The sequence below is a fragment of the Cupriavidus taiwanensis genome (genome assembly GCF_900250115.1).
Taxonomy (GTDB): domain Bacteria; phylum Pseudomonadota; class Gammaproteobacteria; order Burkholderiales; family Burkholderiaceae; genus Cupriavidus; species Cupriavidus taiwanensis_B.
Map to the genome: position 1 here is coordinate 3,313,175 of NZ_LT984803.1, position 230,686 is coordinate 3,543,860.

The 230,686-nt window shown below is 66.5% G+C and carries 191 protein-coding genes, 3 tRNA genes, 2 pseudogenes and 2 riboswitches (2 of these 198 cut by a window edge); of the genes and pseudogenes, 79 read left to right on the plus strand and 117 right to left on the minus strand.

The window, feature by feature from the left end:
* Both CBM2586_RS15545 and CBM2586_RS15550 read left to right on the plus strand, forming a co-directional pair.
* Window positions 1-482 carry the 3' portion of a DUF1835 domain-containing protein gene (locus tag CBM2586_RS15545; RefSeq protein WP_115663655.1) on the plus strand. Its footprint begins 313 nt before the window's first position, so only the last 482 of its 795 coding nucleotides appear in the window; the start codon falls outside the window, past its left edge; it ends in the stop codon at window positions 480-482.
* A gap of 10 nt (window positions 483-492) precedes the next feature.
* Window positions 493-1,116, plus strand: a complete 624-nt coding sequence (locus CBM2586_RS15550) for a TetR/AcrR family transcriptional regulator (protein WP_115688774.1) — start codon at window positions 493-495, stop codon at window positions 1,114-1,116.
* Between the two features lie 21 nt (window positions 1,117-1,137).
* Here the strand turns inward: CBM2586_RS15550 and kefC are convergent, their stop codons facing one another.
* Together kefC and CBM2586_RS15560 are read right to left on the minus strand one after the other, a co-directional pair.
* On the minus strand, window positions 1,138-2,952 hold the full coding sequence (gene kefC, locus CBM2586_RS15555) for a glutathione-regulated potassium-efflux system protein KefC (RefSeq protein WP_115663653.1): 1,815 nt from the start codon (window positions 2,950-2,952) through the stop codon (window positions 1,138-1,140).
* Window positions 2,949-3,503: an NAD(P)H-dependent oxidoreductase gene (locus tag CBM2586_RS15560; RefSeq protein WP_115663652.1), complete on the minus strand. Its 555-nt coding sequence runs from the start codon at window positions 3,501-3,503 to the stop codon at window positions 2,949-2,951. Before CBM2586_RS15560 ends, kefC begins: the two co-directional genes overlap by 4 nt.
* A gap of 329 nt (window positions 3,504-3,832) precedes the next feature.
* Between CBM2586_RS15560 and CBM2586_RS15565 the strand changes: the two genes are divergently transcribed.
* On the plus strand, window positions 3,833-4,531 hold the full coding sequence (locus CBM2586_RS15565) for a GNAT family N-acetyltransferase (protein WP_115688333.1): 699 nt from the start codon (window positions 3,833-3,835) through the stop codon (window positions 4,529-4,531).
* 87 nt (window positions 4,532-4,618) lie between these two features.
* On the opposite strand, the gene CBM2586_RS15570 is transcribed toward CBM2586_RS15565, so the two are convergent.
* The 5 genes from CBM2586_RS15570 to CBM2586_RS15590 form a co-directional block, all read right to left on the minus strand.
* Complete coding sequence (locus CBM2586_RS15570; RefSeq protein ID WP_115688776.1) at window positions 4,619-5,113, minus strand: Lrp/AsnC family transcriptional regulator; 495 nt, start codon at window positions 5,111-5,113, stop codon at window positions 4,619-4,621.
* Between the two features lie 411 nt (window positions 5,114-5,524).
* Window positions 5,525-6,136 (minus strand): EF-hand domain-containing protein, encoded by a 612-nt coding sequence (locus CBM2586_RS15575; protein WP_115663650.1) that lies wholly within the window; start codon window positions 6,134-6,136, stop codon window positions 5,525-5,527.
* A 154-nt stretch (window positions 6,137-6,290) separates the two neighbouring features.
* Entirely contained in the window at window positions 6,291-7,040 is a 750-nt protein-coding gene (locus CBM2586_RS15580) for a type II secretion system protein N (RefSeq protein ID WP_115688335.1), read from the minus strand.
* A 126-nt stretch (window positions 7,041-7,166) separates the two neighbouring features.
* Window positions 7,167-8,387 (minus strand): globin domain-containing protein, encoded by a 1,221-nt coding sequence (locus tag CBM2586_RS15585; protein ID WP_115688337.1) that lies wholly within the window; start codon window positions 8,385-8,387, stop codon window positions 7,167-7,169.
* A 93-nt stretch (window positions 8,388-8,480) separates the two neighbouring features.
* Window positions 8,481-8,933, minus strand: coding sequence for an RrF2 family transcriptional regulator (locus tag CBM2586_RS15590; RefSeq protein WP_018006099.1), 453 nt, complete (start codon window positions 8,931-8,933; stop codon window positions 8,481-8,483).
* Between the two features lie 242 nt (window positions 8,934-9,175).
* Between CBM2586_RS15590 and gspG the strand changes: the two genes are divergently transcribed.
* The 11 genes from gspG (at window position 9,176) to gspF (ending at window position 20,747) form a co-directional block, all read left to right on the plus strand.
* The gene (gene gspG / locus CBM2586_RS15595; protein WP_115663647.1) at window positions 9,176-9,637 is read left to right on the plus strand and encodes a type II secretion system major pseudopilin GspG; all 462 of its coding nucleotides are present in this window, start codon (window positions 9,176-9,178) and stop codon (window positions 9,635-9,637) included.
* 33 nt (window positions 9,638-9,670) lie between these two features.
* Window positions 9,671-10,171 (plus strand): GspH/FimT family pseudopilin, encoded by a 501-nt coding sequence (locus tag CBM2586_RS15600; RefSeq protein WP_115688339.1) that lies wholly within the window; start codon window positions 9,671-9,673, stop codon window positions 10,169-10,171.
* A complete protein-coding gene (gene gspI, locus CBM2586_RS15605; RefSeq protein ID WP_115688341.1) occupies window positions 10,168-10,581 on the plus strand; it encodes a type II secretion system minor pseudopilin GspI in 414 nt (137 codons plus the stop codon). The genes CBM2586_RS15600 and gspI overlap by 4 nt, the downstream gene beginning before the upstream one ends.
* Window positions 10,559-11,266 carry a PulJ/GspJ family protein gene (locus tag CBM2586_RS15610; protein ID WP_115688343.1) on the plus strand — a complete coding sequence of 236 codons (708 nt, stop codon included), beginning with the start codon at window positions 10,559-10,561 and terminating at the stop codon, window positions 11,264-11,266. The genes gspI and CBM2586_RS15610 overlap by 23 nt, the downstream gene beginning before the upstream one ends.
* The gene (gene gspK / locus CBM2586_RS15615; RefSeq protein ID WP_115688345.1) at window positions 11,263-12,321 is read left to right on the plus strand and encodes a type II secretion system minor pseudopilin GspK; all 1,059 of its coding nucleotides are present in this window, start codon (window positions 11,263-11,265) and stop codon (window positions 12,319-12,321) included. Before CBM2586_RS15610 ends, gspK begins: the two co-directional genes overlap by 4 nt.
* A 270-nt stretch (window positions 12,322-12,591) precedes the next feature.
* A complete protein-coding gene (gene gspL, locus CBM2586_RS15620) occupies window positions 12,592-14,037 on the plus strand; it encodes a type II secretion system protein GspL (RefSeq protein ID WP_115688347.1) in 1,446 nt (481 codons plus the stop codon).
* 18 nt (window positions 14,038-14,055) lie between these two features.
* Window positions 14,056-14,661 carry a type II secretion system protein M gene (locus tag CBM2586_RS15625; RefSeq protein WP_115688349.1) on the plus strand — a complete coding sequence of 202 codons (606 nt, stop codon included), beginning with the start codon at window positions 14,056-14,058 and terminating at the stop codon, window positions 14,659-14,661.
* Window positions 14,661-15,470, plus strand: coding sequence for a type II secretion system protein N (gene gspN, locus CBM2586_RS15630; RefSeq protein WP_115663640.1), 810 nt, complete (start codon window positions 14,661-14,663; stop codon window positions 15,468-15,470). Before CBM2586_RS15625 ends, gspN begins: the two co-directional genes overlap by 1 nt.
* Window positions 15,471-15,504: 34 nt before the next feature.
* Window positions 15,505-17,958: a type II secretion system secretin GspD gene (gene gspD, locus CBM2586_RS15635; protein ID WP_115688351.1), complete on the plus strand. Its 2,454-nt coding sequence runs from the start codon at window positions 15,505-15,507 to the stop codon at window positions 17,956-17,958.
* Between the two features lie 8 nt (window positions 17,959-17,966).
* The gene (gene gspE, locus CBM2586_RS15640; protein ID WP_172583298.1) at window positions 17,967-19,514 is read left to right on the plus strand and encodes a type II secretion system ATPase GspE; all 1,548 of its coding nucleotides are present in this window, start codon (window positions 17,967-17,969) and stop codon (window positions 19,512-19,514) included.
* Window positions 19,515-19,529: 15 nt separating this feature from the next.
* A complete protein-coding gene (gene gspF / locus CBM2586_RS15645) occupies window positions 19,530-20,747 on the plus strand; it encodes a type II secretion system inner membrane protein GspF (RefSeq protein ID WP_115688353.1) in 1,218 nt (405 codons plus the stop codon).
* 103 nt (window positions 20,748-20,850) lie between these two features.
* On the opposite strand, the gene CBM2586_RS15650 is transcribed toward gspF, so the two are convergent.
* On the minus strand, window positions 20,851-22,128 hold the full coding sequence (locus tag CBM2586_RS15650) for an NYN domain-containing protein (RefSeq protein WP_115688779.1): 1,278 nt from the start codon (window positions 22,126-22,128) through the stop codon (window positions 20,851-20,853).
* A gap of 338 nt (window positions 22,129-22,466) precedes the next feature.
* Between CBM2586_RS15650 and CBM2586_RS15655 the strand changes: the two genes are divergently transcribed.
* Window positions 22,467-26,072, plus strand: coding sequence for an indolepyruvate ferredoxin oxidoreductase family protein (locus CBM2586_RS15655; protein ID WP_115663637.1), 3,606 nt, complete (start codon window positions 22,467-22,469; stop codon window positions 26,070-26,072).
* A gap of 154 nt (window positions 26,073-26,226) precedes the next feature.
* Here CBM2586_RS15655 and CBM2586_RS15660 read toward each other — a convergent pair whose 3' ends face one another.
* Window positions 26,227-26,838 (minus strand): HD domain-containing protein, encoded by a 612-nt coding sequence (locus CBM2586_RS15660; RefSeq protein ID WP_115688355.1) that lies wholly within the window; start codon window positions 26,836-26,838, stop codon window positions 26,227-26,229.
* A gap of 203 nt (window positions 26,839-27,041) precedes the next feature.
* Between CBM2586_RS15660 and CBM2586_RS15665 the strand changes: the two genes are divergently transcribed.
* The 4 genes from CBM2586_RS15665 (at window position 27,042) to CBM2586_RS15680 (ending at window position 30,414) form a co-directional block, all read left to right on the plus strand.
* Window positions 27,042-27,392 carry a GFA family protein gene (locus CBM2586_RS15665; protein WP_115663635.1) on the plus strand — a complete coding sequence of 117 codons (351 nt, stop codon included), beginning with the start codon at window positions 27,042-27,044 and terminating at the stop codon, window positions 27,390-27,392.
* A complete protein-coding gene (locus CBM2586_RS15670; RefSeq protein WP_115688357.1) occupies window positions 27,373-27,816 on the plus strand; it encodes a VOC family protein in 444 nt (147 codons plus the stop codon). Before CBM2586_RS15665 ends, CBM2586_RS15670 begins: the two co-directional genes overlap by 20 nt.
* Window positions 27,817-27,925: 109 nt before the next feature.
* Window positions 27,926-29,215, plus strand: coding sequence for an MFS transporter (locus tag CBM2586_RS15675; RefSeq protein WP_115663633.1), 1,290 nt, complete (start codon window positions 27,926-27,928; stop codon window positions 29,213-29,215).
* On the plus strand, window positions 29,212-30,414 hold the full coding sequence (locus CBM2586_RS15680) for an MFS transporter (RefSeq protein WP_115688359.1): 1,203 nt from the start codon (window positions 29,212-29,214) through the stop codon (window positions 30,412-30,414). Before CBM2586_RS15675 ends, CBM2586_RS15680 begins: the two co-directional genes overlap by 4 nt.
* Window positions 30,415-30,430: 16 nt before the next feature.
* Here CBM2586_RS15680 and CBM2586_RS15685 read toward each other — a convergent pair whose 3' ends face one another.
* Window positions 30,431-31,315 (minus strand): DODA-type extradiol aromatic ring-opening family dioxygenase, encoded by an 885-nt coding sequence (locus CBM2586_RS15685; RefSeq protein WP_115688361.1) that lies wholly within the window; start codon window positions 31,313-31,315, stop codon window positions 30,431-30,433.
* A gap of 269 nt (window positions 31,316-31,584) precedes the next feature.
* On the opposite strand from CBM2586_RS15685, the gene CBM2586_RS15690 reads away from it, so the two are divergent.
* Window positions 31,585-31,932, plus strand: a complete 348-nt coding sequence (locus CBM2586_RS15690) for a hypothetical protein (protein ID WP_115663630.1) — start codon at window positions 31,585-31,587, stop codon at window positions 31,930-31,932.
* 77 nt (window positions 31,933-32,009) lie between these two features.
* Complete coding sequence (locus tag CBM2586_RS15695; protein WP_115688781.1) at window positions 32,010-33,320, plus strand: MFS transporter; 1,311 nt, start codon at window positions 32,010-32,012, stop codon at window positions 33,318-33,320.
* 68 nt (window positions 33,321-33,388) lie between these two features.
* Here CBM2586_RS15695 and CBM2586_RS15700 read toward each other — a convergent pair whose 3' ends face one another.
* Window positions 33,389-33,745 (minus strand): DUF2314 domain-containing protein, encoded by a 357-nt coding sequence (locus tag CBM2586_RS15700; protein WP_115663629.1) that lies wholly within the window; start codon window positions 33,743-33,745, stop codon window positions 33,389-33,391.
* A 106-nt stretch (window positions 33,746-33,851) separates the two neighbouring features.
* On the opposite strand from CBM2586_RS15700, the gene CBM2586_RS15705 reads away from it, so the two are divergent.
* Entirely contained in the window at window positions 33,852-34,478 is a 627-nt protein-coding gene (locus CBM2586_RS15705; protein WP_115663628.1) for a DNA-3-methyladenine glycosylase I, read from the plus strand.
* A 363-nt stretch (window positions 34,479-34,841) separates the two neighbouring features.
* Here CBM2586_RS15705 and CBM2586_RS15710 read toward each other — a convergent pair whose 3' ends face one another.
* A complete protein-coding gene (locus CBM2586_RS15710; protein WP_115688783.1) occupies window positions 34,842-35,786 on the minus strand; it encodes a cation diffusion facilitator family transporter in 945 nt (314 codons plus the stop codon).
* A gap of 184 nt (window positions 35,787-35,970) precedes the next feature.
* On the opposite strand from CBM2586_RS15710, the gene CBM2586_RS15715 reads away from it, so the two are divergent.
* Window positions 35,971-36,222, plus strand: coding sequence for a hypothetical protein (locus CBM2586_RS15715; protein ID WP_018006124.1), 252 nt, complete (start codon window positions 35,971-35,973; stop codon window positions 36,220-36,222).
* Between the two features lie 5 nt (window positions 36,223-36,227).
* Here CBM2586_RS15715 and CBM2586_RS15720 read toward each other — a convergent pair whose 3' ends face one another.
* Together CBM2586_RS15720 and CBM2586_RS15725 are read right to left on the minus strand one after the other, a co-directional pair.
* A complete protein-coding gene (locus CBM2586_RS15720; RefSeq protein ID WP_115688363.1) occupies window positions 36,228-36,908 on the minus strand; it encodes an aspartate/glutamate racemase family protein in 681 nt (226 codons plus the stop codon).
* 503 nt (window positions 36,909-37,411) lie between these two features.
* The gene (locus CBM2586_RS15725) at window positions 37,412-38,272 is read right to left on the minus strand and encodes a MurR/RpiR family transcriptional regulator (protein WP_115663626.1); all 861 of its coding nucleotides are present in this window, start codon (window positions 38,270-38,272) and stop codon (window positions 37,412-37,414) included.
* A gap of 717 nt (window positions 38,273-38,989) precedes the next feature.
* Between CBM2586_RS15725 and CBM2586_RS15730 the strand changes: the two genes are divergently transcribed.
* Window positions 38,990-40,906, plus strand: a complete 1,917-nt coding sequence (locus tag CBM2586_RS15730; RefSeq protein ID WP_231942532.1) for a hypothetical protein — start codon at window positions 38,990-38,992, stop codon at window positions 40,904-40,906.
* Between the two features lie 201 nt (window positions 40,907-41,107).
* The gene (locus CBM2586_RS15735; protein WP_115663625.1) at window positions 41,108-42,139 is read left to right on the plus strand and encodes a hypothetical protein; all 1,032 of its coding nucleotides are present in this window, start codon (window positions 41,108-41,110) and stop codon (window positions 42,137-42,139) included.
* Window positions 42,140-42,234: 95 nt separating this feature from the next.
* Here CBM2586_RS15735 and CBM2586_RS15740 read toward each other — a convergent pair.
* The 18 genes and pseudogenes from CBM2586_RS15740 to CBM2586_RS15825 all read right to left on the minus strand — a co-directional run bounded on the left by CBM2586_RS15740 (window position 42,235) and on the right by CBM2586_RS15825 (window position 56,067).
* Window positions 42,235-42,310: transfer RNA gene (locus CBM2586_RS15740), tRNA-Ala, on the minus strand.
* Window positions 42,311-42,383: 73 nt separating this feature from the next.
* On the minus strand, window positions 42,384-44,105 hold the full coding sequence (gene soxB / locus CBM2586_RS15745) for a thiosulfohydrolase SoxB (RefSeq protein ID WP_115663624.1): 1,722 nt from the start codon (window positions 44,103-44,105) through the stop codon (window positions 42,384-42,386).
* Between the two features lie 68 nt (window positions 44,106-44,173).
* On the minus strand, window positions 44,174-44,668 hold the full coding sequence (locus CBM2586_RS15750) for a TlpA family protein disulfide reductase (RefSeq protein ID WP_115663623.1): 495 nt from the start codon (window positions 44,666-44,668) through the stop codon (window positions 44,174-44,176).
* Between the two features lie 4 nt (window positions 44,669-44,672).
* Complete coding sequence (soxX, locus tag CBM2586_RS15755) at window positions 44,673-45,335, minus strand: sulfur oxidation c-type cytochrome SoxX (protein ID WP_115663622.1); 663 nt, start codon at window positions 45,333-45,335, stop codon at window positions 44,673-44,675.
* 19 nt (window positions 45,336-45,354) lie between these two features.
* Entirely contained in the window at window positions 45,355-46,182 is an 828-nt protein-coding gene (gene soxA / locus CBM2586_RS15760) for a sulfur oxidation c-type cytochrome SoxA (protein ID WP_115688365.1), read from the minus strand.
* Between the two features lie 81 nt (window positions 46,183-46,263).
* Window positions 46,264-46,728, minus strand: a complete 465-nt coding sequence (locus CBM2586_RS15765) for a DsrE family protein (RefSeq protein ID WP_115688367.1) — start codon at window positions 46,726-46,728, stop codon at window positions 46,264-46,266.
* A gap of 98 nt (window positions 46,729-46,826) precedes the next feature.
* Window positions 46,827-47,138, minus strand: a complete 312-nt coding sequence (gene soxZ, locus CBM2586_RS15770) for a thiosulfate oxidation carrier complex protein SoxZ (RefSeq protein WP_111521230.1) — start codon at window positions 47,136-47,138, stop codon at window positions 46,827-46,829.
* Between the two features lie 48 nt (window positions 47,139-47,186).
* Complete coding sequence (gene soxY, locus CBM2586_RS15775; RefSeq protein WP_115688369.1) at window positions 47,187-47,642, minus strand: thiosulfate oxidation carrier protein SoxY; 456 nt, start codon at window positions 47,640-47,642, stop codon at window positions 47,187-47,189.
* A gap of 156 nt (window positions 47,643-47,798) precedes the next feature.
* Window positions 47,799-48,125 carry a c-type cytochrome gene (locus CBM2586_RS15780; RefSeq protein WP_025586035.1) on the minus strand — a complete coding sequence of 109 codons (327 nt, stop codon included), beginning with the start codon at window positions 48,123-48,125 and terminating at the stop codon, window positions 47,799-47,801.
* A gap of 118 nt (window positions 48,126-48,243) precedes the next feature.
* Window positions 48,244-49,278, minus strand: coding sequence for a c-type cytochrome (locus CBM2586_RS15785; protein WP_115688371.1), 1,035 nt, complete (start codon window positions 49,276-49,278; stop codon window positions 48,244-48,246).
* On the minus strand, window positions 49,262-50,611 hold the full coding sequence (gene soxC / locus CBM2586_RS15790) for a sulfite dehydrogenase (RefSeq protein WP_115688373.1): 1,350 nt from the start codon (window positions 50,609-50,611) through the stop codon (window positions 49,262-49,264). The genes CBM2586_RS15785 and soxC overlap by 17 nt, the downstream gene beginning before the upstream one ends.
* Before the next feature lie 117 nt (window positions 50,612-50,728).
* Window positions 50,729-51,148: an ArsR/SmtB family transcription factor gene (locus CBM2586_RS15795; RefSeq protein WP_025586038.1), complete on the minus strand. Its 420-nt coding sequence runs from the start codon at window positions 51,146-51,148 to the stop codon at window positions 50,729-50,731.
* Window positions 51,149-51,199: 51 nt separating this feature from the next.
* Window positions 51,200-52,090, minus strand: a pseudogene (locus tag CBM2586_RS15800) (EamA family transporter).
* A gap of 128 nt (window positions 52,091-52,218) precedes the next feature.
* Complete coding sequence (locus tag CBM2586_RS15805) at window positions 52,219-53,484, minus strand: NAD(P)/FAD-dependent oxidoreductase (protein WP_115688375.1); 1,266 nt, start codon at window positions 53,482-53,484, stop codon at window positions 52,219-52,221.
* A 12-nt stretch (window positions 53,485-53,496) separates the two neighbouring features.
* Window positions 53,497-53,874, minus strand: a complete 378-nt coding sequence (locus tag CBM2586_RS15810) for a c-type cytochrome (RefSeq protein WP_115663615.1) — start codon at window positions 53,872-53,874, stop codon at window positions 53,497-53,499.
* A gap of 164 nt (window positions 53,875-54,038) precedes the next feature.
* Window positions 54,039-54,926, minus strand: a complete 888-nt coding sequence (locus CBM2586_RS15815) for a BON domain-containing protein (RefSeq protein ID WP_115688377.1) — start codon at window positions 54,924-54,926, stop codon at window positions 54,039-54,041.
* Window positions 54,927-54,981: 55 nt separating this feature from the next.
* Complete coding sequence (locus CBM2586_RS15820) at window positions 54,982-55,569, minus strand: phosphoheptose isomerase (protein WP_115663613.1); 588 nt, start codon at window positions 55,567-55,569, stop codon at window positions 54,982-54,984.
* Between the two features lie 87 nt (window positions 55,570-55,656).
* On the minus strand, window positions 55,657-56,067 hold the full coding sequence (locus CBM2586_RS15825; protein ID WP_115688379.1) for a YraN family protein: 411 nt from the start codon (window positions 56,065-56,067) through the stop codon (window positions 55,657-55,659).
* Between the two features lie 18 nt (window positions 56,068-56,085).
* Between CBM2586_RS15825 and rsmI the strand changes: the two genes are divergently transcribed.
* A complete protein-coding gene (rsmI, locus tag CBM2586_RS15830) occupies window positions 56,086-56,991 on the plus strand; it encodes a 16S rRNA (cytidine(1402)-2'-O)-methyltransferase (protein WP_115663612.1) in 906 nt (301 codons plus the stop codon).
* Between the two features lie 84 nt (window positions 56,992-57,075).
* On the opposite strand, the gene CBM2586_RS15835 is transcribed toward rsmI, so the two are convergent.
* Window positions 57,076-57,843 (minus strand): septal ring lytic transglycosylase RlpA family protein, encoded by a 768-nt coding sequence (locus CBM2586_RS15835; RefSeq protein WP_115688381.1) that lies wholly within the window; start codon window positions 57,841-57,843, stop codon window positions 57,076-57,078.
* Between the two features lie 270 nt (window positions 57,844-58,113).
* Here CBM2586_RS15835 and CBM2586_RS15840 point away from each other — a divergent pair, with 270 nt between their 5' ends.
* The 3 genes from CBM2586_RS15840 to CBM2586_RS15850 all read left to right on the plus strand — a co-directional run bounded on the left by CBM2586_RS15840 (window position 58,114) and on the right by CBM2586_RS15850 (window position 59,859).
* Complete coding sequence (locus CBM2586_RS15840; protein ID WP_115688383.1) at window positions 58,114-58,764, plus strand: MBL fold metallo-hydrolase; 651 nt, start codon at window positions 58,114-58,116, stop codon at window positions 58,762-58,764.
* A 4-nt stretch (window positions 58,765-58,768) separates the two neighbouring features.
* Entirely contained in the window at window positions 58,769-59,425 is a 657-nt protein-coding gene (locus CBM2586_RS15845; protein WP_115688385.1) for an exonuclease, read from the plus strand.
* A gap of 206 nt (window positions 59,426-59,631) precedes the next feature.
* Window positions 59,632-59,859: a hypothetical protein gene (locus tag CBM2586_RS15850; RefSeq protein ID WP_012354224.1), complete on the plus strand. Its 228-nt coding sequence runs from the start codon at window positions 59,632-59,634 to the stop codon at window positions 59,857-59,859.
* A gap of 68 nt (window positions 59,860-59,927) precedes the next feature.
* Here the strand turns inward: CBM2586_RS15850 and arsC are convergent, their stop codons facing one another.
* A complete protein-coding gene (gene arsC, locus CBM2586_RS15855) occupies window positions 59,928-60,287 on the minus strand; it encodes an arsenate reductase (glutaredoxin) (protein WP_115663608.1) in 360 nt (119 codons plus the stop codon).
* A 169-nt stretch (window positions 60,288-60,456) separates the two neighbouring features.
* On the opposite strand from arsC, the gene CBM2586_RS15860 reads away from it, so the two are divergent.
* Window positions 60,457-61,065: a GNAT family N-acetyltransferase gene (locus CBM2586_RS15860; protein WP_115688387.1), complete on the plus strand. Its 609-nt coding sequence runs from the start codon at window positions 60,457-60,459 to the stop codon at window positions 61,063-61,065.
* 197 nt (window positions 61,066-61,262) lie between these two features.
* On the opposite strand, the gene CBM2586_RS15865 is transcribed toward CBM2586_RS15860, so the two are convergent.
* Both CBM2586_RS15865 and CBM2586_RS15870 read right to left on the minus strand, forming a co-directional pair.
* On the minus strand, window positions 61,263-62,531 hold the full coding sequence (locus CBM2586_RS15865) for a M20/M25/M40 family metallo-hydrolase (protein ID WP_115688389.1): 1,269 nt from the start codon (window positions 62,529-62,531) through the stop codon (window positions 61,263-61,265).
* 54 nt (window positions 62,532-62,585) lie between these two features.
* Window positions 62,586-63,851, minus strand: a complete 1,266-nt coding sequence (locus CBM2586_RS15870; protein ID WP_115688391.1) for an allantoate amidohydrolase — start codon at window positions 63,849-63,851, stop codon at window positions 62,586-62,588.
* A 395-nt stretch (window positions 63,852-64,246) separates the two neighbouring features.
* Here CBM2586_RS15870 and CBM2586_RS15875 point away from each other — a divergent pair, with 395 nt between their 5' ends.
* The 5 genes from CBM2586_RS15875 to CBM2586_RS15895 all read left to right on the plus strand — a co-directional run bounded on the left by CBM2586_RS15875 (window position 64,247) and on the right by CBM2586_RS15895 (window position 69,462).
* Window positions 64,247-65,644 carry a C4-dicarboxylate transporter DctA gene (locus CBM2586_RS15875; RefSeq protein WP_115688393.1) on the plus strand — a complete coding sequence of 466 codons (1,398 nt, stop codon included), beginning with the start codon at window positions 64,247-64,249 and terminating at the stop codon, window positions 65,642-65,644.
* Window positions 65,645-65,691: 47 nt separating this feature from the next.
* The gene (locus tag CBM2586_RS15880) at window positions 65,692-66,384 is read left to right on the plus strand and encodes a GntR family transcriptional regulator (protein ID WP_115663604.1); all 693 of its coding nucleotides are present in this window, start codon (window positions 65,692-65,694) and stop codon (window positions 66,382-66,384) included.
* Window positions 66,385-66,945: 561 nt separating this feature from the next.
* Window positions 66,946-67,749 carry an SDR family oxidoreductase gene (locus tag CBM2586_RS15885; RefSeq protein ID WP_115688395.1) on the plus strand — a complete coding sequence of 268 codons (804 nt, stop codon included), beginning with the start codon at window positions 66,946-66,948 and terminating at the stop codon, window positions 67,747-67,749.
* Between the two features lie 53 nt (window positions 67,750-67,802).
* Window positions 67,803-68,582 (plus strand): enoyl-CoA hydratase-related protein, encoded by a 780-nt coding sequence (locus CBM2586_RS15890; RefSeq protein WP_115688397.1) that lies wholly within the window; start codon window positions 67,803-67,805, stop codon window positions 68,580-68,582.
* A gap of 46 nt (window positions 68,583-68,628) precedes the next feature.
* The gene (locus CBM2586_RS15895) at window positions 68,629-69,462 is read left to right on the plus strand and encodes a crotonase/enoyl-CoA hydratase family protein (protein WP_115688399.1); all 834 of its coding nucleotides are present in this window, start codon (window positions 68,629-68,631) and stop codon (window positions 69,460-69,462) included.
* Between the two features lie 10 nt (window positions 69,463-69,472).
* Here the strand turns inward: CBM2586_RS15895 and CBM2586_RS15900 are convergent, their stop codons facing one another.
* From CBM2586_RS15900 to CBM2586_RS15910, 3 genes are all read right to left on the minus strand, one after another.
* Entirely contained in the window at window positions 69,473-69,853 is a 381-nt protein-coding gene (locus tag CBM2586_RS15900; RefSeq protein WP_115688401.1) for a DUF2784 domain-containing protein, read from the minus strand.
* 17 nt (window positions 69,854-69,870) lie between these two features.
* A complete protein-coding gene (locus CBM2586_RS15905) occupies window positions 69,871-70,791 on the minus strand; it encodes a LysR family transcriptional regulator (protein WP_115663599.1) in 921 nt (306 codons plus the stop codon).
* 182 nt (window positions 70,792-70,973) lie between these two features.
* Window positions 70,974-71,666: a hypothetical protein gene (locus CBM2586_RS15910; protein ID WP_115688403.1), complete on the minus strand. Its 693-nt coding sequence runs from the start codon at window positions 71,664-71,666 to the stop codon at window positions 70,974-70,976.
* Window positions 71,667-71,949: 283 nt separating this feature from the next.
* Between CBM2586_RS15910 and gcl the strand changes: the two genes are divergently transcribed.
* The 7 genes from gcl to CBM2586_RS15945 all read left to right on the plus strand — a co-directional run bounded on the left by gcl (window position 71,950) and on the right by CBM2586_RS15945 (window position 83,378).
* Window positions 71,950-73,734, plus strand: coding sequence for a glyoxylate carboligase (gene gcl, locus CBM2586_RS15915; RefSeq protein WP_115688405.1), 1,785 nt, complete (start codon window positions 71,950-71,952; stop codon window positions 73,732-73,734).
* A gap of 113 nt (window positions 73,735-73,847) precedes the next feature.
* Window positions 73,848-74,630, plus strand: coding sequence for a hydroxypyruvate isomerase (hyi, locus tag CBM2586_RS15920; protein ID WP_115688407.1), 783 nt, complete (start codon window positions 73,848-73,850; stop codon window positions 74,628-74,630).
* A gap of 287 nt (window positions 74,631-74,917) precedes the next feature.
* On the plus strand, window positions 74,918-75,838 hold the full coding sequence (locus tag CBM2586_RS15925; protein WP_092316699.1) for a 2-hydroxy-3-oxopropionate reductase: 921 nt from the start codon (window positions 74,918-74,920) through the stop codon (window positions 75,836-75,838).
* Between the two features lie 128 nt (window positions 75,839-75,966).
* The gene (locus CBM2586_RS15930) at window positions 75,967-77,280 is read left to right on the plus strand and encodes a glycerate kinase type-2 family protein (protein WP_115688409.1); all 1,314 of its coding nucleotides are present in this window, start codon (window positions 75,967-75,969) and stop codon (window positions 77,278-77,280) included.
* A 74-nt stretch (window positions 77,281-77,354) separates the two neighbouring features.
* A complete protein-coding gene (pyk, locus tag CBM2586_RS15935) occupies window positions 77,355-78,818 on the plus strand; it encodes a pyruvate kinase (protein WP_115688411.1) in 1,464 nt (487 codons plus the stop codon).
* 247 nt (window positions 78,819-79,065) lie between these two features.
* Window positions 79,066-79,935, plus strand: coding sequence for a KPN_02809 family neutral zinc metallopeptidase (gene ypfJ / locus CBM2586_RS15940; RefSeq protein WP_115688413.1), 870 nt, complete (start codon window positions 79,066-79,068; stop codon window positions 79,933-79,935).
* Window positions 79,936-80,240: 305 nt separating this feature from the next.
* Window positions 80,241-83,378, plus strand: coding sequence for a multidrug efflux RND transporter permease subunit (locus CBM2586_RS15945; RefSeq protein WP_115688415.1), 3,138 nt, complete (start codon window positions 80,241-80,243; stop codon window positions 83,376-83,378).
* 112 nt (window positions 83,379-83,490) lie between these two features.
* Here the strand turns inward: CBM2586_RS15945 and CBM2586_RS15950 are convergent, their stop codons facing one another.
* The 4 genes from CBM2586_RS15950 to CBM2586_RS15965 all read right to left on the minus strand — a co-directional run bounded on the left by CBM2586_RS15950 (window position 83,491) and on the right by CBM2586_RS15965 (window position 85,533).
* Complete coding sequence (locus CBM2586_RS15950) at window positions 83,491-83,904, minus strand: hypothetical protein (protein ID WP_115663590.1); 414 nt, start codon at window positions 83,902-83,904, stop codon at window positions 83,491-83,493.
* Window positions 83,905-84,162: 258 nt separating this feature from the next.
* Complete coding sequence (rnk, locus tag CBM2586_RS15955) at window positions 84,163-84,582, minus strand: nucleoside diphosphate kinase regulator (RefSeq protein WP_115688417.1); 420 nt, start codon at window positions 84,580-84,582, stop codon at window positions 84,163-84,165.
* A gap of 195 nt (window positions 84,583-84,777) precedes the next feature.
* Window positions 84,778-84,948, minus strand: a complete 171-nt coding sequence (locus CBM2586_RS15960) for a hypothetical protein (RefSeq protein ID WP_172587081.1) — start codon at window positions 84,946-84,948, stop codon at window positions 84,778-84,780.
* A 153-nt stretch (window positions 84,949-85,101) separates the two neighbouring features.
* Window positions 85,102-85,533, minus strand: a complete 432-nt coding sequence (locus CBM2586_RS15965) for a Cd(II)/Pb(II)-responsive transcriptional regulator (RefSeq protein WP_115663588.1) — start codon at window positions 85,531-85,533, stop codon at window positions 85,102-85,104.
* Window positions 85,534-85,722: 189 nt separating this feature from the next.
* Between CBM2586_RS15965 and CBM2586_RS15970 the strand changes: the two genes are divergently transcribed.
* Both CBM2586_RS15970 and htpX read left to right on the plus strand, forming a co-directional pair.
* Window positions 85,723-86,106 carry a hypothetical protein gene (locus CBM2586_RS15970; RefSeq protein WP_115663587.1) on the plus strand — a complete coding sequence of 128 codons (384 nt, stop codon included), beginning with the start codon at window positions 85,723-85,725 and terminating at the stop codon, window positions 86,104-86,106.
* Window positions 86,107-86,231: 125 nt separating this feature from the next.
* Window positions 86,232-87,110, plus strand: a complete 879-nt coding sequence (gene htpX, locus CBM2586_RS15975) for a protease HtpX (protein ID WP_115663585.1) — start codon at window positions 86,232-86,234, stop codon at window positions 87,108-87,110.
* Window positions 87,111-87,119: 9 nt separating this feature from the next.
* On the opposite strand, the gene arfB is transcribed toward htpX, so the two are convergent.
* Both arfB and CBM2586_RS15985 read right to left on the minus strand, forming a co-directional pair.
* The gene (arfB, locus tag CBM2586_RS15980) at window positions 87,120-87,524 is read right to left on the minus strand and encodes an alternative ribosome rescue aminoacyl-tRNA hydrolase ArfB (RefSeq protein WP_115663584.1); all 405 of its coding nucleotides are present in this window, start codon (window positions 87,522-87,524) and stop codon (window positions 87,120-87,122) included.
* Window positions 87,525-87,552: 28 nt separating this feature from the next.
* A complete protein-coding gene (locus CBM2586_RS15985; RefSeq protein ID WP_231942531.1) occupies window positions 87,553-88,368 on the minus strand; it encodes a MipA/OmpV family protein in 816 nt (271 codons plus the stop codon).
* A 322-nt stretch (window positions 88,369-88,690) separates the two neighbouring features.
* Between CBM2586_RS15985 and CBM2586_RS15990 the strand changes: the two genes are divergently transcribed.
* Complete coding sequence (locus tag CBM2586_RS15990; RefSeq protein WP_115688419.1) at window positions 88,691-90,457, plus strand: diguanylate cyclase; 1,767 nt, start codon at window positions 88,691-88,693, stop codon at window positions 90,455-90,457.
* A gap of 385 nt (window positions 90,458-90,842) precedes the next feature.
* Here CBM2586_RS15990 and CBM2586_RS15995 read toward each other — a convergent pair whose 3' ends face one another.
* The 8 genes from CBM2586_RS15995 to CBM2586_RS16030 all read right to left on the minus strand — a co-directional run bounded on the left by CBM2586_RS15995 (window position 90,843) and on the right by CBM2586_RS16030 (window position 104,987).
* Window positions 90,843-91,160: a hypothetical protein gene (locus tag CBM2586_RS15995; RefSeq protein WP_145987411.1), complete on the minus strand. Its 318-nt coding sequence runs from the start codon at window positions 91,158-91,160 to the stop codon at window positions 90,843-90,845.
* A gap of 823 nt (window positions 91,161-91,983) precedes the next feature.
* Window positions 91,984-92,748, minus strand: a complete 765-nt coding sequence (locus tag CBM2586_RS16000) for a DUF6602 domain-containing protein (protein ID WP_145987412.1) — start codon at window positions 92,746-92,748, stop codon at window positions 91,984-91,986.
* 232 nt (window positions 92,749-92,980) lie between these two features.
* Window positions 92,981-93,232, minus strand: coding sequence for a hypothetical protein (locus tag CBM2586_RS16005; protein WP_145987413.1), 252 nt, complete (start codon window positions 93,230-93,232; stop codon window positions 92,981-92,983).
* 85 nt (window positions 93,233-93,317) lie between these two features.
* The gene (locus CBM2586_RS16010) at window positions 93,318-94,943 is read right to left on the minus strand and encodes an anti-phage dCTP deaminase (protein ID WP_115688421.1); all 1,626 of its coding nucleotides are present in this window, start codon (window positions 94,941-94,943) and stop codon (window positions 93,318-93,320) included.
* 381 nt (window positions 94,944-95,324) lie between these two features.
* Entirely contained in the window at window positions 95,325-98,111 is a 2,787-nt protein-coding gene (locus CBM2586_RS16015) for an ATP-binding protein (protein ID WP_115688423.1), read from the minus strand.
* A 286-nt stretch (window positions 98,112-98,397) separates the two neighbouring features.
* Window positions 98,398-101,322: a DUF1156 domain-containing protein gene (locus CBM2586_RS16020; RefSeq protein WP_115688425.1), complete on the minus strand. Its 2,925-nt coding sequence runs from the start codon at window positions 101,320-101,322 to the stop codon at window positions 98,398-98,400.
* A 13-nt stretch (window positions 101,323-101,335) separates the two neighbouring features.
* The gene (locus tag CBM2586_RS16025) at window positions 101,336-104,782 is read right to left on the minus strand and encodes a protein NO VEIN domain-containing protein (RefSeq protein WP_115688427.1); all 3,447 of its coding nucleotides are present in this window, start codon (window positions 104,780-104,782) and stop codon (window positions 101,336-101,338) included.
* A 1-nt stretch (window position 104,783) separates the two neighbouring features.
* Complete coding sequence (locus CBM2586_RS16030) at window positions 104,784-104,987, minus strand: DUF1778 domain-containing protein (RefSeq protein ID WP_115688429.1); 204 nt, start codon at window positions 104,985-104,987, stop codon at window positions 104,784-104,786.
* A gap of 752 nt (window positions 104,988-105,739) precedes the next feature.
* Between CBM2586_RS16030 and CBM2586_RS16040 the strand changes: the two genes are divergently transcribed.
* The 5 genes from CBM2586_RS16040 to CBM2586_RS16060 all read left to right on the plus strand — a co-directional run bounded on the left by CBM2586_RS16040 (window position 105,740) and on the right by CBM2586_RS16060 (window position 116,532).
* Window positions 105,740-108,859 (plus strand): hypothetical protein, encoded by a 3,120-nt coding sequence (locus CBM2586_RS16040; RefSeq protein ID WP_145987414.1) that lies wholly within the window; start codon window positions 105,740-105,742, stop codon window positions 108,857-108,859.
* Window positions 108,856-112,734 (plus strand): helicase, encoded by a 3,879-nt coding sequence (locus CBM2586_RS16045; RefSeq protein ID WP_115688435.1) that lies wholly within the window; start codon window positions 108,856-108,858, stop codon window positions 112,732-112,734. The genes CBM2586_RS16040 and CBM2586_RS16045 overlap by 4 nt, the downstream gene beginning before the upstream one ends.
* A 424-nt stretch (window positions 112,735-113,158) precedes the next feature.
* Complete coding sequence (locus CBM2586_RS16050) at window positions 113,159-113,833, plus strand: vWA domain-containing protein (RefSeq protein ID WP_115688437.1); 675 nt, start codon at window positions 113,159-113,161, stop codon at window positions 113,831-113,833.
* Window positions 113,743-114,591 (plus strand): PP2C family serine/threonine-protein phosphatase, encoded by an 849-nt coding sequence (locus CBM2586_RS16055; RefSeq protein WP_115688439.1) that lies wholly within the window; start codon window positions 113,743-113,745, stop codon window positions 114,589-114,591. Before CBM2586_RS16050 ends, CBM2586_RS16055 begins: the two co-directional genes overlap by 91 nt.
* Window positions 114,592-116,532: a hypothetical protein gene (locus CBM2586_RS16060; RefSeq protein WP_145987415.1), complete on the plus strand. Its 1,941-nt coding sequence runs from the start codon at window positions 114,592-114,594 to the stop codon at window positions 116,530-116,532. It begins immediately after the preceding gene.
* Window positions 116,533-116,549: 17 nt separating this feature from the next.
* Here the strand turns inward: CBM2586_RS16060 and CBM2586_RS16065 are convergent, their stop codons facing one another.
* Window positions 116,550-117,539 carry a hypothetical protein gene (locus tag CBM2586_RS16065; RefSeq protein ID WP_145987416.1) on the minus strand — a complete coding sequence of 330 codons (990 nt, stop codon included), beginning with the start codon at window positions 117,537-117,539 and terminating at the stop codon, window positions 116,550-116,552.
* Window positions 117,536-119,002 carry a J domain-containing protein gene (locus CBM2586_RS16070; protein ID WP_115688445.1) on the minus strand — a complete coding sequence of 489 codons (1,467 nt, stop codon included), beginning with the start codon at window positions 119,000-119,002 and terminating at the stop codon, window positions 117,536-117,538. The genes CBM2586_RS16065 and CBM2586_RS16070 overlap by 4 nt, the downstream gene beginning before the upstream one ends.
* A 272-nt stretch (window positions 119,003-119,274) precedes the next feature.
* Between CBM2586_RS16070 and CBM2586_RS16075 the strand changes: the two genes are divergently transcribed.
* Window positions 119,275-120,075, plus strand: coding sequence for an NYN domain-containing protein (locus CBM2586_RS16075; protein ID WP_115688447.1), 801 nt, complete (start codon window positions 119,275-119,277; stop codon window positions 120,073-120,075).
* Window positions 120,076-120,725: 650 nt separating this feature from the next.
* Here the strand turns inward: CBM2586_RS16075 and CBM2586_RS16080 are convergent.
* From CBM2586_RS16080 to CBM2586_RS16090, 3 genes are all read right to left on the minus strand, one after another.
* A complete protein-coding gene (locus tag CBM2586_RS16080; RefSeq protein WP_145987417.1) occupies window positions 120,726-121,082 on the minus strand; it encodes a hypothetical protein in 357 nt (118 codons plus the stop codon).
* 737 nt (window positions 121,083-121,819) lie between these two features.
* Window positions 121,820-122,158, minus strand: coding sequence for a hypothetical protein (locus CBM2586_RS16085; protein WP_145987418.1), 339 nt, complete (start codon window positions 122,156-122,158; stop codon window positions 121,820-121,822).
* Between the two features lie 142 nt (window positions 122,159-122,300).
* The gene (locus tag CBM2586_RS16090; RefSeq protein WP_145987419.1) at window positions 122,301-122,678 is read right to left on the minus strand and encodes a hypothetical protein; all 378 of its coding nucleotides are present in this window, start codon (window positions 122,676-122,678) and stop codon (window positions 122,301-122,303) included.
* Window positions 122,679-122,916: 238 nt separating this feature from the next.
* On the opposite strand from CBM2586_RS16090, the gene CBM2586_RS32665 reads away from it, so the two are divergent.
* From CBM2586_RS32665 to CBM2586_RS32670, 3 genes and pseudogenes are all read left to right on the plus strand, one after another.
* Complete coding sequence (locus CBM2586_RS32665; protein WP_115688455.1) at window positions 122,917-123,378, plus strand: helix-turn-helix domain-containing protein; 462 nt, start codon at window positions 122,917-122,919, stop codon at window positions 123,376-123,378.
* A gap of 720 nt (window positions 123,379-124,098) precedes the next feature.
* Window positions 124,099-124,269, plus strand: a complete 171-nt coding sequence (locus CBM2586_RS16100) for a hypothetical protein (protein ID WP_172587082.1) — start codon at window positions 124,099-124,101, stop codon at window positions 124,267-124,269.
* A gap of 45 nt (window positions 124,270-124,314) precedes the next feature.
* Window positions 124,315-125,385, plus strand: a pseudogene (locus CBM2586_RS32670) (recombinase family protein); the annotation flags it as partial.
* Window positions 125,386-125,898: 513 nt separating this feature from the next.
* On the opposite strand, the gene CBM2586_RS16120 reads toward CBM2586_RS32670, so the two are convergent.
* A tRNA-Arg gene (locus CBM2586_RS16120) sits at window positions 125,899-125,974 on the minus strand.
* Window positions 125,975-126,438: 464 nt separating this feature from the next.
* Here CBM2586_RS16120 and CBM2586_RS16125 point away from each other — a divergent pair.
* On the plus strand, window positions 126,439-127,338 hold the full coding sequence (locus CBM2586_RS16125; protein ID WP_115663581.1) for a c-type cytochrome: 900 nt from the start codon (window positions 126,439-126,441) through the stop codon (window positions 127,336-127,338).
* A 78-nt stretch (window positions 127,339-127,416) separates the two neighbouring features.
* Here the strand turns inward: CBM2586_RS16125 and hemN are convergent, their stop codons facing one another.
* Window positions 127,417-128,889, minus strand: a complete 1,473-nt coding sequence (gene hemN / locus CBM2586_RS16130; RefSeq protein ID WP_115663580.1) for an oxygen-independent coproporphyrinogen III oxidase — start codon at window positions 128,887-128,889, stop codon at window positions 127,417-127,419.
* Between the two features lie 195 nt (window positions 128,890-129,084).
* Between hemN and CBM2586_RS16135 the strand changes: the two genes are divergently transcribed.
* Window positions 129,085-130,212: an ABC transporter substrate-binding protein gene (locus tag CBM2586_RS16135; protein WP_115688785.1), complete on the plus strand. Its 1,128-nt coding sequence runs from the start codon at window positions 129,085-129,087 to the stop codon at window positions 130,210-130,212.
* A gap of 12 nt (window positions 130,213-130,224) precedes the next feature.
* On the opposite strand, the gene CBM2586_RS16140 is transcribed toward CBM2586_RS16135, so the two are convergent.
* A complete protein-coding gene (locus tag CBM2586_RS16140) occupies window positions 130,225-132,321 on the minus strand; it encodes a UvrD-helicase domain-containing protein (RefSeq protein WP_115688457.1) in 2,097 nt (698 codons plus the stop codon).
* Between the two features lie 272 nt (window positions 132,322-132,593).
* On the opposite strand from CBM2586_RS16140, the gene CBM2586_RS16145 reads away from it, so the two are divergent.
* The 9 genes from CBM2586_RS16145 to CBM2586_RS16185 all read left to right on the plus strand — a co-directional run bounded on the left by CBM2586_RS16145 (window position 132,594) and on the right by CBM2586_RS16185 (window position 142,142).
* A complete protein-coding gene (locus tag CBM2586_RS16145; RefSeq protein WP_112777037.1) occupies window positions 132,594-132,821 on the plus strand; it encodes a glycine zipper 2TM domain-containing protein in 228 nt (75 codons plus the stop codon).
* An 84-nt stretch (window positions 132,822-132,905) separates the two neighbouring features.
* Window positions 132,906-132,993, plus strand: a riboswitch (glycine riboswitch).
* A gap of 21 nt (window positions 132,994-133,014) precedes the next feature.
* Window positions 133,015-133,138: riboswitch (glycine riboswitch) on the plus strand.
* A gap of 91 nt (window positions 133,139-133,229) precedes the next feature.
* A complete protein-coding gene (gene gcvT, locus CBM2586_RS16150; protein ID WP_115663578.1) occupies window positions 133,230-134,357 on the plus strand; it encodes a glycine cleavage system aminomethyltransferase GcvT in 1,128 nt (375 codons plus the stop codon).
* A 109-nt stretch (window positions 134,358-134,466) separates the two neighbouring features.
* Window positions 134,467-134,847, plus strand: coding sequence for a glycine cleavage system protein GcvH (gene gcvH / locus CBM2586_RS16155; protein WP_115663577.1), 381 nt, complete (start codon window positions 134,467-134,469; stop codon window positions 134,845-134,847).
* Between the two features lie 98 nt (window positions 134,848-134,945).
* Window positions 134,946-137,876, plus strand: coding sequence for an aminomethyl-transferring glycine dehydrogenase (gene gcvP, locus CBM2586_RS16160; protein ID WP_115688459.1), 2,931 nt, complete (start codon window positions 134,946-134,948; stop codon window positions 137,874-137,876).
* A 92-nt stretch (window positions 137,877-137,968) separates the two neighbouring features.
* The gene (locus CBM2586_RS16165) at window positions 137,969-139,345 is read left to right on the plus strand and encodes an L-serine ammonia-lyase (protein ID WP_115663575.1); all 1,377 of its coding nucleotides are present in this window, start codon (window positions 137,969-137,971) and stop codon (window positions 139,343-139,345) included.
* Window positions 139,346-139,400: 55 nt separating this feature from the next.
* The gene (locus CBM2586_RS16170; protein WP_115663574.1) at window positions 139,401-140,138 is read left to right on the plus strand and encodes an MBL fold metallo-hydrolase; all 738 of its coding nucleotides are present in this window, start codon (window positions 139,401-139,403) and stop codon (window positions 140,136-140,138) included.
* Window positions 140,139-140,165: 27 nt separating this feature from the next.
* Window positions 140,166-140,639 (plus strand): OsmC family protein, encoded by a 474-nt coding sequence (locus CBM2586_RS16175; protein ID WP_115663573.1) that lies wholly within the window; start codon window positions 140,166-140,168, stop codon window positions 140,637-140,639.
* 17 nt (window positions 140,640-140,656) lie between these two features.
* Window positions 140,657-141,535, plus strand: coding sequence for an alpha/beta hydrolase (locus tag CBM2586_RS16180; RefSeq protein WP_115688461.1), 879 nt, complete (start codon window positions 140,657-140,659; stop codon window positions 141,533-141,535).
* 115 nt (window positions 141,536-141,650) lie between these two features.
* On the plus strand, window positions 141,651-142,142 hold the full coding sequence (locus CBM2586_RS16185) for a YMGG-like glycine zipper-containing protein (RefSeq protein WP_115663571.1): 492 nt from the start codon (window positions 141,651-141,653) through the stop codon (window positions 142,140-142,142).
* Window positions 142,143-142,166: 24 nt separating this feature from the next.
* On the opposite strand, the gene CBM2586_RS16190 is transcribed toward CBM2586_RS16185, so the two are convergent.
* The 3 genes from CBM2586_RS16190 to CBM2586_RS16200 form a co-directional block, all read right to left on the minus strand.
* Window positions 142,167-143,282, minus strand: a complete 1,116-nt coding sequence (locus tag CBM2586_RS16190) for a YbdK family carboxylate-amine ligase (protein WP_115688463.1) — start codon at window positions 143,280-143,282, stop codon at window positions 142,167-142,169.
* Window positions 143,282-144,508 (minus strand): cation:proton antiporter, encoded by a 1,227-nt coding sequence (locus CBM2586_RS16195; RefSeq protein ID WP_115688465.1) that lies wholly within the window; start codon window positions 144,506-144,508, stop codon window positions 143,282-143,284. The genes CBM2586_RS16190 and CBM2586_RS16195 overlap by 1 nt, the downstream gene beginning before the upstream one ends.
* A 166-nt stretch (window positions 144,509-144,674) precedes the next feature.
* Window positions 144,675-146,648, minus strand: coding sequence for a tetratricopeptide repeat protein (locus CBM2586_RS16200; RefSeq protein WP_115688467.1), 1,974 nt, complete (start codon window positions 146,646-146,648; stop codon window positions 144,675-144,677).
* Window positions 146,649-146,914: 266 nt separating this feature from the next.
* On the opposite strand from CBM2586_RS16200, the gene CBM2586_RS16205 reads away from it, so the two are divergent.
* The gene (locus CBM2586_RS16205) at window positions 146,915-147,583 is read left to right on the plus strand and encodes a hypothetical protein (RefSeq protein WP_145987420.1); all 669 of its coding nucleotides are present in this window, start codon (window positions 146,915-146,917) and stop codon (window positions 147,581-147,583) included.
* Between the two features lie 21 nt (window positions 147,584-147,604).
* Window positions 147,605-148,870, plus strand: coding sequence for a hypothetical protein (locus CBM2586_RS32675; protein WP_145987421.1), 1,266 nt, complete (start codon window positions 147,605-147,607; stop codon window positions 148,868-148,870).
* Between the two features lie 139 nt (window positions 148,871-149,009).
* Here the strand turns inward: CBM2586_RS32675 and CBM2586_RS16215 are convergent, their stop codons facing one another.
* The 4 genes from CBM2586_RS16215 to hemE form a co-directional block, all read right to left on the minus strand.
* Window positions 149,010-150,161, minus strand: coding sequence for a branched-chain amino acid ABC transporter substrate-binding protein (locus CBM2586_RS16215; protein ID WP_115688474.1), 1,152 nt, complete (start codon window positions 150,159-150,161; stop codon window positions 149,010-149,012).
* A gap of 158 nt (window positions 150,162-150,319) precedes the next feature.
* The gene (gene putA, locus CBM2586_RS16220; RefSeq protein WP_115688476.1) at window positions 150,320-154,309 is read right to left on the minus strand and encodes a trifunctional transcriptional regulator/proline dehydrogenase/L-glutamate gamma-semialdehyde dehydrogenase; all 3,990 of its coding nucleotides are present in this window, start codon (window positions 154,307-154,309) and stop codon (window positions 150,320-150,322) included.
* Between the two features lie 194 nt (window positions 154,310-154,503).
* Window positions 154,504-156,816, minus strand: coding sequence for a primosomal protein N' (locus tag CBM2586_RS16225; RefSeq protein ID WP_115688478.1), 2,313 nt, complete (start codon window positions 156,814-156,816; stop codon window positions 154,504-154,506).
* Window positions 156,817-157,339: 523 nt separating this feature from the next.
* A complete protein-coding gene (gene hemE, locus CBM2586_RS16230) occupies window positions 157,340-158,437 on the minus strand; it encodes a uroporphyrinogen decarboxylase (protein WP_115688480.1) in 1,098 nt (365 codons plus the stop codon).
* A gap of 250 nt (window positions 158,438-158,687) precedes the next feature.
* On the opposite strand from hemE, the gene CBM2586_RS16235 reads away from it, so the two are divergent.
* A complete protein-coding gene (locus tag CBM2586_RS16235; RefSeq protein WP_115661482.1) occupies window positions 158,688-159,647 on the plus strand; it encodes an IS110 family transposase in 960 nt (319 codons plus the stop codon).
* 16 nt (window positions 159,648-159,663) lie between these two features.
* Here the strand turns inward: CBM2586_RS16235 and CBM2586_RS16240 are convergent, their stop codons facing one another.
* The 17 genes from CBM2586_RS16240 to CBM2586_RS16320 form a co-directional block, all read right to left on the minus strand.
* Window positions 159,664-160,614, minus strand: coding sequence for an alpha/beta hydrolase (locus CBM2586_RS16240; protein ID WP_115688482.1), 951 nt, complete (start codon window positions 160,612-160,614; stop codon window positions 159,664-159,666).
* 49 nt (window positions 160,615-160,663) lie between these two features.
* On the minus strand, window positions 160,664-161,104 hold the full coding sequence (locus CBM2586_RS16245) for a CoA-binding protein (RefSeq protein WP_115688484.1): 441 nt from the start codon (window positions 161,102-161,104) through the stop codon (window positions 160,664-160,666).
* 716 nt (window positions 161,105-161,820) lie between these two features.
* Window positions 161,821-162,237, minus strand: a complete 417-nt coding sequence (locus CBM2586_RS16250; protein WP_115663559.1) for a F0F1 ATP synthase subunit epsilon — start codon at window positions 162,235-162,237, stop codon at window positions 161,821-161,823.
* 96 nt (window positions 162,238-162,333) lie between these two features.
* On the minus strand, window positions 162,334-163,737 hold the full coding sequence (gene atpD / locus CBM2586_RS16255; protein ID WP_115663558.1) for a F0F1 ATP synthase subunit beta: 1,404 nt from the start codon (window positions 163,735-163,737) through the stop codon (window positions 162,334-162,336).
* Between the two features lie 33 nt (window positions 163,738-163,770).
* Entirely contained in the window at window positions 163,771-164,646 is an 876-nt protein-coding gene (gene atpG / locus CBM2586_RS16260) for a F0F1 ATP synthase subunit gamma (protein ID WP_115663557.1), read from the minus strand.
* A 74-nt stretch (window positions 164,647-164,720) separates the two neighbouring features.
* A complete protein-coding gene (atpA, locus tag CBM2586_RS16265) occupies window positions 164,721-166,262 on the minus strand; it encodes a F0F1 ATP synthase subunit alpha (protein ID WP_115688486.1) in 1,542 nt (513 codons plus the stop codon).
* Between the two features lie 38 nt (window positions 166,263-166,300).
* Complete coding sequence (locus CBM2586_RS16270) at window positions 166,301-166,846, minus strand: F0F1 ATP synthase subunit delta (RefSeq protein WP_063240866.1); 546 nt, start codon at window positions 166,844-166,846, stop codon at window positions 166,301-166,303.
* Between the two features lie 2 nt (window positions 166,847-166,848).
* Window positions 166,849-167,319: a F0F1 ATP synthase subunit B gene (locus tag CBM2586_RS16275; protein WP_115663555.1), complete on the minus strand. Its 471-nt coding sequence runs from the start codon at window positions 167,317-167,319 to the stop codon at window positions 166,849-166,851.
* Between the two features lie 99 nt (window positions 167,320-167,418).
* Window positions 167,419-167,685 (minus strand): F0F1 ATP synthase subunit C, encoded by a 267-nt coding sequence (gene atpE, locus CBM2586_RS16280; RefSeq protein WP_010811268.1) that lies wholly within the window; start codon window positions 167,683-167,685, stop codon window positions 167,419-167,421.
* 78 nt (window positions 167,686-167,763) lie between these two features.
* Window positions 167,764-168,630, minus strand: a complete 867-nt coding sequence (atpB, locus tag CBM2586_RS16285) for a F0F1 ATP synthase subunit A (protein ID WP_115663554.1) — start codon at window positions 168,628-168,630, stop codon at window positions 167,764-167,766.
* A 243-nt stretch (window positions 168,631-168,873) separates the two neighbouring features.
* Entirely contained in the window at window positions 168,874-169,380 is a 507-nt protein-coding gene (locus CBM2586_RS16290) for an ATP synthase subunit I (RefSeq protein WP_115663553.1), read from the minus strand.
* A 317-nt stretch (window positions 169,381-169,697) separates the two neighbouring features.
* Window positions 169,698-170,600 carry a ParB/RepB/Spo0J family partition protein gene (locus tag CBM2586_RS16295; protein ID WP_115688488.1) on the minus strand — a complete coding sequence of 301 codons (903 nt, stop codon included), beginning with the start codon at window positions 170,598-170,600 and terminating at the stop codon, window positions 169,698-169,700.
* A gap of 16 nt (window positions 170,601-170,616) precedes the next feature.
* Entirely contained in the window at window positions 170,617-171,390 is a 774-nt protein-coding gene (locus tag CBM2586_RS16300) for a ParA family protein (protein ID WP_062795850.1), read from the minus strand.
* An 85-nt stretch (window positions 171,391-171,475) separates the two neighbouring features.
* Window positions 171,476-172,177 (minus strand): 16S rRNA (guanine(527)-N(7))-methyltransferase RsmG, encoded by a 702-nt coding sequence (gene rsmG, locus CBM2586_RS16305; RefSeq protein ID WP_115663551.1) that lies wholly within the window; start codon window positions 172,175-172,177, stop codon window positions 171,476-171,478.
* A 21-nt stretch (window positions 172,178-172,198) separates the two neighbouring features.
* Window positions 172,199-174,157 carry a tRNA uridine-5-carboxymethylaminomethyl(34) synthesis enzyme MnmG gene (gene mnmG / locus CBM2586_RS16310; RefSeq protein ID WP_115688490.1) on the minus strand — a complete coding sequence of 653 codons (1,959 nt, stop codon included), beginning with the start codon at window positions 174,155-174,157 and terminating at the stop codon, window positions 172,199-172,201.
* Window positions 174,158-174,368: 211 nt separating this feature from the next.
* Complete coding sequence (locus CBM2586_RS16315; RefSeq protein ID WP_115663549.1) at window positions 174,369-175,241, minus strand: N-formylglutamate amidohydrolase; 873 nt, start codon at window positions 175,239-175,241, stop codon at window positions 174,369-174,371.
* 3 nt (window positions 175,242-175,244) lie between these two features.
* On the minus strand, window positions 175,245-176,240 hold the full coding sequence (locus CBM2586_RS16320; protein WP_115663548.1) for a Bug family tripartite tricarboxylate transporter substrate binding protein: 996 nt from the start codon (window positions 176,238-176,240) through the stop codon (window positions 175,245-175,247).
* 156 nt (window positions 176,241-176,396) lie between these two features.
* Here CBM2586_RS16320 and CBM2586_RS16325 point away from each other — a divergent pair, with 156 nt between their 5' ends.
* The gene (locus CBM2586_RS16325) at window positions 176,397-177,332 is read left to right on the plus strand and encodes a LysR substrate-binding domain-containing protein (RefSeq protein ID WP_115663547.1); all 936 of its coding nucleotides are present in this window, start codon (window positions 176,397-176,399) and stop codon (window positions 177,330-177,332) included.
* A 258-nt stretch (window positions 177,333-177,590) separates the two neighbouring features.
* Here CBM2586_RS16325 and CBM2586_RS16330 read toward each other — a convergent pair whose 3' ends face one another.
* From CBM2586_RS16330 to CBM2586_RS16390, 13 genes are all read right to left on the minus strand, one after another.
* Window positions 177,591-178,334, minus strand: a complete 744-nt coding sequence (locus CBM2586_RS16330; protein ID WP_115688492.1) for an ABC transporter ATP-binding protein — start codon at window positions 178,332-178,334, stop codon at window positions 177,591-177,593.
* A 20-nt stretch (window positions 178,335-178,354) separates the two neighbouring features.
* A complete protein-coding gene (locus tag CBM2586_RS16335; protein ID WP_115663545.1) occupies window positions 178,355-180,196 on the minus strand; it encodes a branched-chain amino acid ABC transporter ATP-binding protein/permease in 1,842 nt (613 codons plus the stop codon).
* 3 nt (window positions 180,197-180,199) lie between these two features.
* A complete protein-coding gene (locus tag CBM2586_RS16340) occupies window positions 180,200-181,252 on the minus strand; it encodes a branched-chain amino acid ABC transporter permease (protein WP_092316787.1) in 1,053 nt (350 codons plus the stop codon).
* 814 nt (window positions 181,253-182,066) lie between these two features.
* Complete coding sequence (locus CBM2586_RS16345; protein WP_115688494.1) at window positions 182,067-183,218, minus strand: ABC transporter substrate-binding protein; 1,152 nt, start codon at window positions 183,216-183,218, stop codon at window positions 182,067-182,069.
* A 288-nt stretch (window positions 183,219-183,506) separates the two neighbouring features.
* Entirely contained in the window at window positions 183,507-184,268 is a 762-nt protein-coding gene (locus CBM2586_RS16350) for a sulfite exporter TauE/SafE family protein (protein ID WP_115688496.1), read from the minus strand.
* 87 nt (window positions 184,269-184,355) lie between these two features.
* Window positions 184,356-184,892 (minus strand): hypothetical protein, encoded by a 537-nt coding sequence (locus tag CBM2586_RS16355; RefSeq protein WP_115688498.1) that lies wholly within the window; start codon window positions 184,890-184,892, stop codon window positions 184,356-184,358.
* Window positions 184,893-185,209: 317 nt separating this feature from the next.
* Window positions 185,210-186,265: a branched-chain amino acid ABC transporter permease gene (locus CBM2586_RS16360; RefSeq protein ID WP_240987931.1), complete on the minus strand. Its 1,056-nt coding sequence runs from the start codon at window positions 186,263-186,265 to the stop codon at window positions 185,210-185,212.
* On the minus strand, window positions 186,265-187,149 hold the full coding sequence (locus CBM2586_RS16365; RefSeq protein ID WP_111521300.1) for a branched-chain amino acid ABC transporter permease: 885 nt from the start codon (window positions 187,147-187,149) through the stop codon (window positions 186,265-186,267). Before CBM2586_RS16365 ends, CBM2586_RS16360 begins: the two co-directional genes overlap by 1 nt.
* A 315-nt stretch (window positions 187,150-187,464) precedes the next feature.
* The gene (locus tag CBM2586_RS16370; RefSeq protein ID WP_115688500.1) at window positions 187,465-188,673 is read right to left on the minus strand and encodes an ABC transporter substrate-binding protein; all 1,209 of its coding nucleotides are present in this window, start codon (window positions 188,671-188,673) and stop codon (window positions 187,465-187,467) included.
* Between the two features lie 79 nt (window positions 188,674-188,752).
* Window positions 188,753-189,472 carry an ABC transporter ATP-binding protein gene (locus CBM2586_RS16375; protein WP_115663540.1) on the minus strand — a complete coding sequence of 240 codons (720 nt, stop codon included), beginning with the start codon at window positions 189,470-189,472 and terminating at the stop codon, window positions 188,753-188,755.
* A 17-nt stretch (window positions 189,473-189,489) separates the two neighbouring features.
* Entirely contained in the window at window positions 189,490-190,266 is a 777-nt protein-coding gene (locus CBM2586_RS16380; protein ID WP_115663539.1) for an ABC transporter ATP-binding protein, read from the minus strand.
* A gap of 351 nt (window positions 190,267-190,617) precedes the next feature.
* Window positions 190,618-192,309, minus strand: coding sequence for a GMC family oxidoreductase (locus tag CBM2586_RS16385; protein WP_115663538.1), 1,692 nt, complete (start codon window positions 192,307-192,309; stop codon window positions 190,618-190,620).
* Window positions 192,310-192,336: 27 nt separating this feature from the next.
* Window positions 192,337-193,833, minus strand: coding sequence for a CoA-acylating methylmalonate-semialdehyde dehydrogenase (locus tag CBM2586_RS16390; protein WP_431194953.1), 1,497 nt, complete (start codon window positions 193,831-193,833; stop codon window positions 192,337-192,339).
* 286 nt (window positions 193,834-194,119) lie between these two features.
* Here CBM2586_RS16390 and CBM2586_RS16395 point away from each other — a divergent pair, with 286 nt between their 5' ends.
* Window positions 194,120-195,007 carry a LysR family transcriptional regulator gene (locus CBM2586_RS16395; RefSeq protein WP_115663536.1) on the plus strand — a complete coding sequence of 296 codons (888 nt, stop codon included), beginning with the start codon at window positions 194,120-194,122 and terminating at the stop codon, window positions 195,005-195,007.
* Here CBM2586_RS16395 and CBM2586_RS16400 read toward each other — a convergent pair.
* The 3 genes from CBM2586_RS16400 to CBM2586_RS16410 form a co-directional block, all read right to left on the minus strand.
* The gene (locus CBM2586_RS16400) at window positions 195,004-195,936 is read right to left on the minus strand and encodes an alpha/beta hydrolase (RefSeq protein WP_115688504.1); all 933 of its coding nucleotides are present in this window, start codon (window positions 195,934-195,936) and stop codon (window positions 195,004-195,006) included. The two genes, CBM2586_RS16395 and CBM2586_RS16400, sit on opposite strands and share 4 nt — an antisense overlap.
* A 125-nt stretch (window positions 195,937-196,061) precedes the next feature.
* A complete protein-coding gene (gene cueR, locus CBM2586_RS16405) occupies window positions 196,062-196,481 on the minus strand; it encodes a Cu(I)-responsive transcriptional regulator (protein WP_115663534.1) in 420 nt (139 codons plus the stop codon).
* Window positions 196,481-199,009, minus strand: coding sequence for a heavy metal translocating P-type ATPase (locus CBM2586_RS16410; protein ID WP_115688789.1), 2,529 nt, complete (start codon window positions 199,007-199,009; stop codon window positions 196,481-196,483). The genes cueR and CBM2586_RS16410 overlap by 1 nt, the downstream gene beginning before the upstream one ends.
* Before the next feature lie 193 nt (window positions 199,010-199,202).
* Here CBM2586_RS16410 and CBM2586_RS16415 point away from each other — a divergent pair, with 193 nt between their 5' ends.
* Window positions 199,203-199,403: a heavy-metal-associated domain-containing protein gene (locus CBM2586_RS16415; RefSeq protein WP_115663533.1), complete on the plus strand. Its 201-nt coding sequence runs from the start codon at window positions 199,203-199,205 to the stop codon at window positions 199,401-199,403.
* Between the two features lie 66 nt (window positions 199,404-199,469).
* Here CBM2586_RS16415 and CBM2586_RS16420 read toward each other — a convergent pair whose 3' ends face one another.
* Both CBM2586_RS16420 and CBM2586_RS16425 read right to left on the minus strand, forming a co-directional pair.
* Window positions 199,470-200,192 (minus strand): OmpW/AlkL family protein, encoded by a 723-nt coding sequence (locus CBM2586_RS16420; RefSeq protein WP_115663532.1) that lies wholly within the window; start codon window positions 200,190-200,192, stop codon window positions 199,470-199,472.
* A 284-nt stretch (window positions 200,193-200,476) separates the two neighbouring features.
* Complete coding sequence (locus CBM2586_RS16425; protein ID WP_115688506.1) at window positions 200,477-202,471, minus strand: alkyl/aryl-sulfatase; 1,995 nt, start codon at window positions 202,469-202,471, stop codon at window positions 200,477-200,479.
* A gap of 179 nt (window positions 202,472-202,650) precedes the next feature.
* Here CBM2586_RS16425 and CBM2586_RS16430 point away from each other — a divergent pair, with 179 nt between their 5' ends.
* On the plus strand, window positions 202,651-203,295 hold the full coding sequence (locus tag CBM2586_RS16430; protein WP_115663530.1) for a TetR/AcrR family transcriptional regulator: 645 nt from the start codon (window positions 202,651-202,653) through the stop codon (window positions 203,293-203,295).
* On the opposite strand, the gene CBM2586_RS16435 is transcribed toward CBM2586_RS16430, so the two are convergent.
* The 5 genes from CBM2586_RS16435 to CBM2586_RS16455 all read right to left on the minus strand — a co-directional run bounded on the left by CBM2586_RS16435 (window position 203,296) and on the right by CBM2586_RS16455 (window position 213,949).
* Window positions 203,296-204,249: a delta(1)-pyrroline-2-carboxylate reductase family protein gene (locus CBM2586_RS16435; protein ID WP_115688508.1), complete on the minus strand. Its 954-nt coding sequence runs from the start codon at window positions 204,247-204,249 to the stop codon at window positions 203,296-203,298.
* A gap of 100 nt (window positions 204,250-204,349) precedes the next feature.
* The gene (pbpC, locus tag CBM2586_RS16440; RefSeq protein WP_115688510.1) at window positions 204,350-206,575 is read right to left on the minus strand and encodes a penicillin-binding protein 1C; all 2,226 of its coding nucleotides are present in this window, start codon (window positions 206,573-206,575) and stop codon (window positions 204,350-204,352) included.
* On the minus strand, window positions 206,572-207,276 hold the full coding sequence (locus tag CBM2586_RS16445) for a lysoplasmalogenase (protein ID WP_115663527.1): 705 nt from the start codon (window positions 207,274-207,276) through the stop codon (window positions 206,572-206,574). Before CBM2586_RS16445 ends, pbpC begins: the two co-directional genes overlap by 4 nt.
* Complete coding sequence (locus CBM2586_RS16450; protein ID WP_115688512.1) at window positions 207,273-213,356, minus strand: Ig-like domain-containing alpha-2-macroglobulin family protein; 6,084 nt, start codon at window positions 213,354-213,356, stop codon at window positions 207,273-207,275. Before CBM2586_RS16450 ends, CBM2586_RS16445 begins: the two co-directional genes overlap by 4 nt.
* Window positions 213,357-213,463: 107 nt before the next feature.
* A complete protein-coding gene (locus CBM2586_RS16455) occupies window positions 213,464-213,949 on the minus strand; it encodes an Lrp/AsnC family transcriptional regulator (RefSeq protein ID WP_018005022.1) in 486 nt (161 codons plus the stop codon).
* Window positions 213,950-214,119: 170 nt separating this feature from the next.
* On the opposite strand from CBM2586_RS16455, the gene phhA reads away from it, so the two are divergent.
* From phhA to CBM2586_RS16475, 4 genes are all read left to right on the plus strand, one after another.
* On the plus strand, window positions 214,120-215,049 hold the full coding sequence (gene phhA / locus CBM2586_RS16460) for a phenylalanine 4-monooxygenase (RefSeq protein WP_115688514.1): 930 nt from the start codon (window positions 214,120-214,122) through the stop codon (window positions 215,047-215,049).
* Between the two features lie 177 nt (window positions 215,050-215,226).
* On the plus strand, window positions 215,227-215,526 hold the full coding sequence (locus CBM2586_RS16465) for a 4a-hydroxytetrahydrobiopterin dehydratase (protein ID WP_026164049.1): 300 nt from the start codon (window positions 215,227-215,229) through the stop codon (window positions 215,524-215,526).
* Window positions 215,527-215,685: 159 nt separating this feature from the next.
* The gene (locus CBM2586_RS16470; RefSeq protein ID WP_012354320.1) at window positions 215,686-216,390 is read left to right on the plus strand and encodes a response regulator transcription factor; all 705 of its coding nucleotides are present in this window, start codon (window positions 215,686-215,688) and stop codon (window positions 216,388-216,390) included.
* 125 nt (window positions 216,391-216,515) lie between these two features.
* Window positions 216,516-218,144, plus strand: coding sequence for a sensor histidine kinase N-terminal domain-containing protein (locus CBM2586_RS16475; RefSeq protein ID WP_373424209.1), 1,629 nt, complete (start codon window positions 216,516-216,518; stop codon window positions 218,142-218,144).
* A 25-nt stretch (window positions 218,145-218,169) separates the two neighbouring features.
* Here CBM2586_RS16475 and CBM2586_RS16480 read toward each other — a convergent pair whose 3' ends face one another.
* The gene (locus CBM2586_RS16480; protein WP_115663521.1) at window positions 218,170-218,685 is read right to left on the minus strand and encodes an SET domain-containing protein; all 516 of its coding nucleotides are present in this window, start codon (window positions 218,683-218,685) and stop codon (window positions 218,170-218,172) included.
* 1,126 nt (window positions 218,686-219,811) lie between these two features.
* Here CBM2586_RS16480 and CBM2586_RS16485 point away from each other — a divergent pair.
* Complete coding sequence (locus CBM2586_RS16485) at window positions 219,812-220,090, plus strand: HU family DNA-binding protein (RefSeq protein ID WP_012354324.1); 279 nt, start codon at window positions 219,812-219,814, stop codon at window positions 220,088-220,090.
* Between the two features lie 240 nt (window positions 220,091-220,330).
* The gene (locus CBM2586_RS16490) at window positions 220,331-221,329 is read left to right on the plus strand and encodes a DUF2272 domain-containing protein (protein ID WP_115688518.1); all 999 of its coding nucleotides are present in this window, start codon (window positions 220,331-220,333) and stop codon (window positions 221,327-221,329) included.
* A 75-nt stretch (window positions 221,330-221,404) separates the two neighbouring features.
* Here the strand turns inward: CBM2586_RS16490 and dinB are convergent, their stop codons facing one another.
* From dinB to CBM2586_RS16505, 3 genes are all read right to left on the minus strand, one after another.
* On the minus strand, window positions 221,405-222,484 hold the full coding sequence (gene dinB, locus CBM2586_RS16495) for a DNA polymerase IV (protein ID WP_115688520.1): 1,080 nt from the start codon (window positions 222,482-222,484) through the stop codon (window positions 221,405-221,407).
* Between the two features lie 64 nt (window positions 222,485-222,548).
* Window positions 222,549-223,454: an EamA family transporter RarD gene (rarD, locus tag CBM2586_RS16500; protein ID WP_115688522.1), complete on the minus strand. Its 906-nt coding sequence runs from the start codon at window positions 223,452-223,454 to the stop codon at window positions 222,549-222,551.
* A gap of 149 nt (window positions 223,455-223,603) precedes the next feature.
* On the minus strand, window positions 223,604-224,740 hold the full coding sequence (locus tag CBM2586_RS16505) for a TRAP transporter substrate-binding protein (protein ID WP_092315506.1): 1,137 nt from the start codon (window positions 224,738-224,740) through the stop codon (window positions 223,604-223,606).
* 502 nt (window positions 224,741-225,242) lie between these two features.
* Between CBM2586_RS16505 and CBM2586_RS16510 the strand changes: the two genes are divergently transcribed.
* Complete coding sequence (locus CBM2586_RS16510) at window positions 225,243-226,889, plus strand: carbohydrate porin (RefSeq protein ID WP_115688524.1); 1,647 nt, start codon at window positions 225,243-225,245, stop codon at window positions 226,887-226,889.
* On the opposite strand, the gene CBM2586_RS16515 is transcribed toward CBM2586_RS16510, so the two are convergent.
* From CBM2586_RS16515 to CBM2586_RS16535, 5 genes are all read right to left on the minus strand, one after another.
* Window positions 226,873-227,601: an aquaporin gene (locus CBM2586_RS16515; protein ID WP_115663516.1), complete on the minus strand. Its 729-nt coding sequence runs from the start codon at window positions 227,599-227,601 to the stop codon at window positions 226,873-226,875. The genes CBM2586_RS16510 and CBM2586_RS16515 overlap by 17 nt on opposite strands.
* A 297-nt stretch (window positions 227,602-227,898) precedes the next feature.
* A complete protein-coding gene (locus tag CBM2586_RS16520) occupies window positions 227,899-228,390 on the minus strand; it encodes a hypothetical protein (RefSeq protein ID WP_115663515.1) in 492 nt (163 codons plus the stop codon).
* A gap of 307 nt (window positions 228,391-228,697) precedes the next feature.
* Window positions 228,698-228,773 (minus strand) — tRNA-Phe (locus CBM2586_RS16525).
* Between the two features lie 60 nt (window positions 228,774-228,833).
* A complete protein-coding gene (locus tag CBM2586_RS16530; RefSeq protein WP_115663514.1) occupies window positions 228,834-229,544 on the minus strand; it encodes a response regulator in 711 nt (236 codons plus the stop codon).
* Between the two features lie 52 nt (window positions 229,545-229,596).
* Window positions 229,597-230,686 carry the final stretch of a sensor histidine kinase gene (locus CBM2586_RS16535; RefSeq protein ID WP_115688526.1) on the minus strand. The gene runs 1,343 nt beyond the window's last position, so only the last 1,090 of its 2,433 coding nucleotides appear in the window; its start codon lies off the right edge, out of view — the gene reads right to left on this strand; its stop codon occupies window positions 229,597-229,599.

Consider the following 230,686-nt stretch of genomic DNA (forward strand, 5'->3'; position numbering starts at 1 on the left):
TGTTCCACCTGTACCAGGCGCCACAGCGGATCAACGAGGTCGCGATGGACCTGCGCGAACTGGAAACGCCCGCGCAGGGCAATCTGGCGGCGATCGGCATGTACTCGCCGGCGCGGCTGGCGCGGCGCTTCTCCACCATCGCGCCGGTCTCGGTGCTGCGGCTGGGGCGCCTGGGTTACGAATGGCAGCAGAACGTCAAGGAAAACGCCGACGTGCGGCTGTGGAAGGGCAACACGCTGGTGCCGGCGGCGTACCGCACCATCGACGACATCATCATGGAGCGCGCCCCGTCCGACTGGACGCCCGCGGCGCCGGTGGTGGGCAGCGTGATGGGCGCGATCGAGGGCCTGCTGGCCAGCGACTGGTTCGTGTTCTGGCGCTGCCGCGAGCTGATCGCCATGGGCCAGCTGGTGCTGCGCGGCAATGCCGACTCGCTCGACACCTGTGAACTGCGCCGCCATGCCGGCGGCGGGGGCGAATAAACAAGAATATATGGCCCGTACCAAGGCACCCGATTTCGAGGCGCAGCGCGAGCAGATCCTGGACCTGGCCGCCGCCGCCTTTGCCAACAGCAGCTACCCCAGCACCTCGATGGCCGACCTGGCCGCCGCCTGCGGCACCTCCAAGGCGCGGCTGTATCACTACTACGAGAGCAAGGAAGCGATCCTGTTCGACCTGCTGGACCGCTACACGCGCCGGCTGATGCTGCTCGTCACCGAAGTCGAAGCCGACGCCGAGCGCCATGCCCGCACCGACAAGGATGCCTTCGGCAACCTGATCCGCGCCTTCCTGGCCGAGTACGAAACCTCGCAGACGCGCCATATCGCGCTCATCAACGACGTCAAGTTCCTGGCCGAGGCCCAGCGCGACCTGATCCTGGGCCGCGAGCGCGACGTGGTCGCGGCGTTCTCGCGCCTGCTGCGCCGCGCCTACCCGGAGCGCGTCACGCGCGAGAACCAGACCGCGCTGACCATGACCATCTTCGGCATGATCAACTGGACCTTCACCTGGCTCAAGCCGGGCGGCCGGCTCTCGTACGCCGATTTTGCCGAGATGGTGGTCGACCTGCTCGAAGGCGGCCTGCCCGGCCGCGCTGCCGCCGGGCGCCGAGCATAGCCGGCGAGGCCGCGCCCGCGCCTACATCCACTCGGCCTCTTCCCGCTGGCGCCGCTGCTCGCGGTCCTGGCGGAACATCTCTTCGAGCTCGTCGCGCGCCTGGCGCGCCAGCGAGACCAGCTTCTTCTGGTCGGTGTAGTGCGGGTAGAAGCGGTCGATCGCCTCGATGTTGTGGCGCCGGAAGCGCAGCGCCACGTTGCGCGCCTCGCCCGGGTCGAAGCCCAGCCCTTCCAGCACGCGCCGGCCCAGCATCAGCGAGCCCTCGAACATCTCGCGCTCGAACAGCTGCACGCCCCGGTCCTTGAGCTGGTAGACATGCGAGACATGGCGCGCGCGGGCGTAGATCTGGAGCGCGGGGAAGCGCTCGCGCACGCGGTCGATCAGCGCCAGGCTGTCTTCCATGCTGTCGATGGCCACCACCAGGATGCGCGCGTCGGCAATGCCGGCGGCCTCCAGCAGGTCCAGTCGGGTGGCGTCGCCATAGAAGACCTTGAAGCCGTACTGGCGCAGGAATTCGATCTGGTCCGGATCGTGGTCCAGCACCGTCACGCCCACGCCCTGGGTATACAGCAGGCGGCCGATGATCTGGCCGAAGCGCCCGAAGCCGGCGATCAGCACCGGATTGTGCTGCGGCGTGATGACTTCATCCGGCCGCGCCTTGCCGGCGCCGATGCGCGGCGCCACCAGCCGGTCATAGGCCAGCAGCAGCAGCGGCGTGGCCACCATCGACAGCGCCACCACCAGCACCAGCAAGGCCTCGGTCTCGCGCGGCAGCAGCCCGGCGCCGCCGGCGACGCCGAACACCACGAAGGCAAATTCCCCACCCTGCGAGATCAGCAGCGCGAACAGCAGGCGCTGGCCACGGGCAATCGCAAAATACCGCGCCAGCAGCGCCAGCACCGCGGTCTTGGCCACCACGAAGGCCGCCACCAGGCCCAGCACCAGCCAGGGCCAGCGCGCCAGCACGGCAAAGTCGATCGACATGCCGACCGCCATGAAGAACAACCCCAATAGCAGGCCCTTGAACGGCTCCAGGTCGGCCTCGAGGGCGTGGCGGTATTCCGAATCGGCCAGCAGCACGCCGGCCAGGAAGGTGCCAAGCGCCATCGACAGGCCCACCGCGTCCATCATCAGCGCGATGCCCACCACCAGCAGCAGCGCAAAGGCGGTGAACATCTCGCGCATGTCGGTGCGGGCGATAAACCGCAGCGCCGGGCGCACCAGGTAGCGGCCGCCGGCCACCACCGCGCCGATGACCGCCACCGCCTTGCCGGCCGCGAGCCAGCCGGCCGCGCCGGTGCCCGCTCCCGCGGCGCCTTGCGTGGCCAGCAGCGGCAACAGCGCGATCATCGGGATCGCGGCGATGTCCTGGAACAGCAGGATGCCGAAACTGGCGGCCCCCGCCGGCGTGCCGAACAGGTTGCGCTCGGTCAGCGTCGCCAGCGCGATCGCGGTGGACGACAGTGCCAGCCCCAGCCCCGCCACCAGCGCCACCTGCCAGGACGCGCCGGCCAGCGCCGCGGCCACGCCGATCACCAGTGCGCAGGCGGCTAGCTGCGCGCCGCCGTAGCCGAAGATGCTACGCCGCAGCGCCCATAGCTTGCGCGGCTCCAGTTCCAGGCCGATCACGAACATCATCAGCACCACGCCGAATTCGGAGAAATGCAGGATCGATTCGACATCGGTCACCAGGCGCAGCGCGAACGGCCCGATCGCCGCGCCGGCGAGCAGGTAGCCCAGCACCGCGCCGAGCCCGCCGCGCCGCGCCAGCGGCACCGCCACTACCGCGGCGACCAGGAACACCAGCAGCGCAATCAGGAAATCATGCTGGTTCATGCCTGCGCCTCCGCCGGCGCCGGATGGGCGCCCAGCCGCCCGCAGACGTGGGCGATATGGTCGGCCAGCGCCTGGGCGTCGGCATTGTTGGCGTCGTGCAGCACCACCGGCGGCAGCCAGGTCATGCCGCACAGCAAGGCGGTCTGCTCCAGCGGCAGCAGGAATTCGGCGATCGGGTGGCCATGCGTGCCGTCCGGCCCGTACGCGTCGGCCGTGCCGCCGGTGCTGACCACCGCCAGCAGCGACTTGCCGCGCAGCGCGGTGCCGCCCGGGCCATAGGCCCAGCCCGGCTCGAGCACTTCGTCCAGCCACAGCTTGAGCAGGGCCGGCACGCTGTACCAGCGCACCGGGAACTGCAGCACGATGGTGTCCGACACCGACAGCACCCGCTGCTCGGCCACGACATCGATGTCGTAGTCGACATAGCTGCGGTAGAGGTCGCGTACCTGAACCTGCGGCAGCGCGTCCAGCGCGTCGGCCAGCGGCCGGTTCACGCGCGAGCGGCTGGGCGTCGGGTGCGCGTAGATCACAACGATGGGGGGCTCGGTCATCGAAAGACGTTGGGGCTGACTGGTAATGGGAAAAATCGGCGGGGCGCAGAAGAATTGTCGCGTTGCACCAAATCCACAGCTGAGGGCGCTCAACAATTCATCACATTTTTATAAGTATTTGTTTTTAAACAATTTAATCTGCCAGCACGGCCCGGTCGGTTTCTGCTGCGGCGCAGGAAGCTTACGTCGAACTGACAATTCCACTACAATACTTTTCGCTCTGCATCAAGTTGGTGTTTCCCCGAGTCTCGCACGGATGCGGGGAAAAGTGCCTGGAAAAACACCACCGCAGTGCCTATTTTTATCTGACTGCACCGGAAGGAATCATCGTGAACCCGCTCGAACTGAGCAAGGCCGTCGGCGCACTGACCGACGAAGATCTGCGCAAGGCAGCCGAAGCCGCCCAAGCCGCCCACCGCGCCACCGTCCTGGTGCGCGAGCTGTCGGCCCACCACCGCTCGCGTCTGCTGAAGCATTTCCTCGCCCTGGGCGAGGAGGATCGCCTGCTCCGTTTCGGCCAGTCGGTGGGCGACCACGTGATCGAAGCCTACGTCGACAGCATCGACTTCGACCATGACAGCGTGTTTGGCGTCTACGACGACAAGCTCGAGCTGATCGGCGTCGGCCATTTCGCCAACCTGCGCGACAACGCCCAGGGTCGTGTGGCGGAGTTCGGCGTGTCGGTGTCGGGCAGCGCGCGCGGCCGCGGCATCGGCAGCGCGCTGTTCGAGCGTGCCGCGATCCACGGTCGCAATACCAACGTGCGCACGCTCTACATGCACTGCCTGTCGCGCAACGCCGCGATGATGCATATCGCCAAGAAGGCAGGCATGAAGGTCCAGTATGCCTACGGCGAGGCCGACGCCTACCTGGAACTGCCGCCGGCGGATGCCGCCAGCCGCCTGAGCGAGGCGCTGGACGAACAGCTCGCCGACCTGGACTACGCGGTGCGCCGCAACCTGCGCGACGCACGCCGCTTCGGCCTGCGCTTCTGGCGCACCATGGTGCCGCAGAAGCATACCGCCTGAGCGGCCGGCCTGAAGGCCGGACGGCATCGACAAAAACGGCGCATCGCAACGATGCGCCGTTTTGCTTTGCAGGCCGACAGGCGCCGCTCAGGCCGCGCCGCCTACCGGCAGCGCCGTGGTGTCCTTGATGCTTTCCAGCGCGAAGCTCGAGCGCACGTCGATCACCGACGGATGCGCCAGCAGTTGTTCCTGCATGAAGCGCGCAAAGTGTTCCATGTTCTCGACATAGACCTTGAGCAGCAGGTCCATCTCCCCGGTCATGGCATGGCACGCCGCGACCTCCGGCCACACCGCGATGGAGGCGCGAAACAGGTCCAGCGGGGCCTTGCCTTTGGGCGCCCCGCCATGCTTTTCCAGCCGCACATTGATATAGGCCAGCAGGCCGAGGCCGATCTTGTTGGGCTCCAGCAGTGCCGCGTACTGCCGGATCACGCCGATCTCTTCCAGCCGCCGGATGCGGCGCAGGCAGGGGCTGGGCGACAGGTTGACGCGCTCGGCCACCTCCAGGTTGGTCAACCGGCCGTTGGTCTGCAGCACTTCCAGGATCTTCCGGTCGATCTTGTCCAACTCCACCTTGCTCACGATATTGTTGCTCCGCAATATGTTTATTGGCAATTTTTTTGCGCAAATTTAGCAAGCCGTGCACAAGTACGCAATTTTTTGTGAAATTACGTCCGATCCGCGCCCGGTTTTGGGGGGTGGGCGGCCTTATCGGTCACTCGCGCGTCAGCCGTTCGGGCCGGGCAAATCCGAGTCTGGTGGCGCTGCCGGGAGTCGCGGAGGCGCGCTGACCGGAGATCGGGCGAGGTGGTGCGCAGGTTCCGGCAAACAGGGAAGCGGCATTCTACGGGTGTTTGCGCCTGCGCCAGCGGGTTCCTGACCCGGACCGGTCCACGTTGTCCGCTGAACGGACAAAAAAAGCGCGCGGCCGTAAGGCTCGCGCGCCTGGTGGGGTCCCTGGCAGCGGCGCTCAGGCCGCGCTGCCGGCACTGCTCAGCCGCCGCTGGTCGACGGTGCCGCCGGGTTGGCGGGCGCCGGCTGGCTGCCCGGGGCGGCCTGGCCGCGCTGGCCGCGTTCGCCATGATGAGGACGATCGCGGTGCATTTTCTCCATGCCCGCGCGGATTTCATCGCTGGTCAGCTTGCCGTCGCGGTTGGCGTCGAGCTGGTCGAAGCGCTTGGCCAGGCGCGGCAGGCCGGCGTTGGCCTCGGCCTTGGTCAGCGCGCCGTCGCCGTTCTTGTCGGCGGCCTTGAACTTCTCGTCGAAGGCGGCCTGCATGCGCGCGTGATGCTCGGCCATGGCGGCCTTGCGCTGCGCGTCCATCTCGGCCTTGTCGATCTTGCCGTCGCGGTTGGTGTCGAGCTTGTTGAACCACGCGTCGGCCTCGGCCTTGGAAATGGCGCCGTCGCCGTCGGTATCGATGGCCTTCATCCACATGCCGCCACCGTGGTGGCGATGGTGGTGGCCCATGCCCGGCTTGCCGGCCGGAGCTGCGCCCGGTGCAGCGGGGGCGCTGGCCTGGGCAAAGGCGCCGCCGGCAACCAGGAGGGCGGCCGAGGCGGCCAGGAACTGTTTCAGGATCTGCGGCTTGTGATTGCGTTGCATGTCTTGCTCCTTTTCATCACGTTGGCATGTACGGATTAGAACGCGGACGATGCAGCGAAGTTGGCGCTTTTAATACGATGTTACCCGCCTCACAGAAAGCCGTGCGCGGCGTAAGGGAACGCAAGCAAGCGCGAATATTCGATGCGCCGGCAGCCTATGGCTGCCCTTTCGGCGTGAGCTGGCCTTCATCCGCCGCTTCGGGCGACATCACCGATTGGTACTGGCGCGGATCGACGGGCTGAGGCTGGGGCTGGGGCTGGAATTGCTGTTGGGCCTGCTGCGCAGGTGGCTGCGCTTGCGGCTGCGGCTGGGCAGCCTGCCCGGGCGGCTGGCCGCGCGGAGGCTGGGCCGGTGCGGGCTGGGCAGCCTGCGCCGGCGGCGGCATGGGCGTCGCCATGGGCGCCGCCGCGCCGGCGGGCGGCGTCGGCAGCGGGCTGGCGGCACGCGGCGCACCGCGCGTGGCAGCCGCCTGCAGCGGCAGGGCGATCTCCTGGCGTACGCCATTGCGCTCGATCACCACGGCGCGCTGGCGCACTTCCACCAGCCGGAGCTGCGGCGCCAGGTCGGCACCCATGCGCACCGCCTTGGCCGGGCCGCCATCGATGGAAACGATCGCCGCGCTGGTGCCGCCGCCGAGCTCGGCCACCACGCCGAGCAGTTGCACGTTGCTCGGTCCGGCCTGCGCCGAGCCGCCGAACAGCGTCGCGACCGCGCCGGTCTCGACCGCCTCGGTCTGCGCCACGCGCGCGCTCTTGGGCACCGGGATGGTCCGCATCGCACTGAACGTCAGCACCCAGTAGGTGACCAGCGCGCACAGCGCGATAAACAGCGCCACGCTGGCCAGGCGTGGCAGCCACAGCGCGGAGGCATCGAAGCGGAATGAAGGCCGGAGGGACAATTGCATGGATCGGGACCCTGGATACCCGCCGCGGCGGGTCATGGCGCGAGAGCGCGGACGCGCCAAGCGTACCAGAGCCCCATGACACTGTCTGCCGCGCCGACGATGCCGTCGCCGGGCCGGCCGGGTCGCTTAAAGCAGGTCGTCCAGCAGGTCGGGGCCGAACACCTCGCGCTCGATATGCCCCACCGGCACGCCCGCGCTCACCAGCGCGTGACGCTGCGCCTGCATGAAGCCAAGCGGCCCGCACAGGTGGAAGCGGCCATCGACAAAGCGTTGCAGGTCGGGCTGGCGCAGCATCTCGGCCAGCGGCATGGTGCCGGCATGGTCGTAATCGCGGCCGGCGGCGTCGCCCGCCTGCGGGAACTCATAGCTGATGTGCGTGACCAGCGCGGGCAGGCGCTCGCGCGCCCATTGCAGATCGGCGCGATGGGCATGGTGGTGGCCGTCGCGGGCGGCGTGGGCGAACAGCACCGGCCGTTGCGAGCCTTGCGCGGCCAGGGTGCGCAGCACCGACAGCATCGGCGTGATGCCGATCCCACCCGACAGCAGCACCAGCGGACGGCGGCTTTCCAGCGCCGGCGTGAACTCGCCGAACGGTGCGCTGACCTTGAGCTCGGCACCCTCATGGGCGTTGGCGTGCAGCCAGTTGGACACCGCGCCGGCCGGCGCGGCCTGGTCGCCGTCCTCGCGTTTGACCGAGATGCGCCAGGTCGGCAGACCGGCCTCGGCCGACAGCGAATACTGGCGCAGCTGGCGCGTGCCGTCGTCCAGGCGCGCCTCGACGCTGATGTACTGGCCCGGGCGGAAATCACGCAGCGGCTGGCCGTCGGCCGCGGCCAGCGTCAGCGCCACCACCTGGCCGCCCTGCGCTTCGCGGCGCACCACGCGCACCGGCATCAACATGCCGGCGGACACGCCGGTGCGCTGGTACAGGCGAGCCTCGGCGGCGATCAGCTCGCCCGCCAGCAGCCAGTAGGCCTCGTCCCAGGCCGCCAGCAGCGGCGGCGTGGCGGCCTCGCCCAGCACCGCGGAGATCGCGCCGAGCAGGTGGCGGCCGACGATCGGGTAATGCGCCGGCGTGATGCCTACGGCCGCGTGCTTGTGCACGATGCGCTCGACCACCGGTCCCAGTGCCGCCGCGTTGTCGATATTGGCCGCGTAGGCGAACACGGCCGACGCCAGCGACTGCTGCTGGCTGCCGTTAGCCTGGTTGCCCATGTTGAACAGCTGGGTCAGCTCGGGCCGGTCGGCGAACATCTCGCGGTAGAAATGCGTGGTGATGGCCAGGCCATGCTCGCGCAGCACGGGCACGCTTGCATCGATGTAGGGGCGGGAAGCGGCGGACAGCATCAGGTATCACTCCGTTTTATTCATGCAGGCAAGATGCATGTTTTTGGACAACAAAAAACCGGCATTCGCCGGCCATGTGCGGATCCTGTCCGCTCAGGCCGAACGCCGGTTCAGGAAATCACGATGCAGGCGGATGATCGATTCGGCGGTGTGGCTGCCGGTGACATCGGCCAGCGTGACGTCGTCGAGCGCGCGGTAGAAGGCTTGCTCGGCCACGTCCAGCGCACGCTTCAGGCGGCAGTTGCCGTTCAGCGCGCAGGGCGGGTTGTCGCAGTCGATCACCGGCCGGTGCCCTTCCAGCTCGCGCAGGATGGTGCCGATGGTGAGGCGCTCGGCGCCGGGGCCCAGCTGCAGGCCGCCATGGCGGCCGCGCGTGGCGCTGACCCAGCCCAGCTTCGACAGCCGCGCCGCCACCTTGACCAGATGGTTGTGCGAGATGCCGAACTGCTGGCCCACCTCGGCGATCGTGATGGGCCGGCTGCCGTCGCCACGGGCGACGTACATCAACAGGCGCAGCGCGTAGTCGGAGAAGCGGGTCAGTTGCATCGTGGCGTGATGTTAAAAAAGATGCATCCTGAATGCAAGTTATATTTTCCCCCGGCGTGATACGGTGCGGGATCGCCCAAAAACGCCGGCCAGCATTGTGCCTCACAACACACTTCGCAGCCGCCCCCTCCGGGGCCGCCCATAAAAGAGTCATAAGGCGCCGGTTATACTGACTGGCGAACCCGGCCCCGCCAGCGCCCTGGCGCGGGTCCCGCCATTCCAGCAACGAGGTCTTACCAATAATGCGCAGATTCACTTCCCAGCTTGCCCGCCCCGCCCGTCCTGCCCGCCGCGCGCGCGGCTTTACCCTGATCGAGATCATGGTCGTGATCGTGATCCTCGGCGTGCTGGCGGCACTGGTGGTGCCCAAGATCATGAGCCGTCCGGACGAGGCCCGCATCGTCGCGGCGCGCCAGGATATCTCGTCGATCATGCAGGCGCTCAAGCTGTACCGCCTCGACAACAGCCGCTATCCGACCACCGAGCAGGGCCTGGGCGCGCTGGTGACCAAGCCTACCACCGAGCCGGTGCCCAACAACTGGAAGGGCGGCGGCTACCTGGAAAAACTGCCCAAGGATCCGTGGGGCCATCCCTACCAGTACCTGAACCCCGGCGTGCGCGGCGAAATCGACGTGTTCAGCTTCGGTGCCGACGGCCAGGCCGGCGGCAACGCCAACGACGCCGATATCGGCAACTGGGAGTAAGCGCTCCTGCCGCCCGCCCTTGCCGCTTCCCTCATGACCACGGCGCCGCGCCGCCGCGCCGCCGCGCCGCGGCACTCCGGCTTCACGCTGCTGGAACTGCTGGTGGTGATGGTGATCGCCGGCATCGTGATCTCGCTGGTCGCGGTCAATGCCTCGCCCAACGAGCGCGGCCGCGTGCTTGACGACGGCCAGCGCATCGCGCGGCTGTTCGAGCTGGCGCAGGAAGAAGCGCAGCTGGGCGCGCGCCCGCTCGCCTGGGAAGGCGACGCCGGCGGCTGGCGCTTCCTCGAGTCGACCCCCAACGGCTGGATCCCCCTGCGCACCGACGTGTTCGCGCCCGGCACCTGGCGCCTCGCGCTGGACCAGGTCATCGTCGCCGAAGGCGGCCGCAGCACCGGCACCAACAGCCCGCCGCGGCTGATCTTCGGGCGCGAGCTGATCGATGCGCCGCAGCGCCTGGTGCTGGTGCGCGGCGATATCCGCGTCGATGTTGTTGGCGACGGCAGCGGCCGCTATTTCGCCAGCACGCCATGACGCGCCCGCGCTCGCCCGCAAGCCCGCGCCGCCGCGCGTCTGGCTTCACGCTGATCGAAGTGCTGGTGGCGCTGACCATCCTGGCGGTGGCGCTGACCGCGGCGATGCGTGCGATGGGCTCGATGGTCGATGCCAGCGCGTCGCTGCAGAACCGCATGCTGGCCGAATGGAGCGCCGAGAACCACCTGGCCGCGCTGCGCCTCGCCAAGACCTGGCCCGAGCCCGGCGTCAGCGGCTATGCCTGCCCGCAGGGCGGCACGCCGCTGTACTGCGAGCAAGCCGTGTCGGTCACGCCAAATCCGGTGTTCCGCCGCGTCGAGATCGCGGTCTATCCGTCCGCCACCGACAAGTCGGTACGGCTGGCGTGGCTCGTCACCATCGTTCCCAATGAAATCCGCAACGTGCTCTGAGCGCCGGCGCGGGCGCCGATCCGCCGGCGGCTTCACGCTGCTGGAAATGCTGGTCGCCATCACGCTGCTGGCGGTGATGGCGGTGATCGGCTGGCGCGCGCTGGACAGCCTGACGCGCGGCCGCGAACGGCTGATCGACCATGACGTCCGGCTGGATGCGCTGAAGGTGCTGTACGGCCAGCTCCAGGCCGATTGCGAGCACCTGGCCAACCCGACGCTGCTGCAGGGCAGTCCGGTCGAGATCGGCCAGAACCGCGTGCTGCTGGTGCGCGACCGCCGCGACGAAGGCCAGCCGCCGGCATGGCAGGCACTGGCTTACCAGCTTGACGGCAACACGCTGGTGCGCGTGGCCGCGCCGCCGGTGAACAACCGCGCCGCGCTGCAGTCGTCGCTGCTGGCGCTGCGCCAGGGCGGCGACAACAACGCGCAGGGGCGGCGCTTGCTGGGCAATGTCGACGGCATGAGCGCGCGCGCCTGGGTCGAACCCGGTGGCTGGCAGGCCGACAGCAACCGCATCCGCAACGTGCTGTTCAGCGGCAACGCGGCCAGCGCGGTGCAGGCCTCGGAGGTCGGCGCGGCGGTGCCCAACACCGCGGTGCGGGCGGTGGAACTGACCATCCTCGCCCGCATGGGCGACGGCGACGCGCCGCGGCAGTTCCAGAAGATCTGCATGTCGGGGCTATGACGCACGCCCGCCGCCTCTCCCACTTGCGGCCGCTGCGCCGCGCCCGCGGCGCCGCCGTGGTCACCGCGCTGCTGATGGTGACGCTGGCCGTGGTGGTGGTGTCGGGCATGCTGTGGCGGCAGCAGGTGCAGATCCGCGCCATCGAGAACCAGCGGCTGCTGGCCCAGGCCACCTGGATCCAGCGCGCCGCGGTCGACTGGGCGCGGCTGATCCTGCGCGACGACCAGCGCCGCAGCAACGTCGACGAGCTGGGCGAGCCCTGGGCGGTACCGATCGCCGAGACCCGCCTGTCGGATTTCCTGGGCGCGTCGCTGCGCACGGACGTTGCGGGCGAGACCTCGTTCCTGTCCGGGCGCATCCTCGATGCGCAGGCGCGCTTCAACCTCGCCAACCTGGTGACGTGGTCCGCCACCGGCGGCCAGGGGGCACCGGTCGGGCGCGTCGCCAATATCGAACAGTCGGCGCTCGCCGCCTACGGCCGACTGCTGCGCACCGTGGGACTGAACCCGGCGCTGGCCGAGACCACTGCGCGCTACATGCTGCAGGCCGCGCAAGGCGGGCAAGCTGGCCAGGCCGGCGGCGATGCCTCGGGCCGACAGGCGCCGCGCCCGCTCGACAGCGTGCAGGGCCTGCTGGCGCTGCCCGGCTACACGCCCGAGATGGTGGCCGTGCTGGAGCCCTTCGTGATCATGCTGCCCGAGCGCACCCTGGTCAATGCCAACACCGCTGAGGCCGAGGTGCTGGCGGCGATGATCGACAAGCTGCCGCTGGAGCGCGCGCGCGAACTGGTGCGCCAGCGCGACCGCGCCTACTTCAACAACATCGGCAACCTGCAGACGCAGCTGTCCGCGCTGGCGCCGCAGGCAAGCAGCGGCAACCTGGGCAATTTGCTCGACGTGCGCTCGCATTACTTCCTGGTCTACGGACTGGTGCGGCACGAGCGCGCCAGCCGGCTGCAGGTGTCGCTGATCTACCGCGGCGAACCGCTCGGTGCGGCCAATACTACCCGCGTGGTCTGGATCCAGGACGCGGACCGGCTGCCTGACCTGCGCTGAACATGGCAAGGGGGCCTGGCGCACATATGAAAACAGCACACCGGAGCAACCGGGGAGAATGGTATTGACGTGGTTTTGTCACGCAGGCAAGGTATGCTGCGGCGCTGGCGCGAGCCTGACACCAGCCCGCTCGCCGCTGATCGGCCTCCCAGGCCGTCCGCCGGCGTCCCCGCACTCCGGCAAGCATTCCGCGCCGGGGCGTTCCCGGGCGCACCCCCATGGGCCATGCGCCTTATCGAGCCGTTCTACTGAAGCCAAAGCAAGGACACCTTGAGCACCACCCTGTACGTGCGCTTGCCGCACCGGCCGCATGACCAGCCGCAACCGTGGCAGTTCGGCGCCCTGCCCTTTGCGCTGGTGCGCACGGCGGGGGCCGATTCCGCACGGCGCGGCGTGCCCCGTGCCGCACCGGAAGTGTTGCGAGAAGGCCACGCCCGCATCGCCGACCTGCCCGCGGCGGAGCGGCTGGTGCTGATCCTGGCGGCCAGCGACGTACTGCTGACCCGCGCCAGCGTGCCGCCGCTGCCGCCCGCGCGCTTGAAGCAGGCGCTGCCCAACCTGGTCGAGGATGCCCTCGCCACCGACGCGCAGCCCTGCCACATCGGCATCGGCCCCGCCCTCGACGGCGCCCCGTCCGCGCGCGGGCCGCGCCAGCGCCTGCTGATGGTGGCGGACCGCGCCTGGCTGCGCGCGGTGCTCGATGCCTTTGCCGAGCACCGCCATCGCCGCCGCCACGTGCTGGCCGCGCAGCTGTGCGTGCCGCTGGCCGCGCCCGCAGAAGACGAGGCCGGCGCCGAGCCGACGCTGGCCCCGCCCGGCGCGGCGCCCGCGCCGGTTCAGCCGGCCACGCTGGTGGTCGAGGCCGCCGCCAGCGCACTCGCCGAAGGCGGTGCGCTCGGCGACGCGCTCGGCGAAGCCCTGCCGGACAGCGCAAGCAGCACCGCGCGCCAGTGGCAGCTGACCGTGCGCACCGGTGCGCACGCTGGCTACGGCCTGCTGCTGGGCGACGACGCCCTGGCCGCATGGCAGGCGCTGGCCCCTGAAGGCGCCTGGTATGCCGATGCCGACGCCGCGGCCATGGCGCCGGTGCCCGGCCTGCGCCAGGCCGGTCGCACCGGCTGGCGGCTGTGGATCGACGGTGCGCAGGAATGCCTGCGCGAGCCGGGGCTGGACCTGGCCCAGTTCGAATTCGCCCAGGGCCGCGCCGACCGCTGGAACCTGGTGGCATGGCGCCTGCCGCTGGCGCTGGCGGCGGGCCTGGTACTGGTCCAGCTGATCGGCATGAACACACACTGGCTGCTGCTGCGCAACGAACAGCAACGGCTCGAAGCCGCCCAGGCACAGACGCTGCGCGGCACCTTCCCGCAGACGCCGACGGTGATCGACGCCCCGCTGCAGATGCGCCGGCAGGTCGAGCAGCTGCGCATCGCCAGCGGGCGCAGCACGCCCGATGATTTCCTGCCGCTGGCCGACCGCTTCGCCCAGGCCGCGCGCCGGCTGCCGCCCGACGCGCTGCAGGCGCTCGAGTACCGCGGCCGCATGCTGGTGGTAACGCTCAAGCCCGGCACCGACACCGCCGGCCTGCGCAGCGCGGCGCGCCAGGCCGGGCTGCAGATGGAAGAGGACAAGGCCGGCAATGCCGCGGGCAGCACCGGCACCAGCGCAGGCACGCCTGTGACACCCGGCTCGCGCTGGACCATCAAGCCCGGCCTGTGACCGGCGCACGCCCGACATATGAACCCATTGAAAGATTCCACCCGCAGCCCTTCGCCCGCCGCCCGCCGCGGCGACGCCGCCACGCTGCGCACGCGCCTGGCGCGGCTGCGCCCGTCGGTGCCGCAGGCGTGGCGGGAACGCTTCGACGCCTTCTGGTCGGCACGCAACCCGCGCGAGCAGGCCATCCTGGCCGGCGGCGGCGCGGTGCTGGCGCTGGTGCTTGGCTACCTGCTGCTGTGGGAGCCGGCCGCCGACGGCCGCGCGCGGGCCGCGCGCAACCTGCCGCAGCTGCGCGCCGACCTGGCCGAGATGGAAACCCTGGCGCAGGAAGCCCGCGGCCTCAAGGCCACGCCTGCGCCGTCGCTGCGCGGCGATGCTCTGACCCAGGCGCTGCAGGAAAGCCTGGGCCAGTACGGCCTCAAAGCGACCCGGCTGGCAGCCGCCGCCGACAACAGCGTGCAAGTGCAGCTGGACAAGGTCCCGTTCGGGGCGGTCAGCACCTGGCTGCAGGACGTGCGCCAGCAGCAGCGCATGAAGGTGATCGATGCGCGCGTGGTCTATGTCGGCGCGACGGCGCTGGTGAACGTTACCGCGACCCTGCAGGGTCCGGGTGGCCGCAGCTGATGGTGCGGCTGGAAACCCTGCGCCTGCCGCGCCGCGCGCTGCGCCAGCCGGCCGCCGCGCGGCGCCTGCGCTGGCTCGGGCTCGGCCTGGCCACGGCCGCGGTGACCACGGTGGCGATGCTGCCGGCGACCTGGATCGCCACGCGCGTTGCCACGCAGACACAGGGACGCGTGTTGCTGGCCGATGCCAGCGGGTCGCTGTGGCGCGGCAGCGCCACGCTGGCGCTGTCGGCCGGCGCCGGCAGCCAGACCGCCACCGTGCTGCCCGGCCGGCTGCACTGGACGCTGGCGTTCTGGCCGCTGCTGACCGGCCAGGCGCGGCTGGTGCTGACCCATTCGCAGGCCATGGCCGCGCCGGTCGCGGTCACCGCGACGCCGGGCGGGTGGACCGCGCAGTCGGGCGCGATTCGGCTGCCCGCGTCGCTGCTCGAGGGCGTCGGCGCGCCGTTCAACACGCTGCGCCCGGACGGCCTGATGCGGTTGGACTGGTCCACGCTGCAGGGCCGGTTTTCCGGCCGGGGCATGACCGGCCATATGACGTTGCGCATCGATCAGGTATCAGCCGCGGTCAGCCGGCTGCGTCCGCTCGGCAGCTACCGCGCCGAGATCGACTGGACCGGCGCAGGCGGCGGCAAGCTGCGGCTCAGCACCGTCGATGGTCCGCTGCACCTGGAGGGCAGCGGCACGCTCGGGCGGCAGGCGCGCTTCGAAGGTACCGCGCATGCCGAACCGGAGGCCGCGACGCAGCTGACCAGCCTGCTGAGCCTGCTGGGACGACGAGACAACAATGTGACTAGGCTGCGTTTCTGATGCCACGCAGAGCGCACAGCCCACGGAAATGACTATGACCACCCACGCTAACCGACCTGTTTTCAAGACCGCCTGCGCCCGCGCCGTGGCATTGCTCTGCGGGCTCTCCTTGCTGGCACCCGCGCCGCTGTGGGCCCAGCCCGGCGCGCCCGCCGCACGCAGCCAGGGCACGCCACCCGCCCCGCCCGACGTGACCCCCGCCAATCGCGACCAGGTCGTGCTGAACTTCGTCAACGCCGACCTCGACTCCGTGATCAAGGCGGTCGGCCAGGCCACCGGCAAGAACTTCGTCATCGACCCGCGCGTGAAGGGCACCGTCAACCTCGTCACGGAGCAGCCGGTGTCGCGCGCGCAGGCGCTGCAGACGCTGGGCTCGGTGCTGCGCATGCAGGGCTATGCCATGGTCGAGAGCAACGGCTTCACCAAGGTCGTGCCCGAAGCCGATGCCAAGCTGCAGGGCTCGCCCACCGTGATCGGCGGCGCCCCCAGCCGCGGCGACCAGGTGGTGACGCAGGTGTTCCGGCTGAACTATGAATCGGCCAACAATCTGGTGCCGGTGCTGCGCCCGATGATCGCGCCCAACAACACCATCACCGCCTATCCGGCCAACAACACGCTGGTCATCACCGACTACGCCGACAACCTGCGCCGCATCGCGCGCATCATCGCCGCGGTCGATGCGCCGGCCTCGGGCGAGGTCGAGCTGGTGCCGCTCAAGCACGCGCTGGCCAGCGACACCGCGGCGGTGCTGCAGAAGCTGCTCGATCCCGCCGCCGCGGGCGCCACCAGCGGCGGCGCGCCGGGCCTCGATGCCAGCCTGCGCACCTCGGTGGTGGCGGAGCCGCGCAGCAATGCGCTGATGATCCGCGCCACCAGCCGCGCGCGCCTGCAGCAGGCGCGCCACCTGATCGAGAAACTCGACCAGCCCTATGCGCGCCCCGGCAACATCTGGGTGGTGCCGCTGAAGAACGCCGATGCGATCAAGCTGGCGGCGACGCTGCGCGCCATCGTCGCCGCCGACAGCAGCTTCGCCACCACCACCCAGCCCGGCGCACAGGCCGGCGGCATCGGCGGCGCGGCGGGCATGACCAATGTCTCGACACCGACCGGGGGCCAGTTCACCGGCGGCGCCACCACCACCCAGACCGGCATGCGCAGCGGCACCGGCACCGGCGGCGGCACCGGCGGCGCCTATGGCAGTTCGGCCTTTGCCGCATCGTTCGGCACCAATACGCAGCCGACCACCGGCGGCATCATCCAGGCCGACCCTTCCACCAACTCGCTGATCATCACCGCCAGCGAACCGGTCTACCGTAACCTGCGCGGCGTGATCGACGACCTCGACGCGCGCCGCGCACAGGTCTATATCGAGTCGATGATCGTCGAAGTGACCGCCACCCAGGCGAGCGAGCTTGGCATCCAGTGGCAAGGCCTGATCAGCTCGTCGAGCGGCAACAACAACGTCTTTGCCGGGACCAACTTCGGCACCGGCGGACAGAACATCCTCAACCTGACCCTGGCCGGCGCCCTGGCCGACAGCAACCGCTCCGCCGGCATCCTTGCCGCGCAGCAGCTGGTCCCCGATATCGGCGGCCTGAACCTGGGCATCGTCAACCGCGCCATGGGCCTGGGCGCCCTGCTGCGCGCGCTGGGCACCAATGGCAGCGTCAACCTTCTGTCCACCCCGAACCTGATCACGCTCGAGAACGAGGAAGCCAAGATCCTGATCGGCCAGAACATCCCGATCACCACCGGCTCCTACGCCCAGACCGGCGGCGCGGCCTCGGTCACGCCGTTCCAGACCTTCGACCGCAAGGACGTGGGCATCACGCTGCGCGTCAAGCCGCAGATCACCGACGGGGGGCTGGTGAAGATGCAGATCTTCCAGGAATCGTCGAACGTGGTGCAGGCGACCGCCAACCTGATCCAGGGCCCGACCACCAATGTGCGCTCGATCGAGACCAATGTGCTGGTCGACGACGGCCAGATCATCGTGCTGGGCGGCCTGATCGAGGACTCGTATGGGGACGGCGTGCAGAAGGTGCCGCTGCTCGGCGATATCCCGTGGATCGGCGGCCTGTTCCGCTATGAGAACAAGAACCGCTCCAAGACCAACCTGCTGGTGTTCCTGCGCCCATATGTGATGCGCACGTCCGGCGCCGCCGACCGCCTGACGCAGGACCGCTACGACTATATGCGCGCGCAGCAGCAGAGCTATGTTTCGCCTAACATCATGATGCGGGACACCAACACGCCGATGCTGCCGCCGGCCGACGCGCCCACCGCGCCGTTCGTCGACCCGCGCGCCAACGGCCCGGTGGCCGGACCGATGCCGCTGCCGCAGACGCTGCCGCAAGGCGCCCCGCAGCAGCCGGGCCTGCCGCAGCCCTTGCAGCAGGTCCCGCAACAGGTACCGCAAGCGCCGCAACCCCCGGTGAGCGCGCCGCAGCCGCTGAACCAGCGCGGCGAATCCGCGCTCCCGTACTGAGCCCCGTCATGGCCAGCGAAGTCCCTACCGCCCTTCCCGCCAGCGCCAGCACGCCGGCCGAGTTCGATCCGCCCTCGCCAATGGCGGCGCGGCTGGTCTCATACGGCTTTGCGCGCGAGGCGCCGCTGCTGATCGCGCACCAGCGCCCCGACGGGCTCGAGGTGTGGGTCAGCCGCGCGACCTCGCCGACGGCGCTGGCCGAAGTGGCGCGCGTGCATGGCGCGCTGCGCCTGCGCGTGCTCGAGCCCGAGGCGCTGGAGCACGCCATGTCCGACGCCTATAACCGCCAGGACGGCAGCGCCGCGCAGGTGGTGGGCGAGGTCGAGGGCGAGGTCGACCTGTCGCGCCTGATGCAGGACATTCCCGCGGTGGAAGACCTGCTGGAATCCGAAGACGATGCGCCGATCATCCGCATGATCAATGCGCTGCTGACGCAGGCCGCGCGCGAAGGGGCATCGGATATCCACATCGAGCCGTTCGAGTCGTCGTCCGTGGTCCGTTTCCGCGTCGACGGCACGCTGCGCGATGTGGTGCGGCCCAAGAAGGCGCTGCACGGCGCGCTGATCTCGCGCATCAAGATCATGGCGCAGCTTGACATTGCCGAGAAGCGCCTGCCGCAGGATGGCCGCATCACGCTGCGCGTGGGCGGGCGGCCGGTTGACGTGCGCGTCTCGACGCTGCCCACCGGCCACGGCGAGCGCGCCGTGCTGCGTCTGCTCGACAAGGAGGCCGGCCGCCTGGACCTGGCCAAGCTGGGCATGGCGCCCGACACGCTGCGCGGCTTCGACCACCTGATCCGCCAGCCGCACGGCATCGTGCTGGTGACCGGCCCCACCGGCTCGGGCAAGACCACCACGCTGTATGCCGCGCTGTCGCGGCTGGATGCGCGCACCACCAACATCATGACGGTGGAAGACCCGGTCGAGTACGACCTGGACGGCATCGGCCAGACCCAGGTCAACCCGCGCATCGACATGACCTTCGGCAAGGCCCTGCGCGCGATCCTGCGCCAGGACCCGGACGTGGTCATGATCGGCGAGATCCGCGACCTGGAAACCGCGCAGATCGCGGTGCAGGCGTCGCTGACCGGCCACCTGGTGCTGGCCACGCTGCACACCAACGACTCAGCCTCGGCGGTGACGCGGCTGGTCGACATGGGCATCGAGCCGTTCCTGCTGTCGTCGTCGCTGCTGGGGGTGCTGGCGCAGCGGCTGGTACGGCGCCTGTGCCCGCACTGCAAGCGCGAGGAAGTGATCGAGATCACGCCCGCCGAGGCCGAAGTGCTGCACGCGCAGGGCAAGCCGCTGCAGACCGTCTGGCATCCGGTCGGCTGCGACAAGTGCGGCCAGTCGGGCTACCAGGGACGCATGGGCGTCTACGAGCTGCTCACGGTCGACGATGAAATCCGCACCATGATCCACCGCCAGGCGCCCGAATCCGAGATCAAGCAGGTGGCGCTGGCGCACGGCATGCACACCATGCGCGGCGACGCGCAGCGCTGGATCGACAGCGGCGCGACCTCGCTCGAGGAAGTGCTGCGGGTCACGCGCGACTGACGCGGAGCCGCCTGCATGCCAGCTTTCCGCTATGAAGCCGCCGACGCCGCCGGCAAGACCGACCGCGGCGTGATCGAGGCCGACAGCGCGCGCCAGGCCCGCACCCAGCTGCGCGCGCGCGGGCTGACGCCGCTGACCGTCGATGCACTGGCCGGCGCGGGCCTGGCGCCGCGCGCCGGCAGCCAGCTGTTCGCGCGCAAGCTGTCGACGCAGGAGCAGGCGCTGTTCACGCGCCAGCTGGCCAGCCTGATCGTCGCCGGCCTGCCGCTGGACGAAGCGCTGGGCGCGCTCGCCGACCAGGCCGAGCGGCCCTATGTGCATGAACTGCTGGCCGGCATCCGCGCCGAGGTGATGGGCGGCAGCGCGCTGTCGGTGGCGCTGGCGCAGCACCCGCGCGATTTTCCGGACATCTACCGCGCGCTGGTCTCGGCCGGCGAGCACTCCGGCCACCTGGGCGTGGTGCTGGAGCGGCTGGCCGGCTATATCGAGTCGCGCAACACCCTGACCTCCAAGATCCGGCTGGCCTTCACCTATCCGGCCATCGTCACGGTGGTGGCGTTCGCGATCGTGATCTTCCTGCTGTCGTACGTGGTGCCGCAGGTGGTGAGCGTGTTCGCCAACACCAAGCAGAAGCTGCCCACGCTGACCATCATCATGCTGTGGCTGTCGGATTCCGTGCGCAACTGGTGGTGGGCCGCGCTGGCGGTGATCGCGGTGGCCGCGTTCAGCATCCGCCGGCTGCTGCGCCAGCCCGCGGTGCGGCTCGAATGGCACCGCTGGCTGCTGACCGCGCCGCTGCTGGGCAAGCTGGTGCGCGGCTATAACACCGCGCGCTTTGCCGGCACGCTGGCGATCCTGGTTTCCGCGGGTGTGCCGATCCTGCGCAGCCTGCAGGCTGCCGGCGAGACCCTGACCAACGAGGCGCTGCGGGCCAATGTCGAAGACGCCAACACCCGGGTGCGCGAAGGCGCCTCACTGGCGCGCGCGCTGGCGGCGCAGAACCAGTTTCCGCCGGTGCTGGTGCACCTGATCCGCTCGGGCGAAGCCACCGGCAACCTGCCGGTGATGCTGGACCGTGCCGCGCAGGGCGAAGCGCAGGAACTGGAACGCCGCACGCTGTTCCTGACCAGCCTGCTGGAACCACTGCTGATCTTGACCATGGGCGTGGTGGTGCTGCTGATCGTGCTGGCGGTGCTGATGCCGATCATCGAGATCAACCAGCTGGTGCGGTAGCGGCGCGGGCGCCGGCATACCGACAACGCTCGCATTGCCTGACGCCCTGATGACTCTACCCTCTCCCGCGAAGTGGAAGAGGGGAGAAAACCAACAGCCGCTTTTACTCAGTCTTCTTGCTCGGACGCTTGCGCGTCTTGCGCGCCGGTGCCGGTGCCGGTGCGGTTTCGGCTTCAGCAACGGCCGGCTGGGGTTCCGCCTCCACCGTCGCCGTCAGCACCGTCGTGCCCGGCGCCGCGAACACCGACTGGTCGATCGGCCACGGGGTCTCGCTCAGCGTCACCTCCGGCCGGCGCGCCGCACGCTTGCGCGCGCTGGCCCGGTTGGCCGTCTTCGGCTCCGGGTCGGGCTGCGGCGCGGCTTCCAGCGGCGGCACGGGTTGCGGCACGGGTTGCGGCTCCGGCTCGGCCTGCACCACATCGGCGGCGACAAAGGTCGGCTCCGCTTGCGCCGGCGCCGCGGGCTCGGGGGCAACCGTCTCCGGCGTGGGCAGCGGCTCGACCCCGCGGGCCGGCTCGGGTACTTCCGCGGGCGCGGGAGCGTGCTGGCGCCGCGCCGGCTCGGCAACCTGGGCCGGCGGCTGCGCTGCGCGCTGCTGCGGCTCGCCGCCCTTGGCGCGCTTCTTCAGCCGTACCCAGATGGTCTTGTTGTTGCCACCATTGCGGGTCTCGACCTCGAACAGGCCGGTCGCCGCGACCAGCTCCGACAGCTTGCCGTAGCCGTAGTTGCGCGAATCGAATTCCGGCGCCTGCTTGGCGATGTGGTTGCCCATGCTGCCCAGCGTCAGCCAGCCGTCTTCGTCCGACACCGCCTGCGCCGCGTTCTGCAGCAGCCGCACCAGGCGCGAGTCCTGGCGCAGCTCGCCGGTGCTGCGCTTGCGCGTGGGCGCGGCGGCGCCATCGGCACCGTCAGCGCCTTCGGTATCGACCTCGGCGCGCAGCACGTCGGAATAGATGAACTTGTCGCAGGCGGTGACGAACGGCTTGGGCGTCTTGCGCTCGCCAAAGCCATAGACCGTCAGGCCCTGCTCGCGGATGCGCGAGGCCAGCCGGGTGAAGTCGCTGTCGCTGGAGACGATGCAGAAGCCATCGAAGCGCCCGGTGTAGAGCAGGTCCATGGCGTCGATGATCATGGCGCTGTCGGTCGCGTTCTTGCCGACGGTATAGCGGAACTGCTGGATCGGCTGGATCGAGTGCGACAGCAGGCGTTCCTTCCAGCCGGCCAGGTTGGGGCGGGTCCAGTCGCCGTAGATGCGCTTGACGGCGGCCACGCCGTACTTGGCGACCTCGGCCAGCAGGCCTTCGACGATGGCGGGCGCCGCGTTGTCGGCGTCGATCAGCACGGCCAGGGTCGCGGTGCCCTGGCGGGGGGAAATGGTCATGTTCGGATATTCGCTGGCAAGCCGCGCACCGGCGCGGGCGGACAAGGGATCGGGTTGCACCAGGCTGGCAACGCAGATATGACGCACAAGAGACCGCACGGCCTCGGCGCGGACGCTCTCGATGCAACGCAGTGTACACGCCAGGCCCTGTCGATACGGGAAATCACGGGCGTGGCCGGCATGCTTTGTGCTGCATTGCAAGGTACCGCCGGTTTTGTGGCGGTGCTACCATGCCGCGCAGAGACACAGCCACCCCGGCCCTTCACAAGAGGCGACGAGGCGGTTGCCCACAACTGCAGGTTTCGGTGATCCCGACAGCACGCCATAGAGGAGCACGCATGAATGCCCCCCTGACCTCGCCGGTCAGCGACGCCATCCGCCAGGCGCTCGCCAACGTTTCCCTCGAAGACAAATACACCCTCGAACGCGGCCGCATCTACATCAGCGGCACGCAGGCGCTGGTGCGCCTGCCGATGCTGCAGCAGGAGCGCGACCACGCCGCCGGGCTGAACACCGCCGGCTTTATTTCCGGCTACCGCGGCTCGCCGCTGGGCGCGCTCGACCAGTCGCTGTGGAAGGCCAAGAAGCACCTGGCCGCGCACAACATCGTGTTCCAGGCCGGCCTGAACGAAGACCTCGCCGCGACGTCGGTGTGGGGCTCGCAGCAGGTCAACATGTATCCCGATGCCAGGTTCGACGGGGTCTTCGGCATGTGGTACGGCAAGGGGCCGGGCGTGGACCGCACCGGCGACGTGTTCAAGCATGCCAATTCCGCGGGCTCCTCGAGGCACGGCGGCGTGCTGGTGCTGGCCGGCGACGACCACTCGGCCAAGTCGTCGACGCTGGCGCACCAGTCCGAGCACATCTTCAAGGCCTGCGGCCTGCCGGTGCTGTATCCGTCCAACGTGCAGGAATACCTGGACTACGGCCTGCACGGCTGGGCCATGAGCCGCTACTCCGGACTATGGGTGGCGATGAAGTGCGTCACCGACGTGGTGGAATCGTCGGCCTCGGTCGAGCTGGACCCGCACCGCGTGCAGATCGCGCTGCCGGGCGACTTCATCATGCCGCCGGGCGGCCTCAACATCCGCTGGCCCGATCCACCGCTGGAGCAGGAGGCGCGGCTGCTCGACTACAAGTGGTACGCCGGGCTGGCCTATGTGCGCGCCAACAAGCTGGACCGGATCGAGATCGACTCGCCGCATGCGCGCTTCGGCATCATGACCGGCGGCAAGGCCTATCTGGACACGCGCCAGGCGCTGGCCGACCTGGGCCTGGACGACGCCACCTGCGCGCAGATCGGCATCCGGCTGTACAAGGTGGGCTGCGTGTGGCCGCTCGAAGCGCATGGCGCGCGCGCCTTTGCCGAAGGGCTGCAGGAAATCCTGGTGGTCGAAGAGAAGCGCCAGATCATGGAGTACGCGCTCAAGGAAGAGCTGTACAACTGGCGCGACGATGTCCGCCCCAAGGTCTACGGCAAGTTCGACGAGAAGGACAACGCCGGCGGCGAATGGTCGATCCCGCAGGGCCACTGGCTGCTGCCGGCGCACTACGAGCTGTCGCCGGCGATCATCGCCAAGGCCATCGCCACGCGCCTGGACAAGTTCGACCTGCCGGTGGACGTGCGCGCGCGCATCACCGCGCGCCTGGCCATCATCGAGGCCAAGGAAAAGGCGCTGGCCACGCCGCGCGTGGTCGGCCAGCAGAAGGCCGAGCGCAAGCCGTGGTTCTGCTCGGGCTGCCCGCACAACACCTCGACCAACGTGCCCGAGGGCTCGCGCGCGCTGGCCGGCATCGGCTGCCACTACATGACGGTGTGGATGGACCGCAGCACCAGCACCTTCAGCCAGATGGGCGGCGAAGGCGTGGCGTGGATCGGCCAGGCGCCGTTTGCCGGCGACAAGCATGTGTTTGCCAACCTGGGCGACGGCACCTACTTCCACTCCGGCCTGCTGGCGATCCGCGCGTCGATCGCCGCGGGCGTCAACATTACCTACAAGATCCTGTACAACGACGCCGTGGCGATGACCGGCGGCCAGCCGGTCGACGGCCAGCTGTCGGTGCAGGACATCGCCTGGCAGGTGCACAGCGAGGGCGCGACGCGGATCGTTATCGTTACTGACCAGCCGGAGAAGTACAATGCGGCGATCAAGCTGCCGCAAGGCATCGACATCCATCACCGCGACCAGCTCGACCGCGTGCAGCGCGATTTGCGCGAGGTGCCGGGTTGCACCATCCTGATCTACGACCAGACCTGCGCGACCGAGAAGCGCCGCCGCCGCAAGCGCGGCACGATGGAAGACCCGGCCCGCCGCGTCTTCATCAATGACGCGGTGTGCGAAGGCTGCGGCGATTGCTCGGTCAAGTCGAACTGTTTGTCGGTGGAGCCGCTGGAGACCGATTTCGGCACCAAGCGCCAGATCAACCAGTCGTCGTGCAACAAGGACTTCTCGTGTCTGAACGGCTTCTGCCCGAGCTTTGTTTCGGCCGAAGGCGCACAGGTGCGCAAGCCCGAGCAGCACGGCGTGTCGATGGACAGCCTGCCGGCGCTGCCTGAGCCGCAACTGCCGGCGATCCGCCGCGCCTACGGCATCCTCGTGACCGGCGTCGGCGGCACCGGCGTGGTGACCATCGGCGGCCTGCTGGGCATGGCCGCGCATCTGGAGAACAAGGGCGTCACCGTGCTCGACATGGCCGGGCTGGCGCAGAAAGGCGGCGCGGTGCTGTCGCACGTGCAACTGGCCGCACGCCCCGACGACCTGCATGCCACCCGCATCGCCATGGGCGAGGCCGACCTGGTGATCGGCTGCGATGCCATCGTGTCGGCCACCGACGAAGTCCTGTCCAAGACCCAGGCCGGCCGCACTCGCGCCGTGGTCAACACCGCGCAAACCCCGACCGCCGACTTCATCAAGAACCCGAAGTGGCAGTTCCCGGGGCTATCGGCCGAGCAGGACGTGCGCAATGCAGTGGGCGAGAAGTGCGACTTCATCAATGCCTCGGGCCTGGCGGTGGCGCTGCTGGGCGACGCCATCTACACCAACCCGCTGGTGCTGGGCTATGCCTGGCAGAAGGGCTGGATCCCGCTGACGCTGCAGGCGCTGGAGCGCGCCATCGAGCTGAACGGGGTCGCGGTGGAAAAGAACAAGGCCGCATTCGACTGGGGCCGCCATATGGCGCACGACCCCGAGCACGTGCTGTCGCTGAGCGGCAAGCTCAAGAGCACCGCCGAAGGCGCGGCCGTGGTCAAGCTGCCGGCATCGACCGGCGCCCTGCTCGACAAGCTGATCGCACGCCGCGTGGAACATCTGACGGCGTACCAGGACGCGACTTATGCCAGCCGCTACCGTGAAGCGATCGAGCGCGTGCGCGCGGCCGAGAGCGCGCTGCTGGGCAGCGGCAAGGCCCTGCCGCTGACCGAGGCTGCGGCGCGCAACCTGGCCAAGCTGATGGCGTACAAGGACGAGTACGAAGTGGCGCGCCTCTATACGGATCCGGCCTTCCTCGACAAGCTGCGCGCGCAGTTCGAAGGCGAGCCCGGGCGCGACTACCAGCTCAACTTCTGGCTGGCCCCGCCGCTGAACGCGAAGCGCGACGACAAGGGCCACCTGGTCAAGCGCAGGTTCGGCCCGTCGACGATGAAGCTGTTCCGCGTGCTGGCAAAGCTGAAGGGACTGCGCGGCGGCATCTTCGATATCTTCGGCAAGACCGAAGAGCGCCGCACCGAGCGCGCGCTGATCGGCGAGTACCGTGCCTTGCTGGATGAACTGGTGGCGGGCCTCAATGCCGCCAACCACGACACCGCGGTGGCGCTGGCCAACCTGCCCGACGATATCCGCGGCTTCGGCCACGTGAAGGAAAACAACCTGAAGCCGGTACGGGCGCGCTGGACGAAACTGCTGGAGCAGTTCCGGCATCCGGAGACGGCGCAGCGGGCGGCCTGATGCGCGCTGTTGCTCCCCTCTCCCGCTTGCGGGAGAGGGGCCGGGGGAGAGGGCAGGAGTATCTCGATGCGTGGTGCCTTGCTGAACCACCCCTCACCCTGCCCTCTCGCCATGCGGGGAGAGGGAACACCATGGGCAGGCGTGCGTCGTCGCCTTAAGCCTGTGCCAGCGTCGTCTCCCCCGGCTTCACATACATCGAGTTCTTCGGCTGCGACAGTACCCGGCGCACCATCGGCTCGAAGAACGACAGCGGCAGCGTGTCGTAGTCGGTCATGAAGGCGGCGGCGTCGTACTTGCGACAGAACTCCGCGGTGCGCTCGAACAACTCCGGCTGGCTGCGGTATTGCTCGCGCAGGTTGGGATCGAGGCCGAGGTGATGGAAGAAGTAGTAGCCCTGGAACACGCCGTGCTTTTCCACCATCCACAGGTTCTCGGCGCTGACGAAGGGCTTGAGGATGGCGGCGGCGATGTCGGGATGGTTGAAGCTGCCCAGCGTATCGCCGATATCGTGCAGCAGCGCGCAGACCACGTATTCCTCGTCCTGGCCGTCGCGGTGAGCGAGCGTCGCGGTCTGCAGCGAATGCGTGAGCCGGTCCACCGGGAAGCCGCCGCAATCGCCATCGAGCAGGCGCAGGTGCGCCAGCACGCGCTCGGGCAGCGCGCGTGCGAAGGGCATGAACTCCGCCGAGATGGCGGCCCAGTCCTCGCGCGTGCCGTGCTCCATATGGCTGAAGGTGGCGCGTGCAGCCGTGTGCGTGTCGCTCATGTGAGTCTCCTTTTATGGGGCGGCTTTCGCGGGAGGCGTGGGCATCCGTGCGCATGGCGCCATCCTCGTGCAACAGCCTGCAGGCATTGTGGCACCCACGGCGCGACTACACTGTCAAAAACCAAACAATGTGCCGTCATATTGCGGCGCAGCAGCACTGACGTGATTCCGGGTCGAACGGACCCTGTCGCAAGGAGACAGACATGACCTTCAACGGAAGCTGCCATTGCGGCAGCATCGCCTTCGCGGTCGAGGCCGACAGCATTCCCAGCGTGATCCGCTGCAACTGCTCGATCTGCCGCCGGCGCGGCCACCTGCTGTGGTTCGTGCCGCGCGCGAGCTTCAGGCTGGAGACGCCGGAGAGCAACGCCTCCACCTACCGCTTCAACACCATGAAGATCGCGCACCGCTTCTGCCCGGTGTGCGGCTGTGGTCCGTACGCGGACGGGCAGGACAAGGACGGCAAGCCGATGGCCGCGGTCAACGTGCGCTGCCTGGACAATGTCGACCTGGATAACCTCAAGATCATCGACTATGACGGACTGCACCACTGACGCCACGTTCCGCATCCTCGGCATCGACCACCTGGTATTGCGCAGCGCCGATGTCGGCGCGCTGCGGCGCTTCTATGTCGACGTGCTCGGCTGCGGCATCGAGCGCGAGCAGACCGACCTGGGCCTGACCCAGTTGCGCGCCGGTGCCAGCCTGATCGACCTGGTCACGCTCGATGGCCCGCTGGGCCGCGCTGGCGGCGCCGGGCCGGGCGCGCAGGGACGCAACCTCGACCACTTCTGCCTGCGCATCGACCCCTTCGACGCGCAGGCGCTGCGCGCGCACCTGGCGGCGCATGGCATCGACGCGGGCGAAGTGGCGCAGCGCTTCGGCGCCGAAGGCAAGGGGCCCTCGCTCTATGTGCAGGATCCCGACGGCAACGTGGTCGAACTGAAAGGACCGCCCGCGCCGGTGAGCGCACAGTAACGCGCGTTGCGGCCGGCGCGCCGCGAGCGGCCGGCGCGCAGCATCGCTACAATTTCCGACTGGCCCCAGGCGCGCCGCTTCTGTGGCGGCCATCCCCGCCGGGCCCGCCATGACCACACTCGAAGCCAGCCCCGGCACGGACGCTGCCGACACCGATCCTGACGCCAGCCCGGCCCGCGCCGGGCCGGCGCAGCCCGCCACGCCGCCGCGCCGGCTGGTGTGGATCCTCGGCCTGACAGAGACCATCTCCTGGGGCACGCTGTTCTTCGCCTTCACCGTCTTCATCGACCCGATGATCCGCAGCCTGGGCTGGTCCAAGCCCTTCCTGGCGGGCGGCTATTCGCTGGGCCTGCTGGTGTGGGCGCTGTGCTCGTTCGCGGTCGGCCGGCTGCTGGACCGCGCGCCGGCGCGCAAGGTGATGGGCGCGGGTTCGGTGCTGGCCGGGCTGGGCCTGCTGCTGTGGGCGTGGACGCCGTCGCAATCCGTGTTCCTGCTGATGTGGGTGCCGCTCGGGCTGGCCATGGCGACCACGCTGTACGAACCCGCTTTCGTGGTGCTGCGCCAGGCCTATGGCGACCAGTACCAGAAGCCGATCGTCGCGGTCACGCTGATGGCCGGCTTTGCCAGCACGATCTTCGTGCCGCTGGCGCAATGGCTGGTGCTGCATGTCGGCTGGCGACCGACCCTGGTCGGCTTTGCTTTGCTGAACCTGCTGGTCTGCGCACCGCTGCATGCGCGCATGCGCTACGCCCTGCATCCGTCTTACTCCGGCGCTGGCGCCGGCACGGCCGCCGCCGGCGGCCGCGACATTGCCCGCGCCACGCTGCGCCAGCCGGTGTTCTGGGCGGTGGTGCTGGCCTTTACCGCGACCGCGGTGGTGGCGTCGCTGCTGGGTGCACACCTGATCCCGATGCTGACAGAGAAGGGCATGCCGGTGGCGCAGCAACTGGCGGTCGCGGCGCTGATCGGCCCGGCCCAGGTGGCGGGACGCATGCTGATGATGCGCGCGGGCGTGCGCCACCCGGTGCGGCTGTCGCTGCCGGTCTATGCGCTGATGAGTGCCGGGCTGCTGTGCTTCGCGCTGGGGCATGGCGCATGGCTGATGGTGGCGGCCGTGCTGTACGGCTGCGCCAACGGCGTCAACACCATGCTGCGCGCGATGGCGATGCCGGAGCTGATCTCGCGCCACCACTACGCCACCCTCAACGGCCTGATGATGACGCCGGTGCTGCTGATGCAGGCGGCGGCGCCTTGGCTGGGCGCGCTGCTGTGGCGCGCGGCCGGGGGTTACTGGCTGATGCTGTGGGTGATGCTGGCGCTGGCGCTGGCCGCACTGCTGGCCTTCGGCTATGCGCTGCACCGGCGCGGACTGCTGCGCGTAGACGCGGGCCGCCCATGACCGGCTCCCCGGCGCCCGCCACCGCCGCGGTGCCCGCCGGCCGGGTCGCGCGCGCCACGCGCGGGACCATGGCGCTGTTCTTCGTCAACGGCGCCACCTTTGCCACCTGGGGCGTGCACATCCCCACCATCAAGGCGCGCTTCGGCCTGTCCGACGCGATGCTGTCGCTGGCAATGCTGGCGGTGGCCGGCGGCGCTATCGTGGCGATGGGTCCGGTCGGGCGCTGGGTGGCGCGCGCCGGCAGCGCGCGCGCCTCGATGGCCGGCGGGCTGCTGTTCGCGCTGGCCACGGTGGCGATCCTGGCGATGCCGTCGTTCTGGCTGCTGCTGCCCGCGCTGCTGGTGTTCGGCATGACCAATGCGGCGTTCGATGTCGCCATGAACGCGCAGGCCGCCACGGTCGAGGCCAGCCGCACGCAGCCGGTGATGTCGTCGCTGCATGGCATGTTCAGCCTGGGCGGCATGGCCGGCGCGGGCTTTGGCGGCACCATGCTGGCCGTGGGCGTCACGCCGCTGGCGCATGCGGCGATGATGGCCGGCGTGACCGCCGCGGTGGCGGTGGCTACGCTGCCGGGGCTGCTGGCCGACCACCCGCTGCCGCCCGCCGCGCCCCACCATCGCGACCATGCGGTGCGGGCGCTATGGCGCCTGGGGCTGCTGGCCTTTCTCGGCCTGATCGGCGAGGGCGCGATGTACGACTGGACCAGCGTCTACATGCGCGACGTGGCACGGGCCCCCGACGGCTGGATCAGCCTCGGCTATGCCGCGTTCTCGGGCGGCATGGCGTGCGGGCGCTTCGGCGGCGACCGCCTGCGCGCGCGCCTGGGCGACAGCGCCACGCTCAGCGGCAGCGCCTGGCTGGGCTTTGCCGGGATTGCGCTGGCACTGGCCGTGCCGCTGCCGCTGGCCGCGCTGGCGGGCTTTGCGCTGATGGGGCTGGGCGCGGCCAATATGGTGCCGATCTTCTTTGTCGCCGCGTCGCGGCTGCCGGGCGTGGCGCCGGCGGAAGCGATCGCGCGCGTGGCGCGCTTCGCCTATGTGGGGCTGCTGCTGGGCCCGGTGCTGATCGGCGGCGTGGCGCACCTGGCCAGCCTGCGCGCCGGCCTGGCGCTGGTGGCGCTGACCATGGGCTGGATCGCGCTGGCCGGGGCGCGCTCGGCACGGCGCTATCTGCTGGCGCGCGCGCCGTCGCGCCGGTAAGCCAGCAGGCCAGACCTCAGGCCGCGGCGCGCAGCGGCGCCCCGGTACCCATGCCTTCGAACACGAAACTGTCCATCGCCAGCACGCCATAGGTGACTTCGTCGGCCACCCGCGACACCGTGACCGGCCCCGGCAGCGCCGGCCCCGCGCCCTCGGGGCCGAGCGCCGCGCCCAGTGCCACATAGAACGGCAGCAGGTGTTCGTCGGTCGGGTGCGCCCGGCGCGCATACGGCGCCTGGGCACGGTAGTCGGCTATCGGGCGGGTGTCGCCGGTCGCCAGGGCCTGGTCCAGCGCCTCGGCCATCCACTTGCGGAACGCTTCGACATACGGCTCGGCCTGCGGGCCGTGCTGTTCGCGCCGGCCGCCGCCAAACACTTCCTGCAGGTTGTGGGTGAAGCTGCCCGAGGCCAGCACCAGCACGCCTTCGTCGCGCAGCGGCGCCAGCGCGCGCCCGATCGCGATCTGCGTCGAGGGCGGCAGGTAGGGATTCAGCGCCAACTGCACCACCGGCATGTCGGCATCGGGGAAGAAGTGGCGCATCGGCATCCAGGCGCCATGGTCCAGCGGGCGCTCGTCGTCATGGCCGACAAAGCCCGCGCCGGGAATCGCCGCCGACTCGACCAGCGCCTTGACCCGCACCGCCAGTTCCGGCGACCCCGGGGCGTCGTAGCGCAGTGCGTACAACTCTCGCGGAAAGCCGCCGAAATCGTGCCAGGCCTCCTGGCGTTCCCGGCTGGTGACGGCCAGCGTGCTGTAGATCCAGTGCGCCGAAATCACCAGCACCGCGCGCGGGCGCTGCGCGCGCAGCCGCGCGCCGAGTGCCGCGAACGCGGCGCCGGTGGAGCCGGGGTCGATGGCCAGCATCGGCGAGCCGTGGGAGATGTAGAGCGAGGGAAGCATGGGAATACCGCCTTCAAACGGTTTGTGTACTGGCTTCCAGTTTGGCAAAGAACCGCGGTGCTCACCGGCGCCGTTTGCGGACACCTCATGCAAAAAAACTGAATCGCGGGGCCATCCGTGGCGCCGCGCACACAACTCGCGCCGAGCCCGCACCGCGGCCGCTGCAGGCGCCTTATGCTGCAGCCGGAAGCCCGTGATGCAACGCGGCGCAGGGACTTCCGCAACCCAGAACGCCACGGCGCCTTGCCCGCGTGTGGCAGGAGACTCACGTGGCATCGCGCAATCCGCGCCGCGCCGGACGGCACAACCCCATCCCCGGCCAATGGTGGCAGCCGGGCGTCTACGGCAGCATGCCCGCTGTCGCGCTGTGGATCCTGGCGCGGCTGCCGGCCGGCCTGCTGCTGTCCGTGACCGGCATGCCGTCCGCGCCCGCCTGGCTGAACCGGGCCGGGGACACGGTGTTCGTGGCCGGCTGGGTGGCAAGCGCCCTGCTGCTGTGGCTCACGCGACACCGCCCTGCCCCGGCCCTGAACGCCCCTTCGGCGCCCGCCGAGACCGTCCCCGCGAGCCCGCCGAAGCCCGACCGCCGGTCCACCGAACCTGCGCTGCCCGGCTGAAGTCGCGCGCGAGGACGCGCAGGCCTGCGATTAAGGAATCGCTTAATATGGCGGTTTCTCCGCATGACCAACGCTTCATGACCGCGACCACCGCCTCCGTTCCAGTCCTGACCAGCGCCACCCGACGCAAGGCGATCATCGCCGCCACCATCGGCAATGGCCTGGAGTGGTTCGACTTCACCGTCTACAGCTTCTTCGCCGTCATCATCGCCAAGCTGTTCTTTCCCACCGGCAATGACCTGACCTCGTTCCTGCTCACCGTCGCCACCTTCGGCGTGGGCTTCTTCATGCGGCCGGTCGGCGCCATCGTGCTGGGCGTCTATGCCGATCGCGTCGGCCGCAAGGCGGCGCTGACGCTGACCATCCTGCTGATGGCGCTGGGCACGGCCATCATCGGGCTGGCCCCGACCTACGACCAGATCGGCCTGTGGGCACCCGCGCTGATCGTGGTCGCGCGGCTGATCCAGGGCTTTTCCGCCGGCGGCGAAGTGGGCGGCGCCACCGCCTTCCTGATCGAGCACGCCCCCGACGCCGAGCGTGGCGCCTACGCCAGCTGGCAGCAGGCCAGCCAGGGCATTTCGTTCATGCTGGGCGCGGCCATGGGCGCGCTGGTCACCAACGGCCTGTCGCCGGAGCAGATCGACGCCTGGGGCTGGCGCATTCCCTTCCTGTTCGGCCTGCTGATCGGCCCGGTGGGCATGTATATCCGCTCGCACCTGCACGAGCCGCCCGAGTTCGAGGCGCGCCAGGCCGCCCGCCGCGCCGCCAAGGTGCCGTTCTCGCCGCTGTCGCAGGTGCTGCGCGACCACCCGCGCGAAGTGCTGGCCGGTCTGGGCGTGACCATCCTGTGGACGGTCTGCACCTACGTGCTGGTGTTCTACATGCCGTCGTACGCCAAGCAGCAGCTGGGCCTGCCGCTGGGCGCGACGTTCCAGTCGACCGCGCTGTGCGGCGCCATCATCCTGGTGCTGTGCCCGCTGATGGGCATGCTGTCGGACCGGGTCGGCCGCAAGCGCATGCTGGGCGTGGTGGCGATGCTGATCGGCGCGCTCGCCTATCCGCTGTTCCACTGGCTCAACGTGGCGCCGACCACGCAGACGCTGCTGCAGGTGCAGATCGTGCTGGGCATTCTGCTGGCGGCCTTTACCGGCCCGGCGCCGGCGGTGCTGGCCGAGCAGTTCCCGACCGAAGTGCGCTCGACCGGCCTGTCGCTGGCCTACAACTTCGCCGTTACCATCTTCGGCGGCTTTGCCCCGCTGATCGTGACGTGGCTGATCGAATCGACCCACAACAAGCTGGCGCCGGCGTACTACGTGATTGCCGCCGCCGCGGTGAGCTTCGTCGCACTGGTGTTCATGCACGACCGCACCGGCCGGAAACTGGCCTGAGCGGGTCGCGCCACCAACGTAAAAGCCAGCCTCGCGGCTGGCTTTTTTATGGCCAGCGGGCTGGCGGCTCACGCGTCTTCGTCACCTTCCCGATAGATATTGATCACGTGTCGGGGCTCGAAACACAGCGGCATGCCGGGGCTCATCTCGTCGGTGCAGTACGGCTGGTTGTCGAGTTCGCCGGTATAGAGCGCGCCATCGCGTCCGGTCACATTGACCCACATCCGCTCGACGTGGACTTCCTCGTTGCCGGCCTCGTCCGCGACCAGGATGCGGAAGATCAGCTTGACCTGCTGGCCGGCGGCCAGCGCGTCGCGTTCCGCGCGCGGTGGCATCCAGAAGGTGTCGGGGTGGGCGGCGGCGATGGGCTCGGCGTCGTCGAGCTCCCATCCGTCCTCGTCCAGGGTGGTCAATCGCATGTCCATGTTCAGCCTTCCGCAATCTTTCAGGTGCGGGCATGATCGCAGCAAATGCGCCGGCCGGCGAGGGCCTGGCCGGTGCCCCCTTCATTCAATACTGGAAAAGGTGCGCATGACGAGCAACAAGGAAGCGCTGGCCGCACCGGTGCGCTGCGGCTGGTGCGGCACGCTGGAGGACTATTGCCGCTACCACGACACCGAGTGGGGCTTTCCGGTGGCCGACGACCGCCGTCTGTTCGAGAAGCTGTGCCTGGAGGGTTTCCAGTCCGGCCTTAGCTGGCTGACCATCCTGCGCAAGCGCGAAGCCTTCCGCAAGGCGTTTGCCAATTTCGACATCGACAAAGTGGCGCGCTTCACCGAGCGCGATATCGCACGCCTGCTGGGCGATGCCGGCATCGTGCGCCATCGCGGCAAGATCGAGGCTGCGATCAACAATGCCCGGCGGGCCCGCGAACTGCTGGAATCGGAGTCGTCGCTGGCGGCCTACTTCTGGCGCTTCGAGCCCGATCCCGCGAGCCGGCCCAAGGTGCTGACGCCAGAGGTGCTGCGCACCATGGCCACTTCGCCGGAGTCCACCGCGCTGTCAAAGGACCTGAAGCAGCGCGGCTGGCGTTTCGTCGGCCCCACCACGATGTATGCGCTGATGCAGGCCATGGGCCTGGTCAACGACCACCAGGAGGGCTGCGCCACGCGCGCGCAGGTGCTGGCTGCGCGCAAGGCGTTCAAGGTGCCGCGCTAGAGACGGTATACAGGCCGGCGCGTATACGTGCGTCAAATACGCGTGTCAGCCGGACACCGCCGTCCGGCGCAACGGTCCTGGCTGTCGTCTTTATATTGTTTACGTATGTAAACATAGTAGTAGTAGGTAAACCGCGCCCCGGGCCGTGGATAAGTCACCTTTTCCCTTTTGGCTCAGTGACCTGCAACAAAGATAACGGCTCCGGGATAACCCTGATTGGGCAGGACAAGATGGCGGCAACGTATACCGCCGCGCGGTGATCACGGAAGTTGTCCGTATACCTCCCACAGCGCGTCCCCAGCCGCGACACAGCTTGTCCGAATGGTTATCCCCAGGCTCGGACCAGGCTGTCCACAACCCGGCTCAGCCCTCGGCGGTCGTTGTGGCAACGTATACCGGGTCGACGTGTGTCATCACGTTCAGCACATGGTGGTGTTCCAGCGTGCGGCGCCGCGCCTCCACCGCGATGGCATGACCCTGCGCCACGGTGAGGGTGGCGTCGATCTCGAGGTGCACGTCGACCAGGACCTGGTCGCCCATCTTGCGCGTGCGCAGGTCGTGCAGGCCGAGCACACCGGGCGTGGCCAGCATGGTGGCGCGGATGGCGGTGACGGTCTCCGCGTCGGCGGCGCGGTCCATCAGGTCGCTGAGCGCGTCCCAGCCAAAGCGCAGCCCCATGCGCGCCACCATCAGCCCGACCACGATCGCCGCGATCGGGTCGAGGACGTGGTAGCCCAGCAGGTTGCCGCCGATGCCAAGCGCCACCACCAGCGACGACGCCGCATCCGAGCGCGCATGCCAGGCGTTGGCCACCAGCATGCTCGAGCGCACCCGCCGCGCCACCGCCAGCAGGTAGCGGAACAGCAGTTCCTTGGATGCCAGCGTGGCCAGCGCCATCCACAGTGCCAGCGGCTGCACCGGCTGCGCGCCGCCCGCAGACTGCAGCTTGGCCAGCGCCGCCCACAGCATGCCCGCGCCCACCGTCAGCAGCAGCACGCCGAGGGCCAGCGAGGCGGCGGTCTCGAAGCGCAGGTGGCCGTACTGGTGGTCGGCATCCGGGTCCTTGCGGCTTTGCCTGCCGGCGGCCAGCACCACGAAGTCTGACAGCAGGTCGGACAGCGAATGCGCGGCGTCGGCGATCAGCGCCTGCGAGCCTGAGATCACGCCCGCGACCGCCTGCGCCGCGGTGAGGCCGAGATTGGCCACCACGCTGACCAGCGTGCTGTTCCGGCCGGCGCGATGGCGCGCGTCGGCTTGCGCGGCGGGGTTGGAGCCATCGTCGGGCAGGCCGCCCGGTCTTGCGCGCATGCGCGGAGAGTGCGAATCCATCAGGTGACTATAGCCGAACCTGCGGCCGCGCCATCGTGCCGATTTCGTAACAGCGCTGGCTAACTTATTGCGCCGCCTTTACCGTAGACAGGACGGGCGCCGCACCCAGCGTGCGAACCAGCGCCAGCGGGCGCACCCGGTCTTTGCAAGGAGGGCTCTCACGATGGCGATCCGTTCGCTAGCCTCGCACAGCACATCCCAGTTACGCCGCCTGGTCGGACAGATGCAGGCCGAAGTCGACGCACTCGAAAACCTTTCCACCCCCGATGCCGATGCGCAAAGCCGCCTGGGCTACGCCACCGGCCGCCTGCGCGACGGCATCGAGGCGGTCGAGGATGCCTTGCAGTCACTGCGCGCGCTGCAGCAGGTACGCCCGTCGGCGATGAAGGCGAGACGGCCGACGCGCGTGGCCTAGGCGGCTTAGGCGCCCGCCGCCGGCGCCAGGCCCAGGGCACGGGCCAGCGCCTCGCATGCGGCCGGGATCGGCCCGATCACGGGTATCGCAAAACGCTGTCCCAGCGCCCGCGCGGCCTCGCCCAGCGGGCCGCCGCCGATAATCACGGCTTGCGCGCCATCGTCGATACACGCCTGCACCGCGCCCGCGAGCCGCTGCTCCTGTTGCCGCGGCGCGTTGCCGAGCGCGCACGGGTCGCCATCGGTAAAACGCGCGCCAGTAAACCAGGCCGCCAGCCCGTGCCGGTGCACGCCCGCCTCGATCGACGCCGCCAGTCGCGGCGTGGTGGTGGCAACGCCGAAGCGCCGCTCGCCGGCCGCGGCGGCGCGCATCGCGGCCTCGCCGATGCCGACCACCGGCACCGCCAGCTGCGCGCGCAGTGCTTCCAGGCCCGGATCGCCGAAGGCGCCCACGATCACACCGTCGGCAAGGCCGGCCAGGCGCACCATCTCCGCGTCATTGACCGCGCCGGCGGCGACCGCCAGGTCGCCATCGTCGACGATCATCGGCGCGCCGCGCGCCACCGTCGCGCCGACCACGGGCGGCGGTGCTGCCATGTGCTGCGCCAGCCAGGCGCGCGCGATGCCGACCATCATCTGCGTGGTGGCGCCGGAAGTATTCGGGTTGATCAGCAGGATATGGCTCATTCACGTCTCGGGTTTCAGGGTGCTGGCTGGCGGCGGGCTGGCCGGCCGGTTGCCGCGATGCCTCGCTCGGCTCGTCTTCGGCACCATTCAGCGCCCGGCCGAAGGTCTCGAATAGTCCTGCGCCATCAGAATCGTCGGCACCAGCGTCAGCACCGACATCTGCGCACCATAGGTCATGCATACGGCAATCCACACCGCGATCGTGCGGCGATATCGTCCAGCGCCCGCTCTAGTTGCTGCAGCCGCGGCTGCATCGAAGAAACGATGACTTCCGCACCGATGGCCTTGCCCCCATGCGCACGTCGGCGCTTTTTCCGCGGCCCGGATTCACCCGCTCCCCGCCTGATGTTTTGATTTTTTCATATAATAAATATTTGAAAATAATTTTTCATACGGGATTATACCGACGCGTGTCGGCTGCGTGTCGGCCTTGAGCAGCCAGCACCGCGGCGGAACGTCGGCAATGGGGTTGGAACGGCGCCGCCGGCGGCACGGGCCGGGGCTCAGAGTTCGTCGAGCGCATCGTGGAAGGCCTCGACCAGGCCCAGATGCCGACGGCCGGGCGTGCCGGCCAGTTCCATCACCTGGGTGACGATCAGGTGGCAAACGCCGATCACGGCGGAATGGTTGTCCAGCACCCCGGGGGCCTGCACATCACAGCGCAGCACCCACCGCGCCGGCACGCTGGCGGCCGCGCCCTGTTCGGTGATGTAAAGCAGCCTGGGACAAGCCTTCGCCGCCTGCGCCACGACCGACGGCAGTTCGCGCACGCGCCGGCGCAACGCCAGCACGATCACCACGTCGTCCTCGGTCATGCCGGCCAGATGTTCGCCCATGGTTTCGCCGGCGCCCGGCACCGCCTGCGCGCTCGGCACGATCTGTAACAGTTGCCAGCGCAAGTACATGGCCAGCGGCTGGCTCGAGCGAAAGCCGACGATCCAGACCTTCCGCGCGGTGAGGATCGCGTCGGCAATTTCCCGCAGTTGCGCCTCCGACAGGCGCCGGTAAGTGGCGCCGAGGTTGGCCAGGCCCTGCCGCAGATGCGCGCCGAGCGAGCCGCTCTCGGCGGCGGCGCCCGCGCCGGCTGCGCTCTCGGTGCCCGCCAGCAACAGCGGCGAGCCCGCGCTCCTTTCCGAGCGCACCTGCCTGCGCGCTTCGTCATACGAGGCATAGCCCATGCGCCGCACGAAGCGCGTCACGGTCGCATTCGACACATTGGCCAGCCTCGCCAGTTCCGAAGCGGTATAGCTGGCGAGATCGCCGGGGAAATCCAGCGCGAACTCCGCCAGCCGCCGCTCCGAAGGCGACAACTGGTCCAGCTGTTCGCGGATGCGTCCGACGAACGATTTCCCGGTGGCTTGCATGAGGCGAGGCGGCTTCGGTGCGCACGTCAACGGGCGCCCGGCGCGCGCGCGCCGGGGCCCAGGGGGCTCAACGATAACGTATGGCGACGCGCGAAGCGAGCCGCAGGCCCCACCTCCCCGTGACCGCTGCGCCTGGCCCTTAACGCCCCGCGCCCCTGGCATTCACGTGGAATTCAGGTGGCATTAACCCATCGCGGCGCTGGCGTTAGGCCGGCATTAAATGCCCGCGCTGAACGGACCCGAATCCGCGCAATTAGCCCTTTTTCTGATGCCGAAAATCGCGCGCGATGATATTGCGCCGTACGGAAAACTGTCCACAAATCGAACAAATCCTTACATGTGATCCGCGGGCGAGTAATCGTTACGTCGCAACTGCGCACCGCGATAGTGCACAGGTGCGCCGCCCGAAAATCACACGTAACCCATTGTTACTGTCCTGTACGGTCTCGGACACGTGCCCCTAGTATCGCCGCTGCCGGGTTTTCCAAGGGGTTAACCCGATCCGCTTTTTATGCCACTGCAATTCGTCGCGCACACTGCAAACCGGCACAAGAACGGGCGTGGTGATGTTTATTCACTTTCATCTTTTATCCATTCACTTAAAAATCAATGACTGGGAAAAATCTACCTCGCGATAACCCATCCGACCTGCGCAGAGCGCGCAATTCTTACATTCTGCCGAGCCTGAACTTCCTGGCTGCCGCCTGCGCCGCTGTGGTGCTTACGGCATGCGGCGGTGGCGGCGACGGCAGCGATGCCACCGCTTCCGGTAGCACCTCGTCGACCGAAGCCTCGCGCGGCCCGACCACCCCAGCCGAATCCACCCAGGTCGCCGACGAGATTTTCGACGGCTCCGGCAATTTGAATGCCGACGAATATGTCGCCATTGCTTCGGATTACACCAGCGAAAAAGCCATGGCTTATCGCTATGGTGCGAGTAATTCGGCCGCCGCAGCGGTCGGTACTGTCTGGAAACCCGAGGACAAGACCTTTTACCCGCACGGTAATACCTGCTTCCAGCAGGAATATCCGGGTGCCACGATGGATACCAGCACCAACGTGATTTACCAGCTGGGTAACCTCGACTGCGCCCGTAACGATTACGGCAGCAACATGGGCGACGTGATTTACCGCTCGGACGTCGCTTCGGACTCCGCCGTCACGCCGCTGCTGACTCTGGCCCTGAGCGCCGGCACCGTTGCCGAGAAGCCGCAGACCGCCTGGTTCTGGGGCCATACCACCACCAATCCGCTGCTGAAAGACCACGTCGCTGCCAACGGTGGCGCCATGCCGACGCAGCCTATCGCCATGGGCCGCTGCAGCGAGCACGATTGTGCACAGTCGCTGGTGGCTTTCCAGAACGGCCTGATTGCTTCGGTCGGCATGAATACGGCTTCGCACTCGGCGTCGGTAAAGCTGCCGGAGGGCAAGGTGCCCACGGCAATCGCGATTACGTCGAATTCCGAATTTGCCCTGGTGACCATCTGGGACACCAAGAACCTGAAGGGCCAGGTGGCGGTGATTGCGCTGGGCAGCCTTGCCGACGGCAGCCAGGTGGGCGGTCCATATGACTCCAGCGATATGTCGTGGCATGGCCTCTATCCGGGCTTCCGCAACATGTCGAACTTCGTCTTCATGAAGCTGCTGGGCTTCGTTGACCTGCCGGATATGAAGGCCCCGACGGAGATTTCCGCCGTGACCGACTTCAGCACCATGCAGGACAACACCACTCAGGGCTGGATGCGTGACCCGGTGGGTGACCGCGGCGCGAGCCTGGGTCGCGACGAAGCGACGCCTGGCCTGAGCGAAGCCAACCAGAAGAGCTACGCCGTGGGTGGCGTCAACGCCGACCTGATCTCCCGCGCCGGCGTGGCCGCAGTGATCTCGAAGTCGGAAAAGAAGGTGGTGTTCCTGAACCTGAAGCCGCTGTTCGACAAGGTCAACAACACCTACTTCGAAGGCAGCTTCAGCGATCTGCAGAACACGCTGAACAATACCGGCCTGGAAGACTCGCAATGGCCGCAGACGTTCGCGGTGGACAACTACGCCCCGACCGTGATCAAGACCATGAGCCTGGCCGAAAAGCCGACCGCGGTGAGGGTCTCGATGCTGGCAAACCCCGGCCAGGCCTGGGTGGCGACGGAAGACGGCGTGATCCACGCGATCTCGGTGGCTGGCGTGCAGTCGGGTACCAACCTCGATCCGGAACTGATCAAGGAAGTGACCAGCCTGCAAGTGGGCAAGAACCCGACCAGCATGATCCACCAGGTGAATCGCGAGAGCTTCGGCAACTCGAACACCAAGATGTGGGTGGTGTCGCGCGGCGAGCAGAAGGTCCAGCTGGTCGACATGGCAACGCTGACGGTCGAAAAGACGCTGCAGGATTCGCGTATGGTCGATCCGATCACGGTGTCTGAAACCCAGCAAAGCCCGCTGCTGACCAGCGTGATCTCGGTGACCGACTATTCCGGCAAGCAGGTGCTGAACTATCGCTATGCACCGATCAACCTGCAGGGCGGCAACACCCCGATGTATATCGGCGTGGGCCAGTCGGGCAACGAAGAGTTCGAGTTCGGCGGTTCCTACGCGGTGGCCGGCAAGCCGTTCAACTTCACCCAGAGCAATGTACCCTGAGCGCCATGTCAGCCTGAAGCGCGCCGGTTGAGGCCGGCAAGCTTCTCCCTGATATCGCTTGATCGAGGCCCGCACGGTTCGCCGTGCGGGCCTTTTTTATTGCGCAGACGCCGGCCACCGCCGTGGTCCCGCGTGCGCTGGAGCACAGATATCCTGCCCGGGGACATGACAACCTCGCCATATGCGCAAGGAGCCTGTCCCATGCCGAGTTCATCCGCCCACGACCTGAACGCCCGCGCCATCGGCGCCCGCATCAGCCTGGTCGCACCCGGCGAGGGTGGCGTCAAGGACTATGCCGTAGCGCTCAACGGCCTGCTGCAGGGACAGCTGCTGGAGGCAACGCCCGCCCTGCCGGCGGCCGCGCTGGCCGGCGCCGACGTGGTCCTCCATTACGTCGGCTACGGCTACGCCCGGCGCGGCACGCCGCTGTGGCTGCTGCGACGCCTGCGCGAGGCCCGGCCGCACATGCGCCGCCTGGGCATCTTCTTCCACGAACTGTATGCCGACGGCGCGCCATGGCGCTCGGCGTTCTGGCTGTCGCCGGTGCAGCGCTACATTGCCGCCGAACTGGCATCGCTGGCGGACTTCTGGGTGACCAACCGAGAGGGGTCGGCGCGCTGGCTCAACGCCCACGCGCCGGCGCGGCCGCACCGGGTCCTGCCGGTGTTCTCCAACCTCGGGGAAAGCGGCGCGCCGCAGCCGCAGCGGCAAGCCGCCGTGGTGGTGCTCGGGGGCTCCGCGCTGCGTGCCCAGACCTATCAGGAAGCGGGCGACGCCCTGTTCGACTGGGTCGGCCGTGCTGGTTTCACCCTGCACGATGTCGGACCGCCCCTCGGCGACGCGGGCCTTGCCGCCGGCATTGCCCGGCGCGGCGCGGTGGTGCACGGCCGCGTCGAGGCGGCCGAAGCGGCACGGCTGCTGTCGGTGTCGGCCTACGGCGTACTGGCCTACCCGGTCGACTATGCCGCCAAAAGCGGGGTCTTCGCCGCGTACTGCGCCCACGCGGTCTGCCCCGTGCTGCTGTCCCGGCACGGCGGCGTGCACGATGGCATTACACCCGGACACTACCTGCCCTCGATCCAGGCCATGAGCCCCGACCTGGATGCCGCCTGGCGCATCGGCCGGGCGGCCCACGCCTGGTATGCGCCGCACGCGCTGCGGCATCACGAGGCCGGGTTCAGGGAGCTATTGGGGTTGGGAACACTGCCGGAGCAGGTCGCCGCGGCGTGGTGAGGGGTAATGACGGCGCGGACCGCCAACAAAAAGCCCCGGCAGCCTGGTCGGCTCCGGGGCATTTGATGCGGATTGCCGGATATTGGCAAGAATCCTGGTGGACCGAAGGAGGATCGAACTCCCGACCTCTGCATTGCGAACGCAGCGCTCTCCCAGCTGAGCTATCGGCCCGTCGCGGAGGATTGTAGCGTACTTGGGCCGCGCGCTTCAATCCTCGGCCCTGCCATGCGTGCTGTTTGCCACATCACGCCGCGATGCCGGCATTGCCGTCCATGCCGCGCACGCGTGGCAGGTTCAGCGGGCGCGCGCTGACTTCGCGGGTGCTGCGCAGCCACTGCGCCATCACGTCCCAGATCGGCGCGCCGCCGGACTCCCGCGCTTCTTCCGCCACCGGTGCCCAGCCGGCCACCTTGTAGGTCTTGCCTGCCTCCAGCGGCTTGCCCGCAAGGCGCATGTCGGTGATGCGCTTGCCCATGCCGGCGGTGGGATCGATGGTGTATTGCAGACCGCCGACGCGCACCATGTCGCCGCCCTGCTGGTAGTACGGGTCCGGGTTGAACAGGTTGTCGGCGACGTCTTCCAGGATGGTCTTGATGGTCGCGCCGCTCATCTGCGTCACCGTGGTGTACGGGTACGTGATGGCGGTCTGGTCCATCAGGTGCTCCATGGTGATGGCCTGCCCCGGCAGCAGCGTGGTGCCCCAGCGGAAGCCCGGCGAGAAAGCGATCTGCGCGCCCTGGGCCTGCATCAGGCCGTCGAGGATCAGCTGGTCGAAGGTGCCGTTGAAATTGCCGCGGCGGTACAGCAGGCCGCGGTTGACGGCGAGGACTTCGGACAGCTTCTTTTCATACGGCGCCCGTACCTTGCTGATGAGCGCGTCCATGGCCGGGTCGGCCGGCAGGTAGTTGGCGAACACCGGCAGCAGCCGGTAGCGGAAGTCCGCGACCTTGCCGTTTTTCACGTCGAAATCGAGCACGCCCAGGAACTTGCCGTTGGAGCCGGCATTGGTCACCAGCGTGGTGCCGCCGGCGTTCTTTACCGCCACCGGGGCGGGCACGCCATCATGGGTGTGCCCGCCGAGGATGGCGTCGAGCCCGCGCACGCGCGAAGCGAGCTTCAGGTCGACATCCATGCCGTTGTGCGACAGCAGCACCACCGCCTGCGCGCCCTTGCCGCGCGCGGCGTCGATGACCTGCTGCAGGTTCTCTTCCTGGATGCCGAAGGTCCAGTCCGGCACGAAGTAGCGCGGGTTGGCGATGGGGGTGTACGGGAACGCCTGGCCGATGATGGCCACCGGCACGCCGTTGATCTCGCGGATCACGTAGGGTTCGAACACCGGGTCGCCGAAATCATTGGTCTTGATGTTTTGCGCCAGGAACGCGACCTTGCCCTTGAAGTCCTTGTCGACGATCTCCCTGACGCGCTCGGCGCCCAGGGTCATCTCCCAGTGCGGCGTCATCACGTCCACGCCCAGCGCCAGCGCGGCATCGACCATGTCCTGGCCCTTGGTCCACAGCGCCGTGGCCGAGCCCTGCCAGGTGTCGCCGCCATCCAGCAGCAGCGCACCCGGGCGGCCGGCCTTGAGCCGCTTCACCAGCGTGGCCAGGTGCGCAAACCCGCCGACCTTGCCGTAGCGGCGCGCCGCCTCGTTGAAATCGAGATAGGTGAACGCATGCGCCTGCGCGGTGCCGGGGCGGATGCCGTAATGGCGCAGCAGCGCCTCGCCGACCAGGTGCGGCGGCTTGCCGGCATAGGCGCCGATGCCGAGGTTGACGTTGGGTTCGCGGAAGTACACCGGCCGCAGCTGCGCATGGCAGTCGGTGAAATGCAGCAGGTGGACGTTGCCGAAGCGCGGCAGGTCGTACATGGCGTCGGCGGCCTGCGCGGCGTGCGCATCCTGGTGGGGGAACGTCATGCCGCCGGCGCCGGCGATGGCCAGCACCTGCAGGAACTCGCGTCGGTTCATGTCTCTTCCTGTGGATAAGTGCGTGCCGGCGGGCGCGGGGCTGCCGGCATCGCATGGCTATGGCCTGGCTATGGCGTGGCGTAGCGCTCCAGCGCGGCCACGTCGTCTTCGAGCATTTCGCCCACTTCCTTCTGCACCACGCGGCCGCGCGCGTCGATCACGTACAGTTCCGGCAGCCCCTTGCGCTTGCCGAACACCGCCTGCAGCGCGGGCGAATCCATGGTCGCGGCGAAGGTGTAGCCGCGCTTCTTCATGTAATCGGCAGCCTCGCGCGGGTCCTTGTCGATGCTGATGGCCAGCACCTGCAGCGGCGTGCCGCGCGTGCGCTCGTACAGCTTCTGCAGGCGCGGGTTCTGCATCGCGCAGAACGGGCACCAGGTGGCCCAGTATTCGACCACCAGCGGCTTGCCGGCCAGCGCGGCCGCGCTCAGTGTGCGGCCGTCGAGGGTGCGGACCTCGGGCAGGCGCACGGTGTCGCCCACTTCCAGCGCGGCGGCGCCGGCCGCGGCCAGCATCAGGCCGGCGGCCAGCAGCGCGCGCAGCAGCATGGCGGGCGCGCGCATCGGCTTACTGGTTGACCGGCGAGGCCGGGTCGAGCAGCAGCGCCATCACGTCGCGGATCTGGGCCTCGGTCAGGATGCCCTTGTGGCCGAAGCGCGGCATGTTGGAGCAGGCGGCGTAGGCGCTGGAGTCCCAGATCTTGCCCCAGGTGTACTTGATGACCTCCTGCGAGTTGCCGCGCAGCTTGCCGTACTGGTACAGCGACGGACCGATATTGCCGAACGAGATCTCGGCCTTGGTCATCTGGTGGCAGGCGTAGCAGTTGCCGCCATTGGTGGCGCCGACCTGGTCGGTGAACTGCATGCCGCGGCCGTTCTGGGCGACCTTTTCGCCTTCCTTCCAGTCGCCCAGCCATTTGTCGTCGGCCGGGTACTTGATCTGCTTCAGCTCGGCGGCCTCGATCTTCTTCGCCACCTTGGCCGGCACCCGGGTGCGGTCCGGGTACTCGCTGCAGGCCTGCTGCATGCCGTCCTGGTTCAGCACGCCCTCGACCGTGACCGGGCCGCGCGACGAGAACGAGTCCTCGATCAGGTGCTTCATGTCGGCGCCGCTGACGGCGGCCGGCTTGCCCTTGGCGGGGCGGGTCTTGGCGCTGTCCTGTGCGTGGGCGCCGGTTGCCAGCAGGGCGGCCAGGGCCGCGACGGCCACTGCCTTGGTATGTCGTTGCATGTTGTCTCTCCCGTACTGGTCAGCGCTTCATCGCCGGGCCGTCGTAGGTGCCGCCGTTGGCATTCTTCGCCAAGAACATGGTCAGCGCGGTGATCACGTCGGAGCCATAGGCGGGTTCGGGAAAGCGCTGCTGGCGCAGGCAGTCGTACAGGCGGTGCTGCATGGTGCGGACCTCGCCCTGCGACACGCGATACGCCGGCCAGGTGGTGTAGGCCGCCTGCGCGCCCTTGTCGGTCAGCAGGTTGGGCAGGTCCTGCAGGCGGATGCGCTGACCGTCCACCGCATGGCAGGTGGCGCAGGCAAAGTCATAGGCGCCGCCGCGGTAGAAGAACATTTTCTCGCCCAGCGCATAGGTGCGCTTTTCTTCCGGATGGCTGAGCTGCACGTTCATCTTCACGCCGCGCGACTCGCCGGTCAGGTAGGCCACTAGGCGCTCGATCTCGGACGGCTTGCCCGACGACGAGAACGGGTTTTTGGTGGCTTCTTCCCGGTTCAGCCCCTGCAGCGTCATGCGGCAGTGGGCCAGCCGCTGCTCCAGGTCCATCACCTTGTTGGTGTCCTTGAAGTAGCGCGGCAGCTCGGCGTAGGCGCCCTTGGTCACGCCCGGGCCCTTGCCCAGGTCGCATTGCTCGAGCGAGGCGTTCTTCGGACCCGCGGGCTTTTTCCACAGCTCTTCGCCGGCGGCTTCCCACAGCTCGGCGGGATTGCCTTCGGCCAGCATCTGGCGGTATTTGGCGATTTCGTCGGCAGTGCTGCCCTGCGCGTGCACGGCGGCAGCGGCTGCGGCCGCCGCGGTGGCGGCCAGCGCCAGCGCAGCGCGCCGGGCCAGGCTTCGGATCGGTTTCATGGGGCTTCTCCTCGCGGCCGCGCCTTGCGTGACGGGCCGTTTCTTCTGTCTTGTCTTGCCGTCGGGCCGCGCCAACCCGGCTCAGGGCTTGATATAGGCGTAGCCTTCCTCGGCCTGCAGGCGCGCGATCTCGACCACGCCGGCCTGGACCACCTTGGCTTCCATCAACAGCTGCGCTTCACTGATCTTGCGCGCGGTCAGCGTATTGCGACACACGCGGAACTCCACGCCGTCGGCGGCCAGCGCGCCCACCGGGCTTTCGAAGCTGTTGCCGCGCGCGTCCTTGGCGCCGTCGACCAGGAAGTCAACGCCGTAGCCGAACGCGACCACCACGATCTTGGTGCCGGGGGCGCCATTCAGGTGGTTGCGCAGGTTGCCCATCGCGCGCACCGCCTGGTCGACGCCCTCCGACAGCTGGTACACCACCTTCACGCGCCCGCCCTTGCCCGCCCCGGCCGGCGCCGGCTGGCCGGACTGTGCCGAGGCCTTCGCCGCCAGGCCGATGGCGGCCAGGGCCGCCGATGCTCGAATAAATGCTCGCCGCATAATGCTCCTTCGGGCCGGGTCCGTCCCGGCATTCCGCCCCGAACCTTAGCAGAGGACAGCGCGGCGTGCCGGCGGCATGCAGCCGTGGCCGGGCAGCCTCAGGCGATGGTGGCCTCGTCGGTGCGCTTGTCGCCCTTGTTGTCGGTCCAGGTCACGGCCACCTTGTCGCCCTTGGCGCCGCCCTTGAACTTGAAATTCAGGAACGGGTCCTTGGATACCGCCGGGCCGAACTGGGCGCGGAACACTTCCTTGCCCTTGCACTGGGCGCTCACGGTCTGGATATGCCAGGCCGGGACGACCTTGCCGGACGCGTCCTTGCGCTGGCCGGTCTCCATGTCGTGCTTCATCAGAATCTTGACGTCCACCACGCCGCCGTTTTCGGTGGCGCGTACGCGCATCGGGTCTGCCATGTGTTTCTCCTGTTGCAGTTTGGCGGGAATCTCGGTCCGGGCGCGGCGTCAGCCGCCGCAGCCGCCCAGCGTGACCTTGATTTCCTTCGATGCCACGTACCACTTGCCGCCCGCCTTGACGGCGGCGTGCACCACCGAGGTCTGGCCCATCTTCACGCGCGTGGAGACGAACGGCTCGGTGCCGGCCGGGATGATGAAGTCGGCGGCCAGGGTGTTGGGGTTCTTTTCCACCAGGATCGCGATCTGCTCGGTATCCGGCAGGGTGCTGGTCACGGCCACCGGCACCACGGCGCCGTTCTCGGCGATATCGGGCGCGGTAAAGGTGATGGCGGTGCTTTTCTCGGTGCCGCTGCCGCCGAGGGCCTTGATCACGTCGGCAACGCTCTTGCCGTCAAAGGCGTTCTTGTTCCACTCGGCCGCCTGCGCTTCGCTGATCAGGCCGGTGGCGGCCATCAGCGACAGGACAGCGGTGACCAGCAGCACTTCTCGTCGTTTGGAATTCATTGCTTGCTCTCCGGCTACTCCGTTCCAGTCGGTCGTGGACCGTTTCAGGGGTGTTGCTTGCGGCCGGTACATGGCCGGCCGCTGGTTGTCCCAGGCCGCGCGGCATTCACCGCCCGGCCCGGTGCATCGGCGGACTGCCCGCTGTGGCAGTCGGTCTTACTTGGCGGGGGCGCCTGCCAGCACCCACTCCACCACGGTCTTCAGGTCGGCGTCGCTGAGGGCGGCGTTGGCCGGCATCGGCACCGGGCCCCACACGCCCGAGCCACCGCTCTTGACCTTCTTGCTCAGGGTCGCCAGGGCGTTCTTGTCGCCCTTGTACTTGGCCGCCACTTCCTTGTAGGACGGGCCGACCAGCTTCTTGTCGACCTGGTGGCAACCCATGCAGGCGTTCTTGTTGGCGATCTCCTGTGCCTTGGCGGCATCGACCGCGTGGGCCGATGCGGCGGCGCCCAGCATCAGCGCTGCGATGACAAACTGCTTCATTGTTAAGCTCTCCAAGCTCTGTAAAGCCGTGGGGACGGCAAAGGCCGCGCGGGCCGTGCTGCAATGGCCTGGCGGCACACACTGGCCGCCGCCCGGGGGCACTGCGGCGGCCAGTCCGCTATTTTGCCTCAAGAATCCAGCCCACCATGGCCTGCACGTCCGAATCGGGGATTTGCGGCTGCGGCGGCATCGGCACGGCGCCCCACGCGCCCTGCCCGCCCGCCTTGACCTTGCGCGCCAGTGCCGCATGCGCATCCTGCCCCTTGTACTTGCCCGCGATGTCGGCGAACGACGGCCCCACCAGCTTGCGGTCCATCGCGTGGCAGGCCACGCACTGGTATTGGCTGGCCAGGCGCGCGCCGGGCGCGGGCGCCGCGGCGGCCACGGCGCCGCCGCCTGGCCTGGCCGTGGCTGCGGCGATGCCGCGCACCGGGCCGAACCCGCGCTGCTGCTGCGCCAGGTCGCCATGGGCGTCGCGGGCATAGTCAGGCATCGACGAGGCGATCGCGACCTGGTCGGCGCAGCGCGACATGCACGCGGTGTTGCGGGTATCCGGGCGGCCGCGCCCCGGCCACAGGCCGTGGTCGATGGTCATGCCGGCGCGGTTGGGCATGCGCCGCTGGACCTCGGCGATATTGGCGTCGGACAGCGCAAAGTCGGCCGGCACGATCTCGCCCAGGTGGAGCAGGTAGGCGGTGACCGCATAGACCTCGTTCACGCTCAGGCTCTTGGGCGCGTTCCAAGGCATCGCGCGATGGATGTAGTCCCACAGCGTGCTGACGGTGCTGACCTTCATCAGCGTGGTGCGGTACGGCTGGTTGCCGGTCATGCCGGCGACGCGTCCGCGCCGGATGTCCTGGGCAGTGGTGCCGCCGACCAGTGGCGTGAAGACTTCGTTGGATTCGCCGAAGTCGCCGTGGCACGACGCGCACTTGCCGTCCCACACCTGCTGCCCCTGCGCGACGGTGCCGCTGCCCCTGGGCAGGCCCTTGAAGTCCGGGCGCACGTCGATGTCCCACGCGGCCACCTCCGCCGGCGTGGCGGTGCGGCCGAGTGCCGCACGCGCTTCATCCGTGCCGGCTGCCGCCGGTGCGGCGGCGCCGGCCGCCAGCAGCAGCGCGGCGGCGACCCTGAGCTCAACCCACATGGACATTGGTCACCTCGCCGCCGGCCGCCACCTGCCAGCTCTGGATCGCGTTGTTGTGATAGATCGAGCGCGTGCCGCGCACCGCGCGCAGCTGCCCCAGCTGCGGTTGCACGTAGCCGGTCTCGTCGATGGCGCGGCTTTGCAGGATGGCCGGGCCGCCGTCCCAGACCCAGTCCAGGTTGAAGCGGGTCAGGCACTTGGACAGCACCGGCGCTTCCAGCCGCGCGGTGCGCCAGTTGCGCCCGCCGTCGGTCGAGACATCGACCCGCCTGATGCGTCCGCGCCCGGACCACGCCAGCCCGCTGATGTTGTAGAAGCCCTTGCCCACCAGTTGCTGGCCGCCCGACGGCGTGGTGATGACCGACTTGCATTCCTGGATCGAGGTGTACTGGCGCAGCTTGCCGTCGGGCATCATGTCGACGTAGTGGATGGTCTCGTCCTTGGCATTCCAGGGCTGGTCGCCCAGTTCCAGCCGGCGCAACCACTTGACCCACGACACGCCCTGCACGCCCGGCACCACCAGCCGCAGCGGATAACCATTCTCGGGCCGCAGCATCTCGCCGTTCATGCCCCAGGCGACGATGATCTCGTCGGCCAGCTCCATCGGGATGGTGCGGGTCATCGACGAGCCGTCGCCGCCCTCGGCCAGCAGGTAGCGGCCGCGGCGCAGGTCGGCGCCGGCGTCGTCCAGCAGCACCCGCAGCGGCACCCCGGTGAATTCGCAGCACGACAGCATGCCGTGGGTGTATTGCACCGTCGGCACCGCGACGTTGCCCCACTCCATGCCGGTGTTGGCGCCGCATTCAATGAAGTGCATGCGCGACACCGCCGGCAGGCGCATCAGGTCGTCCATGGTGTAGACCCGCGGCGTGCGCACCAGCCCGTTGATCATCAGGCGATGGCGCGCCGGGTCGAGATCGTGCCAGCCCTGGTGGTGGCGCTCGAAGTGCAGGCCGTTGGGCGTGATGATGCCGAAGAAGCCCTGCAGCGGCGCGAACGCCACCGAGGCCGCCGACACCCGGGTCAGGCCGGGCGATTCGCGCCGGATCAGGCTTTTTTCATGGACCGAGGGCTGGCCATAGGGGCGCGCGGCCACCGGCTGTCCGAGCGACGTGGCCCAGGGCTGCGGCTGCAGGATGGCGGCATCGCCGTCCGCGGCCAGCGCGTGCCGGCCCGCCGCGGCCGCGGCAATGCCGGCGGCGGCGCCGAGGAAGCTCTTGCGCAGAAAGTCGCGCCGCGGCGCGTCCAGGCCGTGCCGGCCGATGTCCTGCTGCAGCGATGCGCTGACGAAGTGCTCGGGCGCGGGCACGATGCGCCCGGGCCGGTTCCGTTCCTGCAATGCGGTCTCCTCCGGCGCGCTCGCCCCGGTCGGTCAGACCGGTCGGCGTGCCTGTTGTACAGGGCGCTGCCACGGGTGCGGCGCCGCCGTTTGCTGCCGGAAGAGTGGTGGCGCGGCTTAGCCCGCGCTGCGCCGCCGGCGCGCCGGGGCCTCCGGCGCGGGCTGTGCCATGAAGCGGTCGACCACGCCGGAGGGCAAGGCGTTGTCCTCCAGCCGGCTCGCCACCTGCACGCAGACCGTGCGGCACAGCTCGATCACGCTTTCGTCCGCAATGGCGTAGAACACCAGGTTCGCCTCCTTGCGGCGCGACAGCACGCCCGAGCGGTACATCGCGTTGAGATGCCGCGACACGTTGGTCTGGGACGAACCCACCGTCTCGACCACCGTGCTGACCGGCTTCTCGCCATCGCACAAGGCGTGCAGGATCTTCAGCCGCGTCGGCTCCGCCAGCAGGCTGAAGTAACCCGATACCTTTTCGAACACGCGATCCAGCTCTTCCATGCCGTCCAATATATTCGTATATGCGTGAATGCGCATATAGTGTTTACCCATTGATGCAGCACAACATGAGGCGCCGCGCGCGCCGGTTCAGCGGCGCGCCAGCGTCCTGCCCGCCCACAGGCGCTGGCCGAACACGTTGAGCAGCAGCCCCGCCATCACCACCGCCGCGCCGATCCACTGCAACCCCGGACAGGTCCTCGCCCAGCAGCACGTGCGCCGACACCAGCCCCACCACCGGCACCAGCAGCGTCAGCGGCGCTACCTGGCTGGCCGGATAGCGCGTCAGCAGCCGGCCCCACATGGTGTAGCCGAACACCGTCGCGGCGAACGCCAGGTACGCCACCGCGAACACCGCCATGCCCGACACCTGCGTCACGCTCTGCACGATGCGCGCCGGGCCCTCGAACCACAGCGACAGCAGCGCGAACGGCACGATCGGCACCAGCGCGCCCCAGATTACCAGCCCGAGCAGGTCCACGGGGCCGATCTTCTTGCTGACAATATTGCCGCTGGCCCAGCAGAATGCCGCGCACAGGGTCAGCCCAAAGCCACCGCGCTCATGCCGCCCATGCCGCCCGCACCGGCGCCGATCAGGGCCAGCCCGCCTGCCGCCACCGCCATGCCGGCGAGGTTGTGCCAGCGCACCGGCTCGCCCAGCCACAGCGCGGCGATCGCCAGCGTGAAGAAGGCCTGCGACTGCAGCACCAGCGACGCCAGGCCGGCCGGCATGCCGACCGCCATGGCGTAGAACAGGAAGGCGAACTGGCCCAGGCTGATGGTGGCGCCGTAGGCCAGCAGCAGCCGCCACGGCACGCGCGGGCGCGGCACGAACAAGATAGCCGGGAACACCACCAGCAGGAAGCGCAGCGCCCCAAGCAGCATCGGCGGCACGCCCGCCAGGCCGACCTTGATCACGACAAAGTTGACGCCCCAGACGCAGATGATGGCGAGGGCGAGGAGACGGTCTCTGGCTTGCATGGAAATGCCGTGCGCGGGCGCGCGGAGTTCGATCGGGACGCCCAGGGTAGCAGCGCCGGTGCGCGCGGCCTTGCACGTTCTTGCGGTTTGGTGCGGGCAACGCCTGGCGCCCGCACCACCGGCGGTGGCTAGCCCAGCATCTCGGCCCAGATCCCCTTGGCCCATGCCAGCGCGTAATCGCCCTCCAGCACCGTCGGGGCCGGCGACAGCCCGCCCGAGCCCGGCACCGTGACCATGGTCTTCTGCGCCGCGTCGTAGCGATGCACGCTCGACACATGCACTGCCTCGCGATCGGAGGTAAAGCTGTAGCAGGTGTTGTTGTACAGCGGCTCCGGGTCCGGGGCGCGCTCCGACAGCAGCGCCACCAGCGCCGCCGCCGCGACCTTGCCGTGCTGGTTGGCCATATGGCCCGACTTGGGCATCAGCGGCGCGATCTGGATGGCATCGCCGATCACATGGATATGGGCCGCGGCGCGCGACTCGAAGCTGAGGAAGTCCACCTCGCACCACTTGCCATTGGCGGTGGCGAGACCGGCCGACACCGCGATCGCGCCGGCCCGCTGCGGCGGCAGCAGGTTGAGCACGTCGGCGCGGACATCGTCCTGCACCTCGAACTTGAGCGTGCGCGTGGCGGGATCGACATCGGCCACCTCGTGTTGCGGCCGGTATTCCACCATGCCGGGGTATTGCGTGGCCCACACCTGGCGGAACAGCGCGGCCTTGGAGGTGATGTCGGCATTGGCGTCCAGGATCAGCACCTTGCTGCGCGGCTTGTGCTGGCGGAAATAGTGCGCCACCTGGCAGGCGCGCTCGTATGGTCCCGGCGGGCAGCGGTACGGCGCCAGCGGCACGCTGATGGCATAAGTGCCGCCATCGGGCATCGCCTCGAGCTGGCGCCGCAGCGCGACAGTCTCGGGGCCCGCCTTCCAGGCATGCAGGATCTGCTCGCCGCCGGGACGCTTCAGGCCGGGCAACGCGTCGCGCATCATCTCGACGCCGGGCGACAGCAGCAGGCGGTCATAGGGCAGCACGCTGCCGCCGGCCAGGCGCACGGTCCGCTTGGCCGGGTCGATGGCGACCGCAGTGTCGCGCGCGAGCCGCACGCCGTGGCGGCGCACCAGTGCGTCGTACGGCAGCGTCAGGTCGCCGAGCTGGCGGCTGCCGCCCAGCACCAGGTTCGACAGCGGACACGAGACAAAGGCCGGATTCGGTTCGACCAGCGTCACCTCGATCGCCTGGCCGCTCCATTCGCGCAGGTAGCGGGCCGCCGTGGCCCCGCCATAGCCGCCGCCGACCACCACCACCCTGGCGCGGGCCGCGGCGCGCGCGGACCGGATCCCGGCCGCATCCAGGACTGCGGCGCCCGCGGCGCCGAGGAAGCTTCGTCTGTGCATGGCTGGCTCCTGTCAGCGCACGGCGGCAAACCACGCCGCGATCGCGGCGATCTGGTCGTCGCTGTAACCCTTGGCAAGCTGGTGCATCACCGTCGCCGGGCGCGTGCCGGCCTTGAACGCTTGCATCTGCGCGGCCAGCTCCGCCTGCGGGCGGCCGGCCAGCGACGGGATCGTGCTGCCCGCCGGGGCCCGGCCGGCCGGGCCATGGCAGCTGGTGCAGGCGGCGGCCTGGCTGCGCGCGCGCAGCGCGGCATCGGTGGCCTGGGCCGGCGCACCGCCGGGTCCGGCCGACAGCGCCGGCTGGGCAAACAGCATCGCGGCCAGCAGCGCCCATTGCGGGGCGGATCGCGGCGGCACACGCCAGGCAGGCCGGGGGATCGTTGTTGTCATGGGCTTGCTCCGTCTGGGGCCGGCGCAGCGTTATCGCAGTCAGCCAGCGTGGCAACCGTAGCACATCGGCCGGGCCTGGTGTGCGTAGCAAAGCGCAGAACGAAAAACGGCGCCCGCATAAGCGGACGCCGTCTGACCGGCCCGAGCCGGTGAGCCCGCGCGCCTCAGGGCAGGTTGCGGCCGGGCGGCAGCGCCACCGGCGACGTGACCGGGGCCGCGACCGGGGCGACGGTGGCGCCAGCGGTTCCCGTGGTACCCGCGGTGCCCGGGGTGGCGCCGGCCGGGGCGTCGATCGGCCCGCCCACGCCCGGCACCGACTGCACCGGCGCCGGCGTGCCGACGCTGCCGTCGAACGACGGGTTCTGCGAGGTCGAGGCCGCATCCAGGCGCGCGCGCTCGGCGTCGTTGACGTAGTCGAAGGCCTTGACCACCTTGGTCACGCCCGAGGCATTGCGCGCCACGTCGGTGGCCCGGTCGCCCTCGGCGCTGGTGACCACGCCCAGCAGGTAGACCACGCTCTTTTCCGTGGTGACCTTGATCGAGTTGGACGGCACCCCTTCGGCGGTCATCAGCAGGGTCTTGACCTTGCTGGTCAGGTAGGCGTCCTGGCTCTGGGTCATGAAGCCGGGCGAGTTGACCACCTCCAGCTCGTTGATCACCACGCGCGCATTCTGCAGGCCGCGCACGTACTGCTCGACCTGCTGCCTGACGCTGTCGTTGCTGGCCTCGCCGGTCAGCAGCACCTTGCGGTTGAACACGGTCACGTTGACGCGAGCCTGGCCGCTGAAGCGCGAGTTGATGGTGTTCTCGGCCTCCAGCTGCAGGCCGCGGTCGACGGTCTGGGTGGCGGCCGGGCGTCGGTCGGTGGCCATGGCCACGCCGGTGCCCATGGCGCCGGCGATCACCGGGAAGCAGCCGGCCAGCTGCGTGGCGCACACCAGCGCGGCCGCGGCCAGGCCGGCGCGGCCCAGGCCGGAACTGGCCAGGGGGCGGGAAGGATGGCGCGCGTCCGCGCCGTTCCGGGAGGCTTGCGTAGTGGGCAGATGGGTCATGCGGTCCTTGCTGTGTCGGGATGTTGGGAATTGGAGGGTCGGCGGATGCCCGGCATCACGCTTCCCCGAGCAGGGCCTCGTCGATGCCGTTGCACAGGCAGTGCAGCGTCAGCAGGTGCACTTCCTGGATGCGCGCGGTGCGCTCGCTCGGCACGCACAGGTGGATGTCGAATTCATCGAGCAGGCCGGCGATGGCGCCGCCGCCCTTGCCGGTCAGCGCCACCACCGCCATCTCGCGCTGGTGCGCGGCGGCCACGGCAGCCATGACGTTGTCCGAATTGCCCGACGTGGAAATCGCCAGCAGGATGTCGCCGGGCTGGCCGAGTGCCTCGACCTGCTTGGCAAACACCTTGCTGAAGTCGTAGTCGTTGCCGATCGCGGTCAGGATCGAGCTGTCAGTGCTCAGCGCGATCGCGGCCAGGCCGGGGCGTTCGCGCTCGAAGCGCCCGACCAGCTCGGCGGCGAAATGCTGCGCCTGCGCCGCCGAGCCGCCATTGCCGCAGGCCAGGATCTTGTTGCCGCTGGTCAGCGCGCCGACCATGCGTTCCACCGCGGCGTCGATATAGGGGGCCATCACCGCCGCAGCCTGTCGCTTGGCTTCGGCACTGTCTAGGAACTGTTGCTGGATACTGTCGATACTCATGGCTCTGGGGCCTGTTTGTTGCCATGGCGATCCGCGAATCGCCCCTCATGTCTGCCGCTTAGGCTTTCCGCCGATATCTGCCGTGCATTATGACGCAGGCCCGGCGGCATCCAGGTCAAAGGCCTGCTGCAGCCACTCCAGCCGGCCGGGTTCGAGCGCCACCACGTCGAAGCGGCATGGCGGCACCCGGGCCAGCGTGGCCAGGTAGTGCCCGGCGGCCAGCAGCACGCGCCGCTGCTTGGCCGGCGTGACGCTGGCCGCGGCGCCGCCGAAGCCACGCCCACTGCGCTGGCGCACCTCGACGAACACCAGCGTGCCGTCCGGCGCGCGCATCACCAGGTCGATCTCGCCGCCTTTGCAGCGATAATTGCGCACCACGGGCTCCAGGCCCTGGCGCCGCAAGTGGGCCAGGGCCCGGTCCTCTGCCTGCGCCCCGCGTGCCTGCCGGCTTGGCGCCCGCCTGCCCGGCCCCTGCGTGGTGGATTTGAATGATCGCATCAACGGAAGTTCTCAAGCATGAGTGACTGGATCTCCCTGGCGGCAAGCCAGTCGTACCCGGCCGGCACGCTTTATGTCGTGGCCACGCCCATCGGCAATGTCGCCGACCTGTCGCTGCGCGCGCTGCATGTGCTGGGGCTGGCCGACGCGGTGGCCTGCGAAGACACCCGCAACACCGGCCAGCTGCTGGCGCGCGTCGGCCTGCAGCGGCCGCTGGTGGCGGTGCACCAGCATAACGAGCGCGAGGCCGCGTGCCGCATCGCCGAACGCCTGGCGGCGGGCGAGCGCATTGCCTATGTCTCGGACGCCGGCACGCCGGGCATCTCGGACCCCGGCGCGCGGCTGGTCGAGGCGGTGCGCGCCGCCGGCCATCCGGTGGTGCCCCTGCCCGGTCCCAGTGCGGCGGTGGCGGCGCTGTCGGTGGCGGGCGACCTGCTCGATGCCGGCGCGGGCCGCTTCACCTTTGCCGGCTTCCTGCCGCCCAAGCCCAAGGCGCGCGCCGAGGCGATCGCCAGCCTGGCGGCGCTGGATCACGCCTGGGTCTGCTACGAGGCGCCGCACCGCATCGCCGACACCCTCGCCGCGCTGGCCGCGGGGCTGCCGGGCGAGCGCCGGGTGCTGGTCGGGCGCGAACTGACCAAGCTGTTCGAGGACATCGCCGTGGTACCGGTGGCGCAGGCGCCGGCCTGGCTGGCGGCCGACCCGAACCGGGCCAAGGGCGAATTCGTGCTGGTGGTGGAAGGGGCCGGCAGCGCCGCCGCCGATGGTCTGCCGGACGCCGAAGCGCAGCGCGTGCTGGCGCTGCTGCTGGCCGAGCTGCCGGCCAAGCGCGCCGCCAAGCTGGCGGCCGCGATCACGGGCGCGGGCACCGACGCACTGTATCGGCTGGCGCTGGCCCGGCGCGCCGGCGACGCCGACGCATGATGGCGCGGCCCGCGCGCGGGCCTGCAGGGCAGAAGTTAAAGAGAAGGTGTCAGCGCGCGGCGGCATGCGGCGGCGCCGGCGCGCTCAGTGGCGCTTGCGATTGAGGGTCTTGCCGCTGGCCTTGGCTGCCTTGCGCGCCTTGGCGGGCGCCAGCGAGCTGGCCAGTTCCGGCACGGACACGTCGTCATCGCCGCTGCCGTCGCCGGCCTCGGTGCCGCCGGCATCCACCTGCGGGCCCAGCGCGGCGACTTCGGTGCGGGTCAGGCGGCGGATCTCGACATTGGTGGCGCCGCGCTCGACAAAGCCCAGGTGGCGCGCGGCGCCGTAGGACACATCGAGCACGCGGTTGCCGTGGTATGGGCCGCGATCATTGATGCGCAGCACCGCAACCTTGTTGTTGCGCAGGTTGCGCACCAGCACCCAGCTGTCCAGCGGCAGCGACGGATGCGCCGCGGTCATGGCGCGCATGTCGAAGCGCTCGCCGTTCGCGGTCTTGCGGCCATGGAAGCCCTTGCCGTACCACGAAGCCACACCGCGCTGCTCGAACGTGCCGATGTCGGCGCGCAGGCCTTCGAGCGAATTGCCGCTGCGGCCTTCGTCGGGGTCATAGCCGAACAGGTTCCAGCTGCCGGTTTCGGGCGCGCGCGCGCCGGGCCTGGCGTCGGCGCGTTCGGTCCTGGCGGACTTGCTGTTTTTTGCCGCGCGCGTCGGCACGGCATCGCCGGCGTCGGTGCCGGCGATATCGCTTTCAGGCGGCGTGGCACAAGCGGCCAGCACCACGGCGCATGCGGTGCATGCGCCGAGCTTGGCCAGCCGTTGCCAGCGCTTGGTGAGAGCGGAGAGCCGTAACATGGGCGGCAGTCTAACATTGACTGTTTGGGACTATCTCTTTCAATTTGTTACGAAATCTGTGCGATTTCGCACGATCGGGGCCTAATTGGCGGAATCCCGCTTGTGGCAAGGGATTCAGGCCGATGTGGCATGGTCCCCGGCGGGTACCCCATTCACCACATCGAAGGTGCCGGACGGGCCCGACGTTGCCGGCGCTACAATGCGGGGCACCGCCCCAATCGCGCCGCCAGGACACCTGGCCCGGTACCCCGCCGGCCACATAAGACCTCGATGAAAGCCCTGCTCATTCCCGTCACGCCCTTCCAGCAGAACTGTTCCTTGCTGATCGATGAAAGCACCGGCGCCGCCGCGGTCTGCGATCCCGGCGGCGACCTCGACCGCATCCGCGCGGCGGTGAAAGAGCATGGCGTCACGCTGGAAAAGATCTTCCTGACGCATGGCCATGTCGACCATTGCGCCGGCGCCGCGGCCCTGTCGCGCGAACTCGGCATCCCGATCGAGGGCCCGCAACAGGACGAGCGCTTCTGGATCGAGCAGCTGCCCGAGCAGACGCGCCGCTTTGGCTTCGGCCACGCCGAGAGCTTCGAGCCCGACCGCTGGCTCGAGAACGGCGACACCGTGCAGTTCGGCAGCGAGACCCTGGAGGTCTACCACTGCCCCGGCCATACCCCGGGCCACGTGGTGTTCTTCTCGCGTTCCAACCGGCTGGCGGTGGTCGGCGACGTGCTGTTCGCCGGCTCGATCGGCCGTACCGACTTCCCGCGCGGCAACCACGCCGACCTGATCCGCTCGATCCGCACGCGGCTGTGGCCGCTGGGCGAGGATGTGACGTTTATCCCGGGGCACGGCCCGGTCTCGACCTTCGGCGAGGAACGCCGCCACAACCCCTTCGTCGCCGATCACCTGGTCGACGCGGGCTGAGGCCATGGCCAAGCGACAGGCGCCCGACACTCGTCCCGAGATCTACGTCAGCACCGACGTCGAGGCCGACGGCCCGATCCCGGGCCCGCACTCGATGCTGTCCTTCGCCTCGGTGGCGATGCTGGCCGACAAGACCGTGCTCGGCACCTTCTCGGCCAACCTCGAAACCCTGCCCGGCGCCGCCGGCCACCCGGTGCAGATGCAGTGGTGGCAAACCCAGCCCGAAGCCTGGAGCGCATGCCGGCGCCACCTGCAGCGCCCCGAGGACGCCATGGTGCGCTATGTCGAATGGGTCGAGGCCCTGCCCGGCAAGCCGGTCTTCGTCGCCTTTCCGGCGGGCTTCGATTTCACCTGGATGTTCTGGTACATGATGCGCTTCGCCGGGCGCTCGCCGTTCGGCTGGGCCGCCCTCGACGTCAAGACCCTGGGCTTCGCGCTGACCGGGCGGCCCTATCGCAAGACGGTCAAGGCGGCCTTTCCGGCTGGCTGGCTGGATCCGTTGCCGCACACCCATGTGGCGCTCGACGATGCGATGGAACAGGGCGCGCTGTTCTGCAACATGCTGGCGACGCTGCGCGAGCGTGAGGCGGCGCTGGCAGCGCTCACGCCTGAAGAGGAAACCAGCGCAAGCGTGCCCTCACCTCCTCCGACGCCGGCCTGATCGTCTTTTGCACCGCATCAAGCTTGGCGGCATGTCCCTTGCAGGCCGTCGCTCGCAACCGGCGCCAGCCCGCCTATAGTAGAAGCGGATATGGCGTTACCGGGCGAAACGAGCCATGACTAACCGGCGCACTTGCGCAGCCACGCCATATGCCGTTTGAGCCATCCTGCCCGGACCGCGCGGCGCCTGCCGAGGAGGTGTCGATCATGCGTTTCCCTACCGACCTGCACTTGAGAGACCTGGCTGGCCGGATCCATTGGCCGCATGCCACGCGCGACGCCACGCCCATCACCCATCGCCATTCCTCGGATGAGGACGCCGAAGTCGCCAAGGCCACGCTCTACGTCAGCACCGTGACGCTGGTGGTGCTGCTGGTGGTGCTGGCGGCCATCGCTTTCGGTCAGGAGGCCATGCACTGGCTGGGTGTTCATTAGACGACCCCGCCTGAAGCAGACTGCCTCGCAGACCGGCCGGCCTCCACACCGTGGGGGCCGGTTCTGTTTCAGGCCAGCAGCGGCGCCACGTTCTCGGGCGGGCGGCCGATCGCGGCGCGGCGGTTGCGCACCACCACCGGACGCTGCAGCAGGATCGGATTGTCGGCCACGGCCGCCAGCAGTTCGGCATCGGTCAGGCCAGGGTCGGCCAGGCCCAGTTCTGCATAGGGGGTCTCGTTGTCGCGCAGCATCTCGCGCACCGGCACGCCCAGCAGGGTGTGCAACTGGCGCAGCGTCGACAGCGACGGCGGATCCTTCAGGTACTCCACGATCTCCACCGGCTCTCCCAGCCGCTCGGCGGCGGCCTGGACCAGGGCGAGGGTCTCGCGCGACTTGGAGCAACGGGGGTTGTGGTAGATGGTGATCATTCAGGTCCTCTCTTGTCATGGCCGCGCCCCGCGGCGGGGCATCGGCACTAATGCGGTGCAAATCCACCCGCACTATATACAAGACCGCGTCCTGCGCGCAGCATCATCCGTGCATCACACCGGCACGCATCCTGCGTGGGAGCGGTTCTTGCCCCAGGCGCCATTTCCGATGACTTCCATTCCTGTTTCCACCACCGGGCCACGCGGCAACGGCACGCGCCAACCCTTTGCGCTGCGTGAAGCCACCCGCGCCGACCTTCCCGCCATCCACGCCATCTACGCCCACCACGTGCAGCACGGCCGCGCCTCGTTCGAGGAAGTGCCGCCGAGCCTCGACGAGATGCAGTTGCGCCTTGCCGAAGTGCACCGCAAGGGCCTGCCCTACCTGGTTGCCGAGCGCGACGGCGAGGTGCTGGGCTACGCCTATGCCTCGCCCTACCGCGCGCGCAGCGCCTACCGCTTCGCCATCGAAGACTCGATCTACATCGACCATCGGCGCGTCGGCGAAGGCCTGGGCCAGGCGCTGCTGGCGGCGCTGATCGCCCGCTGCGAAACCGGCCCGTGGCGCCAGATGGTCGCCCTCATCGCCTGCACCGCCACCGGCGAAGGCGCGGGCTCGCTGGCCCTGCACGAACGGCTGGGCTTCCGCACCGTCGGCCGGCTGGAAGCGGTGGGCTTCAAGCATGGGCAGTGGATCGATACGGTGCTGATGCAGCGGATACTGGGTGCGGGGGCGGCGACGCTGCCGGTGCAGGCGGAATCGGCTTCCGTTCGATGAGGCGGCTGCGCGGCTGCAGCATCTTCCTGAGCCTGGAACGGCGAGCCGCGCACACATCGCGGCGTCCTTTATAGCCAGCCAGGATAACAACAGCCATTAACCCGGCCGTCCCCCCAACACAATGCAAAACGCCACGGAAACCCGTGGCGTTTTGGATTAGCCAGCCGTCTGTTGGCGCTCTGGCAAATCGGCTTGCCTTACTTCATCAGGTCCGACAGCGCCAGCGCCACCACCTTGGTGGCACGGTTCAGGTCGTTCAGGCGCAGGTTCTCGTCCGAGTTGTGGCCGCGAGCTTCCATCAGCGTGCGCGGGCCGGCACCGTACAGCACGGTGGGGATGCCGCGCTTGGTGTAGTGGCGGGCGTCGGTGTAGAGCGGCACGCCCTGCACCGGGATCTCGACGCCGAAGACCGACTCGGCACGGCTCTTCAGCGCGCCGATCAGCTTTTCCACGCCCGGCAGTTCCGACAGCGGCTCGGCCAGGATGATGCGCTCGACCTTCACTTCGATGCCGGGGCGGTCCTTGGCGGCCTTCTCGACCACGGCGCGGATCTCGCCCTCGGCGTCGAAGCCGATTTCCTCGGGGATCATGCGGCGGTCGACGCGGAAGGTCACCAGGTCAGGCACCACGTTGGTGTTGATGCCACCCTTGATCAGGCCGACGTTCAGCGTGGCGGTGTCGATCCCCGGCACCTTCGACTTGCGCGTCGCCAGTTCGGCGCGCAGGCCGTAGATCGCCTGCAGGATGTGGGTGGCAGCCTCGATCGCGTCGACGCCGGTGTGCGGCATGGCGGCGTGGCCCTGCTTGCCCTTGACCGTCACCTCGACGTGCAGGCAGCCGTTGTGCGACGAGGTGATGCCGTACGAAAACCCGGCCGAGATGGCGTAGTCGGCTTTGCTCAGGTTGTTGTCCAGCAGGAACTTCGGACCGATGTCGCCGCCGGTTTCCTCGTCATAGGTGAACTGCAGCTCGACCGCGCCGTTGATCTTCGCGCCCTGCTTCTCGGCTTCCATCAGCGCCAGCACGGCGTAGGTGTAGGTGGCGAAGTCCGACTTGGACACCGCCACGCCGCGCCCGTACATGACCGGGCCATGTTCGCTGTCGGCGATCTCGCCGCCGTACGGGTCCTTGGTCCAGCCCAGGCCGGGGGGCACCACGTCGCCGTGGGCGTTCATGGCGATGGTCGGGCCGCCCGTGCCGAACTGCTTGCGCACGATCAGGTTGGTGGCGCTGATCATGCCGGCGGCCTTGACCTGCTCGTCGGGCACCTTGTGGGCCTCCACCGTGAAGCCCAGGTCCTCCAGCAGTTCCTTGGCGCGCTTGCCGTGCGCGTCGCAATCGCCGGCCGGGTTGTCCGACGGCACCTTGACCAGTTCGGCCAGGAAGGCTTCCTGCTGCGGGCGGTGCTGGTCGATGAACTGCGTCAGCGTGGTTTCGATGGGGTTCATATTGTCTCGTGCGGTCATGACTTGTTCTCGTAACGACTGAAGGAGGTTCGGGTATGGCTTCCGGGCGCTGGCTTATTGCGGCAGCCGGAAGTGCTCGACGAAATCGCTGAACACGCGCGCGGACAGTGCGGCATCCTCGGCGGTCATGGTTTCGGTGGGATGGTGGCTGATGCCGCCGTTGCCGCAGCGCACGAACAGCATGGCGACATCGGCGATGGCGGCAATCGCCATGGCGTCGTGGCCGGCGCCCGACGGCAGGTGGCGCACCGGCACGCCCTGGCGGGCGATGGCGGCGGCCCATTGCTCTTGCAGCCACGGGGCGCAGGGGACGCTGTTGGCCTCGTGGGTCTTGCGGATCTGCGTGCGCACGTTGCGGCGCGCGCAGACGCGCTCGATTTCGGCCAGCACGTCGTTGACGGCGGCCTCGCGCTCGGCGTCCTCGCCGGCGCGGATGTCGATGGAAAACACGGCGCGGCCCGGCACCACGTTGGTGGCGCCGTTGGGCACGTTGAACTGGCCCACGGTGCCGACCAGGCCCGGCTTGCCGCCGCAGCGCTTCTCGATATACAGGCCGATCTCGGCACCGGCCATGGCGGCATCGCGGCGCATGTCCATCGGCACCGTGCCGGCGTGGCCGGCCAGGCCTTCCAGTTCGACGATAAAGCGCGTGGCGCCGGAAATCGCCGTGACCACGCCGACCGGCAGGCCCTCGTTCAGCAGCACCGGGCCCTGCTCGATATGCACCTCGATGAAGGCCGCGACCTTGCTGCGGTCATGCTTGGCGGCGGGCAGGTCGGCGGCGTCGAAGCCGGCCTCGCGCATCACTTCGCGCATGGTCTTGCCGCTGTCGTCGACGTTGTCCAGCACCTTCGTGTCGAAGGTGCCGGCGATGGCACGGCTGCCCAGCAGCGTGGCCTTGAAGCGCACGCCCTCTTCCTCCGCAAAGCCGACCACTTCGAGCGCGAACGGGAAGCGCTTGCCCTGGCGGTTCCACTCTGCCACGCAGGCGATCGGCAGGATCACGCCCAGGTTGCCGTCATAGCGGCCGGCGTCGCGCACGGTGTCGAAATGCGAGCCGGTCAGCAGCGCCGGCGCGTCTGGCGTGGTGCCCTCGTAGCGGCCGATCACGTTGCCGGCGGCATCGCGCCGCACCGTCATGCCGGCCTGCTGCATCCATTCGGTCAGCTGGGCGGCGGCGCCGTGGTGGGCCTCGGTCAGGTAGGTGCGGGTGAGCATGCCGGGTTGCTCGGTGTGGACGGCCAGGGCATCGGCCCAGGCCATGATGCGCGTGCCTACCTCTGCGGCTGCCGGCGTGCCGGCCGACGGATTTGCTGCCATGCGTGTCTCCTGCTGGAAGTGCGTGAATGCCGCGGCGGCGTGGCTGGCGGGGTGCCAGTGCGGGCGGGTCGCCCATGGCCGAAGCTCTATTCTGTGCGATTCATGGTAGCACAGTGAATTCAAAAATTGCATACAAAAATGATATGCACTATATTCGGTTCCACGTTCAGACAATCCGCCACGGACAATCCGGTCCGGACAGCGGATTGCGTGGATTCCGCCCCAACAGGGGGGCTGTCCGCGCGGTGGCGCGTTCCGGACCAGGAGCCCCGCCCGAGACGTAAGGCCGGCAGCCCACCCAGCCGTCAGAGCAGTACGGGGCCGCCGGTGATTCCTGGATCGAAAATGGGCCAGCCAGCGCACACGCAAAGGGCCGGCCCGGCACGGAGACAACCATGCAGCACGCAGTTCCCTCGCAGCACCGCCCGGGCACCCCACGCCTGCACACCCGCTTTACCCGCTCGCTGTTCGGCCAGGTGCTGATCGCCCTGGTGATCGGCACGGCACTCGGCCTCGCCTTCCCCGAATTCGCCGCCAAGCTCAAGCCGCTCGGAGATGCCTTTATCAAGCTGATCAAGATGCTGATCGGCCCGATCGTGTTCTGCGTGGTGGTGGCCGGCATCTGCGGCGCCGGCGAGCTGAAAAAGGTTGGCCGCGTCGGCATCAAGGCGGTGGTGTATTTCGAGATCGTCACCACCATCGCGCTGGCGCTGGGCATCCTGCTGGCCTATGTGTTCCAGCCGGGCGTGGGCATGAACGTCGATCCCCGTTCGCTCGACGCCTCGGCCATCGCCGGCTTTATCGACAACGCCACCAAGGTCAAGGACCAGGGCACGGTCGACTTCCTGCTCAAGCTGATCCCCAATACCGTGTTTGGCGCCTTCGCCAACGGCGACGTGCTGCAGGTGCTGCTGGTATCGGTCCTGTTCGGCTGCGCGCTGTCGCTGGTGGGCGAGCCGGGCCGGCCGCTGGTCAAGCTGATCGATACCTTCTCGCACACGCTGTTCAAGATGATGGGCTTCATCATCAAGCTGGCGCCGCTGGGCGTGCTGGGCGCGGTGGCCTTCACCGTCGGCAAGTACGGCATCGGCTCGCTCAAGCAGCTGGGCTTCCTGGTGTTCCTGTTCTATGGCGCGGTGATCATTTTCGTGCTGGTGGTGCTGGGCACGATCATGCGCGTGTGCGGCTTCTCGGTGATCAAGCTGATCCGCTACCTGCGCGCCGAGTTGCTGGTGGTGCTGGGCACGGCCTCGTCCGACAGCGTGCTGCCGCAGGTGATGAAAAAGCTGGAGTTCATGGGCATCAAGAAGTCGGTGGTGGGCCTGGTGATTCCGACCGGCTACTCATTCAACCTGGATGCGTTCTCGATCTACCTGACGCTGGCCGCGGTGTTCATCGCGCAGGCCACCAACACGCCGCTGGCGATGGCCGACCTGCTTGGCATCCTGGCGGTGGCCCTCGTCACCTCGAAGGGCGCGCACGGCATTCCCGGCTCGGCCATCGTGATCCTGGCCGCGACGCTGTCGGCCCATCCCGCGATCCCGGCGATCGGCCTGGTGCTGGTGCTGTCGGTGGACTGGTTTATCGGCATCGCGCGCGCGCTCGGCAACCTGATCGGCAACTGCGTCGCCACCGTGGTGGTGGCCGCTTGGGAGAAGGATATCGACCGCGCCCGCGCCCATGGGGTGCTGAACGGCACCATCGAGGCATCCGACCTGGATGCCGGGCTGGCCGCGATGGCGCAGGACGCCGCTGCTCCGACCATCGTGCCGGGCCCGGTCGCAGGGCGCTAGAATCACGCATCTCCCCCACCGCGCAGCCTCTGCGCAAGTGCGCTGCCATGCCCGAGCATATCGATCCTGACATGACCGCCGAAGCGATCGCCGACGACATCGTCGGGGCGATCGTTTCGCACCGCCTGCCGCCCGGCACCAAGCTGCGCGAGGAGGCGCTGGCCAGCGTCTATCGCGTCAGCCGTACCAAGGTGCGCGCGGCGCTGCTGATGCTGTCCAAGGACAAGGTCATCCAGATCGTGCCGGACAAAGGGGCATTCGTGGCCAAGCCCAGCGCCGAGGAGGCGCGCGAGGTGTTCGCCGTGCGCCGCATCCTCGAAGCCGCGCTGGCGCGCGAGTTTGTCGCCAAGGCCACCGCCGCCGACTACAAGCGCATCGACCGCCACCTCGCGGCCGAGCGCAAGTCGCTGGCGGGCAACGATGCCCAGGTGCGCACCCGGCTGCTGGGCGACTTCCATATCGTGCTGGCCGAGGTGGTCGGCAACGGCGTGCTGACCGAGATGATGCGCGAGCTGTCGGCGCGCAGCGCGGTCATCACCATGCTGTACCAGTCGCGCCGCGACGCGGCCTGCTCGTCGGACGAGCACCGCGAGTTTATCGAGGCGGCCCGCGCCGGCGATGTCGAGCGCGCCGTCACGCTGATGGTGGACCACCTGGGCCACGTCGAAGGCGCGCTGCATTTCGAGGAAACCGCGCCGGTGGCGCGCGGCAAGGACCTGGTTGCCGCGTTGCTGGCCTAGGCGCCTGCCCTTCCCCTCTCTCCGGCCTTGGTGCCGGCCACTTGACGTGAGTCAAAGCACCCCGGGCCGCCCGCGCGCAAACTTCGTCTCGCCATGAAGACGCGGGGGCGCACTTCATGAGCAACTTGCCTGTCGGCACCTCATCGTCGGCAGGCTGCCCGCACGCTGCAACGGTGTGCGGGCTTTCTTTTTTCTGAGGACTGGCTTCCGCGCCGCGGAATGTCGCCCTCCCCGCGGCCTGGCCACCGCGCACTCCCGACCCGGTTTTTTCCCTTTGCCGCCAGCGAGTTGCAGCGCACGGGCGGCGTTCCGCCCCCCTCCCGAGGCGGCGTCGGCGGCCGGCGATATTGCCGGCCAGCGTGAAATCGAATCCCGGCTTCGGGTTAGGATCCCGGAGGCCCTCCCAAGAGGCCGGCGCCACCTTCGCAGTTCGCGGGCGGACGCACACCAGAACAGAAACATGGAGACCGCCATGCGCCATCGCGCGATACCTGCCGCGCCTTCGCGCCGGCGCCAGCCTCCCCCCACTTTGTGCTGACCTCCGATCGAAAAGGACTTCCCATGCCCAGTGCCTTCCGCCCCGACGCCTTTGCCGGCAAGACCGTATTCGTCGCCGGCGCCTCGTCCGGCATCAACCTTGGCATCGCGCACGGCTTTGCGCGCGCCGGCGCGCGGCTGGCGCTGATCAGCCGCACCGCCGAGCGCATCAAGGCCGCCGCCGACACCATCACCGCGGCCGGCGGCACCGCCATCGGCATGGCCGCCGACGTGCGCGACTACGCCGCGGTCGAAGCCGCCCTGGCGCGTGCGCAGGACGAGCTGGGCCCGATCGACGTGGTCATTTCCGGCGCCGCCGGCAATTTCCTGGCGCCGGTGGTGGGCATGTCGGCCAATGCCTTCAAGACCGTGGTCGATATCGACCTGCTCGGCACCTTCAACGTGTTCCGCGCCAGCTTCGACCACCTCAACAAGCCGGGGGCGTCGCTGATCGCGATCACCGCGCCGCAGGCGGTCAACGCCATGATGTTCCAGGCCCATGCCTGCGCCGCCAAGGCCGGCATCAACATGCTGATCAAGTGCCTGGCGATGGAATGGGGCCCGGCCGGCGTGCGCGTGAACGGCATCTCGCCCGGCCCGATCGCCGACACTGAAGGCATGGCGCGGCTGGCCCCGACGCCCGAGGTCGAGGCCCGCTACAAGGCGCGCCTGGCGCTGCGCGACTACGGCAGCAAGGACGACATCGCCGACGCCGCGATGTACCTGAGCAGCGACAACGCCCGCTACGTCACCGGCACCATCCTCGACTGCGACGGCGGCAGCAAGCTCGGCGACGCCTCGGCCGACGCGCTGAAGCAGCCGCAATAGACGGCGGTACCGGATCTCGCACCCGCAACGACACAGAAACCAGGAGAACCACCATGACGGCAACCGTCCTCTACCAAGCCAGCGAAGGCGTGGCCACGCTGACCCTGAACCGCCCGGAGGTGCTCAATGCACTGAACGCCGACATCCTGCGCGAACTGCGCGAGGCCGTGGACCGCGCCGCGGCCGACGCCGAGGTGCGCGCCGTGCTGCTGACCGGCGCCGGCCGCGGCTTCTGTGCCGGCGCCGACCTGGCCGCGCGCCAGGGCGGCGGCGTGTCCGATTCCGGCACGCTGCTGCGCGAGCGCTACCACCCGATCATCATGGCGCTGCGCGAGATGCCCAAGCCGGTCATCACCGCGGTCAATGGCGTCGCCGCCGGTGCCGGCATGAGCGTGGCGCTGGCGGGCGACGTGGTACTGGCGGCGCGCTCGGCCAGCTTCCTGCAGGCGTTCTCCAAGATCGGCCTGATCCCGGATGCCGGCAGCACCTACTTCCTGCCGCGCTACGCCGGCGAGATGCGCGCCCGCGCGCTCGCCATCCTGGCCGAGAAGATCGACGCCGAAGAGGCCCACCGCATCGGGCTGGTGTGGAAGATCCATGACGACGCCGCGCTGCTGGACGAGGCCGGCAAGCTGGCCCGCCACCTGGCAACCATGCCGACCATGGCCTACGCCATGATCAAGCAGGCCCTCAACCAGAGCCTCGGCAACGACCTGGCCGCGCAGCTGGAAGTGGAAGCCACGCTGCAGTCGCGCGCGAGCCGCAGCGAAGACTGCCAGGAAGGCGTGGCCGCCTTCGTCGAGAAGCGCAAGCCGCAGTTCAAGGGCCGCTGAGCGCAGCGGCCAGCACGCACCACTGCCACTGACAAGGAGCCCGCGCATGAGCGCCAGCAACGAACGTATCCTGGTGACGGTCGAAGGCGGTGTCGCCGACGTCCGCCTGAACCGCCCCGACAAGATGAACGCGCTCGACCAGGCCATGTTCGATGCCCTGATCGAGACCGGCGAACAGCTCGCGCGCCTGCCGGACCTGCGCGCCGTGGTGCTGTCCGGCGCAGGCCGCGCGTTTTGCGCCGGGCTCGACATGGGCCGCATGGCGGGCATGCTGTCGGACGACGCGGGCGCGTCGCAGCACGACAGCATCGGCGCGGGCCGGCTCGGCCAGCGCACCCACGGCCTCTCCAATCGCCCGCAGTACGCCTGCATGGTGTGGCGCGAGCTGCCGGTGCCGGTCTTCGCCGCGGTGCATGGCGTGGCCTTTGGCGGCGGGCTGCAGGTGGCGCTGGGCGCCGATGTGCGCTACGTCGCGCCGGATGCCAGGCTGTCGGTGATGGAGCTGAAATGGGGGCTGGTGCCCGACATGGCCGGCATGGTGCTGACGCGCGGGCTGGTGCGCCCCGATGTGCTGCGCGAGCTGATCTACAGCGCGCGCGTGCTGAGCGGCAGCGAGGCGTGCGCGCTGGGCCTGGGCACCTGCCTGGCCGACGATCCGCGCGCCGCGGCGCTGGCCGCGGCACGCGAAGTCGCGCAGAAGAATCCGGACGCCATCCGCGCCGCCAAGCGCCTGATGGCAGTGGCGGAGTACGGCGACGCCGCCGCCATCCTGCAGGCCGAGTCGGACGAGCAGGACCGGCTGGTGGGCTCGCCCAACCAGCGCGAGGCGGTGCTGGCCAACCTGGAAAAACGCGCGCCGCGCTTCGAGCCGGGCGGCTGAAGCCGGCCGCTCAACGGTCGGCATGGCGGTGGCGCCGTCGGCGCCACCACAGCGCATAGATCGCGACGTTCACCACCAGCACCACCAGGCCCAGCCACAGCTGCACCGCGAGCGTCAGCCCCGCCGGATAGATCAGCGGCAGCAGGTAGCGCTCGACAAAGCCGCCGCTGTAGCCGGCCTGCCCGGCGACCCGCCGCAGCATGTTTTCCAGCGGCGTCAGCGGGCAGAGCCAGCCGGCCCATTCGATCAGCACGCCCCACACCGCCGCCGGCAGGTGCACCCATGCGGCGCGCGGCCAGCGCAATACCAGCAGGCCACCCGCCACCACGAACACGATGAACAGCGCGTGCGCGATCACGACCAGATCGGCCAGCCAGGCGGCGATGGGCATGGCGTGCGGCGGCGGCCTCAGTTGCCGCCCGCCGTTTCCATCCAGTAGCCCGGGCGCGCGAACTGCGCCTTCAGGTGTTCGATGAAAAAGCGGATCTTGGCTGGCACCGGACGCTGCTGCGGATACACGGCGAGGATGTCGTAGGCCGGCAGCGCGTATTCGTCCAGCACCGTGATCAGCTCGCCGCTCTCCAGCTGCGGCAGGATCTCCCAGGTGGAACGCCAGCCCAGGCCCAGGCCCTCGCCGGTCCAGCGGTGCAGCAGCTCGCCGTCGTTGCAGTCCAGATTGCCGTTGACGCGCACGGTCACGGCCTTGCCGTTCTGGCTGAAGTACCAGCCGCGCTGCTGGCCGCCCTGCAGGTTGAACGCCAGGCAGTTGTGCTGGGCCAGGTCATCCAGGGTCTGCGGCACGCCATGCTTGGCAAAGTACGCCGGCGTGCCGCACACCACGCGCTTGTTCGACGCCAGCTTGATCGCGACAAAGTTCGGATCGATGGCGCCGCCGATGCGGATGCCGACGTCATAGCCCTCGCGCACCAGGTCGACCACGCGGTCGGTCAGGTTGAAGGAGATCTGCACCTCCGGATTGCTGGCCAGGAACGCCGGCGCGTGCGGCGCCACGTGCTTGCGCCCGAATGCCGCCGGCGCCGACACGATCAGGTGGCCGGTGGCCTTGTGCTTGCCTTCGGCGATCAGCATCTCGGCGCGGTCGAGGTCGGCCAGCGCCTTCTTGCACTGCTCCATGAACACCGCGCCCTGCTCGGTCACGGCGATGCGGCGCGTGGACCGGTGCAGCAGCTTGACGCCGATGCGGGCTTCGAGCGCGTTGATGCGGCGGCCGATCATTACCGGCGTGACGTTCTGCGTCAGCGCCGCGGCCGCCATGCTGCCGTGCTCCACCACGGCGATAAAGGCTTCGATTTGCTTGAGTTTGTCCATCGGATATTGGTCTCCCGGGCGCCATTGTGCGGCATCGCCGGGGTTGTGGCATCCCTGTGCGGCTGATGGGCCGGATCGAGGCCGGCGCATAAAGGGCCGAATATGGGCCGCATAAGGGCCGCATAAGGGCCGCAGCCGGCGCCCGCCACGGGCACGCGGCGGCACCCGCTACGCGGGCAGGATCAGCCCGCGCCGGCCGTGCGCTTGCCGAGCTGCGCGTTCAGCTCGGCCGCCTCGCCCAGCACATGGGCCAGGCGCCGCAGCGGCCGGCTGCATTGCAGATGCAGGTACAGGTAGCAGGCGGCGCCGCTTACGACCATCACGCCGTAGAGCCACAGCAGCGCGCCGGCCATGGCCTGCTGGCGCGGCAGCGCGGCCATCACCGCGGCGGCCGGCGCCAGCGCCAGCAGCACCGCCAGCGTGCGCGCCGCGCCTTCCCAAAGCCGCAGTTGCAGCGCCACGCGCCGCTGGCGCGCCTGCAGTTGCTGCGGCGGAATCCGCGCCAGCCGGCGCAGCAGCGCGTCCTCGGCGGCGCTGTCGCGGTCCAGCTCGGCGGCCTGCCAGCGCAGCGGATCGCGCAGCCGCGCCAGCACCGTGCCGGCGCGCGCCAGTCCCGCGCCGACATAGCAGGCGGCGGCCAGGGCCAGCAGGGCCTCGAAGCCGCGCAGCGACCACAGCGGCACGGGATGCTTCAGCCCCACGCGCCACACGGCCAGGCCGGCGCCACACAGGAGCGTCGCGGCCAGCGCCGCGACAAAGCCGAGCCACAGCGCGCGCCGGCTGTCCGGCGCGGACCCGGGGGTGGACGCGGACTCGGGCGCGGCGGCGGCAAGCGCTTCCAGCAGTTCGTAGGTGGACGGCAGCCTGGAATACATGGTCGGCCCGGATGGCAGGGAATGCCGTCATTTTGCCGCAGCGCGCCGCGGCGGCACGTCGGCGCACGGGCGTACCCGCTGCTGCGCGGCGTGTCCGTACCGTCACACCACATATCCAATGGCATGCATCGGCGTACCTGGGCCGACCGTCCGACCGCGCTTTCCGGCCCATATTGCGTACTACAGGTATCGAATCAACTGATCGCTCTTCTGTTTATCCCAACCGGCTTGCGGGAATAGGATCGACTCCAACGAAATTCCCACCATTACCGGAGACAAGATCATGGCAAAGATGAGGGCAATCGACGCGGCAATCGCCGTGCTGGAGAAGGAAGGCGTGACCACGGCGTTCGGCGTGCCGGGCGCGGCCATCAACCCGTTCTACTCGGCGATGCGCAAGTCGGGCAACATCAACCACGTGCTGGCCCGCCACGTCGAGGGCGCCTCGCACATGGCCGAGGGCTATACCCGTGCCGAGCCGGGCAATATCGGCGTCTGCGTCGGCACCTCGGGCCCCGCCGGCACCGACATGATCACCGGCCTGTACTCGGCGTGGGCGGATTCGATCCCCATCCTCTGCATCACCGGCCAGGCCCCGCGCGCGCGCCTGTACAAGGAAGACTTCCAGGCCGTCGATATCGAATCGATCGCCAAGCCCGTGACCAAGTGGGCCGTGACCGTGCGCGAGCCGGCGCTGGTGCCGCAGGTGTTCCAGCAGGCTTTCCACATCATGCGCTCGGGCCGCCCGGGCCCGGTGCTGATCGACCTGCCGTTCGACGTGCAGGTGGCCGAGATCGAATTCGATGTCGAGACCTATCAGTCGCTGCAGCCGTACAAGCCGGCCGCTTCGCGCGCCCAGATCGAGAAGGCCATCGCCATGCTCAACGCGGCCGAGCGCCCGCTGATCGTGTGCGGCGGCGGCGTGATCAACGCTGACGCTTCGGAACTGCTGGTCGAGTTCGCCGAGCTGGTCAACGTGCCGGTGGTGCCGACGCTGATGGGGTGGGGCGTGCTGGCCGACGACCATCCGCTGCAAGCCGGCATGGTCGGCCTGCAGACCTCGCACCGCTACGGCAACGCCACGCTGCTGGCTTCGGACTTCGTGATGGGCATCGGCAACCGCTGGGCCAACCGCCACACCGGCAGCGTCGACGTCTACACCAAGGGCCGCAAGTTCGTGCACGTCGATATCGAACCGACCCAGATCGGCCGCGTGTTCGGTCCGGACCTGGGCATCGTGTCGGACGCCAAGGCCGCGCTGGAACTGTGCGTCGAGGTCGCCCGCGAAATGAAGATGGCCGGCCGCCTGCCGTGCCGCAAGTCGTGGGTCGCCGACGTGCAGAAGCGCCGCCGCACCATGCAGCGCAAGAGCGACTTCGACAACGTGCCGGTCAAGCCGCAGCGCGTGTACCGCGAGATGAACCAGTACTTCCCGCGCGACGTGCGTTATGTCAGCACCATCGGCCTGTCGCAGATCGCCGCGGCGCAGTTCCTGTCGGTGAACGAGCCGCGCCACTGGATCAACTGCGGCCAGGCCGGCCCGCTGGGCTGGACCATCCCGGCCGCGATCGGCGTGAAGACCGCCTCGCCGGATTCGGATGTGGTGGCGATCTCGGGCGACTACGACTTCCAGTTCATGATCGAAGAGCTGGCCGTGGCCGCGCAGTTCAAGGTGCCGTACATCCACGTAGTGGTGAACAACTCCTACCTCGGCCTGATCCGCCAGGCGCAGCGCAACTTCGAGATGGACTACTGCGTGCAACTGGCCTTCGACAACGTCAATGCCCCTGAGCTGAACGGCTATGGCGTGGACCACGTCAAGGTGGTCGAGGGCCTGGGCTGCAAGGCGATCCGTGTGTTCAAGCCGGAAGACATCGCCCCGGCCTTTGCCGAAGCGCGCGACCTGATGGCCGAGTTCTCGGTGCCGGTGGTGGTCGAGGTGATCCTGGAGCGCGTGACCAATATCGCGATGGGCACCGAGATCGACAACGTCAACGAGTTCGAGCCGATCGAAGACCTCGAGGACATCGAGGAAGCGATCCTGAAAGAAGAAGTGGAAACGGCGTAAGCAACACCATTCCAGCATGGAACGCGCGGGCCACGGCCCGCGCGAAGCCAAGTGCCCCCTGCAGCAGGGCTCCACACCGGCGGAGCGACAACACAATTAAACCGGAGAGACTCATGACTAAACTTGCGGCCAACCTCACCATGCTGTTCAACGAAGTGGGTTTTCTCGACCGCTTCGAAGCCGCCGCGCGCGCGGGCTTCCGCGGCGTGGAATTCCTGTTCCCCTATGCGTTCCACGCGGACCAGATCGCTGACCGCCTGAACCGCTTCCAGCTCGACCTGGTGCTGCACAACCTGCCCGCCGGCAAGTGGGATGCGGGCGAGCGCGGCATTGCCTGCCACCCGGACCGCGTCGGCGAGTTCCAGGACGGCGTGGGCGAGGCCATCAAGTACGCCAAGGTGCTGGGCGTGCGCCAGCTGAACTGCCTGGTCGGCATCCTGCCGCAGAACGTCAAGCGCGAGCAGGCCCAGGAAACGCTGGTGGAAAACCTGCGCTTCGCCGCCAGCGCGCTGGCCGCCGAGCATATCGACCTGCTGGTCGAGCCGATCAACACCTTCGACATCCCCGGCTTCTTCCTGTCGCGCACGCAGCAGGCGCTGGACCTGATTACCCAGGTCAACGCGCCCAACCTGTACGTGCAGTACGACATCTATCACATGCAGCGGATGGAAGGCGAGATCGCCAACACCATCAAGGCCAACCTGCCGAAGATCAAGCATGTGCAGCTGGCCGACAACCCGGGCCGCAACGAGCCGGGCACGGGCGAGCTGAACTACCAGTACCTGTTCAGGTTCCTGGACGAGATCGGCTACAGCGGCTGGATCGGCTGCGAGTACAAGCCGAAGACCACCACCGAAGCCGGCCTGGGTTGGCGCGCCGCGCACGGCGTGCAGTAACTACTGTCGCTTTTCAATTCCCGCTTGTTTGCTCCCCTCTCCCGCTAGCGGGAGAGGGCAGGAGTGTCAAAAGCTGAGGCCTGCGAGTTAAAACCGCAGGCCCCGCTTGATGTGGCGCCTTGCTAGCCCACCCCTCTCCCCAACCCTCTCCCCCTGAGGGGAGAGAGTGATAACACCTTGCTAAGGCTAGCTCGGGCGGCTTGGGAGCACCCAACACCGCGCTCCCCTTCTGTGCCGGAGCTTCAGAAACCACCAGCTTCAATTTTATTTTTCCAAGGAGACATCACATGGCAACCACTCGCAACGTCGGCTTCATCGGCCTGGGCATCATGGGCGCACCGATGGCGGGCCACCTGCGCGCCGCCGGCCACACGCTGTTCGTGCATGACGTCAACCCGGCCCCGCAAGCGCTGGTCGATGCAGGCGTGACCGTCTGCACCAGCGCCGAGGAAGTCGCCAAGCGTGCCGACATCATCGTCATCATGGTGCCGGACACGCCGCACGTGGAAGCGGTGCTGTTCAGCGAGAAGGGCGTGGCCGCCGCGTTCAAGGCTGCCGGCAAGGAAGCCAGCTACAGCAAGATCGTGGTCGACATGAGCTCGATCTCGCCGATCGCCACCAAGGACTTCGCCGCGCGCATCAACAAGCTGGGCGCTTCGTACCTGGACGCACCGGTGTCGGGCGGTGAAGTGGGCGCCAAGGCGGCTTCGCTGACGATCATGGTCGGCGGCCCGCAGGAGGCCTTCGACCAGGTCAAGCCGCTGTTCGAACTGATGGGCAAGAACATCACGCTGGTGGGCGGCAACGGCGACGGCCAGACCACCAAGGTGGCCAACCAGATCATCGTCGCGCTGAACATCCAGGCCGTGTCCGAAGCGCTGCTGTTCGCCTCCAAGGCCGGCGCCGATCCGGCCAAGGTGCGCGAGGCGCTGATGGGCGGCTTTGCGGCCTCGCGCATCCTGGAGGTGCATGGCGATCGCATGGTCAAGCGCACCTTCGATCCGGGCTTCCGCATCGAGCTGCACCAGAAGGACCTGAACCTGGCGCTGCAGGGCGCCAAGGCGCTGGGCGTGGCACTGCCCAACACCGCCACCGCGCAGGAGCTGTTCAATACCTGCTCGGCCAACGGCCTGGGCAAGCAGGACCACTCGGCCCTGTGCCGCGCGATCGAGATCATGTCGAACCACCAGATCGCCAACGCCAAGTAAGCAGCAACCTGTCGTCCCCGCCCAGCGGGGACGACACGCTTTGCAGTACCGCTTTGTACCCACTGCGTACCCGACGTACCCGACGTACCCAGCGTACCCAGCGTACCCGTCAGCACCCAGGATTCTTCATGCTCGTCACCGAACCCCAAGCCGCCCTGCTGTCGCCCCAGCGCACCGCAGCCAACGCTGAACCGCGCGCGCTGCTGCGCGACCTGTTCGATACCGCGGTCGCCGCCGTCAGCGCCAGCCACTGCCTGCCGCCGCACCTGCCCGCGCCGCCGAAGGGCCGCACCGTGGTGATCGGCGCCGGCAAGGCCGCCGCGGCGATGGCGCAGGCGGTGGAAGCGAACTGGCAAGGCGAGCTGTCGGGGCTGGTGGTGACGCGCTACGGCCACGGCGCCGACTGCAAGCGCATCGAAGTAGTCGAAGCCGCGCACCCGGTTCCCGACGAAGCCGGCGCGCGCGCCGCGCAGCGCATGGTGGAACTGGTGCACGGCCTGAGCGCCGACGACCTGGTGCTGTGCCTGATCTCCGGCGGCGGTTCCGCGCTGCTGGCCGCGCCCGCGCCGGGCCTGACGCTGGCCGACAAGCAAGCCGTGAACAAGGCGCTGCTCAGGAGCGGTGCCAGCATCGGCGAGATGAACTGCGTGCGCAAGCACCTGTCGGCGCTCAAGGGCGGCCGCCTGGCGCTGCACTGCGCGCCGGCTCGCGTGGAGACGCTGCTGATTTCCGATATCCCCGGCGATGACCCGACGCTGATCGCCAGCGGCCCGACGCTGCCGGATGCGACCACCTGCGCCGATGCGCTGGCGGTGATCGCCAAGTACGGCATCGAGGTGCCGGCCAACGTGCGCGCGCACCTGGAGAGCGGGGCCGGCGAAACCCCCAAGCCCGGCGATGCCCGCTTCCACGGTCACCGCAGCGTGACGCTGGCCACCGCGCAGCAAGCGCTGGAAGCCGCCGCGGCGCGTGCGCGCGAACTGGGTTTCGAGGCCCACATCCTGTCCGACTGCATCGAGGGCGAAGCGCGCGAAGTGGCCGAAGTGCATGCCGCGATCGCGCGCCAGGTGGCGCAGCGCGGCCAGCCGTTCAGCAAGCCGTGCGTGATCCTGTCCGGCGGCGAGACCACCGTGACCGTGCGCGGCAAGGGCCGCGGCGGGCGCAATGCCGAGTTCCTGCTGGCGCTGGCGGTGGCGCTCGACGGCCTGCCCGGCGTGCACGCCATCGCCGGCGACACCGATGGCATCGACGGCTCGGAGGACAACGCCGGCGCCCTGCTGTCGCCGGACACGCTGACCCGTGCCGGCGCGCGCGGGCTTAATGCGCGCGCGCACCTCGAAAACAATGACGGCTACGGTTTCTTCGCCGGCCTGGACGACCTGATCGTCACCGGCCCGACCCGTACCAACGTAAACGACTTCCGCGCGATCCTGATCATCTGACGATCGCCGCCAACGTAGTACCGACTGACTCGCGGCGCCGACGCGCCGCTACCGAGAATGGAAGAGGAGACATCATGAGACGCCAGCGCAAAGCGAAGATCGTGGCCACGCTCGGCCCGGCCAGCACCGACATCGCGGTGATCCGCGCGCTGTTCGAGGCCGGCGCGGACGTGTTCCGGCTGAACTTCAGCCACGGCACCCACGACGACCACCGCGCGCGCTACGACGCGGTGCGCCAGGTCGAGGTCGAGAGCGGCCGCCCCATCGCCGTGCTGGCCGACCTGCAGGGCCCCAAGCTGCGCATCGGCACCTTCGCGGCGGGCAAGGTCGCGGTGCGCACCGGCGATGTGTTCGTGCTCGACAGCGACCCGACCCCGGGCGACGGCACCCGCGTCTACCTGCCGCACCCGGAGCTGTTCCAGGCCGCGCAACCCGGCCAGTCGCTGCTGATCGACGACGGCAAGGTGCGCCTGGCGATCGAGTCGGTCACCACCGGCACCATTACCACGCGCGTCGCCAACAACGGCACGCTGTCCGACCGCAAGGGCGTGAACGTGCCCGACGCGGTGATCCCCATCCCCGCGCTAACCGAGAAGGACCGCAAGGACCTGGACTTCGCGCTGTCGCTGGGCGCCGACTGGATCGGCCTGTCGTTCGTGCAGCGCCCGTCCGACATCGTCGAGGCGCGCGAGATCGTCGGCACCCGGGCCGGGATCCTGTCCAAGATCGAAAAGCCCGCCGCGCTGCAGCAGCTGGAAGAGATCGTGCGGGTGTCCGATTCGGTGATGGTGGCGCGCGGCGACCTCGGCGTGGAGCTGCCGCCCGAGCGCGTGCCCGGCGTGCAGAAGCGCATCCTGCGCGTGTGCCGCCAGCTGGGCAAGCCGGTGGTGATCGCCACGCAGATGCTGGAGTCGATGATCGACTCGCCGGTGCCGACCCGCGCCGAAGCGTCGGACGTGGCCAGCGCGATCTATGAAGGCGCCGATGCGGTGATGCTGTCGGCCGAGTCGGCCAACGGCCGCTACCCGGTGCCGGCGGTGTCGATGATGAACCGCATTGTCACCGAGGTCGAGCGCGACCCGCTGTACCGCAACCTGCTCGACGCCCAGCACGAGACCCCACTGAACACCCGCCAGGATGCCATTTGCGCCGCGCTGCGCGAAGTTACGCACATCATCGGCGCGGCGGCGACGGTGACCTATACCTCGTCCGGCTCGACCGCGCTGCGGGCCGCGCGCGAGCGGCCGTGCGCGCCGATCGTCAGCATCACGCCCAACCTGGAGATCGCCCGCCGGCTGGCGATCGCCTGGGGCATCCACTCCACCGTGAGCCCGGACGTGCAGAGCGTCGACGAAATGGTCGAAGCCGCCACCCGCGCCGCCGTTGCCGAAGGCTACGCCGCGCCGGGTGACCAGATCACCATCGCCGCGGGCATGCCGTTCGGCCAGGGCGGCACCACCAACCTGCTGCGCGTGGCCGAAGTCAGCGCCAGCGCGGTGGCCGCCGCGCCGGCCGCACGCGAGGCCGCGCTGGCCTGAGCGCGCGGGAGCGCGTTCCCGCTGCGGAACCTGCAGGCCCTGACGGAACCGGGTGCAAACCCGGTTTCTTCGCTTTGCCGCACACCGCCCGCATTGCCCGTCTCCAGGGCGAGCGGGCGGTGTTTTTTTTTTGTGCCGGCGGTGCGCATGCGCCGGCACGGCGCGCTGCCGGAGCGAGCACCAAGGCGCGGATTGCTATACTGAATTCCACTTTCCCCACCCTCTTCCCCAAGTCCCCGGAGCCCCCATGCGCCTAGATGACGAAGCCGAAAGCCAGCACGTTGAAGACCGCCGCGGTGGATTCGGCGGGCTTGGCGGCAAGTCGATCGGCATCGGCACGGTCATCATCGCGCTGGCGGCGTCGTATTTCTTCGGCATCGACCCGATGCTGATCATGCAGGGCGCGTCGGTGCTGCAGGGCTCCGGCCCGCAGCAGCAACAGCAGCAGGCCAACCGGCCGCCGGCGACGGACCACATGACCGTGTTTACGCGCAAGGTGCTGGGCAATACCGAGCGCACCTGGCAACACATCTTCGAAACCCAGCTCAACCGCCGCTATGCGCCGCCGACGCTGGTGCTGTTCTCCGGCGCCACGCCGACGGCATGCGGCACCGGCCAGTCCGCGATGGGGCCGTTCTACTGCCCCGGCGACCAGAAGGTCTATATCGACCTGGCTTTCTATGACGAATTGCGCCAGCGCTTCGGCGCCGGCGGCGACTTTGCCCAGGCCTATGTGATCGCGCACGAGATCGGCCACCATGTGCAGAACCTGCTGGGCGTTTCGGACAAGGTCGACAACGCGCGCCGGCGCATGGGCGAGACCCAGGCCAACCAGCTGTCGGTGCGCATGGAGCTGCAGGCCGACTGCCTCGCCGGGGTGTGGGCCGCCACCGCGCAGCGCGCCAACCAGCAGCTGCTGGAACCCGGCGATATCGAAGAAGGCCTGAAGGCCGCCGCTGCGATCGGCGACGACCGGCTGCAGCGCCGGTCGCAGGGCTATGTCGTGCCCGAAGCGTTTACCCATGGCTCCAGCGAGCAGCGCGTGCGCTGGCTGCGCCGCGGCATCGAGTCCGGCGACATCCGCAAGTGCGACGCCTTCGCCGCGCGCGACCTGTAGTTCCTGGCCGCGCCCCCAACCTCCGTGGGGGGCCGACAATGTGATGTTTGCGTTGTCCAGGCCGCGCTTCCCTGTCTATAATCGCCGGCAAGGCCGCAGTATGACGGCCGCTCGCCGGCGTTGATCCTTACCGATCCTTCCCGCCGCAGCGCCGGGTCCATTCCCGCCGGCCCCCCGTACCCTCGGTACGCGCGCCACTTGCCGCAGTCGTTCGCGGCGTCTCCGCACCCAAGCCGTTCCGTTCCAACCGCAGCGGAGCCACGGCCGATCTTCACTTGCCGTGCCCGTGCCAGCCCTGACCTGACATGGCGTCGTTTTTCCTGAAGCGCCCGGCGTTCGCCTGGGTGCTGGCCATCCTGACAGTGGTGGCGGGCCTGCTGGCCCTGAACCGCATTCCGATCGCCCAATATCCGGCGGTGGCGCCGCCTACGGTGATCATCTACGCCGACTATCCCGGCGCGTCCGCGCGCACCGTGGAAGACCGCGTCACCGCGGTGCTGGAGCAGCAGATGCATGGCATTCCGGGCCTGCTCTACCTCGATTCCAGCAGCGAGGGCGGCACCGCCACGGTGACGCTCGGCTTCCGCCAGGGCACCGACCCGCAACTGGCGCAGGTCAATGTGCGCAACCGCGTGGCCCAGGCCGAGCCGCTGCTGCCCGAGGCGGTGCGGCGCGGCGGGGTCTATGTCGACCAGGCCAGCAGCAGCGCCTTCATGTATGTGTCGCTGGTCTCGGACAGCGGCCAGCTCGACGAAACCGCGCTGGGCGACTTTGCCGCGGGCTCGGTGCTGCCGCTGCTGCGCCGCCTGCCCGGCATCGGCAAGGCCGAGCCCTACGGCGCCGAGTACGCGCTGCGGATCTGGTTCGATCCTGACAAGCTGCATGCCTTCAACCTGACCACGGCCGAAGTCGAGGCCGCCATTCGCGCGCGCAACGGCAACGTGACGCCGGGCCAGCTGGGCGGCGCGCCGGCGGTGCCGGGCCAGCCGTTCCAGGCGATCGTGCGCCCGCCCGCGCCGATGAGCGACGCGCAGGCGTTCGGGCGCATCGTGGTGCGCGCCGCCACCGATGGCTCGGCGGTGCTGCTGCGCGATGTGGCGCGGGTGGAACTGGCCGCCAGCGACTACCGCTACGGCTCCACGCTGAACACCCGCAATGCCGCGTCGATCGGCCTGAAGCTGGCCGATGGCGCCAACGTGCTGCAGACCTCGCGCGCCGTGCGCGCCGCGCTCGATGCCGCCAGCACGGGCTTCCCGGGCGACGTGCGCTACGAGATCTCGTATGACGGCGCCACCTTCGTGCAGGCCTCGATCTCGCGCGTGGTGCTGACCCTGATCGAGGCCACGGTGCTGGTGTTCCTGATCCTGTACCTGTTCCTCGGCAACCTGCGCGCCACGCTGATCCCGTTCATCGTGGTGCCGGTATCGCTGCTGGGCACGGTCGCATGCCTGTATGCGCTGGGCCTGTCGCTGAACGTGATCACGCTGTTCGGCGTGGTGCTGGCGATCGGCATCCTGGTCGACGACGCCATCGTGGTGGTGGAAAACGTCGAGCGCATCATGCGCAGCGATGGCGTGGGCGCGATGCAGGCCGCGGCGCGCTCGATGCGCGAAGTCTCCGGCGCGCTGGTCGCGGTGACGCTGGTGCTGTGCGCGGTGTTCGTGCCGATGGCGTTCTTCGGCAGCGCGGTGGGCGTGATCTACCGGCATTTCGCCGTGACGCTGGCGGTGTCGATCGCGTTCTCGCTGTTCTTTGCGCTGACGCTGGCGCCGGCAATGTGCGCGAGCCTGCTGCGCCACAGCGCGGCGCCGGCGCGCGGGCCGCTGGCCTGGTTCGATGCGCGCTTCGCCGCCTTCACCGCGCGCTACGCCGGCTGGGTGCAGGCGCTGCAGCGCCGCCGGCTGCGCTGGCTGGCGCTGTACCTGGCGCTGACGCTGGCGTGCGGCTATGCGCTGTGGAAGATGCCGAGCGGTTTCCTGCCGGAAGAGGATACCGGCGAGATCGTGGTCGATGTGGAGTTGCCAGCGGGCAGCACGCAGGCCGACACGCGCCGGCTGGTCGCCGGCCTCGAGCAATGGATGCGCGACCAGCGCTACCCGGTGCGTTCCAGCTTTGCCGTGCTGGGCTGGTCCAGCGGCGGCAGCGGCGAGCAGCGCGCCAGCCTGTTCATCGGCCTCTCCGACTGGAAGGCACGCGGGCGCGAGCACACCGCGCAGGCGGTGCTGGAGCGGCTCGCGGCCGGCCTGGAGAGCTGGCCCGGCCGTGGCGCCGCGCAACTGTTCGCCTACAACAGCTCGGCGCTGCCGGAACTGGGCAGCATCGGCGGCCTGGATATGCGCCTGGTGGCGCGCCAGCCGGTGGGCCGCGAGAAGCTCTTCGCCGCGCGCGACAAGCTGATCGACCGCGCCAGGCAGGACCCGGTGCTGGGCGAGGTGCGCGCCACCACCGGCCAGCCGGTGCCGGCGCTGGACCTGAAGATCGACTACCGCAAGGCCGAGGCCTTCGGCGTCGATGCCGAGGCCGTGCATCACACACTGTCGGCGACGCTGGGCTCGCGCTATATCGACGAAGTCGCGCGCGAAGGCCGGGTGCGGCGCGTGATCCTGCAGGCCGACGCGCCGTTCCGCATGCAGCCGGACCAGCTCGCGCGCGTGCATGTGCGCAACGCCCACGGCACGATGGTGTCGCTGGCAGCCTTCGCCTCGCTGGAATGGGGGCAAGGCGAGGTCACGCTGGAGCGCTTCGACGGCTTCAGCTCGGTGCGCATCAATGCCGAAGTGGCGCCGGGCTACACCACCGGCGCGGCGATGACGCGGCTGGCCGGGCTGGTACGCGAGCTGGGGCCCGAATTCGACGTGCGCTGGACCGGCCGGGCCTACGAGCAGGAGCAGACCGGCACGCAGGCGCCGTGGCTGTTCGCGCTGTCGCTGCTGTTCATCTTCCTGTGCCTGGTGGCGCTCTATGAAAGCTGGACCTTGCCGCTGGCGGTGATTGCGATCGTGCCCACCGGCCTGATGGGCGCGGCCGCCGCGATCTGGCTGCGCGGCATGCCCAACGACGTCTACTTCAAGGTGGGCGTGGTGGTGATCATGGGGCTGGCGGCCAAGAACGCGATCCTGATCGTTGAATATGCCGAGCAATTGCGGCGCGGCGCCGCGGGCGCGATGGGCGTGGCCCAGGCCGCCACGCGCGCGGCGCGCCAGCGGCTGCGGCCGGTGGTGATGACCTCGCTGGCGTTCGTGCTGGGGGTGGTGCCGCTGGCCATCAGCACCGGCCCGGGCGCGGGCGCGCAGCAGGCGGTCGGCACCGGCGTGCTGGGCGGCATGCTGGGCGCGACCGTGCTGGGCACGCTCGCGGTGCCGCTGCTGTACGCGGCGATCGCGCGCCGCGTGTCGCGCACGCAGCCGGCTGCGGAACAGGCGGCAGCGGCATCCACGGAATAGAAAAACGCCTGCCAGGCGAAGAGAGAAGGAGGAGGAGGTCGGCCGGGCAGGCGGGAGAGAAAACCTGCGGCCACCGCAGTGGCCGCGTCAGGTCTGGAGCAGACCCGGGAGATCAGACGCGATAGCCGTACAGAGAACCGTCGCCGCTGCGCGAGTTGTCGAGCGCGCGTTCGGCCACGTCACCGGTAAAGCTGTGCGTGCCTTCGCTGAAGGTGTCGAACTTGCCGCGCTTCGAGATCTCGCCGCTGAAGCTGTGCGCCCCTTCGCTGAAGGTATCGAACTTGCCGTCGCGGCGCGAGCCTTCCGAGTACGGGTCGAAGCGGCCGGTGCGGGCGCCGTCGGTGTAGGTGTCGAACTTGCCTTGCCTGGCGCCGTCCGTATACACGTCGTACTTGCCAACCCGCAGCGCGTCGGCATACACATCGAACTTGCCAACCTTGCTGGCAGCGGGGGCAGCCATCGCCGCAGCGGACGCGGCCACTGCCGCGAACACGAGCGCGCCGCCAAGGATACGTCTGGCGATCATTTGGGACTCCTTCAACTGATTTCGTCGTTCTTTCTTGTAGGTCCGGGATAAGACTCCGGCCGCCCTGCAATCCATGTTGCGATGCGAGCACGGACTGAAGATTAGTCATAGCCCGCGCCAGCAGAAATACTGCTGCGACGAATGGTGCGTTGCGAGTCGTGAAACGACTGGCTTGCCGATGAATGGTGTCCGCGGATCGCCGGCGGCACGCCGCCACGAGCCTGTGCGCATGGCGGCGGCCGCACCCGCGCGGGCGGCTCAGAGCGTGTACTGGCCGCTGGCCTCGGGCTGGAACGCGATCTCGGCGACACTCACCTGCTGCTCGCGACCATCGGGCAGGCGGTAGCTGACGGTCTGGCCGGCGCGCGCCCCCAGCAGCGACTGGCCCACCGGCGACAGCACCGACAGCCGGCCGGCGTCGAAGTCAGCCGCATCGGGGTACACCAGGGTCCAGTTGCGCGGCGCCTGTTCGCCCGGCAGCGTGCACACCACGCGCGTGTTCATGGTGACCACGTCGGTCGGAATCTCTTCGGGTGCGACGATGGTGGCGCGCGCCAGCAGGCTGTCGAGCATGTCCTCGAGCTGGGCGGAGCCGGCGCGGCTGGCAATGCGCTCCAGGCGGGTGACGTCGAGCTCGGTCAGGTACAGGGTGGCGGTCTGGGTCTTGGTGGCCGTCATGGCGGGTCCTCCGGCAGTCGTGGGTGGGCGCGGCCGGCCTGCATGGCGGGCGGCAGCGGTCAGGTCTTGCGGGTTGGCGTGCCGCACAGCGGCGCGCGCATCAACGGATCGGCAAAAGCGTTGCGGCGATCGCCGGCAACAACGGAAACGCTGGCTCGGGCCCGGTTCGGCCCGGGCCCCGCTATGGGAGACGAATCAGGCTTGGAACCGGGCGGAATCAGGCGGTGCGCTGATCCGGCGGGGAGACATCGCGCGCTTGGCGCGCTCGGGCAGGCTGGCGGCCAGGGCGACCGCGGACGCGTGCGCGCGGCCGGTCCGCGGCGGGCGGACAGGCGCATCGGGCATCGGCGTCAGGCGATCGGTCATCGTCATTGCGGAAAAGGATTAATGGCAGCGGATGGCTTGCTGCAATGGCAAGCCCGGAAGTGGTGGCTCACCTGCCTTGCTGCGCCGGGTTCGTGCACCGTGCTGGTGCGAAGCCGGAGCGGCCATCGTAGCACAGCGTCGCGCGCGGGGTCGTCACCCGTTGGTGGCATGGCACTCGCAGCCCGCCCCCGCTGCGGCCTGCTGCAGGTTCTGCAGGATGCCGCACTCGCTGGCCGGCTGGTGATGGCGGCAGGTCTCGCGCAATGCGCGCAACTGGCCCTCGAGCGCCTCCAGCGCGACGCGCTGGGCGTGGATCTGGGCGATCTGGCGGTCCAGCAGCGTGTTGATGTCGTCGCAGTCTTGCGACGGGTTGCGCTCGAACTCGCGCAGCCGCCTGACGTCCGACAGGCTCATCCCCAGCGAACGGCAATGGCGTACGAAGTTCAGCTGCACCACATGGCCCTCGTCATAGCGGCGGTAGCCGTTGGCCTCGCGTCGGGGCGCGTCGAGCAGCCCTTCGCGCTCGTAATAACGAATGGTCTCGACATCGCAGCCGCTGGACCGTGACAGTTCGCCGATACGCATGTGCCTGCTCCTTGCCATACCCTGTAACCACTACAGGGTTGGCGATATTGTAGGCCAGCCTTCCGCATCCTGCAGCGGGTGGCGAAACGGTCGCAAACGTCCGTGTGCTACCACCGCCACGGCGGCGCCCGCGCGTTGCCGCATCCTGTAGAATTCCTTCCACTTCCACCGATAAGCCGTCCCCTGTTCGTGCGCGCCCTGCGGCTGCTCCTGCTGGTCATGATGCTGGCCTTCCTGCCCCTGCCGGGCTGGGCGGCTGCGTTCGCGCACGCCGTGGTGTCCACCGCCGCAGCCACGGCCGTACCTGCCGCTGCGCCCGGCGCCGAGGCTGCCGGCGATAGCGCCGATGCCGATCCAGCTGCTGTCACAGGCGACCGCGCAGGCGATCCGCTGCCGCCTCCCGAAGCCGCCGAGCCGCAATGGCAGCCCGGCGCCGACCTGGCCGAGCAACTGCTGCCCGCCACGCCATTGCGCCTGGGCCCGTGGGCCGGCCGTGCCGGGCCGCCGCGCTATGCCGGCGCGCTGCTGCCCGAACCCGACCTGCCGCGGCTGCCGCGACCGCCGCGCGCCTGAGCCCCCACGGCGCGGCCCGGCCGCGCCCGTCCGAACCCGCGTGCCGCGCACCAGTGCGGCGCGCGCCTGCGGCCCGACCGCATCCTTGCGCCGCACGGCGCGACCTACCACTGCTCCACACACACATGAAACGCGTACTGCTTTTCCTGGCGACCAACCTCGCCGTCATGCTCGTCCTCAGCATCACCGCCAGCGTGCTGGGGGTGAACCGCTTCCTGACCGCCAACGGGCTCAACTTGGGCATGCTGCTGGCGTTCGCCGCGCTGATGGGCTTCGGCGGCGCCTTTATCTCGCTGCTGATGTCCAAGACCATCGCCAAGTGGTCGACCGGCGCGCAGGTCATCACCCATCCCAGCACCAGCACCGAGCTGTGGCTGGTGCAGACCGTCGAGAAGCTGGCGCAGCGCGCCGGCCTGCCGATGCCGGAAGTGGCCATCTACGAGGGCGAGCCCAATGCCTTCGCCACCGGCGCCACCAGGAACAGCTCGCTGGTGGCGGTGTCCACCGGCCTGCTCCAATCGATGTCGCACGAAGAGGTCGAGGCCGTGCTCGCGCACGAGGTCGCGCACGTTGCCAACGGCGACATGGTCACGCTGACGCTGATCCAGGGCGTGGTCAACACCTTCGTCATTTTCCTCGCGCGCGTGGTCGGCTACTTCGTCGATTCGATGCTGCGCAAGAACGACGAGGAATCGAGCGGCCCGGGCATCGGCTACATGGCCACGGTGATCGTGTGCGAAATCGTGTTCGGCATCCTGGCCAGCATCATCGTGGCCTGGTTCTCGCGCCGGCGCGAGTTCCGCGCCGATGCCGGCGCCGCCAGCATGATGGGCACCCCCACGCCGATGGTCGCGGCGCTGCGCCGCCTGGGCGGGCTGGATCCGGACGGGCTGCCGCAGAACATGCAGGCGATGGGCATCGCCGGCGGCAAGTCGTGGATGGCGCTGTTCTCGAGCCACCCGCCGATCGAGCAGCGCATCGCCGCGCTGCAGTCGGCGCGCTGACACACGGGTTCAGTCGAACACCCGGCCGCGCAGCGCCTTGACCTGGCTGCGCTGGCTCTTGCTCTCCAGCCGGCGCCGTCGCGATGCCAGCGTCGGCCGCGTCGGCCGGCGCACGCGCGGCGGCGTGGCCACGCTGCGCACCAGCTCGTGCAGGCGCCGCACCGCCTCGTCGCGGTTCTGGTCGAGGCTGCGGAACTGCTGCGCCTTGATCACCACCACGCCGTCGCGCGTGATGCGGTGGTCATGCAGCGCCAGCAGCCGATACTTGTGCTCGGGCGCCAGCGACGACGCCCGCACGTCGTAGCGCAGGTGCACGGCATTGGATACCTTGTTGATGTTCTGGCCGCCCGCCCCCTGGGCCCGGATCGCGGTGATCAGGTATTCGTGATGGGGGATGACGAGGTCGTCGGTCATGCCTGGATCATAGCAAGCGTGGTCGGCGCTAGCGCCACGCATAAGCGATGCCGACGCCGTAGGTCAGCTGGTTGCGGGTGCCGCGCTGGGTCACGATCGGGCTGTCGGCGGCAGCGCCGGTCAGGCGCTGGCCGTACACCATCGCGCCGCCATGCCAGTGCTTGTCGAACTGCCAGATCAGCGCCAGCCAGCCGGTGAACTGCTCGAGGCCGCCGCCCGGGCTGTACGCCGGCAGGCCGCTGGCGGCCGCATCGGCCGGCGTCACGCCGAAATAGGTGTGATTGAAGCTGGCGCTGACCCAGGTCGCACCCAGCCCCGCCCCCGCATAGAGACGGGGGTGCAGCGGCACCCAAAGCGAGCCGGTCGCGTTGACGCGCGCGCCGCCATAGACGATGCCGGCGTTGGTCATCACGTTGACGCCGCCGCGCAGCCGCCACGGCACGGATCCCGAATGGATGTACTCGTAGCCGATGAATGCGCCGGCCTCGACCGTGGTGTCGATCTCGTGCAGGCGCGACACCACCGGATCGTCGACGTCGTTGCGGCCCAGCCGCAAGCCCACCGCGGGTCCCCACTGGAACCCGGTCAGTCCGCCGAAATTGAACTGGGCATAAGGCCCGTACCATTCGAGCAGGCGTCCTGCCGGGGTGACATAGCGCACGCCGGGCACCACGCCGACCACGCGGTCCTTGCCGCCGGCAAACTCGGTGGTGGACCCGATCCCGACGCCGGCCATATTGGGCAACGAGCCAGGCAGGTCCAGCGGCGTGGCAACGGCCGCCGCGCTTGCGCAGGCGAGCGCCAGTGTTGCCAGCCCGCGCAGGATCGGGCCCGCAATCGTCATCGGAATCGCCATTGGCTATATATCGCGAAGAGCGGCGTCGGTACGCCGCGTCGGTCGGTCTGGTGAATTTATCAGCACCGGCACGCGCTACCGCCAAAGTTGTCCTGAAAGTTTTCGTCGGGCTCCTTAAGTTTTGCCGGAGCCATTTCCGATGGGATGCTCCGCCAATGGTGGCTGTAACGATACTTTTCCGAGGCCTATTGTTTCCATTGGAGAAACGAGGCGTCGCCGTGCTTTGCCCTTTATTCCGCGTGACTCATCATGAGGTCAGCTTCGCTGATCACTGCGTCAATGCAGTGCGAAAGTCTCTTGGAGCTTGCTCATGCGCCCCCGTCTCGCCAACCTGCTCGATCGCCTCTGGGAACAAGCCGTGCGCACGCCGCAGCGTTTCGTGGTGCTGTCGTTTGCGGTGGCCGCGATGCTGCTGGTCCTGTTCTTTGGCTATGGCCTCGCGCTGTTGCGCGACCATCAGATCCAGTCGCTGCAGCAGGATCAGCAACTGCAGGTCGCGGGCATCAGTTCGGTACTCAACGTCGAAGCCGAGCGGGTGATGAGCGTGCGCGCCTACGCGCAGCACCTGATAAGGCTGCAGAGCGGCCCGCATGCGATCGCGCCGGATCCGCCGCTGAAGGCGGCTTTTGACCACCGCAACGACGCCGTGTGGACGATGCCGGCCCCGGAGGGCGATGCCGTCCTGGTCGGGGTCAGCCCCGCGACACTTGCGAACCTGGACGGATTCTCCCGCCGCGACGCCGATCTGCTGCCGGGCCTGTACGTGGCGCGCGGGCTGAGCCACCTGATCAGCGCCGAGCCGGTCAACCCGCTGGTGGCGCGCAAACTCCTCTATGTCTCGACCAACGGCTTCTTCGTCGCCTATCCGCCAGTGCCGCCGGCAGAGGCCGCCGCCACGCTGCGGCACATCGCCGCCGCCGGCTATTTGCGCGAGCACCAGCCACAAGACAACCCCGGCCAACCCATGCGCTGGCACTTCGCCCCAGCCGCCGACGGTACGCCTGACGGATATCTCTCGCTGAGCGTGCCGGTCTACCTTGACCGCCAGTTCCGCGGCGTGGCGATCATGGAAATCCCCCAACATAGCCTGGACGCGTACCTGACCCGGACCACGCGGCCGGACGTGCAGCGCTTCCTGGTCGATGCCGACGGCAACCTGGTCGGTGCCAGCACGCGCGACGTCAGGCGTGGCGAAACACTGTCCGCGGTGCTGCCGGCCTCGTGGCACGAAGCCACGGCGCAGGAAATGTTCCGGCGCGGTTCGGGCACGCTGCGGGCGGGGGACGGCAGCCGCATCCTGTTCCAGCGCATCGGCAACAGCAGCCTGGCGCTGGTCGATTACTTTTCGGCCACCGACCTGCTGCTGCGCGTGGCGTCGCACCTGAGCGCCGTGCTCGGCGCCAGCACGCTGGCGCTGGCACTGCTGATGTGGGTCACGTTGCAGGGCATTGGCAAGCTGTTCTCGCACTACCAGGCGCGCGGCGAAGCGCTGCGCGAACTGGCCGGGACCGACACGCTGACCGGTCTGGCCAACCGCCGCGAGTTCAAGGCACGCTTCGATATCGAATACCAGCACAGCCGGCGCGAGCAGACGCCGATGTCGCTGCTGATGATCGATATCGACCGCTTCAAGCGCATCAACGACCACTGGGGCCACGCCAGCGGCGACCGCGTGCTGACAGCGCTGGCCGGCGTCATGCGCGCCACGGTGCGGGCCATCGACCTTCCCGCGCGCGTGGGCGGCGAAGAGTTCGCCGTCCTGCTGCCGCGCACCGCGCTGGACGAGGCGGTCCGCATCGCCGAGCGCCTGCGCAGGATCATTGGCCAGACCACATGCGCGCCGGCCGCGGACGCGGCAGACCAGGCAGAGATCCGCTTCACGGTATCGATCGGCGTATCGGATATGGGCGGGGATGCCAACGACAGCCTCGACACCATGATGCAGGTTGCGGATCGCAGGCTGTACGCGGCCAAGGCGGCGGGCCGCGACCGGGTGGTCAGCGATGACCGCGTAGCGGAAAGCGCGGCCGCGCCAGCGCAGCAGCCGCCGGCTGTCGCATCACACATCGGAAGATAATTGGCGCGCCATACAGGACGTGGCTGGGCACTGGGAGGAAATTGTGCTTTGGCCGGCGCCGAACAAGAAGGCTCGTTCGTAGTGGACTACGTGCCTAAAGCGACTAGACGCAGGTCACACGACCCAGGCGCATGAATATGCAATGATTACATATCATGCGCCTACAACGCATATGCTATAGATTTCTGCATTGTAATCATGGATGCACCATCACTTTAGAAGAACCGCGCCTCGCGGGTGGAACGGCGAAACGCCGTCAGCAAGCGACCGTCCGAATGACTTCTGTCGCCTCGCGGCAAACTGGCAGCAGGATAAGGTAGTGTATAAGCGCCCTCCCCGCCGGCTCAGCAACGCGAGGAATGAGAAAACCGACGAGCAGACCTCTTCACAACTTAGGTTTGCCTACGTTGGCCTGCTCTCTCAGTTCTTTCAGTCGAGCGGCTTCGCGAGTCGTTTGTACTTTTACCGTACCTGCATCCAAGGAAGAGCCAGCCCCTTGGAACAGGATGGTGATTCCGTCAGGTCTTTCCCACGCCGCCTCGATAATCTCGAACGTCGCCCCCATTCTGTTTTGTTTCGACACTAGACGCTTCAGCCCAGGCTTGCCGAACTTGGCCACGAGCAGCTCGTAGTCCCTTTGTTGAGAATCGACTCCAAGTGTCGACAAATTGATGCCGTGAACGACACCGTCGATGATACTCACGCCCGCTCCGCTTCCTTTAACCAAGGCAGGGCTCTGAGAAATTGGCCACTTCACCCAGACGATTTCTGTGCCCCCGGCACTTCCCCCGATGTACCCCTCATTGTTGTGTTGGAAACATGCGTACGACGAATACATCTGGTACTGCAGTTTCGCCGTCGGATTGGAGTGATACCTGTAAGGGGAGCTGGGCTCGTTGGGACACTCTGGAAATCCCCCCAACTGCTTAAGCATGACTATCCCGAAAATCCCGGTATCCCTTGGACCTTCAACCGGCGCCGGTGCCGCCGGCGAGCTCGCAACTGATGTTGCACGTGGCGGTACTGGCGCACAGCCTGATAGAAGGCTACCCGCTGCCATGATTCCGGCAATCAGCAGACGATTCTGTCGCATATGACCCTCCCCCTTGTTGTTGTGCTGCAGCGCAGATACTAGAGGAAAGAACGGTTATCTGCCCTCGGTGAATTGGATGAGGAAAGGCTTAGTTTCCATGGGCTAGGGTCCCGGGTGGCCAAAGCGGAGCACGCACCGCACTACGCTGCATTCCCTTGCAGGGTCACTCTCCAACTCCGTCTATTGAGAAGGCGCTCGTCGCCGCGCTGATATCCCCGAGGAGTAGCAATTCATGGCCGCGATTCTTGGCTAGCGTCTTGAGTCAAGTTGTACCCACAGGCATCCGATATGCAGGAAAATACATATCAGATGCCTACAACGCATCTGACGTGGTTTTTTGCGTTGTAATCATGGCTGTTTCGTCACTTTAGACTGACACATTGGTGGCATGTTCGAGCAGACCACTAAGGTGTGCGTCTGCCACTGGCGATGTCTATGCTGCGATATCTGCTGGTCGCGCCATAAAATGGCGCACTTGCAGTCTTCGGCTCTCCTTCCCTTCTCGCGGAAACCAGACGTTATTTCCGCGCACTAAATCTTCGTCAGCCAGGAAAGACATGAGGTTGTGGACAAAATAACCAGGCGCCATCTGCTCGACCGTGTATTGGTGCCAATGCTCGTAGTGAGCTTGCCCAGAATCGGGGTGGTACGGCCAGTACTTTATGAACGTTGATGGACCAATCGAGACGTGATTGACAATGCGAGTCACTTGACCTTGGGCTGCGGTGTCGATGTGCTCCAGCAATCTGCCGGAAGTCCCATCACCTTCGAACGCGAAAATACCTGAAAATAGTCGCTTCTCTGTCTCGTACCGGAGAACCAACCCACAATTATCGGCAAGCTTGGCCGCCGCTCGGCGGAATCCTGTTGAATTCAAACGAGATTTCACCTCAACAATTCCCACACATGCGGCCGGCGGAACAAAAACAAGGTCGCCACCTTTGTAGAGTACTGGTACTCTATTATCATAAATTAGTACATCAATTTGCGTAGACGGCCCACTGTCCGTAACAACAAATCCTGACGCCACAGAATAATTCGACGGCAAGGTTCTCGATATTAGCGCACGCAAGACCGACTCCTTCCACGCCCCGTCCGTCGCCCAGTGGCGGTCTTCTATGAGGTGCCTCACTCGGTTTTTAAGAGCGTCGCACTCTTCTGTAATCGACTTCAAATAGGATGTAATGTCGATAGGCATACAAATCTCCTCTAGTGATTTCGGGTCGGATTCTAGGGACCGGTTGCTACCCGCAGGCGATTCAATATGGGCGGACACATTGACTCCCCCGCTACGCCGAATTCAGCTAGCACTTTCATCACTGACGAGGAGCTGCGATTGGCAGTGCGAATGTCACAGCCACATAAGTAAAAAAGGCCCGAATGGGCCTTTTTGCTAAACTGCTTTAACGAAGCAACGTTAGGTCAACATATTACCAACCAAGCGCGTCAGCATATTTATGCAGCGCGCACGTTACTTCTGGCGAGTAAATATCTCTGACCTCCACCGCTACTAATGCCGGTCGGTGTACTCGCTTCGGCGAACTAACTTCACGGTTGGAGATGACTACTGCAAGCGCCGGACGCACCGTTCCATGCGCATCTTGAGTCACCTCATGCGTGACATTTTCCCCTGAAGTGAAGTCAAGAGACAACTGGCCTGCCTCGAGGTCATCCTTAGTCATGGGCTCTCCTGTTGCAGCGCGCGATGGTACCACAGAAGCTGTTTGTCTACTATATGTGATGCGACCGACATCCGCAACCATTTCATTACCCTTTGGGACTCGAATCTACAGGGAAATCCTTTTCAAATTCCTGAGACACCTTGGTTTCAAAATCACGGTATGAATCCAGGTATTCCACCATGATTTTTGACGTCACGCCTTCTTCGATTCCATTCCATTCCAAGAATCTGCCGTCCGCGTCCTTTCTCTTATCTCGGAAAAAGAACTTTGAATATAGCCTTGGAGCGACGCCGGAAAAATGGATGAACTTGACCTTATTCGCGTGCTCAGAGGCCTTTTTAGCTCCGTCCTCATACGCCTCCCCGTCAATTTCAGCATCATGGTCTAGCACCACAATTGAATCGCTATGCGAAATCAAGGCCAGGCTTTTTTCGTAGGGCTCAATGTAGTAGACCGTATCTATTCCCGCCGCAACGATATGCCTAGCACAATTGTGGCAGGGAAAGGTCGTCGTATATAACGTGCCCCCAATGGTACTAGCACCACCTTGTCGAGCAACTGAGACTATGGCGTCCATCTCCGCATGAACGGCACGAGAAAATTCGATGAGGTCCGGGACGCCTGAGTACTTGTAGGCCAAATCCACGATTGACTCCATTTTCTCTTCCAAAGCTCTTCGCAGACCTTCGTCACCGACAATATTCGGGAGGTCTGCGGCTAAACCCGCCCTCATGTTCTCTTTTCTTTGCCGCTTCTGGGAGTCATTCTCACAAATCTTTTCTTCCAGGAATGCGCATCGCTTATCAACTTTGCTTTCTACGGTATAGAGACCGCCACCGTATTGTGGGACATCGTTGCAGCCAACACCCAATAGCTTCCCGCTCGTGTCAAGAATCGAAGCACCGACTTGTCTGGAAAAACACGCCGAACGCAGCCCGCTGGAATGCGCTACGTACATGGCATGCTCATGCTTCGTAGGTGTTACAGAATTGTGGCCATGTGCCAAGTTTAGAAAACGCGTTATCTGTTTAGGCGCGGCCTCATCTCGTCCTAGCGGATGCTGAATGAAATAGTCTGCAAGTTTGAAGGCTTTTTCTAGTTGCTGCCCATCTTGGTTCACCTCTTTTCTATCGCGGTCCATAATCCGCTTTGCATCGTTTTCTACTAGACCGTCATCCTTCAGGCGTGCAAGTCTATGCTCTTCGGTACTTAAAACGCCAACAAGATAGAAGATGTTGCGATATGTTAATCGCAGAAGAGCCGCCTCTTCCGGATGCTTTACCTGGTCTATCAGATAGGCAACCTTAGGCAGTTCTTTTGCGCTGTCGCCGGCCTCCGGGTACTTTGCGAGCTTGGACCGCTTAATAAAGTTGACCGCGTACTGCGCCAATATATCACGTCCATGCTCGCGTCTTAGAACGTTGCCCCCCGTCTGATTCTCCAAGTAACGGATATCCGCGTCTCCGGGCAGCAATTCATGTTCCCATTGGGACCTGTTTTTCTTTATAAAGTCGCTCAGCTTGACCCGTTCCACTGCATACCCCATGGCCTGAAGCTGTTGGTGACACTCCGTAATAACGCGTGGAAGACCACAGCCTGCGGCGCCCATAAAAGCTATGACAAGCTCCTTTGACGCGCGCCGCTCAAGGACGGCTCGAACGTCTCCGTTTAGACGCTTTTTGTGTATCTGTATAACAGCCGGTTCACCCATTTCTTATCCCCAAGCGCATCTTGGATTAGTCTTATTTTGTGTGGGGCAGTTCTAGAGGTCGGTAAGCGTAACGCTGCAACAATCGACGCGGGCACGGCGAATGAACGAAGCAGTATTAATTCGACTCTCATCTCCCCCGACATTTCGACCGTAAATGATAGAGACCCCAACTTGCCAGCGCTATAGGTAATGGCTCCCCACTAAAGTAGTAGGCTACGGGGGGTTGACGCCACCCGAAATCGGCCCGAAAGGAAGATTAGCGAGTTGCGCGACAGTGGGAAACAAATGCCCTATAGGGAATGGTGCTAGGGACACCCCAGTGAGTGGTCGGCTGTGATTCAACCGGGCTGCGACCAGGCTCGGTCGCAGCGGCCCATCCTTTCAGTCGAGATTATCGTTTAGCCCTAACTCTCTCAGCGCAGCCTTTACTTCTTCCAACTGCTGTTGAGTTACCCCTGCCGAGGGGGCCACATTCACCTCGAGCTTGAGCGAGAGCCCTCCGCCGGTAGCGTACTTTGCGAGGACCTTGGTGTAGAAGTTCATCCACTTCTGCGCTGGGACATCTCCGGTCCATTTGAAACCTGGCAACGAGTTCGGGCGCTTTGGCGGCTCCGACGTCAACCCTGGCGACCTAGGCGGCAGGTCCTTGTCTTCAATGGGAGGCTGCGCCAAAGGAGCTTGAGGCGATGAAGTTCGTGCGCCTACGTCCTGCTCCTGCGCATCGCGATACGCGCGTGCAGTCTCCTGGGTCAGCAGGTAGGTCTCGTCCGAGATTTCGATGTCTTCGATGGACAGCGTCTGCTCGAACATGAATGGCTGATACTTCCCATTAGCCGCCTTGCCAACGTATGCGAGTAGTCCTCCTTGGACGCCTCGGGCAATCGTCTCCGTCAACGCAGCGGCATTCAATAGCCGAGGGAATACCGGGGATGAGTAGAAGGCATCGCGAATCGAGCGAGTGCTCCACTCGGTGAAGGCCGGAGACCAGTTGCGCACAAGGAAGTTGGGGCTGATTCCGGACTGAATCTCATCGGCCTGCTTCAGATGAGTGAGCAGGAATTGTGTCAGCGTCTCTGCCGCACTACTGTGAACCAGTCCCATGTCGAGCAAGCGCAAGCTGTTTTCCTTGCCAAGGAAGAGCACATTCTTGTACGAGCGCCAAACCGTCTCACGCAGGTCTCGCTGTGCTTTGCGGACGTTCTCGCTAAGCTGGTTGCGCTGGCTCTCGTCGACGTTGATGGTCGGAAGCTCTTCGTTAATTTCCTCCCAGGCCAGCAAGCGCTTGGCGTCATCGTTGAGTTGAGCCGTGGACTGAGCGACCGCGAAGAGTAGCGCGCTCTTGAACGTCCGGCCTGTCGTTCCCGCCTCGCGAATCAGTCCTTCGATGAAGCCGCGAGTGGACCTGTCGTCCTCCAGCGAACGTTCAGGGCTCAGAACCACTAGCGTCAGGACGGGGCGGTCAGGGACCTGATTGCTGCGCTCAGGGAAGAAGATTCGCTCAACAGGTGCCTGGCCTCCAAACACCTTCTGAACCTCATTTCGAACCCGCTCCGCGATGCTGTCAGCCTTAATGTTTGCACGTCGGTCGGCGTATCGCTTGTTGAGGTTCTCTTTAAAGCTGAAGTGATAGCGGTTGCGCTCGACAGTCAGGTAGTAGCAGGCATCGGCGAGTGTTTCGAGAGCGGTCTCGATGTTGCCGATGTCCATGTCAGGTTCGGCCACGTCAAGACGAATTTCCGGAACAGAAGCCTCAGACTTGGACATGCCCCCATTCGATTCAAAAAAGATGGCTGTCGCTGCCTTTCGGTGGATTCGCCACTTTCTAATCTCCTCGGTGGCCTCGTTGTCCAGCCGGACCGCATGGCTGTCCTTCTTGCCAGCGATATCTGTACCGACGGCAGCTTCGAGGCGATGCTCACCAAGCTGCTCGAACAGGGCTGCTCGGAATTGGGGGTCGTCGAGGGGCGCGGTGCCAAGACCAATCATGGCATCCCTGTGAGCGCCCTTAAACCCGGCCTGGTAGGCCTTGGCAACCCACAGGGCCAAGAGGCGGAGGACACCTCGTGTCTGCTGAAAGCGTGGCAGGGCTTGCCACTTGCGTTCGAAGACCGACAGCACTGTCGGATGGAACGGGTAGGTCGCTGCGAAGGCTTCCCTAGAGGAGTCAGCAGGGAACCAATCCGGGACCTGGTGCTTGTGGTCTCGTACCCAGTCGCCAAACTCGTTGCACGTGGCATAGGCGTCTCGGTTGAGCATGACTCGACCATCCGGACTCAACTGCGATTCGTCCCACTCGAACAGTCGGCGTCGAATGATTTCCGACGTCTCGGAGTCAGCGGACATCATGACAGCCTTGCCCACTCGGTCCAGGAGCTTCTTCAGCCGGTCGTAGTCCGAGAAGTCCTCAGCGGTCATCTCCAATTCAGACGCGGGAATTGAGACCGCGAGCACAGCGTTGTCCCGACCGCGAACCTCCTCCGACAGGTTGTGGAGAAAATTATAAAGTTGCGCAGCCAAACCGCTCTTGCGGCAGCGGCTTACGAAGTTCATCAGCTCGTCCATGACGATGAGAACGGGCTGGTTCTGGGGCAGAAATTTTCGGATGACGTCGCCACCTGGGGCGATGCCTTGCTCTTCGTGCTCTTTGAGTACAAATAGCGCCGCGTCACCGCCAAGCTGGTAGGCCAATTCGCCCCAAGGGGTCTTGCGCAGGGGAGTACCGTCGTCCCCGCCGCGTCCGCTGATGGGGTCGAACTCTGTGCCGACAAATACCGCGACCTTAGCCTGAGGAACCGCCTTGATGCCGGCTAACTCCATCAGCCGACGCACGCCTTGCCACTCCCGCGCAGCGTCTCCGCTGCGAGCAAGGTGGTACAGCAAGAGCAAAGAGTGCGTTTTGCCGCCACCAAACTGCGTAGTCATGTTGAAGACTGCAGACGTCTCGGTCTTGATGCCGGAGAGCCGGCGCAGAACCTCAGCAGCAAGGCCGGTGAGACTCTTAGTCAAGAACGTACGTTCGAAGAACCGTGCAGGGTTTTGGTAAACCTCAGGCGCGCGTTTATCGCGCACCTGGTCTAGGTGAACTGCGAACTCGGATGCGTCGAGTGGTCGGTCCTCCCGCAGGTCCTCCCTGGGAGTGACTACCTTATACCAAGGCTTAATTGCCATTTACGTGACCTCAATTCTCTTTAGTTGTTCGCAGTACTTGAGGGGCATGCTCCAAAACCCTCGGCCCCCTGAACGAGTCCGTGGTGTGCGCTGGACGAACCCAAGTCGACGTTCGTCTTGGCAACGAGCTCGTAGGTCTCAGTTATGCCTCCGCTGAGCTTATGGAAAAAGCAAGTAAAGCCGAGCCTGCAGTCCCACAGCTCTGCGACGCTCAAGAAGCGCCCGCGTGGGCACCCGGCCTGCAGGGGCACAGCAGGCATTCGATACGTATGCAACGACTGTGGCATCAAAACCCCAGCCCCTTCTTACGCGCCAGTAGGCCATCTACCCAGCGCTTCTCGTCGGTTCCTGTCGGGTAGAGCGCAGACAGAGCTTGCGCCAGCATCCAGAATTGTTGATTACCACCTACCGTGGGCGTATTGACGAAGACGCGCATCGCCTCGCTACGGCCCGCCGCGAAGAGCAGCATTGCTTGATGAACTCGGTCAAGCGCTGTCTTTCCCGCATCCATCATCATCCGAGACCCGGCAAGCGGCTCTTCGGGAATGTCGTCTGCAAACAGCCCCAGCTGGGAAGGTGCCTTCGCTAACTTGCGGCGTGGTTCCATTGCTTCTTTGCCAAGGAGGTAGTTGGCGCGCTCGCCAACTCCCAGGAGTCTTGCCGTATCGCCCGTAATTTCGACTAGACCGCTAAGGTCCTCAAGATGAATGCCAAGGCCTTGCGAAATCTTTCGAGCCGCATCGAATTCAAGCCTAAAGCCACTCTTCTTCGAGGCCACCGCAGATTCCTCCTCGTCTCCGTCGTCGGATTCTTGGTCATCGCCTCCCTCATCGAGGTTCGTTGCTGCCTTCCTAAGCGTCCACAGCCACATCGCCGTCAATCGAGCATCCTCTTCGAGAGAGGTAGCGTCGGCCTCGACGAAGACTGAGTTCAGTGCCTCCCGGGAGACAGTAGCCCAAACAATTTCCAAGAACTCTGGAAGCGGGACAACGTCGCCGTTTGCCTTCTCGACTCGCTCGTATCGTGAGTAAATTTCCAATGCCGGACCGAGGCACGCAAAGATTGCGTCCGCACCGACAACGCCTTCCGCCGACAGCCGACGCATCCATTCGCTGATGCGCGTGGGGAGCTCTGACGAAACGTCGCGCCAGTCTCCTACATTGTTCCGGTCAGGAAGACGGGGCCGGCAAACTATGTGAACCGAGGACTGCAGCGACGCCGCGCCCGCTGCCTGGGTTCGAGTCTGACGCTCTGTGTCAATGGGCCAGGACCCCGTAATGCGCCAACCTGAGTCGACCACTGCGCCCAGAATGGCTTCCCAAGACTCCGTGCTTGAATCAGCGAACACGATGACCGCAATGCCATCTTGTCTGGTCGCCTTCATCCCGGCTGCAAGCGCCTTGAGCATCTCTGCCTTGTAGTAGCTCGCGTCCTTGGTCTCCCCTTTTGGGCCCTTGTTTGCGTTGGTGACGATGATTTCATCGTCTTGATTCACTAGACCTTCGCGGAACAGCTCCGGATGGATGCCCTTGAATGCCTCTCGCTCCCAGACATAGAAGACGTTTGAGAGGTCTGCATACGGAATAGCCGCGAAGTAGGGAGGGTCACAAAGGAGGGCGCTGGCTGACCCGTCTGGCAGGACTTGGTCTTGCGCCCGGCTTTGAACCACCTCACAACCGCGCTGCATCCAACGGTTCTGCTCCAGCACCTTCACAACCCAGTCGACCGCTCCATTCCAATTAGCAGGACCAGAACTCAACGGGTTCGATTCCGCAAAATCCCACACCACCTGCAGGGCCTGCTTCCCAAAGGCGCCTTCGATGGTCGCCCTGGAGGCATTCCAGCGGGAGAGCGAGCTGTTCTGGAATATGAAGCGACTAACAGCACAATTCAGCGTCGCTCGAATGGCCTGCGCCAGTCCCGGCTCCGTCTCTGAGAAGTCAAGACTCATCAGTGCTCGCTGAAATGCGCGAATGGCGAGCGCCTGGCGTGCAGTGTACATGTCCCCGAACGTACGAATACCGATGCGCGTGACAGCACTTAGGCCGCGTGTGTTCTTGTACGGTCGGATGTCATTGATTTCATCTCGCGGCTCGTCGGCGTCAGCGCGGTCCGCGACGGCGCGCGCAACCGATGCGAGGTCAACCTCCGCCGGTTCGCGGAAACGTCGGCTGCCGCCATCTTGGACATAGACAGAGAGTAGTTGCGCGTCCTCGGCACCGCCACGCTGCGCCTCAAGTTGAACTCTGACCGCTTTGGCCTTGGTTGTGTACCCGCAGGAGGGAATCGGGCAGGTCACGCTGCCACCTGCCACAGACGCCTTGCTTAGAGTCTTGGCGCCACGCTGGAGCGCAACACCTATGTACTTCCCCTCAATGTTCCAGTCGTAGTGCCATTTTTCGCCCTCCTTGGTGACCTGCATGCTCCGGATAAGAGGAACACGAGCTCCGCATCCTGGCCCCTCGCATCGGATAGTGCGGGCCCACAGGTAGGCAATCGGCTCGCCCTGCCCATCTGACTCGTAGTACTCGGCCAGCCGGAGTTTTGCAGCACTCGCTACCTGAGCGGCCCTCTCTCGCACGCCCTCTAAAAGCTTATCTTGGTATCTCGGAAAGTAAGTGAGAAGAACACGATTGAGCGAGACAGCTATGGGGTTGAGGTCAGAAGCAAAGGAGTCAGCACCGATGCGATTTGCTTCTAGAGGTATCGAGCCACCACCACAGAAGGGGTCGAAGACCAGAGGTCTGCCATCAGCATCATTGGTGAGCGCTCGATGAGCGCAAAGGGTGAGGGTCTCGGCCACAGACAAGTAGGCCTTGGAATTAGCGTTGTCCCAGTCGGCAAAGTCTGCAATAAAATCAAACAGAGCGTCCTGCAGTTCCTCCGCTGAGTCCAGCAGTTCCGGCTTTGTTCGATAGCGAATGAATCGCTGGTATGAGTTCGGACTTACTTTGTTCAGTTGTTCAGCGGCCCAAAGCTGCATCTGGCGCTTGGCTACGGCGATGAACTCAGCAGGCGTTGCGGCATCGGTTGGGGCAGGCCAGAGTGCTGCGCAAGACATGGCGCGGCAGGAAGCAAGCGGTCGGCGTGCCCACCAAATATGAAGGGTCGAAAGATGGCCATGTCGAAGCGATTTCTCCCGTCTTGAGTGAGCAGAAATTCGGGCAATTGGCAGGTCCACCTCGATGAGGCGCTTTGGATATGACTTCATGTAATTCTTGTTCTTATGTGGCTGCTTGAAGAATCGCGTTCGGTTTAACGTGATACTGCTCGATACGCACAACCGGCTCCCAGTCCATCTGGAGCGCGGGGTCGCGAACAACTTTGACCTCCGGCGTGGTCGAGCAGTTGAAGACGACGTAGAGCCAGTAGTCATGACGAAGCCGCTGAGCTGTCCGATACTCATTGGATGACAGGGCAACCTCGCCAACAAGGGCTCGACCCTTCACTTCGATGAATCGCACTTCCAGTGCGGAGGCCGGGTCGTCGGGATGCGGGCGTCGCGAGATTAAGTCGAATCCGCGATTATCGCACTCCACGCTTTCGACCTCCCAACCGCGCGCACGCTCCATCGCAATGACCGCATCAACTGCGATACGCTCAATTTCGTCGTCACGAACGAATGGCGCCATGCCCGGTGCACTTCGGTCTGGATGAGGCAGCACCCAACCGACCCCGAGGCGGCGAATGTCGCTGATGGTGCAGTGCCGCTCCTGTGAGAGTTCCACTCGTCTGCGCTCTAGCCGCGCGTTGAGTTCTTCAAGCTTGTCTTCTGTTAGCTTGATGTTGGCCGCTACCGGCGAGTCGGTGTCGCCCGTAGACTGCTGCTCATGGAGCTCGGCCATGCGCATATTCTGGCGGTGAATTAGCTCGTTGAGGCTAATTTCCATGTGTTTGGCAATGGTCTCAATCTCCTTAAGGCGATGGCCCTTGACTTCCTCCAGGAAAGGCTGGAGCGCTTCGGTAACCAAGAAGTGCTCAGCGGCCTTCTCATCGGCCACGACTAGGTCGGGAGCAGCAGTGTTCTTCGGCGCCGCCACGATGTCCAACAAAAAGGTCGGTTGCTTGAGCTCTATGGCTCCATCGAGGCTTTGGAGGACAATGAACAGTCGCTTGTGCAGCTCATTCCCGCGGCCGTCTCGGATGGACGACGAGAAGACGCTGAACCTGGCCGGGACGGCGCGGTTCATGTCCAGAAAGATGGCACCTCGCGCAAGGTCATCGCGCACATGCTCCTGAAGGTCCTCGCGTACCACCTCAAACAGCGGGTGCCCAGGCGTCACCCAGTCGGCCGTTGGGTCCTTCTTGAGTTTTTCCTTGTCGAAGACAACCTGCTTGTACTCTCGCCCTAAGCGCCCAAATCGAGGCTCCAGGCGCTCGCCGATGGACCATAGGTGTCTAGGGACTCGACCGACTCGGAACGTGCTGCGGTCACGTTGCGGCTCGCTGACAGTAACTCCAGTTACTGGCGCAGCTTGCAGAAAGAAGTCTTGAATGACCTCGGGCACCAAGCGTCGTTCGCGCGCCTCGGCCGACTTGCCCAGGATGGCCGACAGGTTCAGCTCCTTCTTGGCCAGGCCCTCCAGCGTCGATGCAGTAATGCCGCGAAAGCGCTCTGTATCTACTTCTTCAATGATGCGCTGCTTAATGAGCTCCTCGGTCATGTTGTTGTGCGCGTACATGTCGCGCAACATCCGCTCGAGCTGATTGGCCGGGAACAGGTCTCCCAGCACATTAAAGACTTTACCGGTCTGGTTGGGGTCAAGGTCCAACTCAATCTGCTCGATACGCTCAAAGAGCTTCTGCATCACACGGCCCTCGCGAGTGTTCGTCGTGACGAAGTTGAAGATGAGGCAGTCCTTCTCCTGGCCATAGCGATGGATACGCCCCATGCGCTGCTCGAGACGGATAGGGTTCCAGGGAATGTCGTAGTTAATCATTAGCCAGCAGAATTGCAGGTTAATGCCCTCACCTGCCGCTTCCGTGGCGACGAGAACCTGACAGCTCTCGCGGAATTCACGCTCCGCGTAGATACGCGTCCCTGGAGTATCTCGGTCTCCAATCTTCATGCCGCCATGAATCTGGGTAACCGTCAGCCCCCATTCGCGCAGCTTGCCCAGGGGGCGACCGTCACGTCCGTCTCCAACGAGAAAGTCCAGAGTGTCCTTGTGCTCCGTGAAGATGAGCAGCTTCATCGTCGCATCTGAAAACAATCCTTTCTCTGTGAGCAGCCTCTTAAGATGTCGGACCTTGACCTCCTGCTCTTTCGCCTCAAGACCCTTCGCCTGCCGAATCAGCTTGTCGAGGTCGAAGATTTCTTCGCGCAAATGCTCTGGATTGAACGAGGCGACGGTTTCCTCGAGGTCAGATAGCAGCTCTTGTTGCTCATTCTCCGGCAACTCGTCGAAGTCGTCTGGAAGGCGGCTGGCAATCTGCTCTTGGCGATATTTTTCCGGGTTTTCGAGGATGCGTTCCCGCTTTCCCTTCATTCTCTCAAGGCTCCGCCGGACGGCGTAGGTGCTCGACGCGAATCGGCGCTGGAGCATCGCCATCGTGAACCCCACCGCGCGGCCTCGCGCACTATCGTCACGAGCTGCGCGAATTGACTGGTTCTCCACGTAGCGAGTCAGCTGGTCGTAGAGGTCGTACTCCTCGTCGCTGATAGCGAAGTCGCTCGTCTTGACAATACGGCGGGTAAACAGCGCTTTCACCTTACCCGTCTCCGGGTCCGGGAAGGTCACCAAAGCCTCCTTGACACGTCGAAGGTAGAACGGTGCATCCTGCTGGAGCATGGCCGCCTCCAAGCTGCTCACGTCGCCGTAGACATCCTTGTCGAGCAGCGACAGGAAGAGACAAAAATTCTCCGCGTCCCCTTTGTGTGGTGTCGCCGTCATTAGCAGGAAGTGGTCTGTCATCTGCGACAGATGCTCTCCGAGCTGAAACGCCAGGGTCTTCTTGTCCGAGCTGTACGCGGACATCTTGTGGGCCTCATCGACAATGATGAGGTCCCAGTGGCTTCGCAGCAGCGAGTCGCGGGCATCCTCGACACGGGATACCCAGGACACCGAGGTAATGACCTGGTTCTTCTCCTGCCAGGGATTGCTGCCGTAGTTTGCGCGCAGCACGTCGCTGCGAACCACCTCGAACTGCTCACGGAACTTGTCTTTGAGTTCGCGCTGCCACTGGAACGAGAGGTTCGCTGGCGAGACGATGAGGGTGCGCTTGACTAGGCCGCGAATCTTCAGCTCCTTAATAAGGAGCCCGGCCATGATGGTCTTGCCAGCGCCCGGGTCGTCAGCGAGCAGGAAACGGATGCGCGGCAGTTTCAGGAAATAATCGTAGACCGCCTCAAGCTGGTGAGGCAGCGGGTCCACACGAGCGATTGACAGGGAAAAGTATGGGTCGTACTCGTAGGCGAGACCCAGCCGCATGGCCTCCACCCCTAAACGAAAGCGCATCGGGTCCCCGTCGTACGGCTCCTTCTCCGGGCTGGCGCTCAGCTCCTCGAGCTGTTCCTGGGTCAATATGGGGTCATACATCCTCTCCGAGCGAAGACCCTTGCCGAACATCTTGAGGGACGCGCCAAATTCCTGAACAAGCACTACCTGGACAGGCTCAGGGAACAGTGGACCCGACACGATGACGCCGGCTTTCAGTTCTGGCTTCTTCACATCAATCCTTCTTTGTTTGGCCCACGTCGGCTCGAGAATGCCCCGAATCAGGTAAACGCAAGCCCTTGAGCTCGCAGTGCTGAAGGACGAGATACTCCAGCATGTTTGAAAGAGTACGGTGTTCCCTTGCAGCGGCCAGGCGGAGAAGGTCCTTCACCTCCGGCGACATACGCAGGTTGATGGCTGTGGTCTTGCCTTCGTTCATGTGAGTCCCTGCATCGGTGCAACGTCTTTACAATGTACCGATACTAGCGGTCAATGAAGCGGCTGTAAATGCGCCTCGACGTAGTTGGCAAGTACGACGAGGGACAAGGCACGTTTCCGTCCGCGCTGGTGTATGTCGTGGGGGGATGGGAGGCCGAGTCAGGCCGCTGCGAGCTTGGGTGGAGAGCGCTTCGAGATGCAGCGGCATCCAATAGGGCAAGCAGATAGGATTGCTGCTGCCCGGCAACATCTCCCCTAGGAAGATGGCTTCGGCCGGCGTGCAATCGCCTCAATACGCTCCTCCAAGGAAGGTTTTCGAGGGGGGAGCGGCTGCGGAAACAACAAGTACAAGTGGCGAGCGTGACCAAGAGTTTTCAGCGCGCGCAGGAAGGTCTCCAGGGTTCCTTGTCCATGCGTCTCGAATCGCTTATAGGTTCGCAGCGCAATACCGGCCGAGGCAGCAAATTCCGCCTGAGAGAGCTTCGCCTTTTTCCTCTCGCGCCTCACCCTCATAGCGAGATATCCACAGAGCCCTGTTTCATCTAGCTGCCGGAGTAGCGCGAGTTCTTGTTCTGGTGTCATGGCTCTTCATTTGTAGGCCAAATTTGGCACTAAAACTGTGGATAGCCTAGCAGCTGTTATCTCGAATTTAAAGACTGTTGTTATATTGAGAGCACTTAACCCTCAAACCACCCCCCAGATAGGTCGTCTGGCCGGGTGAAGTGGCGTAGCTGCCAAAAAAGGAGCCGACCAATGACAACCTCGCGCCCGCAAGGCGGCTCGAGCGTATCTGCTCGCGACCGTACCCCTTCCCTTCAATTGTCAAAGGTCGCAGACCTGCTTGCCAAAAGCATCCGCGATAGCAAGGCGGCATCTGGCGTTTCCTTCGTTCATCTCGATGGACATCGTATTCGGGTTAATACTCGCGCTGCACTCCAGCCGTTCTTGAATGACGACTTCAAGAACGCCTTCACGCCGGGGCTTGAGACGGGCTTCGTGCGAGACATGGAAATGCCTCCTTTTGGCTCGACTGCGCGTGTCGGTGGCCGACTGCTCGATGGCTCGGCTGCCGCCACCTCGAAGGCGATTACCGCTCTGCATAATGCAATTTCTGATGTCTTAGACTCAGCATTGGGCGACGCAGACCTGACTGCATTGACGGTCTCATCCTTAGAGCAATTGCTTGGAACACTGGCTAACTCAATCAACGAGCGTAAGCCAGACCTTCCGGCATCGGCGAGCATGGTGCCGGTGGCGTTCGGTCAGCCGGGGCGGAAAGCTGATGAGCGCAGCCAGGATTTAGCACGCGTGCTATCAGCAATCGAGACTGTGGATGGCAAGGACTGGCTCGATGCGCTTCTGAATGGCATTGCAACGCGATTGCGCAGCAATGACGTCGAACCAGAAGAAATTGACGACATCCTAGTTGCCATCAGGGCCCAACGTAGTCAACCCGGGAGTCAGATAGCGCGGTTCCTGGATTTTCTAGACGATGAAGCGCTGTCGCGAGTGCGGCTCCAGGTAACTATGCGACTGATGGAGGCGATTGCAGCGCAATCGGCCAAAGAGGGACTGAAGGCTTACGTAAGTCGCGTTATCACATGCTTTAACGCATTCGCTGGCATTGACGGTTCTGCGCTGACCCTTGACATCGGTACGCTATATGGCCAGCACAACTCCCCTCAGTTTCACGAACATCTGCGCACGGTTGGATTCTACGGTTGCCTTCCCGTGTGGCCGGAGTGGTCAGTACAGCTTTTCGAGGGTCGCGCCGAACCTTCTCAGGGTTTCAAAACTAAACGAGAGGTTTCATATTGCTTCCGAGTCAATGGCACAAATCCCCGAACCGGTAAGGCTGCCTTCGATTCGCGGCTCGATAACATTCGTGAGCGTGTCCTAGACGAGCCGAGTGCCGACGCTAACGTGAAGTGGAAAGTAGCGGAATTGGTGTTCCTCTGGCTTGTGGTTCCCGATTCGCTTACAAATCCTTCTTCATTGGATGTAGTCCGAGCTGCGGCAGATGTTGCAGCACGGTTGAAACGCAATCCTGTGGGCACCTTGGGCGACTTGCATGCGGACCTTATCGGAAGATGCAAGACGATGGATGACATCGCCAGCGAAATGGTGGAGGTCTTGAAGTCCAAGTCGGCTAACCTCATCCAGTTCGCGGGTCGAAATGCTGACAAGTTCACCGTTGCTGTTTCGCGAAGCATCGTGAACTGGGAAGCAGTCGAATCGATGTCGTCCTCATCGACAAATATTCTAGTTAGCCGCGAGCGCGGCTCTGACTCCGTTGAGTGGTTTAACCATTTGACCGTAGCTAACACTGCCATGGTCCCAGGCAGCATTGCGTCGTACGGTGTTGAAATTGCTCTACAGGAGCGTTCGCTGACTACGGCGGGTCGTTCTGCGGAAGTCCACTTGCGACGTGAGCTTCAGCATCCGGTTCTTCCAGTCAGGTATCTGCCATTCACGCGAAACAACGCTGGCGAATGGACGCCGCACAGTGTCGATACACGGGTGATGGATGCAGGCGTGGGAATCGACATCGAGTATTCCCTCAAGTATTTACAACTTTCGAGAACGAAAGACGACGAAAAGGCCGCGTCCGAGCAGCTACGTGCGGCGACCCTAACGGCTTTTGCCCTACTTGTGTACATCACACTCTGGGAGTTGTCGCGGCGCGTTCAGGCTACGGCTGCCAGTGCATCCCTATCGATGACGATGGTACGGCTACAGCACACCGGTAAGCAGAACAGTCGTGAGGCTGACGCGCACGACGCGAACACGGTGATATTCGCGGTTAGCCAGGCAATAGAAAAGGCTTTGACGCGGGAAATGCCGGTCAAGCTTCAAGGGCTCACGACCCAGACCAAGGACCAGAACGATAGCCTGCGATGGAAACGTAGGGGCGCCCTCCATGCCCTGCTCGGCGGGCAACCGCTGAACTTTCGCATGGAGGGAGGACTCGACAAGGTCGCGCTGGTGACCTATGTAACGCGTCCATGTGACACGCATCCTTCCTTTCCCGATGCGGATGGCTTCCTCTTCCAGAGTCGCACCTATCGCGCGGCGCGCGAGAACGGAGCAACCATTCTGAGAGTGGAATCGATGCAGTCGCGCCTAGTCGAAAGCCGGAAGGATTTCCAGGCACCGCAACTCATCCTCGAGGAAATCGCACGGCTTGAGAAAGACGGCTTCGAGCACATAATGTTGCTGTCCCATCATTTCGGTAACCGGCACATCGGTCGCGCGGCGGAGCGGCACGCTCCGCACGGCACGCTGCAATTCCTCGATGAAGCCGCGAAGCGTTTTCCAGGCGTTCATGTCTATCCATTGCGACGAGATGTCTTTAAGGCAACAAGGCTAAGAAAGCGCGGAACGATGGAGAGCGGCTTCGAGGTCGTTAACTTTGCGGACCATCAAGCCATGTACGACCAGTTCGAGGGTGGCGACCTTCGGACGCTAATGCCGATATATACGTTCGCCACGCTTGTTGTAGTCGACGAAGACTCACGACCGCAGTCTGGGTTCTGCACTTACTTCTTCGACGCGGAACAACGGCTTAGCAACATTGAGCTGAAAGAGACAGTTCGTCAGAACATTCTGGGCGTCGGTAAAGGAGACGCCCAGAACACGCGCGCATCTCTCATCAGCGTGCTTCGCGCCATCCATTTCATGGAAAGCGAAAAGCCTGCGTTCAAGACCCAACTGCTGCCTGTACTCGACCCGTTTGACTGGGCCACTCCCGCGCGCACCTCTGCCGCAGGCGAAGTTGAAATCATGACCCGTCGAGGTTCCCGCTCGGTTTTGCTGTCTGTGCCGGCGGTACTGGCGCATGTCACCAAAGTCCTGCACAAGGATACCGAATGAGTGAGTTCACCTCGACCCTGCCTTTCCAGAAGCAGGCGGAACTGTGGGGGCAGACATACGAAATCCTGGTCAAACGCGGGGTACTCGCATGTCTTCTTGAACGCAAGCTGCTAAGTGGCGGGCATCCAGCCCTTCAGCCGTGGCGCGAGGTACGCCTGACTAAGGTTTCAGCGGCCCTCGCGAAGCACCTCGACGTCATCGACGAGAATGCGCGTGAACTCATCAAGGCGGCCGTCGACCATATCGCGTTGACTGCTTACGGGGTCGGCTATACAGCCATGCGTGAGTATCTCAAGCACATCGGCAAACCAGTCACAAACGGAAAGCTTAAAGTACGCGCACTATGGTGCCCGTTGACGCTGCCAGGGGAGTCGACGGCGGCTCCTGAAAGCCGGCAAGCTGCCCGGGAACAACTTCATGCGGAGCTAGGGCTACCCGGGCCGGTCGACCCGGCTTTATCGGAAAAAGGGCAACCAGCAAATGCCGACTTCATGCTCTGGCTGTCCGGCACCCATCGAGAAGATTATCTGCTGGTGCAGGAGTACTCGTTTGACATGCCCGGCGATATGGGTGACTTTCGCCACCAGCAGGCCCACCTCGATGAACTATTACGGCATCGGCGGCTCGTTGACTCGCGCAGCGTGTTCGCCCGCGTGGCAGCGGAGATTGATGGCGAAACATTCGATATATCCGATGACATCCGAGAGCATCTAACGGCCTTGACGAGCGAGAACAAGCCCTTCTACAAGCTTTGTCAGGCCTGCGGTTATGGCGAATCTACTGCCCGTGTCCTTGCCCATGCAGACTTGATAGAGAAGCCTATTGCTGTTCGTGCACTCGCTATCACCCCGAATGGGCTAGAAAGCCTCGCAGCGCGATTCGACAATGCAATGACGAAGGAGCCACGTCGCAGTTTGATGGAGCAGATGGGCGAAGCCTACCGGCGTGCGCCGAAGCTCGCCGACGGGGACGACGACGGATTGACTCAAAAGGTGGGGGCGGTCTTCAACAGCCTTTTGCGCAAGCTTCCTCGTAAGCTGCAGGACGGAATGAAGGGGTTGCGCAAAATTCCGACTCCAGGGGAGGATTACCTCTTTGAGTTCGAAGAAGAGGTTCCTTCCTTCGCCAATCCAATGCAGTTGTTTGCAATGGACGACGCGCTCTCCTTGGTAGAGGAGACCCCTGCAATAAACGAGTATTTTGGCGGGCAAGCAAGGGCGGAAATCGGTGCCAAGATGCGGAGTGTTGCCGGAACTACAGGACACATTTCCCTGCGCGACATGCACGCGTCTGCAATCGTCGCCGGAATGGAGCAGGCGATGGCGGGTGAACTGAACGTAATCGCACTCGAAGGAAATCCTGGAATCGGCAAGACCACCGCTGTGCGTCGATATCTCTCGGCGAAGCCAGAAGGATATCTCTTCTTGTATGTCAGTCCCCGCGTGGTCATTAACCGGGACGTAACGGAAAGTCTTGCACGAAAGGATGGTAAGCCCACTGGCATCTTAACCGTCACGTCCAACGCACAACTCAATGCAGCGGCGAAGCGCTTTCACGCCGAGAAGGTTGATGCGGGTCTCGCGGAGCCGAAGTTAGTCGAAGGTGCTGTGGTCGCTGATGGGGTTAGCGACCTCGTTGTCCCAGAAGGCTCCACCATCCTCGTGTTGAGTCCCGAGGAAGAAACAGCGATTGACACGCACTTTGCTGGCGAGAGCTATCGTAAAACGACCCTGTCGGAATCAGAGGACCAAGTGCTCGATGCACGCCGGATAGGAGTTCTGGCCGGTGTGTCGCAGATGACTCGGGAGCTGTTGACGTTGAACAAGCATGTCAATCGCGTAGTGATTACAGCCGCGTTGCAGGGCTTCCGCGAACGCAGCGGCGGCAAGACGACGATGGATGCATTGTCTAACCTCTTCGAAAACAAGGCTGAGTCGAAGGCCGGTATCGCGGAGCGTCGACTTTTCAGCCAGCGCATTCCGAATGTGGTCGTGATGGTTGATGAGCTTGCCGGCGACGGAGCGGGGGCTCCGTTCGTCGACGCGGTTGCGCGATGGCTCAACAATGAATTCTTGGATTGTTTCGAGAATGAGGTAAGCCCCTTCACCGTCACGCTTGTGGTGTCGGACGCGTCCCTCGGGAATGAAGTTGTCCTCGACCGCTATCTCAACGCGGGCAAGCGTACTCCGGACAAGGTGCTCATTTCACGCTCGCGCGGTGAGCAGCCATTCGCCGTTGCAGTCACACCGGTACGAATTGGTGGCGGAACTCGTCGGACGTATCACGTGATGACGAATAGCTTTCCCGCCAGCGAACTGCACATCCGATACCAGGCGAAATTGACCGCCGTCAGCTTAGAGGAAAGCCCAACCGGCCTACCGGAGACACCACGACAGGCAATTCGCAGAGTCGCGGAAGATGCGTTGATGCAAACGGCCGTGAACGAAATCTGTAGCGCGCTTGGCGAAGGTGCCGTGCAGGTTATCTATTTCGCACAGGACAAGAACTTCTTGAGTGACCTGCGAAAACGGCTCTCAGAAGAGAGTTGTCACGGCCTCTCGAATGATACGGTTGAAGTTCTCGACTCCTCTGTGCCCGGATGGAAGCGTGCCGAACTAGTGAAGCCTGAGCGGCGAGACTCCATTCGAGTGTTCCTGATGACATCGTCTGGAGCACGCGGTGTGTCGTTTCCAAAGACTGACTGGATAATTGCCAATATGCCACGCTTCAATGTTGAAGCCGCACTTATGGAAATCGCCCAGCTCATTTATAGAGGGCGCGGCATGTACGTGAACGAGGATGGCGCCTCAGTATCAGGGGACTTCGCTAGACGACACCTCGTGATGTTGACCGAGGACTTTGTGATTAGCGACGAGGAGATTGACCAACGCCAGTGGCTCCGGCAGTCCCTTGACCTCATGACGCTGCTGGTGATGCTGCGGGCCACTATCTTTACTCGAATTACAGGTGCCGCAGGACTGCGGCAGAAGCTTGCGCTTGTGCCCGTGGGCGCGGTTGGTGTTGAAGAGCTTGTTAGCCTGATGTCGCAGAACGTATCGAAGTTCATGCGTGAGGCGGAGGTGTTCCAGCGCCGCGCGTCCGACCGCTCGCTCATTGGTTTGGCCAAGAATGCACAAGCGAACGTGAACAATCTCTTCTCGCGGACACGGCTACAGGCGAACAGCCAGCGCGACCGGGATGGGCGCACCATGGTCAAGCTCGCGGAGATGCAGGGCCTGCGCGACATCGCGATAGCCGGCGTCGCACCGCTGCTAGTCGAGCATGAGGGCAAGAGCATACCCGAGCATGTCTATTTTACCGGGCCAGTTGTGATGGAAGATTGGGAGAGTTTTGCGAAGCAGGAAGCTTTCACCTTCGAAGGTCATGAGACGCAAATTGCTCAGTGCAGCAAGGAATTACTCGGGCAGCTCTATCGGATTGACCAAAACCATCGGTTCCCGTCGTCTCTCAGGCAACCGGCCTTGAATCTATTCCGATTGATAAGTCGCGAAAAAGAAGGGGCGGCAAACGAATTCAATACACTGAAAGACTTGAAGTCACCCAATACGTGGGTGGCAGTGCCGACTGGGTATGCGCAGTTCCTCTACAACGGCAACTCTATGGAAGGACGGCGCTTCGTTGCCGATGAGCCGGAATTGTGGCGCGATGCGCTCGCCAAGGCGCTTGGTGCGACTTCAGCGGTGATGCCGCCGATTCCTCATTTCGAGTCATTCCCGTGGGCCGCGTCTGTTGGGCAGGTCAACCCTCTCAAACTTGATTTGGTGTTCGATGACCGTTACTTCATGGCATCAAATGAACTCAATTTGCTCAACACCCTGCTTCTCGAGGCCGCTGCATCAGAAGAATCTACGTGACATGCTAGTGTGTCGGTAGCATCGCGCAACAACTACTTCTTGTCTACGCCCGTCGCCCGGCGACAAAGCTAGTCTACTTGAGGTGCACCAGGGGTACCTCAGCAGTGTGCCGCCCCTGCTACAGCGATGCTGAGCAGCCGTCAAGGCGCACAAACAGGCTCGGCGACGGTGTTCAAATAGCCTCCGTTGCGCGCAAAACTGTAGGAGCGCTCAGCAAAATCTCCGTAAAATCAAATACCTATGAGTGTCACCACAACTAGCTGAAACTGCGCTGGAGCGTTCATGCCGGCCCGGAAATTTGGGTGCAAAATCAGACCCGACGCGCCCAAAGGCTTACCTCTTCTGGAGGGCGTACCGGCCAACGACTTTTCCGCGCCGGTCGCTGTGGCTATGATTGAGGACGTTCGATAATCGGGGGTACGTGATGTCAGAGAATGAGTTTGCCGTTCAGGTGCCGTTCGGCACCGATAGCTTTGCGGACAATCCTGAGCCGCGCTGTCCATGTCTCCTTCTACTGGATACCTCTGCCTCGATGGCCGGTACGGCGATTAGGGAGCTGAACGCGGGTGTCGTCGCATTCAAGGACGAGTTGGCCGCTGACACGCTGGCCATGAAACGTGTCGAAGTGGCGGTGGTCACCTTTGGCCCGGTGCAGGTCAGGAACACCTTCCAGACTGCGCCCAATTTCATTCCGCCCCAACTGGAGGCAACGGGCGACACGCCGATGGGCAATGCGATTAAGCAAGGCCTCGAGTTGCTGCGCCAGCGCAAGGAGGAATATCGAGCGAACGGCATCTCTTTCTATCGTCCGTGGGTGTTTCTCATCACCGACGGTGCCCCCACCGACGAGTGGCAATCTGCCGCCGCCTTCATTCGAGAAGGCGAGGCTTCGAAGTCGTTTGCCTTTTTCGCGGTTGCCGTTGATGGCGCAAATATGGAGGTGTTGCGCCAGATTTCCGTCCGGGAGCCGGTTAAGCTCCACGGGCTGAAGTTCCGGGAGCTGTTCCAATGGCTCTCGAACTCGATGAAGTCGGTGTCACAGTCGACACCTGGTACGGCAGTAGCGCTTCCCGCTCCTTCCGGGTGGGCTGTGGTGTGACTTGGAGAGTCATCAGCGCAAGTACCATCGGCACCGCGCACGTATCCAACGGCGGACACTGCCAGGACACCTGCTTCGTTGACGTGCTGTTTGGTCAAGACCGAGCGCCCTACCTTGTCTGCCTAGTCTCGGACGGCGCTGGCAGCGCACAGTTTGCTGCCCAAGGGTCAGACTTGGCATGCTCGACAGCGGTGGCCAGCATCGAGGCGACGCTACAACGCGGGGATGGTGTTCGCGTGGCAGACATCGCCGAGTGGGTGATTGCTATCCAGGAAGCGGTGAGGCGCGCAGCGGCCGCTGTTGAGGCGACGCCTCGCGACTACGCATGTACGCTCGTTGGTGCCGTGGTGGGCACCTGTAATGCGGTGTTCTTTCAAATTGGCGATGGTGCGATTGTGGTCTCGAATCGAGTCGCGCAGGGGGTTGTGTTCTGGCCAGAGGCGGGACCGTACGCGAACATGACGCACTTCGTCACGGACGAAGATGCTCTGGACCACCTGTGCATTGAGATGGCTTCAGTGGAAGTCGAGGAGATTGCACTCTTTAGCGATGGACTTCAGAGGCTGGCCTTGGCCTTTGACACCAGACTACCGCACCACCCCTTCTTCGACCCGATGTTTGGTGTCCTGCGCAGCAAGAAGCTGGAAGAGTGCGAGGCAGTCAGCGCGCAACTTTCCAAGTTCCTCAGCAGCCCGCAAGTCAACGAGCGGACCGACGACGATAAGACCCTGATTCTGGCCACCCGCAGGACGGCATAAATGGAGCTTTATGACGGGCAAGGCCGGCGCATTACGTTAGGCAGGGTACTCGGGCGTGGCGGAGAAGGCTCCGTTCACGAGGTGCCGTCAATCAGCCCGCACTTGGTAGCCAAGGTCTATCACGAAGCCATCTCGCCCGAGAAGCAGGCGAAACTGCGTGCTATGGTTAGGCGCGTGGACGACCGGCTAAAGGAAATTGCGGCTTGGCCACTGCAAACTCTTCACCCTGCTGCAAACGGGCCTGTTCGCGGATTCCTGATGCCCAAGGCGGCTCAGGCCGAGCCGCTTCATCACCTCTACGGGCCGGGGCATCGAAAGCAACAGTTTCCCGGCACCGATTGGGCCTTCCTGGTGAACACCGCGCGTAACGTGGCATCCGCATTTACCACGGTCCACGCCGGCGGTTGCGTGATTGGTGATGTCAACCCAAATCTGGTGTTCGTTGGCCGCAATACACTGGCTCGCCTTATTGACTGCGACTCGTTCCAAATTCCAAATGGAAGCGCGCCGTACCTATGCGAAGTCGGGGTTCCGCTCTTCACGCCGCCGGAACTGCAGGGGCTGTCCAGTTTCAGGAACGTACTGCGCACGCCCAATCACGACAACTTTGGACTGGCATTGCTCGTGTTCCATCTCCTTCTGATGGGACGGCATCCGTTTTCAGGGCGCTTCTCTGGTAGCGGTGATATGCCGCCAGAAAAAGCCATTAGGGAATTCCGCTATGCATTCTCTGCGCCGGCGGGTCGCAGGAGCATGCTACCGCCCCCTAATACAGTGGGGCCTGAGATTCTGCCACCGTCGATGGCAGCAATGTTCGAGCAGGCATTCACGGAAAGCGGCGCCCAGCCAGGGGGCCGACCGACTGCCCAGAATTGGGTCGCTGCCCTGGACGGACTCAAGAGCCAGCTCCGAACCTGTGGCACCGACGCTGTTCACAAGTTTTACGGTGGGCTAGGTAGCTGCCCTTGGTGCGAGCTGGAGCACCGTGCTGGTATTGTCTTCTTCGTAGGTCTCATCACCGCAACGGCGCCAGGAGCGGTCCCGTCAACGTTTGACCTGGCTCGAGTATGGGCAGCCATTTTGGCCGTGCCCTCCCCCGGGACGGCACCGGCCCCTGCCTTCACCAAGCCCAACAACTTGAAGCCCAAGCCTCTACCGCCTGACGTGCGGAACGCGAGGATGTGGAGGGTAGCGCGCCGTTGGGCTGCGGGAGCTGTGATTCTTGCGAGCGTTGTTGTCGCCCCGAAATATCTGGTCTTCGCCTTAATTCTGGCAGCCATGCTTTTCTTTAGCGGGCAATCAAATTCGCCAGAGCAAGGGCTGCGTAAGGCTGCGCTCGATAATGCGAAGAGGGTTTCCTCGGCCGCCTGGTCACAGTGGAGCAACGTTGCCACGGACAAGCAATTTCAAGACAAGCTCGATGAGCTGAAGCAGATGCGCCGTGAGTACGAAGACTTGGCCAACAGATTTGCCAACGACAAGCTGAAACTGCAGGCAAATGCCCGCGAGCTGCAGCTGCGTAAGTATCTGGAAAGATTCTTCATCTCCGACCATGATATTCCGGGCATCGGCCCAACACGCAAGGCAACGCTGGCGTCATTCGGAATTGAGTCGGCTGCGGACGTTTCTTGGAACCAAATCCACGCCATTAAGGGGTTCGGCGAGCGCCTTACGCGCGAGATTGTGGGCTGGCGCAAAAAACTGGAAGCGCGATTCGTGTTTGACCCGAACAAAGGCATTGACCCGGCCGACATCGCGGCTTTGCAGCAGCGATACACGCAGCTCAAGCGGCAGCTGGAAGCCCAGCTCGCGTCTGGTTCTGAGCAACTCAAGCAGGTGCGGCTCAAGACCGAGCAGCAAAGGACCATTCTTCGCGAGATGGTGCTCAACGCTAATCTGCTGGTCGCCCAAGCGGAGGAAGACTACAAGGCCTTCCTCTAACCAGGTCTCGACCAGACTTATTCGGTGACGGTAATACTCTGGCCGGTATCCTTGTTTGTCAGGCGTCCGCCACAACGCTCAATGCGCTGCCCCCGCTGCCACTGAGCCAGTCCTTCCTTGTCCGCGACGCCGCCAGGTGTCAGCTTCGTGTAGTCCGAGAGGTATAGGTAAAGGCCCTTCGAGGCGACTGCTCCTAGCCAAAACATTTCACAGCGCGCGGTGGCTGACGTGCCTACCAAGGGCGCTTTTTTGGGGGTCTTAATAAAATCGGGCGATGCGGGGGGGGTTGTAGCTAGCTTCGCTTCGGTCGCTGCGTTTGGTGTACTCGCCGCTGTAGCGGCCTCCCGAGCATCCTCGGCGAGCCAATCTTGCCGGCAACTCAACTGCCTGTAAGAGCTTGCACATATGCTGCGGTTCTCCCGGTGTTCGGCATCTCGTACTGCCTTGGCTTGCTCCGGCGAAAGGTCCTGGTGCCGGCACATGGCCAAGTATTTTCCGGTGAGGCAAGTACGCAAATTTTCCTGCAACTCCGCTTGATTGACCGCGACCCGCTGCTCGGCAGTTAGCTTGTTGCGGTCACACAACGCGGCGTAACGGCCTTTAATGCATGTCGCATAGTTTGCGCGGCGCTCGGCCTCATCGACTGCTATGCGTTGGTCAGGAGTCAACTTATTGTGGTCGCACAGCGCTGCATAGTTGCCCTTAATACACGTTACGTAGTTTGCCCGACGCTCGGCCTCATCAACTGCGATGCGCTGGTCTGGGGTCAGCCATGCGTGCTGACAAAGCGAGGGATAGCGGCCATCGAGGCATTTTGCATGGTTTTGCGCAAGCTCGGCTTGTCGAACCGCCGCAGCTTGGTCCGGCGCCAGTCGGTCATGTTGACAGAGCGCCGGATATTTTCCGGACAAGCAGGTTGCCAAGTTTCGGTCATATTGAGCGAGCGACGTGCACGGCCACACTCCAAGAGCAGCCAGCAGACCGACTAGGACGGTGATTGCTCTCATGACCGGGTTCCTGGCGTGCCATCCGCTGGCGCCGAAACACCGCTGGCTGGTGAAGGCGCACCTTGGTCCGGGTCAGTCACATAGCTCTTGCCGTTAAATCGTGCCAGGAAGGTTCCGGAAACAGGCGCAGCGACGCCACTGTCGTTCATCCGGGTGCCGGTTACTTTGAGTTCGAGGGGATAATACAGGCTCTTGTTATCACGCGCGAAGCGCACTGAGACGTTGAATTCTTCGCAAGCGCTTTTCTGGCTTCCGCATTGGGATGTTCCGGTGTTGCTGCCGCCTGTAGTCACCTCTGCGAGCTTCCGGATGCCTTTTTGCTCAATGCTAAATATGTCAATGGAGCTGGCCGTAACTCCCTGTCCGCCCCATTCATGCCGAAACACCAACCCAGGATGCTTCTTGCCGATTTCGACTAGTGCGACCGATGACAGGTCGTACTTTCCCCACGCCCCCATCATCCCCAAATCCTGCAATGGTGTTGCGGCAATCTCCTCGCCCGCCTTGGACCGAGTTGTGATGATGGCCGAGACGACGGTCGCACATGCGTGACAGTCGTAGCTCTGCGTTTGTACCGGTATAGACTGCAGAAGGTAGAGAACTCGAGCCCCGAATGGTAGCGGTACACGCAAGGCCACTTCGGTGTTGAAGATTCCTTGCTCGGCTTCAGGCAAAGACTCCCCGGCGGGGAGACGGAACGAATCCTTGGTGCGCACGGCAGTCCCGCGCGTTGCATCCAGTGTTCGCAGTTCCACCACGGATGATAGGAACGAATAGGGCCCAGGTGCCGCTCGTTCCTCTGGCCCACTTGCCGATACACTTGCCGGTGTGCTTGCGGGGCTAGTTGCAGCCACACCGGCCTCTGTGGCGTTTGGCCCGTCACCCTTACTGGACTCCTTGGGCATCAAGTACAATACTCCAGCAAGAACCACCACGATTCCCAATAGGGATAGAACCCCGTTCGAGTCCCGGCGAAGTGTCCCCACTGTTTTTCCGGCAGCATAGCCGGCGGCCGCCATAGGAGTGGCCTGAGATTGACCAGGAAGGGAACCGCTTGTCCCGAACATAGCGCTGACTGCTTCCGCTATGTCCACTGGGCATTGATGCGATACAAGCAAGTCCCGAATCAACTCGCCTGTGTAACCCTGGCCGCGCAGCTCAACAGCCCATTCCACCATACTGTTGACAAACGTCGCTTCGGGGTCGACGGCTCTCGACCGTGCATTGGCGAACCGGTAAGAGCCCCCTGGGTGACGCTGAACATCGTATGCCCCGCGCGCTGTTTCGTCCGAAAGCACAGAATAGGCCTCGGCCAGCCGCGCAAAGCGATGGGCGGCATCGGATGGACTATTTTCGCCGTGCGCAGGATGAACCTTTGCGGCCGCATACCGATAGGCTGCTTTGATTTCTGTTACTGAGGCGTCCTCGCGTACACCTAGCACGCCATAGTAGTTCTCTGTCATGCCCTCCCCCGTGCGAACGTCGCGATGTGGGCTTCAATAATCCCTATTCTGCTGGAGTTTACAAGGTCTGGCTAAAGGGCTGCGGGCAAAGGCCCGCATTAGCGAGGTCGCGTGTCGGTATGGCTACAGCCTGCGATAAGGGACTAGCTATTCCCCTTCTCCCATGGTCTACGAAGTAACAGCACGGGTAAGATACCTTCCGCACCGAAAGTGTGATTGCACCCTATAGATGCATTATGCTTGAGGCTTCGTCGAACTCTTCGAGCCACGTGATGGTATCTCCCAGAATCGTCGCCAAAATCGAATCCGAAGCACCGACCTTGCGGCTCGCTGTCCTCATAGATGCCGACAATGCCCAAGCGGCCGTTATTGAGGGAATTCTTGCCGAAATCGCGCGATTTGGCGAGGCTTCCGTGAAGCGAATTTATGGTGACTTCACCTCTCCGAGTAGCTCCTCCTGGAAGAAGGTGCTCCACAAATACGCCATCAAACCGGTGCAGCAGTTCGCCTATACCACCGGGAAGAATGCGACAGATAGCACCCTCATCATCGATGCTATGGACTTGCTGTATACCCGACGGTTCGATGGTTTTTGCCTGGTGACCAGCGACAGCGATTTTACAGGTCTGGCAACACGCATTCGGGAAGAAGGGCTCATGGTTTTTGGCTTCGGCGAGCAAAAAACTCCTGATGCCTTTCGTAACGCGTGTCACAAATTCGTTCTCACGGAGGTGCTACGTTCCAGCCAAGCAGAATCGGAAAGAGTCACGGCCTCGAAACCAGACGCTTCCTCAACTTCTGTGCCCCAGACGGACTCTTCTGCCCCTCAGACTTCCACCTTCCCAAGAGAATTCTTACTCTCCGCCCTCGAACAATCGGCCGATGAAAGTGGCTGGGCGCATCTAGGCACGTTTGGCAGCTACCTGACAAAACTACAGCCCGACTTCGACTCCCGGGTCTACGGCTTCAAAAAGCTCTCGGACTTGGTAAAGGCAAAGGCAGACATTTTCCTCATGGAGGAACGCGCTGTTCCTGGGCAGAGCCAAAAGCAACTCTATCTCAAACCCAGGTAGTTACAGCTCGGCACCGACGTCCATTCAGTTCGCGTTCAGCGCCCGGCCGGCTGTTCACAAGGGACTATGTACTGGAAGATGGTGTTGGAAAAGACTCGCACGTTGGTTGCAATGCGCCGCTATCTCTCCAGATACTCGCCTGTGATGTCTTTCGCGTCCGAGACTTTGTTCTCCCATGTCGCCACGAGCCAATAAAGCTGCCAGAGCCCTTTCTCACGAGCTGGAGGACCAGCCAAGACAAAGCGCAGGCCATCTTTGGTCACGCCCGTCCGCGTACCCGAACTAAAAGACGTAATGGGTGGGCTGACTCGGTGAGGACCGGTACGCGTGCATCTGCCAACGAAATGCCGGGAGCCGGCGTAAGTCTGCAAGACCCGCCAGTCTCTTAGGACTGCATCCCCGGCCGTATCCCTCGGCTCAGAAAGCCATTCATGCATAGTTGCCCTCTCATCCCTTAATCCGACTCTGCAGGAGGGATGCCTCCCTTTTTTGTTTGCTCGCAGTACTCGCCACTGATGTCCGTGGTCTCTGAAACGCGGAAGCTTTGACACCGAAAGCTCCAAAGCAACTCATCTGGTCGAAACCTGGCGCTACCTTGTCGGCGGAAAGCTTCCTGCTGCAAAAAGATGAGCCGGTCGCCACCGTATCGGTCACTCCTTGGGCAAGATTCGGACCCGCGCTTCGCCCGCCCGTACGCGCGCAACTATCCAATCCACCTCTGACCTGCCCAAGTTCCATACGGCCTGCTTGTCACGAATCCCCTTCTCCATTCGATTGAGCAAAGCCTCTTGGCTCCAATCCGGATGCTCGTCCGCCTTGCGGCGGCAGTAGTTCGAGAGTTGGTCAACCAGGTCGGCGCACATGAGGTAGCGCTCAACCCGTTCCTCATGAGTAAGTCCAACGACGTATGTACCATCGACTACCCGGGTAGCAAACTTCGGCTGCGCACCGCCCACCGCAGCAGGAAATGGGTCGTTTGGAAAGTCGAGCGGAATTTCGACAGTCATTAGCTTCTCTCCATACATCGCATCAACGGTTCGTTTCCTTGTTCAGTGATGAATAACCGCCATGGTTCATCTTTAATATCTCAACGGACTCCGCTAAGAAAATCCTGCCAATCCCAAGAGAAAGCACAATCATATGGAGTCAGGTCCTCCCGGATAATGGGACGTGTAGAATGAGCCGTATTCAGACGGAACAGGAATTGCGCTGGTTCTGGTATCTCGGACATCCTCACGTATGTAAGTCCGTCCGACCGGTGTACGGGAACATCGAGTGTTACCGGCTTGGGTGAAAGCTGCTCAGAGCCAGTCATCGCAACGGCGATGCCTCGCGCGACTAGGTCCCAAATGCTAGTGGCGTACCGTGGATATTCGTGCAGCTCGCCTTGTCTCTCTTGAGACAAGCCTTCTTCGCGCAGTTTGATTGCATACGTAGCGAGCGCGGCGCCGTGCTTCCGTACAAGCTCAGCGGATGCAATAACTTGACCGGAACAAGCGTTGCCGCCAGGCAAGAGTTCTATTGTTACTCTCAACATTTCTACACCTGCCTCACAGGTTGGTTGAGCCGCAATGAATGCGTCCAGAATGTCAAGCTCCACATTCGAGGGAATCTCATACGGCTCCGACTCGAGATGAGATGTCGGACAATATGTGAATTCGCGGTGGCCGCTCGTTCCATATCAGCGACCAGGGCAAATGGTTCTTCGGCACATCGACAGTGCGATGCATCATCGGCCTCAACGTCAATCGATGATGAGTCGCGCGTCAGCTTCAAGTCGCGCAGCCCAGATTTCAGCTGCGACGCTGACCGATTGCGAAATGCCGTTGTGCAGGCACCAGCCGGCCCACAGTCGATTAGTCTCTTCCGAGTGGCCCGGCGCATCTGCCAGTCGATACACCCGTCCGCTGGCTGTTCCGGCTGACATCAAATGCAAATCGAACCAAATGGTGGCACTGCTGACCCGTACGCGCCCGTCCACAGTATGGCCAGCCAGATGCCACGCGCCGCCCACCAGTTGACGAATGTCCCATCGTCTCAGCTCAGTGACTGGCTCCCTCTGGATAGTTGGTGCGAGGCGCATTGATGTGGCTATGCTCCTCTCAGTTGCGACAGCGTGAACTCGCGGAAGGGCAAGCTCGCTGAAGGCAACTTCGACTCTTGTTCTGGACTTGCATTGCGTCCCCAATGCTCCAGTAAGCGTCGGGTTGGACGCCTACATTGCATCATTTGGCGCCACCAAATATCGCTCGATGGCGGCGGGCCAACTCGACCTTGACTCGACGCAGTTCTGCCTGGACATCACCCCACAGTGTGCGCGATATTTCGCCATCGAAAGCGCCAGCGGCTTTGCGCGCGAATTCGATGAGAATGTCGACTTCGATTGGCGCAAACTCTGCTGTTTCCGTGAGGCGGGCATCCTCATCGATGAAGAATCGCTCACGCATGTGCGGGGGCAAGAGCATCGCTCTACATGATATTTCGGACACATGCCAGCGAAGAAAATCGGCTCGCCAGTCGACCTCGCCAGGGAGTTCGCCTGCTGGCAGTCTCACCTCTTCGTCGTCGAAGTAGCAAAGCGCACTCATGTTGAACTTGGACAAGACGAGTCGGAGTGTTGCTGGGGTATAGCGAGTCAACGAGAACCTCTGTAGAGACACAACAACTCTCGCAATTTCAGCCGAGTTTGCGAGATGTCTAAACTTGATAGTGCTCAATTGTAGGCATATACGTTGTATATGTAAACGTCAACAACGTCTATGGCTACAACTCTCATGCTATAGACGTCAACGTTGTAATCATGGATATATCGTCACTTTTAGAATCTGACGGTTCCATGATATGGCGTCGCTGCGGCAGACCTTCGCTCACAACCTACGGCGACTCCGCGAGGAGCGAGGTTGGTCACAGGACGACCTAGCTGAGCGCCTCGAGACAGACCGGACCTCTATTAGCCGCATTGAGCGGCTTGCCCCAAACGTTGCCCTTGACAAAGTGGCGCTGTTGGCGCTGGCATTTGGTGTCGATTCGCGGCACCTACTGTCCGAGGCACCACTTGATGTGAGGACTGCCGGTACCAGCTCCCGGAGAGAGTTGCCCACGCCGCAATTTGTTGGTGCGTCGGTTCGCCGCCACAGAGAGGCGGCGGGAATCTCCCAACGAGAACTGGGCGACAGGGTCGGTCTGGACCGTAATCACATCTCAAGAATAGAGGTGGGTTCGACAAATATCGCCTTGGATACCTTGGAGAAAGTTGCAACCGCTCTAGGGGTGTCAGCCGTAGATTTGCTTGGGCAGAAGTAGGCCTGAGCATTCTCTAGTCACTTGGAGCCTCATGGGTCAACGTTTACGGTGACTGGAAAGACGATGCCAGTAACAGCTATGAGCGTACTGAGAGCCGGACCTGCCCGTCAGTGATTCAGCCACATTGAAAGGTTGGGCGTACAAGCTATAATTTTCTTTCGAGAATCGAAGTTTTTTCTGGGTCCCGGCACCCGTCGTCTCGCGCGCCACTTGGCGTATGGTGAAACACCGGATATTGGTCGATTCTCCCCGTTCTATCGGATGTACCCGCCGGCAATGCGAGCGCCCAGCGGCATGATGAGCTATTGGAGGCTTGTTATGTCCGCTATTTGCCTCGCGCTCCTCGCGCACTCAACCGCTTCATCCTCCTTCCCTCTAGGGGCACGTTACTCCGGCCATCGAAAGTGCGTGCGCACGTGCGTTTGCTGCAAAGGCACATCGTAGGGTCCTTCAAACCGGTACCGAAGTCATGTGCCCGCGGCAAACAATTGATTTGTCGTTCAGAGGGGCAAGAATTTCCGTACGCCTGGCGAGTGCCTATGGCGACACACGACTTCTTCCTGGAGAACGTGAGGTGTTCATCGCGCTATTAACCAGCTACGCAGGCTCTCTCAAGAATGAGCAATGTGATGACGGACAGAAATCGGCAACGGCCAATCTAACACCGAAAAAGACCCTCCTTCGCTGCCGCGTGGCGAAAACCCGCATTTGGAGACAACCATGAAAATCGCACTATACGCCCGCTTCGGGACTCAACATCAAGGGGCGCAAGGGATGTCGATGAAGACCAAATTGCAGCCTGCGGAAAACGGGCCAAGAAAAAGTCAGGCTTCGCTCGCAAATGCACAATGTGACGACGGGAGAAAATCGGCAGCGACCAGTATGCAATGAAAAAGCCCCTCGCTGCGCGGCGAAAACTCATATTTGGAGAAAGCCATGAGAATCGCATTGTATGTCCGCGTCTCGACAGACCGTCAAGCGGAACAAGGGATGTCGATGGAGGACCAGATTGCAGCCTGCAAGAGGTGGGCTAAGGAAAAAGGACACACAGTCGTCGAAATTTTCCAGGAGCGGGGGGCGTCAGCATTTGCACTCGAAAAAAGGCGACCTGAATTTGACCGCATGATTGCTGCCGCACTATCCGACGCGAAGCCGTTTGACCTGATTGCTGTCCACATGCAGAGTAGATTCTACCGCCGAAATGCGGACCGAGAACTACTAGAGAGGCAACTGGAAAGCAAGGGTGTCCATCTGGTTACACTCGGCCAGCCTCGTCCGGAAGACGAAACGTCATCCTTTATCCTGCGAAATGTCACTGGAATTGTCGATGAAGCTCAGAGCATTGCAAGCGGAAAACGTGTGGCGGAGTGCATGGCAGCAAGTGCCAAAGCCGGGTATTTTAACGGAGCAAGGCCTCCATATGGGTACAAAACACAAGCGACAGACATCCCCGCTCGCAGCGGAGTAAAGAAGATTCTCGTAATCAACGAAGAAGAAGCGGTTATTGTCCGCCGAATCTTCGCGCTAGCGCGATTTGGGAAGAGCGCCATGGTGATGGGGATGAAGCGAATCGCAGAGGAATTGAATGCAAACGGAATTCTTCGTCGAGGCACCCAATGGAACATCAGATATGTTGAAGCAGTACTCAAGAATTCCGTTTATTACGGAAAGCTAATCACTTTTCGAAGAAACTCGAGAACAGGGGCGATTAATCCGCCTTCGAAATGGATTACCACAAAAGTTCCGCCGATACTGCCCAAGGCCGTTTTCGATGAGGTCCAAGGCAATCTAGCGAAACGAAGACCACCTAACACTGAAAATCGAGCGTCCCAGGTACCTACGTTGCTAACGGGTCTACTTATCTGCAATCACTGCAAAAAAGGGTTGATGCTAATGACAGGCAAATCGGGCAAGTACAAATACTACCGCTGCCTCTCCAAGCAAAAAATCAGCCCTGACGCATGTACCTGCCCAAACTTTCCGAAAGCCGAGTTGGAGAAAGTTGTACTCACTGCCGTGGTCGACCGAGTTCTAACTCCGCAACGCGTGAGTCACCTCATGGGCGAACTGGGAGAGCTTTGGAAAGACGCGAAGAAGCCTGATGCCGGACATCTGCGAACATTACGGACACGAGTATCTGCCCTGGATAGCTCCTTGGCTCGCATCTACGAGGAGCTCGATAAAGAGCATCTTGACCTCGATTCATCGCTGCAAAACTTCATCCGTGCGAAGCAACAGGCGCGAGCAACGGTCATTGAAGAGTTGCGAGTGCTCGACGCACGCTTGCATCTTCCCTTCCGAAAGTTCGGATGTGACCAGATTGAAAGCTTCGTTGGGGCAGCAAAGACCACACTTAGTGACCCGGCCAACCCTATTGCAAGGCAATTCTTGCGCGCAGTGGTCACGGAAATTCGTGTGGATGCGAAGAAATGCCGGATTCGGGGCAATCGAGCACAACTAGCGTCGGCCATTTCGCGTTGGAAAGGCAACGAAGAAGAAGTGCCCAGCGACGTATCAGATTGGCGCGCCCGGCTGGGATCGAACCAGCAACCCCTGCCTTCGGAGGGCAGTACTCTATCCATTGAGCTACGGGCGCACAGGACGGTTTTGCAACCGGTTTTGCGGGTACAGCGGTTGCGGCGGGCGAATGCCGCCGCAGGAAAGTCGCATAGGATACCGCTTTTGCCCGGCGCCGTCCATGCGGGGCCGCCACGGGCGCCGGGGAACGTCTCGCAACCGCCGCTTTTTGGCACTGGCAGGGGGTCTTTGGCGCTATAATCGCCAGCTATTTGCGTCAAATCGTGCCCTGCGCGCCGTCGGCGCAACGAGTCGACCGGGGTCAAATCCGGGCGGCTGGTTGTCGGCGACAATCGGGCCCCGGTCCGGGAGACAGTCCGAGGTACGCAAATGGCAACAGACCCAAGTCAGGCAAGGGCCGCAGGGGAGCGCGGGCGGTCCGGATGGGGCCGGACAGTGGTCAGCGAAAGGCCACGCCAGGGCCAGAAAAAGCAAGCCGAACGTAAGCGGCCAGAAGGTTTCCTGCAAAACTGAGAGTTCTGTATGAGCGACGTCCACAACGAACACCACGAGCACGAGTCTCCCATCAAAACCCCGAAGCAGTTGATCGCAGTCGTGATCGCGGCGTTCCTGGTGCCGATCATCGTGATCATCCTGCTGGTCAACTTTGTCGGACACGGCTCGACCGAAAGCGCCGGTGCCAGCACCACCGCCGAAGCGGTCAACGATCGCATCAGGCCGGTCGCCTCGCTCGAAATCAAGGACCCCAACGCGCCGCGCGTGTTCAAGACCGGCGAACAGGTCTACAAGGAAATCTGTGCCGCCTGCCACGCCACCGGCGCGGCGGGTGCGCCCAAGTACGGTAGCGCCGGCGACTGGACCGCGCGCATCGGCCAGGGCCTTGACGGCCTGATGAAGTCGGTGCTCAACGGCAAGGGCGCGATGCCGCCGCGCGCCGGCAGCACGCCTGACGACTACACCGACTACGAACTGGCCCGCGCCGTGGTCTACATGGCCGACGCCGGCGGCGCCAAGTTCCCCGAGCCGGCTGCCCCGGCCGCTGCCGCGCCGGCCACGGCTGCAGCCCCTGAAGCCGCCGCTCCCGCTGCTGCGGCCGCGCCGGCCCCTGCTGCGCCGGCGGCTCCGGCTGCCGCCGCAGCACCCGCACCGGCCGCCACCGCTGCCGCGCCGGCAGCCGCGTCGGCGGAAGTGGGCAAGAAGGTCTACGAACAGGTGTGTGCGGCCTGTCACGCCGCCGGCGTGGCCGGTGCGCCGAAGTTCGGCGACAAGGCCGCCTGGGCGCCGCGCCTGAAGGAAGGCATGGATGCGGTCCACAACTTCGCGCTCAAGGGCAAGGGCGTGATGCCGCCCAAGGGCGGCTATGCCGGCCCGGACGCCGACGTGATCGCCGCCTCGGACTACATGGCCAACGCCGCCAAATAAGCCGGCTCCGCCGCATAAAAAAACCGCGCATTCTGCGCGGTTTTTTTATGCCCGCCCCGTGGGCGGGACGGTTGCGCGCTACACCACGCGCGAGTAGCGGGGCACGAAGCGGATCGGCTGGGCGCCATCGTTGGCGGCGCGGTTACCGCTGTCGACCGGCCGGGCGGCGTCGTCGCGCAGGTAGCGGTCGAACGCCATCGCCACGCGGCGCACCAGCAGCCGGCCCAGCGGCGTCACGGTGATGCGGCCGGGCTCGCAGCGCACCAGCCCGTCCGCGGCCAGGCGGTCGAGGTCGGCCAGTTCTGCAGAGAACGTCCGGTTGAAATCGATGCCATGCCGCGCCTCGATCACCGGCAGCTCGAGCACCCCATTGCACATCAGGTCGCCGATGATCTCGCGGCGCAGGTGATCGTCGGCCGTCATCGCGACGCCGCGCGCCAGCGGCAGGCGGCCGTGGTCGAGCGCACCGTAGTATTCGTCGAGCGTGCGCGCGTTCTGGACGTAGCGCCCGGCGATCGCGCCGATGGCCGAGATGCCGAGTCCGACCTGGTCATAGCCGGCGTGGGTCGAATAGCCCTGGAAGTTGCGCTGCAGCCGGCCCTCGCGCTGGGCCACGGCGAGGTCGTCGTTGGGCAGCGCGAAGTGGTCCATGCCGATATAGACGTAGCCCTCGGCGGTCAGCCGCTCGATAGTCGAGACCAGGATGTCGAGCTTCTCGCCGGCCGGCGGCAATGCGTTTTCGTCGATGCGGCGCTGCGGCTTGAACACATGCGGCAGATGCGCGTAGCTGTAGACCGAAAGCCGGTCGGGGCGCAGCGCCAGCACCTGGTCGATGGTGCGGGCAAAGCGCGCCGCGGTCTGGTGCGGCAGGCCATAGATCAGGTCCAGGCTGACCGAGCGGAAGCCCAGCGCGCGCGCGGCATCGACCACGGCGCGGGTCTCCTCGAATGGCTGGATGCGGTGGATGGCCTGCTGCACCTCGGGGTCGAAATCCTGCACGCCCAGGCTGACGCGGTTGAAGCCCAGCTCGGCCAGCAGCGCCATGCGGTCATGGTCGACGCGGCGCGGGTCGATCTCGATCGAGTGCTCGCCCTCCGCCGCCAGCGCGAAATGCGTGTTCAGCAGCGCCATCACGCGACGCATTTCTTCCGGGTTCAGGAAGGTCGGCGTGCCGCCGCCCCAGTGCGACTGGATCACCTGCCGGCGCTGGCCCAGCCGTCCGGCCACCAGCGCCATCTCGCGGCCCAGGTAGCTGACATAGCGTGCACTGCGGCCGTGGTCGCGGGTGATGATCTTGTTGCAGCCACAGTAGTAGCAGATGTTCTCGCAGAACGGGATATGCAGGTACAGCGACAGCGGCGCCGGCGCGTTGGCGCGGCAGGCGTCCAGCGCGTCGTGGTACAGCGACAGCTCGGGGCCGTTGTGGAAGCGGTCGGCGGTCGGGTACGAGGTATAGCGCGGGCCGTTGCCGTCGATGCGCCCGGCCAGCGCGCGGAAGTCGGAGAGTGCGCCGCGGTCGAGCGCGGGGGAAGTCATGGCAGACGGATTCATGGGGGCGCGGGGGAATAGGTGTGTGACACGTCATCGTAGGACCGGGCCCGCGCCTGCGGCTTGACCGCCGTCAAGGGCGGGCCTGAGTCCGCCGGCCCCGCCCTTGCAGCCATGCGCGCGTACGTCACATTGGCGTCATAGGTGGCGGGTACGCTGCGCGCCACCGCGCCCGCGCGTTCCGTCACCGTCCCAGCCATGCCAAGTTGCCCCCGCCCCAATCCGCCCTGGCCGTACCCACCGCTGCGCGACAACCCCCCGGCACCCACCGGCCGGCGCAGGCTGCTGGCCGCGACCGGCATGGCGCTGGCGCTGCCCGCGCTGTCTTCCCTGGCACAAGCGCCGCGCACGGTGGTGGTGGGGCATCTGCTCGACCGCAGCGGCGCGCAGTCCGACCTGGCGCGCGACTACCTGGCCGGCGCCAAGGTGATGTTCGACGCCGTCAACGCCGCCGGCGGCCCGGTGCGGATCCAGCATCTGGTGCGCGATGCGGACCCGGATCCGCGCCGCGCGCTGGCGCAGGCGGTGTCGCTGGCCGACACCGAACAGGCCGGGCTGCTGTTCGGCCCCGGCGACCGGCTGCTGCCGGTGCTGGCTTCATCGACCGAACTGTCCCGGCGCGGCATGCAGATCGTCGCGCCGCTGTCAGGGCTGGCGCTGGCCGCCGGCAATGTCTGGTTCACCCGGGCCGACTACCAGGCCGAACTGGACGCCGCCGCGCAACAGCTGCGCGGCTACGGGCTGACGCACATCGCGCTGGCCGTGGCACCGGATTTCGCGGTGTCGTCGCTGGCCCGGCTGGAGGCGCAGACCGGCACCCGCGCGGTGCTGCTGGACGGCACCGGTGAAGCCGCGGCGCGGCGCATCGCGGCAACGCGCCCGGGCGCGGTGATCGTCGCCGGCGACACCCTGGCCTATGCCCAACTGGGCCGCGCGCTGGCGGCGCAGGGATGGTACGGCTTCCTGGTCGGCCTGTCCGCAGTCAGCGCCAATGCCGCGCGCGAGATCCTGGGCCGCGGCTACGCCGGCGGGCTGGTGCTGACCCAGGTGGCGCCGGGCCCGCAGCAGGCTACCTTGCGGGTAGTGAAGGAACATGTGGCGCGCATGAAGCAGTACCTGGACGAGCCGCCGTCGCCGGCGACGCTGGCCGGCTATATCGGCGCCGCCTGGCTGGCGCGGGCGCTGCAGGGCGGGCGCGCGGGCGGCCCGGACGAACTGCGGCGCGCGCTGCAGAGTCGCGTCGATGTGGGCGACTTCACGCTCGACTTCACGCGCGGGCAGCGCGGCTCGCAGTACGTCACGCTGGCGGTGTCGGGCGCGCGCTAGCGCTGCGACGGCTCAGCCGGCCACCGCCTTGCCGCCATTGCCGAGCAGCGCCTTGAGCGCGCCGAGGCGGTCCTTGGGGCTCATCGCCGGGGTCGCATCAACCGGTGCGGGCGCCTGTTCCAGCTTCATCTCGCCGATAAAGCGCGACGGCTGGCACGAATAGGTCTCGCGCGCGCGCTTGCGCTTCTTGCACCAGCTGACATGCAGGCTGCGCTGCGCGCGCGTGATGCCCACGTACATCAGGCGCCGCTCTTCCTCGATCTTCTCGTCGCTCATGTCCTCGTCCTCGCGGCAGTGAGGCAGGATGCCCTCCTCCACGCCGACCAGGAACACGTGCGGATATTCCAGGCCTTTGGAGGCATGCAGCGTAGACAGCCGCACGGCGTCGGGATCTTCCTCGCGTCCTTCGAGCATGCTCATCAGCGCCACGGTCTGCGTCAGTTCGAGCAGGTTCTTGCCGTCGCTGCCGAAGCCGTCGGCGTTGTCATAGCCGGTGGCTTCCTCGCCCTCGGCCGCTTCCGGCTTGGTGCCCTTGCGCTTGAGCCATTCGAGGAACTCCAGCGTATTGGTCCAGCGCGACTGCGCCTGGCGCTCGTCGAAACTGTCGTAAAGATAGGCCTCGTAATGGATGCCGGCCATCAGGTCGTCAAGCACTTCGGTAGCCGGGTCCTTGGCCGCGCGCTCGGCCAGCCGCACCATCGATTCGCAGAACACGCGCAGCGGCTCCAGCTGGCGCGGCTGCAACTTGCCCTCGATGCCGCCCATCATCGCCGCTTCGAACAGCGACACCTTGGCCTGCCCGGCGAAGGTGCCCAGCACTTCGAGCGTGGTGTTGCCGACGCCGCGCCGCGGCGTGGTGATCGCGCGGATAAAGGCGGGATCGTCGTCGGGATTGGCGATCAGGCGCAGGTAGGCGCAGATGTCCTTGATCTCGGCCTTGTCGAAGAAGCTCTGGCCACCCGACAGCACGTAGGGAATGCGCTCGCGCCGCAGAATCTGCTCGAACAGCCGCGCCTGGTGGTTGCCGCGGTACAGGATGGCGTAGTCGCGGAACTGCGCGCGGCGCTCGAACTTGTGCGCCGACAGGCGGAACACCACCGACTCGGCCTCGTGCTCCTCATCGTTCATCGGGTGGATGGCGATCGGGTCGCCCATGCCGTGCTCGCTCCACAGCTTCTTGTCGAACAGCTTGGGATTGTTGGCGATGACCGCGTTGGCCGCTTCCAGGATGCGCACGGTGGAGCGGTAGTTCTGCTCCAGCTTGATTACCTTGAGGTCGGGGAAGTCGGTCTGCAGCCCGCGCAGGTTGTCCAGCGTGGCACCGCGCCAGCCGTAGATAGCCTGGTCGTCGTCACCCACCGCGGTGAAGGCCGGCGCGCGCAGATGCGAGCCCCCTGCGAGCAGCTTGAGCAGCTGGTACTGGCAGGCGTTGGTGTCCTGGTATTCGTCGACCAGGAAGTAGCGCAACCGGTTCTGCCATTTCAGCTGTACCGCCTCATTGCGCGCGAACAGTTCTGCCGGCAGGCGGATCAGGTCGTCGAAATCCACCGCCTGGTAGGCGTTCAGCGTGGCGACGTAGTTGCGGTAGACCAGCGCGGCCTGGTGATCGTCGGCATTGGCGGCCTGCGCGATCGCGGCCTCGGGATCGACCATGCCGTTCTTCCACAGCGAGATCGTGCCCTGCACGCCGCGGATCAGCTTCTTGTCGGTGGTGCCGAGCTGCTCCTGGATCAGGCCGAAGCAGTCGTCCGAATCCATGATCGAAAACTGCGGCTTCAGGCCGACGTGCTCCGCCTCCATGCGCAGGATCTGCACGCCCAGCGAGTGGAAGGTGCAGACCGTCAGCTGCTTGAGCGGGATGCGCTTGCCGTCGCGCGTGGTCTTGCCTTCCATCAGCTTGCCGATGCGCTCCTGCATCTCCTTGGCCGCCTTGTTGGTGAAGGTAACGGCGGCGATATGGCGCGGCTCGAAGCCCTTGTCCTCGATCAGGTGCGCGATCTTCTGCGTGATCACGCGGGTCTTGCCGGAGCCCGCCCCGGCCAGCACCAGGCAAGGCCCGTCCAGGTAACGGACGGCTTCGGATTGGGCGGGGTTCAGGCCATGAGTCATGCGGGGCGGGCGTTCGGGGAGGCAGCGGAATCGACGGAAAAAGCGGGGATTGCCGGCATCCCGTCACCCGGGCCTGCGGCAAAGCTGCCGATGTTAACACGCTCGCCGCGGCGGGTCAGTCAGCGCAAGCCGCGAGCGCGGGCGCGGCTGTGTCACCGGCGTAACACTTCGTAAAGACTGGAGCCAATGGCATATCGCGACACTCTAACCAGTGTGTCCCCCGGTCCGCCGGATCGCTTGGGCATGCACAAATCATCACATCGGAGCCAACAATGAAAACCATGCAAACTTTGACCAAGGTGACCCTGATCGGCATGACGGTCGCGGCCTTTGCCGGTTGCGCGGACATGACCCCGAAACAACGTAACACCGCCATCGGCGCCGGTGCCGGCGCGGTGGGCGGCGCCGTCCTGACCGACGGTAGCGCGCTGGGTACGCTGGGCGGCGCGGCCGTGGGCGGCGTGATCGGCAACGTGGTCACCGACGACAAGAAGAAGTAAGGCCGGCGTGCAGCGGCGGGTACGGTACCGGAAGGCAGGCTCTGGCCTTGGTTTGACAAAGGCCGGGGCCTCCCGTACATTGCGCGCATCCGACCGGGAGAGCGCGCATCGCTTGCGCCGCCGAAGGGGTATCACCCGAAAACTCTCAGGCACCACGGACCGGTCGGATCGGCATGCAACATGCACACGATGCATGCCGCACTCTGGAGAGCGGCACCCGCCATTCGTGGCGAGCGTGCCCACCGAAGGGGCGCGCGAGCCTGGGTCCACCGGATCCGCCTCGTAATCTCTCAGGTATCGAGGACAGAGGGGTCATCCGCCGCAGCGGATTGCTGGCCATATCGGCGAGCGATGGTTGCGGCGGATGGCCCTTTTCGTTTTCGCCAACCGAGACTGCCCGAGGATTCCATGACGCTCCAGGCCACGCCCCTCAACGCTATCCACCGCGCCCTCGGCGCCCGCATGGTCGACTTCGGCGGCTGGGACATGCCGGTCAACTATGGCTCGCAGATCGAAGAACACAACGCCGTGCGCAACGACGCCGGCATGTTCGACGTCTCGCACATGTGCGTGGTCGATCTCGCCGGCCCCAATACCCGCGGCTTCCTGCGCGGCCTGCTGGCCAACAACGTCGACAAGCTGCAGACGCCGGGCAAGGCACTGTACTCGTGCATGCTCGACGAGCACGGCGGCGTGATCGACGACCTGATCGTCTATTTCTTCGCAGAGGACCGTTTCCGCCTGGTCGTCAACGCCGGCACCGCGGTCGGCGACATCGACTGGATCCGCGCCCGCAACGACGCCACCGGCAGCGGCGTGACCATCACGCCGCGCCGTGAAGATGTCGCGCCCGCGGGCGTGCAGCCGCTGGCAATCGTCGCCGTGCAAGGTCCCAACGCCCGCGCCAGGGTGTGGAGCACGTTCCCGTCGACCCAGCCTTCCGATGCGCTCAAGCCGTTCAATGCCGTGGTGGTGCAGGACCCCGCCCTCGGCGAAGTGATGGTGGCGCGCACCGGCTATACCGGCGAAGACGGCTTCGAACTGGTGGTGCCGGCCGCCAGCGTTGCCGGCCTGTGGGAAAAACTGCAGGCTGCGGGCGTGCGCCCCGCCGGCCTGGGCGCGCGCGACACGCTGCGCCTGGAAGCCGGCATGAACCTGTACGGCCAGGACATGGATATCAAGGTCTCGCCGCTGGACGCGGGCCTGGCGTGGACCGTCGACCTGCAGAGCGAGCGCGACTTCACCGGCAAGGCGGCGCTGGCCGCCAACGGCCAGCAGCAACAGTTCCTCGGCCTGATCCTGCGTGACAAAGGCGGCGTGCTGCGCGCCCACCAGAAGGTCATCACCCCCGCCGGTGACGGTGAAATCACCAGCGGCACCTTCAGCCCCTCGCTGTCGCAATCGATCGCGTTCGCGCGCCTGCCCCGTGGCGTGAACGTGGGCGACACCGTGCAGGTGGAGATCCGCGACCGCAAACTCAACGCGACTGTGGTTAAACTGCCGTTTGTGCGTCATGGCAAGGCACTCGTGAGCTAAGGGAAAGTCCCGCTCACCCAACGGTCGCCCTCGCCTGCCGGCGCGTTTTGCAATGCGCGCCGGGCAGGCATCACCCAACAAGAATCAGATCTGAATCCGGAGAACCTTCATGAATTTCCCCGCTGACCTCAAGTACACCGAGTCGCATGAGTGGGTGCGCGTCGAAGCCGACGGCACGCTCACCATCGGCATCACCGACCACGCCCAGGACGCGCTGGGCGACATCGTCTTCCTGGAACTGCCCGAAGTGGGCAGGTCGGTCGGTGCCGGCGACGCGCTGGCCGTGGTCGAGTCGGTAAAGGCCGCGTCCGACATCTACGCCCCCGTGGCCGGCGAAGTGATCGCCGTCAACGAAGCCGCCACCGCGGCGCCGGAAAGCGTCAACGCCAACGCCTTCGACGCGTGGCTGTTCAAGCTCAAGCCGGCCAACGGCGACGACGTCAACGGCCTGATGTCGGCCGATGCCTACAAGGCCAGCGTCGGCGCCTGATCGCCCCGTCGGTCCCGCACACGGGATCGACACACTGCATTGCAGCGCCGCGGCACGGCTGACCACCTGCCGCAGTGCTCCCTTCGAGGTTCTTGCCAATGAACGCCCCGCTTCCCATGAATGCCGCCCAAGGTAACCGGCCCACGCTGGCCGAACTGGAGGCGCGCGACGCCTTCGCCGCCCGCCATATCGGCCCCGATACCCCCGAGCAGCAGCACATGCTGAAGGTGCTCGGCTATGACAGCCGCGCCGCCCTGATCGACGCCGTCATCCCCGCCGCCATCCGCCGCCGCGACGGCATGCCGATGGGCGAGTTCACCGAGCCGCTGAGCGAAGAGGCCGCGCTGGCAAAGCTGCGCGGGCTGGCGGGCAAGAACAAGGTGCTGAAGAGCTTTATCGGCCAGGGCTACTTCAACACCATCACGCCCGGCGTCATCCTGCGCAACATCTTCGAGAACCCGGCCTGGTACACCGCCTACACGCCCTACCAGCCGGAAATCTCGCAAGGCCGCCTGGAAGCGATGCTGAACTTCCAGCAGATGGTCACTGACCTGACCGGGCTGGATATCGCCAACGCGTCGATGCTGGACGAGGGCACCGCCGCCGCCGAAGCGATGACGCTGCTGCAGCGCGTGAACAAGCACGACTCCAATGTCTTCTTCGTCGCCGACGACGTGCTGCCACAGACCCTGGAAGTGGTACGCACGCGCGCGCTGCCGCTCGGCATCGAGGTCAAGGTCGGCCCCGCCGCCGATGCCGCTGCCGCGGGCGCGTTCGGCGTGCTGCTGCAATACCCGGGGGTGAACGGCGATATCAATGACTACCGCGCCATCGCCGACGCCGTGCACGCCGCCGGCGGCCTGGTGGTCGCTGCCGCCGACCTGCTGGCGCTGACGCTGATCGCTGCGCCGGGCGAATGGGGCGCCGACGTCGCGGTGGGCAACTCGCAGCGCTTCGGCGTGCCGCTCGGCTTTGGCGGCCCGCACGCCGGCTACATGGCGGTGAAGGACGCGTTCAAGCGCTCGATGCCGGGCCGACTGGTCGGCGTGACCATCGACGCGCAGGGCAACCAGGCTTACCGCCTGGCGCTGCAGACGCGCGAGCAGCATATCCGCCGCGAGAAGGCGACCTCCAACATCTGTACCGCGCAGGTGCTGCTGGCGGTGATGGCGTCGATGTACGCGGTCTACCATGGTCCGCAGGGCCTGAAGCGTATCGCCCAGCGCGTGCATCGGCTGACCGCGACCCTGGCCGCGGGCCTGGAGGCACTGGGCTTTGTGCGCGCCAATGCCAGCTTCTTCGACACGCTGACGCTGGAAACCGGCTTCAACACCGACGCGATCCACGCCGCCGCCACCGCGCGCGGCATCAACCTGCGCCATGCCGGCGCCACCCGCGTCGGCATCTCGCTGGACGAGACCGCCTCCCGCGCCGACGTGGTCGCGTTGTGGGAGATCTTTACGCAAGGCAAGCCGCTGCCCGCCGAGGTCGACTTCGACAAGCTCGAGGCCGCCGCGCAGGACGCCTTCCCGTCCGCGCTGGCGCGCACCAGCGCCTACCTGACGCACCCGGTGTTCAACACGCACCACGCCGAGCACGAGATGCTGCGCTACCTGCGCATGCTGGCCGACAAGGACCTGGCGCTGGACCGCACCATGATCCCGCTGGGCTCCTGCACGATGAAGCTGAATGCCACCAGCGAGATGATCCCGGTGACCTGGCCCGAGTTCAGCCAGATCCACCCGTTCGCGCCGCTGGACCAGACCGTGGGCTACCGCGAGATGATCGACCAGCTCGAGGCCATGCTGTGCGCCGCCACCGGCTACGCCGCGGTCAGCCTGCAGCCCAACGCCGGCTCGCAGGGCGAGTACGCCGGCCTGCTGATCATCCACGCCTACCACGCCAGCCGCGGCGAAAGCCATCGCGACATCTGCCTGATCCCGTCGTCGGCGCACGGCACCAATCCGGCCTCGGCACAGATGGCCGGCATGAAGGTGGTGGTGGTGGCGTGCGATGAAAATGGCAACGTCGACCTCGACGACCTGGCGAAGAAGGCCGAGCAGCACAGCAACAACCTGGCGGCGATCATGATCACCTACCCGTCCACGCACGGCGTGTTCGAGCAGGGCGTGCAGCAGATCTGCGAGATCGTGCACCGGCACGGCGGCCAGGTTTATGTCGACGGCGCCAACATGAACGCGATGGTCGGCACCGCGGCGCCGGGACAGTTCGGCGGCGACGTGTCGCACCTGAACCTGCACAAGACCTTCTGCATCCCGCACGGCGGCGGCGGCCCCGGCGTCGGTCCGGTCGCGGTCGGCGCGCACCTGGCCGACTTCCTGCCCAACCAGGACAGCGTCGGCTATCGCCGCGACGAGCGCGGCATCGGCGGCGTGTCGGCGGCGCCGTTCGGCTCGGCCAGCATCCTGCCGATCTCGTGGATGTATATCGCGATGATGGGCTCGGCCGGCCTGACCGCGGCGACCGAGAACGCAATCCTGGCTGCCAACTATGTCGCCAAGCGCCTGGCGCCGTACTACCCGGTGCTCTACACCGGCCAGCACGACCTGGTCGCGCACGAATGCATCCTGGACCTGCGCCCGCTGCAGAAGGAAACCGGCATCAGCAACGAAGACGTGGCCAAGCGCCTGATGGACTACGGCTTCCACGCGCCGACCATGAGCTTCCCGGTGCCGGGCACGCTGATGATCGAGCCGACCGAGTCCGAAGCACTGCATGAGCTGGACCGCTTCATCGACGCCATGATCGCGATCCGCCAGGAAATCGGCCGCGTTGCCGACGGCACCTTCGACCGCGACGACAACCCGCTCAAGCACGCCCCGCACACCGCCGCGGTGGTCACCGCCAACGAGTGGACCCACCAGTACACGCGCGAGGAAGCCGCCTATCCGGTGGCCTCGCTGCGCACGCAGAAGTACTGGCCGCCGGTCGGCCGCGCCGACAACGTGTACGGTGACCGCAACCTGTTCTGCGCCTGCGTGCCGGTCAGCGACTACGTGGTGGACTGAGCCGGCATCCCGGCCACAAGCTAAGCTGTACTCAGGGCGCCGCGCAATGCGGCGCCCGCCGGCCTGGTCCGGCGTCAATCTGGAGGCCGTCCGTGGCAGTCAGCGTATTCGATCTGTTCAAGGTGGGCATCGGCCCGTCGAGCTCGCACACCGTGGGGCCGATGCGCGCGGCGCTGATGTTCGTGCAGGGGCTGGAGCGCGACGGCCTGCTGCCGCAAGTCGCCAGCGTGCGGGTGGAGCTGTACGGCTCGCTCGGCGCCACCGGCAAGGGCCATGGCACCGACAAGGGCGTGATCCTGGGCCTGATGGGCGAGGCGCCCGACACCATCGATCCCGATGCCATCGACACCCGCCTCGCGGCCTTGCGCAAGTCGCGCGAGCTGTCGCTGCTGGGCTGCCATCTGGTGCCTTTCGTCGAAAAGGAGCACATCGCCTTCTACCGGCGCGAGGCCATGGCCGAGCATCCCAACGGCATGAAGTTCCACGCCTTCGATGGCGGCGGCGCCACGCTGCGCGAGGCGCGCTACCTGTCGGTCGGCGGCGGCTTCGTGGTCACCGCCGGCGCGCCCAATACGCAGGTGCTCAAGGCCGCGCAGCAGTTGCCGCATCCGTTCCGCAGCGGCAAGGAACTGCTCGGGATGGCCAGCGCCAGCGGCAAGAGCATCGCCCGGCTGATGCTGGAAAACGAACTGACCTGGCGCAGCGAGGCCGACGTCGTCAATGGCCTGCTGCATATCTGGGACGTGATGCAGGCCTGCGTGGCGCGCGGCTGCCGCACCGACGGCGAACTGCCGGGGCCGTTCAAGGTGAAGCGGCGCGCGCCCGAGCTCTACCGCAGCCTGACCGAACGCGCCGAGCGCACGCTGTCCGATCCGCTCTCGGTGATGGACTGGGTCAACCTGTACGCCATCGCCGTCAATGAAGAGAACGCCGCCGGCGGGCGCGTGGTCACGGCACCCACCAACGGCGCGGCCGGCATCATCCCGGCGGTGCTGCACTACTACGACCGCTTCGTGCCTGGCGCCAGCCGCGAGGGCGTGGTCGACTTCCTGCTGACCGCGGGCGCGATCGGGCTGCTGTACAAGCTCAACGCGTCGATCTCCGGCGCCGAGGTCGGCTGCCAGGGCGAAGTCGGCGTGGCCTGCTCGATGGCGGCCGGCGCACTCGCCGCGGTCACCGGCGGCAGCCCGGAACAAGTGGAAAACGCGGCCGAGATCGGCATGGAGCACAACCTCGGCCTGACCTGCGACCCGGTCGGCGGACTGGTGCAGATTCCGTGCATCGAGCGCAACGCGATGGCGTCGGTCAAGGCGGTCAACGCCGCGCGCATGGCGCTGCGCGGCGACGGCACGCACTACGTGTCGCTCGATTCGGTGATCAAGACCATGCGCGAAACCGGCGCCGACATGAAGACCAAGTACAAGGAAACCGCGCGTGGCGGCCTGGCGGTGAATATCGTGGAGTGCTAGCGCCGGTGCGGCGTATCATGGCGGCGTTCCCCGGCCAAACAACAAGAGGACGGCCATGCAGACCTTCCACCAGCTGTTCGACGAGACCTCGTCCACCTTCACCTACCTGCTGATCGACGCCGCCACCGGGGACGCGCTGCTGATCGATCCGGTCGACCACCAGCTCGAGCGCGACCTGCAATTGCTGCAGCAGACCGGCGCGCGCCTGGCGTGGGTGATCGAGACCCATGCCCATGCCGACCACATCACCTCGGCCGGCCACCTGGCGCTGCAGACCGGCGCGCATACCGCGGCGCCGTCCGGCTGCGACATCAAGCCCGCGCACAAGCAGCTGATCGACGGCGACACCGTCACTTTCGGCAAGCAGGTGCTGCGCGCCATCCATACCCCCGGGCACACCGCCGGCAGCATGAGCTACCTGTGGGAAGAAGCCGGTGCCGGCGGCACGGTGCGCCGCATCTTCACCGGCGATGCGCTGCTGATCGATGGCTGCGGCCGCACCGATTTCCAGTCCGGCGACGCCGGCACGCTCTACGACAGCCTGACCCGCAAGCTGTTCGCGCTGCCAGACGACACGCTGGTCTATCCGGCCCATGACTACAAGGGCCACAGCGTGTCCACCATCGGCCATGAACGCGCGCACAATAGCCGCGTCGCCGGCCGCACGCGCGAGCAGTTCGTCGAGATGATGCGCAACCTGAACCTGCCGCGCCCCAGGCTGATCGATGTCGCCGTGCCGGCCAACCAGCGCCTGGGCCTGCGCGACGGCGAAAGCGTGCCGCACGGCGCCTGAATGCCTTCCCAACCCAGGAGTCCCTGCATGTCCACCTACACCGCTGAAGTCCTGTGGCAACGCGACGGCCAGGATTTCGCCGGCAACCGCTACAGCCGCCGGCATCTGCTGCGCTTTGACGGCGGCGCCGAAGTCCCGGGCTCGTCGTCGCCGCACGTGGTGCCGCTGCCGATGTCGGATGCCAGCGCGGTCGACCCGGAAGAAATGTTCATCGCCTCGCTGTCGAGTTGCCACATGCTGTGGTTCCTGTCGCTGGCAGCAAAGCAGCGCTTTGTCGTCGACCGCTATCTGGACGCGGCCACCGGTGTGATGGAAAAGAACGCCGACGGGCGCATGGCGATGACGGTAGTGACGCTGCGCCCGCAGGTCACGTTTGGCGGCGCGGGCGAGCCGACGCGTGAACAGCTCGACGCCCTGCACCATGCCGCGCACGAGGCCTGCTTTATCGCCAACTCGGTCAGGACAGAGGTGCGCTGCGAGCCGGTGTACGCCGGCGCCTGACCCACAGGCTCACCGCCATGCCCGCCAGCGTGCTGCCCGGCGCAGCGGCACCGTCGGCGCCCCCACGGACTGCCCGGGCGCGCCTGTGGCGCTGGCTGGCCGCGCCCCTGGCGGGGCTTGCCGCAATCGCCATGCTGCAAGACCACTTCCTTTATTTCCCCGAACGCGCTTCGGTCGGCGACATGGTCACGCCGGGGTTGCGCGCGTGGCCAGGCCCGGACGACTTCCGCGGACTGGTGGCCGAGCCGCGCGGGCCGGTGCGCGCCACCGCGCTGGTGTTCCACGGCAACGCCGGGCATGCCGGGCATCGCGACTACTACGCCAGTGCGCTGGCGCCGCTGGGCGTGCGCGTGATCCTGGCCGAGTATCCGGGCTACGGGCCCCGCCCGGGCACGCTGGGCGAGCGCAGCTTCGTCGCCGACGCGGAACAGTCGATTGCACTGGCGCGCCGCCAGTACGGTGCCCCGCTGCTGCTGATCGGCGAATCGCTGGGAGCGGGCGTGGCGGCGGCCGCGGCGGCGCGCCAGCGCGACCACGTTGCCGGCGTGCTGCTGATCACACCGTGGGACAAGCTGACGCACCTGGCCTCGCATCACTATCCCTGGCTGCCGGCCGGCTGGGTGCTGCGCGACCGCTACGACAGCGTCGCCAGCCTGGCGGGCTTAGGCCGCCCGGTGATGGTGGCGGTGGCCGAACGCGACACCATCGTGCCGGCACGCTTCGGCGAGGCGCTGCATGCGTCGCTGGGCGAACCGCGGCGGCTGGCGGTGATCCCCGGCGCCGGGCACAACGACTGGATCCGGCATGTCGACCAGGCCTGGTGGCAGGACGCCGCCGCGTTCCTGCTGGCCCCGCGCGCCGCACAAACAAATAACATCACGCCGCCAAAACACTGATTTGACTTACCCCTGCGGTCCGCAAATACTGGCCTTCACAGAACAGGCTTGCCGACTGCGCACCGGGCGGTGCGCCCAGCCTGGCAGCGCCGACATCCTTTGGGGGAACACCATCATGAAACAACGCCAGCCTCGCCAGCCGTATCTCGCGCTCGGCGCGCTGGCCATGGCCTGCGCCGTGGTGCCGGCCCAGGCCATGGCGCAAAACAAGCCGGTCGCCTACCCCGCCAAGGGCCAGAGCCAGCAACAGCAGGCCAGCGACGACGGCGCATGCTACAGCTGGGCCAAGCAGCAGAGCGGTGTCGATCCTGCCCAGGCGGCCAATGCGCCGCCGCCGGCCCAGGCCCAGAGCGGCCAGCGCGTGCGGGGTGCGGCGGGCGGCGCCGCAGCGGGAGCGGTGGCAGGAGCGATTGCGGGCGACGCCGGCAAGGGCGCGGCGATCGGCGCTGCAACGGGTACGGTCGCCGGCGGCATGGCGCACCGCCAGTCGCGCCGCCAGGCGAATGCGGCCAACCAGCAGGCCGCAGCCAACACCAGCCAGGCGATGGGTTCGTACTACCAGGCCTGGGGCGCCTGCATGCAGGGGCGCGGCTACAGCATCAAATAGGACCGCGCGCGGCTCGCCGCAGGCTCAGGACGCCCACCGGTCACACGCCTTGCGCACCGTTTCGCGCTGGCTGCGCGCATCCGCGTCGACCTGGCGCAGCCACTGGGCATCGCCGTCGCGACGCTCGGCCAGGGCGCGGATGTTGGCCAGCGCCTCGAGCGAGCCGAGCGCCTCGGCATGCGGCACCAGCGCGTCGCAGATCGACAGGATATGGTCCGCGATCGGCATGCGGGTCAGTTCGTTGGGGTGCACGTACTCGCCCTCCAGCCCGAAGCGGCAGGCCTGGAAGCGGTTGAAGGTGTACACCAGGTAGTCGTCTTCCTGCGGCATGAACGGGCGCGACAGCAGCAGGTAGCGCGCCAGCATCTGGATATAGGCGGCGATATCGCAGGCGCGCTGCACCGTCAGCGGCGTGTCCATCACGCGGACCTCGATGGTGCCGAACTCGGGCTTGGGACGGATATCCCAGTAGAAGTCCTTCATGCTTTCGATCACGCCGGTGTTGCGCATCTTCTCGAAGTACGCGGTGAAGGCGTCCCACGTCAGCAGGAACGGCGCCCGTCCGCTCATCGGGAAGGCCGCGACCGAGTTCAGCCGCGCCGAGGCAAAGCCGGTATCGACGCCCTGCACATAGGGCGAGGACGCGGCCAGTGCGACGAAGTGCGGCACATAACGGCCGATGGCGTGCAGCAGGAACAGCGATTCGTCCGCGCTGGGGCAGCCGATATGCACGTGCTGGCCGAACACGGTGAACTGCTTGGCCAGGTAGCCGTACAGCTCGGAGATGTACTGGTAGCGCGGCGAATCGGAGATGGTGCGGTCGGACCATTGCTGGAACGGATGCGTGCCGCCGCCGGCGATGCCCAGGTTCAGCGAGTGCGAGGCCGCCACCATCAGGTCGCGCATCACGGTCAGCTCTTCCAGCGCCTGCTGGTAGCTGTGGCAGATGCCGGTGCTGATCTCGATCATCGACGGACTGATCTCGGGCTTGATGTCGCCGGCATGCTGGGCGCCCTTGAGCGCGCGCAGCAGGTCAGGCGCGAACGGCGCCAGGTCATAGTCATGCCGGTTGACCAGCTGCAGCTCCAGCTCGACGCCGAAAGTCAGCGCCTCGGATTGCTTGAACGGTTCGAGCGACATCAGCGCCCTCCTCCATTGGCCCGGATATCGACGCGGACTTCGCCTGCGTAGCGCAACGCCCAGGCCGCGATCACCGGACCGAAAAGTTGTTCGATGGCCAGCGCGCACAGGATGATGGCGGCCAGCGGCTGCCCCGTGCCCGGGTACAGGCGCGCGACGTCATGCATCAGCAGGTAGGCCAGGCCCGACATCGGCGCCAGCGCCAGCCCCAGTGCCATGCACTGGCGCAGGCTCAGGCCCGAGAACGAGCCCAGCGACACCACCCCGGCCAGCTTGGCGACGTGGCGCAGCACCACCAGCGCGATGGCGTAGACGCCGCCCACGGCCCAGTCCTGCGCCGTCAGCGGCAGGCCCAGCGACACCACCATGACGATGATCAGCAGGCTGCCGGCGCTGCCGAAATGTGGCGGCCACACGTGCGGCTGGTCGTCCTGGTGCTTGAACACCACGCCGGCCAGCATCAGCGTCAGCGGCATCGACAATTTTAGAACCCGGGTCAGCGCCAGCGTGAACAGCACCAGGCCCACCAGCACCAGGAAGCTGTAGTGGTCGTCGGCCGACATGCGGCCGTAGATGGCATGGCCGAGCTTGCCCACTACCCACGCCAGCAGGCACGAGCCCAGCAGCAGGTACAGCGGGTGCAGCAGCGCGGCGCCCAGGTTGCCGTATTCCGAATGCAGCCAGCCGGTGGCGACCTGCACGATGGCGGCGGCATAGATGCTGTTGAGCGCGGCCATCGCCAGCAGCCGCTCGGTGACCTGCCCGTCCGCGCGCAATTCGTTTTTAAGCTGCAGCACGATGGTGGGCGAGGTGCTGACGGCGATACCCCCGGCCAGGATCGCCACGCCGGGCGAGGCGCCGATCCACTGCAGCACCGCCGCCACCAGCCCCCAGGTCAGCAGGCTTTCAAAGGCACTGGTGAGCAGCAGCCAGCGGTTGGCGCGCAGCCAGGTCAGCGAAAGGCGGTGGCCGAGTTCGAACAAGGCCAGTGCCAGCGCCATATCGATCAGGATACGGGTCTGGTTGATCATGTTCTCGTCGACGATGCTGCGGCCCAGCATGCCCGCGCACAGCCCCGCCGCGGCATAGCCGACGATGCGCGGGCAGCGCAGCCAGCGCCGGCTCAGCTCGCCCGCGAGGCCGGCGCCGACCAGGGCCAGTCCGACCCAGAACAGGCCGCCGGGCACGAGCGGGAGGCTTGGAAAAAGTTGGCTCAGTCCATTCATGGCGACATGGTAATGTAAGCACTTCACAATCCATGTCAGTGATTGTCCGACACCGCACCAAACGCCCGCCTTATTTCCGTCATCTTCCCGTAAAAAACGCCATCTGCAGATGGCGTTTTTTACATGCCTTACATCTTCAGCCGATTCGCAGGCCGCAAGAGCCCTTTCAGACGCCCCACATCTTCCATACCGGCCGGGTGGCCTTCAATGCTGTCTCGACCTGCCCGTACAGCGTGCGCGTGGTGCCCTGGGCGGCGCCACGGGCACGCGCCTGGTCGAAGTAGCCCAGCGCGGCTTCGCGCTGGCCCTGACCGAGCGCGGACTGCACCGCGCGCAGGTACACCTCGGCGTCCCAGTCGTCACGCGCGGCGAAGGCGGCAACAAAGTCCGCCAGCGCAGCGTCATGGCGGCGCGCGGCGTTATGCACCAGGCCGCGCTGCACGCGCGCGCCGGCCTGGTCCTGCGGATCGCCCTCGGTCAGCGCCACCGCCTGTTCGAACAGCGGCAGCGCGCGCTCGGGCTCGCCCAGCTCGCGCCAGACCTGGCCGAAACGGTTGTACAGCCAGGCATCCTCGACCAGCAGCGCGCGCCGCTGCTGGGTCTCGATCTCGGCCAGCGCATCGGTGCGGTCGTGCTCGTCCATGCCCGCCATGCGGGCCTGCAGCAGCGCGGCATAGTAAGCGCGCGCATGCGCCATCGGGTGCGCGGCCTCGCTGCGGGCTTCCACCGGCAGCGCGTCCAGGCGCGCATCCATGTGCGCCATCGCGGCGCGCGCGGCCTCGGCCGGCTCGGCGCCGCCAAGCGCCTTCCAGGCGGCGATCATGCGGCTGAAGGCCCAGGTCACGTCGGCCGGGTTGCGCTCGAGCGGGTAGCGGTTGAGCACCTCGCCCGCCAATTCCGCCACCTTCTGGTGCTGGCCCGCGTCGGCGTGGCAATCGAGCAGGTCGATCCAGTGCTCGATGAACTCGCTGGCGGCCATGCCCCGGCGGTGCAGCGCGATGCGCTCGTCGGCATGCGCGGCGTCGGCCGGCAGGCTGCGCGCCAGCAGCCGGCACAGCAGCGAATAGACATGGGAGTCGGCATTGCCGCCATGGCCGGCGGCATCGCCCTGGCCCGTGGCGAAATACTGGTCGAAGCGCGCCACCCCAGCGCGCCCGGCCTGCACCAGCAGCGGACGCAGCGCGGCTTCGGCGGCGGGCACGTCGTCGATGAATTCGCCAAGCGCCATCGCGGCGCGGTAGTAGCCGGCGCCGTCGTCGGACTGGTCGCTCAGCGTGAAGCGCAGCCACGGCTCGCGCTCGGCCGGCGCGGTGCCGCCGCTGTCGTCCCCACGCTGCGCCAGCTGGTAGCGCCAGGCCAGCTCGCGTACCTGGCTCTGCGGGTCGGGGACCTGGCGCAGGTAGACGCCGAGGTCGTCGAGCGCGCCCTGCAGATCGCCAACGCCATGGCGCAGCGGCGCGCGCAGCCGGCGCGCCTCGGGGTGGTCCGGGTGTTCGGCGAGCACGCGCGCGGCCTGGTCGGCGGCGACGGCATCGCCGGCCGCGGCATCGAGCTCGAGCAAATGCGGGTTGTCCAGCGCGACCCGGCCCAGGCAGATGCGCATCAGCGGCTCCGCCGGCACGCCGGCGGCCTCGGCGCGGGCGATGTAGTCCGACACCAGCGGCGCGATATCGTCGGCGCCCAGGTCGGGGTTGCGCACCATCAGGTCGTACCAGTAGCGCGCGGCGCCGGCCATGTCGCCCAACCGGAGCGCCGCCAGGCCGGCGTGGAAGTGCGCGGCCCATTCTCCCGTCAGCAGGCCGCTGCGCTGCGCCGCCTCGTGCAGCCTCGGACGGGCCTCGGCATCGCGGCCCAGGCTCATCAGCATGGCGCCGTAGCGGTGCGCGATTACGCCGCGCGAGACCCAGCGGTGCGGCGGCTGCAGCGGCAGCGTGTCGAGCCGCGCCAGGGCCTCGTCCAGCACCGCCAGCGCGGCGCCGGCATCGCCGCTGTCAAAGTGCAGCCGCGCCCGCAGCGTGACGAAATCCACCACCTCGGGGCGCGCCAGCGATAACTGGTCGGCGATCTGCAGCGCTTCGGCGAAGCGCCCCTGGTTGGCTAGCCCGATGGCGTGGTCGTAGCTGGCTTCCTGCTCGGACACGTACTGCTCCTAAAGATTGTGCAAGTGCGGGATTATGCGCCACTGGAGCGCAGGGGCGTCAGCATCGATGGTGATCCGACGGATCCCCTCAACTGTCCAACGTCAGGTCTTGCCTGGAACGGGGCTCGGACGACTCGACACTACCATCGGAATGTTCCGGCGAGATTCGGGAAATCGGCCATATAAACCCGGTATTGCTGCGACTACGGTCAAAAGGTAAGTGCTGATGCTTGCGCGTCTATGTCGCTCCAACGACCGAGGTCACAATGAAAGCCTACATCTCCGTGAGACCGTCGTATCTTGCACTGATGGCCGCCCTGCTACTAAATGTGCCCGCGCACGCGCAATGGAGGCGCCCGCCGACGGTGCCTATGCAAGTCGGCGCGAATCCGGTCAGTGCTGCTGATATTGTGGGGCGAGACCTGGATATGATCGGCCTCGGAGGGGTGGGCCATGTGGGAATCTGGACCGGAAACCTCGTCATTGAAGCACTGAACACAAGTGGCAATGCCATCAATACGAATTCCCTTTTCGATTTCAAGTCGCGCACCCGATATTGGGGTGCCGTATTTGTTGACGGGCTGGAAAAAATGCCATCGCAGCGAATGTGTACCGATGCGAGCTGCTCCTACCTGGTGGCGCTTGGCATGAAGGAAGCAATCATACAAAACGCCCTGGTCATCAAACAGATTGGCGCCGACTACACGGTTGCGGACGGCTATATCTCGGCGCTCCCCGCTTGCTCACCACCTGCTTGCATAAGCTATCGTCGTCCGGTACGCGGCCTCTATCGATGCGACAAATTTGTTGTGGACGCCTTTGCGCCGCTGTCGAATGTCAACCTCGAACTCTGGAACGTCATGTCAAGGACGAATCGGCCATCCATGCTCTTTAGTTCCTTTAATGAGCGAGGCGTCGTCCTTCAGCCAAAATGAGTCACAGCGGAGGCTTATGTCATGCCCAGGCTCGCCACCATCGTGAGCGTTATCGGAACCGCACTCGCGGGCGCAATGGCGTACGGTTTCCTCTCAGGTGGTCACGATGACAAGCTGCTGACCGCAGCTTCTTCGGCAAAGCCCTTTGGATCTTCACCAGCAGACGCCAATCCGACTATCGCCGATACCGCTGCTACGGCCGCCGAGCAATCAGAGCCAGCCGATCCAGGCAGGTTTTCCAGCAAAATTCGAGACATCCTGGAGAACACCGATCTGACTGCTGACGAGAAATCGGATCAACTATGGAGAATCTTTGAACGCCATGCGCGGGAGCCGGAGACCGCACGCTATCTGCTGGATTCGATGCAGTTCATTAAGCCGATAAACAAGAAACGTGTGATTGAACGTGTTGAAGCAGCATTGCATCGTGGCACCCATGAAGACGGCGTGAAGCGGGCGCTGATTAATCTTCTTGCCGCGCAATTTGAACGCGATGCGGCGATTACTGCCGCTGCAGAAGCCCAGCTTCCGGGCAACCCCTTGGTGCTTGCGTCGCTGCGTAAGGCGGCAAATTCCGGTGATCATGCAACCGCTCATCAGGCGGTATTGCAGTACTCGCGGCTTGGTGAAGTGCAGGATAGCCTCACTCAGTTAGGCACGGCGAGGTCAAATGGCGCAATTGATACCAGCGAATATGCAAGGGAAATCGCCTTTCACCTCCCTCTCATTAAGGATCCCGTACAACAGCAACAGTTGTTGGATCTCATGGAAGGTTGCGATCTTCCCGGCCAGGAACTGGCAGACCTGCTGGCGACGACAGCCCAGTTGCCCCATGCGCTTTCGTCCCTTGCACCCGTTGCACTGCACACCATCCGCAGGATTCTCGATAACAACCCACCGGCCTTTGCCGTCGATTTACTGGACATGGATGTCCTGGCGCTGGCTCGGTACAACCGTTGGGCCGGCGCCAGCAGCGAAATTGCGCACGCCCTGTCCGGCGAACCGGTGCCAGACCTGCTTGCCAACCTGGTTATGCTTCCGGATGCGGATCCTCGCGCCCTTATTGCCGTAGCGGTTTCACCAATGTCCGAACCCGTGATGCAGGTCCTGACTGAACGCGGCTTGGTGAATGAAGCGCTTCAGCGACTGGACCGGTTTGAATCAGCCCCCGGGGATACTGCCGTAGCGAGCGGCATCGTTGCAGATATCCGAGCAAAACTGATCAGGCACTTGCTTAGCCCCATCTCCCCAGCGAGCGCCTTGAAACCGGTGGATCCACTCAAGTAGCGCTCAACGATATCGCGCTTGAACTTCTCATCATAATTCGCCATGAAAAACACCCCAAAGGTTGGATGCGTGTCCAACTTTTGGGGTGCCGTTCAAGAGGATGGCGCATCCCGTAGCGCGGAACTGCCGGATCGACGGCTTACTTCCCGCCCACCGTCTCCAGCACCGTCCACTTGCCGCCCACGACCTTGTAGACCGTGATGCCGCCATCCTTCAGGTCGCCGCGCGCGTCGTACGCCAGCGTCTTGGTGGTCACGCCCTGCATGTTGGTGGCGGCCAGCACCGGCAGGTAGCGCGCCGGGTCGGTCGAGCCGGCCTTGACCATGGCCGTCATCATCGCGGTGGCGCCGTCATAGGCGTACGGCGAGTAGGTCTGCACCTTCGAGCCGAAGCGCTTCTCGTACTTCTTCTCGTAGGCGGCGCCGCCGGGCATCTGATCCAGCGGCAGGCCGGCCAGCGACACCACGGTACCTTCGGCGGCCGGGCCGGCGAGCTTCAGGAAGTTGTCGGTCTTGGACATTTCGCCCGACACCAGCGGGGCCTTGATGCCCAGTTCCTTGACCTGCTTGGCCATCGGCGCGGACTGCGTCTCGGCGCCGCCGTAGAAGATGATGTCCGGGTTGCTGCGCTTGATGTTGGTCAGCACGGCCTTGAAGTCCACCGCCTTGTCGTTGGTGAACTCGCGGCGCACGACCTTGCCGCCGGCGGCCTTGGCGGCCTTTTCGAACTCGTCGGCCAGGCCCTGGCCGTAGGCGGTGCGGTCATCGACGATGGCGATGTTCTTCGCGCCCAGCTTCTTCACCACGAAGGCGCCGATCACCGAACCCTGCTGGGTGTCCGAAGTCATCATGCGGAAGGTGGTCTTGAAGCCCTGCTTGGTGTATTCCGGCGCGGTCGCCATGGCGATCTGCGGAATGCCGGCGCGGTTGTAGACCATCGACGCCGGGATGGTGGTGCCCGAGTTGAAGTGCCCCAGCATGCCCTGGATGCCGTTGTCGACCAGCTTCTGCGCCACCACCGAGCCGGTCTTGGGATCGGCCTGGTCGTCTTCGGAGACCAGCACGAACTTGACTTCCTTGCCGCCGATCTTGGGCTTGGTGGCATTCATGTCCTCGATCGCGAGGATGATGCCATTCTGCATGTCCTTGCCGTACTGGGCCTGGCCGCCGGTCATCGGGCCGGCGTAGCCCAGCTTGATTTCCTGCGCCTGCGCGAACGCGGCGGAGGCGGCGGTCAGGCCGGCCAGGGTCAGGGCAACGGTCATTGCCGTCTTGTGGAAGGTCGAGCTCATCAGATCTCCTTGGGTCCCAAATGGTGCCGATGTGGTGCCGTTGCCGGCAGTTGTATTGCGGCGCGGCCTGGCAGTGCCGCACCGTGCTTTCTCTGCGCGTCGGGGCGGGATCGCCGCCGCCGCCGCGCGCTTCGACATGACGCCGTCCGAGGGTTGCCTCAGCCGATCGTCATCAAACTGGCATTGCCGCCCGCCGCCGCGGTGTTGACCGAGAGCGAGCGCTCGATCAGCAGACGGTCGAGCGCAATATTCCGTTCCCCCTGCGCCAGGCCCTGCACGCCGATGATCGGACCGGAGCGCGCCGCCACCTGCTCGCAGACCGTGCGCAGCTGGTCCGAATCGCCGTGGTGCAGCACCGCATCGATTGCCGTGTCCGCCGCGGTCCAGTCGGCCACCATGCGGACGCGCGATTGTACGCCCTTAGGCAGGCGCGCAAACAGCCCCCGGCCGACAGGGTTTTCCGGCCATACCGCCTCGGCGCCGACCGTCAGCACGGCGCCCAGCTGCAGCGCCAGGTCGGCCTCCTGCGTGGCCAGGCACAACACCCGCTCGCGCGCCAGCAGGGTGTAGGTGTTGCGCTCGCCGGTGGGTCCCGCCAGCGTCACCGCCAGGCCCGAGGCCGAGGCCTCGGCGAAGCGCTCGCACGCGGCCGCCACCTCGGGCAGCTCGCGGCGCGCCCACTCGCGGAAGGCCTCGGTGGCGCGCACGGCTTCGTCGTCCGGTCCCACGGTCTGGGCGCCGCCGGCGCCGGCATTGACGTCGGCCGCGCGCACGCTGCGCGCCACCGCGTCCTGCGGACAGACCGACAGCAGCCGGTGCAGGTAGAGCGGGCCGCCGGCCTTGGGACCGGTGCCCGACAGCGCCTCGCCGCCGAACGGCTGCACCCCCACCACCGCGCCGACGATATTGCGGTTCACATACAGGTTGCCCACCTGGGCGCGGCTGACGATAAACGAGATGGTCTCGTCGATGCGGGTATGGATACCCAGCGTCAGGCCATAGCCGGTGCCGTTGATCTGGCTGACCATGGTGTCCAGCGCCGCGCGCGGGAACCGCACCACGTGCAGCACCGGGCCGAAGACTTCGCGCTTGAGCTCCTCGATGCTGTCCAGCTCGATCAGCGTCGGCGGCACGAAGGTGCCGTGGCGGCAGCTGGCGCCCTGGGCGGCGTTGGGGTCGGCCTGATGGACGCGGCGGCCCTTGGCGCGCATCGCATCGATATGGCGCACGATGTTGGCGCGCGCCTCTTGGTCGATCACCGGGCCGACATCGGTCGACAGGCGGTCCGGGTTGGCCATGGTCAGTTCCTGCATCGCGCCCTTGAGCATTTCCAGCACGCGCTCGGCCACGTCCTCCTGCAGGCACAGCACGCGCAGCGCCGAGCAGCGCTGGCCGGCCGAATCGAAGGCGGAATTGACCACGTCGCCGACCACCTGCTCGGCCAGCGCCGAGGAGTCGACGATCATCGCGTTCTGGCCGCCGGTTTCGGCGATCAGCGGAATCGGACGGCCGGCCGCGTCCAGGCGCCCGGCAACATTGCGCTGCAGGATACGCGCGACCTCGGTCGAGCCCGTGAACATCACGCCCTTGACGCGGGCGTCGCCCACCAGCGCGGCGCCGACGGTCTCGCCGCGGCCCGGCAGCAGCTGCACCGCGCCGGCCGGGACGCCGGCCTCGCGCAGCAGCTTCACCGCGGCGGCGGCGATCAGCGGGGTCTGCTCGGCGGGCTTGGCCAGCACCGGGTTGCCGGCGGCCAGCGCGGCCGCCACCTGGCCGGTGAAGATCGCCAGCGGGAAGTTCCACGGGCTGATGCAGACCACCGGACCGAGCGGGCGATGGGTCTCGTTGTCGAACCCGCGGCGCACCTCGGCGGCGTAGTAGCGCAGGAAGTCCACCGCCTCGCGCACTTCGGCGATGGCATTGGAGAAGGTCTTGCCGGCCTCGCGCATGATGATGCCCATCAGCGACTGCATCTGGGCTTCCATCAGGTCGGCGGCGCGCTCCAGCGCGGCGGCGCGCACCTCGGGCGGCGTCGCCTGCCAGATCGGCGCGGTATTGACCGCGGCCTGCAGCGCGGCGTCGACGTCGGCCTGGCTGGCTTCGGTGACATGGCCGACCACGTCCCGGTGATCGGCGGGGTTCAGCACCGGCGTGGTGATGGCATCGGCAAGCTGCGCGGCGACTTGCGCGGCGCCCAGCATCGGCTCGGCGACCAGGCGCTCGCCGGTGCCGGCCAGCAGCGCCGACGACAGCGAAGCCAGGCGATGCTCGTTGGCCAGGTCGATGCCGGCCGAGTTGGGCCGGCTCTTGCCATACAGCGTGCGCGGCGACGGAATGCGCGGATGCGGCAGGCCGAGCACGCCTTCGTCGCGATGCATGGCCTCGACCACCGCCACCGGATCGGCAACCAGCTCGTCCAGCGAGATGGTGTCGTCGGCAATGCGGTTGACGAACGAGGTGTTGGCGCCGTTCTCCAGCAGCCGGCGCACCAGGTAGGCCAGCAGCGTCTCATGCGTGCCGACCGGCGCGTAGATGCGGCAGGGCCGGTTGAACTTGCCGTCGGCGGTGGGGCCAACCACCTGGTCGTACAGCGGCTCGCCCATGCCGTGCAGGCACTGGAACTCATACTGGCCCGGGTAGTAGCTGTGGCCGGCGATCTGGTAGATCGCCGACAGCGTATGCGCGTTGTGGGTGGCGAACTGCGGGTAGATCGCGTCGGGCACCGACAGCAGCTTGCGCGCGCAGGCGAGGTACGACACGTCGGTGTAGACCTTGCGCGTGTAGACCGGATAGCCCTCCAGACCTTCCACCTGGCCGCGCTTGATCTCGCTGTCCCAGTAGGCGCCCTTGACCAGGCGGATCATCAGGCGGTGGCGGCTGCGGCGGGCCAGGTCGATCAGGTAGTCGATCACGAACGGGCAGCGCTTCTGGTAGCCCTGCACCACGAAGCCGATGCCGTTCCAGCCGGCCAGCTCGGGCTCGAAGCACAGGCGCTCGAGCAGGTCCAGCGAGATCTCGAGGCGGTCGGCTTCCTCGGCGTCGATATTGATGCCGATGTCGTACTGGCGCGCCAGCAGCGTCAGCGACTTCAGGCGCTCGTACAACTCGCCCACCACGCGCTCGTGCTGCGTGCGGCTGTAGCGCGGGTGCAGCGCCGACAGCTTGATCGAGATGCCCGGGCCCTCGTAGATGCCGCGTCCGCGCGAGGCCTGGCCGATGGCGTGGATGGCCTGCTCGTACGACGCCAGGTAGCGCGCGGCATCGGCCTCGGTCATGGCGGCCTCGCCCAGCATGTCGTAGGAGTAGCGGAAGCCCTCGGCCTCGTAGCGGCGCGCGTTGGCAAGCGCCTCGGAAATGGTCTCGCCGGTGACGAACTGCTCGCCCATCAGGCGCATCGCCATGTCCACGCCCTTGCGGATCAACGGCTCGCCGCCCTTGCCGATGATGCGCGTGAGCGCGCGGGTCAGGCCCGATTCAGTGTGCGTGGCAACCAGCTTGCCGGTCAGCAGCAGGCCCCAGGTGGCGGCGTTGACGAACAGCGAGGGGCTCTGGCCCAGGTGCGACTGCCAGTTGGCGCCGCTGATCTTGTCGCGGATCAGCGCGTCGCGCGTGGCCTTGTCGGGAATGCGCAGCAGGGCCTCGGCCAGGCACATCAGTGCCACGCCTTCCTGGGACGACAGCGAGAATTCCTGGATCAGCCCCTGCACCAGGCCTTCTCGTCCGGTGCCGACCTTCTGCTCGCGCAGCCGCGTCGCCAGTGCCTTGGCCATCTTGATCGCGGCCTCGGCCTGCTGCTGCGGCAGGCGCGCCTGTTCCAGCAGCACCGGCACGCAATCGGTTTCCGGACGGCGGTAGGCCGAAGTGATGGCCGCGCGCAGCACCGACTGCGGCTGGATGCTCTGCGCGAATTCCAGGAAGGGCTGCGGCGCGGCGTCGCCATGGACCATCTCGGTCCCGTCGCTGCCCTCGCCGTCAGCGCTGGCGGCTCCGGCATCGTACGGCAGGTGGCCGCGCTCGATCTGCTCGAGGTAGCTGAAGATCGCCTGCTTGATCAGCCAGTGCGGGGTGCGGTCGATCGATTGGGCAACGCGCTTGAGGCGGTCGCGGGAGGCGTCGTCGAGCTTGACGCCAAGGGTGGTGGTAGCCATTGCGGGCAATTCTCCGAAAGACTGGAGCCGCCGCCGGTGCTACCTCGTCCGTGCCGACAGGCAGGGGCGCGCGACCGGCCGCAGCCTGTGAGCTGGCGCGATCTTACTCCCGAAAATCAACAAGGTGCAACCTTGTGCAACCCTATCGAAAACCCTAATTATAGGGTTGCACTTTTGCTCCCATCTGCGGCCCGCTAGATCCGCAAGGGATCGATTTCCAGCTGCCAGCGCACCCCCTTCACCGCCGTGCCTACCTCTGCGAAAGTCTGTACCCACTCGGCTACAAACCGTTGCAGTACCGGGCGTGCGCTGGCTTCCACCAGCATCTGCGCCCGCTCGCGGTTGAACACGCGCACCATCGACATCGGCACCGGATCATGCAGTTGCACCCCCGCTGCCAGGGTGCAGTGCCCGGCATGCCGGCGCGCGGCCTCGAGGAACTCCAGCGCGCGCTCCAGCTGCCCGTGTTCGGCCGTGACCAGCACCTGGAAACAGAACGGGGGCAACCCGGCCTGGCGCCGCTCGCGCAACTGGCTGGCCGCGAATCCATCATAGTCATGGCGCGTCAGGGCCTGCAATGCGGGGGTATCGGGATAGCGGGTCTGGATCAGCACCTCGCCCGGCAGGCCCGCGCGCCCGGCCCGCCCCGCCACCTGCATCAGCGACGCAAACAGGTGCTCGGCGGCGCGGAAGTCGTGGCTGAACATGGCCGCGTCCGGATGGACGATGCCGACCAGGGTGACGCGCTGGAAGTCATGCCCCTTGGCCACCATCTGCGTGCCCACCAGGATGTCGACCTCGCCCGCGTGGACCTCGTCGAACATGGCCTGGGCGCTGCCCTTGCGGCGCGTGGAATCGGCGTCGATGCGGGCAATGCGGGCCTGCGGAAAGCGCGCCGCCAGCGCTTCCTCGATGCGCTGGGTGCCGCGCCCGAGCGGCGCGATATCGACATTGCCGCAGTCGGGACAGTGGTGCGGCACCGGCGCCTCGAGGCCGCAGTGGTGGCAGCGCAGGCGTCGCTCGGGCCGGTGCAGCACCAGGTACGCCGAGCAGCGCGGGCAGCCCGAGAGCCAGCCGCAGCTGTCGCAGGCAACCACCGGCGCATAGCCGCGCCGGTTCAGGAACAGCAGGCTTTGCTCGCCGCGCGCCAGGCGCGCGTCGATGGCCTCCAGCAACGGCACCGACAAGCCCTCGAACAGGGCACGCTGGCGCTGGCGCTCATGGTTCAGGTCGACCAGCCGCACCGCCGGCAGCGCCGCATCGGCCTGGGCGCGCTCGCGCAGCACCAGCTTGCGGTAGGTGCCCTGCCCGGCCCGCCACCAGGTTTCCATCGACGGCGTGGCCGAACCCAGCACCACCCGGATGCCGCGCTGCTTGGCGCGCCACACCGCCAGGTCGCGTGCGGAGTAGCGCAGCCCTTCCTGCTGCTTGTAGGAGGTGTCGTGCTCCTCGTCGACCACGATCAGCGCCAGCGCCGGCAGCGACGCCATTACCGCCATGCGCGTGCCCAGCACGATGCGGGCCTCGCCGCGGTGCGCCGCCAGCCACTGCAGGCTGCGCTCCTGGTCGGCCAGGCCGCTGTGCAGTACCGCCAGCGGCAACTGCGGGAAGCGCGCCGCAATGCGGCCCTGCAGTTGCGGGGTCAGGTTGATTTCCGGCACCAGCATCAGCACCTGCGCGTGCGGATCACGCGCCAGCACCGCCTGCATCGCATGCAGGTAGACCTCGGTCTTGCCGCTGCCGGTGACCCCATGCAGCAGGAACGGGGCAAAGCCTTCGGCCTCCGCAATGGCCTGCACCGCGGCGCGCTGCTCGTCATGCAGCGGCGGCGCGGCCGATGGCGGCCGGGCGGGGTCGGTCGGCAACAAGGTGCGCGCGGTGCGACTGGCCTCGACCCAGCCGGCGGCCTGCCATTCGGCCAGCCGCGACGGTGCCGCGGCACAGAGGACGCGCGCCTGCGCCAGGGACAGCGGCTCGCCCGTGGCGGCGCGCTCGGCCAGCGCCTGGGCCAGCGCACGCACGCTGCGAGCGCGGGGCGGCACGGCCGCCAGCAAGGGCTCCGCCTGGCCAGGCAACACGCGGTATTCATCGGTGCGGGCACGCTGGGCCAGGCTGGGCCAGCTTTCCGCCTCGCGCAGCGCGGGCGGCAAGGCCGGCAACATCACTTCGCCGAGCCGGCGCTGGTAGTAGCGCGCGGCAAAGGCTGCCAGCCCGATCCAGTCCGGCTGCAGCGGCGCCAGCCAGTCCAGCCGTTGCGCCACCGGCCGCAGCTTGTCCACAGGCACTGTGGATCCGTGTGCGAATTCGACCGCCACGCCGACCATGCTGCGGCGGCCGAACGGCACCACCACCAGGTCCCCTGGCGCGACGTCGGCAATGGCGAGGTAGTCGAAGCAGTCGTCGGCGGGCGTGTCGAGGGCAACCCGGATCACCAGCGGCACCGCCGAAGCCGCCGCGGAGGATGGCGCCACGGGCTCGCAAGGGAGCGTGCCGCTATCCGGCAGCATGCATGACCTGGAGGTGCATCGCCGTCAGGCAGGTGTCGGTCCACTGGCGGCCTGCCGGGCCATGGCGGAAGATTGGTGTGCGGCGCAGCATCAACTTAAAGTAAAACTTCAGATGTGGCCCTAAGTCGATGATAGATGACTGGTTTTCCACTAATTGCAGTGCCCCTGTGGATAACTTTGTTGAAAAGTCGCTTTGCCTGGCCGGGAAGGCCCGAAAAACAAGGGATCCACTGGCATCCACCCCTTCTTTGCAAATCTTCCAAAGCCTTAAAAATCAAGGGCTTGCAAACATCCCCCAGATAGGTTAGGGAATAACCCTGTCCTGCACTGCGGCAAACCTATCGGTGTGCATAAGTCAAGTGCCGCCAGTCAACTCCGCGTACCTTTTTGGTGGGGCCTGGCGAAAAAGTTAACTTGACATGGTACGGCCACGCGGCCCGCGCAGCACTGGGTACGGGCGCGGCCCGGTCGCTGCAGCGCGGGGCAGCACCGAACCGGCCTACCTGCCTGGATACCGCGGCCGTCACTTCCCTGCTGCGCGCAGCTGGCGGCTGTGCCGGTGCACTTCGTCGACCAGCACGGAGACGCTCTCCGGCGGCGTGAACTGTGAAATCCCGTGGCCGAGGTTGAAGACATGGCCGTCGCTGCCGCCGCCGGCGGCATAGCTGTCCAGCACGCCACGCACCTGCGCACGGATCGCGGCCTCGGGCGCAAACAGGACGGTCGGGTCGATATTGCCCTGCAGTGCCACGCGGCCGCCGGTGCGCCGGCGCGCCTCGGTCAGGTTGACGGTCCAGTCCAGCCCGATGGCATCGGCGCCGGTGTCGGCCAGCGCTTCCAGCCACAGCCCGCCGCCCTTGGTGAAGACGATCGCCGGCACTTGCTGTCCGGCGTGCTCGCGCTTCAGGCCGGCCAGCACGCGCCGCATGTAGGCCAGCGAGAACGCCTGGTACATGCCGTCGGCCAGCGCCCCGCCCCACGTGTCGAAAATCATCACGGCTTGGGCGCCCGCCTCGATCTGCGCGTTCAGGTACGCCGTGACCGCCTGCGCATTGATTTCGAGGATGCGGTGCATCAGGTCGGGGCGGCCGTACATCATCGCCTTGACCGTGCGGAAATCATCCGAGCCGCCGCCCTCGACCATGTAGCAGGCCAGGGTCCAGGGGCTGCCCGAGAAACCGATCAGCGGCACGCGCTGGCGGCCGTCCTGCACCAGCGCACGGCGAATCTCGCGCACGGCGTCAAACACGTACTGCAGCGACACCATGTCGGGCACGGCCAGCTTGTGCACGTCGGCCTCGGTGCGCAGCGGATGGGCGAAGCGCGGGCCTTCGCCCTGCGCGAACGACAGGCCCAGGCCCATCGCATCCGGCACCGTCAGGATGTCCGAGAAGAGAATGGCCGCGTCCAGCGGATAGCGGTCCAGCGGCTGCAGTGTCACCTCGGTGGCGTAGGCCGGGTTCTTGGCCAGCCCAAGGAAGCTGCCGGCGCGCGCGCGCGTGGCGTTGTACTCGGGCAGGTAGCGGCCTGCCTGGCGCATCAGCCACAGCGGCGTGTATTCGGTCTGCTGGCGGCGCAGCGCGCGCAGGAAGGTATCGTTCTGCAGTGCGGTCATGGTCATCCTCGTAAGACCGCCATTCTAAGGGATGGCTGCGCGCGGATGCCGCTTGTATGTTCAGACCAGACCAGTGCGGTAGAGTCTGAGCGTCGTTGAGGCGGCCAGACCGGCTCGTGCAGTTTGATAGCCGCTAGGGTGATCGAGCCCGCGCCTGAGTACAGAACGCACGGTCGCCGTGCTGGTCTTCCTGAAGCCCGAACGGTTACGCGCGCCTTGTGTGAGCGCGCATGCACAAGCAAGGGATCTGAAGACCATGTCTGTTATCTCAGTTGTTGGTATTGACGTTGCGAAGGCACACGTCGATGTCTGTGTACTGGGCGCCAATCGCGATACCCAGCAGTTTGCCAACGATGCCGAGGGCCATTCGGCACTGGCCGCGACCTTGCAGCCGCTGGGGATTGGCCTGGTGGTGATGGAGGCCACCGGCGGCTACGAGGCGGCACTGGTCTGTGCGCTGCAGGCGGCAGGCCAACCTGTGGCGGTGATCAACCCGCGCCAGGCCCGCGATTTCGCCAAATCCATGGGGCGCCTCGCAAAGACCGACACCATCGATGCGCGCATGCTCGCCGAACTGGCCTCGGTACTGGTGCAACGCGAAGACCTTGCGCGCTTCCTGCGCCCGCTGGCCGACGCCCAGCAGCAGTGGCTGGCGGCCCTGGTTACGCGCCGGCGCCAACTGCTGACCATGTTGAACGCCGAACGCCAGCGGCTGCAGATCACGCCGGCCGGGCTGCACCCGAGCATCGAGGCCATCGTGGCGGCCATCAAGGCCCAACTGGACGACGTGGAGGCGCAGATGGTGGGCCACATGCGTGAGCACTTTGGGGAACTAGATCGGCTGTTGCAGTCGGCCAGCGGCATCGGCCCGGTGGCCAGCGCCACGCTGATTGCCGAATTGCCTGAGCTCGGGCGGCTCAGCCGGCGCGAGATCGCGGCCCTGGTAGGTGTGGCGCCCATGGCCAATGACTCGGGCAGCAGCAGGGGGCGGCGCCGGATTCTGGGAGGGCGCTTCGAGATCCGGCGGGTACTGTACATGGCCACGCTCACCGCAACCCGGCACAACCCCGCCATCAAAGCCTTCTACCAGCGCCTGACAGCCGCCGGCAAGCTGCCCAAGGTGGCGTTAGTGGCCTGCATGCGCAAGTTACTGACCGTGCTCAACGCCATGGTCAGAACCAGCACCCCTTGGGGCAAATCGCTTCACCGAACTTGACTTTGAAGACGGTTACTCAGACGTCGTCGATCATCCCGGTGAACGCCGACGCGGCGCGACGCATCCATTCCCGTGCCCGGTCCGCCTCGGGCTGCAGCCGCGCGAAGCCGTGGGTCATGCCGCTGGCCTCGATGGTGATGACGGGGGCATCGTGGCGCACCAGGAAGTCGGCATAGGCCAGGCCGTCGTCGCGCAGCACATCGTGCGCCGCCACCATCAGCACCGTCGCCGGCGGCCGCATCGGCGGCGCGGCCATCAGGTGCACGCGCGGATCGACGTGGGCAGCGCCCTGCGCCAGCGCCTCGGCGCCGATGAACTGGGTCCAGAACCAGGCCATCTCGTCACGCGTCAGGCCCGGACCATCGGCGAAGGCGCGGTAGCTTTCGGTGCTGAGCACCGGCGCCGCGACCGGATAGATCAGCAGCTGGGCGTCGACCCGCAGCGCGTCGCCGGCATTGAGCTGCTGCGCGGCCTGCGCCGCGAGATGGCCGCCGGCGCTGTCGCCGGCCACCGCCAGGAAATCAGGCGCCAGACCCAGCGCCTGGCGCTGGCCGGCGAGCCATACAACGGCTTCGGCGGCATCTTCGCAAGGCGCCGGGAAGGCGTGTTCCGGTGCCAGCCGGTAATCGACACTGGCGACGGCGCACCCGGTATCCGCCGCGAGCAAGGCCGCGACGGTGTGATGCGTCTGGGTAGAACCAATCACCCAGCCACCGCCGTGGAAGTACACCAGCAGCCGCGGCGTGGCCACGTCGGGCGGGCGGAACAGCCGTGCCTCGAGCGAGCGGCCGGCCAGTTCCACTTCGAGCCTCTGCACGACCACGCCCTCCGGATCCGGCCGCAACGAGGTGGCGGCAATCTCGGCGAAGCGGGCGCGCTGCGCCGGGACATCGGCCGGTACCGGCTCGGTGGCATAGCGTTCGGCCAGGCGGCGGTAATAGGCGAGCAGTTGCGGATCGATGGCCATGGTCGGCGGCGGGTCGGGGGAAATCGGGAAGGATGGGAAAAGGCGCGAATCAGGCGCCTTCAAGCTGGCGTGTCAGTTCAATCTTGCTGCAGCAATCCTGCACCGCCAGCAGCCCCGCCTCGGTGGCACGGCGCACCGCCTGGTCGTTGACGATGCCAAGCTGCAGCCAGACGCCGCGCGCACCGATGGCGATGGCTTCGTCGACCACAGCCGGGGTGTCTTCGGCGCGGCGGAAGATATCGACCCATGCGATGGGTGCGCCGGCCGCGTCGGCGGCATCGGCGGCCTCGCGCAACGTGGCGTGGCAGGTCTCGCCCAGGATGCGTTCGCCGGCATGGCGCGGATTGACCGGCACGATGCGGAAGCCGTGGCCCTGCAGGAATCCGGCGACTTCATGGCTGGGCCGTTCCGGCCGGTCGGACAGGCCGACCACGGCTACGGTCTTCATCGCCAGCATGGCTTGTATGGCTTGCTGCATCTCAGGCGGCATGGCGTCTCCGGTGGTGTGGACGTGAATGAGCGGGTGACCCTCGGGCTGCAGTGGCAAGGCGGGCAAACCACCGGCCAGGTCAATCGTAACCGTAATTGTCGCGCGGCATTTGGTGCGGAAACGAACACAGCAAGCGCTGACAAAAAGATAATCCCGCAACACGTGACGGCGCAAAACGTGACGCCAAGGCGCGAAAATATGCCGATCACGCCGGATTTCAGGCGCTCCGGTTTTCAACTTCTTTCAAAACGATACATTTTGTTACTGCCATGCCAGGGAGTTTCCCCCACAATGCATTGACACACCCGCGGCGCGGGCGTGGCGCCCCGGTGAAAATGGCAGTGCAGACTAAAAGGGGCGTGCTGAAGAAAGCCTTTTTGTAGCGTTTCCGGCAGTAATCCGATTTTCCGATCCAGCGTAAAGCTGGCTGGACCGGAGCACCAGGAAGACCGTTGCAGCGCGTGGCCTTTGCGGCCGGTGAGCGGATATTCGGATATCCGTTGCGCCTTGCTTGTCGACCTGGACCGAACCCGTTCCTTCGAATTGACCCCTCGAAGGGATTTTCCCGTCCGCGCGGAGCCTCCCCGGCCCGCGCGCTTTTTTTTGTCCAGGCGCGGCAAAAGCATATCGCTGCGCCCACAAAAAAGGCAGCCTCGCGGCTGCCTTTTTTAAATGTCGCATCGAAAAAACAACAATGCGACAGTCCTGCTCGATGCTTACTTCTTCCGACGCAGACGGGCAATCGCTGCCAGTTGCGCGGCGGCCACGGCCAGTTCGCTCTGGGCGCGGGCCAGGTCGAGGTCGCTGCTCTGGTTCTGCATCAGCTCCTCGGCGGCGCGCTTGGCTTCCTGGGCCTTGGCTTCGTCCAGGTCGCCACCGCGGATCGCGGTGTCGGCCAGCACGGTGACGTGCTTGGGCTGCACTTCGAGAATGCCGCCGGCAACGAACACGAACTCGTCGCTGCCGTCTTCCTTCTCGATGCGCACCGCACCCGGCTGGATGCGCGTGATCAGCGGCGTGTGCCCGGGCAGGATGCCCAGCTCACCCGACTCGCCCGGCAGCGCCACGAACTTCGCCTGGCCGGAGAAGATCGACGCTTCCGCGCTGACGACGTCTACAAGAATGGTTGCCATATCTGATCCTTTCTCCAATCGCTTCGCTCAAGCGGCCGACCCGGACCGAACCGGGTCGGCCTTCGCTCCCGCTGGCGCGGGAACGACAAGCAAGGCTTACTGGAGCTTCTTGGCCTTCTCGAAGGCTTCGTCGATCGAGCCGACCATGTAGAACGCCTGCTCGGGCAGGTGATCGCACTCGCCGTCGACCAGCATCTTGAAGCCGCGGATGGTTTCCTTCAGCGGCACGTACTTGCCCGGCGAACCCGTGAACACTTCGGCCACGTGGAACGGCTGCGACAGGAAACGCTGGATCTTACGCGCGCGGTTCACGGCCATCTTGTCTTCCGGCGACAGTTCGTCCATGCCCAGAATCGCGATGATGTCGCGCAGTTCCTTGTAGCGCTGCAGCGTCTGCTGCACGGCGCGCGCGACGCTGTAGTGCTCCTGGCCCACAACCTGCGGATCCATCTGGCGCGAGGTCGAGTCGAGCGGGTCCACTGCGGGGTAGATACCGAGAGCGGCGATGTCACGCGACAGCACCAGGGTCGAGTCCAGGTGCAGGAAGGTGGTTGCCGGCGACGGGTCGGTCAAGTCATCCGCAGGCACGTAGACGGCCTGGATCGAGGTGATCGAGCCGGTCTTGGTCGACGTAATACGCTCCTGCAGCTTGCCCATTTCTTCAGCCAGCGTCGGCTGGTAGCCCACGGCGGAAGGCATACGGCCCAGCAGTGCCGACACTTCGGTACCAGCCAGCGTGTAGCGGTAGATGTTGTCGACGAAGAACAGGATGTCGCGGCCTTCGTCGCGGAACTTCTCGGCCATGGTCAGGCCGGAAAGTGCCACGCGCAGACGGTTGCCCGGCGGCTCGTTCATCTGGCCGAACACCATGGCCACCTTGTCGAGCACGTTGGATTCCTTCATTTCGTGGTAGAAGTCGTTCCCTTCACGGGTACGCTCGCCCACGCCGGCGAACACCGACAGACCGCTGTGCTGCTTGGCGATGTTGTTGATGAGCTCCATCATGTTGACGGTCTTGCCCACGCCGGCACCACCGAACAGGCCCACCTTGCCGCCCTTGGCGAACGGGCAGATCAGGTCGATCACCTTGATGCCGGTTTCGAGCAGGTCGGTCGAAGGCGACAGTTCGTCGAACTTCGGCGCCTTCTGGTGAATCGCGCGGCGCTCTTCCGAAGCGATCGGGCCAGCTTCGTCAATGGGGCGACCCAGCACGTCCATGATGCGGCCCAGCGTGCCCTGACCCACCGGCACCGAGATCGGCGCTTCGGTGTTCTTCACGGGCATGCCGCGGCGCAGGCCGTCCGACGAACCGAGGGCAATGGTACGCACCACGCCGTCGCCCAGCTGCTGCTGGACTTCGAACGTCAGGCCCTTTTCGGCGAACGACGTTTCGCCGCTGTCTTCCAGCACCAGCGCGTCGTACACCTTCGGCATCGCGTCGCGCGGGAACTCGATGTCCACCACGGCGCCGATGCACTGCACAATATTTCCGATACTCATTTCGTATCTCCGATAGCTTGAATTCTTGACGCCTCAGACCGCTGCCGCGCCGCTGACGATCTCCGACAGTTCCTTGGTGATCGCTGCCTGCCGGGTCTTGTTGTAGTCCAGCTGCAGTTCGCCGATCACGTTCTTCGCGTTGTCGGATGCCGCCTTCATGGCCACCATGCGTGCCGACTGCTCGGACGCCATGTTCTCGGCCACGGCCTGGTACACCAGCGCCTCGACGTAGCGGACCAACAGCTCTTCCACCACGGTCTGCGCGTCAGGCTCGTAGATGTAGTCCCACGAATAGGCGCGCTTCTCTTCTTCCGTCTGCGACAGCTTGTCGGCGGCGAGCGGCAGAAGCTGCTCAACCATCGGTTCCTGCTTCATCGTGTTGATGAACTTGGTGTACGCCAGGTACACCGCGTCGACTTCACCGTTGGTGAATGCATCGAGCTGGACCTTGATCGCGCCGATCAGCTTTTCCAGGTGCGGGGTGTCGCCGAGCTGCACCACATTCGAGGCCACCTTGGCGCCGATGCGGCTCAGGAACTGCATGCCCTTGCTGCCGATGGCAGTGGCTTGCACACCCACGCCGCGGCCTTGCAGGCTCTTCAGCTCGTTGGTCACCGCACGCAGCACGTTCGTGTTCAGACCGCCGCACAGCCCCTTGTCGGTCGTCACCACGATCATGCCAACGCGCTTGACTTCGCGCTCCTGCATGAACGGGTGCTTGAACTCGGGGTTGGCCGAAGCCAGGTGCGCCGCGATGTTGCGCACTTTCTCGGCGTAGGGACGGGCATTGCGCATCCGCTCCTGCGCCTTGCGCATCTTGGATGCGGCGACCATCTCCATCGCCTTGGTGATCTTGCGCGTGTTCTGCACGCTCTTGATCTTGGTTCGAATTTCTTTCGTTCCGGCCATATCTTCCTCTCCGTCCGAACCAGCGCCGCGCCGGCGTCAGCCAGGCGCGGCGGCGGTGTCGGGGAATTGCGCAGTTAGAACGCGGCGGACTTCCTGAAATCCTCGATCGCGGCACGCAGGGCGGGCTCGTCTTCCTTCGACAGCACCTTGGTGTCTTCGATACGGTTGACGAGGTCGGCGTACTTGGTCTTCAGATGGTCGTGCAGGCCCTTCTCGAACGGCAGAATGTCCTTCACTTCCACGTTGTCGAGGAAGCCATTGTTGGCGGCGAACAGCGACGCAGCCAGCTGCCACACCTGCTGCGGCTGGTACTGGGCCTGCTTGAGCAGTTCGGTCACGCGGCGGCCGCGCTCGAGCTGCTTGCGGGTGGCGTCGTCCAGGTCCGAAGCAAACTGCGCGAACGCTGCCAGTTCACGGTACTGTGCCAGGTCGGTACGGATACCGCCGGACAGGTTCTTCACCACCTTGGTCTGTGCAGCACCACCCACGCGCGACACCGAGATACCGGCGTTGATGGCGGGACGAATACCGGCGTTGAACAGGTCGGTTTCCAGGAAGATCTGGCCGTCCGTGATCGAGATCACGTTGGTCGGCACGAACGCGGACACGTCGCCGGCCTGCGTTTCGATAATCGGCAGCGCGGTCAGCGAACCGGTCTTGCCCTTGACGGCGCCGTTGGTGAACTTCTCGACATAGTCTTCGTTCACGCGGGCAGCACGCTCCAGCAGGCGCGAGTGCAGGTAGAACACATCGCCCGGGTAGGCTTCGCGGCCCGGCGGGCGGCGCAGCAGCAGCGACACCTGGCGATAGGCCCAGGCTTGCTTGGTCAGGTCGTCATAAACGATCAGCGCGTCTTCGCCGCGGTCGCGGAAGTACTCACCCATGGTGCAGCCGGCGTAGGCGGCCAGGTACTGCATGGCGGCCGAGTCCGAAGCGGCGGCGGCCACGACGACGGTGTATTCCATCGCGCCGTGCTCTTCCAGCTTGCGCACCACGTTGGCGATCGTCGAAGCCTTCTGGCCAATGGCGACGTACACGCAGTACATGCCCTTGCCCTTCTGGTTGATGATCGCGTCGACGGCCACGGCAGTCTTGCCGGTCTGGCGGTCGCCAATGATCAGCTCACGCTGGCCACGGCCGATCGGCACCATGGAGTCGATCGACTTCAGGCCGGTCTGCACCGGCTGGCTCACCGACTGACGCGCGATCACGCCCGGCGCGACCTTCTCGATCACGTCGGTTTCCTTCGCGTTGATCGGACCCTTGCCGTCGATCGGCTGGCCCAGCGTGTTCACCACGCGGCCCAGCAGTTCCTTGCCAACGGGCACTTCCAGAATGCGGCCGGTGCACTTGACCGTGTCGCCTTCGGAAATGTGTTCGTAGTCGCCCAGCACCACGGCGCCGACCGAGTCGCGCTCGAGGTTCAGCGCGAGGCCGAAGGTGTTGCCGGGGAATTCCAGCATCTCGCCCTGCATCACGCCAGACAGGCCATGCACGCGGCAGATACCGTCGGTCACGGAGATCACCGTGCCGGTGTTGCGCACTTCAGCTTCGGCGCCAAGGCCCGAGATGCGGGTCTTGATCAGCTCGCTGATTTCTGAGGGGTTCAGTTGCATCACAATGCTCCTAATTCTTCAATCCGTCCGACGGCCGCTCAGGCGGCGGTCAGCGCGGTTTGCATGGCTGCCAGGCGCGCACGCACGGAGGTGTCGAGCACTTCGTCGCCAACCTTGACGCTGACGCCGCCGATCAGGGACGGGTCCACCGCCACCTGCGCGTACAGCTTGCGGCCGAACTTGCGTTCGAGTGCGGCGACCAGGTCGTTCAGCTGACCATCTTCCAGCGGGAATGCGCTGATGATCTCAACGTCGGACGACCCTTCGCGGGCGTTCTTGAGCGCATGGAACTGTTCGGCGATGTCGGGCATCACCGTCAGGCGGCCGTTTTCCACCAGCAGCTTGACGAAGCGGCGTGCCTCATCGCTGACCGGGGACTTCAGCACCGACAGGAACAGTTCGGCCAGCTTGTCGCCGGGAACGTTCGGATCGTCGGCGACCGCCTTCATGTCGGCATTGGCGGCAACTTGCCCCATTTCCGACACCAGCTCGGACCATGCACCCAGGTTGCCTGCGCTCGATTCACTGGCGACGCGGAACAGCGCCTCAGCGTAGGGACGGGCAATGGTTGCGGTTTCAGCCATGATTAGAGCTCAGCCTTGAGTTGATTGAGCAGGTCGCTGTGGACCTGCGCGTTCACTTCACGCTTGAGGATCTGCTCGGCACCCTTGACGGCCAGCACGGCAACCTGGTCGCGCAGTTCTTCGCGAGCACGGGTAACCTGCTGATCAGCATCGGCCTTGGCCTGGGCAATGATGCGTGCGGCTTCTGCCTGGGCGTTCTGCTTGATCTCGTCGGCCGTCAGCTGAGCGCGCTTCTCGGCGTCAGCGACGCGTTGAGCGCCTTCGGTGCGGGCTTCGGCCATGGCCTGGTCCACACGCTTGTTGGCGAGTTCAAGCTCGGCCTTGCCCTTCTCGGCAGCGGCGAGGCCATCGGCGATCTTCGTTGCGCGTTCGTCGAGCGCCTTCACCAGCGGCGGCCAAATGAATTTGGCAACAACCCACCACAGGATGAAGAACACGACCATCTGCGCAAAAAACGTTGCGTTCAGATTCATGGTGTGTTCCTTTCGGTAATCAAACTACAGATAAATGCACAAAAGGCGGCCAGGCTGGTGGCCCGCGCCGCCCGTCAGCATCATGCAGACCGAAAAGAATTACTTGATGACAGCCAGCAGCGGGTTGGCGAAGGCGAACAGCATCGCAACACCCACGCCGATCAGGAATGCCGCGTCGATCAGGCCAGCCAGCAGGAACATCTTGGTTTGCAGCGGGTTCATCAGTTCAGGCTGACGTGCGCAGGCTTCGATGTACTTGCCACCCATCAGGGCGATACCCAGGCAGGCGCCGATAGCGCCCAGGCCGATGATGATACCGATACCGATGGCGGTCAGACCCTGGATGTTGGCGAGAAATTCTTGCATGACGACTCCTTTAATTTAGAGAGACTTAGAACCAAAAAACCAAAAACCAAAAAACCTAAAACCTTGAACCTGCGCTGATCAATGGTGATCGTGAGCCTGGCCGATATACACCAGCGTCAGCATCATGAAAATGAAGGCCTGGAGCAGCACGATCAGGATGTGGAAGATCGCCCATACCGTGCCAGCCACCACGTGGCCGACAAAGCCCAGCGCGGACAGGTCGGCGCTGAACGTCCAGATGGAACCCAGCAGCGCGATCAGCAGGAACACGAGTTCGCCGGCGTACATGTTGCCGAACAACCGCATGCCGAGCGAAACCGCCTTGGCGAGGAATTCGATCAGGTTCAGGACCAGGTTGAACGGGGCCAGGTACCACTTGGCGCCGAACGGGGCCGAGAACAGTTCGTGCATGAAGCCGCCCGTGCCCTTGATCTTGAAGCTGTAGTAGATCATCAGCACCAGCACCGAGCACGACATGCCCAGCGTGCCGTTCAGGTCGGCCGTGGCCACCGCGCGGTGGTGGGGAAGATGAATGTGGAAGATGCCCAGCAGGCTGTTCAGGCCGGTGACCCAGTCGACCGGAATCAGGTCGATCGCGTTCATCATGGTGATCCAGCAGAACACCATCAGCGCCAGCGGCGCAATCCACGAACGGTCGCCGTGGATGATGCCCTTGGCCTGGTCGTCGACCATCTCGACGATCATCTCGACGAAGGCCTGGAAGCGGCCCGGTACGCCGGCAGTGACGCGGCGCGCGGCAACGTACAGGAACAGCACGGCGATTGCGCCGCACAGGACCGACCAGAACACCGTGTCATAGTTGATCACGGAGAAATCGACCACCGACGCCTGCTTGCCGCCGACCGAGTTCAAGTTCTGCAAGTGTTCGGCGATATAGCCGGAGGGTGTCAGCGCGTGCTCGGCGCTTTGGGTAGCTTCTGCCATTGTCGAATCGAACGGTATATTGCGAAATCTTCGGGCCGCGCGCCGCTACTCTTGTGCGGCACCCGGTACGCGTCTTGCATTGCCTTCGGCGGATTCGCCGGTCACCGCGATGCAAGCGGGCTTCCAACCTTGGCCGTGTCCGGTGTCAGCGCCATGAAACACGCCGCAGCCGTCACGGAAACTCTTGATATTCCGTTTTGGTGCCACCACTTGCAGGGGAAGCACCGCTTTCGAGCAGCGGACCTAGCGCAATGCCAGTGCCACCACCCAGTATGTCTTCAGCGCCAGCAGGAACGTGACCAGCATCGGCACCCAACGCAGATCCCGGTACAGCACCACGACCAGCACCAGCAGCGCCACCGTGGCAAAGACCTTGATCGCCTCGCCCAGCACCAGCCCACCCACCGAGGCGCGGTCGCGCGCCAGCCACAGGCGGAAAGCGAAGAATCCGCTCGGCACGAAGCACACCATGCCGCCGAACAGCGCCGACCATCCATATGGCCCCGGCTCTCTCGCAAACAGCGCCCAGCACAGTGCCGACAGCAGGGAAACCGCCACCTGCGCCAGGACAACCTTGCCCGGGGTCATGCGCGAAGGACGCAGCGCGCGCTCGCCAAACAGCGACACCGCCTCGGCATGCGACAGCGGATCGACGGCCTCTTCTTCACGGTCCGCGCCTTCTTTCCAGTCATCCCAGTCATCTTCCTGACGGGACCCGGCGCCTCGTTGCTGACGGTCTCGAACCACCACCTGCCTGCCTTATCCGGGCCGGAACTTTTCGGCCCGACCAGAATTCAAACCGCACGATTTTAAGGGGAACTACTGATTCGCGTCAATCTGCTTACATTTACCTTGCAGTGCGTTGCGCACAACGGTTGCCATCACGATTGCATAATGGCTGCGCGAAAATTGCGCGGCAATGATGTTTGACGTAATTGGATTGCGCAGGGAACCCTGCGCATGATGGGGGATTACCGATCGGGCACAAGGTATACCGGGGATCGGCCCGGCCAGTGCTGCGTGCGCGCAACAGTCGCGGCAGCAATGGCCGTTAATCGCGCAAAAAATCAGGCAGCCTGCTGTCCCTCGCGCGATTCGCGCAGGCGCGCCAGCACCCCTTCGAGCGCATCGTTGTTGCTGAAGTGGATCGTCAGCTGGCCCTTGCCGCGTGTCGTTAGCTTGATCTGCACCGCCAGCCCGAGCGCATCCGACAACTCCTCTTCCAGCCGCGCCACGTCACGCACATTGTTGGCGCCCTTCTGCTTGAGCGACTTGAGGTCGAACGGCTTGAGCGTCGAGGCCACCAGCTTTTCGGTCTCGCGCACCGAAAGGCGCTTGTTGACGACCTGGTTGGCCAGCGTGATCTGGTTGGCACCGTCCACGGCCAGCAGCGCACGCGCGTGGCCCATGTCGAGGTCGCCGGCCATCAGCATGGTCTGCACCGGCGCGGCCAGGTTCAGCAGGCGCAGCAGGTTGGACACCGCGCTGCGCGAGCGGCCGACCGACTCGGCCGCCTGCTCGTGCGTGAAACTGAACTCGCGGATCAGCCGCATGATGCCCTGCGCTTCTTCCAGCGGATTCAGGTCTTCGCGCTGGATGTTCTCGATCAGCGCCATCGCCGCCGCGGCTTCGTCGGCCACCTCCTTGACCAGCACCGGGACCTTGTCCAGCCCGGCCAGCCTGGAGGCGCGGAAGCGCCGTTCGCCGGCAATGATCTCGTAGCGGTCGGGCTCGGCCACGCGTCGCACCAGGATCGGTTGCATCAGCCCCTGCGCGCGGATGCTGGCGGCCAACTCCTGCAGCGCGCCTTCGTCCATGCGCGTGCGCGGCTGGTACTTGCCGGGCTGCAGCTGGTTCAGGTTCAGCACGGTGGGCGCCCCCTCCTGCCTGACCGACTCGACGATTTCGGCGGGCCCGCCCAACAGCGCTTCGAGGCCGCGGCCCAGGCCCTTCTTCTTTGCAGTGCTCATGCTCTTGCCCTCTCCTTCAGCCCAGCTGCCGGACCCGCGCAATCATCTCCGCGCCGAAGTCCAGGTAAGCCTTGGCGCCCTTCGATGACGGATCGAACGCCACGCCCGGCATGCCGTAGGACGGTGCCTCGGCCAGCCGCACATTGCGCGGGATCAGGGTCTTGAAGACTTTCTCACCGAAGTGCGATTCCAGTTGCGCCGACACCTGCTGCTGCAGTGTCACGCGCGGATCGAACATCACGCGCAGCAGGCCGATCACCTGCAGGTCGCGGTTCAGGTTGGCGTGCACCTGCTTGATGGTATTGACCAGGTCCGACAGCCCTTCCAGGGCAAAGTACTCGCACTGCATCGGCACGATCACGCCATGCGCCGCGCACAGACCGTTCAGCGTCAGCAGCGACAGCGACGGCGGGCAGTCGATCAGCACGAAGTCATAATCGCCGTCGACTTCCGCAATCGCCTGGCGCAGCCGGCGCTCGCGCTGGTCCAGCTCGACCAGTTCCACTTCCGCACCGGCCAGTTCGCGATTGGCCGGCAGCACGTCGTACTTGCCGGTTTCGGAGCGCTGGCGCGCCTGGGCGATGCCGGCCAGGCCAACCAGCACCTGGTACACGCTGGTTTCCAGCGCCTGCTTGTCGATGCCGGAGCCCATCGATGCATTGCCCTGCGGGTCCAGGTCGACCAGCAGCACGCGCTGGCCCTGGGCCGCCAGGCCAGCGGCAAGGTTCACCGTGGTGGTGGTCTTGCCTACCCCGCCCTTCTGGTTTGCGATCACGAATACCTTGGCCATAAGCTCCTGCGGCTCCTGCTTCAAATCATCCGGCCAGCACGCGGCTGGCAGTTCGCGGCGCGCTTGCGCGGCGCCGCGGCGTAGGTCATGCGGTGGCGCCCGCGCGGCGCGACAGCACCACCAGGTGGCGCTCCGCCTCCAGCCCGGGCACGGTCAGCCGTGGCACGGCGTCGACCTGCCATTGCGCCATCAGTCCGGCGGCTTCCATGCGCTCCAGCTCGGCCTGTGGATACACACCCTTCATTGCGATCAGCTGGCCGCGTGGCGCGAGCAACTGGCCCGACAGGTTGACGAAATCCGTCAGCTCGGCAAACGCGCGCGAGGTGATCACGGCAAAGCCGTCGGCATCGTCCAGTTTCTCCACCGGGCCCCAATGCGCAGCGGCATTGGGCAACCCCAGCTGAGCCCGGCACTGCGTCAGAAAAGCCGTCTTCTTCTGCACGATGTCGACCATCAGCACCGACACATCCGGACAGGCGATGGCCAGCGGCAGCCCCGGCATGCCGCCGCCCGAACCCACATCGAGTACCCTGCCCCGCGCCGGCGCCTGCACCGCGTCGGCACGTGCGGCTTCGGCCAGCGCCGGCACCGCGGCGAGGGAATCCAGCAGGTGATGCGTAAGCATCTCGTCCGGGTGGCGGATGGCGGTCAGGTTGTAGACGCCATTCCATTTGCGCAGCAGCGCCAGGTATGCGAACAGCGTGTCGATCCGGTCCGGCGCCAAGGCCAGCCCGATCTGGGCCACGCCCGCTTCGAGGCGACGTCGCTGCGTGGCGTCGTCGGTCATGGTGTGTCGCGGAGCCGGCACTCAGGCAGCCTCTTCACCGTTGCCAGACGATGCGCCGGCATCTGCACGGCCGCGGCCCAGTCCCTTCTTCTTCAGGTGTACCAGCAGCAGCGAGACCGCCGCCGGCGTCACACCCGAGATGCGCGAAGCCTGGCCCAGCGTTTCCGGGCGATGCTGATTCAGCTTCTGGCTGACTTCGAAACCAAGCCCGCGCACTTCGGTGTAATCCAACCCTTCCGGCAGGCGCGTCGATTCGTTGGCTTCCAGCTTGTCCACTTCGGCCGCCTGGCGGGCGATGTAGCCGTGGTACTTGATGCCGATCTCGATCTGCTCACGGATCTGTTCCGCCAGCATTGGCTCGGCATCCAGTGGGGCCTCGGGCGCGTGCCGGCCGCCCTGCAGTGCCATCAGGTCTTCGTAGCCGACTTCCGGGCGACGCAGCAGGTCGGCCAGGCTGTATTCGCGTTCGATTGGCTTGCCCAGCAGCGGCACCGCATCTTCGGCCGGCAGCATCGCCGGGTTCACCCAGGTGGTCTTCAGACGTTCTGTTTCACGTGAAACAGCGTCGCGCTTGCGGTTGAACGCGTCCCAGCGCGCATCATCGACCACGCCCAGTTCACGGCCAACTTCCGTCAGCCGCATGTCGGCGTTGTCTTCCCGCAGGCTCAGGCGAAACTCCGCCCGGCTTGTGAACATGCGATACGGTTCGGTCACGCCGCGCGTGATCAGGTCGTCGACCAGCACACCAAGGTAGGCCTGGTCGCGACGTGGCGTCCAGGGATCGCGTTCACGCACGTAGCAACCGGCGTTGATACCGGCCAGCAGGCCCTGCGCCGCGGCTTCTTCATAACCGGTCGTGCCATTGATCTGACCGGCGAAGAACAGGCCCCGGATCGCCTTGCTTTCCAGCGATGCCTTCAGGCCGCGCGGATCGAAGTAGTCGTATTCGATCGCATAACCGGGACGGAGGATATGGGCGTTCTCCAGGCCGCGGATCGAGTGCACCAGTTCCAGCTGCACGTCGAACGGCAGGCTGGTCGAGATCCCGTTGGGATAGAACTCGTTGGTGGTCAGGCCTTCAGGCTCCAGGAAGATCTGATGGCTTTCCTTGCTGGCAAAGCGATGGATCTTGTCCTCGATGCTGGGGCAGTAACGCGGCCCCACCCCCTCGATCACACCGGTGTACATCGGCGAACGATCGAGCCCGCCGCGGATGATGTCGTGGGTACGGCTGTTGGTATGGGTAATCCAGCACGGCAGTTGCTGCGGATGCTGTTCAGGCCGGCCAAGGAAGGAAAAGACCGGCACGGGATCGAGGTCGCCAGGCTGCTCCTCCATCGCCGAAAAATCGATGGTGCGCCCGTCGATGCGCGGCGGCGTGCCCGTCTTCAGGCGGCCTTGCGGCAGCTTCAGGTCCTTCAGGCGTGCCGACAGCGATACCGCCGCCGGGTCGCCGGCGCGGCCGCCGGTGTAGTTGTCCAGCCCCACGTGGATCTTGCCGTCCAGGAAGGTACCGGCGGTCAGCACGACCGCGCGCGCACGGAAGGCGATGCCAACCTGCGTCATGGCACCGACCACGCGGTCGCCCTCCACTATCAGGTCGTCGACGGCTTGCTGGAACAGCATCAGGTTCGGCTGGTTCTCGAGCCGGGTGCGGATCGCCTTGCGATACAGCACCCGGTCAGCCTGGGCGCGCGTCGCGCGCACGGCCGGCCCCTTGCTGGAATTCAGGATGCGGAACTGGATGCCGGCCTCGTCCGTAGCAGCGGCCATGGCGCCGCCCATGGCGTCCACCTCCTTGACCAGGTGCCCCTTGCCGATGCCTCCGATCGACGGGTTGCAACTCATCTGCCCAAGCGTCTCGATGTTATGGGTCAGCAGCAGCGTCTGGCAGCCCATGCGAGCCGCAGCGAGGGCGGCTTCAGTGCCGGCATGGCCACCGCCGACGACGATGACATCGAATTCTTTCGGGTAAAGCATGGGACACCTCCTCCGGGAGGCTGGCGGGAAAATTCGGGAATGCGAAATTATAGCGGCATTCGAGTTATCGCTTTCCGAGGGAAACCATGTTTCACGTGAAACATGGCGCTTGCGGTACGCGATTAGTCGCCTGAAAGCGACGTTGTGTTTCACGTGAAACAAAAAGGCCGGGCGCAAGGCCCGGCCAGATGTTTCACGTGGAACAAGCGCCTCAGAGACGGGTACGGATATAGGCGGCCACCTGCTCAGTCAGCTTGCCCAGGTCACGCTGCAGCGACACGAAGCCGGCATTGCGCTCACGAGTCCCCTCATCCATGTACAGCGGTCGCCGGATCTCGATCTGCAGGCTGTTGCGCCGCTCCGCCGGTCGCCCGATCTGCGCGATCAACTGCACGCCTTTGTACGGATCGTTGCGCGCCACGGTGTAACCCATGCCGCGCAGCTCCCGCTCGACCACATCCACCAGCCCCGGCTCGCAGGTGGTGCCATCACGATCGCCCAACACAAAGTCCGCCAGCGGATGCGGGCTGGCAATCTTCAGGCGCTCGTAGGCGTTATTGGGCATGGAGTGCAGGTTCAGGTGCCAGAGCGCACCGAAGCGCTCGTAGGCGCCCTCTACGGCCTCGGCCAGCGCCGCATGGTACGGACGATAGTAGCGCTCGATGCGAGCCTGCACCTCCGCAACCGACAGCCTGCGGTCGTAGATCGGCGTGGCCGCGTCGATCCGGCTCCAGATAAGGCCATAGCCCAACTGCGTTTTCGGTCCCGGAGCCAGCGGCGTCGGCCAGGCTCCATCGAGTTGCGCCGGGTCGATGTCATCAACCATCCGGTTGGGGTCGATATAGACGCGCGGGAAGGTCGCCGCGAGCAGCGTGCCGCCCGCCGCCGGCACGGCCTGCCACAGCGCATCGACGTGCGTATCCTCGCCGCCGCGCAGTCGCGCGGCGGGCACCGCGGCACCAAGGTCCGACGGGTAGGCGGTGCCGCTATGCGGCGAGTCGCACACCAGCGGCAGGGCCTCCCCTTCCGGCAGGCACACGATCACCGGTGGCAGCGCGGCCGACTGGTTGCTTGCTTCTGCCATGCCTTAGTCCAGCCTGATCTCGGCGGCCTTGGCGACGCGGGCGTAGCGAGCCATGGCCTGCTGAATCTGTGCCTTGAACTGCTCCGGCGTGGTCGGCACCAGGGTACCGCCGGACTCGTCGACCTTGCGCTTGAATTCCGGGTTCTGCATGGCCTTGTGGATCGCCTGGTTCAGCCTGGCGACGATGGCGGGCGGGGTGTTGGCGGGCGCGACAATGCCGAACCAGCCACCCTCGCCCATGTCCTTGAAGCCCAGCTCGGCGTAGGTCGGCACGTTCGGCAACTGTGCCGAGCGCGCCGTGCCCAGCACCGCCAGCGCGCGCAGGCGGCCGGCCTTCACGTGCGGCAGCGTCGACGACAGGTTGTCCGTAATCGCGTTCACCTGCCCTGCCACGGCATCGTTCAGCGCCAGCCCGGCGCCCTTGTAGGGCACATGCAGCAGATCGATCTTGGCCAGCATCATGAAGTTCTCGATGTTGACGTGGCCGAGCGAGCCGGCCCCCGGCGAGGCGAAGCTGTACTTGCCGGGGTTGGCCTTGGCGAGCGCGATGAACTCTTGCATGGTCTTGGCCGGCACGCTGGGGTGCACCGCGAACACGCTGGGGATCGCGACCACATTGGTGACCGGGGCAAAGTCCTTGATCGGGTCGTACTTGAGCTTGGGATAGACGGCCGGATTGGAGCCGTGCGTGCTGACCGTGGCCATGCCGATGGTGTAGCCATCCGGCGCGGCATTGGCGACCTGCTCCATGCCCAGCGAGCCGCCGGCGCCGCCCTTGTTTTCCACCACGATCGACTGCCCCAGCTCGCGGCCGGCAAACTCCGCCACCAGGCGCGCCGACAGGTCGGTGGAGCCGCCGGCGGCGAACGGCACGATCAGCCGGATCGGGCGGGTCGGGTAGTTGGCCTGCGCCAGCGCGCTGCCGGCAAAGACCAGCGTGGCGGTGGCAGCGGTGCCGGTCAGCAGCAGCTGGCGGCGGGACATCCGGGCTCGGATCATGGGGTTTCTCCTGTTGGTGTTTTGTGCATGAACCGGGCGAGTGTCAGCCGTTTACCGGCCGGGCGCAAACGACTATATTGCACCTTTGCATTACCAAAGATCATCCTTGCGCTGGGCGCCGCAAACCGCCCTCCCCGCTCTCCCCCTCCCTCCGCCATGCGGCTGCATTCCCCTTCGATGTCCGAGTTGCACGCCTTTGCCACTGCGGCGCGGCTGGGTAGCTTTACGCGCGCGGCGGAAGAACTGTGCGTGACGCAGGGTGCGATCAGCCGGGCCATCGCCCGGCTGGAAGCGCATTTCGGCCAGCCGCTGCTGCAACGTAATGCCCACCGGCTGGGACTGACCGATGCCGGCCGGCAACTGCTCGATGCCGTGGCCGAACCGCTCGCCGCCATCGAGCACGCCAGCGCCGCCTTGCGCGCCGGCGACCGCCGCCACCACCTGGCCCTGTCGGTGGTGCCTACCCTCGCCAGCGTCTGGCTGGTGCCGCGGCTGCGGGATTTCCATCGCCGCCACCCGGAGATCCGGCTGGACTTCGTGCCCTACCAGCGCGACGAAGACTTGTCCGGCCCCTCGCCCGATGCCGCCATCCTGGCCGGCGAAGCCGGCAAATGGCCTGGCCTGCAGGCCGACTACGTGATCGGCCGTGAAATGGTCCCGGTCTGCCACCCGGACCGCGCGCGCGCCCGCCGCGACGCCGGCCGCTGGCAGTCTCCCGCCGAGCTGCTGGACGAGCCCCTGCTCTACCACACCACGGCGCCGGCGAACTGGCAAAACTGGCTGCAGGCGGCCGGCGTACCCAACGCTGCGCCCAGGTTATCCACAGCGTTCGACCAGGTCTCGATCCTGATCCAGGCCGTGCGCGCGGACATGGGCGTGGCCGTGCTGCAGCGCTGCCTGGTGCGCGAGGAAATCGCGGCGGGACGCGTGGCGGCACCGTTCGACCTGCCGATTACGCTGCAACGCGGCTATTTCCTGTGCGCGCCAAAGGAGCGGCGCGATCATCCGGCGTTGAATTGCTTCCGCGCGTGGCTGCTGGAAACCGCTGGTGCGGATACGGCCAGAGAAAGCGCAAAATTATTTACGCTATGACATCCACGCCGTCAGAAACCACGCTTATCATTCCTCACGCGAATTAATATCGCGTTGATATATGCGTGACAAATGTTTTCGCGAATCAGTCTGCAGTAGGCATCTATCAGAAGAATATAAATCGACGGTGAGCCTGCCCCACAGTTGCCGCACGGCTAAAGGCCCGGTGAAATCTGGTTATCCCCAAAGTTATTCACAGAAGCAATAACAAAGGGCCCGCACATGCGGGCCCCCATTCCTGCGGCGAACACCGCTTCCTTACGCCGCCTTCTTTGCCAGCCCAAGGTAGGTTTCGATGATCTTCGGATTAGCCGCCAGTTCGTCGGCCGGCCCTTCCATCGCCATGTCGCCGGTCTCGATCACATAGCCATAGTCCGCCACCTGCAGCGCCGCGCGGGCATTCTGCTCGATCAGCAGCGTGGCCACGCCGGTCTGGCGCAGGTTGCTGATGATGTGGAAGATCTCCTTGACGATCAGCGGGGCCAGGCCAAGGCTGGGCTCGTCCAGCATCAGCAACTGCGGCTTGGCCATCAGCGCGCGGCCTACCGCCAGCATCTGGCGTTCGCCGCCGGAGAGCGTGCCGGCATCCTGGCGCGCGCGCTCGCGCAGGCGCGGAAACAGCTCGTAGACCACATCCATCTGGTCCAGGTAATGCTTGTCGCCCGCGCGCTTGCGGCGGAACGCACCAAGCTGCAGGTTGTCCTCTACCGTCATCGATGCAAACAGCTCGCGCTTTTCCGGCACCAGGCACATGCCGCGCGCGACCCGCCCTTCCACCGGGATCCCGGCCATGTCGTGGCCCAGGTAGCTGACCGTGCCGCTGGACGACCCCGTCACCGGCAGCGCGCCCATGATGGCATTGAGCATGGTCGACTTGCCGGCGCCGTTCGGGCCGATCACGGTGACGATGCGGCCCGCCTCCACCTTCAGGTTGGCGCCGTGCACCGCCTCGACCTTGCCGTAGCGCACATGCAGGTCCTTCACTTCCAGAATCAGGCTCATGTCCGGTCCGTGCTCCACATTTATTCCACGCCGCCCAGGTAGGCTTCCAGCACCGCCGGGTTCTTCTGCACTTCCTCGGGCACGCCCTCCGCGATGCGCGAACCAAATTCCATCACCACCAGCCGGTCGGTCAGGTTCATCACGAAGTCCATGTCGTGCTCGACCAGCAGCACGCTCATGCCTTCGCCGCGCAGCTTGCGCAGCAGCTCGGCCAGCGCCTGCTTTTCCTTGTAGCGCAGGCCGGCGGCAGGCTCGTCGAGCAGCAGCAGCGCCGGGTCGCAGCACAGCGCGCGCGCAATTTCCAGGATCCGCTGCTGGCCCAGCGCCAGGCTGCCGGCTTCCATGTACATGCAGTCGGCCAGGCCGACGCGCTCCAGCTGACGCTTGGCCTCGAACAGCAGCTTCTCTTCCTCGGTCTTGTTCATGCGCAGGATCGCTGCGCACACGCCGCCCTGCGCGTGGAAGTCGCCGCGCAGGTGGGCGCCGATGGCGACGTTCTCGAGCACCGTCATGGTCGGCAGCAGGTGCACGTGCTGGAAGGTGCGGCCGATGCCGCGCTTGACGATCTCGCGCGACGGCAGGCCAGAGATCACCTCGCCGCGGTAGCGCACCTCGCCGCCCGAGACCGGTAGCACGCCGGTCACCAGGTTGAAGGTGGTGGACTTGCCCGCGCCATTGGGGCCGATCAGGCCGATGATCTCGCCGGCGCGCACCTGGAAGCTGACATCGTTGACGGCGACCAGCCCGCCGAACTGCTTGCGCGCGGCGCGCACGTCCAGGATCAGCTCGCCCGCCTCGGGCTTCTGGCGCACCGCCAGCCCCGCCGCCTGCCGCGGCGCCAGCACCGGCGGCCCGGAAGGCACCAGGCGCCGCAGGAACGGCCAGATGCCGTCGCGCGCGTACTGCAGCAGCAGCACCAGCAGCACGCCGAAGACGATGATCTCGAAGTTGCCGTTGGCGCCGAGCAGCTTGGGCAGCACGCCCTGCAGCACGTCCTTCAGGATGGTCAGGATGCCCGCACCCAATACTGCGCCCCACACGTGACCGACCCCGCCGACCACGGCCATGAACAGGTATTCGATGCCGTAGTTCAGGCCGAACGGCGTCGGGTTCACCGCCCGCTGCAGGTGCGCGTACAAGAAGCCCGACACGCACGCCAGGATCGCCGCGACCACGAAGATCACCACCTTCATCCACGCGGTGTTCACGCCCATGGCCTCGGCCATGACGCCACCACCCTTGAGCGCGCGGATCGCGCGCCCCGGGCGCGAGTTCAGCAGGTTCTGCATCGCCAGCACCGCCAGCAGCACCACCGCCCAGATCAGATAGAACATCGAACGCCCGGACTGCAGCTCGATGCCGAACAACGACAGGACCGGGATGCCGTTGAGCCCGTCATACTTGCCCAGGAACTCCAGGTTGCCGAACAGGAAGAACAGCGACAGGCCCCAGGCGATGGTCGCCAGCGGCAGGTAGTGCCCGGACATGCGCATCGTGATCAGCCCGATCACATAGGCCGATGCCATCGTGATCACCAGCCCCACCAGCAACCCGAACCACGGCGACAGCCCGAACTGCGTGGTCAGGTACGCGGTGCTGTAGGCGCCCAGGCCCACGAACGCCGCCTGTCCGAACGAGGTCATGCCACCCACGCCGGTGAGCAGCACCAGCCCGATCGCGACGATGCCGTAGAGCCCGATGTAGTTGCCCAGCGTGATCCAGAATTCCGGTGTCGGCAGCACCGGCAGCAGCGCCAGCACCACGATCAGGGCCAGCACCAGCACCCGGTTGCGGTTCAGCCGCGCGCGGCTGCCGGCCTCGGCCCCGGCCACGCCGGCCTGCTTGTCGGTCAGCATGGTCATGGCTTATTCCTCCTCCTCGACATGCTTGCTCGTCAGCGAGCGCCACAGCAGCACCGGAATGATCAGTGTGAAGACGATGACCTCCTTGAACGCGCTGGCCCAGAAGGACGAATACGATTCCAGCAGGCCCACCAGCAGTGCGCCGAGCGCCGCCACCGGATAGCTCACCAGCCCGCCGACGATGGCGCCGACAAAGCCCTTCAGGCCCACCAGGAAACCCGACTCGTAGTACACCGTGGTCAGCGGCGCGATCAGGATGCCGCACAGCGCTCCCATCGCCGCCGCCAGCGTGAACGACAGGCGCCCCGCCTGCGTGGTGCCGATGCCGACCAGGCGCGCGCCCAGCCGGTTCACGGCGGTCGCGCGCAGCGCCTTGCCCTGCAGCGTGCGTTCGAAATAAAAATACAGCGCGCCGATCAGCAGGGCCGACACCGCCACCACCCACAGGCTCTGTCCCGAGATGCTGAGCGCTCCCACCTCGAAGCGCGCATCCGAGAACGGATTGGTACGCGAGCCCTCGGCGCCGAACATCACCAGCCCCAGCCCCACCAGCGCAAAGTGCACGCCCACCGAGACGATCAGCAGCACCAGCGTGCTGGCCTCGGCCAGCGGCTGGTAGGCCAGCCGGTACAGCATCGGCCCGAGCGGGATGATGATCAGCAGCGTCAGCGCGACCTGCGCCAGCATCGGCAGCGGCTGCGCGCCATATTGCTGCACCACCCAGTGCACCGCCAGCGGGAACACCAGGTACTTGCCGGCCAGCACCGCCAGCCGCTGGCCGAGCGTGCGCCGCAGCTCGGCGCTGCGCAGGACGGTGACGGTCTCGTAGAGAAAGGTCAGCACGCCCATTGCCACCAGCAGCCAGCTGGTCTGCGGCGCGTGCCCGGCCTGCATCGCCGCCAGCGTCAGCGCGCCATAGGCGACGAATTCCCCTTGCGGAATGAAGATGACGCGGGTCACCGAGAACACCAGCACCAGCGCCAGCGCCAGCAACGCGTAGATCGCGCCCGAGGTGATGCCGTCCTGCGCCAGGATGGCGGCGATAGATAGGTCCATTGTCTCCCCGTCTTTGGAAATACCTGCCTGCATCATATGGGGGCCGACAGGGTGCTTGCGTGCTTCGGGATTACGGAATAGTAAACGGATTGCGTAATGGGGAAATACAGGGTAGCCCTAGGGTGAGGGTGTGGTGGGGGCTATGCGGTTGGTTATCGTTCTTGGCAGACGTGGCGGTTTCGCCGGCGTAGCCGGCGAGTCACTGCTTGTCCAAGCGACAAGAAGTGACCAAGAAACGCGTCGCCTATGCGGCTGGCAATCCATTCCACGGTGTTGGTAGTTCGCGCGGTGGTGCTTGCCGTTTGGAGTGGTCGCGGTTCGACCCTGCTACGCCATGTGAGTCAGGGATAGTGCCTTCGATAACACACTATTGAACGATCCCCATGCAGGGCGCAGGCCGCCTGCTGCAAACGGCATCGCGGGGACGCCTACGGCTGCTGCGCGGGCTCAAAATGCGCTGACGGGCATTGAGCGCTTGCGCGAAGCGCAGCCGAAGGCGTTGATGCGATATCGCTCGACAGCCCGGGCCACCGCCCTGCATGGGGATCGTCCAAAAGCCGGTTAACGAAGGCAGCGGTCCAAACTCACCTGGCGTAGCAGGGTCGAACGGGCACCCACGCCTAAACGGCAAGCACCGCCGCCCATATGACCAACGCCGTGGAATGGATTGCCAGCCGCATAGGCGACGCGTTTCTTGCCTACTTCTTGTCGCTCGGACAAGAAGTAGGTCGCCGGCTACGCCGGCGAAACAGCCACGCTAGCCAAGCGCGACCGCCAATCGCATGGCAGCAAGCCAAAACGCCCCGCTCCCCCCTCACTTACTCAACAACTTCCACTTCCCATCAACAATCTGCACCATCACCCGCGCCCGCTGATCGAAGCCCAGATGGTCCGTGGCACTCATGTTCATGATCCCGTGCGACACCGGCAGATTCTTCGTCTGCTCCATCGCATCGCGCAACGCCTTGCGGAATTCCTTCGTACCCGGCTGGCCCTTCTTCAGCGCCTCGGGAATGACATGCTGCAGGATCAGCCCCGCATCCCAGGCGTGGCCGCCGAAGGTCGAGACCTGTCCGCCGAAGGCCTTCTCATAGGCGGTCTTGTAGGTCAGCGCCGGCTTCTTCACCGGATTGCTGTCGGGCAGCTGCTCGGCCACCAGCAGCGGGCCGGCCGGCAGGAAGGTGCCTTCGCAATCCTTGCCGCACACGCGCAGGAAGTCGGCATTGGCGACGCCGTGAGTCTGGTAGACCTTGCCCTTGTAGCCGCGCTCCTTGAGCGTCTTGGCCGGCAGCGCCGCGGGCGTGCCGGAGCCGGCGATCAGCACCGCGTCGGCATTGGCGCCCATCATCTTCAGCACCTGCCCGGTGACCGAGGTATCGGTGCGGGCAAAGCGCTCGTTGGCGACCACCTTGATCTTGCGCAGCTCGGCCACCTTGGCGAATTCCTGCGCCCAGCTGTCGCCATAGGCGTCCGCGAAGCCGATGAACGCCACCGTCTTCACGTTGTTGTTGCTCATGTGCTCGGCAATGGCGGTGGCCATGTGCGAGTCGTTCTGCGGGGTCTTGAAGACCCAGGCGCGCTTGGCGTCCATGGGTTCGATGATGCGCGCCGAGGCGGCCATGGTGATCATCGGCGTCTCGTTCTCGGCCACCACGTCGACCATCGCCAGCGAGTTGGGCGTGACGGTCGAGCCGACCACCACGTCGACCTTGTCCTCGCTGATCAGCTTGCGCGTATTCTTGACCGCCGTGGTCGTGTCCGAGGCATCGTCCAGCACGACGTACTCGATCTTCTTGCCGGCGATCTCCTTGGGCATCAGCGTGAAGGTGTTCTTTTCCGGAATGCCCAGCGATGCCGCCGGACCAGTGGCCGACACCGTCACCCCGACCTTGACCTGCGCCTGGGCGGCACCGGCAACCAGGCTGGCCGCAGCGATTGCCAGCAGGCTGGCGCGCTTGAAATCCATCTTGTCTCCTTCGGTTCCTGAAACGGAAAGGCATCCGTCCGGCGTCCACCGGCGGATGCCCCATTTTTTTGGATGACCCCTCGGGTCGACGCAGGCACAGCGCCGGCACCTGCGCTACAACAGGAACGACGCCAGCCGCTCCCCATTTCCCGTCCACGCCACTCCCCCGGAAAGGCGCTTCGGCGATTCACCGACCGCGCGGTCGGGAATGCGGATCGAGTCTATCACACGGCCCTGGCGCGAACAGCGAGGATTAACCCGCATCGCCCGCCCCGCCTGGCTTTGCCGTCAGCGCACGAAGGCGTCCCAGGCGGTCTTCAGGATCAGCGCGCTGACCACCACGATAAACATCTTGCGCACGAAGGCGCTGCCGTGGCGCAGCGCCAGCTTGCTGCCAACCTGGCTGCCGGCGACGTTGGCCACCGCCATTACCAGGCCCAGCTGCCACCAGATATGGCCCTTGCTGGCGAGCAGCAGCAACGCCGCCAGGTTGGTGGCCAGGTTGACCAGCTTGGTCGACGCCGCGGCGTGCAGGAAGTCATAGCCGAACACCCGCACGAACACGATCATCAGGAAGCTGCCGGTGCCGGGCCCGAACACGCCGTCGTAGAAGCCCAGCACGGCGCCGGCAAGCAGCGCCGCGCCGCGTTCGCCCCAGCCGGTCAGCGTGGGCGCGTGCTCGGCGCCCAGGTCCTTCTTGGCGACGGTGTAGACCAGCAGCGCGACCAGCACGAACGGCAGCGCCTTGCGCAGCGGCTCGGCCGGGATCATGGTCAGCGCCCAGGCACCGGCCATCGAGCACGCAAAGGCCGCCACCACCGCCGGAGCGGTCGCGCCCCAGTAGATGCGCACGCTGCGGCCGTAGCGCAGTGCCGCGCTCGCGGTGCCGGCGATCGAACCGACCTTGTTGGTGCCGAGCAGCGTCGCCGGTGCCAGGTTGGGATAGGCCGAGAACAGCGCCGGGATCTGCACCAGCCCGCCGCCGCCGGCGACCGCGTCGATCAGGCCGGCAAGAAAGGCGGCAACCGCCAGGAATGCGAATTCCGTCATTGCAGGAAAGCGAAAAGGGAAATGGAAAGGAGGAAGGCCAGCAACGGCCGGTACCGCGGCGCCGGCGCACTACCGGCGCAAAGCGGATCAGCCCAACACCTTGGCCGCCGGCACCAAACTGCCGTGCCACATGCCGTTGCCGTGCAGGCGGAAGCCGGGCGGCGCGCCGCCGTGGCCGGCCACCAGCCCCGGCGCCAGCAGTGCATGGCGGATGCCGTGCGCGCGGCCCCACTCGGCCAGCGTGGCGCAGCAGGCTTCCAGGCAGGTGCGGCGGGTGGCGGCGTCCAGCTCCGGCCGTACCCACCACTCGCTGGCGCAGGCGGCGAGGCCGGCCAGCTCGAGGCTGGGCAGCAAGGCCACCGGCAGGCAGGCGAGCGGAGCAATGCCGTCGGGCGCGTCGCTGGCCAGCAGGCAGAGGCCGCGTCCAGACTGGGCCAGCAGTTCGCCCAGCATCAACTGCCGCGCGCGCGCGTCAGGCACAGGCAAGGGCTGGAGCCGGTCCAGCCAGTCCGACACCAGGGCAGCGTCGGCGCCCTGCCCCAGGCGTACCCGGAGCTGCGGCGCGACATCGCAGCCCGCGTGCGGGACAGTCGGGGATGGATCAGGGGGAATAGTGGCGGACATGGGCAGGCGGCAAGGAGCGCCCGCATTGTCGCATGCGTGGGGTGGCGAGGTGATGCCGATGCGGCATGAGCGCCCCAGAACAGGGCGAAAGCGTCACTATGCGGGCGCAACGCCCAATGAAAAAAGCGTTGCCGAGGATCACCCGGCAACGCCCTTTATTTATAACGCTGCTACCCGACACCGGGTGCGCGCCTGTCGTCTCCTCGCTTCCGCCTCCATTTAACCTGCGAAAACCGTATATGGAATGTAACGAAGCGGTGCATCGAGGACAAGCTAGAAAAAACCCTAGCCCCAGAATCGGGCATGTCGACCCCCGGTCACTCCTTGCGCCCGGAGTGGCCACCGAAGCGCGCCAGCAACTCGCCCATGATGCCACGGCGGAAGGTCAGCACGCAGATCACGAAGATCACCCCGGTCACCATCGTCACCGACTCGCCCAGCGTGCCGAACCACGAGATGCCGGTCACCGAAGCCAGGAAGTTGCCGATGTCGCCCAGCTTGTTCTCGAGCGCGACGATCACGAAGGCGCCGACGATCGGCCCCGACAGCGTGCCCAGCCCGCCCACCAGCGTCATCAGGATCACCGAGCCCGACATCGACCAGTGCACGTCGGTCAAGGTCTCGAAGCCCAGCACCAGCGCCTTGATCGAGCCGGCCAGCCCCGACAGCGCCGCCGACAGCACGAACGCGGTCAGCTTGAAGCGGTCGACGTCATAGCCCAGCGACACCGCGCGCGGCTCGTTCTCCTTGATCGCCTTCAGGATCTGGCCGAACGGCGAATGCACCGTGCGCACGATCAGCGCGAACGCCGCCACGATGATCACCAGCGCCACGTAGTACAGCGTCAGGTCGTCCGACAGCGGCAGCACGCCGAACAGCTTGCCGCGCGGGATGCCCTGCAGCCCGTCCTCGCCGCCGGTGAACGGCGCCTGCAGGCAGATGAAGAACAGCATCTGCGCCAGCGCCAGCGTGATCATCGAGAAGTAGATGCCCTGGCGCCGGATCGCCAGCGAGCCCACCACGTAGCCGATCAGCGCGCCCGTGCCGGTGCCCAGGATCAGGCCCAGCTCCGGGGTCACGCCCCACACCTTCATGGCGTGGCCGGCCGCGTAACCGGCACCGCCGAAGAAGGCCGCATGGCCGAACGACAGCAGCCCGGTGTAGCCGATCAGCAGGTTGAACGCGCACGCAAACAGCGCGAAGCACAGCACCTTGAGCACGAATACCGGATAGGCACCCGCCAGCGGCGCGGCGATCAGCGCCAGCAGCAGCAATCCGTACAACAGTTTCTTCTGCACGCCCCGTCCCTTTCCTGCCTGGCCCGCGTTGGCAGCCACCGAGGGCTGCGTCGATGATGTGGTTGGTGCGCTCATCACTTCTCCTTGCCGAACAGCCCGGCCGGGCGCAGCAGCAGCACGATCACCATGATGAAGAACACCACGGTCGACGATGCTTCCGGATAGAACACCTTAGTGAGGCCTTCGATCACGCCCAGCCCGAGGCCGGTCAGGATCGAGCCCATGATCGAACCCATGCCGCCGATCACCACCACCGCGAACACGATGATGATCAGGTTCTGGCCCATCAGTGGCGAGATCTGGATCACCGGTGCGGCCAGCACCCCGGCGAACGCGGCCAGCGCCACGCCGAAGCCGTAGGTCAGCGTCACCATCAGCGGCACGTTGACGCCGAAGGCCTCGACCATCTTGGGGTTCTCGGTGCCGGCGCGCAGGTAGGCGCCCAGCTTGGTCTTCTCGATCACGTACCAGGTGGCGAAGCACACCACCAGCGACGCCACCACGACCCAGGCGCGGTAGTTCGGCAGGATCATGAAGCCGAGGTCGGTCGCGCCCTGCAGCGCGTCCGGAGTCTGGTAAGGCAGCCCCGACACGCCGTAGACCGAGCGGAAGATGCCCTCGATCACCAGCGTGATGCCCAGCGTCAGCAGCAGGCCATAGATGTGGTCAAGCTTGTAGATCCAGCGCAGCATGGTCTTCTCGATCACCACGCCCAGCGCGGCGACGACCAGCGGCGACAACAGCAGCATGATCCAGTAATTCAGCCCGGCGTACTCCATGCCCATCCAGGCCAGCACCGCGCCCAGCATGAAGAGCGCGCCGTGCGCGAAATTGATGACGTTGAGCAGGCCGAAGATCACCGCCAGGCCCAGGCTCAGCATCGCATAGAAGGCGCCGTTGACCAGCCCCAGCAAGAGCTGGGAAAGCATGGCCGGCAGGGGGATTCCGAAGATGTCCATGGGCATCGATTGCTGATTGTTGGCAGACACTAAGCGGAGCCAACGGTTTTGGGTGCGCCAAAGCCGCCCGAGCTAGCCTAAGCAAGGTGTTCTCCCTCTCCCCTCACGGGAAGAGGGTTGGGGTGAGGGGCGGTTTAGCGAGGAACCACATCAGGCGAAGCCTGCGGTGTGTTCCGGCATGGCGGCCTGGCAAGGCCAACGGTGTCAGCTCACAGCCTTTGACGCGCCAAGCCCTCACCCCCGGCCCCGCTCCCGCATGCGGGAGCGGGGAGCCAACCGGCCGGCTTGCCAACCGCGCAAGCCGCGCCTTCCCTCTTACTTCTTCAACATGGCGCACTTCGACTCGGCCACAGTGGTGAAGGCCTGGTCGCCCGGGATGGTCGCGACCACCTTCAGGTAATCCCACGGCTTCTTCGATTCGGCCGCGGTCTTCACCTGCATCAGGTACATGTCGTGGATGCCACGGCCGTCCTGGCGGATATAGCCCTTGGTGTAGAAGTCGTTGATCTTCATCTTCTTGAGCTCGGCCATGACCTTGTCCGGATCGTCGGTCTTGGCGGCTTCGACGGCCTTCAGGTAGGTGCTGGCGGCCGAGTAATCCGCGGCCTGCAGGCTGCTCGGCATCTTCTTCATCTTGCCGAAGAAGCGGTTGGCGAACTTGCGGGTGTCGTCGTTCATGTCCCAGTACCAGCTGTCGGTCATCAGCAGGCCTTCGGTGTTCTTCAGCCCGAGGCTGTGCACGTCGTTGATGAACATCAGCAGGCCGGCGATCTTCATCGACTTGGTGATGCCGAATTCCTTGGCCGCCTTGATCGCATTGATGGTGTCGCCGCCGGCGTTGGCCAGGCCCAGGATCTGCGCCTTGGACGACTGCGCCTGCAGCAGGAACGACGAGAAGTCGGAGGCCGACAGCGGATGGCGCACCTGCCCCGCCACCGTGCCGCCACTGGCCTTCACCACCGCGGCGGTGTCGCTCTCCAGCGAGTGGCCGAAGGCGTAGTCGGCGGTCAGGAAGAACCACGACTTGCCGCCCTGCTTGACCACCGCGCTGCCGGTGCCCTTGGCCAGCGCCACCGTGTCATAGGCGTAGTGCACCGTGTACGGCGAGCACTCTTCGTTGGTCAGGCGCGCGGTGCCGGCGCCGATGTTGATGTAGACGCGCTTCTTCTCCGAAGCGACCTTGTTCATCGCCAGCGCGGTGCCCGAGTTGGTGCCGCCCAGCAGCATGTCCAGGCCCTGCTGGTCCATCCATTCGCGCGCCTTGGACGCGGCGATGTCGGCCTTGTTCTGGTGGTCGGCCGAGACGATCTCGATGGGCTTGCCCAGCACCTTGCCGCCGTGGTCTGCGATCGCCATCTTGATGGCTTCCAGGCCGCCGGGGCCGTCGATGTCGGCATACAGGCCCGACATGTCGGTGATGTAGCCGAGCTTGACGGTGTCGCCCGATACCTGTGCGGCAGCGCCGAAGGACACCGCACCCATGGCAATGGCCGCCATCGCGGCCGCGAGCCGAGTCTTTTTCATTTCCCTGTCTCCTGATTTGCGGCGGCGTGCGCGCCACCCGTTCCTGCCAACAAGCAACCATCGACCCGCCTTGCGCGGATCAGACCCCGAGCAATTCATGCAGCACCGGCATCTTGGCCTGCAGCTCGCTGGCCGCGAAGCGTTCGACGATGGTGCCGTGCTCCATCACGTAGAAGCGGTCCGCCAGCGGCGCGGCAAAGCGGAAGTTCTGCTCCACCATCACCACCGTGTACCCTTTCTGCTTGAGCATCCGGATCATGCGCGCCAGCGCCTGCACGATCACCGGTGCCAGCCCTTCCGAGATCTCGTCGAGCAGCAGCAGGTTGGCGCCCGTGCGCAGGATGCGCCCGACCGCCAGCATCTGCTGCTCGCCCCCCGACAGGCGCGTGCCCTGGCTCTGGCGGCGCTCCTTCAGGTTCGGAAACATCTCGTAGATCTCGGCCTCGCTCATGCCCGAGTCCTTGCCCTTGAGCTGCGGCGGCAGCATCAGGTTCTCTTCGCATGAGAGGCTGGAGAAGATGGCGCGCTCCTCCGGGCAATAGCCGATGCCGTAGTGGGCGATCTTGTGCGTGGGCAGGCCGATGGTCTCCTGGCCATCGACCCGGATCGAGCCCTTGCGCGCGCCGGTCAGGCCCATGATCGCGCGCAGCGTGGTGGTGCGCCCGGCGCCGTTGCGGCCCAGCAGCGTGACCACCTCGCCGCGGTTCACGGTCAGGTCGACCCCGTGCAGGATGTGCGATTCGCCGTACCAGGCGTGCAGGCCCTTGATTTCCAGGGCGGGAGTGTTGGCTGTGCTCATGCTGTCGTCCCCCGGCCTCAGTGCGCGCCCTGAAGTTCCGCGTCGGCGGTGCCCATGTAGGCCTCCATCACGCGCGGGTCCTTCGACACTTCCGCATACGGCCCTTCGGCCAGCACCGCGCCGCGCTGCAGCACCGTGATCTTGTCGGCAATCGACGAGACCACGCTCATGTTGTGCTCCACCATCAGGATGGTGCGGCCCGTCGAGACCTGCTTGATCAGCTGCGTGACGCGGTCCACATCCTCGTGGCCCATGCCCTGCGTGGGTTCGTCGAGCAGCATCAGCTCGGGCTCCATCGCCAGCGTGGTGGCGATCTCCAGGGCGCGCTTGCGCCCGTATGGCAGGTTCACCGTGAGCGTGTGCGCGAACTCGGTCAGGCCGACCTGCTCGAGCAGCTCCATGGCGCGGTCGTTGAGCACGTCGAGCGAACGCTCGCTGCGCCAGAACTGGTACGCGGTGCCGAGTTGCCGCTGCAGCCCGATGCGCACGTTCTCCATCACCGTCAGGTGCGGGAACACCGCCGAGATCTGGAACGAGCGGATCACGCCGCGCCGCGCGATCTGCGCCGGCTTTTCCCGCGTGATGTCGATGCCGTTGAAAAGGATGGTGCCGGTGGTCGGCTCCAGGAACTTGGTGAGCAGGTTGAAGCAAGTGGTCTTGCCCGCGCCGTTGGGACCGATCAACGCATGGATCGAGCCGCGGCGCACCCGCAGGTTGACGTCGCTCACCGCCGTGAACCCCTTGAACTCCTTGGTGAGGTTCCGCGTTTCCAGGATGGTTTCCTGTTGATTCATGTCTCCTGCCCGCCCTCTTGCTGAACTGCCGGGGTGATGCCCGGCACTGACAATGGTCCGAACCGGCCTTGTAGGCCCTTACTGCCGCTTGTTCCGTCAGGCTCGCCGTGGTTGCCGGCCGTGCCCGCGGTTTTTATCTGTGCGGGGCGGCTCCCGCGCGGGTTGCGGCGGCGGCATGGCATGTGCGGCCGAAGCACCCTGTGAGGCGTCTATTGTGTGCGCCTGTTGCATCGCAAAACATCGGGGTTTGCACTATGAAACATGAACCAAGTGTCAGTTTTTTGGCGAGCGCACAAGCGCCGCACAGGCCACCTGACGGCCACCCCGACGGTGGTCATGTGGCGTGGCGTTTCAGGCGCCTGTCGCCGCTGTCACCGGCACTGTACTGGCTTCTGCCGGCGCCTGCGCCGGGCTTGCCACCTCGGTTGCCGTGGCGCGTTGCCTGCGGTCTTCGCGGATCAGGTCGCTGGCGCGCTCGGCAATCATGATGGTCGGCGAGTTGGTATTGCCCGACGTGATCAGCGGCATCACCGAGGCATCGACCACGCGCAGCCCCTGCACGCCCAGCACGCGCAGCCGATGGTCGACCACCGCCATGGGGTCGTCGGCGCGGCCCATCTTGCAGGTGCCGACCGGATGGAAGATGGTGGTGCCGATATTGCCGGCGGCTTCGGCCAGTTCCTCGTCGCTCTGGAACGCCGGCCCCGGCAGCCACTCCTCGGGCCGGTACGGCGCCAGCGCCGGCGACGCCACGATGCGGCGCGTGAGCCGGATCGAATCGGCGGCGACCTTGCGGTCCTCGTCGGTCGACAGGTAGTTGGGAGCGATCACCGGCGCCTGGCGGAAATCCGCGCTGCCGGCATGCACGCTGCCGCGCGAGCTCGGGCGCAGGTTGCAGGCGCTGGCGGTAAAGGCGTTGAAGGCATGGAGCGGATCGCCGAACTTGTCCAGCGACAGCGGCTGCACGTGGTACTCGATGTTCGGCCGCGCCTGCGACGGATCCGAGCGCGCGAACGCGCCGAGCTGTGATGGCGCCATGCTCATCGGCCCGCTCTGGTTGAAGGCGTACTGCACGCCGATACAGAACTTGCCCCACAGGCTGGCGGCGCGCGTGTTCAGCGTGCGCACGCCGTCGACCTTGACCACGCTGCGCAACTGCAGGTGGTCCTGCAGGTTCTCGCCCACGCCGGGCAGCGCGTGGCGCACCGGAATGCCCAGCGCCTGCAGCCGTTCGGGCTGGCCGATGCCCGACAGCTCGAGCAACTGCGGCGTGTTGACCGCGCCGGCGGCGAGGATCACCTCGAGCGTGGCCGCCGCCGCATGCGCGCGGCCGCCACCGAGATAGTTGACGCCGGTGCAGCGGCGCCCGTCGAAGCTCAGCCCGCTCACCTGCGCGCCGGTGACGATGGTCAGGTTGGGCCGCTCCGAGGCCCGCCGCAGGAACGCCTTGGCGGTGTTCCAGCGGATGCCGCGGCGCTGGTTCACTTCGAAATAGCCGACGCCGAAATTGTCGCCGCGGTTGAAGTCGTCGGTGCGCGGGATCCCCGCTTGCTCGGCGGCGTCGGCAAAGCGCTCCAGGATGTCCCAGCGCAGCCGCTGCCCCTCCACACGCCATTCGCCGCCGGCGCCGTGGAATTCGCTTGCGCCCCGATGATGGTCTTCGCTGCGCTTGAACAGCGGCAGCACGTTGTCCCAGCGCCAGCCGTCATCGCCGGTCAGACGCGCCCACTCGTCATAGTCCTCGCGCTGGCCGCGCATGTAGATCATGCCGTTGATCGACGAGCAGCCGCCCAGCACGCGCCCGCGCGGATAACCCAGCGAGCGTCCGTTCAGCCCCGCTTCGGCTTCGGTGCGGTAGAGCCAGTCGGTACGGGGGTTGCCGATGCAGTAGAGGTAGCCCACCGGGATGTGGATCCAGTGGTAATCGTCCTTGCCCCCGGCTTCCAGCAGCAGCACGTTGACGTCCGGGTCCTGCGTCAGCCGGTTCGCCAGGACACAGCCGGCCGAACCGGCCCCCACGATGATGTAGTCGAATGTCTCCATGGCGCCCTGTTGTGGTGATGGTCGGGTTTATTTCGCCACCGGCATGGTGAACTCGGCGCCCTTGGCGATCGAGTCCGGCCAGCGCTGCATCACGCTCTTGTAGCGCGTGTAGAAGCGCACGCCCTCCTCGCCATAGGCATGGTGGTCGCCGAACAGCGAGCGCTTCCAGCCGCCGAACGAATGCCACGCCATCGGCACCGGGATCGGCACGTTGATGCCGACCATGCCCACCTGGATCTGCCGCGCGAACGCGCGCGCGATGCCGCCGTCGCTGGTGTAGCAAGACACGCCGTTGCCGTACTCGTGCGCGTTGATCAGCGCCACCGCCTCGGCAAAGTCGTGCACGCGCACCACCGACAGCACCGGGCCGAAGATCTCTTCCTTGTAGATCGTCATCTCCGGCGTGACGTGGTCGAACAGCGTGCCGCCGACGTAGAAGCCGTGCTCGTGCCCATCGACCTGGTGGCCGCGGCCATCGGTCACCAGCGTCGCGCCCTCTTCCACGCCCCGGGCGATATAGCCCTCGACCTTGGCCTTGTGCGCGCCGGTCACCAGCGGGCCCATCTCGGCATCGCTCTCCATGCCGTTGCGGATCTTCAGCGCGCGCGCGCGTTCGGCCAGGCGCGGCACCAGCTGGTCGGCGACGTCGCCCACCGCCACCGCCACCGAGATCGCCATGCAGCGCTCGCCGGCCGAGCCATAGGCGGCGCCGATCAGCGCATCGACGGCCTGGTCCAGGTCCGCATCGGGCATCACCACCAGGTGGTTCTTGGCGCCGCCCAGCGCCTGCACGCGCTTGCCGTGCCTGGTCCCTTCCGTGTAGATGTATTCGGCGATCGGCGTCGAGCCGACGAACGACAGCGCCTGCACGTCCGGGTGCGCCAGCAGCGCGTCGACCGCTTCCTTGTCGCCCTGCACCACGTTGAACACGCCGTCGGGCAGCCCGGCCTGGCGCAGCAGGTCGGCGATCAGCAGGCTCGGCGACGGGTCGCGCTCCGAGGGCTTGAGCACGAAGGTATTGCCGCACGCCAGCGCCACCGGGAACATCCACATCGGCACCATCACCGGGAAGTTGAACGGCGTGATGCCGGCCACCACGCCCAGCGGCTGGCGCAGGTTCCAGTTGTCGATGCCGCCGCCGATGTTGTCGGTGAAATCGGTCTTGAGCAGGTTGGGAATGCCGCAGGCGAACTCCACCACCTCGATGCCGCGCGTGACTTCGCCCTTCGCGTCCGAGAACACCTTGCCGTGCTCGCGCGTGATCAGCGCGGCGAGGTCGTCGTGGTGCTGGTCCAGCAGCTCCTTGAACTTGAACAGGATGCGCGCGCGGCGCAGCGGCGGGGTGTCGGCCCAGGCCGGGAAGGCGGCCCTGGCGGCGGCGACGGCGTCGGCCACGTCCTGCGCGGTGCCCAGCGCCACGCGCGCGGAAACCTCGCCGGTGGCGGGGTTGAATACGTCGGCCTGGCGCTGCGAGGCGCCGCGTGTCTGCCGGCCCGCGATGCTGTGGCCGATGATGGCCTGCACTGCGCTGGCCTCTGCAAGGATGTCTTCCACTTCCGCTCCTGAATGCTGGTCCCCCGGGGGCGATTCTGCCTCCGGTCCGTCGCGTCGATCTTTGCGTCCGGTGAAGACGCTGCCACGCTGCGCCGCGCCCCGCCTCGGCCACGTATGGCGTGCGGCACAAGACTTCGGGCCATGGTTGAGCGCAAGCTTGGTGCAGTTGCGCGGCCTCGTCCAATGATTTATCGTCAATCGCAATATAAGCCTCGCAAAATATTGCGACGCACCACCGCCACCCTCGCCCGCCCCCTTGGACCTCCACCACCTGCGCGCCTTTGTCGCCGTCGCGCGCGAAGGCAACCTGACCCGCGCCGCGCAGCGCCTGCACCTGACCCAGCCCGCGGTCAGCCTGCAGCTGAAGGCGCTGCAGTCGGCCTGGCGCATCCGGCTGTTCGAGCGCACCGCCGCTGGCCTGACGCTGACCGCCGACGGCGCCGCGCTGCTGCCGCTGGCCGAGCGCATCCTCGATGGCGTGGGAGACCTGCAGCACACCGTCAGCGCGATGCATCACACCGTGCGCGGACGGCTGGCGATCGGCACCATCCTCGATCCCGAGTTCACGCGGCTGGGCCCGATGCTGCGCACGCTGGTCGAGCGCCATCCGCAGATCGGCACGGAACTGCGCCATGGCATGTCGGGCTGGGTGCTGCAGCAGGTACGCAGCGGCGCGCTCGATGTGGGCTTCTACCTGGGCCAGCCGTCCGAAGCCGGCTTCCATGCGCTGACGCTGACGCCGTTCTCGTATTACGTGGTCGCGCCCAAGGGCTGGAAAGAGCGCACCGCGCTGCGCTCGTGGGCGCAACTGGCCACGCTGCCATGGATCTGGACCCCGCCCGAATCGGCGCACAACCGGCTGCTGTCGGCGCACTTCGCGCAGGCGGGGGTGGACCCCGCCACCGTGCCCAAGGTGGCGCACGTCGACCAGGAAGCGTCGATGCGGGACCTGGTGCGCTCCGGCGTGGGGCTGTCGCTGGTGCGCGACGCGATCGCGCTGCGCGAGTCGCATGCGCACGGGCTGGTGATCGTCGAAGGGGTCTCGGTACAGACCGAGCTGACCCTGGTGTGCCTGGCCGCGCGCCGCGACGACCCGGTGGTGGCGGCGGCGTTCGGCGTGGCCGAGTCGGTGTTCCGTACCTAGCGCTGCGGGCTGGCCAGCCGGCGCTGCAGCCAGCCGGTCAGCGCGGCGAACACTTCGCCGCGCAACGGCTGCGCTTCATTGAAGATCTCGTGGTAGCCGTGGTCGAACCAGACCTGTTCGCACAGGTCGGGCGGCGCATGGTTGAAGAAGGCGCGGCTGCCGGACGGGTCCACCACGCGGTCGGCGCCGCCGACCAGCATCAGCGTGGGCGCCTCCAGCAGCGCCGCGTCGGCCTGCGCCTGCGCCATGCCGTGGATAAAGCCTTCGAGCACGCCTGCGGTGATGGTGGTCTGCACCAGCGGATCGGCGCGGTAGGCGGCGACCACCGCCGGGTCGTGCGACAGATACCGCGCATCGATCGGATTGGGCACGCGCAGCCGCGGCGCCAGCGTCAGCAGCACGCGGTGCAGCGCCAGCGCCGGCCGGGACAGCCGCAGCGCCAGCGCCGGCGACGACAGCACCAGCGCACGCACCGGCCGCACCCGCGCGGTGGCAAAGCGCGCCGCGATCAGCCCGCCCATGCTGTGGCCGAGCAGGATCGGCAATTCGTGCCAGCCGGGCACCACGGCATCGTAGATCTCGGCGAGGTCGTTCAGGTAGGCATCCGGGTGCTCCGCCACCATGCGCGCGCCGCCGCTGGCGCCGTGGCCGCGCAAATCGAAGGCACGCACCCGCAGTCCCAGCCCGCACAGCAGATCGGCGACATGCTGGTAGCGCCCGGCGTGTTCGGCAAGCCCGTGCACCAGCAGCACCGAGCCGAGCGGTTCGGCAAAACGTGCCGGATCGGGTTGCCAGGTACGCAGCAATAGTTCGGTGCCGTCGCGCATGCGCTGGCGGCTCTGCACCGGCGCATGGGTCCCCGCCGGGCTGGCGGCGGCGGGGCTGGCAACGTCGGCCATGGCCGGATCATCCGTCATCGGCTGTTCCATTTGCACAGGTCTCCTGCCGGCGCGCGCGGGCCAGGCGCGGCGCCAGCCATCGTTGTTGTGATGGAGTCCGCCGCGCCGGCGTGCGCCGGCCCTCCATGGCTGCAACCGTGGCGTCCAGCGCCGCTTCAGCCGTGGCAGGCCGGCCGGTCGGGCGCGTCCGGCTGCGCCATGTCGGCCAGGATCGGGCAGTCCGGCCGGTCGTCGCCACTGCAGTGCTGCGCCAGTTCGCGCAGCGTGTCGCGCATCGCCGCCAGTTCGGCGATGCGCTGCTCCAGGTCGGCCACGTGCCGCAGCGTCAGCGCCTTGACGTCGGCGCTGGCGCGGTCGCGGTCATGCCACAGCGACAGCAGGTTGCGGATCTCGTCTAGCGAAAATCCCAGATTACGGGCACGCCGCACGAAGCGCAAGGTATGCACCGCGCGTTCGTCATAGCGACGGTAGCCGCCTTCGGTGCGCGGCGGCGTTGCCACCAGCCCGATCGATTCATAGTGGCGGATCATCTTGGCCGATACGCCCGAGGCCTGTGCCGCTTCGCCGATATTCATCACTCGCCACCCCGGGCCGCGGTGGCGGCGCCAGGCGCGCTGCCGGCCTGGGCACGCCAGCGGCGCAGCAGCAGCGCATTGCCGACCACGCTGACGCTGGAGAACGCCATCGCCGCGCCCGCCACCACCGGATTGAGCATGCCGGCCGCGGCCAGCGGAATCCCCACCACGTTATAGATAAAGGCCCAGAACAGGTTCTGGCGGATCTTGCGCACGGTGCGGTGCGAGACCGCCAGCGCATCGGCCACCAGCGCCGGGTCGCCGCGCATCAGCGTGATGCCGGCCGCATGCATGGCGACGTCGGTGCCGGTCGACATGGCAATGCCCACGTCGGCCGCGGCCAGCGCCGGCGCATCGTTGATGCCGTCGCCCACCATCGCCACCACCGCGCCGCCGCGACCCAGCGCCTGCACGCGCGCGGCCTTGTCTTCGGGCAGGACTTCGGCCTGCACGTCATCCAGCCCCAGCGCCTGCGCCACGCGCGCCGCGGCGCCGGCGTTGTCGCCGGTCAGCATCACCGTGCGCACGCCGGCGGCGCGCAGCCTGGCGATCGCCGCCGGCGCGCCCGGCTTGATGGCATCGCCAAACGCGACCAGCCCGGTCACGCGCGGCGGCGTGGTCTGCACCAGCCACGACACGGTGCGCCCCTCCGACTGCAGCTGGTGTGCCACCGCGGCCAGCGCGCCGGCCGGTGCGCCCAGCGACTCGCGCAAGCGCTCGCTGCCCAGTTGCAGCGCCTGGCCGTCGACCACCCCGGCAATGCCGCGGCCCGGCAGGGCCTGCACGCCGCTGGCCTGCGGCACGGCGATGCCGCGCGCCTGCGCCGCGGCCAGCACCGCCCGCGCCAGCGGATGCTCGCTGCCAGCCTGCAGCGCGGCCAGCTGCGCCAGCAAGGCGCTGCCCTCGGCGTCGGCCTGATCGGCCGCATGCAGCGCTACCACTTCGGGCCTTCCGACCGTCAGCGTGCCGGTCTTGTCGAAGGCCACCACCCCGACCCGATGCGCCACTTCCAGTGCCTCGGCGTCCTTGATCAGGATGCCGGCGCGCGCGCCGGCGCCGGTGCCGGCCATGATCGCGGTGGGCGTAGCCAGCCCCAGCGCGCACGGGCAGGCGATCACCAGCACCGCCACCGCATTGAGCAGCGCCGCTTCCCAGTCGCCGGCAAATAGACCCCAGCCCAGCACCGTCAGCAGCGCAATGACCAGCACCACCGGCACGAACACCGCGCTGACCCGGTCGACCAGGCGCTGGATCGGCGCCTTGGCCGCCTGTGCGTGCTCGACCATGCGAATGATGCGCGCGAGCACGGTCTCGGCGCCGACCGCCACGGTGCGTGCCACAAGCAGGCCTTCGAAATTGATGGCGCCGCCGGTGATGCGGTCGCCAGGCTGCTTGGGCACCGGCAGGCTTTCGCCGGTCAGCATCGATTCATCGGCATGGCTGGTGCCTTCGACCACCTCGGCATCCACCGGGATGCGCTCGCCGGGGCGCACCACGATCTCGTCGCCGACGCTCACGGCCGCCAGCGGCACGCTCTGCTCGACGCCGCCGCGCCGCACGCGCGCGGTCTCGGGGCGCAACGCCGCCAGCGCGCGGATGGCATCGGCGGTCTGGCGCTTGGCGCGCGTCTCCAGCCACTTGCCCAGGCGCACCAGCGTGATCACCACCGCCGCGCTCTCGAAATACAGGTGCGGCATGGCGTCGGCCGGGGTGCGCCACATCAGCCACAGCGAAAGCCCGTAGGCGGCGGTGGTGCCGAGCGCCACCAGCAGGTCCATATTGCCCGCGCCGGCGCGCACTGCCTTCCAGCCGGCCTTGTAGAAGCGCCAGCCGAACACGAACTGCACCGGCGTGGCCAGCAGCCACTGCAGCCACGCCGGCAGCATCCAGTGCACGCCGAACCATTCCAGCACCATCGGCGCCACCAGCGGCAATGACAGCGCCGCCGACATCGCCACCGGCCACGGGCCGTCCCAGAAGGCCCGGCGCGTGGCCTGCCCCGGCTGGCCGGGGTGGGCCACGGCGCCGGCCGCGCCTGCTGCGTCCGCCGCCGGCGTCGCGCCATAGCCGGCGCGCGCGACCGCGCCCGCCAGCGCCGCCGCGTCGGTGGCGCCGCGCAGCAGCGTCACGCGGGCGCGTTCGGTGGCCAGGTTGACGGTGGCCTCGACCACGCCCGGCACGGCGCGCAGCGCCTTTTCGACCCGGGCCACGCACGAGGCGCAGGTCATGTCGGCGATATTCAGTTCGAGGATGTCGTGGGGCACGCTGTAGCCGGCGTCGGCCACGGCGCGCGCGGCGGCGGGCAGCACCGCGGCGGAGGCCGCGCGCAGCGTCGCGGCCTCGGTGGCCAGGTTGACGGCCACCTCGCGCACGCCCGGCACCTTGGCCAGGGCTTTTTCGACGCGTCCCACGCAGGAGGCGCAGGTCATGCCTTCGACCGGCAGCCGCCACTCGGGGATGGCGTCGGCGAGCCGGTCAAGGTCCGGGCGGACCGGTTGGGAAGCGAGCACAGCGCTTGAATCTGGCATGTTCTGAGTCATCCACAGGGTCGATGTCAGCATCATGGACCTTACCATCATTGGAAGGTCAAGGCCTGTTGCAGATGACGCCTGTGCCATGTCCCCAGCTGAACTTCCCCTTGCGCTTCCCATCGTGGCAAGGTTCACACTATGTCTGTCGCGGCCTATGCCGCGTTTCCATCCCGTTCAGGAGCGTCCCAACATGATCCAGTTCCAGGTAGAAGGCATGACGTGCAACCACTGCGTGGGCGCCATCACGCGTGCCGTGCTCGCCGTCGACCCCGCCGCGCGCGTCAGCGCGGACGTGCCGGCCCAGGCCGTGCGTGTCGACAGCGGCGCCGACACGCAGGCGCTGCGCGAGGCCATCGAGGAAGCCGGCTATCCGGTCAGGTCGGTGGCCTGAACCTCGCCATGCAGCAAAAAGGGCGCCCCCGGGCGCCCTTTTCAGTTCAGCTGGCGTGTGCCGCGCTCAGAAGCGGTAGCCCACGTTCAGGAACGTCACCACGGGATCGATCTTGATCTTGGTGTGCGACTGGATCGTCACCGGACCCGCCTGGGTGGTGAACGATGCCCGCGTCGACAGCGGCACGTAAGACACCGACAGCCCGACGAACCAGTTGTCGTTGATGGCGTAGTTGGCGCCGATATTGAACACCGGATTCCACGACGGCTTGGCGCTCGCGGTCATGCGCGCGCCCGGCGCGAACTCGTGATTGACGAAGTTCTGGTTGGTGATGGTCTCCTCCGTGAACCAGGTGTAGTTCACGCCGAGGCCGACATAGGGACGGAACCTGGTCTTGGCATCGAAGAAGTGGTACTTGACCACCAGCGCCGGGCTCCACTGCTTGACCGAGCCGAGCTTGCCGTACTGGGCGTAGTTGCCGGTGCCCTTGACATCATGCTTGGGCGGAATGCCTGCGACGATCTCGCCCGAGATGTTGTCGGTAAAGAAATGGGTGAAGGCCAGGCCGAGCGTGTCGGCGGACTCGATCTCCGCGCCGGTGTTCGGCCGGGTCATGCCGACCGGGCGGCCGCCAATGCTGTCGACGGTCAGCGGATCGGCGGAGCTGTTCGGCATCACGCGGAACCAGCCCATGCTGACGATATTGCTGCCCGCGGACTGCGCGTGTGCGGCTCCGGTCAGCGCCATTACGGCGCCCGCGGCCAGCATCTTCTTATAGGTCGATTTCATAATCCTCTTACTCCTCTTACGGTAACTGCCGCGTGCATTATCCGGCCAGCCCGCGCGCGGCTGTTTCATCGATGACACAGATTCGTAGAGGAGGCCCCCTAAAGGGAGGGTTAACCATGAAGAAAAGCGGCGGCAGCGGCCTATCAGGCCGCCGGACGCTGCATCCACGCAACGATTTATGCCGCGCGTTGGAAGAAACCCTCACACGGAAGCGGTTTTAGACGCCCCGCCCGCAACAGCCGGCGCGCGCCTGCCCCGTCCCCGGGGTGCGAGGTAGCGGGCCGTCAGGGTGTGACGATGGCGAAGTTCGGCTCGGCCTTGTCCATCAGCGCCACCCACGCCGCCCGCGCCTGCGGGTCGCCCTCGACACGCGCGCGGCCCGCCTGGATTTCGGCCTGCAGCGTGGTCTGGCCGGCCAGGACGCCCATCAGCACGGCGCGCGGCATGGCCAGCGTGGCCTGCGCTGAGGCATGCTGCGCGTCGGCCTTGTAGCGGAACACGCCGTTTTCCACGGTTAGCGCGTAACGCTTGCCGGTGTCCGGCTGTACCCAGTTCAGCGCCAGCGTCTTGCCGGCGGCACGGTCGCCGTTCAGGCTGATCGCCAGGTAGTCCAGGAACATGGTGTCGGTCATCGCGCGCAGCACGTCGGGGCTGCCGGCGCGGCGGCCGGTCTTGGGCGGGCCGCCGCGCAGTTCGGCGGCGCCGCTCAGGTAGGCGTTGCGCCAGGTCGACGATTCCGCCTGGTAGCCAAGCTGCTCCAGCGCATCGGCCTCGAGCTGGCGCGCTGCCTGGTTGGACGGGTCGGCAAAGACCACATGCTTGACCACCTCGGCCACCCAGCGGTACTCGCCGCGCGCATAGGCGGCGCGGGCCTGCTCCAGCACGCGCGCCGCGCCCCCCATGAATTCGACATAGCGCTTGCCCGCCTCTTCCGGCGGCAGCGGGTCCAGGTTGGCCGGGTTGGCGTCATACCAGCCCAGGTAGCGCTGGTACACCGCCTTGGCGTTGTGGCTGACGGTGCCGTAATAGTCGCGCAGGTGCCACTCGCTCGCCAGCGACGGCGGCAGCTTGACCCGCTCGGCGATCTCGGCCGGCACATAGCCCAGGTTGGCCAGCCGCAGCGACTGGTCGTGGATGTACTTGTAGCCGTCGCGCTGCTTGCCCAGGTAGGTGACGATCTCCTCGCGGCCCCAGGTGGGCCAGTGGTGCTGGGCGAACAGCACCTCGGTGCGGGCGCCGAAGCGGTCGATGGTCTCGTCCAGCGCGCGCCACCACTGGTTGGCGTCGCGCACCTGTGCGCCGCGGATGGTGTAGAGGTTGTGCAGGTTGTGGGTGGCATCCTCGGCCGCGCACAGCGCCTGCCACTGCGGGAAGTACATCAGCATCTCGGCCGGGGCCTCGGTGCCCGGCGCCATCAGGAACTCGATCTGGACGCCGTCGATGGTGCGGGTTTCGCCGGTCTTGTGGATCAGGTCGGTCGGCGGGATCAGCGTCAGCGTGCCGTGCGCGACACCCTTGCCCAGCCCCGCGTCCACCTGGCCGGTGGCCGAGCGCGGCAGGTTGAAGCCATACATGTACTGGGCGCGGCGGCTCATGGCGGTGCCGGCGAAGACGTTCTCGCTGACGGCTTCCTCCATGAAACCTTCCGGCGCCAGCACCTTGACCCGGCCGGCCCTGACGTCGTCCTCGCTGATGACGCCCTTGACGCCGCCGAAGTGGTCGCCATGGCTGTGGGTGTAGATCACCGCCACCACCGGCTTCTTTGGCCGGTGCCTGAAATAGAGCTCGAGGCCGGCGCGCGCGGTTTCCATCGCGGTCAGCGGGTCGATCACGATCAGCCCGGACTCGCCCTCGATAATGGTCATGTTGGCGATATCGAAGCCGCGCACCTGGTAGATGCGGTCCGTCACCTGGAACAGGCCATGGTGCAGGTTGAGCCGGGCCTGGCGCCACAGGCTCGGATTGACGGTGGCCGGCGCCACCTCCGGCCTGAGGAAATCGTACGGCGCCAGCGCCCACACCACGTTGCCTTTGGCGTCGCGGATCTCGGTGTTGTCGAGCGTGCCGATAAAGCCGCGGCGCGCCGCGTCGAAGTCGCGCCGGTCCTGGAACGGCAGCTGCTGCAGCACCGCGGCATTGGCGCGGGCGGTGGCATCGGTGGCGGGCTTGCTGGCGCTGGCCACGGCGGTGGCGGCGGCGGCGCTCCCGGCAAGGCCGAAGGTGGCGGCGGCCAGCGCGGCGGCGGTGGCGGCGGCGGCAAAGGCTGTCGGATACGGCATCCTGGTCTCCTGGATCCTGCGCCGGGCGCAGGGGTGCGGCCGGCAAACACTGACGTTTTGTGCTGAACATTCAGTACAATATCGGAGTTTGCTGGCAGACCTCGTCTACTGTCAAATAGAGCCCGGCCGCCGTTCCAGGCTGCCGCGACGCCGCGTCTCACCCTGTTGCCGCCCCCGCCATGCCCCCGATCCGCCAGTCCGCCGAGCCTGTAACGCCCCCCTCCGCCGCCCCGGTCGCCAAGAACCGGCGCGGTCTGGAAACGCGCGAACGCGTGCTCGCGGTCACGCGCGGGCTGATCAGCGCGCACGGCTACGCCGAGGTCACGCTCGACCAGATTTCCGCCGAGGCCGGCGTGGCCAAGAGCAGCCTGCTCTGGCATTTCGGCAGCAAGGAGATGCTGCTGGCGGAGGCCGCCACCAGCCTGTTCCGGCAGATCGGCGAGGAACTGGGCGCGGAGCCGCACCAGGGCCGGACCGCGGCACGGCGGCTCGAGAACAGCTTCGACCGGGTCGCCGGCTATCTCAGCGCCAATCCCGAGGCCAAGGGCGTGGTGCTGGCGCTGCTGTTCTCCGGCAGCGTGCCGGCCAGCGTGCGCGAGGAAATCCGCCGCAGCTGGGACAGCCATGTGCAAGACCTGGTCGCCGCGCTGTCGGCGCCCGGCCGTCCTCTGCCGGCGCCGATGGCGCGCCTGATGATCGCCACCATCCACGGCTGCTACTGCCACTGGTATGCCAGCGACCGCAGCGAACCGATTGCCGCTTTCCTCGCGCCGGCGCGCGAGCTGTTCGGCGACTGGCTGCGCGAGCGCGACCGCGAACGCTGATCAGGCGCGGCTGGCGAGCACGCACGCGGCCAGGTCCCACAGCGCATAGCCCACGCTCTTGAACACCAGCGGGCTGCCGGCGCGCGCGCGGATCGCGTCGGCCTGCAGGATTGCGGTCTCGAACGGCTGCACCTCGGCCCAGTCAATGCCGGCCTGCAGCAGGTCGCCGGCCTCGTCCTCGATGCCGAACAGGGTATCGGCCAGCAGGCGGCCATGGTCGGCGGCGGCATGGCACAGCGCCGGCGGCAGTTCGCACATGTCGGGCCGGAACGCGCCGACCGCGGCAATGAAGTGATGGTCGCGCCAGAGGCCGCTGTCGAGGTCCGGCAGCACCGGGCTGCGGCTCGACGTCACCGTGACCACCATCGACACGCGCGGCAATACCGCCGCGACCGACTCGGCCACCTGCGCTTCCACCCCCAGCGTGCGCGCATGCGCGGCCAGCGCCTCGGCCTTGTCGCGCGTGCGCGAATGCAGCCACAGCCGGCGCACGCCAAGTCCGGCGACGAAGGCCTCCAGGTGCGTCAGCGCCTGCACGCCCGCGCCGACGATCAGCAGTTCGCCGTCGGGGCGCGCGGCAAAGCGCTGCGCCGCCAGCAGCGACACCGCCGCGGTGCGCCGGCCGGTCACGGTGGGACCGTCGAGCATGGCGAGGCGCGCGCCGGTATGCGCGTCGGCCACCACCACTTCACCGAGGATGCTGGGCAGGCCGCGTTGCGGGTTGCCGGGATGGACGGTGATGTTCTTGGTCATCACCAGCCGGCGGTTGCGCGCCGGCATTACCAGCAGCGTGCCCGCGCCCTGCTGCGCGTCGCCGACCGGCAGCGCGATGCGCGGCGGCGCCATGGCGGTGCCGTCGCGCAGCTCGGCCAGCATGTCGGCGATGGCTTGCGCCAGTTCGGGATACGGCAGGCGCGCCGCGGTGGCGGCGGCATCGAGGGCAACGAGGGACATGCGCGGGCTCCGGCGGGACATGGCGAAGCGCCATTATTACGCACGGACATGGCTAAAACCCGTGCCTCAGCAACCGGGCCGGCCGGCCTCGATACCAGCCTCAGCGCCTGGCCGCAGGCATGGGCGCGCGCACCGAAGCGCCGCGTACCTCGATGCCGATGCGGTCCACCACCTTGCCGGCGGCATCGAGCAGCTCCACCTGGTGGCGTCCCGGCCAGGGCAGCCATGCGACCTCGCTGCCCCGCCCCAGCGGCTTGCCATCCATGCGCCAGCTGAGCGCGCGTGCCGACTGGCCGGCTACGCCCTGCGCATGGAACCACACCCGCTGCGACGCCGGCGGCATGTCGGGATCGAGCGCAAACACGGTGCCGTCGGACGGCGTGGCGATCATGGGCGCGCTCGGGCGCGCAGCCGGTGCACCCACGCTGACGCGCCGCACCGCGGTGCCGGCGAGAAACACTTCGTCGCGTGCCGGCTCCAGCCCGTCGTCGAAGCTCAGCGCCACGCGCTCGACCCCGGCGGGCAGCGCCGGCGCGTGGCTGGGGCGCGCGCGGTGCAGTGCTTCCATGACGTCGTGCCACACCGGGGCCGCGCCCGACACGCCGGACACGTCGCGCATGCTGGCACCGCTGGCATTGCCGACCCACACGCCCACGGTGTAGTGCTGCGACCAGCCGATGCACCAGTTGTCGCGCATGTCCTTGCTGGTGCCGGTCTTCACCGCGGTCCAGAAGCGCGTGGTGAGCGGGCTGTCGAGGCCGAAGGTGCGGGCGCGGGCGTGGCGGTCCGACAGGATGTCGGCAATTACGAAGCTCGCGCCCGGCTGCATCACGGCCTTCGCCGGTAGCGCCGGCGCGCCCTGCCGCAGCCGCGGCGGCGCGTAGCTGCCGCCATTGGCCAGCGCGCGGTAGGCATTGGTCAGCGCCAGCAGCGATACATCGGCGCTCCCCAGCGCCAGGCTGTAGCCGTAGTAGTCGCCCGCCTCGGTCAGCGGCAGGCCCAGCGCCACCAGGCGCTTGTGGAAGCGATGCGGGGTCACCATCACCAGCGTGCGCACCGCCGGCACGTTCAGCGATGCCGCCAGGGAGGCGCGCAGGCTGACCCAGCCAGCATAGCGGTGGTCGTAGTTCTGCGGCACGTAGAGCCCGCCGCCGACCGGCAGGTTCACCGGCCGGTCATCGAGCAGCGAGGCCGCGGTCAGCCGCTTTTGTTCCAGCGCCTGCTCATACAGGAAGGGCTTGAGCGTCGATCCGGCCTGGCGCAGCGCCGCCGCGTGGTCGACCTGCGCGGCGCCGGAGAGCGCGCCGGACGAGCCCACGTAGGCCAGCACGTCGCCGCTGGCGTTGTCGATCACCACCACCGCGCCGTCCTCGACATTGCGTCCGGCCAGTTCGCGCAGGTGGCGGTCCAGGCTGGCCACGGCAGCGCGTTGCAGGCGCGCGTCGAGCGTCGATGCGATGCGCGTGGGCATGGCGGCGCCGGCCGGCAGCTGCGCGCGCGTCTCGCTGACCAGGTGCCGCGACAGGTGCGGCGCCAACTGCCCCGACCCCATCGACGGCGCTGCCGCCGCGGCGCGCTGCGCCACCGGCCCGGTGCGCAGCAGCGCCAGTTGCGCAAAGCCCTCCAGGCCGTCGCACTCCCGCGGCAGGCGCATCTCGCGCAGGATGCCGCAGGCGCGGCTGGCCACCTGCGCGGCGCGCGCATTGGGCGCGCGCACCAGTGCCACCGCCAGCGCCGCTTCGCGCGCATCGAGCCCCTCGGGGTATTTGCCGAACAGCACCTGCGACATCGCCGACAGCCCGACCAGTTCGCCGCGGAACGGCACCAGGTTGAGGTAGGCCTCCAGGATCTGGTCCTTGTTCCAGCTGCGCTCCAGCACCGCGGCGCCGGCGGCCTGGCCCAGCTTCTGCGTCAGGCTGCGCCCCTGCCCCGGCGCGCCCGGCCGGCGCAGGTCCTGGTCGAGCAGCCCGGCCAGCTGCATGGTCAGCGTGGAAGCCCCGCGCGTGCGCGTATTCCACAGGTTGGCCCAGGCCGCCGCGGCCACGCCCTGCCAGTCGACGCCGCTATGGGCATAGAAGCGCCGGTCCTCGGACAGCACGATGGCCGTGCGCAGCGCGGGCGAGGTGTCGGCCAGCGCCACCCAGTCGCCGCGGCGCGCGCGGAAGTCGTCGCGCACGCGGCCCACCGGCTCGCCATGGCGGTCCAGCACCACCACGTCGGCGCTGCGCCAGTCGGCGCGCACCTGCGCGAAGCTGGGCAAGGCCGCGGCCGGCGCGGACCAGGCCAGCGCCACCGCCGTCGCAGCCCAAGCCAGACGCCGCGTCATGGCTGCGTGCGTCCCGCTACCAGGCCGGCCACCAGCAGCACCTGCGCCGCGGCGTAGGTCCACCAGATGCCCAGCTGGAACGATTCGAACGGTACCAGGAAGCGCGCAATGCCGATCATCAGGTCCGACGCGGCAAAGCACAGCGCACCCAGCGCCGCCAGCGGCGTGGGCAGGCGCGCCACCAGCGCGCTGCACACCATGGCGGCAAGCACGCCCACGTACAGCGTCACCGGCACGGCCAGCGTGCCGAGGTTGGGCCAGAAGCGGCCCAGCATGGTGCCCGCCACGCCGAGCATGGCGCCGCAGGCAATCAGCCGGTGCGGGCGGGTGTCGCCCGCCAGCGGCACCAGCAGGCGCAGGTAGGCCAGGTGCGCCAGCAGGAAGGCGCCGAGCCCGCCCACGAATGAGAATGACAGCGTCGGCAGCGCCAGCAGGAAATCGCCCAGCGCCGAGCACAGCAGCGCCGTGACCAGCCAGCGGCGCTCGCCGGGCACGCGATGGAACCACGCGGCGCGCGCCAGCAGCACCGCCATCGCCGTCTTCCACGCCGGCTGCATGGCGATATGCCCGGTCAGCGGCGCGCCATCGGGAAGGTCCAGCGCCACCTGCACCAGCAGCGCGCCGTAGATGAGGCCGGCCATGGTGCCCGCGAGCCACCACTCGCGCACCCGCGCCGGCATCATGATCGCCAGCCAGCTCATGGGCGCGCCCCGACCGCCAGCCGCGCATTGGGCGCGACGCCGAACACGTCGGGCGCGTACATCGCTTCGACGCGCGTGGGCGGCAGTGCGAAGTCGCCGGCGTTGTTCAGCCGCACCGTGTATTCGACCGAGACCTTGCCCTTGGGCAGGTAGCCGAAGTACTCGCGGTAGGCCTGCGGCGTGCGCTCGATATAGGCCGGCCAGGCCGCGCCCTGGCGGCGCTCGCCGCGCGTTGCGATGGCCGAGTCGCGGCCCAGGCCGCTGCCCAGGATGGTGGCGCCGGCGGGTACCGGATCGCTGACCACCACCCAGGTCATGTCGGCCTGCGCATCGATCTCCAGCTTGACGCGATAGACGTCGCCGCGCGACCACTTGCCCGGCACCGCCTGCTCCTGCGCCGTCACGGTGCGCTGGATGCGGTAGCCCGCGGCCAGCGGCGCGGTCACCGGCACCGCCGCCATGGCGCGCACCGTGGCCCACGGCTGGCCCGCGCCGACCTGCTCCACCTGCAGCGTGCCGCCCTCCGCAGCAGCCGGCCACGGAAGATCGACGCTGCCCTGCGCCACGCCGTCGCTGCGCTGCGCGCGCGCCCAGTCGAAACTGCGCGCGGCGTCGGCGGCGTGGCTGATGCTGGCGCGCGTGGTGCCGGCCACCGGCGTCTTCTCGAACGCCTGCGCAAAGCGCGTCACCGCCAGCATGCCCCAGGCATTGGCGGTGGTGGTGCCCCAGGCGCCATGCACCTGGCGACCCAGCAGCCCCGTCGCCAGCTGCGGCGCGTCTTCCTTCCAGCCCGGCAGCTCCGACGCCAGCGCCAGCAGGCGCGCGGCGTTGACGTCGCCGCCGGCCATCATCCACCACCAGTTGTCGTTGCGCTCGGTGGAGAACGCCAGGCGCGTGCCCTGTACCGTCAGGCGCGAGCGCAGCAGCTGCTGCGCTTCGGCCAGGCGCTGCTCGCGCTGCGGGATGTCCTGCACGCGCGTCAGCAGCAGGGTCCAGTCCAGCAGCGCGGAGGTCGGCCATTGCGCCGGCAGGATCTGGATCGATCCGAGCATGCGCGCCTGCGCATGGCCGGTGCGCGACAGCGCCTCGAGCGCGGCCAGCTTGCGCACCTCCAGGTACTGCGTGCCGTCCACCGGCGACCAGCTGTCGCGGCGGATGCGGCCTTCGACGAAGTCGGTCAGGCCGCGCTCCATCTGCGCGCGCTGCGCGTCGGGAATGCGCAGCGCCTGGCCGGCGCGCGCGGCCTCGTCGGCCACCGCCAGCAGGTAGGCGGTCAGCACTTCGCTGCCGTAGTCGCTGTCGCTGTTCAGCGGGAAGTACGAGGCCAGGCCGTTGGCATCGAGGTAGGACGGCAGCTGCGCCATCAGCGCGTCCCAGGCGGCGCCGTCGTTCAGGCCAATGGCTTTCGAGGCGCGCTGCTCCAGGCAGGTGAACGGGTAGTTGCGGAACCACTCGCGCACGCCCGGCATCCCGCCCGCCAGCGACGACTGGAAGCTGACCTGCACCCCGCCGCGGACCTTGCCGGCCGGGTCGGCCAGCGCGCCCGGCGGCGCCTTGAGCGGGATCGACAGCGACGGCGCCACCTGTGCCAGCGTGGCCTGCTGCACCGTGACCGGCACCGCCGGCACGATCTGCTGCGACACCTTGATGCGGTCGGAGGCGCCTCCTGCACCACGTCCACCCGCTTGCTCACTGGCCTGCACTTCCCACATCACGGTGCCGGTGCGCGCGTAGGCGAGCAGCGCAGGCGCGCTCACGTCCCAGCCGATCTCGCGCGCTTCACCCGCGGGGATCTGCACGGTCTGCGCCGGCAGCCCGGTCTCGTTGCCGAGCAGCGTGCCGCGTGCGCTGGCCTGCACCGTCATGGCACGCTTGGTGGTATTGCGCAGCGTGAACATGGCGCGGTAGCGGTCGTCCTCGCGCACCAGCGGCGGCAGGCCGGAAATCACCTGCAGGTCCTGCGTGGCGGCGACGGTGGCGCTGCCGGTGCCGAAGCGGCCCAGGCCCAGGTCGGCCACCGCGACGATGCGGAAGCTGGTCAGCGAATCGTTGAGCGGCACCTCGACGCTGGCACGGCCCTCGGCGTCGAGCTGCACGCGCGGGTTCCACACCAGCAGGGTGTCGAACAGTTCGCGCGTGGGGCTCTTGCCGCCGCCGCCGCCCGCCGGCACCGCCTTGCGCCCGTAGTGGCGGCGCCCGATGATCTCCATCTGCGCGGTCGAGGTTTCGACGCCGTAGCCGCGCCGCTGCAGCATCGCGTCGAGCAAATCCCAGCTGGTGTTGGGCATCAGCTCAAGCAGCGCCTGGTCCACCGCGGCCAGCGCCACTTCGCCGTTGGCGGCGGGCTTGCCGTCGGGCAGCTTTACCTGGATCGCCACGCGCGCCTTGCCGCGCACCGGGTAGCTGGTCTTGTCCGGCGTCACGGCGACATCGAGCCGGTGGCCGGCATTGCCGACGCGGATCTCGGCCAGCCCGAGCCGGAAAGCCGGCTTGGACAGGTCGACCAGCGCGGTCGGCGCCGCATACTCGCGCCCTTCGCTGCGGAACGCGCGCCACCACTCGCCCGGCTGGCGCCAGCCCCAGGTGAAGAACGAATACCACGGTACTTCGTGCAGGCGCCCGCGCAGGGCCAGCACCGACACGTAGACGTTGGGCCCCCACTCCGGCTTCACCTGCACGCGCACGGTGGGATCGCTGCCGTGCAGCTCCACCACCTGGGTCTGGTAGATGCCTTCACGCTCCACCGCCACCAGCGCGGTGGCGTGGCGGAACGGCATGCGCACCTGGAACACCGCGGTGTCGCCCGGTGCGTAGGATTTCTTCTCCGGCAGCAGGTCAATGCGGTCATGGTTCTCGCCGCCGAACCACAGCTCGCCCTGGCGCGTCACCCACACGGTGGTGGCGGCCTGCGCGGTGCGGCCATCCTTGTCGCGCGCGCTCGCCACCAGCTCGATCTGGCCGGCCTGCTCCAGCGCCACCTCGCAGCGCGCGCGGCCCTGCGCGTCGGTGCGGGTTTCGCACACGGTGCCGAGATCGCGCGTCTCGGTGCGGTTGTCATAGCGGTAGAAGCCGCCCACCACGCGCTTGCGCGCCGAGGTGGTGATGCGCGCGCGCGCATTGACCTTGACCGGCGCGTCCGCCACCGGCCTGCCGTTGACGTCGAGCACCACGCCGTGCACCGCCAGCTTCTGCCTGACCGAGACCCAGTCGTCGGTGCGGATGCCGGCCACCACCGCCGCCGGCCATACCGGCACGGTCTGGCGCAGGGTCTGGATCTCGCCGTTGGGATCGGCAAAGCCGGCCTCGAGCACCAGGTCGCGCGGCGCATCGGTCTTGGGCAGCTTGCGCAGCGTCACGCTGCCGTTGCCGTTCTTGTCCAGCGTGACCGGCAGCTTGTCGGCGACCAGCTTCTGGCCGTCGGCACCGGCATCGCCCTGCTGGTCCGCGTCCATGTCCTCGTCGCCGCCGCTTTCGCGCTGCGCGCGCGGCGGGTTGAACGAGAACTCGTCGTAGCCGGGGAAGCTCACGTACTTGTCGCGCAGCAGCGCGGACACGCGCACCGGCAGCCCGGCGGCACCGCCGCCGGACAGATAGTGGATCTCGACGCCGACCGGCAGTTCGGCCGGCGCCACCACGGGCCCGGCCTTGCCCGCCACCTGCAGCGTGCCAGCCAGCACCGGCAGGCGGAAGGCCTCGACCCGGAAGCTGCCGCTGGGGTAACTGCGCGCGCCGCCGTCGTCCTGGGCGGCCTCGCCCTTCTGCGTTTCCAGTTCGACCGTATAGACCCCAAGCCTGGCCGCCGCGGACACCTGGAAGGTGCTTTCCGCGCTGCGCCCGCCGGTCGCGGTGTGGCGCCATTGCAATGGCAGCTCGTAGCTCTGGCCGCTGCCTTCATGGCGGATGGTCACGCGCGTGGGCAACGGCCGGCTCGCCGGCGGCAAGGCAAAGCCCTGCGCGGTCTCGGCGCGGATCAGATGCTTCATCGACACGGTTTCGCCGGCGCGCAGCAGGGTGCGGTCGAAGATGGTGTGGGCGCGCACGGTGGGCGCGGCGCTGGTGTCGGTCGGCACATTGAAGCGCCAGCTCTCGATGCCGCGGTTCCAGTCCGACATCACGAAGGCCATGTCGGCCTGGCCGCGCGCCTGCTGATGCGTGGCGGCGATGCGGGCGGAGACGAAGTAGCCTGACAGGCCATTCTGCTCGCACGCGCTCTCGGGTGCCGCGGCGAGTTTGGCAAAGCGTGCCACGCCGCTGGCATCGGTACGGCCTTCGCCGAGCAGGCGCCCGCTGCAGTCGCGCACCGCCACCGCGGCGTCGCGCACCGGCTTGCCGTCGTCCAGCGCGGTGACCCAGGCCACCCCGCTGCGGCTGCCGTCGTCCTCGTTGCCGCTGCTGCGGCCCAGCTTGAAATGCACGCCCAGGTTGGTGACCAGCGCCGCGGTGCGCACGTACATCGGCGCGCGCTTGCCCAGCAGCGCCTCGCCCAGCATCGGCGAGGCGATCTCGACCACATGGAAGCCGGGCTCCGGCAACGGGATGCCGACCACCTCGAACGGCCGCGGCGCATCGCCCGACGGCTTGGGCACGGCCAGCTTCTGCACGCCGGGGGCGCGCTCGAGCAGCGATACCGCGCGGGTTTCGATCGGCACCGCATTGCGCGGATTGTTGACGCGGTACGGCGAGCGGCCCGCCAGCACGGCGTCGAGTTCGCCGCGCGTATAGCTGGCCTCGTGCAGGCGGCGCACCAGGCCGAGCCACTGCATCACGGCGGCGTCGTCGTCCACGCGCAGCTTCATCACGGTGCCGGCCCGGGCCAGCACGGCGCGCACGGCGAGGTCCGCTTCGACATTGCGCAGCGTCACCGGCAGCAGCGGCGGATAGTCGGCCGCGGACTTTCCGCGCGGCAGTTCGCCGAAGCGCTCGACCACGCCGAACGGCGCCGCGGCGAACTTCGCCAGCGGCGGCATCGCGGCCGTGGCCACCTTGAGCGGGAACAGGTCGCCATTGGCGAGCGCGCGGCCGCTGTCGTCCTGCAGCTTGCTAGGCACTTCGATGGTGAACTGCGCCTTCTCGGCGAACGGCGCGGCAAAGGTGAGCGCGCTGACGCTGGCGTCCGGCGCCAGGTCGGGGTCGAACTGCGGCGCGCGCGGGCCCGACGGCGTCTTCAGCACCACGCTCTCGGCCAGCTTGCGCGGCACCGGCGCGGAGAACGTCACCGACATCGGCCGCAGCGGCGTGCAGGGCGCCTGCGCGTGTTCGCGCTCGCAGCTGAAGCTGGCGGTAAGCGGCTCGCGCACGGTGTAGTCGAAGCGGCGTTCCTCGCGCGTGGCGACACCCGACGGCGTGGCAATGCCCGCGCCCAGCACCAGCTGCACGCGCGCTGCGGCCGGCAGCCGCTGCTGGCAGGCGAGCAGGTGCACCGCGTCGGGCGCTGGCTTGGCGAGGCGGTCCCAGCGGATCGCCGCGAGCACGGCCTCGCGCTCCTTGCCGGCCAGCAGCCGCACCGGGATGCGCTCGCCCAGCCCCTGCGCCTGGCACCAGGCGTGCTCGCGCACCGAGGCCGCGGTGGCGGCGCCGTTGAAGCGCAGCGCGAACACCTGGTCTTCCTCGATCTCGCCGCCGGAAGGCCGGCTCGAGACCACGATCGGGCCGCCGGTTTCGAAACGGTATTCCGCCTTGCCGGCATAGGCATTGCCGGCCTCGCTGCGCAGCCCGGCGCGCATGCGCACGGTGCAGCGCACGCCAGGCGGCAAGTCGCTGGCGAAGTCGTAGACCCAGTTCCTGGCGTCGACCCAGCGCGCCTGGCCGCCGGTGCCGGCGCCGGTACAGGAAACCGCCGCGGGTGCCGTGGCCTGGACATCGCCCATCGGCACCATGGCTTCGTCAAAGCGGATCGCCACCTGCCGCACCTGTCCGACCGTGCCTTCCGGCGAGAAACGGCTCACCTGCGCGGCCAGCGCGTCGCCGGCCAGTCCGGCCAGCGTGGCGGCCAGGGCCACTGCCGCGGCTACCCGCGCCGGGTGCGATTGCTGTAGCGAACTGCCAAGACCCCGATCGGCTCGGGCGACGATTCCCTTCATCCTGCCATCCTCCGTTCCCGCCACCTTTGCGGCACCCGGCGAGGGTGACACGCACGCCACAAGAGCGCAAGGCCGGCAGGCACCGGCCACGCGCTGCGGCAAGCGTTTCAGCGCAGGTGCGACAGCGGCAGCGGTCCCTCGCATTTGATTGCCGTCAGCACGATGTTGGACCGCACGCTTTCGACGCCGGGCACGCGCATCAGCCGCTTCATGGTGAATTCCGCCAGCGTGGGCAGGTCGGGCACCACCACGCGTATCAGGTAGTCGGCCTCGCCGGCGACGGAATAGCACTCCTGCACCTCTTCCAGCAGCAGGATCTCTTCGCGGAAGCGCTCGATGATGGTGTCGCCGTGATGCGCCAGCTTGACGCTGACAAAGACCACCACACCCAGCCCCAGCGCCTGCGACGACAGGCTGACGCGGTAGCCGGTGATAACCCCGTCGGCTTCGAGCCGCGCCAGCCGGCGCCCCACCTGGCTGGGCGACAGGTGCACGCGCTCGGCCAGCTGCTGGTGCGTGGTGCGGCCGTCGGCCTGCAGCGCGCTTAGCAGGGCCAGGTCATACGCATCGAGCGAAACACTGTGGGCAGCCATACACGAATCCCGCATTCTTGAGTCAATGGATGCGCATTATATGCATGATCCATCGAAATCTAGCTGACTATGCGGACAGATTGCGGCTTCGCGCGCCTAAACTACGCAGTAAATCCGCATCCATGCTGGCGCCGACGCAGCCAGCGCGCATTCCAGGAGACACCAGCAATATGTCCATCGCCATGGCCACCGAAGCCCCCGGCGCCTTCCAGGGCACCCTGACCGACAAACTCAAGGAACAGTTCGACGCCGGCCTGCTGTCGGGCCAGGAACTGCGCCCGGACTTCACCATCGCCCAGCCGGTGCACCGCTACACCAGCATCGACCACGCCATCTGGCGCAAGCTCTACGAGCGCCAGGCCGAGATGCTGCGCGGCCGCGTCAGCGACGAATTGCTGCAGGGGCTGGCCACGCTCGGCATGGAAAAGGACCGCGTGCCCGACTTCGACCAGCTCAACCAGACCCTGATGCGCGCCACCGGCTGGCAGGTCGTCGCCGTGCCCGGACTGGTGCCCGACGAGGTCTTCTTCGAACACCTGGCCAACCGCCGCTTCCCGGCCAGCTGGTGGATGCGCAAGCCCGAGCAGCTCGACTACCTGCAGGAGCCCGACTGCTTCCATGACGTGTTCGGCCATGTGCCGCTGCTGATCAACCCGGTCTTTGCCGACTATATGGAAGCCTACGGCAAGGGCGGCCTGAAGGCGGCGGGACTGGGCGCGCTGGAGATGCTGTCGCGGCTGTACTGGTACACCGTCGAATTCGGCCTGATCCGCACCCCGCAAGGGTTGCGCATCTATGGCGCCGGCATCGTGTCGAGCCAGGGCGAGTCGATCTACAGCCTGGACTCGGCCAGCCCCAACCGGATCGGCTTCGACGTGCGCCGCATCATGCGCACGCGCTACCGCATCGACACCTTCCAGAAGACCTACTTCGTGATCGACAGCTTCGAGCAATTGTTCGACGCCACCCGCCCGGATTTCGCGCCGCTGTACGAAGCCCTGCGCGCCCAGCCGACGCTGGGCGCGGGCGACATCGCCGAGGGCGACCAGGTGCTCAGCGCCGGCACCCGCGAAGGCTGGGCCGATACCGAAGACATCTGATCCAGCGCCGCGCGCGCAAACCGGGGGCGCCCTGCCCCCGCCCTGCCCCATTCCCCGCTTTGTGAAACAATGCCGGCATGCCCGCCGCCCCGGCGCGGGCGGGCCGGCTGTCCGCATGGTGCGCATCGTCCGCACCGCGCGGCCTTCGTTTTTTCCAGGAACCAGATCGAGCCCACCATGACCCCTCTGTCCCCGCAAGCCCGTGCCACGCTGCTCGCCGAACTGCCCGGCTGGACCACCGTCGCCGACCGCGATGCGATCTTCAAGCGCTTTACCTTCCACGACTTCAACGCCGCCTTCGGCTTCATGACGCGCGTGGCGATCCAGGCCGAAAAGGCCGACCACCACCCGGAATGGTTCAACGTCTACAACCGGGTCGACATCACGCTGTCCACGCATGACGCCAACGGCCTGACCCAGCGCGACATCGACCTGGCCCACTTCATCGAGCGCGCCGCCGATGCGGTGACCAACTGATGGCGCGGCCGCCGTGGCGGGCGGCTGTAGGCTAACCGTAAGCAAGCGCGCGGCGGCGCCTAGTACAATCTGCGGCAGGCCCGCGCCGCCGTGTGCGCCGTGGGCCCCTGCCCCTGTCTGCCTGCCCGCCATGCCCAACGTCCTTCCCGAGCTGCCGCCATGCGTATCCTGCTGATCGAGGACGACCGCCAGATTGCCAGTGGCGTCGAAGCCGGCCTGTCCCGCGCCGGCCACCAGGTACGCGTCGTCCACGACGGCGTCTATGCCACCGAACACCTGCTGCGCGAGCAGCATGATTTGGTCATCCTCGACCTGGGCCTGCCCGGCATCGACGGCATGACCCTGCTGGCGCGCTACCGCGCCCGCAACCGCACCACCCCCGTCATCATCCTGACCGCGCGCGACGAGCTGGAGGACAAGCTCTCGGGACTGAACGCCGGCGCCGACGACTACCTGATCAAACCCTTCGCCCTGCCCGAGCTGGAAGCGCGCGTGCGCGTGCTGCTGCGCCGCAGCCAGCATGGCGAGGCCGCGCCCGAGCGCGACGTGCGCCTGGGCCGGCTGCGCCTGTCCGGCAACGACCGCCGCATGTTTATCGACGCGCGCCCGCTCGAGCTGTCGCCGCGCGAGTTCGCGGTGCTGGAGCTGCTGCTGCAGCGCCAGGGCCGCGTGGTCAGCAAGGCCCAGCTGCAGGACCACCTGGCCACCTTTGCCCACCCCGCCGGCGAAGGCGGCGATACCGTCGGCGACACCGCGATCGAGGTCTACGTGCACCGCGTGCGCAAGAAGCTCGAGGACAGCGACGTCGAGATCGTCACCGTGCGTGGCTTCGGCTACCTGCTGCAGATCCGCGCCGGACAATGAAACCGCTCCGGCCGCGCCGATCCGACCCGCGGCCCTGGCCTTCGGCCTAGCCGGCAATGTGGCCTCGCTCCCGCACCTCCTCCCGGGTTTCCTGGCGCACGGCCTCCCGCATCGCAACGCGGAACGTGCCCCCGTCTTCCGCTGCGGCTGACGCCGCCGGCGCCAGCCCTGCGCCCGCGGCGACGCGCCAGGCTTCCCGCCCCGGCTCCAATATCAGCCTGCGCGTGCACCTGCTGCGCGCGCTGGCCACGCCGCTGTTCGCGCTGGTGCTGACCAGCGGTTCGCTGTCGTACTGGCTGGCGGCGCACTACACCACGCAGGTGTTCGACCGCGCGCTGTACGGGGTGGCCAACAACATCGCCCAGCAGATCCGCATCGCCGGCCCGCGCCTGGAGCAGGACATCCCGATGATCGCGCAGACGCTGGTCGAGGCCGAGGGCACCGACCGCATCTACTGGCGCATCCACGGCCCCGACGGGCTCATCGGCGGCATGGACACCTGGCTGGGCTACGGCACCGGCCAGACCACGCTGCATGACGCGCGCCTGTTCTACGCCTGGTTCAGCGGCCGCCAGGTGCGCGCGGTGCGGCTGCCGGTGATGCTGCCCAGCGCGGCGGTGGACGAACTCGGCACCAGCGAGGCCGGCAAAGCCGCACGCGGGCCGATCGTGGTCGAGGTGGCGGAACTGCTGGACCGGCGCGAGACCGCCGCCAACGAGATCCTGCTGTCGGTGTCGGTGCCGCTGATCCTGCTGCTGCTGGTCGGCAGCCTGATCCTGTCGCACGTGCTCAAGGAAGAGCTGGTGCCGCTGCAGATCCTGGCCGACAAGCTCAACCGCCAGACCGCGCGCTCGCTGGCGGCGCTGGACGAAACCCAGGTGCCGGCCGAGGTGGCGCCGCTGATCCGCGGCCTGAACGCGCTGCTGGCGCGGCTGCGCGACGCGCTCGACGCGCAGCGCAAGTTCATTGCCGATGCCGCGCACCAGCTGCGCACGCCGCTGACCGCGGTCAAGCTGCATGCCGACCGGGCGCAGACCGCCGATTCGCTGGAAGTGGCCCGCCATGCGCTGCGCGAGGTGCAGACCGCGGCGGACCGCGCGGTGCGGCTGTCCAACCAGCTGCTGTCCCTGGCGCGGGCCGAGCCCGGGCTGTCGCTGGAACGGCTGGGGCCGGTCGAACACTTCGACCTGGCCGAGCTGGCCTTCGAGATCGGCGCCGAGTGGGTGCCGCAGGCGCTGGCGCGCCGCATCGACCTGGGCTTCGAGATCCTGCCCGGCCCCACCTTCACCGGCAGTGCGCCGGCCGTGGTGCGCGGCAACCGGCTGCTGATGCGCGAGGCGCTGTCCAACCTGATCGACAATGCGGTGAAATACGTGCCGTCGGGCGGACGCATCACGGTGCGCGCCGGCGGCGAGGCCATGGGTCACCGCGGCATGGCGGTGGTGATGGTGGAAGACAACGGCCCCGGCATCCCGCCGCAGCGGCGCGAGGAAGTGTTCAAGCGCTTCTTCCGCGGCGACCGCGCGCCGGAGCCCGGCGGCGGCCGCGCCGACCAGGTGGGCGGCGCCGGTCTGGGGCTGGCCATCGTGCATGAGATCGTGACCCTGCACCACGGCACCATCCGCATCGAGGACGTGCCGCCCGCGCCGGGCGCGGCGGCCCAACCCACCGCCACGGACAGCACGCCCGCGCGGCGCGCGGTGATGCGCTTCGTGATCCGGATCCCCTGCGAGCCGGCAGGGTCGGTGGCCTGAACCCGCTGCGGCGCGGGCGGCGGCCTTACTTGGCCTTCTTTTTCTTTTCCTTGGGCGCCAGCATGGTGCCGCGGCATTGCGGGCTGCCGCAGCGGCACTCGAATTCCTTCTTCAGCTTGGCGGTATAGCGCGCGTCGATCACCAGGCCGTAGTCATAGAACAGCTCCTCGCCCTGGGCAATGTCGCGCAGCGCGTGAATGAAGACGCGGCCCTTCTTTTCACGCGCCTCGCAGTTGGGCTCGCAGGCGTGGTTGATCCAGCGCGCGCGGTTGCCGCCGTACTTGGCGTCGATGACGCTGCCGTCGTCCAGGCTGAAGTAGAAGGTGTGGTTGGGATCGCCGGGATCGTGCGGATGGCGCTCCAGCGCCTTCTTCCAAGAGATGTGCTCGCCCTTGTACTCGATCACCCGCTCGCCCTCGGCAATCGGGGCGATGGCATAGACGCCCTTGCCGTGCACGCCCGACTGGCGCACCTCGATCCGGTCGCTCGCCGTTTTCTTGCTGCTCTCGCCCGCTGCCTTGCGCTTTGCCTTGTCCGCCATTTGCCTGTCCGTGCTTTCGCCTGTTGTGCCTGGGTGGCCGGTGCCGGCCACCCGGCGCGAGCGGGGATGATACCGGGGCGACCGCGACACGTATACGTAGCTACACCTCCCTGCCTTCCTGCCAGCCGCCCGAGCCGCGTCCCCACGACGTATACGGCCAACGGCTCACCGGGTATACGCCCCACTCGCATACCAGCCGCATGTGGATAACCCGGGCCCGATCTGTGGACAAGGACGCGGATTGGGTGTGGGCTGCCTGGGGCTGGCATGGGGATGCCTCGGGCATAAGTCGGAGAGGGTCCGGCTCGCACCTCATCCATCGGGCTGAGTCTTCCACTTCGGCCAACATTCGACGAGACCACTTCTCGTTTACGTAAACCCTTGAAGGCAAAGATGTTTACGGGGTTTTCCACAGCGGGCGCGGGGGTTTACCTACTACTACTATCTGTATACATGAAAGAAAAAGGTAAACCGAAAGAACGACGCCGGCGCTGAGGCATCATCCGAAAGGCGACAGGCGTAAACCGCAGGTTTGCGAGAGACTTTCTGTTTGTCCATGGGGCGGCGTGTATACCGGCGACGTAAACACGGCGGCAAGATCGATTGACGCGGTATACGCGCATGCCGCCGATGCCGGTTTAGCGCGGCGGCAGATGGTGCATGCATGCGCCGAATAACGCTGAACAGTGCTGGCTGTAGCGCCGACCTGGACATGCACCATAGTGCATCTGAGTTCATTGGAGCCCTGCAGGGCCTCCAGTCCGTTCAGCACGCCCGGGGTGCCCCTGCCCCCGGAGAGCGTCTCAAGGCCGTCAGCGGCCTTCTGCAGGCGCCTGGCGGGGGTATACCGTGCCACGCCGATTGCGGCAGCCAAAGTCGCCTGGCGCACGGCATTTGCCGTTTACGCCTCTATTCCTGCCGCTGGCGGGCCCCGACGTGACCCCCTCGATTTGCCGCCAGCCCCGTGCTGGCGCGGCCTTGCGGAAACGACCAGGTAACAATCTGTTCCCGGTGCGCCTTGTCCGACACGGTATCATGTGGCCCGCGGCGTCTTAGCCGGAGCGGTGCCAGCCTGGCCGCCCGGCCGCGGACGCCTGTGTTTTATAAACTCGATACGGAGTGAAGCATGACGAAAACCGAACTGATCGACGCTATCGCAGCCGGGGTGGACGGTCTGACCAAGGCCAAGGCGGAACAGGCACTGAACGTGACCCTGTCGGCCATCATGGACGCTGTGGCCAAGGGTGACACGCTGAGCCTCATCGGCTTTGGCACGTTCAGCAAGGGCGAGCGTGGCGAGCGCATGGCGCGCAACCCGCGTACCGGCGAAGAAATCAAGGTCGAAGCCGCCAAGACCGTGAAGTTCAAGGCTGGCCAGAAGTTCAAGGACGCTGTCAACCAGTGATCCTGACGGGCTGCGCTGCAGAGCCCGGTATTGCCTGACCCCGCCATGCCGCCGCCCCGGTGCCCGAGGGCGCAGGCGCGCGCCAGGCGGGGACGTTATCCACAGTCGTGAACTGAAGATCCTGCAGTATCCGCCGCATCGCCCGCTCCGCGCCTGGGCGATGGCGCGCCAAGTCTTTCAACGGGCGTCCAGCCTTGGCCAGAACTCGCCATGCCGGGCGCCGTGCCATGTGGGGCCAACATGCTTGCCCGTCCGCAGCACCGCAGATCTCCACAGCGTTATGCACAACGCTTTCCACAGCCGATTCCACAGCGTTCTCCACAGGTGCGTGCGCCGCTGCGCGCCGCCTGTGCGGCCGCGCTGCTGGCGCTGCTGAGCGCCTGCACCACGCTCATCGAGCCGGCCCGGCCGCAGGCGCGGGCGCTGCCGGACACTGAGCGGCCGGTGACGAGCCCGGGCGCCACGCCGCGCGAGCGCATCGTCGAGATCGCCACCCAGGAATGGACCCGCTGGGGCGGACAGGTGGTGCGGCTGGGCCGCGACGACACCTCTTGCGTGACCTACAGTCCGGTGCCGGCGCCGGAATTGCCAGCCGAGCTGCCGCCGTCGTATCCGACCGACGCCGCCGCGCCTGCCGTGGCCACCACCGATACCGAGTCCAAGACCAACGGCAACCCGCCGCCGGCAGCCAGCTGCCTTTCTTTCCCGGACGGCACCGGCATGGAGGCCACCCCGCTGGGCTGCACGCTGGCGCGCCGCTACTGGGGCATCGTCGGCGAAACGCCCGGCTGCAGGCAGGTCACGCAGGGCGCGTGGGCCTGGTCGGCGGTCTTTGTTTCATGGGTCCTGCGCAAGGCTGGGCTGGACGAGCGCCAGTTCCTGACTGGCCAGTCGCACTCGATGTACGTGGTCGATGCCCGCGACGGCATCCTGCCCCATCCCGCATTCCGCATCGAGCCGGTGCCGGCGATGCCCCGCCCCGGCGACATCATCTGCGCCGGCCGCGGCCGTGACCGCTATCTCGAGGACATTGCCGAGATTGGTTTCGGCACCACGCCGATGCATTGCGACATCGTGGTCGCCGTGGATCCGGCCGCGCGCGTGGTGCGCGCCATCGGCGGCAACGTCCAGCAATCGGTATCGATGGAAGAGATCGAGCTGGGCGATTCGGGCCGGCTCGACGGGGTCACCAACTCGCACATGCCGTGGCTGCTGGTGATGCGCAACGACCTGCAGTAGGCCGGTGTATCGATGCGATTTATCAGCGAACGGTCAATTGCTGCGCGCTGATAAATCGAGTAAATATTCGTGCGCTCAGTCGAACAGCTGCAGCTGCGCGGTATCCCGGTCGCTCGTGGCCACCCCAACCCCCAGCAGCCGCACCGGCAAGCCCCGGCGCGCATGGCCTTCGGCCAGCAGCCGTGCATAGACGCCGCGATCCGGGGCATGGCCGCGGCATTCCACCGTGGTCTGCCGGAAGTCCGAGAAGCGCAGCTTTACCGTGAGCTTGTCGATGGTGTCATGCGCCTGGGCGCGCGCAATGCGCGCCTCCAGCATGGCGATCAGCGGTTCCAGTTCGGCCAGGCACGCCTGCAGGTCGGGCAAATCGTCGGCATAGGTCTCTTCCACGCTGATCGACTTGCGCTCGCGTTCGGGCGTGACTGCGCGCTCGTCGACGCCGCGGCACAGCTTGTACAGCCGCGCCCCGAACACGCCGAACTCGCGATGCAGGCGGTCCGGCGACCACGGCCGCAGGTCGCCGCAGGTCTCGGCCCCCAGCCGGCGCAGCTTGGCCGAGGTGACCTTGCCCACCCCATGGATGCGCTCCACCGGCAGCGCGGCGACAAAGGCATCGACCGCGGCCGGCCTGACCACGAACAGGCCGTCGGGCTTGTTCCAGTCGCTGGCGATCTTGGCGACGAACTTGCTGGGACCCACGCCGGCCGACACGGTCACCCCGACCTCGTCCCGCACGCGCTGGCGGATCTCTTCGGCGATGCGGGTGGCGCTGCCGGCATGGTGGGTGCACAGGCTGACATCGAGGTAGGCCTCGTCCAGCGACAGCGGCTCGACCAGTGCGGTGTATTCGCGGTAGATCGCAAAGATGCGGCGCGAGACCTCGCGGTACTTGTCCATCGCAGGACGCACGATCAGCAGGTCCGGGCAGCGCTTGAGCGCCTGCGCCGACGCCATCGCCGAACGCACGCCGTAGGCGCGTGCCTCGTAGTTGCAGGTGGCGATCACCCCGCGCCGGTCGGGCGCGCCGCCCACGGCCATCGGCCGGCCGCGCAGCGACGGGTCGTCGCGCATTTCGACCGAGGCGTAGAAGCAGTCGCAGTCGCAATGGATGATCTTGCGCTGGACCGCGGCACTGGCGTCAGGCGGGGCGGACATGGCGGCCGGGATGGGGAGCGGCTAGCTGGATATTATCTGCGGGATGAATAGCAGATATCGTTTTTCACGTCGTCTCATTGATCGATTGGATGCCGGCGGACTTCTGCCGCGCATTCATCCACAGCCCTTCGGCCGCATACAAGGCCAGCGACAGCCAGATCAGCGCGTACCCCACCTGCTTCTGCGCCGGGAACGGCTCGTGCCACAGCCATACGCCCAGCAGCAGTTGCAGGGTCGGACCGGTGTACTGCAGCAAACCCAGCAGCGACAGCGGAATGCGCCGCGCGCCGGCGGCAAAAAACAGCAGTGGCACCGCCGTCACCGGCCCGGCCAGCAACAGCAGCCACTGCGTACCCGGCGCTGCGTGAGTGAAGCTGTCCTGGCCGGTGGCGAACAGCCAGCCCAGCGCCGCCGCGGCCAGCGGGAACAGCAGCAGCGTTTCCAGCGACAGCCCTTCCAGCGCGCCCAGCGCACCGGTCTTGCGCAACAGCCCATAACCGCCAAAGCTGGCGGCCAGGCCCAGCGCGATCCAGGGCAGCTGCCCCGCCGCCACCGTCAGCCAGGCCACGCCGGCCGCCGCCACCGCGATCGCCAGCCATTGCACCCGGCGCAGGCGCTCATGCAGGAACACCACGCCGAGCAGCACGCTGAACAGCGGATTGATGAAATACCCCAGGCTGGCGTCGACCACGCGGTTGGCCGACACCGCCCAGATATAGAGGAACCAGTTCGCGCACAGCAGCGCCGCGCTGGCGGCAAACGACAGCAACAGGCGCCGGTCCCTGACCACCTGGCCCAGCCACGCCCACTGGCGGCGCCAGGCCAGGATCAGCCCCAGGAAGACCAGCGACCACACCATCCGGTGCAGCAGGATCTCCATGGGGGCGATACCGGGCAGCGACTTGATGTAGAGCGGGAGCAGGCCCCAGATGAGGTACGCCAGCAGGGCGTAGAGAATGCCGAGTTGCATAAGGTTTTCCGATCGATGCCGGCGATTCTACCGGGGCCGCGCCATCCCCGCCGGCGCGCGCCGCGTGCGGCCGCCGCCAATAAAAAACCCCATGCTCCCGAAGGACCATGGGGTTTGCGGCGGGCCCGGTTGCCCGGGCGCCACGCGGCTTACAGCTTGCGCGCGAAGCTGAACTGGGCGAAGCCCTGCTCGGCCACGTTGAACCAGGCGGCCTGGTTGTTGCGGAACACGCGCCAGTCGTCGTAGATCTTCTTGAACGACGGGTTCTTCGCGGTTTCGTCGGCGTAGGACTCCTGGGTCGCCTTGAAGCACGCTTCCATGATCTCCTTGGAGAACGGACGCAGCTTGACGCCGTTTTCCAGCAGGCGTGCCAGCGCCTGCGGGTTGACCGTGTCGTACTTGGCCGTCATGGCGGTGTGCGCCTCGATAGTGGCGGTTTCCAGCGCGCGCTTGTACAGCGCGGGCAGCTTCTCGAACTCGCTGGCCGATGCGTAGAACGACAGCTGCGCGCTGCCTTCCCACCAGCCCGGATAGTAGTAGTACGGGGCCACCTTGTAGAAGCCCAGCTTCTCGTCATCGTACGGGCCCACCCACTCGGCCGCGTCGATGGTGCCCTTCTCCAGCGCGGGGTAAATGTCGCCGCCGGCAATCTGCTGCGGCACCACGCCCAGGCGCGACAGCACCACGCCGGCAAACCCGGCGATGCGGTACTTCAGGCCCTGCAGGTCGGCCACGGTCTTGATTTCCTTGCGGAACCAGCCGCCCATCTGCGCGGTGGTGTTGCCGCCCAGGAAATTGACGACGTTGTATTCCTTGAAGAACTCGCGCATCAGCTTCATGCCGTTGCCCTGTAGCATCCAGGCATTCTGCTGGCGCGTGGTCAGGCCGAACGGCACGGTGGTGTCGAAGCACAGCGTCGGGTTCTTGCCAAAGTAGTAGTAGCCGGCGGTGTGGCCGATCTGCACGGTGTTGTTCTGCACCGCGTCCAGCACCTGCAGGCCCGGCACGATTTCGCCGGCGGCGAAGACCTTGATGTTGAACTTGCCGTCGGTCAGTTCGCGGACCCGGGCCGACAGCGTCTCGGCGCCGCCGAAGATGGTGTCGAGCGACTTGGGGAAGCTCGAGGCCAGGCGCCATTCCACGGCAGGGTTGCTGCCCACGACAGCCGGCGCGGCCGGGCCGCTGGCGGCGACAGGCGCTGCCTTTTCTTCACCCTTGCCGCACGCGGCCAGTGCCCCGGTGGCAGCCACGGCCGACGCTTTCAACAGAAAGGAACGACGTTCCATCTCCACTTCTCCTCTTATAGATATTGATCCGGATGCGGGCGCACGGCTTGCATGAGGCCGCGCGCCGGACCGTGACGCACCGGCCGACGGGGTAACGGCGGCCTGCGCAGCGCAGTGCCTGTGGCGAACGGGCACGGCGGCGTGCCCTGCATGCCAGACGCTGGTACCGCGCCCACGGCCGAGGGCTGTCTTACCCGAAAGACAAGCCAGCCGATTATAGCGGTGGCCCTTTCGGCACGGGGCCCCGCGCAAGTGCGGGTTTTCGCTAGTCGAATGCGCCATTTTCGCTGTTTTTCGTATTGTGAGACGCCGCACGGTGTGATGGATTTTGTAACCCGGCTTGCGGTCAAATGGTCTCGGCTGATAAAAAACAGTCCCGCCTCCGGAGCCCTGCCTGCCGGATATCCTTGTGGCCCGCTGAATCGCCCCGTTGCCGTACCAATTGCCCGCTTGTTCTCGTCGACTCCCCCTGAAGCCGCCCGGTCCCTGCGCGGGCCGCTGCGTGCCGCTGCGCCGCCTCGGCTTTGCCGTGCTGGCCGCCTGGGGTCTGGCGGCATGCGCGCAGAGCGGCGCCCCGGCGACGGGCGCGGACGGATCCGCGGCCGCCTTGCAGCCGCCGCGCATCGCGCCGCGGCCGGCGGTGCCGGCAAGCGTCACCGCGTCAGTGGCGGCGCCTGCCCCGCCACCAGTAGCGGCGACCGCCGCAGCGGCATCGGCCGCGCCGGCCACGACGGAGGATCCGCTCGCCGCGCTGATCGCCGGGGCAGCGGCGCCCGCGGCGAGTGTGACCGTACCCGCTGCGGCGGACACCAGCCTCGCCGGAGCCCCGCCGCCGGTCGATCCAGCGTTCGTCGGCCCACCCGAGCCCCCGGCCCCGCCGCCACCGCCACTGGTGCTGTTCCCGCCCAGGCTCGGCGAGTTCCAGGCCGAGGCGCCGCCTGCCCAGGCTCAAGGCGCTGCGGACGCGGGCACCCCGTCGGACGCGCCGCCGGTGCTGCATTCCCAGCTGCCCGCCGATGACCCGGCGGGCGAGTCCGTGTGGCGCCTGAGCTACAGCGGCCGCGCCGCGGTCGAGGATCGTTCGTCCACCATGCGCGCCTGCCCCGGCGGCGCGCTGTCGAGCGGCATCGGTAGCGGGCTGGCCTGCCGCAGCGCGGGCGAGGTCCGGATCCGCGAGTCGGTGCTGGACCTCGACGGTGGCGCCCAGGTGATGCTGATCGCCCAGGCGCGCGGCACGGACGCCACCACCGTCAATGGTCGCCCCGCGGCGATCGATCCCTATGCGCTGGTGCCACAGTTCTATACGGCGGTCAGCGGGCTGGCGGTGCTGGACGGCGCTACCATGTGGGCCGGCCGGCGCGACAACGCGCCGTTCCTGATGTCGTCCGGCCTGCTGCCGCCCAATTCGACGGCGATGCGCTTTGGCGTTGACAACGCCAGGCTGATCGGCGATATCGGCCTGAACTACCAGTACACCGCGCGCGCCGACCAGAACGGCCAGAACCTGCCCAGCTACCACTCGCTGCGCACCGCGCCCATCCCCACCAATGAACAGGGTTCGGTCCAGCTTGGCTTCACGCGGGTGGAAGCGCAGCCGCTGGTGGAGGATCCGGGCGGGGCGTGGTGGGCGTCGGCGTTGCACGAGCAGAAAGGCGTGCTGTTCGGCACCAACCGGCTGGGGGTGCAGTTTGGCTCGGGTTCGCGCAATGCCATGACCGGCTATACCGGCATGGGACCGTCGCTGTCGCGCACGCGCGTGGCCGACTCGATCGAATGGAAGAGCCGCTGGGGGCTGAGCGGCGCGGTGGAGCAAAGCCTGCAGTTCGACCGTTCGCCGGTCGGCACGCTGCAATGGACCACCACGCGCCTGCGTCCCGCCTACGTGGCCAGCAGCCAGTTCCGGCTGAACTTCGAGGTGTCGCACGACCAGATCTCGTCCGGCTTCGGCGTCAGCGGCCAGCGCACCGCGCTGACGGTGGCGCCGACGCTGACGCTGGGCAAGTCGGCCGGCAATGCCAACCTGCGCGCCTTCTACACCTACAGCCGCGCCAGCGACGTGGATGGCATCGGCTACACCGCGCCGGCGGACGCGTGGGCGTCGCAGCCGAGCGGCTCGATCTTCGGCGTGCAGCTCAATCGGCGCTGGTAGTTGCGCTGGCAGTCGCGCCGCTCAGGGTACCGACCGGCGCCGGCGCCACGGCGGCGGGTTTGCGAAACAGCCAGTGGAACAGCAGCGTGGCCGCCAGCCCGCCGCCGATCTGGGCCAGCACGAAGCCTGGCACGTCCTGCGGCCGGATCCCGGTGAAGGTATCGGTCAGCGCGCAGGCCAGCGTCAGCGCGGGATTGGCGAACGAGGTCGACGACGTGAACCAGTACCCTGCGGTGATGTAGCCGGCCACCACGAACGGCACCAGCTGCGGCCGGCTGCGCAACGTGCCGATGCCCACGCCGACCAGGCCGAAGGTCGCCACAAACTCGCTCCACCACATCGACGCGCCGGTGCGGCTCTGCGCCGACCACGCCAGTGCCGGCTCGCCGAACATGGCATGCGCCGCGAGCACGCCGCAGACGCCGCCCGCCAGCTGCACCAGCACGTAGCGCAGCGCATCGCGTGGGGCCAGTGTGCCCTGCACCAGCGCCGACAAGCTCACCACCGGGTTGAAATGCCCGCCCGAGACGGCCCCCAGCGACACCAGCAAGGCCACCAGCCCGGCGCCCGTGGCGAGCGAATTCGCCAGCAGTGCGAGCGCGGTATCGCCGGCGGCGAGGCGCTCGGCACGAATGCCCGAGCCGACCACGATGGCCACCAGCAGCGCGGTGCCGAGTCCTTCCGCCACCAGGCGGCGCGCCAGCGTACTCATCGCTGCGCCGCGCCGGTGCTGCGGCGCGAAGCATGGGCGGGAGCAAGGCCGGCCCGCCGCTTTGGGTCGGGGCCGGTGGCGAAAACGATGGGGATAGCGCGCAGCAGCAAGATGGACAACGTCGCCTGAGACGACGCCTCGAACGGTGGCAGGTCGTTGCCATCAGCATGACAACGCCGCGGCGCAGCGGCTGCGCCCGCGGTCGCGACAGTGTTCCGACCCGGCCCGGACGCGTCAATGCGCGCTGACGTTGTTGTGTGCTGACGCCGGGTTTCGAATCGCGCCGTTCAACGCAATTCAGCGCAACAGGAACGCAATATCCTCGACCACGATATTCGCCACCGGGATGCCCTTGCGGCGCTGGAACAGGATGTGCTGCTGCACGCGGCTGCGCTGTTCGGCAAACACGGCGGGATCGATCGGCGTGCCCGCGCGCATGTAGTGCTGCACCAGCAGCTTGTAGGCGCGATGGCGCACCTGCATGGCCTCGGTCTCGGCGCGCAGCCGCTTGATCTCCGCCGGGCTACGGTCGATGGCCTGGTGCAGCTCTTCCACCGTGCGCGCGTGCAGCTCGCGGTAGACATCGCGCTCGGCTTCCATCTGATGCAGCTCGTCGCGCAGCGCACGGATCTTGTTCTGCAGCTTCAGGGTCTGCGATACCGCTTGCTGCATCCGCCCCGCCGCCCCCAGCGCCTGGCTGGCCGCCGCCACGGTGCTCTTCCACAAGCCACGCTCGCCGGCCGCGCTCTGCGGCGGCCACTGCTTGTCCGTCCCGATCAGTGTGTCCATCGAACCCCCGGTGAAAAGGTATCGGCCCGGGCCGGCGTATCTGCTTTATATAAGACTTGGGATGCGGCTTGGCCGGCCTGGCCCGCCCGCCTGGCGGCGGCGTGTCAGGGCATCGTAGAGAGACATGGATCGGGTGCCAAGTAGAAGATTTTTATTTCTGGATTGGGTGTTGCGCGCCGCGCAAAATGGCTGCCGTGGGTCGTCAGGGGCTGCGCAGATGTGTCGCCGGAGAGCGCGGAAGGCATGGCGCGCACAGTGAGCGCCCAATGCAAAAAGCCCGGCTGCAAGAGCCGGGCTTTTCCTGTTCTGGTGGCCTGGGACGGAATCGAACCGCCGACACAAGGATTTTCAATCCTCTGCTCTACCGACTGAGCTACCGGGCCAAAGAAGCGAAACTATAACTGGTCTTTCAAAGCCAGTCAAGCGTCATGTACGGCACTGCCTCAGTGTTCGGCCGGCTCCGGCTTGTTGCGCCCCAGTTCGACGCCGAGCTGCTTGAGCTTGCGGTACAGGTGGGTGCGCTCCAGCCCGGTCTTCTCGGCCACGCGGGTCATGCTGCCGTGTTCGCGCAGCAGGTGGTATTCGAAATAGGCGCGCTCGAACAGGTCGCGCGCTTCGCGCAGCGGCATGTCGAACGAGAACTGCATCTCGGCTTCAGGCACGCGCGCCGGGCTGCCGTTGGGTGCGGCTTCTGCAGTGGTCTCGGGCGTGGCGGCGGCCGTGCCGGGCTCAGACGTCGGCGCGGTGGCGGGTGCCGCGGCGGCCGTGGCGCTGCTGCGCGGGCGTTCGATGCCGCGGGCCAGGCCCTGTTCCACCGCGGACAGCAGCTTCTGCAGCGCGATCGGTTTTTCCAGGAAATTGAGCGCGCCGATCTTGGTGGCCTCGACCGCGGTATCGATGGTTGCGTGGCCCGACATCATGATCACGGGCATGGTCAGCTGTCCCTGCGCGGACCACTCCTTGAGCAGCGTGACGCCATCGGTATCGGGCATCCAGATATCGAGCAGCACGAGATCGGGCGTGCCCGCCGCACGGTAATCGCGCGCCTGTTGCGCGTTTTCCGCGAGTTCGACCACATGGCCTTCGTCGCTGAGGATCTCCGAGAGCAGCTCCCGGATTCCCATTTCGTCATCGACTACGAGGATGGTTGCCATACTTCCCCTCTTAACCCCACCGCAGCGTTCCGGGACCGGACGCCAATGTTGACTATGCCAGTTTAACGAACAGGATCGAGATCTGCGCACCGACGATCTCGGCACCTTCCATGCGATTGCGCAGTTCGATGCGCGCGCCGTGTTCGTCAATGATCTTCTTTACCATCGCGAGCCCGAGACCGGTGCCCTTGGCTTTGGTGGTCACATAAGGCTCGAACGCACGGCTCAGGATGCGTGGTGCAAAACCGGGACCATTGTCCGCAATGGTGAGCTTGACGGCCTGCCGGTTCTCGCCGGCAGAATCTTTGTATTCTACAGTCTCGGTGTGCAGAGTGATATGGGGCGCCGCCCTACCGGCCGCGACGTTCTCCGCCGCAGCGTCCTGCGCGTTCTGCAGCAGGTTGTGGATGACCTGGCGCAGCTGCGTCGGGTCGCCCTTGATCTCGGGCAGCGCACTGCCCAGCGTCGGATGGATCACCGGGTGCTCGTGCACCGCCGGATCGTCGATGCCGTACAGGTGCAGCACCTCGGCCACCAGGCTGTTGAGCTGCAGCGATTGCAGCACCGCCGGCGGCGTGCGCGCGTAGTCGCGGAAATCATCGACCATGCGCTTCATCGCGGCCACCTGGTTGACGATGGTGGCGGCGCCGCGCTTGAGCACGTCGGCATCGGTGCCCTCGAGCTTGGGCGAGAGCTTCATCTGCAGGCGCTCGGCCGAGAGCTGGATCGGCGTGAGCGGGTTCTTGATCTCGTGCGCCAGGCGCCGAGCGACCTCGCCCCACGCCACCGAGCGTTGAGCGGAAATCACATCGGAAATATCGTCGAAGACGATCACATAGCCGGGCTCGTCGCGCTCGCCGCCGGGCAGGCGCGCGCCGCGCACCAGCAGCGTGAGCGGCTGCTCTTCACCTTGCGGCAGTTCGATCTGCTTTTGCCAGTGCTCGGCACCGCCCAGCACCTCGCTGGTGTTCTGGTCCGAGAAGGCTTGCCGCACGATCTCGCCGAACGCGCCCATGCCGGGGATCTGTTCCATCGGCAGCCCCATCACCGCGCCGAAGGGCTGGCGGAAGATGCGCTCGGCGCCGGGGTTGGCGGTGATCAGCACGAAGCGGCGGTCGAACACCAGCACGCCCGCGGTGAGG

Bases quoted from the DNA above. Each gene is read 5' to 3' on its own strand.
- CBM2586_RS15870 (WP_115688391.1), bottom strand. From the start codon at position 63,851: ATGGCAGCAAATCCGTCGGCCGGCACGCCGGCAGCCGCAGAGGTAGGC.
- CBM2586_RS15825 (WP_115688379.1), bottom strand. From the start codon at position 56,067: ATGCGATCATTCAAATCCACCACGCAGGGGCCGGGCAGGCGGGCGCCA.
- CBM2586_RS15835 (WP_115688381.1), bottom strand. From the start codon at position 57,843: ATGTTACGGCTCTCCGCTCTCACCAAGCGCTGGCAACGGCTGGCCAAG.
- CBM2586_RS16400 (WP_115688504.1), bottom strand. From the start codon at position 195,936: ATGGAACAGCCGATGACGGATGATCCGGCCATGGCCGACGTTGCCAGC.
- CBM2586_RS16010 (WP_115688421.1), bottom strand. From the start codon at position 94,943: ATGGGTGAACCGGCTGTTATACAGATACACAAAAAGCGTCTAAACGGA.
- CBM2586_RS15700 (WP_115663629.1), bottom strand. From the start codon at position 33,745: ATGGACATGCGATTGACCACCCTGGACGAGGACGGATGGGAGCTCGAC.
- CBM2586_RS15990 (WP_115688419.1), top strand. From the start codon at position 88,691: ATGCGCCCCCGTCTCGCCAACCTGCTCGATCGCCTCTGGGAACAAGCC.
- CBM2586_RS16375 (WP_115663540.1), bottom strand. From the start codon at position 189,472: ATGAGCACAGCCAACACTCCCGCCCTGGAAATCAAGGGCCTGCACGCC.
- CBM2586_RS16270 (WP_063240866.1), bottom strand. From the start codon at position 166,846: ATGGCTGAAACCGCAACCATTGCCCGTCCCTACGCTGAGGCGCTGTTC.
- CBM2586_RS16075 (WP_115688447.1), top strand. From the start codon at position 119,275: ATGGTATCTCCCAGAATCGTCGCCAAAATCGAATCCGAAGCACCGACC.
- CBM2586_RS15590 (WP_018006099.1), bottom strand. From the start codon at position 8,933: ATGCAACTGACCCGCTTCTCCGACTACGCGCTGCGCCTGTTGATGTAC.
- gspI (WP_115688341.1), top strand. From the start codon at position 10,168: ATGACGCGCCCGCGCTCGCCCGCAAGCCCGCGCCGCCGCGCGTCTGGC.
- CBM2586_RS15815 (WP_115688377.1), bottom strand. From the start codon at position 54,926: ATGACCCATCTGCCCACTACGCAAGCCTCCCGGAACGGCGCGGACGCG.
- CBM2586_RS16235 (WP_115661482.1), top strand. From the start codon at position 158,688: ATGTCTGTTATCTCAGTTGTTGGTATTGACGTTGCGAAGGCACACGTC.
- gcvT (WP_115663578.1), top strand. From the start codon at position 133,230: ATGACGCTCCAGGCCACGCCCCTCAACGCTATCCACCGCGCCCTCGGC.
- CBM2586_RS16320 (WP_115663548.1), bottom strand. From the start codon at position 176,240: ATGATCCGAGCCCGGATGTCCCGCCGCCAGCTGCTGCTGACCGGCACC.
- CBM2586_RS16380 (WP_115663539.1), bottom strand. From the start codon at position 190,266: ATGAATCAACAGGAAACCATCCTGGAAACGCGGAACCTCACCAAGGAG.
- CBM2586_RS15850 (WP_012354224.1), top strand. From the start codon at position 59,632: ATGCGTTTCCCTACCGACCTGCACTTGAGAGACCTGGCTGGCCGGATC.
- CBM2586_RS15680 (WP_115688359.1), top strand. From the start codon at position 29,212: ATGACCGGCTCCCCGGCGCCCGCCACCGCCGCGGTGCCCGCCGGCCGG.
- CBM2586_RS16060 (WP_145987415.1), top strand. From the start codon at position 114,592: ATGGAGCTTTATGACGGGCAAGGCCGGCGCATTACGTTAGGCAGGGTA.
- soxA (WP_115688365.1), bottom strand. From the start codon at position 46,182: ATGAAACCGATCCGAAGCCTGGCCCGGCGCGCTGCGCTGGCGCTGGCC.
- CBM2586_RS16530 (WP_115663514.1), bottom strand. From the start codon at position 229,544: ATGGCAACCATCCTCGTAGTCGATGACGAAATGGGAATCCGGGAGCTG.
- CBM2586_RS16225 (WP_115688478.1), bottom strand. From the start codon at position 156,816: ATGCTGCCGGATAGCGGCACGCTCCCTTGCGAGCCCGTGGCGCCATCC.
- ypfJ (WP_115688413.1), top strand. From the start codon at position 79,066: ATGCGCCTAGATGACGAAGCCGAAAGCCAGCACGTTGAAGACCGCCGC.
- CBM2586_RS16000 (WP_145987412.1), bottom strand. From the start codon at position 92,748: ATGCCTATCGACATTACATCCTATTTGAAGTCGATTACAGAAGAGTGC.
- CBM2586_RS15780 (WP_025586035.1), bottom strand. From the start codon at position 48,125: ATGAAGCAGTTTGTCATCGCAGCGCTGATGCTGGGCGCCGCCGCATCG.
- CBM2586_RS16485 (WP_012354324.1), top strand. From the start codon at position 219,812: ATGACGAAAACCGAACTGATCGACGCTATCGCAGCCGGGGTGGACGGT.
- CBM2586_RS15895 (WP_115688399.1), top strand. From the start codon at position 68,629: ATGAGCGCCAGCAACGAACGTATCCTGGTGACGGTCGAAGGCGGTGTC.
- CBM2586_RS15600 (WP_115688339.1), top strand. From the start codon at position 9,671: ATGACCACGGCGCCGCGCCGCCGCGCCGCCGCGCCGCGGCACTCCGGC.
- arfB (WP_115663584.1), bottom strand. From the start codon at position 87,524: ATGACCGACGACCTCGTCATCCCCCATCACGAATACCTGATCACCGCG.
- CBM2586_RS16490 (WP_115688518.1), top strand. From the start codon at position 220,331: ATGCTTGCCCGTCCGCAGCACCGCAGATCTCCACAGCGTTATGCACAA.
- pyk (WP_115688411.1), top strand. From the start codon at position 77,355: ATGAGACGCCAGCGCAAAGCGAAGATCGTGGCCACGCTCGGCCCGGCC.
- CBM2586_RS15575 (WP_115663650.1), bottom strand. From the start codon at position 6,136: ATGCAACGCAATCACAAGCCGCAGATCCTGAAACAGTTCCTGGCCGCC.
- CBM2586_RS15750 (WP_115663623.1), bottom strand. From the start codon at position 44,668: ATGCGCGCGCCCGCCATGCTGCTGCGCGCGCTGCTGGCCGCCGGCCTG.
- CBM2586_RS15665 (WP_115663635.1), top strand. From the start codon at position 27,042: ATGACCTTCAACGGAAGCTGCCATTGCGGCAGCATCGCCTTCGCGGTC.
- CBM2586_RS16455 (WP_018005022.1), bottom strand. From the start codon at position 213,949: ATGGCTGCCCACAGTGTTTCGCTCGATGCGTATGACCTGGCCCTGCTA.
- CBM2586_RS16520 (WP_115663515.1), bottom strand. From the start codon at position 228,390: ATGGACACACTGATCGGGACGGACAAGCAGTGGCCGCCGCAGAGCGCG.
- CBM2586_RS15805 (WP_115688375.1), bottom strand. From the start codon at position 53,484: ATGCACAGACGAAGCTTCCTCGGCGCCGCGGGCGCCGCAGTCCTGGAT.
- CBM2586_RS16170 (WP_115663574.1), top strand. From the start codon at position 139,401: ATGCAGACCTTCCACCAGCTGTTCGACGAGACCTCGTCCACCTTCACC.
- CBM2586_RS15795 (WP_025586038.1), bottom strand. From the start codon at position 51,148: ATGCGCATTCACGCATATACGAATATATTGGACGGCATGGAAGAGCTG.
- CBM2586_RS15735 (WP_115663625.1), top strand. From the start codon at position 41,108: ATGCCGAGTTCATCCGCCCACGACCTGAACGCCCGCGCCATCGGCGCC.
- CBM2586_RS15560 (WP_115663652.1), bottom strand. From the start codon at position 3,503: ATGACCGAGCCCCCCATCGTTGTGATCTACGCGCACCCGACGCCCAGC.
- CBM2586_RS16450 (WP_115688512.1), bottom strand. From the start codon at position 213,356: ATGAAGGGAATCGTCGCCCGAGCCGATCGGGGTCTTGGCAGTTCGCTA.
- CBM2586_RS16435 (WP_115688508.1), bottom strand. From the start codon at position 204,249: ATGTCCCTCGTTGCCCTCGATGCCGCCGCCACCGCGGCGCGCCTGCCG.
- CBM2586_RS15960 (WP_172587081.1), bottom strand. From the start codon at position 84,948: ATGACCGATCGCCTGACGCCGATGCCCGATGCGCCTGTCCGCCCGCCG.
- atpA (WP_115688486.1), bottom strand. From the start codon at position 166,262: ATGCAACTGAACCCCTCAGAAATCAGCGAGCTGATCAAGACCCGCATC.
- gspF (WP_115688353.1), top strand. From the start codon at position 19,530: ATGCCAGCTTTCCGCTATGAAGCCGCCGACGCCGCCGGCAAGACCGAC.
- htpX (WP_115663585.1), top strand. From the start codon at position 86,232: ATGAAACGCGTACTGCTTTTCCTGGCGACCAACCTCGCCGTCATGCTC.
- CBM2586_RS15585 (WP_115688337.1), bottom strand. From the start codon at position 8,387: ATGCTGTCCGCCGCTTCCCGCCCCTACATCGATGCAAGCGTGCCCGTG.
- CBM2586_RS15845 (WP_115688385.1), top strand. From the start codon at position 58,769: ATGGCCAAGCGACAGGCGCCCGACACTCGTCCCGAGATCTACGTCAGC.
- cueR (WP_115663534.1), bottom strand. From the start codon at position 196,481: ATGAATATCGGCGAAGCGGCACAGGCCTCGGGCGTATCGGCCAAGATG.
- CBM2586_RS15820 (WP_115663613.1), bottom strand. From the start codon at position 55,569: ATGAGTATCGACAGTATCCAGCAACAGTTCCTAGACAGTGCCGAAGCC.
- CBM2586_RS15670 (WP_115688357.1), top strand. From the start codon at position 27,373: ATGACGGACTGCACCACTGACGCCACGTTCCGCATCCTCGGCATCGAC.
- CBM2586_RS16515 (WP_115663516.1), bottom strand. From the start codon at position 227,601: ATGAGTACGCTGGCGCGCCGCCTGGTGGCGGAAGGACTCGGCACCGCG.
- CBM2586_RS15985 (WP_231942531.1), bottom strand. From the start codon at position 88,368: ATGACGATTGCGGGCCCGATCCTGCGCGGGCTGGCAACACTGGCGCTC.
- CBM2586_RS15625 (WP_115688349.1), top strand. From the start codon at position 14,056: ATGAACCCATTGAAAGATTCCACCCGCAGCCCTTCGCCCGCCGCCCGC.
- CBM2586_RS15785 (WP_115688371.1), bottom strand. From the start codon at position 49,278: ATGTCCATGTGGGTTGAGCTCAGGGTCGCCGCCGCGCTGCTGCTGGCG.
- dinB (WP_115688520.1), bottom strand. From the start codon at position 222,484: ATGTCCGCCCCGCCTGACGCCAGTGCCGCGGTCCAGCGCAAGATCATC.
- hyi (WP_115688407.1), top strand. From the start codon at position 73,848: ATGACTAAACTTGCGGCCAACCTCACCATGCTGTTCAACGAAGTGGGT.
- CBM2586_RS32665 (WP_115688455.1), top strand. From the start codon at position 122,917: ATGGCGTCGCTGCGGCAGACCTTCGCTCACAACCTACGGCGACTCCGC.
- CBM2586_RS16315 (WP_115663549.1), bottom strand. From the start codon at position 175,241: ATGGCAGAAGCAAGCAACCAGTCGGCCGCGCTGCCACCGGTGATCGTG.
- CBM2586_RS16140 (WP_115688457.1), bottom strand. From the start codon at position 132,321: ATGACTCATGGCCTGAACCCCGCCCAATCCGAAGCCGTCCGTTACCTG.
- gcvH (WP_115663577.1), top strand. From the start codon at position 134,467: ATGAATTTCCCCGCTGACCTCAAGTACACCGAGTCGCATGAGTGGGTG.
- CBM2586_RS15840 (WP_115688383.1), top strand. From the start codon at position 58,114: ATGAAAGCCCTGCTCATTCCCGTCACGCCCTTCCAGCAGAACTGTTCC.
- CBM2586_RS15900 (WP_115688401.1), bottom strand. From the start codon at position 69,853: ATGCCCATCGCCGCCTGGCTGGCCGATCTGGTCGTGATCGCGCACGCG.
- CBM2586_RS16345 (WP_115688494.1), bottom strand. From the start codon at position 183,218: ATGGATTTCAAGCGCGCCAGCCTGCTGGCAATCGCTGCGGCCAGCCTG.
- arsC (WP_115663608.1), bottom strand. From the start codon at position 60,287: ATGATCACCATCTACCACAACCCCCGTTGCTCCAAGTCGCGCGAGACC.
- hemN (WP_115663580.1), bottom strand. From the start codon at position 128,889: ATGAATCCGTCTGCCATGACTTCCCCCGCGCTCGACCGCGGCGCACTC.
- kefC (WP_115663653.1), bottom strand. From the start codon at position 2,952: ATGAACCAGCATGATTTCCTGATTGCGCTGCTGGTGTTCCTGGTCGCC.
- CBM2586_RS15660 (WP_115688355.1), bottom strand. From the start codon at position 26,838: ATGAGCGACACGCACACGGCTGCACGCGCCACCTTCAGCCATATGGAG.
- putA (WP_115688476.1), bottom strand. From the start codon at position 154,309: ATGGCTACCACCACCCTTGGCGTCAAGCTCGACGACGCCTCCCGCGAC.
- mnmG (WP_115688490.1), bottom strand. From the start codon at position 174,157: ATGCTTTACCCGAAAGAATTCGATGTCATCGTCGTCGGCGGTGGCCAT.
- CBM2586_RS16325 (WP_115663547.1), top strand. From the start codon at position 176,397: ATGCGGCTGCATTCCCCTTCGATGTCCGAGTTGCACGCCTTTGCCACT.
- gcl (WP_115688405.1), top strand. From the start codon at position 71,950: ATGGCAAAGATGAGGGCAATCGACGCGGCAATCGCCGTGCTGGAGAAG.
- CBM2586_RS15930 (WP_115688409.1), top strand. From the start codon at position 75,967: ATGCTCGTCACCGAACCCCAAGCCGCCCTGCTGTCGCCCCAGCGCACC.
- CBM2586_RS15715 (WP_018006124.1), top strand. From the start codon at position 35,971: ATGGCGATCCGTTCGCTAGCCTCGCACAGCACATCCCAGTTACGCCGC.
- rarD (WP_115688522.1), bottom strand. From the start codon at position 223,454: ATGCAACTCGGCATTCTCTACGCCCTGCTGGCGTACCTCATCTGGGGC.
- CBM2586_RS15710 (WP_115688783.1), bottom strand. From the start codon at position 35,786: ATGCGCGCAAGACCGGGCGGCCTGCCCGACGATGGCTCCAACCCCGCC.
- CBM2586_RS16065 (WP_145987416.1), bottom strand. From the start codon at position 117,539: ATGAGAGCAATCACCGTCCTAGTCGGTCTGCTGGCTGCTCTTGGAGTG.
- CBM2586_RS16080 (WP_145987417.1), bottom strand. From the start codon at position 121,082: ATGACTGTCGAAATTCCGCTCGACTTTCCAAACGACCCATTTCCTGCT.
- pbpC (WP_115688510.1), bottom strand. From the start codon at position 206,575: ATGACGCGGCGTCTGGCTTGGGCTGCGACGGCGGTGGCGCTGGCCTGG.
- CBM2586_RS15550 (WP_115688774.1), top strand. From the start codon at position 493: ATGGCCCGTACCAAGGCACCCGATTTCGAGGCGCAGCGCGAGCAGATC.
- CBM2586_RS15890 (WP_115688397.1), top strand. From the start codon at position 67,803: ATGACGGCAACCGTCCTCTACCAAGCCAGCGAAGGCGTGGCCACGCTG.
- CBM2586_RS16070 (WP_115688445.1), bottom strand. From the start codon at position 119,002: ATGACAGAGAACTACTATGGCGTGCTAGGTGTACGCGAGGACGCCTCA.
- CBM2586_RS16300 (WP_062795850.1), bottom strand. From the start codon at position 171,390: ATGGCCAAGGTATTCGTGATCGCAAACCAGAAGGGCGGGGTAGGCAAG.
- CBM2586_RS15860 (WP_115688387.1), top strand. From the start codon at position 60,457: ATGACTTCCATTCCTGTTTCCACCACCGGGCCACGCGGCAACGGCACG.
- CBM2586_RS16470 (WP_012354320.1), top strand. From the start codon at position 215,686: ATGCGTATCCTGCTGATCGAGGACGACCGCCAGATTGCCAGTGGCGTC.
- CBM2586_RS16445 (WP_115663527.1), bottom strand. From the start codon at position 207,276: ATGAGCTGGCTGGCGATCATGATGCCGGCGCGGGTGCGCGAGTGGTGG.
- phhA (WP_115688514.1), top strand. From the start codon at position 214,120: ATGTCCATCGCCATGGCCACCGAAGCCCCCGGCGCCTTCCAGGGCACC.
- soxB (WP_115663624.1), bottom strand. From the start codon at position 44,105: ATGAACCGACGCGAGTTCCTGCAGGTGCTGGCCATCGCCGGCGCCGGC.
- CBM2586_RS16085 (WP_145987418.1), bottom strand. From the start codon at position 122,158: ATGCGCCTCGCACCAACTATCCAGAGGGAGCCAGTCACTGAGCTGAGA.
- CBM2586_RS15925 (WP_092316699.1), top strand. From the start codon at position 74,918: ATGGCAACCACTCGCAACGTCGGCTTCATCGGCCTGGGCATCATGGGC.
- gspD (WP_115688351.1), top strand. From the start codon at position 15,505: ATGACCACCCACGCTAACCGACCTGTTTTCAAGACCGCCTGCGCCCGC.
- CBM2586_RS16425 (WP_115688506.1), bottom strand. From the start codon at position 202,471: ATGCCGTATCCGACAGCCTTTGCCGCCGCCGCCACCGCCGCCGCGCTG.
- atpG (WP_115663557.1), bottom strand. From the start codon at position 164,646: ATGGCCGGAACGAAAGAAATTCGAACCAAGATCAAGAGCGTGCAGAAC.
- CBM2586_RS16125 (WP_115663581.1), top strand. From the start codon at position 126,439: ATGAGCGACGTCCACAACGAACACCACGAGCACGAGTCTCCCATCAAA.
- CBM2586_RS16340 (WP_092316787.1), bottom strand. From the start codon at position 181,252: ATGGACCTATCTATCGCCGCCATCCTGGCGCAGGACGGCATCACCTCG.
- CBM2586_RS15650 (WP_115688779.1), bottom strand. From the start codon at position 22,128: ATGACCATTTCCCCCCGCCAGGGCACCGCGACCCTGGCCGTGCTGATC.
- CBM2586_RS32675 (WP_145987421.1), top strand. From the start codon at position 147,605: ATGCCCAGGCTCGCCACCATCGTGAGCGTTATCGGAACCGCACTCGCG.
- CBM2586_RS16240 (WP_115688482.1), bottom strand. From the start codon at position 160,614: ATGGCCATCGATCCGCAACTGCTCGCCTATTACCGCCGCCTGGCCGAA.
- rsmI (WP_115663612.1), top strand. From the start codon at position 56,086: ATGAGTGACTGGATCTCCCTGGCGGCAAGCCAGTCGTACCCGGCCGGC.
- CBM2586_RS16040 (WP_145987414.1), top strand. From the start codon at position 105,740: ATGACAACCTCGCGCCCGCAAGGCGGCTCGAGCGTATCTGCTCGCGAC.
- CBM2586_RS15765 (WP_115688367.1), bottom strand. From the start codon at position 46,728: ATGCGGCGAGCATTTATTCGAGCATCGGCGGCCCTGGCCGCCATCGGC.
- CBM2586_RS15685 (WP_115688361.1), bottom strand. From the start codon at position 31,315: ATGCTTCCCTCGCTCTACATCTCCCACGGCTCGCCGATGCTGGCCATC.
- CBM2586_RS16175 (WP_115663573.1), top strand. From the start codon at position 140,166: ATGTCCACCTACACCGCTGAAGTCCTGTGGCAACGCGACGGCCAGGAT.
- CBM2586_RS15965 (WP_115663588.1), bottom strand. From the start codon at position 85,533: ATGCGTATCGGCGAACTGTCACGGTCCAGCGGCTGCGATGTCGAGACC.
- CBM2586_RS15695 (WP_115688781.1), top strand. From the start codon at position 32,010: ATGACCGCGACCACCGCCTCCGTTCCAGTCCTGACCAGCGCCACCCGA.
- CBM2586_RS16365 (WP_111521300.1), bottom strand. From the start codon at position 187,149: ATGGACATCTTCGGAATCCCCCTGCCGGCCATGCTTTCCCAGCTCTTG.
- CBM2586_RS15910 (WP_115688403.1), bottom strand. From the start codon at position 71,666: ATGTATTCCAGGCTGCCGTCCACCTACGAACTGCTGGAAGCGCTTGCC.
- CBM2586_RS16430 (WP_115663530.1), top strand. From the start codon at position 202,651: ATGCCCCCGATCCGCCAGTCCGCCGAGCCTGTAACGCCCCCCTCCGCC.
- CBM2586_RS15945 (WP_115688415.1), top strand. From the start codon at position 80,241: ATGGCGTCGTTTTTCCTGAAGCGCCCGGCGTTCGCCTGGGTGCTGGCC.
- CBM2586_RS16015 (WP_115688423.1), bottom strand. From the start codon at position 98,111: ATGGCAATTAAGCCTTGGTATAAGGTAGTCACTCCCAGGGAGGACCTG.
- soxY (WP_115688369.1), bottom strand. From the start codon at position 47,642: ATGAATTCCAAACGACGAGAAGTGCTGCTGGTCACCGCTGTCCTGTCG.
- CBM2586_RS16195 (WP_115688465.1), bottom strand. From the start codon at position 144,508: ATGAATGGACTGAGCCAACTTTTTCCAAGCCTCCCGCTCGTGCCCGGC.
- atpE (WP_010811268.1), bottom strand. From the start codon at position 167,685: ATGCAAGAATTTCTCGCCAACATCCAGGGTCTGACCGCCATCGGTATC.
- CBM2586_RS16360 (WP_240987931.1), bottom strand. From the start codon at position 186,265: ATGAGCGCACCAACCACATCATCGACGCAGCCCTCGGTGGCTGCCAAC.
- CBM2586_RS15810 (WP_115663615.1), bottom strand. From the start codon at position 53,874: ATGACAACAACGATCCCCCGGCCTGCCTGGCGTGTGCCGCCGCGATCC.
- CBM2586_RS16215 (WP_115688474.1), bottom strand. From the start codon at position 150,161: ATGAGCTCGACCTTCCACAAGACGGCAATGACCGTTGCCCTGACCCTG.
- CBM2586_RS16335 (WP_115663545.1), bottom strand. From the start codon at position 180,196: ATGACCATGCTGACCGACAAGCAGGCCGGCGTGGCCGGGGCCGAGGCC.
- CBM2586_RS16505 (WP_092315506.1), bottom strand. From the start codon at position 224,740: ATGGAACGTCGTTCCTTTCTGTTGAAAGCGTCGGCCGTGGCTGCCACC.
- CBM2586_RS16295 (WP_115688488.1), bottom strand. From the start codon at position 170,600: ATGAGCACTGCAAAGAAGAAGGGCCTGGGCCGCGGCCTCGAAGCGCTG.
- CBM2586_RS16275 (WP_115663555.1), bottom strand. From the start codon at position 167,319: ATGAATCTGAACGCAACGTTTTTTGCGCAGATGGTCGTGTTCTTCATC.
- CBM2586_RS15905 (WP_115663599.1), bottom strand. From the start codon at position 70,791: ATGGACAAACTCAAGCAAATCGAAGCCTTTATCGCCGTGGTGGAGCAC.
- CBM2586_RS15610 (WP_115688343.1), top strand. From the start codon at position 10,559: ATGAAATCCGCAACGTGCTCTGAGCGCCGGCGCGGGCGCCGATCCGCC.
- CBM2586_RS16250 (WP_115663559.1), bottom strand. From the start codon at position 162,237: ATGGCAACCATTCTTGTAGACGTCGTCAGCGCGGAAGCGTCGATCTTC.
- CBM2586_RS16370 (WP_115688500.1), bottom strand. From the start codon at position 188,673: ATGAAAAAGACTCGGCTCGCGGCCGCGATGGCGGCCATTGCCATGGGT.
- CBM2586_RS16420 (WP_115663532.1), bottom strand. From the start codon at position 200,192: ATGAAATCGACCTATAAGAAGATGCTGGCCGCGGGCGCCGTAATGGCG.
- CBM2586_RS16190 (WP_115688463.1), bottom strand. From the start codon at position 143,282: ATGTCGCTCGAACCGTTCAAGCAATCCGAGGCGCTGACTTTCGGCGTC.
- CBM2586_RS16135 (WP_115688785.1), top strand. From the start codon at position 129,085: ATGCCAAGTTGCCCCCGCCCCAATCCGCCCTGGCCGTACCCACCGCTG.
- CBM2586_RS16205 (WP_145987420.1), top strand. From the start codon at position 146,915: ATGAAAGCCTACATCTCCGTGAGACCGTCGTATCTTGCACTGATGGCC.
- CBM2586_RS15885 (WP_115688395.1), top strand. From the start codon at position 66,946: ATGCCCAGTGCCTTCCGCCCCGACGCCTTTGCCGGCAAGACCGTATTC.
- CBM2586_RS16185 (WP_115663571.1), top strand. From the start codon at position 141,651: ATGAAACAACGCCAGCCTCGCCAGCCGTATCTCGCGCTCGGCGCGCTG.
- CBM2586_RS16355 (WP_115688498.1), bottom strand. From the start codon at position 184,892: ATGTCCGCCACTATTCCCCCTGATCCATCCCCGACTGTCCCGCACGCG.
- CBM2586_RS15950 (WP_115663590.1), bottom strand. From the start codon at position 83,904: ATGATCGCCAGACGTATCCTTGGCGGCGCGCTCGTGTTCGCGGCAGTG.
- CBM2586_RS15725 (WP_115663626.1), bottom strand. From the start codon at position 38,272: ATGCAAGCCACCGGGAAATCGTTCGTCGGACGCATCCGCGAACAGCTG.
- CBM2586_RS16050 (WP_115688437.1), top strand. From the start codon at position 113,159: ATGTCAGAGAATGAGTTTGCCGTTCAGGTGCCGTTCGGCACCGATAGC.
- CBM2586_RS16045 (WP_115688435.1), top strand. From the start codon at position 108,856: ATGAGTGAGTTCACCTCGACCCTGCCTTTCCAGAAGCAGGCGGAACTG.
- hemE (WP_115688480.1), bottom strand. From the start codon at position 158,437: ATGACCATGACCGCACTGCAGAACGATACCTTCCTGCGCGCGCTGCGC.
- CBM2586_RS16465 (WP_026164049.1), top strand. From the start codon at position 215,227: ATGACCCCTCTGTCCCCGCAAGCCCGTGCCACGCTGCTCGCCGAACTG.
- CBM2586_RS16350 (WP_115688496.1), bottom strand. From the start codon at position 184,268: ATGACGGAATTCGCATTCCTGGCGGTTGCCGCCTTTCTTGCCGGCCTG.
- CBM2586_RS16330 (WP_115688492.1), bottom strand. From the start codon at position 178,334: ATGAGCCTGATTCTGGAAGTGAAGGACCTGCATGTGCGCTACGGCAAG.
- CBM2586_RS16005 (WP_145987413.1), bottom strand. From the start codon at position 93,232: ATGACTAAGGATGACCTCGAGGCAGGCCAGTTGTCTCTTGACTTCACT.
- CBM2586_RS16020 (WP_115688425.1), bottom strand. From the start codon at position 101,322: ATGAAGTCATATCCAAAGCGCCTCATCGAGGTGGACCTGCCAATTGCC.
- soxX (WP_115663622.1), bottom strand. From the start codon at position 45,335: ATGCAACGACATACCAAGGCAGTGGCCGTCGCGGCCCTGGCCGCCCTG.
- atpB (WP_115663554.1), bottom strand. From the start codon at position 168,630: ATGGCAGAAGCTACCCAAAGCGCCGAGCACGCGCTGACACCCTCCGGC.
- CBM2586_RS15875 (WP_115688393.1), top strand. From the start codon at position 64,247: ATGCAGCACGCAGTTCCCTCGCAGCACCGCCCGGGCACCCCACGCCTG.
- rsmG (WP_115663551.1), bottom strand. From the start codon at position 172,177: ATGACCGACGACGCCACGCAGCGACGTCGCCTCGAAGCGGGCGTGGCC.
- gspK (WP_115688345.1), top strand. From the start codon at position 11,263: ATGACGCACGCCCGCCGCCTCTCCCACTTGCGGCCGCTGCGCCGCGCC.
- gspN (WP_115663640.1), top strand. From the start codon at position 14,661: ATGGTGCGGCTGGAAACCCTGCGCCTGCCGCGCCGCGCGCTGCGCCAG.
- CBM2586_RS16180 (WP_115688461.1), top strand. From the start codon at position 140,657: ATGCCCGCCAGCGTGCTGCCCGGCGCAGCGGCACCGTCGGCGCCCCCA.
- CBM2586_RS16030 (WP_115688429.1), bottom strand. From the start codon at position 104,987: ATGAACGAAGGCAAGACCACAGCCATCAACCTGCGTATGTCGCCGGAG.
- CBM2586_RS16480 (WP_115663521.1), bottom strand. From the start codon at position 218,685: ATGGCGGACAAGGCAAAGCGCAAGGCAGCGGGCGAGAGCAGCAAGAAA.
- CBM2586_RS16385 (WP_115663538.1), bottom strand. From the start codon at position 192,309: ATGGAGACATTCGACTACATCATCGTGGGGGCCGGTTCGGCCGGCTGT.
- CBM2586_RS16100 (WP_172587082.1), top strand. From the start codon at position 124,099: ATGAAAATCGCACTATACGCCCGCTTCGGGACTCAACATCAAGGGGCG.
- CBM2586_RS15655 (WP_115663637.1), top strand. From the start codon at position 22,467: ATGAATGCCCCCCTGACCTCGCCGGTCAGCGACGCCATCCGCCAGGCG.
- CBM2586_RS16145 (WP_112777037.1), top strand. From the start codon at position 132,594: ATGAAAACCATGCAAACTTTGACCAAGGTGACCCTGATCGGCATGACG.
- gcvP (WP_115688459.1), top strand. From the start codon at position 134,946: ATGAACGCCCCGCTTCCCATGAATGCCGCCCAAGGTAACCGGCCCACG.
- CBM2586_RS15705 (WP_115663628.1), top strand. From the start codon at position 33,852: ATGACGAGCAACAAGGAAGCGCTGGCCGCACCGGTGCGCTGCGGCTGG.
- gspE (WP_172583298.1), top strand. From the start codon at position 17,967: ATGGCCAGCGAAGTCCCTACCGCCCTTCCCGCCAGCGCCAGCACGCCG.
- rnk (WP_115688417.1), bottom strand. From the start codon at position 84,582: ATGACGGCCACCAAGACCCAGACCGCCACCCTGTACCTGACCGAGCTC.
- gspG (WP_115663647.1), top strand. From the start codon at position 9,176: ATGCGCAGATTCACTTCCCAGCTTGCCCGCCCCGCCCGTCCTGCCCGC.
- CBM2586_RS15880 (WP_115663604.1), top strand. From the start codon at position 65,692: ATGCCCGAGCATATCGATCCTGACATGACCGCCGAAGCGATCGCCGAC.
- CBM2586_RS15865 (WP_115688389.1), bottom strand. From the start codon at position 62,531: ATGACCGCACGAGACAATATGAACCCCATCGAAACCACGCTGACGCAG.
- soxZ (WP_111521230.1), bottom strand. From the start codon at position 47,138: ATGGCAGACCCGATGCGCGTACGCGCCACCGAAAACGGCGGCGTGGTG.
- CBM2586_RS16055 (WP_115688439.1), top strand. From the start codon at position 113,743: ATGGCTCTCGAACTCGATGAAGTCGGTGTCACAGTCGACACCTGGTAC.
- CBM2586_RS16245 (WP_115688484.1), bottom strand. From the start codon at position 161,104: ATGCCGCCTGAGATGCAGCAAGCCATACAAGCCATGCTGGCGATGAAG.
- atpD (WP_115663558.1), bottom strand. From the start codon at position 163,737: ATGAGTATCGGAAATATTGTGCAGTGCATCGGCGCCGTGGTGGACATC.
- CBM2586_RS16410 (WP_115688789.1), bottom strand. From the start codon at position 199,009: ATGCCAGATTCAAGCGCTGTGCTCGCTTCCCAACCGGTCCGCCCGGAC.
- CBM2586_RS15675 (WP_115663633.1), top strand. From the start codon at position 27,926: ATGACCACACTCGAAGCCAGCCCCGGCACGGACGCTGCCGACACCGAT.
- CBM2586_RS15720 (WP_115688363.1), bottom strand. From the start codon at position 36,908: ATGAGCCATATCCTGCTGATCAACCCGAATACTTCCGGCGCCACCACG.
- CBM2586_RS15580 (WP_115688335.1), bottom strand. From the start codon at position 7,040: ATGCAATTGTCCCTCCGGCCTTCATTCCGCTTCGATGCCTCCGCGCTG.
- CBM2586_RS16415 (WP_115663533.1), top strand. From the start codon at position 199,203: ATGATCCAGTTCCAGGTAGAAGGCATGACGTGCAACCACTGCGTGGGC.